Raw genomic sequence first — 230,686 nt, 5'->3', positions numbered from 1 at the left:
GCCGGTCAGCTTGCGACGGGCAAGCTCTTCGCGAAGTGCGGCCAGCCGTGCCGCCAACGCGATGCCGGCCTCCGGCTCCTCGAATGTCTGGAAGTGCGCTTCGAACATGGTGGATCACTTTAGGATCATGGGGATCAGTCCGCAATGTAGACGCATTTGCGGCGCATCTGGCATGGACTGTGCTTGAATAGTTCCATTCGAGTTGAGTGGAGTAAAGGATGCGGCAGTTGCGCTTCGTCCGGATGACAGGGAAATTCGAGCAGGTGGTTCATCTCAACGGCGAGGGGACACACGATGCCAGCGTTCACCTTTGAGAAAATTTCGCCGCCGGCGCGCCGCGCCCCGACAACTCCGACACCGAAGAAGCCGCGCGGCCTCATCAGCCAGATGATCGACCGTTTCGCAGAGCGCCGCGCGCGGCGTGCCTTGCAGGGGCAGCGCGCGTCACGCCGCGACGAGAAGCCGGCGGAGTAGCGCGAGATTTTGTAGGGTGGGCAAAGGCGCAGAGCGCCGTGCCCACCGTCATTCCGCGATTGTAAAATGACGCGATTGTAGAAAGAATGGTGGGCACGCTTCAGCCTTCGCTCTTCGAGCTAGGGCGGGCAAGTCGCATTGCCCGCCCTACGAGAGCTTCCGCAACAACAGACTGCTCCATCCCTCGATCCTGAGGTGTCGCACCGGCACGAGGCCGCGCGCGCGGTAGGCGGCGATCACGGCGGGCGCCTGGTGCGTCAAGAGGCCGGAGAGGATGACGCGGGCGCCAGGCGCAAGGTGCCGCACCATCGGGCTCGCCAATTGCCGCAACGGATTGGCAAGGATATTGGCGAGCACCAGGTCGAACGGCCCCGCACGCGCAAAATCCGGCGCGGCAAAGCCGATGGCGCGGATCACCCGCACATGGTTGCCCACTTCATTGAGCGCGGCGTTCTCAGCCGCCACCCGCACCGATGGCGGATCGATGTCGGAGGCCAGCACCGCGCGATGCAGCGCCTTTGCGGCTGCGATCGCCAGCACGCCTGTGCCGGTGCCGAGGTCGAGCAGGTTCCTCGGACGGGAACTCTTCAGGACATGGTCAAGCAGAAGTAAACAGCCGCGCGTCGTGCCATGGTGACCGGTGCCGAAGGCGAGCGCCGCCTCGATCTCGATGGCGAGCTTGTTCGGCGCCACACGATCGCGATCGTGGCTGCCGTGCACCACGAAGCGCCCGGCCGGCACCGGGACGAGATCTTCAAGGCTGGCCTTGACCCAGTCCTTGGCTTCGACCGTGTCGAAAGCGAGCGTCACCGCAATCTCATTTCCTGCTGAAGTTGCAACGAGTTCGGCTAGCCATGCCTGATCCGGCGCATCGGCGAAATGCAGCGTCACGTCCCATTGTCCGTCGGGCCGTTCGAAGGCGGCGACCGCCGCATCGCCGTCGAAAAACACCTCGGTGAGCACATCGACGACGCGCTTGGCGTCGGCTTCGCTGCCGATCGAAAAACTGGCGCGATGGGTGGGGGAAGGCTGCATTCAGGGTTCCGTTGAGTTCAATTTTTGGAACTTTTGCGGGTGAGTTTCCGGACAAGTTGCGGTTCGCAGGTTAACCCGCCTGAAGTGGGTTCCCCGTACATTCCCGGATGTGGAATCGAACCAACACAGCTTGGAATTGAAACGGAGGCGAGTCTTGAAGCGCATGATTCAAAAGTTCTGGTCGGACGAGTCCGGTGCAACCGCGATCGAATACGGCCTGATCGCCGCGGGCATCGCCCTGGCGATCATTACCGTGGTGAACGGGCTGGGCACCACCATGAACGAGAAGTTCACTTCGATTAGCACCTCCTTGAAGTAATTTCCGCCGCCATTTCAAAGCGGGGGCTATTTTCTTCAAAGGCTATTCCTGATCACCGCCCGCTAGGGGTTTCCCCTGGTGGGCGAGGTCTTTGGGGCTCGCGGTCTTCGAAGGGCTGCACAGCTTATCCGCCTGCTTGTCAGGGCCCTGTCCGCCACTTTTCCCGCGATTGCCCCGCCGTTTTTCCACCGGCTTTCCCCAGGATCGCTCCCGACCGTCTCGCCCAGACATCCTCTGGCCGGTCACAAACCTTTCGACAGCCTGTCCACAACCCATCCACAGGCCTATCCACGGCTTCCGAACAGCGAGCGGTGATCCCGCAGGATCGCCTGCGCCGCGTTATGGCCGGGGGCGCCGGTGACGCCGCCGCCGGGGTGGGCGCCGGAGCCGCAATGGTAGAGGCCTCTCAGCGGCCCGCGATAATCGGCGTGGCCCAGCATCGGCCGCGCCGAGAACAACTGGTTCAGCGTCAGCGCACCGTGGAAGATGTCGCCGCCGAGCAGCCCGAATTGCCGCTCGAGATCGAGCGGAGACAGGATCTGGCGGCCGAGCACGCTCGCCGCAAAACCCGGGGCATATTTGTCCACCGTCGCGATCATCAGATCGGCGACCTCTTCGCGATGGTCGTCCCAGGACCTGCCATCGGGAAGGCTTGGTGCGACATGCTGGCAGAACAGGCTCGCGACATGCTTGCCGGCCGGAGCCAGCGTGTCGTCGAGCGTTGAGGGGATCAGCATTTCCACCACCGGCTCGCGGCTCCAGCCGTGGGCGCGCGCGTCGAGCCAGGCGCGATCCATATAGCCGAGACTCGGCGCCAGGATGATGCCGGAGGTGAGGTGATCGCCCTCGCCTGATAGCGCCGTGAAGGAGGGCAGGTGGTCCAGCGCCACGTTCATGCGGAACGTGCCGGAGCCGTTCTTCCAGTGCCGGATGCGGGCGAGGAAGTCCGCCGGAAGAGCCTCGGCCGCGATCAGGCGCGTGTAGAGCAGCTTTGGATTGACATTGGCCGCGACATATTTCGCGCGGATCGCAGAGCCGTTCTCCAGCACGACGCCGACGGCGCGGTCGCGCTCGACGATGACCTCGCGGACGCCGGCATCCGTGTCGATCACGACGCCACGGTCGCGTGCCGCGCGTGCCATGGCCTGCGTGATCGCGCCCATGCCGCCGATGGCGTGGCCCCAGACGCCCTTCTTGCCGTTCACCTCGCCGAACGCGTGATGAAGCATCACATAGGCCGAGCCGGCGGCGTAGGGGCTGGCATAGTTGCCGACGATGGCGTCGAAGCCGAACAGCGCCTTGACCAGATCGTGCTCGAAACGTTCGTCCAGCATCTCGCCGGCCGAGCGCGTGAACAGATCGAGCAGGCTGCGGCTTTGTTCCAGCGTCAGGCCGCGCAGAATGTTGGCGCTCTGCAAAGCGTTCACGGCCTCGCGGATCGCATTTGTGCCGAAGCCGTCGAGCAGGTTCGGCGGGGCGCGCAGCACGAACCGCCTGAGCACGTCGGCGATGTCTTCCAGCTCGCGCGTGAAGCCGTCGAGGGCTTCCGCATCATGCGCGCTGAGCCGCGCCACCGAAGCTTTCGTCCGCCCCTCGCCGGTGAGGAGATAGCTGCCATCCGGCGCGGGCAGAAAATTCTGCGCACGCCGCTCGACGATGCGCAGGCCTTGCTCGGCGAGCCTGAGATCACGGATCACCTGCGGGTTGAGCAGGCTCACGGTGTAGGCCGCGACCGAATTGCGAAAGCCGGGGTGAAACTCCTCCGTCACCGCCGCACCGCCGACCACTTTGCGCCGCTCGACCACGCGCACGCGCAGACCCGCCATCGCGAGATAGGCCGCGCAGGTGAGGCCGTTATGGCCTGCGCCGATGATGACGACGTCGGTTTCCGTCATGAGGGATTCAAGTTGTTCCACTGTTATTCCGGGATGGTCCGAAGGACCAGACCCGGAATCTCGAGATTCCGGGTTCGCCTCCGAGGCGCCCCGGAATGACATCTCTATATCAAGCATTCCTTGCTGCAACATCACGCCACACTTTATTGCCCGTGCAGGCGCCTTGTGCTCCATTGCGCGCGGTCCGGCGCCCGCCGGGTTTGAGCCGGAGCATTCATGGATTCGATCGTGCAACCCGCCGCCACGGAGCAGCCGTCGTCGTCGCGCAACCGGCTGCTGCTGACGGTCTACACCGCTGCGATCTTCGTCAGCGCGCTGCTGCTGTTCTCGGTGCAGCCGCTGTTCACCAAGATGGTGCTGCCGCGGCTCGGCGGCTCGCCGGCGGTGTGGTCGGTCGCCATGGTATTCTTCCAGTCGCTGCTGCTGGCTGGTTATGCCTATGCGCATCTGTTGATGCAGGCACGGAACCGGATCGTCCCCGTGGCGGTGCATCTGCTGCTGCTGTTCGCCGCCTTCGCCACGCTGCCGCTCGGTATTGCGTCGGCCTATGGCGAGCCGCCGGCTTCGGGTTATGCAATCTGGCTGCTCGGCCTGTTCGCGGTCTCGATCGGGCTGCCGTTCTTCGCGCTCGCCGCCAACAATCCGCTGCTGCAGGCCTGGTTCGTCCGCACCGGCCATCCGGCGGGCCATGATCCCTATTTCCTCTACGCCTCCTCCAATATCGGCAGCTTCCTCGCACTGTTGTCCTATCCGTTCCTGCTGGAGCCGATGTTCACGCTGCAGATGCAGAACCGGTTCTGGACCGGTGGGTATGGCCTGCTGATCCTCCTCATCGGCGCCTGCGGCGTGCTGTTGTTGCGTTCGCCGAAGCTGGCCGTGGCCGACGCGCGGGCCGAGGACGTGAATGCACCCGCGCCAGGCCTCTTGACGCGGCTGCGCTGGATCTTCCTCGCCGCCGTGCCCTCGGGCCTGCTCATCGCCGTCACCGCCCACATCTCGACCGACGTCGCAGCGGCGCCGCTCTTGTGGGTGCTGCCGCTGTCTCTGTACCTGCTGACCTGGGTCGTCGTGTTCCAGTCGCGGCCGCTGCTGCCGCACAAATGGATGCTGATGCTCCAGCCCGTCGCGATCGCCGGCGTCGTCGTCCTGCTGGCTTTCGGCGGCGAGCAGAACCTGCTGCTGACGCTCGGCGGGCATCAACTCTGCTTCTTCGTCATTGCCATGGCCTGCCACGGCGAGCTGGCGCGGACGCGGCCTGCCGCCAGATATCTCACCGGCTTCTATGTTGCGCTGTCGTTCGGCGGCATGGTCGGTGGCTTGTTCGCGGGGCTCGTTGCGCCCTTCACCTTCTCGTGGATCGCCGAATATCCGATCCTGATCGCGCTTGCCGCGCTGTGCCGTCCGTCCGCGAACGAGCGGCTGGGTGGCGTCGTCAAATGGTATTGGCTGGCGCTCGCCGCGCTCGCACTGGCGCTCATCGCGCCGTCATACACGACGGGCGGCCTCTCGACCTGGTTCGAGGATCATCGGGTCTGGGTCGCCGGCGCCGTCGGCGTGCTCGCCGCGCTGCTCGCGTTGATCCTCAATGCCGGGCGCTGGAAGATCTTTGCCACCGTCGCGCTGGCGCTGGCGTTGATCCGCGTTTATCCCGCAGACGAGGGCCGCGTCACGACCGTGCGCAGCTTCTTCGGCGTGCACAAGATCGTGGTGACGCCGGGCGGCTATTTCCACGTGCTGATGCACGGCACCACCATTCATGGCGCCGAGCGCTTCCGCAACAACGACGGCACGCCGGTCGCCGGCAGGCCCGAGCCGATCACCTATTATCACAAGGACGGCGGCATCGGTCAGGCCGTCAGCGCGATCCGCGAGCGCAAGGGCGCGCCGCTGAAGGTCGCCGCGATCGGCGTCGGCTCCGGCACGCTCGCCTGCGCCGCCGAGCCAGGGGAGAACTGGACCTTTTTCGAGATCGATCAGTCCATGGTCGACGCGGCGCGTGACCCCAGGAATTTCCGCTACATATCGAGCTGCATGCCGGACATGAAGCCCGTCATCGGCGATGCGCGCCTCACCTTCGCCAAGGAGCCCGATGGCGCCTATGATCTCATCATCGTCGATGCCTATTCGTCCGATGCGATCCCGATCCATCTTGCGACCGAAGAGGCGATGAAGATCTACAAGGACAAGCTCGCGCCGCACGGCGCCGTGGTGATGCACGTCTCCAACCGGCATCTGGATCTGGAGACCGTCGTGGTCGGCATTGCGGACGCCAACGATCTCAAGAGCTGGGTCTTCAACGAGGATTCGGGGCGCGATGGTGACTACATCTTCTCCACCGACGTCGTCATCTCCGCGCGCGAGGAGGCCGATGTCGGCAGGCTCGCGTCCTCCAAGCAATGGGAGCTGACCGAAGCCGACGACAGGGTGCGGGTCTGGACCGACGATTATTCCAACATCCTGGGCGCGCTATATCGGCGTTGGAAGGACGGGGAGTAGGGGGCGCGCCACGAATGGTCTGGTGCCCCGAACGCAGCGCAGCGCTTCCCCGGCGATGCGAAGCAACGTCCGGTGCGGTGCGCTGCAGAGCCGGGGCCCACAATTCTGGGTGCCGGCTCTGCGTCGCGTCATTGCATGCCGCGCCGCGTCCGGGACACGAGATTGATTACGGCGCCACCGGCGTCCCCGCCGGCAGCGCGATCCCCTTCTCGCCGGCGAGTTGCCGCAGCAGGTCCGGCCTGTCCGAGATGATGCCGTCGACGCCGATCTCGATCATCCGCGCCATGTCTTCACGCTTGTTCACCGTCCAGACCACGACGCGGAGTCCCTGTGCATGGGCCTCGGAAACCAGCGCCGCGGTCACGTCGCCGAAATTGGGCGACCAGATCGCGCCGCCGGCGGCCTTGATCGTCCGCGGCAGCGAGCCGCCGTGATCGGCCGGGCTGAACCCCGCCGTCCAGCTCGTCGCCTTGTCGAGCGCCACCGTCGGGGCCGAGCCGCGCTGGAGCGTCAGGTACACGGTCGGGATCTTCGGCGCCTGCTGCTGGACGAGAAGCAGAGTCCGCCAGTCGAACGACTGGATCATGACGCGGTCGGAGAATCCTTCGGTCTCGATTACCCCGAGCAGCTTCGCGACGAAGGCCTGCGGATCCAGCGTTTCATCCGGATGATTCGGATCGATCTTGGTCTCGATGTTGAGGCGCACCTGCGTGTTGCCAGACTTGCGCACCAGCGCGAACAGCTCGCGCAAGGTGGGAATGCGCGTAACCGGCAGCGCACGCTGGTCGGGGAATTGGCGTGAGTAGGCACTCTCGGGGCGGATCTGGCCGACGTCATAGGTCCTGACCTCGTCGAGCCGCAGCTTGACGAAAGGGGTACCGGGCGGGGCGATGTAGGTCCCGTCGGGCCGCCGTGCGAGATCGGGATTGAGCCCGCGCTCATGCGAGACGATCACTTCGCCGTCCGCGGTGACGCCGACGTCGAGCTCCAGCGTGTCCACGCCCATCGTCAGCGAATGGGCGAAGGCGGGCAGAGTGTTTTCCGGCAACAGCGCCCGCCCGCCGCGATGCGCCTCGAGGTCGAAGGCCAGATCGGATCCCATGGCCTGTCCCGCCATCACAATCGAGATCACAGTCAGAATGGTTGCAACAGGTGACGGCATGGGGCCTCGAGGGGCAAGCGGAAAGGACCGGATTTGAACGCATTTTGCGTCGCTCGCCTATTCTATGGGCTTTCGCGGCTGTTGAAACCCTGGGTGCCGCGGCTTGGGTTGCGCCCGCCAGGCTTGTATGTAGTCATATGAGCCGACCTGGAAGCCCGACCGTGCAACAGAAACGCGATCACCGCATCATCCGCAGCCGGCACTTCCACAGGATGCAGCGGCGGCATTTCATCATTTTCGATGTGCTGCCGTTCATCGGCACGCTGGTTGCGCTGGGCCTGTTGATTGTCCGCCCGATCGGCGCGATGGAGCTCGGACTGTTGTTCGGCTTCTGGCTGATCACGGGTCTCGGCCTCACCGTCGGCTATCACCGCCTGTTCACGCACCGCGCCTTCGCGACCTCCACGACGATGAGCGCGATCCTGATCGTCATGGGCTCGATGGCCGGCCGCGGCCCCATGCTGTCCTGGGCCGCGATGCACCGGCGGCATCACGAGCTGTCCGATCATGACGGCGACCTGCACTCGCCGCGACTGCATGGTGACGGTCTGCTCGGCCGCCTGCGCGGCTTCCTGCACGCGCACCTGACCTGGATGATCGCGCATGATTATCCCAACGTCGCCCACTACGTGCCGGACCTGATGGCGGACCGCAGGCTGGTTGCGGTCAACAGCCATTACTACAGCTGGGTCGGCCTCGGCCTGCTGCTGCCCGCGTTGATCGGCGGCTTGGCGACGATGAGCCTGTGGGGTGCGCTGACCGGCTTTCTCTGGGGCGGCGTGGTGCGGATGTTCGTGGTCGAGCAGACCATGTCTGCCATCAACTCGGTCATGCACAGCTTCGGCGCACAGCCCTTCGTCACCCGCGACGACAACAGCCGCAATCTCGGCATGATGGCCTGGCTCGCCTGGGGCGAGGGCTGGCACAACAACCATCACGCCTTCCCGTATTCGGCGGCCTTCGGCCTGCGCTGGTTCGAGTTCGATCCCGGCTTCATCTTCATCCGCGCGCTGGAAACGCTCGGGCTCGCCTGGGACGTCAAGGTGCCGAGCGAGGAAAAGATCGCTCGGCGCATGCTGCGGCAGCCGGGCGATGCCGCCCCCGATCTGGAGGCGGGCTGAGCATCACCGGCCGGCGCGAGGGCCGGTGATGGCGCAGCTTTGATCCGATGCTCTTCAACGACTATCCCTTTCTCCTGGTCTTCCTGCCTGCGGCCTTGCTGATCTACCGCCTGGCAGACCCTTATCTGCATCTGCGGATCGGCGTGCAGGTCGCGCTGTCGCTCGCCTTCTATGCCTGGGGCAGCCCATCGTTCATCCTGCTCCTGATCGCCTCCATCACGATCAACTGGCTCGCTTCGGTGGCCTACGGACGGGTGAAATGGCCGGCGGTGCTGACGCTGGTGATGGTGCTCGATCTCGCGGTTCTGGCGCTGTTCAAATACGCCAATTTCCTGCTCGCCAATCTTGCACTCGTGCTGGATACGAAGTTTGCGGCGCTCGACATCGGGCTGCCGCTCGGGATCTCCTTCTTCACTTTTCATCACATCATGTATCTGGTCGATCTGAAGCGCGGCAAGGCGCCGCTCTATGCGCTCGACCGTTACGCGCTCTACATCGCCTTCTTCCCGCAGGCGATCGCGGGCCCGCTGGCGCGCTGGTCTGAGGTGATGCATCAGTTCGGCCGGCAGGTCTACGTGCCGGGCTGGCAGCGGCAATTCTGCATCGCCATGTGCTTCATCGCGTTCGGCTTGTTCGAGAAGGTCGTCATCGCCGACGGCCTCGCGCATCTGCTCGATCCCATCTATGCGCAGGCGGCAAGCGGACCGTTGCGAAGCGGCGACGCCTGGCTCGCCTTCTGCTTTTCGTTCCAGATCCTGTTCGATTTCTCCGGCTATTCCGACATCGCGATCGGCCTCGGCCTCTTGTTCGGCGTGCAGCTGCCCTACAATTTCAATGCGCCGTTGCGCTCGACCAATATCCAGGATTTCTGGCAGCGCTGGCACATCACGCTGATGTTGTTCCTGCGCGACTATGTGTTCTATCCCCTGGTCAATCTGCGCCTGTTGCCGCGCCGCTTCTTGCCGGTGCAGTTCTTCAGCGCGATGATGATCACGATGGCGCTGTGCGGCCTCTGGCACGGCGCGAGCTGGACCTTCGTGCTGTGGGGCGTGCTGCATGGCTTCGCGCTGGTGGCTTGCGCGCTGTGGCGCCGCTATGGGCCGGAGTTTCCGTCATGGCTCGGCTGGGCGCTCACCGTCTTGTTCGTGCTGGCGACCGGCGTGATCTTTCGTGCCGGATCGTTGGAGGCGGCCTGGCATGTCTTTTCGGGACTGATCTCACCGCTGCCGCTCGAGCGCGGCAAGCATCTATGGCCGCTGATCGCAGCGCCGCTGTTCGCTTTCCTGCTGCCGGCGAGCCAGGACATCGTCGCGATGCTCATGCGCCGTCCCAAACCGTGGCTCGCCGGTCTGCTCGGCATCGGATTGTTCGCATTGCTGCTCCACATGGGTGGCCGGGATCTGCATGAATTCGTCTACTTCAAGTTCTGAGACCGACCCCGGGTGGGGACGGAGCCTGCTGGCGTGCCTCGGCACGCTCTCGGGCGCCGCCTTGTTGGTGCTCGCACTGATGGTCGTGGTCGATCCCTATGACAGCGGCAAGCTCGGCCTGCTGGGCATCGAGGGGGTCGACAATCGTCTGACGCAAATCACGGCGGCGAGCCGCGCACGCGATGCGAGCTTCGACTCCGTCATCCTCGGCAATTCGACCGGGCAATTGATCCAGCCGGCGGAATTGTCCCGCGCGAGCGGGTTCCGTTTCGTCCAGCTCTACATGACCGGTGCGAGCCCACGCGAGCAGCTCGCCGTGCTCGATTTCTTCTTGCGCAAACACCGGAAGGTCGGCGCGCTGGTCATCGCCGCCGATCCCGGCTGGTGCGTGCATGCCCGGCCGAAGGAGGAGGGCGTTCCGTTCCCCTACTGGCTCTATGACGCAAGCGTGGTCACCTATGCGGTGCGGCTGATTTCCTGGCAGGCGATCGAGCAGGTCTTCCAACGCATCGGCATCGGGCTCGGCCTGCGACCGCGCATGAACCGTGACGGCTTTGTCAGCTACGAGGACATCTGGCCGCCCGGCCAATTCAAGGAGACCAATGCTCCGAGAGACCCCGCGCCCGTGGCCTCTGCGGAGGCGCGAGCGGTGTTCCCCGAGATCGCGGCCCTCAAGGACGTCGTCCGCAAATTGCCGGTCGACGTGCCCGTCGTCATCATCGTGCCGCCGACCTTCGCTGCCACCGTGGCAAAGCCCGGCACGCAAGCTGAGCTGGAGCGCAACGCCTGCGATGCCGCGCTCGCACAGGTCGTGGCCGGGCGGCCGCGTAGCAACTTCGTCAGCTATCGCGTCGACAACGAGCTCACGCGCGATCGCGCCAGTTTCGTGGACTATATCCACTACCGCCCGGTGCTGGCGCGCAAGATCGAGCAGGGGATTGTCGCGAGCCTGCGCGACGGCGAGAAAGCGAGAATCGATTTCTGAGCAGGTCAGCCGATTTCGTCGAAGGCCGCATCGAGCCAGAGCTTGCGCGCCAGCCTGCGCTGGATCTTTCCGCTGGTGGTTTTCGGCAGGGCACCGGGCCGGATCAGCGCAATGTGGCGCGCGGATAATTCGTGACAGTCGGCAATGGCCTCTCGGATCCGGTCCCTGATCTCGTCACTGTCGATCTTGTGACGTGCCGTGCGCTCCACCTCCTGCACGATGACGAGCGTTTCTTCACCGCCCTCGTCCGGCACCGAGAATGCCGCGCCGCAGTTTGCGCGCAAGCCCTCGTCCAGCGACTGCACCGTGCGCTCGATGTCCTGCGGATAATGGTTGATGCCGCGGATGATGATGAGGTCCTTGATCCGGCCGCTGAGGAACAGCTCGCCGCTTGCATCGAGGAAGCCGAGATCGCCGGTGCGCAGCCATGCGCCGTGCTCGCCGGCGATCTCCGCGTTGAGCAGCTCGTTCGTCGCGTCATCGTTGCGCCAATAGGCGCGGGCGATGTTGGCGCCGCTGACCCAGATCTCTCCGACGCAGTCGGGGGGCAGGCGTGTGCATTTCCCGGGATCGACGATGGCGATCCGCTCACCCTCGAGCGCGCGCCCGCAACCGACCACGATCTGCGCATCGTCAGCTTCCGAGGCCGTCTCTGCTCTATGCGCCTGAAGGGCCGCGCGACTGACGCGACGCGTCAGATGACCGCCGCCGCGCGTTCCCCCTGAAATGAGCAGCGTCGCTTCCGCCATGCCGTAGGCCGGATACATCGCGCGCGGATCGAAGCCGTGCGGCGCGAAGGTCGCGGCGAACCGCTCGATGGTTTCTGCGCGCACCGGCTCGGCGCCGTTCAGGGCGATCCTCAGCGAGGACAGGTCGATGCCGTCCATCTGGTCGGCGCGGTGGCGGCTGACGCAGAGGTCGAAGCCGAAATTGGGGCTGCACGCCACCTCGGCGCGATAGTGCGAGATCGCGCGCAGCCATCCGAGCGGCCGCTGCATGAACGCGTTCGGCGCCATCAGCACGCAGGTCGCCCCGACATAGAGCGTCTGCAGCGCGTTCAGGATCAGCCCCATATCGTGGTAGAGCGGCACCCAATTGACGTAGGTCGATCGCCTGGTGTTGCCGAGCGCGATCCGGATCATCTCGAGATTTGCGAGCAGATTGGCGTGGCTGACCATCACCCCCTTCGGCTCGGAGGTCGAGCCGGAGGTGTATTGCAGGAAGGCGATGTCATCCGCCGCCGGATCCTCCAGCGCGACCGGTGCCAGGGTCGCCGGACCGAGATCGACCTCGATCCATCGGATGTTCTCGCGTGCGAAGCGCGTTTGCAGATCGCCGCGAAGCGAGAGGGCCGAACTGGTCAGCGCCACCGCTGGCGTGCAGTTGGCGAGAATTGCGGCGCTGGCATCGCGCGCACCGTTTCGCCGCGGCATCATCATCGGCACGGCGATGATGCCGGCCATCAGGCAGCCGAAGAACGCCACCAGAAATTCGAGACCGGGTGGAAATACCAGGATGGCGCGGTCACCAGGGCGCGCGACCGCGGTCAGGCGCGCCGCGAGCGCACTTGCGCAATCGCGCAACTGGCGGAAGGTAAGGGCAGCTTCTTCAGTCCCGCGGTCAGAGACGAAGACATAGGCGCGGTCATTGGCCTGCTCCGCCGCGCGCCGGGCCAGGAGCGCCACGAGCGAGCGGGGAGTGTCCATCGGATTGCGCCGGTTCAGGCCGTGTCAGGCGGCCGGTCGGATCGCGCGCTTGTCGGCAAGAAACCGGGACAAGGCCTCAACGGTCGGATGGTCGTAAAAGTCGTCGGTCGACAGTTCGATGTCGAGCTTCTCCTCGAGCTCCATCATCAGGTAGACCAGCATCGCCGAATCGAGACCGAGGCGGTTGAATTTGGTGCCGGTGTCGACCCGATCCCTGGAGATGCGCAGGATATTGGCCAGCGCGGTAACGCAGAAATCCGAAATCTGCTCGCGTGTCATGTCATTTCCCAGAAACAATGGGAACGACAATACGGGCCACCCCAAGCTTGTCAATTTGGCCGGGGCGCCGCTGCGTTGAAGGTTGGGGACTGTTGCCTTCCTGCGTCGGGGAGCTGCTCGATTCCTACCCAGGCCGGCCTGGAGTTGTTCGGTCCACCGCGGCGCCGGCGCGTCAGCACGATTTGATTCGCTGCAGCGCCCGGCGTCGCGTTCAGGCTGCGTCAGTTCTGATAATAATAGCTGCGCGGCTGATAATATTGCCGGGCCTGCGGCTGATGATAGTAGCCCTGCTGGCCGTAGCCCTGGTCGTATGTTGGTTGCGGCAGCTGTTGATAGGCCTGCGTGCCATAGGGGCGGGTGATCGGGCGCGGCGCCGGATAGCGCGCGCCGGTGTCGCTGCCGTCGGCCGGGTAGATGTAGTTGTCGTCCTGCGGCATGTAGCGCCGCTCGGGCTGTGCCGGCGGCATCAGGTTCACCGGGGCGCCTGTGGTGGCGTATTGCTCTTCAACCGGCTGCGGGGCGCGGGCGACCGCATTGGCATTGCGGCCGCGCGGATTGCGCGCCAGCGCCACCTGTGCCGAGCCCGTCAGCGTCACCGTGGTGTTGAGCACGCCCTGCTGCTGCACCAGCGCATAGAGCGTCGAGGCGTTCTGGCGCGACAGGCGCACGCAGCCATGGGATGCCGGCGAGCCGAGCCGGCCGACCGAGTCCGTGCCGTGGATGGCGTGCCCGACCTTGGTGAAGAAGATCGCGTGCGGCATCGGCGCGTCGTCGAATTCCTTGGAATAGTGGTCCTCTTCCATCCGGAAGGCGCGGTAGGCGCCGTTCGGCGTCTCGCGTGAGGGGATGCCGGTCGACACCGGCCAACGGTAGCGCGCGACCCCGTCGACGGCGACGGTCAACTGCTGATTGTCCTTGTCGACGGTAATCTCGACCTTGGCCTGCGCGGTGCTTGCGCTCAAAAGCATCAGGGATGCAAAAGCAACTAAAAACGAACGCATCTGACTTCTGGCCTCCGGCCTGTTCATGCTCGCGCCGCGGCTCTCCGTCCCCCGGCGTGCATTATGCCTGCGGCCCTGCGTTGGTTCCAGCGGCCTGCCTGTCCATCGTTAACGTGATGCCGGGCGTAAGCAAGGCCGCTTGGTGCCGCGCCGGCCGGCGGCGCTGACATTTTCGCGAGCGCCGCGCGGTCAGTTCTTGAGCCGGTATCCAGTTCGGAAAATCCACCAGATCACGACCAGGCAGATCACCAGGAAGGCCAGCGTCATGCCGATGCTGACGGATACGCTGACGTCGGCGATCTCGTAAAAGCTCCAGCGGAAGCCCGAGATCAGATAGACGACCGGGTTGAGCAGCGCCACCGTGCGCCAGGTGGGCGGCAGCATGTCGATGGAATAGAAGCTGCCGCCGAGGAAGGTCAGCGGCGTCACCACCAGCATCGGGATCATCTGCAGCTTCTCGAAGCCATCGGCCCAGATGCCGATGATGAAGCCGAACAGGCTGAACGTTACCGCCGTCAGCACCAGGAAGGCCAGCATCCAGATCGGATGATGGATGTGCAGCGGCACGAACAGTCCGGCGGTCGCCAGGATGATCAGGCCGAGGATGATCGACTTGGTCGCGGCGGCGCCGACATAGCCGAGCACGATCTCGAAATAGGAGATCGGTGCCGACAGGATCTCGTAGATCGTGCCGGTGAATTTCGGGAAGTAGATGCCGAACGAGGCGTTGGCGATGCTCTGCGTCAGCACCGAGAGCATGATCAGGCCCGGGACGATGAAGGTGCCGTAGCTGACGCCCTCGACCTGGCTGATGCGCGAGCCGATCGCGGCGCCGAACACCACGAAATAGAGCGAGGTCGAGACCACCGGCGAGACGATGCTTTGCAGCAGCGTTCGCCAGGTGCGCGCCATTTCGAACAGATAGATGGCGCGGATGGCGCGGTGGTTCATGACGTCCTCACGAGGTCGACGAAGATGTCCTCGAGCGACGATTGCGTCGTGTCGAGGTCGTTGAAGCGGATGCCGGCGGTGCGGAGGTCGCCGAGCAGGCTGGTGATGCCGGTGCGCTCGCCCTTTGTGTCGTAATCGTACACCAGCGTCGCGCCTTCATCGCAGAGCTCGAGCTCGTAATGCGCTAGACTATCCGGCAACGACGTCACCTTGTTCTGCAAATGCAGCGTCAGCCGCTTCTTGCCGAGCTTCTGCATCAAGGTCGTCTTGTCCTCGACCAGCACGATCTCGCCCTTGTTGATGACGCCGATGCGGTCGGCCATCTCCTCGGCTTCCTCGATGTAATGCGTGGTGAGGATGATGGTGACGCCGGACTGCTGAAGTCCGCGCACCACCTCCCACATGCCCTTGCGCAGCTCGACGTCGACGCCGGCGGTCGGCTCGTCCAGGAACAGGATCTGCGGCTCGTGCGACAAGGCCTTGGCGATCATCACGCGGCGCTTCATGCCGCCCGAGAGCGTGATGATCTTGTTGTCCTTCTTGTCCCAGAGCGAGAGGGCCTTCAGCACCTTCTCGATGTGGTCGGGGTTCTTCGGCTTGCCGAACAGGCCGCGGGAGAAGCTCACGGTCGCCCACACGCTCTCGAAGGCGTCGGTGTGCAATTCCTGCGGCACGAGGCCGATCAGCGAGCGGGCCTTGCGGTAGGAGGTCTGGATGTCCTCGCCGCCGACGAGGACACGGCCCTCGCTCGGATTGGCGATGCCGCAGATGATCGAGATCAGCGTGGTCTTGCCGGCGCCGTTGGGGCCGAGCAGCGCAAAAATCTCGCCGCGCGTGATGTCGAGATTGACGTTCTTGAGCGCCTTGAAGCCGGACCCATAGGTCTTCGACAGATTGGCGACGGATATGATGGAAGACATGATGGCCGCAAGGCTGAGGAGCAAAGGTGGGGGAAGGGGCCGCACCATCCAGGAGGGCAGGTCGGCGGAGCCCTGAAATAGGAACGCTGTTGTCCCTCCGCAATTCCCCGGAGAAAAATGGTCTCAAAACAGGCGCTTCAGTGGCATGTTCCCGGCAAGTGTTGCGCGATGGTCACGGCTTGCTGCTAAGATTGGCGCTCACGCGGCTCTTTGTTGCGTCTGCGAGCGCGCCGTGGCTACGATTCCGGCCAATCGCGAAGCGTATTGTCTCCGGGGAAAAGATCGATGAGACCGAACGGCCGTCACACCGCCGGCGCCAGCCAGCTGTCCGCCCTCCGTGCCTGGGCGATCGGCCTGCTCCTGCTGTCAGCTGTTGCCATCAGCCCGACCACCGCCAAGGCCGCACCGAGCCAGGCCGCGGCGGCGACCACGCATGTCTATCTGCTCCGCGGCGTGCTCAACATCTTCTCGCTCGGCCTCGACACGATCGGCGCCCGCCTCCAGGCGCAGGGCATCCCGGTGACCGTCGCCAATTTCGTGTCTTGGTCCTCGCTCGCCGATGAAGCGGCGGCTGCCTATAAGGCCGGGCGGCTCAAGACCATCATCCTGGTCGGCCATTCCTCCGGTGCGACCGCGCTGCCCGACATGATTGCCAAGCTCAACCAGCTCGGCGTGCCCGTGAAGCTCGCGATCGGCCTCGATTCCGTGTTCAAGACCAAGCTCTCGACCGGCGCGGAGCGCTACATCAACATCTATATCGGTGACGGCCCCGGCGAGCCGGTGCGGGCCGCGGCCGGCCTTCGCGGCAAGCTCGACAATGTCGATGTCCGCGGCACGGGAGTCGGCCACATCTCGATCGACAAGAACGAGGCGATCCAGCGCCGCGTCATCGCCGAGATCGACGCCGCGATCATGCGCTCGCGCGCCCCGGCTGCCCCCGTTGCGGAGCCCGGCGCACCGCGGCCCGCGCGGGCGGCGGCGGCGGCTCCGGCGAGGAACTAGTCCGGAACGCTACGCTTCGGCGCCGCAAAATCTGCCAATTCCGCGGTCAAGAAGTACCGCAAGGGGAGGCGCCGCCTCCGGTGGTAGGACTTCTGAACGGATGGTTGATCCAAGGCGCCTGATCGTGCTGGCAGCAATTGTGCTGCTCGCCCTCGGCACGGGCCCGGCCGCGGCTTCTCCGCCCAAGTCCAAGACCATTGCGGCGGTCCCCGCCGCGCCGCCGCCCCCGCCGTTCGAGCCGTTGCCGCCGCCGAAGGTCTATCTGTTTCGCGGCGCCATGGGCCCGATCTTCTCGACCGGCATGGATCGGCTCGGCGAGAAGCTGACGCAGGCCGGCTTCTCGGCCGACGTCTACGAATTCACCCTGTGCCGGCTGATCGGCAACCGCGCCATCGCCAGCTACAGGGAGAAGGCGGCGCCGATCGTGCTGATCGGCCATTCCATGGGCGGGCTGTGCTCGATCGTCATTTCCGAGATGGCGGCCAAGGAGAACATCCCGATCAGCCTCGTCATCGCCATCGATCCCGCGCACGCGACCGGCGATGTTCCCCTCAACGTCGAGCGCTTCATCAACATCTTCCTGTCCGACAGCGTGCTCGGCGGCGGCGACGTCGTGACTGTCCCCGGCTTTCGCGGCCATTACGCCAGCTATGACCTCAAGGAAAACGCGCGCGTCAGCCACATCAACATCGAGAAGTCCGACGACATCCATCGTCAGATCGTCGGGATGGTGACGCAGCTGCCGCGCATTCCGCCGCAGACGCAGGCCGATGCCGTGCCGCTGCGCTATCTGGTGCCGGCGGATACGCTGGTCGAATTGTGGGACAGCGGCGTGCGGGTGCCGGTGCGCCGCGGCGACACCATGGAGAGCATCGCCGCAGCCAACCGCGTGCCGCTGTGGACGCTGGCGCAGAGCAACTCGTTGCCGGAGAACGCGCAGCTGACGCCGGGCCAGACCATCATCGTCCCCCGCCATCTGACACCGCCAGAGCCGGCCGCCGCGATGGCCACGCCGCCGGCGGCACCGGCGGGGCGGAGGTAGCACGTTCTTCGCCTCTGCCCGGAAGCGGAGAGAGGACGAAGACTATACATTCGATCCGTGGATCGCTTCGATCACGGCGTCCGTGACCTCCTTCGTCGTTGCCTTGCCCCCGACATCCGGCGTCAGCACGCCCGCGGCGCAGACGCGCTCGACGGCGGCCATCAGCCTCGAGGCGGCCTCCTTCTCGCCGAGATGTTCGAGCATCTGCGCGCCGGTCCAGAACGTCGCGACCGGGTTGGCGATGCCCTTGCCGGTGATGTCGAAGGCCGAGCCGTGGATCGGCTCGAACATCGAGGGGAAGCGGCGCTGCGGATCGATGTTGCCGGTCGGCGCGACGCCGAGGCTTCCCGCCAGCGCGCCGGCGAGGTCCGAGAGGATGTCGGCATGAAGATTGGTCGCCACGATAGTGTCGAGGCTCTTCGGATGCAGCGTCATCCGCACCGTCATCGCGTCGACCAGCATCTTGTCCCAGGTCACATCAGGGAATTCGCCGGCGACCTCGGCCGCGATCTCGTCCCACATCACCATGCCGTGGCGCTGCGCGTTCGACTTGGTTACGACGGTCAGGAATTTGCGCGGGCGCGACTGCGCGAGCTGGAACGCATAGCGCATGATGCGGGTGACGCCGACGCGGGTGAACACCGCGACCTCGGTGCCAACCTCTTCCGGCAGGCCCTTGTGGGCGCGCCCGCCCATGCCGGCATATTCGCCTTCCGAGTTCTCGCGCACGATCACCCAGTCGAGATCGCCGACGCCGACATTGCGCAGCGGCGAGGCGACGCCCGGCAGGATCTTGGTCGGCCGCACATTGGCGTATTGATCAAACCCCTGGCAGATCGGCAGGCGTAGGCCCCATAGCGTGATGTGGTCGGGCACGTCGGGGGCGCCGACCGCGCCGAAATAGATCGCGTCGAACTTCTTCAGCTCGCCGAGACCGTCCGCCGGCATCATCACGCCGTGCTTCTTGTAATAATCCGAGCCCCAGTCGAACGTCTTGACGTTGAAGGAGAGGTCGCCGCTGCGCTTGGCCAGGGCCTCCAGCACGCGGACACCGGCCGAGATCACCTCGGGGCCGATGCCGTCGGCGGGAATGGCTGCGATCGAATGGGTGCGCATGGAAAGCTCCGCGGGAGAGATCGTGCCGACATATTCGGCGGTCGGCGTCGCCGGCGAATCTAGACGGCAGTGCAGGGCAAACTCAATCGGCGCTGGTTTATACAAAAAAATGATATAATCCTCGCTGAGACGAGAGGACCGGCAAATGGAATTGCATCAGCTCCGATGCTTCGTGGCGACGGCCGAGCAGCTGCATTTCGGCCGCGCGGCACAGCAGCTCCAGATGCTGCCTTCTGCGCTCGGCCGGCAGATCAGGCTACTGGAGGAGGATCTGGGAACGCGGCTGTTTGCGCGGACGACGCGCGCGGTGTCGCTCACCGAGGACGGCACGACGCTGCTGCGCGATGCCCGCGCCATCCTCGCCAAGGTCGAGGCGGTCGAGAGCAACCTCCGCAATCGCTCGCGCGCGGGGACCGCGCGGCGGCTGCGGGTCGGTGCCATCGACAGCGCCGCGGCCGGATTGTTGCCGCCGCTTCTGCGCGATTTCCGCGCCAGGCATCCCGACATCGCGGTGCAGCTCCTCGAAGACAAGACTGTCCGGCTGCTGCCGAAGATCTTGACCGGTGCGCTCGATCTCGCCTTCGTGCGTCCGCCTGACCGGCCGGACAAGCGGCTTGAATTCCGCGACCTGCTCCAGGAGAGCGCGATCGTTGCGTTCCCGCGCCGGCACGCGCTGGCCGGGCGCAAAGCGATCACGCTGACGGATATCGCCGAGGAGGCGATGCTGGTGCCGGACCGCCGCTCGCGGCCGCACAGCCACGATCTCACGGTCAAGCTGTTCGAGCAGGCCGGCCTGACGCCGCGCATCGTGCAGGTCGCCGACGAGAAGCAGACCATCATCAACCTCGTGGCAACGAAGCTCGGGGTCGCAATCGTGCCGCGCTGGACCGCTCGGATGGCGGTGACCGGTGTGCGCTTCGTGCCGCTTCGACCGAGGCAGAGCGGGCCGGTCGGCCGCCTGCCGCTTGCCGCCGCCTGGCTGCGCGGCTCGCGCGATCCGGCCCGCGATGCCATGCTGGCGGTTCTGGAAGCCCGCCTGCGCAGCTATGCGCGGGAGGCGTGAGCGGCTATGACATCGGCCAAAGCAGAGGCCAGGACAGAGGGATGGTGATGACGGATCAGAAGGCTTCGAGCGAATTGCGGGTGGCCATTGCAGGGCTGGGCTCGATCGGCGTCAAGATTGCCACCGCGCTCGATCAGGGCATCGAGGGCCTGTCGCTCACGGCCGTGGCAGTGCGAGACCCCGCCAAGCATCAAGCCTTCATCGACAGCTTGCGTCGCCCACCGACAATCCTGCCGCTCGACCAGCTCGGCGAAGCCGCCGACATCGTGGTCGAATGCGCGCCGACAAGCCAGCTGCGTGCGATCGTCGAGCCGGCAGTGAAGCGCGGCAGGGCCGCTGTCGTGGTCAGCGTCGGCGGCTTGCTCGACAATTTCGATCTCGTCGATCTTGCCCGCGCCAATGGCGGCCGCATCCTGGTGCCGACCGGCGCGCTGATCGGCCTCGATGCCGTCAACGCCGCCGCAATCGGCACTATTCATTCGGTGAAGATGGTGACGCGCAAGCCGATCGACGGCTTGAAGGGTGCGCCGTTCATCGTTCAGAACAACATCGACATCGACAATCTGCGCGAACCGCTGAAATTGTTCGAGGGCAGCGCGCGCGAAGCCGCAAAGGGCTTTCCGGCGAATGTCAACGTCGCCGTTGCGTTGTCGCTGGCGGGCATCGGGCCCGATCGCACCCAGATGCAAGTTTGGGCCGATCCGACCGTGACACGCAACGTTCACCGCATCGAGGTCGAGGCGGATTCGGCGCGGTTCTCGATGGGCATCGAGAACATCCCGTCCGAGAATCCCAAGACCGGCCTGATCACCGCGCTGTCGGTGATCGCGCTCCTCCGCAAGCAGCGCGCGACGCTCTGCGTCGGGACGTGATGGGTTGAGGCTTGATTAGCCCAGATGGCAGTGCGCTCCCTCCCCCGCCTGCGGGGGAGGGCTGGGGAGAGGGTGTCTCGACAATCGAGAACCCCCAAGAGGTGAGAGCCCTCACCCGGCGCTCTGCGCCGACCTCTCCCGCAAGCGGGAGAGGTTACCGAGCCCGTTGCGAGTACCTCGACATAACTTCCGCCTAAGCCCCCGTCACGCGCCAGATCACGTTGCCGACGTCGTCGGCCATCAGCAGCGACGTCTTGTCGGGACCGATCGCGACGCCGACCGGGCGGCCGTAGGATTCCTTCTCGTCCGGGGACAGGAATCCCGACAGGATGTCGCGACCGGGGCCGGAGGGCTTGCCGTTCGCGAACGGGATGAACACCAGCTTGTAGCCGGACAGCTTGCTGCGATTCCATGAGCCGTGCTGGCCGATCACCATGCCGTCGCCGAAGCCGGGCAGGGTGCCTGAGGGCATCCAGCACAGGCCGAGCGAGGCAGTGTGGCCGCCGAGCGCGTAGTCCGGTTGAATCGCCTTGGCGACCAGCGCCGGATCCTGCGGCACGCGGTCGTCCACCGTCTTGCCCCAGTAGCAATAGGGCCAGCCATAGAAGCCTCCGTCGCGCACCGAGGTCAGATAGTCGGGCGGCGTCTCGTCGCCGAGGCCGTCGCGCTCGTTGACGACGGTCCAGAGCACGCCCGTCGTCGGCTCCCAGGCAAGGCCGACGGGATTGCGCAGGCCGGCGCCGAAAATGCGATGCGTGCCGGCAGCGAGATCGAGCTCGTAGACGGCGGCGCGGCCTTGCTCGACCTCCATGCCCATCTCGGCGATGTTGCTGAGCGAGCCGACGCCGGCATAGAGCTTCTTGCCATCGGGACTGGCGAGCAGGCTGCGCGTCCAGTGGCCGGCGGGCTTGAACGTCGTGAGCCGCTTGCCTGCTGCGGTGATGCGGTCGGCGTTGGGGACGTAAGGAAAGGCCATCACGCCGTCGGTGTTGCCGACGTAGAAAGTGTCACCGACCAGCGCCATGCCGAACGGCTGGTTGAGGTTCTCCATGAACGCGCCGCGATGTTCCGCAACGCCGTCGCCGTCCTTGTCGCGCAACAGCGTGATGCGGTTGGCGGAGACGCCGAGCGCCGCGGCGCGGCGCATCGTCGCCTGCATCGCATAGTGGAAAACGCTGCGCGGGGCGCCCGCGATCTGCGTCGCCTCGGCGATCAGCACGTCGCCATTGGGCAGCACCTCGATCCAGCGCGGATGATCGAGACCGGTCGCGAACGCATTGACCTCGAGTCCGGGCGCAGCGATCGGCTTCTGGCCCTCGCGCCAGCCGCGTGCGGTCGGCATCTTCAAGGTGGGGATCGCGCCTTGCGGCTTCGCTTCGGGAATTGCGGGCTTCTCGCCCCAGGCCGGCGCGGGCTCGGTGCCCGTCATCTTGCGCCATTGCAGCGCGATGCCGCCGATGAACGCGACGAACTGCGCGAAGATGCTGGAAAACGTCATGACAGGCCCCCGGTTGCGCGCGCATCCAACTGGCTGACGGGGCAGACGTCAACCTGTGCGGCGCGCCGCAGAGGCCTATTCCCGTGGAATGGCAGCCGATCGAATTTGCATGGGACAGTCGCGGCGTCGGCCCGGAGATCAACGACCGATCTGCCGCTCCAGCCGCCGTGCCGCGCGAAAATCGTCCAGGTGACGGATGTTCGGCGCCAGCGCGGCTTCCCTGGACAGCAGATGATAGACCCGCGCCACCGTGCGCTGCTTCTGCTTCGTCCGCCCGGGCGGCAGCGCCCGCGCCTTGCGGACGGCGGCGATCGCGTGCGCGCGAAAATAATCGTAGGCGTCCGACATGGCTCGATGCTCTGCGGTCGGTGGCAGATGTCGAGGGGCAACGAGCGAGCGGAGGGCTGGTTCCTTGGGGACCAAGATCGTGTGCTCGTGCCCCGGACGCAGCGCAGCGCCCCGGCGATGCGAAGCATCGTCCGGTGCGATGCGCTGCAGAGCCGGGGCCCATCTCGCCCCATGCATGAATAGCCGTCTGGGTCCCGGCTCTGCGCAGCAGCGTTGCACGCTGCAGCGCGTCCGGGACACGAGAGTGACGCCTTTACCGTGGCGACGTGAACGGAATGATCATTGGAACGCGGCGGCAATAGGCGCCATAGGCGTCTTCGCCGAGCTCCTTCGAGAGGAACACTTCTTCCATCCGTCCCTTCTGCCACATGCCGAGCGAGATCAGGATCGCGCCGAGGATCGTCGTCACCAGGCCGATCGCAACGCCGGTCACCAGCATTCCGAAGATCAGGCCGGTGTAGATCGGGTGACGGACGATGCCGTAGGGGCCGGTGTCGATGACGCGGTGGTCTTCCTTGTGGGTGATGGTGTTGGACCAGAACTTGCCGAGATGCAGCCGCCCCCACCATGCGAAAGCAATTCCGGCGACCGAGAGGACCGCTGCGATGGTGATGCCGGCGTTGCCGAGCACCCAAAGCGGCTTCCAGCCCATGACCTCCGCAATGAATGGCGTGTACAGGATGCCGCCGACGAGGATCGGCAGGCTATAGCGCTGCGACTCCAGCGTCATGACCTGCTTCTTGGTCCGCCCCTGCCAGAACGAGGCGCCGACCCAACTCGCGAGAAAGGCGAGCCAGATCAGGGCAAGGAGTTCGGTCGGCCAGGCCGTGGTCCAGCCACCCCACGCGACAGAAAGAAGCTTGCTGAAATCGAAAAACATGAAGGTTCTTTGCGTTTGGGCGGCGGCTTCAGCTCGCGCGCGAGGAGAGCGCGTGATGCTTGAGGGCTCCGGAGGGCTGCTGGCCGTTGCGGGCGAGCAGATGGGTGATGGTTTCGCGCAAGACCGGCTCGATCGGACGCGGCGAATAGCCGAGCTCGTTACGGGCCTTGCCGATCGAAAGATCGCTCGCGGCGAGTGCGATCCGCACGCCCTCGGCGGTGCCGTTCGGCGGCCGGCGCGTGATGTGGTCGGCGATGGATTCGAGCATGATCGCAGAGAGCTCGGCGATCTTGCCGGGTACGACGATCGGAAACTGCCGGCGGCCGCTCATCGCCGACATCATGCGCAGGATGTCGCCGAGCGGGACGCAGTCGCCGCCGAGGATGTAGCGCTGCCCGAGGCGGCCGCGTTCCATGGTCAGCACGAGGCCCATGGCGACGTCGCGGACGTCGACCAGGTTGACCAGGAAGTTGAGATGCGGCTGCACCTTCTTCTGCAGGAAGTACCAGAGCATCGCGGTCGGCGGTGTCAGATTATGGTCGGCGGCGCCGATCGGCATGGTCGGCGTGCCGATCACCAGCGGAAAGCCCGCTTCTGCCGCCTTGGCGGCATGATGCTCGGCGAGCGATTTCGAGCGCGTGTAGGCGCCAGGCATCGCCTCGGCCGGCTGCAGCGCCTCTTCGGCGGGAACGCCCTTGAGGTCGGAATAGGGGAACAGGATCGATTCCGTCGAGCAGTGCAGGAAGCGCGAGACGCCCCGCTTCATTGCCGCTGCGAGCACGATTTCGGTGCCGCGGCAATTGACGTCGTGGAAGTCCTGCTTGTTGGCGACCCACATGCCGGGCAGGCCGGCGAGGTGATAGACCTGATCGACACCGGCGATCGCCGCATCGACCGCGGCGCGGTCCAGCACCGAGCCGAGGACGTGATCGACGTCCGCGTTCGCCGCGGTCGGCGCACGGACATCGAGAACGCGGACCCGCTGCCCACGGGCGCGGAGCGCTTCTACGAGGTGATGTCCGATGAAGCCACTGCCACCGGTAACCAGGACGAGAGCCATGCAGAAGGTTGCTGTTTTGCTTCGAGCGTTATCGGGTTGAAAGGGAATTGGCCGGAAGAGGCGCCAGAATCGCGGCAAGGTCGCGACGGAAGCCCAATGCAATGAACAATTTTGCCATGACGAACATCGGTCCAAGCAAAAGATGCGAGGGAAAAGTGAACAGCGAGGCCTCGCGCCCCTCAAAAACCTTGTGGCCGATGGCCTGCGCGGCGAGGCCGAGCGCCACCAGGGACGCGAAAATCGCCCACATCGTCGCGGTGCTGACTTGCGCCGCAATGGTCGTCGCAACCGAAAACAGCACGACGGAGACGGCCAGAATGCCGAGCCCGAGCGCCGCGTCGAGCAGCAGCCAGTAAATCAAGACCGGCACGGCCAGGACCACCGCCAGGCTGACGTTGAATCCGAACAGCGGAAGCTTGACCAGCGTCAGCGGCAGCACGGCGCCGGTGAACAGCAGCAGGATGCCGACCACATGCATCGCCGTGTTCCGGGGATCGCGATGGTACTCGACATACACGGCAAGTTGGCGCTGGAAAAAGCCACCCATTTCGGTCTCATGCAGCACGGGGTCGGGAAGGGCGAACAGAGGCTATAGCACTGGACCGGGCGGTGCACAAACCGGCACTTTTGTCGCGCAAAACCGTGTGCGCGCGCCCGGGACAGGCTGCAAAATAGCCCGCACTTCAAGGGGTTCCGTCAACCGCGGAGCCGCCTTCGCTCAGCGCTTCTTGGCGGGCTTTTTAGCCGCAGGCGCAGGGGCTGCAGCCGGATGCGGCGCCTCCTCCGGCAGCTTGGCATAGGTCAGGATCTGCAACTGGCCGTTGACGGCGGAGGTCGGCTTGGCCCGGTCGAGGAATTGCTCCTCGCCGAGGCCGATCGGATGCAGCCGCTTGGTCGAGATCTTGAAGGTGTTCACCAGCACGTCGCGGATCGCATCGGCCCGGCGCTGGCTCAGGATCGCATTGGCCTCGCGCGTCTTCGAATTGGATTCGACGTGGCCGACGATCAGGAAGGTGTAGGGCAGCAGCGAGGAGTGAACCAGCGCGTCCGCAATGCGGCCGACGGTCTGGTAGGACGCCGGCTGGATGATCGGCGTGTCTGCGTCGAACTGGATCTGCGCATTGAACGCGGGCAGCTTGGCAAGCTCCGGCGCGATCAGCGGCCGGTTCACCGGACCCGGATCGTTCTTGATCCTGGTCTTGGCGCGCTCCATCACCTGCTGCTTCAGCGCGGGCAGATCGACCTCGGCGGCCTCTTCGAAATGGTTCAGCTTGCCGACGATGTCGTCGCGGGTCGGTGCCGCCGTCTGCGCGCCGGCGGTGTCCGCGAGCAAAGCGAGGCCCAGCGCCAAGCCCAGCCCTGCGGTGGCGAGCCCCTTCGCGCGCATCAGCGATACCCCGCGTCGTCGACGGCCTTCAGGCAGTTGTTGCTGATGCCCTTGGGGGTCGAGACCAGGCAGGGGACCGACTTGCTGGTCTCCTTGGTCGAGCCGCCGCAGACCTTGACGATCTCGCGCTGGCAGGCGTTCGCCACCGTGACGCGCGCGGCGACGCGCTTCTGGATGGCGTCGAACACGCCGAGATAGTCGCTCGCGCATTGCGGCGTGAGCACGTCGCGGTTGCGCGACAGGCACTCCTTCAGGCGGGTCGAGTCCGGGTTGACGCCGCGGCAATTGGCAACGATTTCCGCACCGCAGCTCGCCGCCAGCTTCCCGATCGAATCGCCAAAGCTCATGGTCTCCGCCGCCGCAAGCGACGGCATCCCCAATGCAAGCACGATCAATGTGATGGAGCCCCGGACCATGGGTTTATCTGATACGGGGAAGTTCGCGGTGGTCAAGGGGCGTTCGGGCGAGAACTGTCGAGAGTCCGCTTGGTGCGGCGAACAGTCCTCACTCCGCGTCCGCGGCGGGTGGCCATTCGATCAGGACGGCCGTGTGTTTCCCCAGGTCCTCGGCAAACTCCGGATCGGCCTTGAGCTCGTCCAGCGTTCGAGGCGGGGGCAGCTGGCGACCGTCCGCGATCAGTTCCTGCGCATAGAATGCGAGCGCCTCGGGCGCATTCTCGAGGGCCTCGTCGACATCGTCGCCGCCGGAGAAGCAGCCGGCCAGGTCCGGAAACCATACGCCGACGGCCTCGTCCGGGTCGGCGTTCTCGATGATGGCAACGTACCGAGCCATACCGGGCCTCACGCCCGCTGCACGAAACTGTCCACGACCTTCTTCTCGCCGGCCTTGTCGAAGGCGATGGTGAGCTTGTTGCCGTCGATCTTGGTGACGCGGCCATAGCCGAACTTCTGGTGGAAGACGCGGTCTTCCAGCGAGAATTCGGACGTCGTGCCGGTGGATTTGGCGACCAGCTCGCCCTCAATGGTCAGAGGTCCGCGGCGGCGCGAGGAGAAGCTGCCGAAATCGGGGCCTGATGACGCGGAGGACGAGGACGTTGCCGCGTCTTCCTCGAAGCCGCCGTTGCGGCCGCCGCCGCGATTCCGGTTCGCCTGCGCGCGCTGCCAGCCCGGCGTCGAATAGCTGGAGCCGAACGCCTCCATGTCGTCGAAGCGAGAGGCGCCGTAGCCGCCGCTGCCGCCCCATCCAGAGCCGCCCTTGGATTCCGTGATCTCGACATTGGCCGCCGGTAATTCGTCGAGGAAGCGCGACGGGATCGTGGTCGACCATGTGCCATGGATCCGGCGATTGGTCGCGAAATAGATCTTTGCGCGGCGGCGGGCGCGGGTCAGGCCGACATGGCCGAGCCGGCGCTCTTCTTCCAGGCCGGCTCGGCCCTGTTCGTCCAGGGTGCGCTGGCTCGGGAACAGGCCTTCCTCCCAGCCCGGCAGGAACACGTTGTCGAATTCGAGGCCCTTGGCCGAATGCAGCGTCATCAGCGACACCGCGTCGTCCTCGGCGCCGCCCTCGCGGTCCATCACCAGCGAGATGTGCTCCAGGAACCCTTGCAGGTTCTCGAACTCCTCCATCGAGCGCACGAGCTCTTTCAGGTTCTCCAGCCGGCCCGCGGCGTCGGCCGAGCGGTCCTTCTGCCACATCTCGGTATAGCCGCTCTCGTCGAGCACGATCTGGGCGAGATCGGTGTGCGCGGTGACCTCGCGCTGGGCGCGCCAGCGGTCGAACTGCGCGATGAGGTCGCGCAGCGAGCCGCGCGCCTTCGGCTTCAGCTCGTCGGTCTCGACCACGGCGCGCGCCGCCTCGAACAAGGGAATGCGGCGCTTGCGGGCGTGGTCGTGCAGCATCTGCACGGTGGCGTCGCCAAGCCCGCGCTTCGGCGTATTGACGATACGCTCGAAGGCGAGATCGTCGGCCGGCGAATTGATGACGCGCAAGTACGCCAGCGCGTCGCGGATCTCCGCGCGCTCATAGAAGCGCGGGCCGCCGATGACGCGATAGGGCAGGCCGAGCGTGACGAAGCGGTCTTCGAATTCGCGCATCTGGTAGGAGGCGCGCACGAGAATGGCGATCTCGTTGAGCTTGTCGCCCTGGCGCTGCAGCTGCTCGATCTCCTCGCCGATGCCGCGGGCTTCCTCTTCCGAGTCCCAGGAGCCCGTGACGGTGACCTTCTCGCCGTCCTGATCCTCAGTGCGCAGCGTCTTGCCGAGCCGGCCTTCATTGTGTGCGATCAGATGCGAGGCGGCGGCGAGGATGTGACCCGTCGAGCGATAGTTGCGCTCGAGGCGGATCACCTTGGCGCCCGGGAAATCGTGCTCGAAGCGCAGGATGTTGTCGACCTCGGCGCCGCGCCAGCCGTAGATCGACTGGTCGTCGTCACCGACGCAGCAGATGTTTTTGGTCTTCTCCCTCTCCCCGCTTGCGGGGAGAGGGTCGGGGTGAGGGGGAGTCTCCACGAGCGCGGTGCTTGGAGAGTCCCCCTCACCCGCCGCACTTCGTGCGTCGGCCTCTCCCCGCAAGCGGGGAGAGGCGAGGGAAGAAGGCGCCTGCGACAGGAGCCGCAGCCACAGATATTGCGCGACGTTCGTATCCTGGTACTCGTCGACCAGGATGAACTTGAAGCGTTGCTGGTACTGCCTGAGGATATCCGGGTGCTCGCGGAAGATGCGGATGTTCTCCAGCAGGAGATCGCCGAAATCGGCCGCGTTCAGGATCTTCAGCCGCTCCTGATAGCTCGCATAGAGCTTGCCGCCCTTGCCGTTGGCGAACATCGCGGCCTCGCCCGACGGGACCTGCGAGGGCATCAAACCGCGGTTCTTCCAGCCGTCGATCAGACCGGCCAGCATCCGTGCCGGCCAGCGTTTCTCGTCGATGTTGTCGGCCTGGAGCAGCTGCTTGAGCAGCCGGACCTGGTCGTCGACGTCGAGCACGGTGAAGTTCGACTTGAGCTGCGCCAGCTCGGCATGGACGCGCAGGATGCGGCCGCCGATGGAGTGGAAGGTGCCGAGCCACGGCATGCCCTCCACGGCGTGGCCGAGCATCTGGCCGAGCCGGTGCTTCATCTCGCGCGCAGCCTTGTTGGTGAAGGTCACCGACAGGATCTCGGCCGGGCGGGCGCGGCCCTGGCTCAGGATGTGGGCGATGCGCGTGGTCAGGACGCGCGTCTTGCCGGTGCCGGCGCCGGCCAGCACCAGGACCGGGCCGTCCAGCGTCTCCACCGCCTCGCGCTGCTCCGGATTGAGTCCGGCGAGGTATTTCGGACCCACCGAGGCGCGCGCACGCGCGGCGATGCCGCCGGCTGCGGGCTGGTGGTCGGGTACGGCTGTGATCTTGCTCGGCTCGGTCATGCGAATCATCGGCCCCACGATGGCACCGCGGGGTGGTGGAAGGGAGCCTTCTTAACAGGGATTGGTGCCTATATGGGGGCGCCGGGCAGGGTTTTCCACGTGCGCGGCAGGCCGATTTGTTCCAGCCCGGGCCGCGAATTTCGCTCCCGCCGGGGCCGGAACTATCGTTCCCGCGTCGAGATTGTCAGGGCAGGTGGCGCGGCCAGCCGCGTCGATCGCAGACAACATCAAGACGAGGGTTTGACCATGCTAGGCTGGGTTGTGACGTTTCTGGTTATCGCACTGATCGCCGGCATCCTGGGCTTCGGCGGCGTCGCCGGCGCTTCGATCGAGATCGCCAAGATCATCTTCTTCATCGCAGTCGTTCTGTTCCTGGTCTCGGCCGTCGTCGGCCTGGCCCGCGGCCGCAACAGGATATAGCGCGGCGGATCATGCACTAGCGCTTCGAGGGCATCGCCACATTCCGGCCGATGCCCTCGGGTCGCGTCAAGGCGCTGTGGGACTTGGCGACCCCGTCAATGCGCTGCCGGATGTCGGGCGGAAACGGCGCAACGCGCCGCGCCTTCATGTCCATGTGCAGCGACATGTTCTCGGACGTTGCCGACAGCCAGCCCTCGGTGCCGTGCCGCAGCTCTTCGAATGTGTGCAGCCGCTTGTCGTCGGCCTCCAGCAGCCACACCAGGATTTGCACGGGATCGCCGAGATGGATCTCGCGCAAATAGCGCACGTGGCACTCGGCGGTGAAGGTCGAGCCGTGGCGCTCTTTCTTGTAGACCGGGCCAATCCCGAGTTCGAGCCAGAACTCGTCGATCGCCCGGTCGAACATCACGTTGTAATAGGCCATGTTGAGATGGCCGTTATAGTCGATCCATTGCGGCTCGATCTGCATGATCGAGGAGCGAAACGGCTCTGCGTTCGGCGCTGTGGCGGCGGTCTCCGGCATGTGTCCTTCCCAAGCTATGCGTCCGGTCCCTTGACTTGACCGGTTATATGTCCTTTGCCACGGTCTCTTCTCGTCGGGAGGAATTCCGTGGGTACGACCATCACCAATAATCCGCCGCGGCCGGAGCCGAAAGCCCTCGCAAGCGCGCTGGAGCAGCTTGCCGCACGCTTCGGCAACCGCCTCATCACCTCGCAGGCCGTGCGCGAGCAGCACGGCCATACCACCACGTGGATCATCAATCAGCCGCCGGACGGCGTGGTGATGGCGCAGGAGACCGCCGACATCCAGGACGTGGTGCGGATCTGCGCGAAACACCGCGTGCCCGTCATTGCCTTCGGCACCGGCACCTCGCTGGAGGGCCAGGTCAACGCGCCTGCCGGCGGCATCTCGATCGACCTGCGCGACATGAACAAGGTGCTGGCAGTGCATGCCGAGGACCTCGACTGCGTGATCCAGCCCGGCGTCACCCGCAAGGCGCTGAACGAGCATCTGCGCGACCAGGGCCTGTTCTTCCCGATCGATCCGGGCGCGGATGCCTCGCTCGGCGGCATGGCCTCGACCCGCGCCTCCGGCACCAATGCGGTGCGCTACGGCACCATGCGCGACAGCGTGCTGGCGCTGAAAGTGGTGCGCGGCGACGGCGAGATCATCACCACGGGCACGCGCGCCAAGAAATCCTCCGCGGGCTATGACCTGACGCATCTGTTCGTCGGCGCCGAAGGCACGCTCGGCATCATCTCGGAATTGACCATCCGCCTGCGCGGCATCCCCGAGACGATCGCGGCCGGCGCGGTGTCGTTCGAGACCGTGCACGGCGCCTGCCAGGCCGTGATCCTGGCGATCCAGACCGGCATTCCCGTGGCGCGCATCGAGCTGCTCAACGCCGCGCAGGTGAAGGCCTGCAACGCCTATTCCAAGCTGACTCTGCCCGAGACGCCGCTGCTGCTGATGGAATTCCACGGCAGCGAGGTCGAGGTCGCCGAGCAGTCGAAGGCCTTCGGCGAGATCGCAAAGGACTGCGGCGGCGGCGATTTCTCCTGGACCACCAAGCCGGAGGATCGCACCAAGCTGTGGCAGGCACGGCACGACGCCTATTGGTCGGTGAAGGCGCTGCGGCCCGGCGACAGCATCGGCGTGGTCGCAACCGACGTCTGCGTACCGATCTCGCGGCTCGCCGACTGCGTTAGCGAGACCGAGGAAGACCTCAAGCGCCTCAATCTGCTGTCGCCGATCGTCGGCCATGTCGGTGACGGCAATTTCCACTGCTCGCTGGTCTGCGACACCAACGATGCCGACGAGATGGCGCGCGGCGAGGAGTTCATGCACCGCCTGGTCGAGCGTGCGCAGGCGATGGACGGCACCTGTACCGGCGAGCACGGCATTGGCCAGGGCAAGCAGAAATATCTGAAGGCCGAACTCGGCCCCGAGGCGCTCGATGCGATGCGGGCCCTGAAGAAGGCGCTCGATCCGCTCAACATCTTCAACCCCGGCAAGATCGTGCCGGAGGCATAAGGCCCGCGCCCCAGTCCGGGAACTTTCGGCAATGTTGCCGGTTCCAATTCCCGCCAAGTTCCGATGCCTCAATGGCAGGGCTGTGCGCGGGAGGGTGCGATGGTGCGACCGGTCGTTGGAATTGCCGCAATGGCCTTCGCCTGCCTGCTGGCGGGTGCGGCGCTGGCGAAGGGCGGACATGGCGGTGGCCATGGCGGCGGGCACGGCCATGGCGGCGGGCATGGCCATGGCGGCGGGCATGGCCATGGCCATCATGGCGGCGGCCATTTCCGTGGGCACGGCGGCGGGCACGCGCATGGCGGCGGGCATCATCGCGGGATGCGGTTCACAACCGGTGCCCGACGCGGCGGCCCGAACTTCGGTCAGATCCGCAATGCCGCGATACGGCCGGCGAACTTCCGCAACGCCTGGAACGCCAGCGCATTCCGCAACGGCCGGCTGATCAGCAATCCGGCGGCCCGCGCACAGATCGCCGCGGCGGCGGCACTCGCCGGCTGGGGCGGCGCAAGCAGCGGGTGGTGGCAACATCCGGGTGGCGGCTATGGCTGGGTGGGGCCGCTGTTCTGGCCGTTCGCCTATAACGACCTCTACGATTACGCGATCTGGGGCGACGGGCTCGGCTTCTGGGGCTACGGCTATCCGGACATCTATGCCGGCATTTTCGGCCCCTACGGTTATGATCGGCTGTCGGCCTATCTGCCGCAGCAGCCGCAGGGCCGGCGGCGGGCGCGCAGCGCGCCGCTGGATGAGCTCTGCGGCAGCGACCGCCGCGCCATCGTCGGCCTGCCGATCGATCAGATCGCGGCCACGGTGCAGCCGACCGATGCGCAGGGCGCGGCTCTCGATGCGCTCGGCAACGCCTCGGTCGACGCGGCGGCATTGATCCGCACATCCTGTCCGACGCAGGCCGCAGCGACGGCGCCCGGCCGGCTCGCCGCCATGCAGCAGCGTGTCGAGGCGATGCAGAAGGCCGTCGAGCTGGTCCAGCCCGCGCTCGACACATTCTATGGTTCACTCAACGACGAGCAGAAGGCGCGCTTCAACGCGCTCGCCGACGATCAGCGTCGTGCCGCGGCATCGAACAATGCGGGCGGATCCTCGGTGCAGACTTGCAGCGCGTCCGCCGCGTTCGATTGGCCCGGCGCCACGATCGAGGACAGACTTCGTCCCAGCGACACCCAGCGCGCGGCGCTCCAGGTGCTCCAGGACACCAGCGCCAAAGTCAGCGCATCGCTCAAGGCGGCCTGCGAGCCCAATGAGGTGATGACGCCGCCGGCCCGCATGGCCGCGATTCGCAAGCGCCTCGACGTGATGCTGGACGGGATCAAGTCGGTGCGGGCGGCGCTCGATGATTTCTACGCCACGCTGAACGACGAGCAGAAGGCGCAGTTCGAGGCGATCGGCCCGCGCCGCATGTCCTGAACGCCGCGAGCAATTGAAGACCACGGGTGGGGCAATGAAGTGGTTCGCGAGGCGAGAGCCGGCAGACGTCTGGGACGAGCCAGTCGGGAGGCCGATCGGCGATATCGAGGCCGCCGACCGGATCCGCAACATCTGCCAGGCGGCGCGAACGATCGCCGAGGCCGCCGGAGCTTCAGCGCCGGCCAGCACGCGCGAGCGCTATGAACGCGCGGCCCGCACCGCGATGGAGATCGCGATGAAGATCTCCGACGATCTGATGCGCGACGATGCGGTGCGCCGCATCGTGGATCTCTGCATGCAGGCTGAGGACATCAAGACGGCGCAGATCCTGTCGCGCGCGATCCAGGCAGGCTGGATTCGGGAAGCCGTGCTCCGGGACTACCCGACGCTGTCGCAATAAGTTCGGCTCGCGCAATTGGCGCGAGCCGAATGCTGCTTGTGCCGGACCGGCTCAGTATCTGCGGTACCCGCCATTGTGGTCTCCGCCGCGGCCGCCCATTCCCATGCCGAGGCCGATCCCTACGCCGATGCCGATGCCTTGCATCACAGCCTCCGGCGGCGGGCCGCGATCCGGCGGCGGCGCGCGCTCGTAGACCACTTGCTCGGACGGCCGTCGCTTGGGCGGCGTCTCGACCACCTTGCGCTTCGGCGGGGTCTCGTCGACGCGCTTCTTGATCACGGGCGGAACCGAGGGGTTGACCGGCGTTGCCGGGGTCGCGGGCGTCGAGCACGGGCAGGTCGGCGCCATCGCGACCGCGACGGGCGTCACCGCGGAGGCGACGGGCACGGCGTAATTGCGATTCTGCACGCGCAGCAGCAGCCGGCGCGCGGTTGCCGCGAGATCGCTGTTGTCCCAGTTCGCCAGATAAGCTTCGAACGAGGCGCGGGTGTTGATGGCGGTGGCACGCTCCCAGGCAAGCATCTGGCGACGCCGCTCCAGCACCGTACGAAGGCGCGGGGTGCGGGTGTCCTGGGCGTAAAGCTCGATATAGGCCTGGTACGCCTCCACCGTGTCGTCGGTGATCACGAGCTCATAGGCCACCATGGCCGGCTTGCCCTGCAACGTCTTGCGCCAGTCTTCGACGCTGCGCGTGCCGCTGGCGAGCGCCATCGCGTTCGCGCCGGGAAGCGCGGGCGTGCTGCCGCTGCTCTCACCGAAGAACTTGAAGTCGGTGGTCAGCGAAGAGCTTTCCCAGGGGATCTGCCGGCCGTCGGTCGATTGCGCCACGGCGACGCGGATGCGCTTGAACACTTCCTCGATCGGCAGGTTCGGCTGCTTGGCAATGGTCAGCGCGGCCGTGGTGTAGGGGCTGTCGATGCCGTTGCCGTCCTCGGCCTCGGCGCCGGGCGAGGTCGAGTAGGAGATGAAGGAGCCGGGCGCGCCGGCCTTGGTGTCGACGATCGCAAGGCCGTGGCCGGCGCCGCTGAGCGCGGGGAACGGGTTGTTGCGGCAGGCGTCGAGCATGAAGATGCGGGCCCGCGTCGGCAGCGCGCCGAGCGTGTTGAGCAGGTCGTTCAGCCGCACGCCCTGCAGCGGGATGTCGGCCTCGCGCTTGGGGTCGAGATCGACGGGCACCAGATAGTTCTCGCCGTCGATCTGCAGGCCGTGGCCGGCATAGAACACCAGCGCGACGGTGTCGGCGCCGCTGGCACTGACCTTGCCGGCGAAGTCCGAGATCGCCGCGCGCATCTCGGTCTGCGCCAGATTGGCCGCCGTGGTGACGGTGAAGCCGGCACTCCCGAGCAGCTCCGTCATACCCTTGGCGTCGTTGGCGGCGTTGGGCAGCTCCGGCACGGTGCGATAGGCCGATTGGCCGATCACCAGCGCGAGCCGCGCTTCGGCGGCCGCTTCCGTCGGCGTCATCAACTGACTGAGTGCGAGAAGACCGGACGCAAGAAGCAAATTCGAAAACACTGGACGGCGCATGATGTCACCTCCAACGGCAATGCGCACGATGATGTCACTTTTTCTAAGCCCGCGCCACGCGGCCGTCTGTGCGTTGGATCACGCATGGGCCGCGGCAAAATGGGGCAGTCCGTCTGCCGGAGCTCGGGGAATTAGTCAGGCATCATCCATGTCAACTGCGCATTGATCCATGCTCCAATTGGATTGATCCGGTGAATGGGCGACGGCGTTCCTTGCGCAGATCGGGCGGCAGGCCGATCCTCGCGGCAAATCTCCGGGAAATGGCGGTGATTTCGCTTGGCTGGTGACGGCGGTATGCGCGCCGCGACGCTCCGTGACCGCAGCCGGCTACCTTGCCTGTGTCGTCGCTTTGGCCATACAGTCCGCGCAACGGCTGCGGCAACGACCGTGGCGAAGAAAAAGACCAGGGAGAAGCCGCACCATGACCATCGTGCCCGTGAACCGTCGCGCGTTCATCAAGTCATCGGCGGCGGTCACCGCCGGCATTGTGCTCTCTCCCGCCATCATCGGCCGCGCCGAAGCTGCGACGCTGAAGCTGAAATGCTCCTCCTCGCTGCCGAACGATCCCAAATACGCCAATGGCCGCGTCTACTACGACAACCTGGTCAAGAACCTGAAGGGCAACGGCCTCGGCGAGCAGATCGAGGTCGCTTTCTTCCCCGACAACCAGCTCGGTCAGGAGATCGACGTCATCAATTCGGTGAAGCTCGGCGTCATCGACCTCATGGTGTCGGGCTCGTCGATCTCGGCCAATCTGGTGCCGCTGGTCGGCACCTTCGATCTCGGCTTCCTGTTCTCGAGCTTCCCGCAGCAGACCAAAGCGTTTGAGGCCGGCGCCGCCAAGCCGATCGAGGACGCGCTGCTCAAGGGCGGCAACATCCGCATCATCGCCTGGGCCTATAATTTCGGCTCGCGCAGCGTGCTGGCGAAGAAGCCGGTGAAGACGCCGGAGGATCTCGCCGGCCTCAAGATCAGGACGCTGCCCAATCCCGTCATCACCGAATGCCTGCGCCTGATGGGCGCCGCCGCAACGCCGCTGGCCTTCGGCGAAATCTACACGGCCTTGCAGGCCGGCGTGCTGGATGGCCTGGAGCATGACCCGCCGACGATCCTCGCCAGCAAGTTCTTCGAAACGTCGAAATTCTACGCGCTGACGCAGCACAACTTCTCGCCGCTCGCGATCTATTTCAGCGACATGACGTACAACCGCATGGATCCGAAGCTGCGCGAGGGTTTCCTCGATGCCGCCAAGAAGGCCGCGGCCGACACCCGGGCCCATGGGCTCGCGGTCGAGAAGGAGGCGCTGGCCGCCTTGACCGAGAAGGGCGTGACCGTGGCCGAATGCGACCGCGAGGCGTTCAAGAAGCGCGTCGCGCCGCAACACGAGAACTTCATCAAGGCGCGGCCGGAGTCCAAGGCCGTCATCGACGTCATCCGCGCGACCCAAGCTTGATATGACCAAATCTGACGTGGCCATGTCAGCCGCCGTGCCCCTCTCGGGCGGCCGCCATGGCAGCATCACCTTGCTGCTTCGCGTCAGCGACGCGATCGCGGCCGTCCTGCTCGCCGCCGATGTGGTGGTGGTCTGCGCCTCCGTGCTGCTGCGCTTCTTCTTCAACGCGCCGGTCGAATGGTCCGACGACGTCGCGCGCGGCCTGATGGTCGGCTCGGCCTTCTTCGGCGCGGCGAGCGCGCTCGCGCGCGGCGAGAATGTCGGCGTCTCCTTCTTCCGCGATCTCTTGCCGGTGCGGCTGCGCTCGCTGGTCGATGCCGCCAGCGCGCTGCTGATCGTGCTGATCTCCGGCTACGTCGCCTACAACGCGATCAAGCTGGGCTCGCTCACCGCCGGCCAGACCACCGGCTCCGGTCTGCCGCTGGAGCTGACCTTCTATCCCATGGGGATCGGCGCGCTGTTCATGACAGTTTTCGCAATCGATCATCTCTGCGCGAGACCGCTGCCCGATATCGCGAGGGGACTCATTGCGATCCTCGTCGTGACGGGCCTCTACCTCGCCTGGGATTATCTATCGCCGTCCTCGGTGCCGTCGGCGGGCACCCTGATGATGATCGGCTTCTTCGCCACCCTGTTCGGTGGATTGCCGATCGGCTTTGCGCTGGCACTGGCCGCGCTGATCTTCATCTGGGTCGAGGGCGCACTGCCCGGCGTGATCTTCGCCCAGCAGATGGCGCGCGGCATCGACAATTTCGTCCTGCTCGCGATCCCCTTCTTCATCCTCGTCGGCTATCTGATGGAAGCCAACGGCATGTCGGTGCGGCTGATCGAGCTGTTGCAGCGTGCCGTGGGCCGCATGCGCGGCGGCCTCAATGTCGTGATGGTGGCCTCGATGGTGCTGTTCTCGGGTATCTCCGGCTCGAAGATGGCCGACGTCGCCGCGGTCGGCTCGGTGCTGATCCCGGCTGCGCGGCGCTCCAAGCAGAACCCGGGCGGCGCGGTGGCGCTGCTTGCGGCCTCGGCGGTGATGGCGGAGACGATCCCGCCCTGCATCAACCTGATCATTCTCGGCTTCGTTGCCAACCTGTCGATCGGCGGCCTGTTCGTCGCAGGGCTGCTGCCGTCGGCACTGATGGCGCTGGTGCTGATCGCGGTGTCCATCATCTTCGGCAAAAGGCCGGACAAGGTCGAGGATGTCGAGCCGCAGATGCCGGTGTCGGGGCTGTGGAGCGGCGCGATCGCATCCTTCGGCCTGATCTTCATGATCTTCTTCGGCTTCAAGAGCGGCTTTGCCACGGCGACGGAGATCTCGGCCTTCGCGGTGGCCTATGCGCTGGTCGTCGGCAGCGTGGTGTTCCGCGAGCTCGGCTTCAAAACCGCCGCGCACAGTTTCGTGCAGGCGGCGACGCGCGCGGGGCTGGTGCTGTTCATCGTCGCAGCCGCGCAGTCTTTGGCGTTCACCCTGACTTTGCAGCAGGTGCCGCATGCGGTCGGCGACTTCATGCTGGGCCTCTCCAAGACCTCCGGTGTCTGGCTGTTCATCCTCTTGGCCATCGCCGTCCTGATCGTGATGGGCTCGGTGCTGGAGGGCGCGGCCGCGCTGATCATCTTCGGTCCGCTGCTGCTGCCGGTCGCAGTGCAGCTCGGCGTCGATCCCCTGCATTTCGGCGTCGTGCTCGTCATCGCGATGGGTATCGGCCTGTTCGCGCCGCCGCTCGGGCTCGGCCTCTACGGCGCCTGCCTGATCGGCAACGTGCCGATCGAGCAGACGGTGAAGCCGATCATGGGCTATCTTGGCCTCCTGTTCCTCTGCCTGCTCTTCATCGCCTTCGTGCCATGGCTCTCGACCGCGCTGCCGCGGGCATTCGGCTATTGAAGGAGTCCTGTCGTGAAGGTCCTGCTCGCGCATACCCCGGAGATGCGGCGCAATTACTACGGCGATCGCAGCCTGAACGGCCTTCGCGCGGCCGCCGAGGTGATCCTGCACCAGGGGGATGAGCCGCTGGACGCAGCCAGCCTGGTGCGCGCCGCGAAGGACGCCGACATCATCGTTGCCGATCGCATGACGGAAGGGCGCGGCGAGATCTTTGCGCAATTGCCGCGCCTGCGGGCGTTCGTCCGCTGCGCCGTCGACATCCGCAACGTCAATGTGGACGCGGCCTCGCAAGCCGGCGTGCTGGTCACCCGCGCCGGGCCCGGCTTCGTGCAGGCCGTGGCCGAGCTCGCGCTCGGCTTCATGGTCGACCTCTCCCGCGGCGTATCGCGGACCACGGCGGATTATCAGGCCGGCCGCAAGGCTGAGGCACGGATGGGCCGCCAGCTCGCCGGCAGCCGGATCGGCATCATCGGCTACGGCAGCATCGGGCGCTACCTCGCCGAGATCGCAAAAGTGCTGCGCATGGAGGTGCTGGTCTCCGATCCCTTTGCGACAGTCAGCGATGCCGCGATCCGCCAGGTCGGTCTCGACGAGCTCCTCGCAGCCTCGGACTATGTCGTCTGCCTCGCCATCGCCAACGAGCAGACCGAGAACCTGATCGGGGAGGCGGCGCTGGCGCGCATGCAGAAGCACGCCGTCTTCATCAATCTCTCGCGCGGCAATCTCGTCGACGAGGTCGCCCTGGCACGCGCGCTGCGCGAGGGCCGCATCGCCGGCGCCGCCATGGATGTCGGGCGCGCGCCCGATCAGATGCCGACGCCTGAGCTTGCCAAGCTGCCGAACGTCGTCGCCACGCCGCATGTCGGCGGCCTGACGCCGCAGGCCATCGAATACCAGTCGCTGGAGACCGTGCGGCAGGTCGAGGCCATCGTGAGGGGAGAAATTCCGCAAGGCGCGGTCAACGCCGATCGCTGGACGCGGCGGCCGTGAAGAGCCCTAAAGCCGGTCCACGGCCTTGAACGTACCGTCCTTCTGGATCACCGTCAGGAACACCTTCGGCGGCGTGTCGAGCATGCGTGTGCCGACGGTGAAGAGGCTGCCGCTGATGTCGAAGCGGCCGGTATCGTTGATGGCGCGCAGCAGGCTTGCGCGCGTCGGATTGGGGCCGGCCTTTTCCAGCGCCGCGGCCGCGAGGCGGCCGGACAGATAGCCTTCCAGCGACACGAAGTCCGGCGTCAGCGTCGGATCGAACGCCTTCTGCGCGGCCTGATAGTCGGCGACCAGCTTGAGCGAGCGGTCCCATGGAAACGGCACGACCTGCGAGACGATGACGCCTTCGCCCTCAGGGCCGAGTTCCGCCGCGAGCGCAACGGCGCCGACGAAGGAGATGTTGACGAAGGTTGGACGGGCGCCGCTGCGGTGGGCGAGCTTGATGAACTCCGCGCACGGTCCATAGGTCCCGACCATGACGATGGCTTCCGGGTCGGCGCGCTTGATCATGCGCCAGGCCTGGACGACCGCGCGGGTGTTGCGCTCGAACGTGCCTTCGGCGGCGAGCTCGAGGCCGCGCTTGGCGAGCGCACGCTTGACGCCGACAAGCCCGTCGCGGCCGAAGGAATCGTCCTGGTAGAAGATGCCGATGCGCGTGAACTTGCGATCCTCGGTGAGGTGCTTGATCCAGGCCTCCGCCTCCGCGCCGTAGCTCGCGCGGATGTTGACGACGTTCGGAAGCTCGAGGTCGCGCAGGAACTCGGCGCCGGTGAACGGGCCGATGAAGGGAACGTTCCTGGCGCTGGTGATCGGGATCGTCGCCATCGCTGTCGGCGTGCCCACCGCGCCGATCAGCGCGAACACCTTGTCATCATCGATCAGGTGCAGCGTCTGCGCCACCGAACGGTCGGGGTCGTAGCCGTCGTCGCGGCTGATGAGCTGAAGCTTGCGGCCGTGGACGCCGCCCTTGGCGTTGATCTCGGTGAACGCGGCGACGATGCCTTGCCGCATGCGCTGTCCGAGCGCAGAGGAGGGGCCCTCAAGCGCCGCGGCCTGGCCGAACAGGATCGCATCCTCGCTGATGCCGGACTCGTTGCCCCTCGCCGCCAGCGTGGTCGCGGCCAGAAGCGCGATGGTCAGGACGACGGAGCTCGCTGATCGAAATCGATGCATCGGAGGCTTTGCCGGATCGTTGGAAGAAATCTTGCGCAACGTAACGCGCGAGCCTGAATAGCTCGCTAAGCGGCACGACGCAGAAAAGCCGTAGTACACCGGGTAAAACCGGTAACTTATGTCGATAACGCCGGGATCGCTCGCGCACTTCGTTAACTAGTTTCCGCATTGCGGAACGACCAATTTCCAAAATTGTGCAGTTCTTAACCGCGATCTTGTTCCGATAGCGGCGCCGGCACCTCAACCAGAGGTTCGGTTCGTCGCGGAGAGGGGACGGCGGCTTAAAGATGGGCGGTCGCGATCAGAACGATCAGGATCGGAGACGGAGAGGCGGATGGTGGCGAGCCGCGCCGCTGCTCGGGCTCTATCGCCCTGCGCTCGTCGCGGTCGGCGTCGGCCTGCTGTTCTCGATCGTGGGCGCCGCCGCCGTCGCGCGGTGGGAAGATCGCGTCAACAGGATCGAGTTCGAGAACGCGGCCGAGACCCAGGCGATCGTCATGCAGAACGGCATGAACGAGTACATATCTAGGCTTCTCGCGCTGCGCACCCTGTTCGAATCGACCAACGAAGAGGTCACCCGCAGCGAATTCGAGACCTTCAGCGCCCGTCTGTTCGAGCGTCATCCCGGCGCGCTGCGCATCTCCTGGTTGCCGCGCGTCAACCGCAAGGAGCGCACGGAGTACGAGACAGCGGCGATCCGGGACGGCGTGTCGGGCTATCAAATCAAGTCGCTGCAGGGCGAGACCTTCGTCACCGCGCCGCAGAGCGATGAATATATTCCGGTGTTCTACTCGACCGAGCCGAAGACCTCGCTGGTCTACGGCATGGATTACATGACCGTTCCGGAGCGCCGGTCGATGCTGGAGCGTGCGCGTGACAACGACCGCGTGGTCGCCGTGCGCACGCCCCTGTTCGGGCCGAGAGACGGCGACCGGCTGTCCTATGTTCTCGTCGCCATTCCCGTCTATGCCAAGGGCACCTCGCGCGAGGAGATCGCGGACCGGCGCCGCAATCTCGCCGGCTTCGTGGTCGGCATCTTCGATCTGCCGCTGCTGATCCAGTCCATTCGTGTGACTACCGGAGCCAGCCCCGCGGTCAGCATGACGGTCTTCCCGCCCTTCGCGGCGCAGATCGTCAGCCTGGAGCAGATGCTGCCGGACTATTCGTCGTCCGCCGTGGCGTTGCGGTCGATGCGGGACATCGCGCGGACCCTGCACTGGTCGGGCAGTCTCAAGATCGGCGATACCGATTGGCAGGTGCGGGCGGTTCCGACCGCCGGCGGTCCGCTGGCGACGACTTACGACCGCGCGGTCGCGGTCCTCGTCGTCGGCATGCTGCTGACGCTGTCGCTGTCGACCTATCTGATGCTCGCCAGCCGCAATTCGCGGCGGCTGTCGCTGGCGAACCGGCGGGTGCTCGAGCTTGCCCAGACCGACATCCTCACCGGATTGCCGAACCGCGCCTTCTTCCTCACCCGGCTCGACGAGATGAACAGGCAGTTGAGCGTGAGGGGCCTGCCCTTCGCGATCCTGATGCTCGACCTCGACCGCTTCAAGAACGTCAACGATTCCCTCGGTCACGCGGCCGGCGATGCGCTGCTGCGCCAGGTGGCGCAGCGGCTGAAATCCGCGTTGCGCGCCGACGACGTGCTGGCGCGGCTCGGCGGTGACGAATTCGCCATCATCCAGGAGGCCGGCGAGGACCAGCGCGCCTGCTCGACCGAGCTGGCGGCACGGATCGCCAAGCTCGTGAGCGAGCCGTTCCTGCTGCCCGGCCACCGCGTCGAGATCGGCACCAGCATCGGCATCGCGATCGCGCCGGATCATGGCAGCGATCAGGAGCAGCTCCTGAAGAAAGCGGATCTGGCGCTCTATCGCTCGAAATCGGCCGGCCGCAACTGCTTCACGATTTATGATGAAGCGATGTCGGCCGAGCTGGAGGCGCGCAACACGCTGGAAGGAGATCTGCGCGACGCCATCGCGCGCTGCCAGCTTGAGGTGCACTACCAGCCGTTCGTCGATGCCCTCAGCGGCGAACGACGCGGCTTCGAGGCGCTGGTGCGCTGGCGGCATCCGACGCGCGGCCTGATCCCGCCGGACCAGTTCATTGCGCTTGCGGAGGAGACCGGGCTGATCGTGCCGCTCGGCGAATTCGTGCTGCGGCGCGCCTGCGCGGACGCGGCCGGCTGGCCCGCCGATCTCACGGTCGCCGTCAATTTGTCGCCGATCCAGTTCAAGGAAGCCGAGCTGTTCGAAATGATCTGCGCGGCGCTCGCCGATTCCGGCCTGCCGCCGCAGCGGCTGGAGATCGAGATCACGGAATCCGTGCTGCTGGAGCGCGGCAGCGAGAACCACGCCTTCATGGAGCGGCTGAAGCAGCTCGGCGTCGAGCTCGCGCTCGACGATTTCGGCACCGGCTATTCCTCGCTCAGCTACCTGACCGCGTTCCCGTTCGACAAGATCAAGATCGACAAGTCGTTCATTCGCAACCTGACCCAGCAGCCGCGCTCATCCGCCATCATCTCCTCGATCGTGACGCTGGCGCGCGGACTGGACATGTCGGTCACCGCCGAAGGCGTCGAGACGCGCGAGGAGTTCGACCGGCTGAAGGCGCTCGGCGTCAATTTTGCGCAAGGCTATCTGTTCGGCCGGCCGCATCCGATCGAGCGGATCCTGTTCGACGCGCCGGTCAAGTCCTCACGGCTCGACGCCGCCTGAGCGCGCGCGAGGCATGCGCGAAAAGCGCTTGACCCAGGCATCCCCGGATGGTCCGAAGAACCGTCCAGGGATGAAACAAGCACACAACATGCGGCTTCCTTTCTTCTACGGCTGGGTCGTGGTCGCCGTGACCTTCGTCACCATGGCGATCGGCGTCAACGCGCGCACCGCCTTTTCGCTGTTCTTTCCACCCATCATCGCCGAGTTCGGCTGGGAGCGCGGCGTCACCGCGGGCGCCTTCTCGTTCGGCTTCGTGGTGTCGGGCGCGGTCAGCCCGCTGATCGGCCGCCTGATGGATCGCGCCGGCCCGCGCGCGGTGATGGAGCTCGGGGTCGTGCTGATGGGCGGCGGCCTGCTGCTGGCGCCGCTGACCAGCGCGCCCTGGCACCTCTATGTCACCATCGGCGTCATGGTCGGCGCCGGCAGCGTCTGTCTCGGCTATTCCGGCCAATCGCTGTTCCTGCCGAACTGGTTCATCCGCAAGCGCGGCTTCGCCATCGGCATCGCCTTCGCCGGCGTCGGTATCGGCTCGGTGACGCTGCTGCCATGGGTGCAGCACATGATCGAGCAGACCGGCTGGCGCACCGCCTGCACCGCGATGGGCCTGCTCGTCCTGATCGCGCTGGCGCCGATCAACCTGCTGCTGCACAAGCGCCCCGAGGACATCGGGCTCCAGCCGGATGGCGATGCCGCCCCGGCCGCAGGCGCGGCAAGGCCGGTCTCCAACGTGGTCGATCCCGTCTGGGTCAACACCGACTGGACGCTGCAGCGCGCCGTCGCGACCGCGCGGTTCTGGTGGATCGCGCTCGGCTATTTCTGCGGCCTGTACATCTGGTACGCGGTGCAGGTGCACCAGACCAAATTCCTGCTCGACGTCGGCTTCAGCTCCAGCGTTGCGGTGTGGGCACTCGGCATGGTCAGCCTGCTCGGCATTCCCGGCCAGATCGTGCTGGGGCATGTCTCCGACCGCATCGGCCGGGAGTGGGTGTGGGCAATCAGCTGTGCGGGTTTCGTCGTCTGCTTCGCCGCGCTGATCGCGCTGAGATATCAAGCTTCACTCTGGCTGGTTTATCTGATGGTGTTCACGCAAGGCGCGCTGGGCTACGGCCTCACTTCGATCATGGGCGCGGTGGTGTTCGAGATCTTCCAGGGCAGGCATCAGGGCAGCATCTTCGGCACGATCATGCTCGCGGCGCTGGCGGGCGGTGCGGCCGGACCGTGGGTGACCGGCTTGCTCTACGATCGCGCCGGCGACTACACGCTGGCTTTCGCCGTCGCGATGGTCGTGAGTGGAATGTCGGCTCTCGCGATCTGGCGGGCGGCGCCTGGGAAGGTGCGGGCGGTCGCCGGCCGGCTGCACAAGCTCAAAACGGATTCCCGATAGGTTCCGTACACATCAAGATATCTGCAGCGTTTTCGCCGAGCGTTAAGCATGTCACGTCTTGCTGCAACGCGACCGGAGCGCAAAAAAACATCTTGGACACCATCGGAGCGCTAGCCTCGGCGGATTGCCGCTCCTTCCCGACGCCTTCCGGGTTTGACGATGTCCGCCTCCGATTGTCTTCTGACCGAAATGCCGGACGTGCTGCGCGCAGTCCTCGAACGTGCTGAAGATGCCGTCGTCATCGTCGATGACGCGCATCGCATCACGCACTTCAATTCCGCCGCGGAGCGAATCTGGAAGCTTGCCGCCACCGAGGTGCTCGGCCGGGATGCCGCCGTCCTCAACCTCGATTGCCTCTGGATCGGCACGGCCGCCGATTTCCGCGACGAGATCAGCCTCGTGCGTCGCGATGGCAGCCGCATCAGGATGATGGTGTCGGTGTCCTCGGCGATGATCGGCGGGACGACCCATCACATCGTGTTCGCGCGCGACGTCACTCTCGATGCCGAGCGCCGCGTCAGGATCGGTCTGCTCAATGCCGTCTCGGACCAGACCAACCGGGCGGTGATCATCACCGACGTGGAGCAGAACATCGTCTATGTCAACTCGGCGTTCACGGCGCTGTTCGGCTACACCAACGCCGAGGCGGAGGGCCGCCGCGCTGGCGAGCTCATCGCCGGCCGCCACACCGATCGCAGGGTGGTCGCCAGGCTCGTCAAGCGCCTGAAGCGCGGCGGGCCTCGCGGCGAGGCCGAGGTGCTCGTCTACGACCGGAACGGCGAGGAGATCTGGGTCTGCGCCCGGATCGATGCCTTTCGCGACGGCAAGGGCCGGGTCAAGCACATCTTCGCGCTGCTCGAGGACATCACCGAGACCAAGCAGCTGCGCTCGCTTCAGCAGCTCATCATGGGCGCGCTCGCCGACGAGGTACCGATCGGCGAGATCGCCGACCGGCTGTGCCGCCGCGTCGAGGAGATCGCACCCGACGTCGTCTCTTCGCTGCTTCACATCGACGCCGCCGGCCTGGTTCATCCGCTCGGTGGCCCCAGCCTGCCTGAGGACTATTCCCGCGCGCTGGACGGCGTTGCGATCGGTCCCAATGTCGGCTCCTGCGGCAGCGCGGCCTTCCATGGCGTGCCGGTTCTGGCCGAGGATCTCGACACCGACCCGCGCTGGCAGCCCTACAAGGCGATGCCGCTCGCGATCGGCCTGCGCGCCTGCTGGTCGACCCCGGTCAAGGCCAAGGACGGGCGCGTCATCGCCACCTTCGCCTTCTACTATCGTGAGCCGCGCGCGCCGAGCAACTGGCACCGACGCATCGTCGAGGCTTGCGTCGATCTCGGCGCCTTCGCGATCGAGCGCAAGGAGGCGCGCGCCGAGATCGCGCGGCTCGCCTATCACGACATCCTCACCGGCCTGCCGAACCGCGCCCAGCTGCGGCACCTGATCACCACGGCGATCGATGCCTGCCCGACCGGCAGCCATGTCGCGCTGGCCTTCCTCGACGTCGATCATTTCAAGGACGTCAACGATACGCTGGGTCACGCCGCCGGCGACGAGCTCCTGGTCCAGCTCGCGCAGCGCCTGCGCGAGCATATCGGCCCCGGCGACATGCTGGGGCGGCTCGGCGGCGACGAGTTCGTCATCCTGCTGCCGCAACGTAACGCCGAGGCTGCCGAGCGCGTCGCGGCTGACATCTCCGAGGCGCTGGCGCGGCCGCTGCGGCTCGGATCGAAGCTGATGCCGATGTCCGCCAGCATCGGCATCAGCCTCTATCCCGATCACGCCACCGACATCGACACATTGATGCAGCAGGCGGATGCCGCCATGTACATGGCCAAGCAGGCCGGACGCTCGACGCATCGCATCTTCAGTGCCGAGATGAGCGTGCTCGCCGAGCAGCGGCTGGCGCTGATCGCGGCGCTGCGCCGCGCCGTCGCGGAAGGCGCGCTGAGCCTCAGCTACCAGCCGCAGATCCGCAGCTGCGACGGCGCGATCCACGGCGTCGAGGCGCTCGCGCGATGGCGCGATGCCGTGCTCGGCGACGTCTCGCCGGCAAAGTTCATCCCGCTCGCCGAAGAATGCGGGCTGATCGAGCAGATCGGGCTGTGGTCCGTGCGCGAGGCCTGCCGCCAGATGGCGAGCTGGCGCCGCGCCGGGCTCAACATCCCCTGCGTCTCGGTCAACCTGTCGCCGATCAATTTCCGCAACGTCACGCTGGCCGCGCGGCTCAAGGACATCCTGGCCGAGCACGAACTGCCGCCGGACGCGCTGATGCTGGAGATCACCGAAGGCACGTTCATGCAGGACGGCGCCGCAGCGCTGGAGACGATGAACGCGATCCGCGAGCTCGGCGTCGGCCTCTCGGTGGACGATTTCGGCACCGGCTATTCCAGCCTCAGCCGACTCGCGCATCTGCCGATCCGCGAGCTCAAGATCGACCGCAGTTTTATGCGCGACATCGAGCGTGACGCGGGCGCGCTCGCGATCGCCACCGCCGTCGTGCGCGTCGGCCAGGGCCTCGGCATGAGCGTGGTCGCCGAGGGCGTTAGACCGAGGGGCAGCGCAACACGCTGGCCGCGCTCGGCTGCGACATCGTCCAGGGCTTCCTCTACGCTCCCCCGCTGCCGCCGGTCGCCTTCGAACGCTGGCTGATCGAGCATTGCGCCGAGCAGGCGAGGGCGATGCTGGGGCGGCTGGACCTGGCGGCGGCGGGCAAAGCTGCAGTGAAGCGTTCGGCTTCTTGCTGCTCATCGTTCACCGGATCCGCAAGGACTAAACCCGCTCAATCCAGGGATTGAGCGGGCAAAGCAACCGTTCCAGTACATCCGTGAAACGGAGCAACGATCTCGAGCCAGCGGTGGTTCTTCTGTTCCGATCACGGCGGTTTGCGTCTGTCCGTCGATCTGCGAGCAGGGGGTTATCGATTGACAGCGCAGCACGACGGTGGTCAGGTGACACCACCAAGCCGCTCGCTGTGACATGCAGATCGGGCTCGTCCGAAGCCGCGACGAATGTCGCGCCACTATCCTCACACATCGCAATGAAGCTCCTGCGCAATTGGCTGCCCTGCAGGACGTATCGCATTCGCAGCCCGAGCCAGGAGGATCAATTGCACGTACTCGTCAGAGACAACAATGTTGAGCAGGCGCTCCGCGTTCTCAAGAAGAAGATGCAGCGCGAGGGCGTCTTTCGGGAAATGAAGCAGCGACGGTCCTACGAAAAACCGTCCGAGAGAAAGACCCGCGAGAAGTCCGAGGCCATTCGCCGCGCCCGCAAGCTCGCTCGCAAGCAGGCGATCAGGGAAGGGTTGCTGCCCGCGCCACCGAAGAAGAAACCTTTCGAGCGCAAGCCGCCCTTGCCGGAGATCAAGGCAAGGCCGGAGTAGCGACGACCTGCTTTCCGGATTTCACGCCATGCTGCGTCAGCCGTGACGCCGTAGAAAAGCCCGACCAAGCGTCGCACGCTGTCTTGCTCGTGGCTGAGATCCTATCGCCTGAAATCGATGCCTCGCAGCACGATGCCCGGCGGGGTGCCTTCGAATTCTGTGGCGCGATACTTGCTCGCGGCGCACGCTTCGATGCGATCCCGTAGACGGGCGAATTGGGCTTCCCGTTGCTCGGGCCTGACTTGCGGGCCCTGCTCGAGATCGTCCATCGCCGAGGTCGAGATCGCGCAAGGAATCTCCCGGGCGCCGTCATGCATCGAGAACCGTACGATCATCCGGTCGTATTCATGGCCGATGAAGCGGCCGCTGGTCAGTGTCATGGCTTACTCCATTGCACGTCGGTTTCCTGGCGCGTTGGCGCCAGCATGCGCGTAGAATGCAGGCAGCCGTCGCTCGGCTCAGCCGTCCCCGGATAGCCTTGCGAAATCGTCGAACAGCGCCGACACGAGCGCACGGTGGCGCGTGTCCTCGGCAGGCAGGCTTGCAGCATAGAGGTTGAGCAGATGGCGCGCCTTCACCGCGGCCTCCGGCCAGGATGCGGCCGGCACCGTCATCATGCGGTGCTCGAGCTCGGCCTCGCGCTCGCGCAGCTCTCTGACATGGGCCTCGACCTCGGCTAGCGCGCGGCGCAGGTCGGTGGCCTTCTGCGCGGCCATGCCACGGTGCTTATCGAGGTCGACAGGCTGGTCAGTCATTGGTCATGCTCGCGTCCGCAGCTTGCGCATTCGCAAGATCGACGGAGCCGATCGACAGTCTCTCCATGGTACCGCGCGCACCCTCGGCGGGCACGGTGATCATCGTGGCAATCCGGCGATAGGCGGCGAAGGTCAAGCCGTCGATCGTCTCCTCGTCCGTGACAACCTCATAGGCGCCCGCCGGCAAGATGCGCTCGATGCCGCGGATCTGGAACGGATGCCTGAATATGACGGTCTCTCGCCGCGAGCGGATGGTCATGCAGCCTGCCTTTCGCAAGTGAAGCCCCAACCGGTGCCGGCTGCTTGCGAGCATGCGCCTTTGCCGCGGCAATAGCCAGCACTATCATCTGCGCACCGGCCAGCGATCAGTGTCACGGAGCGACGGCAGTCCGCGACGCACTTAACGCTCGCTATTGGTTCGGCACGGGCGTAGGGTCGCCGTCATCACCGCGCTTCTCAACGGCATCGACCGGTGACTGAGGGTCACGTGTGCTCCCGCCGAAGGCTTCGCAGGAGCGTTCGATGTCGCGTGTACGCATCTCGGAATGGATCGTGCCGCCGGTGATCGTTCCGCTGTTTCTTCTGCTTCTCGTGTGCGCCGCTGCGGTCCTCAATGGCTAGGACAATACGCGTGCCGTATCTGGTCAGCGGCACCAACGAATACGGCAGCTCAAATCTCGGCCGCGGAACTGCGACGGTCGCGCTGCGTCTCGCGGAGAAGCTGCTGCGCGAGGGCTACATGGACGTCAGGGTCTGCACCCCGCGCGGCCGTGTCCTGCAGCCCAATGAATTCGACGAACTCAAACCAGCAAGGAAGAGCGACATGGCAAAGGGCCAGCAACGTGGCAACCGCGAAGCCAAGAAGCCGAAGAAGGAAAAGGCCAAGGTCATTGCCGCGGCCCCGTCCCGCAAGGACGCCGCCTGGCAACCGGATTTCGGATCTGCAAAGAAGAAGTAAGGAGAAGCTGCCGCCGAGCAGTGGGCGAGACAGCGCAAGGCGGCGTAGGCGCAGGTGATCGACTGAGCGTTGCCGGCTGTCGTGATGGCCTCGAAGGGCCTGCGCGCGTTGTCACAAGCGCGCGAGATGGGCGGGGGCGAGCTGGGCAGACATCGAACGACAGCGCGCCAGCGCCATTGGAATCCGTTGAGATCTCTCGTGAAAACGTCTTGCGACGACAACGGCGGCGGGGAGTCGCACGGCCGCCATTGCCATGTGCGAGTCTGGACCGTCGCTTGCCGATGTCGGATAATTGGGCCTGATCTGGCGGCGGGCGCTCAGCTCCACAGTCCTCACATCCGAGATTGATCCCATGGCACACGGCGCCCTCGGGCAGAAGCTCGAACGATTCCTGCATTTGAAGGATGCGCCGCCGACGCTGGTCACGCGTTCGCTGCGCAGCGCCGAGCTCGCGGTCACCGAAACCCGGGACGACCATCCCGTGACGCGGCTTTCCGAATCGTTGCCTGCGGAAGACGCCTATCTCGTCAGCGTCAAGCTCCGCGATTTCGTCAATTGCGAGTGCTGGGAGCGCGGCCGATGCGTGGTCAAGAACGATATCCGCGCCGGCGCCACTTATCTGTACGACCTGAAGCGCGACCCGCGTTACGTGATCGACAAGCCCTTCCATTCCCTGTTCTTCCATCTGCCCCGTTCGGCGTTGGACGACATGGCGAGGCAGAGCGGCGCGGGGCCGATCGGTGAGCTCGCCTATCAGCCCGGCATCGGCCACGACGATCCGACCATTCGCCATCTCGGCGCGTCGCTCCTGGCGGCGTTGCGGCGGCCTGACGAGGCCAACCAGCTCTTCGTCGACCACATGATGCTCGCGCTCACCGCACATGTCGTTACGACCTATGGCGGGTTGCGGCGCGCCGAGCCGGTGCGCGGCGGCCTTGCTCCGTGGCAGGTGAAGCGGGCTTGCGAAAGGCTGGAGTCAGATCTCCGCGGCAAGCTCTCGTTGGAGAAGATTGCGGCCGAGTTCGATCTCTCCGTCAGCCATTTTTCGCGCGCCTTTCGCGTCTCCACCGGCCTGCCGCCGCACCAATGGCTGCTGCGCCAGCGCGTGGACACGGCCAAGCAGTTGATGACGGTACGCGACCTGTCGCTGGCGGAGATCGCGGTATCGGCCGGCTTCGCCAATCAGAGCCACTTCACCCGCGTGTTCTCTTCGCTCGTCGGCATCAGCCCGGGAACGTGGCGCCGTGAACGAGCGGCAACCGCTCTCGATGCCAGAGACAGCGGCGCGGCTGCGTCGCCCGCTGCAGGCATCCGCTAGGCCGAGGCCAATCCCGTCCTGCTCCTGAGATCCGTGAGCGCGCGCAGGAAACTGTCGGCCGGTGTCGTCTCGGGATCGATCAGGCGGTGCAGGCGAAAGCCGTCTTCCAGCGCGAGCACGATCGCGGCCATCCAGGGCGGTTCCAGATTGTGGTTGCGTCCGTTGCTCTTCAGCGTCGCTTCGATGATGTCGGCGACCAGCTTGCGCCGCCCGCGCAGGCGTTTGGCAAGTTCCGGCCGGCGTTTCTCGGCGCGCGCGACGAACAGGATCATCTCCATGTGGAGCAGGGGCGAGCGGCCGAGCGGATCCTGCCGGCTGCGGTCCATCGTCTTCAGCGCCGCGATGAAATCGTCGAGATTGTCGTGCTGCGCCAGGATGTCCATGTTGCGCCGGATCGACTGCGCGACATGGTCCTCGAGCATGGCGATGATCAATTCGTCCTTGCTCGCAAAGTTCGAATAGAACGCGCCGCGGGTGAAGCCCGCCGCCGCCGCGATCGCCTCGATGCTGGCGCCGCCGATGCCGTCCTCCTCGAACACGCGCGCCGCCGCCTCGAACAGCCTGTTGCGCGTGTCGTCTCTGGTCGGCCTGGTTCTCACCCTTGACATCGGCGCAGCTTAGGGCAGAATGCAACTCGATACAACAATGTATCGAGTTGATAATTTACGGGGATGGTTACGCCGGGCGATGGGGCAGCCTTGCGTATGCGTGTCATGCGGCAACCGATCCGAGGTCACCATGAACGAGCAAGTGCAACCCGCTGGCGGACCGCTGTTCAACCCGCTCTCGCCGGATTTCATCCGCGATCCCTATCCGCACTATGAACGGCTGCGCACGCTCGATCCGATCCACCTGACGCCGTTCGGCCAGTACGTCGTCAGCCGCCACGCCGAGGTCAGTGTCGTGTTGCGTGACAAGCGCTTCGGCAAGGATTTCGCCGAGCGCTCCAGGCGCCGCTACAGCGACAGGATCATGGACGAGCCGGTCTTTCGGAATTTGGGCCACACGATGCTGCAGGCCGACCCGCCGGATCACACCCGTTTGCGCGGGCTCGTGGTCAAGGCCTTCACCGCGCGGCGCGTGGAGGACATGCGGCCGCGAATCCAGGAGATCGTTGATCATGCCATCGATGCCGTGATCGAGCGCGGTCAGATGGACCTGATCGGGGATTTCGCGTTCCGTCTGCCGGTCACGATCATCTGCGATATGCTTGGTATCCCGGAAGAGCACCGCGAGGCGTTCCACAAGGGCTTGAGCGATGGCGTGCGCATCTTGGATCCTGTCCCAATGACGCCGGACGAGATCAAGCAGGGCAACGCACGCAACCTGATGGCGCAGATGTATTTCCAGCAGTTGTTCGAACTGCGTCGCCGCAATCCGGGAGACGACCTCACGACCCAGCTCGTGCTGGCCGAGGAGGACGGCAACAAGCTCACCAACGAGGAATTGACCGCGAATATCATGTTGCTGTTCGTGGCCGGCCACGAGACCACGGTCAACCTGATCGGCAATGGCCTGCTCGCGCTCCACCGCAACCCGGATCAGCTTGCGCTCCTGAAAGCGCGGCCGGAGCTGATGACGAACGCGATCGAGGAGTTCCTGCGCTATGATTCCTCGGTGCAGATGACCGGCCGCGTCACGCTGGAGGAGATCGAGGACCTCGGCGGCGTGAAGATCCCCAAGGGTGAGACCGTGCTCTGCCTGCTCGGCTCGGCCAACCGCGATCCCGCGATCTACCCGGATCGGCCGGACCGGCTGGACGTCAGCCGGGCAAACGTCAAGCCGCTGTCGTTCGGCGGCGGCATCCATTTCTGCCTGGGGGCCCAATTGGCGCGCATCGAGGCCGAGATCGCCATTGCCACGCTGCTCCGGCGGCTGCCCGAGTTGCGCATCGACGATGTCGAGACCCCGGAATGGCGGCCGACCTTCGTGCTGCGCGGGCTGAAGCGGCTGCCGGCGAGCTGGTGAGGGGGCACGCGCGTTAACCTCCGCGCGCAACAGTCGCTGTGACTTCGCCATACTTCCCCCTATATAAGGGGCTGTTCCGGCGCGCCTGAGGCCCTCAGCTTCGGCCCGGGCCGGTTTGGCCGAGGGGAGACCCGTGCAGACGACGCTGCTCGGATTGGCGATTGCCTTCATCATTGCGCTGCTGGCCGCGCTGATCGGGCCTTACTACATCGACTGGAACCAGTTCAGGCCCCAGTTCGAGGCGGAGGCCGGCAAGATCATCGGCGTGCCGGTGCGGGTGGCGGGCGAGCTCGACGCGCGGCTGCTGCCGGCGCCGACGCTGCGGCTGCGCGCCGTCACCTTCGGCGGCAACAACGATCTCGGCCGCCTGCGCGCCGACAAGCTCGACGTCGAGTTCAGCCTCGGCTCCCTGATGCGCGGCGAATGGCGCGCCACCGAGCTCACGGTCGGCGGCATGGCGGTCGATCTCGGCCTGGACGCACGCGGGCGGGTCGATCTGCCGTCGACCGCGAGCGGCGCCTTCAACCTGGCGTCCCTCGCCATCGAGCGGCTGAACCTCACCGGCCGCATCGCTCTTCACGACGCCGCCAGCCGCTCGACGCTGGAATTGAACGACATCGCCTTCTCCGGCGACGTGCGCTCGCTCGCAGGGTCGGTGCGGGGCGACGGCAGCTTCAGCGCGCGCGGCGTGCGCTACCCGTTCCGCGTCTCCTCCGGCCCCAGCGCCGACGGCAGCGCGACCCGTCTCCACCTCAACATCGATCCCGGCGAGCGCGCCATCCTCGCCGATCTCGAAGGCGTGCTCGCCTTCGACAATCGCCAGCCGAAATTCGAGGGCGCGCTGACGCTCGCCGTGCCCGCGGTTAAGAAGGCGGGCGAGGCGGGGCCGACACCCTGGAAGCTCGCGACCAGGCTCAAGGCCGATCCGGCCGGCGCGAAATTCGAGCAGATCGATGCGAGCTTCGGCGCGGAGGACACCGCGCTGAAGCTCGGCGGCGTCGGCGATATCAGGTTTGGCGCCTCGCCCTTGCTGCGCGCGGTGCTGTCGGCGCGGCAGGTCGATGCCGACAGGCTGACCGCCAGGGACGATGCCGATCCGCAGCGCGTCCTGCCGGCACTGCGCGCAGGGCTGGCGGCGATCCCGCAGGTGCCGATCCCGGCGCAGATCGAGTTCAATGCCGATCAGATCATGCTCGGTGGCCGTCCGCTGCAGAACATCGCGGCCGAGCTTGCGACCGACGGCCGGTCCTGGACCTTTCGTCGGCTCGAGCTGCGCGCGCCCGGCATGACGCAGCTCTCGCTCAATGGCGCGGCTCCCGGCGCCGACAGTTTCAGCGGCCGGCTCAGCGTCGAGTCCTCGGATCCCGACACGCTGGTGGGCTGGTTGCAGGGCCGCAGCGAGATCAACCGCCGCAGCACGCGGCCGCTGCGCCTTTCCGGCGACGTCACCATCGCCGCCAATCATCTCGCCATCGACAGGCTGAAGGCCGACATCGACGGCGGCGCCGTCGAAGGCCGCATCGCCTTCGTGCAAACAGGCCCAAGCAAGGGCTCGCGGATCGATGCGGATCTCAGGGCCGATCGGCTCGACCTCGATGCCGCCGCGAGCTTCGTGCGCGCGCTGGCGGGGCCGCAAGGCGAATGGCCGGAGGAGGCAAAGCTCGCGCTCGATATCGGCCGCGCCGTCTCGGCCGGCCAGGAGCTGCGGCCGTTCGCAGCCCGGCTCGCCTACAGCCCAGCGTCGCTGTCGCTGGAGCAGCTGCGTTTCGGCCAGGCCGGCGGCGTAACCACGGAGGCCAGCGGCAGCTTCGACCGCGCCAAGGCCACCGGCAAGCTCGCGCTGAAATCCTCGGGCAATTCGCTGCGCGAGCTCACCGCGCTGATCGAGCCGTTCGCGCCCGCGATGCGCGTGCGCCTCGATGCGCTCCCGTCTTTGCCCGGCGCAACCCGTCTCAAGCTCGATCTCAGCCTCGACAAGAACGCCGAGCAGGCCGATCGCAGCAATGCCCGAATCGTGCTCGACCTCGACGCACCGCAGCTCAAGACCACGGCGACGCTGGCCGCGCAGACGCCGGCGGCCGCCATCGGCGGCATCGACCTCGAACGCCTGCGCAACAGCGACTTCACGCTGGAGGCGAAAGTCGCGGCGCCGCAGGCCGGCACCCTATTGGCACTGTTCGGACTCGACCGCATCGTGGCCCCGGGCGAGGGCGCCACGCAATTTGAAGGCCGCTTGAGCGGGACCTGGCGCCGTCCCTTGCAATTGAACGCAAAGCTCAGCGGCGGCGGGCTCGATGCGGACGCGCAAGGCAGCATCGAATTGTCGGAGCCCAAACCGTCCGAGCCCAAATCGTTCGAGCCCAAATTGTTCGATCCCAAGGCGAGCGTGAACCTGCGCGTGCGCAACGCCAATCTGGCGCCGCTGCTCGGGACCAGCCCGGCCGACAAGTCGGCGCAGAATGTCAGCCTGTCCTCCCGCCTCACGCTCTCCGGCAATCGCCTGACCTTCGGCGATCTCGACGGCAATGCCGCGGGCTCGCATCTGCGCGGCCATGTTGCGGTGACGCTCGATCAGGACAAGACCGTCGACGGCGAGGTCGGGCTCGACGCGCTCGATCTGGTGCCGGCGCTCGCCGTCGCGGTCGGCGCGGCCGGTCATGAGTCCGGCGACCCGCTCAGCGCCGGACTGGTCAGCGGCTGGCGCGGCCGCATCGCCTTCCAGGCCTTGCGCGGAACGTTGCCCGGCGGCATCGAGCTGCGCCCCTTCGGCGGCGTGATCCGGAGCGACGGCCAGTCGTTCGCACTCGATGCGCTCAAGGGCGGCGTCGGCGGCGGCGAAATGTCAGCAAGCCTCGACGCGCGCAATGGCGCGGCTGGTCTTGCGCTGAACGCGCGCATCGAGCTCAGCAATGTCGATGCGTCGGCGCTGCGCTATCGCGACCTCGCGCTGCCCAAGGGGCGCGCCTCGGTGCAGATGGCGCTGACCAGCCAGGGCCGCAGCGTCGTGGCCCTCACCGGTGCGCTCGCCGGCAACGGCACGGTGACGCTCGAATCCGCCGAGATCGCCGGCCTCAATCCGCGTGCGTTCGAGATCGCCATCCGCGCCAGCGACGGCGGTCAGGTCAACGACGACAACCGGCTGCGGCAGCTCGTCGAGCCCGCGCTGTCGGCGGGGCGCATTGCGGTGCCCTCGGCGCAGATTCCGTTCACGATCCGCGACGGCCGTCTGCGGGTCGGCGCAACGCCGCTGGAAGCGAAGAATGCCCGCGCCATCGTCTCCGGCGGCTACGACATTCCCGCTGATCAGGCCGACATTCGCGCCAGCCTGACGCCGATCATGACCGGGCTCTCCGGCGCTCCGCCGGAGATCCAGCTGTTCGCGGCAGGCCCGCCCGACAGGCTGAGCCGCACCATCGACCTCGCGCCGCTGTCGTCGTGGCTTGCTGTGCGCACGATCGATCGTGAGACGCGGCGGCTCGACGCCATCGAGCGCGGCGAGCCGCCGCCGGCCACCGCTGCGCTGCCGACACTGGTGTCTCCGGAGATAGCGCCCGAGCAGGCGCCGGCCAATGTGCCGTTGCCGGGCCAGGATCCGCGCCGCGCGCCGGCAAAGCCCAAGGTGGCGCCGACCCCGAAGGCTCCGCAGGCGGCGCCCGCCGCGCCGAGCCCGCCGCTTGCCAGCCAGCAACTCGCACCGCTCCCGCCGCCGATCGACGTAAAGCCGGCCCCGGGCCCGCCGCCCGCCAAGCCCAGGCCGAAGCCGCCGCTGGTGCTGACCCCGCAAAATCCTTGAGCAGATTGGTTTGCGCGAATTGGGCCGCGGGCTCGCTCACCTCTCCCGCTTGCGGGAGACGTCGCGCCGAAGGCGCGGGTGAGGGCTTTCTCCTCTAGGGGAAAGTCCCAACACCCTCTCCCCAACCCTCTCCCGCAAGCGGGAGAGGGAGCGCACCTCCTGCACAGCATCTTCCCCGCCTCTTAACCCATTCCCTCGCATTTGAACGAATTCTCGTCGGCAAAACTGATTTGCTGGTTTTACTGAATTCTCGCGTTTCATCTCTAGCGTTGGTTCCCAGAGGAATTCGGCGTCGCGCCGCGAGCGGCGGGACGGCTCGCCAAAGGGCTGCCAAGAACTGGGGTTATCGAGATGAACGGGGCGAAATCGCTTCTGCAGGATCTGGACGACGCGATCGCGCGCGGCACCGACGAAAGCCGGGCACGCGCATTGTGGCATGCGACCGACATCCTGATCACCGGCCGCTACAGCGACGACGAGATCAGCATGTTCGGCGAGGTGATCGGCCGGCTCGCCGACGAGATCGAGGTGGCTGCGCGCGCGCAGCTCTCCGAAGTGATGTCGGCCTGCGATCACGCCCCGCTCAACGTCATCGAAAAGCTCGCCCTCGACGACGAGATCGCGGTCGCCGGTCCCGTGCTGCGCGATTCCAATCGCATCGACGAGAAGATGCTGGTCGAGAGCGCCATGACCAAGGGCCAGGCGCATCTGCTGGCGATCTCCCAGCGCCAGTCGATCGGCGAAGCCGTGACCGACGTGCTGGTCAAGCGCGGCAACCAGGAGGTCGTGACCTCGGTCGCCAAGAACGAGGGCGCGCGCTTCTCCGGCTCGGGCCTGCTGCACATGGTCCGCCGTGCCGAGGGCGATTCGATCCTTGCCGAGCAGCTCGGCCTGCGCAAGGACGTGCCGCGCCACATCTTCCAACAGCTGATCGCGAAGGCCTCCGAAGACGTCCGCCGCCGCCTCGAGGTCGAGCGGCCCGAGATGATGTCGCAGATCCAGAGCTCGGTGACCGAGGTCACCGGCGATCTCCAGTCCAAGTTCGGCCCGTCCTCGCGCAGCTATTTCGTCGCCAAGCGCGTGGTCACGACGCAGTATCGTCAGGGCAATCTCAACCAGGATTCGATCTCGAACTATGCCCGCCAGCACCGCTTCGACGAGGTGCAGATCGGCCTGTCGCTGCTGTCGGCGCTGCCGGTCGACGTGATCGAGCGCGCCTTGATGGACCGCAACCGCGAGATGATCCTGGTGCTGTGCAAGGCCCTCGACTTCTCCTGGGACACGACGATGTCGCTGCTGTTCCTCGGCGCCAAGGATCATCTGATCACGGCGCGCGAGCTCCAGGACAACGAGCGCGAGTACGGCCGGCTCAAGATCGAGACCTCGCGCAGCATTCTGAAGTTCTATCAGTCGCGCAAGACCGGCGCGGGTGCCGATGCGGGCCGTCAGCCCGAGCTTCAGGTTCACTGACAGGTCCACTGAGGACAGGGGAGTATCCGCAATGTTGCCTCAATTCGGCACCGCCGTTCGCAAGAAGAATCCGGCCAATGCCGCCAGCGCCGATCTCGGCGGCGCGGCTCCGGACAAGGCCTCGGTGGACGCCGCCTGGCTCGTGCTCGAAGCCGCCAACGATCTCGGCGACCACGCCGCGGTCGACGCCTGCCGCCGCGTCATCGACGCCGAGCTGAACGGCACCGTGGCCCGCAGCGCGGACGTCGATCTCGTGCTGGGGTATTTCCGGTAAGGCTCCTGAGATCACCGAGTGGCCTGGACAGAGCGCAGCGAAATCCAGGATCACTCTCAGCAGGAGTTCGATCGTTTGGCGCCTGCATCGCGCCGAAGACTTGACTTCGCCGCGGACAAGGCTGCCGCGAGCTCGTCGATGTGATAGGGTTTGGCTAATATTGCAATGCCCGCGGTCTCCGCTTCATGGACCGAGGCTTCGGCGTATCCGCTGGTCAGCAATATCGGTATGTCGCTTCGTCTCTTCCTGATCTCGCGCGCAAGCTCGACCCCGTTCATGCCGCCCGGCATCATGATGTCGGAGAAGATCAAATCGATGGGACGGCCGTCCGCCAGGGCACCAAGCGCTGCTGCGGCGCTGGAGGCGCGGGTGACGTCGTAACCGAGCTGGCCGAGCATCTCGCTGACCAGCGCGGCAACCTCGTTATCGTCCTCCACGAGCAGGATCTGCCCCTGATTGCTCTTCTTCGGGCGCACCCGGGTGAGGTCGATGAGGTGTCGCTCGCCGGAAGGAGTCTCGAAGGATCGCGGCAAATACAGCTCGATGCTCGTGCCGCGGCCGACCTCCGATCGAATTCGCACCGTGCCCCGCGACTGCGTTGCAAATCCATGGACCTGTGCGAGTCCAAGTCCCGACCCCTTGCCGATGTCCTTGGTCGTGAAGAACGGCTCGAACACCCGCGACATGATTTCCGCGGGCATGCCGACACCGGTGTCGACCATGGACAAGCGAACATAGTCGCCGCAAATCTCCCCATCGTTCAGGTCGGGTAGATTTTCGCCGCGCACGATGATTGTGCCGCCATTGGGCATGGCGTCGCGGGCGTTGACGGCCAGGTTGAGAATGACCAGTTCGAGCTCGCCGGGATCGACCTCCACCGGCCATAGCTGCTCCGGAAAGTCGAATTCGACATGGACGTCACCCCTCAGGCTGCGATCGAGCAGTTCTCGCATGCCGCCGATCTGCGCGGCGACGTCGACGGGCTCCGGCCGGAGCTTCTGCCGCCGTGAGAATGCCAGAAGTTGCTTGGTCAGGCTTGCCCCGCGCTGTGCCGCCTGGATCATCCCGTCCATCAGGCGGCGACGGCGGGCCGGATCAGTCTGGCGTTCGAGCATGTCGAGGCCGCCGGAAATCACCATCAAGAGATTGTTGAAGTCGTGCGCCACGCCGCCGGTGAGCTGGCCGATGGCTTCGATCTTCTGAGCTTGGCGAAGTGTTTCCTCCACGCGTGCGCGCTCTTCAATTTCGAGGCGAAGCTGCTTGTTGGCCTCCTCCAGCGCTTTGGTCCGCTCGATCACCAGCTTTTCGAGCTCCTGCGCGGCCTGCTCGCGCGCCTCGAGCAGCGCCCGGATCTCGTATTGACGTCCGCGTGCCCGCAGTGCGGATTGGATGGTGCTGGTCAGAGTGATCGGCTGAACCGGGCGTTCGAGCAGCGAAACGTTGCGGAGAAGCTCGACAATGCTGCGCCGCCAGGCGACCACCGCAGGCTGCTCCCGGTGGCTGGTGAGAACGACAAAAGGGAGGTCGGACCATGGCGGTTGGCCTGCGATCCACTTCGCCAGCGACGCCGTGTCCTTCCCGAACAGACCTTCCTCGGCAACGAAAACGGCACCCACCCCGGCACTCATCTCGGTGACGAGCTCTTCCAGATTGCGGCAGTTGACGGCTTCAAGGCCGGAGCTGCGGAAGAGCTCCGCGGCGGCCGGGCCGTCGCGGCCGATCGGAGCGAAGACGAGAACGTGGTGATCTCGCCCGACGGTCATTCAGCAGTGCCTTCCGCCATCGCCGGGCCGGTATAATGCGGGGTGCCGGAAAAAATGCCGCTGAAATCCCTCAGTGGCGGACCGAGCTTGATGCCGGCGCTGGTGAGCCGAAATTCGCGGATCGTATGCTCGTGGTTGCCGCTGCGCTTCTTCACGACGGATAAGGCGCGCCGCACCGTTCCGCCGAGCTCGAAATAGCGCAACATGAGGACGGCATCGCTCAGATAGCTGATGTCGAGGTTGGTGTCCGTTGGCCCGACCAGCCCATGCTGAGCCAGGATCAGGATGGTGAGAACTCCTTGTTGCGCCAGGTAGCTCAGCAGTTCGTGCATTTGCAGAATGAGAAACCGCTCGTCGGGCATTGCGTTGAGATAGCCGTTCAAGCTGTCGATGACGATGACGCGGGCGTTGTCGCGTTCGACGCTCCTGCGCACGTTGGCCGCGAATTCACCGGGTGAGAGCTCGGCTGGATCGATCTGCTGGAAGCGGATAAGGCCCGCATCGAGATGCTCCTCGAGAGCGAGGCCGAGGGTTCGGGCGCGTGCCTCCACCGTGCCGCGGCCTTCATCGAAGGCGAAGAACACCGCGTGCTCGCCGCGTGTCGCCGCCGCAATCGCAAAGGTCAGCGCAACGGACGACTTGCCGACGCCGGCGGCTCCGATCAGAAGCGCGTTGGTGCCGCGCTCGAGACCGCCTCCCAGCAACTGGTCCAGTTCGGCGTTGCCGCTGCGCGTGAACTCCCCGAGAAACGCCTTGTGGTGTTCGGCCGCGACCAGACGTGGGAATATCCGCAAGCCGCCTGTTTCGATCGTGAAATCGTGGTAGCCGCCGCGAAAACGGATGCCGCGCATCTTGATCACGCGAAGCCGCCGCCGCTCGGCACCGTAGTCGATGGCCAGCTGCTCGAGCATCACCACGCCGTGCGCGATCGAATGCAGCTGCAGATCGTCCTGGGACGATGATAGATCGTCGAGCAGAACGACGGTGCAGTTGCGATTGGTGAAGAAGTGCTTCAGCGCGAGAACCTGGCGCCTGTAGCGGAGCGGGTTCTGCGCCAGCAGCCGCAATTCGGACAGGCTGTCGAGCACCACGCGGGTGGGATTGATCCGTTCGACCTCCTTGAAGATCAGACCCGTGGTCTCGCTCAGCTCCATCTCGGCGGGATGAAAAACCGTCAGCTCGCGCTCGGGATCGAGCGTCGTTTCCGGCGGCACCAGCTCGAAGATGTCGACCCCGTCCAGTGACCAGCCGTGCCGCTGCGCCACCACGGTGAGCTCGCGTTTGGTCTCGGAGAGAGAAATGTAGAGAACACGTTCGCCGTCGCGCACGCCGCGGAGAAGGAATTGGAGCGCAATCGTGGTCTTGCCCGTGCCCGGCCGGCCTTCATAAAGGTACATCCGGTTGGTATCGAGCCCGCCGCCGAGGATGTCATCCAGACCGTCGCTGCCGGTCGAAATTCTCGGCAAATCCTTCGGGTCGCCGCCTGGAACAGCCGCGGATTGAACGGTCATGAACCCCCCTTACGTGTCTTCCGAAGCTCTCCATGCGCTCCGAGCGTGCGCAAGGAGCCGGGATTGGCTAAAAAGGTCCGTCTTAGGAACTCTCAGGCAAGGATTGAGTTCCCGCGCCGAAACTCCCCCGGTAGGGCGGCCGCTTCGTTGCCGCTCAGATGCATCAAGTGAATTGGCGTATTCGCCACCTCGACAGCTGGAGACTGGGCCGACCACCGGATCGTGTCGGTTCAAAAATGAACACAAGCGATCCACCTGCACCCGGTCTCGTTCTGGAATTCACCGTCGGATGCGGTAGATCACGACGTCGTTGCCGTGACGGTTCGTGCTCCGCTCGAGCAGATAGTTCGATTTCTCCAACACACGGCGGGATGCAGCGTTGCCGATATAGACGATGCCGATGAGGGAGGGCAGCGCAAGCTGTAATAGTCCGATGTCCGTCAGCGCGGTCGCGATCTCGCTGGCAAATCCCTGGCCCCAGAATTGGCGCTTGAATGCGTAGGCGATCTCGATCTCGTCGACATCGTCCACGAGAATGTGCCGAATGCCCGCCCGTCCGGCGAAGGCCCCGTCTTTCGCTCGCACCGTCCAGAGCCCGAAGCCGTGCTGGTCCCAATGGGCCATGTTGGTGGCGAGATAGGCCTTCGTGACCTCGGGCGTCCGCACCCCGCCGAGATAACGGGAGACCTCGGCATCGCGATGCAGCGCGACGAGGTCGGCGAGGTGATCCTCGCGCAACCGCTCGGCGGTCAGGCGGTCGGTGCTGAAATGGTCCACGGAGACAGACCGCCGATTGGGTGGCGTGTCGCTCATGCTGCTATCGCTACGGGCTGATCATGACATCATGCCCCTGTTTTGCCCGACGGGTCAACGGACGAGGGCGGGTGGTTTGTTGCCTTGCGCGTAACCCATTGATTTCACGACCCCCGTCTACTGTGCATGGGGTTGTTTTTGTACTTTTGTTTTGGAAGCGGCTAGCCCGCGCCCAGCGCGACCGCGACGTTGTACGTCACGAGGCTCGCCGCATAGGCCAGCACCAGCATGTAGGCGAAGGTGACCCCCATCCAGGCCCAGCTTCCGGTCTCGCGCCGGATCACGGCGAGCGTGGAGGCGCATTGCGGGGCGAAGATGTACCAGGCCAGCATCGACAGCGCGGTCGCGAGCGACCATTTCGTCGCCAGCACCTGGCCGATCTGCTCGGCCGCTTCCTTGCCGCCCTCGATCGCATAGACGGTGCCGAGCGCCGCGACCGCGACCTCGCGCGCCGCCATGCCCGGGATCAGCGCAACCGCGATCTGCCAGTTGAAGCCGACGGGGGCGAGCAGGGGCGCGAGCGCCTTGCCGATCATCGCAGCGAGGCTGAAGTCGATGGCCGGCCCGGTCGCGCCCGCGGGCGGCTGCGGGAACGAGGCCAGGAACCAGATCAGCACCATCATCGAGAAGATCGTGGTGCCGGCGCGCTGCAAGAACATCTTGGCGCGGGTGTAGATGCCGATCACGATCGATTTCAACCGCGGCATCTTGTAGTCCGGCAGCTCCAACATGAAGGGCGCCGGCGCAAAGTCGCGCAGCATGAAGAACTTGATCAGGAACGAGACGACGAGCGCGCTGATGATGCCGGCGGCATAGAGGCCGAACATCACGAGGCCCTGCAGGTTGATGAAGCCCCAGATGTCCTTGGCCGGAATGAAGGCGGAGATGATCAGCGTGTAGACCGGAATGCGCGCCGAGCAGGTCATCAGCGGCGCGATCAGGATCGTGGTCAGCCGGTCGCGCTTGTTGTCGATGACGCGCGTCGCCATGATGCCGGGAATGGCGCAGGCAAAGCTCGACAGCAGCGGAATGAAGGCGCGGCCGTGCAGCCCGGCGCCGCCCATGATGCGGTCCATCAGGAACGCCGCGCGCGCCATGTAGCCGAAATCTTCCAGCAGCAGGATGAACAGGAAGATGAGGATGATCTGCGGCAGGAACACGATGACGCTGCCGACGCCGGAGATCACGCCGTTCTGCAGGAAGCTTTGCAGCAAGCCGTCGGGCAGCGTGGCCTGCACCAGCTCCCCGAGCGAGTCGAAGCCGGACTTCAGCAGCTCCATCGCCGGCTGCGCCCAGGCGAACACCGCCTGGAACATCACGAACAGGATCAGCGCGAGCACGATCAGCCCGCCGACCGGATGCAGCACGACGGCGTCGATCCGTGCGGTCCAGGTGTCGGGGCGAGCAGGCAGGCTGACGCAGTCGGCGATGATGCGGTCGGCCTCGCGCTGGGTCGCGCGCAATTCGCTGACGCTGAGCGCGCGCCAGATGTTGTCCTGCGGCTCGGCGGCGAGCTTGGCCGAGATCTCGTCGGTCAGCTTGAGCAGGTCGGCCGTGCCGCCCTTGCGCACCGCGATCGAGGTGACCACGGGCACGCCGAGCTCCTTAACGAGCCGCTCGACGTCGACATTGATGCCGCGGCGGCTTGCGATGTCGAACATGTTGAGCACGAGGATCATCGGCCGCCCGGTGCGCTTCAGCTCCAGCAGCAGGCGGATGGTCAGGCGCAGATTGGTGGAATCGGCCACGCACAGCACGAGATCGGGCAGGGTCTCGCCGGAGGCCTTGCCGAGCACGAAGTCGCGGGTGATCTCCTCGTCCGGGCTGCGGCCGCGCAGCGAATAGGTGCCGGGCAGGTCGACCACGGAGACCTGGCGGCCGAGCGGGGTGACGAAGAAGCCTTCCTTGCGCTCGACCGTGACGCCGGGATAGTTCGCGACCTTCTGCCGGCTGCCGGTCAGCGCGTTGAACAGCGAGGTCTTGCCGCTGTTGGGCGTGCCGACAAGGGCGAGATGCAGCAGGGGTGCTTCCATGGGATCAAGGGCCTGGGGGCAAAATTCCGGTCGCGCGTCAGGCGACGATGATGGCCATGGCTTCGCGACGGCGGACCGCGATCGTGATGCTGTCGACCCGTACCGCGATCGGGTCGCGCCCGACCAGCCCCTCATGCAGGATCTCGACCCGGGCGCCCTCGACGAAGCCGAGCTCGATCAGGCGGCTCTCGAGCTCGACGTCCGAAAGTGCCGAGTCCGCCTGCTTGGCGGCGAGGTGCTGGATGACGCCGGTATAGCCGCGCTGGGCCAGACCCAGCGGCATGTGCGAACGCGTATCGGTGGTGTCGGTCATGCCCTGTATTTTCAACGCCGGGCATTGAGGTCAAGCGCGGTCGCCCGCTGAAGCTGCACCTTAGAGCGATTTTAAAGTGCGGCGGCCGGGGCGCCGTCGCGGGCGCCCCCGACGGCTACTGGGCCGGGACCTTGTCCGGCTGGGCGGCCATGGCGCGGCTCTTGAAGTAGTCCAGGACGAAGAGACGGATCGCCGACGACAGATTGCCCTGTTGACGGTTGTTGTCGATCTCGCCGACCAGCTCGGACAACGTCATGTTGCGCAGGCCGGAGATCTCTTTCATGCCGTTCCAGAACGCCTCTTCCAGGCTGACGCTGGTCTTGTGGCCGGCGACGACGATCGACCGTTTCACGACCGGCGACTTCATGGCTGCTCCTCGCGATCGATCCGGTGCTGGTCCAGGTGCTCCTTGGCCTGGTCCGCCTGCTTCGCCTCGGACGACCGTTCCGCCTTCGTGCGCCCGAATTTCGCCCGGTTGGCGTCCGCCTGCTTCGCCGAGGCTTCCCGCTCGACGCGCTTCCTGAAACGATTCAGGTTGATGACGTTCCCCATGCCGCGTCTCCATCATCCGATCCTCTTCAGGCAGGATGGAACATTCAGAAACAGGGCGCCGCATTGCGCCCCAAAAGACTTGATCGCCATTCGCTCGTCCTCGTCAATCGGCCCTTGGGGCCATCAAAGGATGCTTCGCCCCGTCGAGGGCAGCAGGGCTGCGTAACACGCCGCCCCGCCGCAACATTGACGGTAATCAAATCCTGCCCCCAAAGCCGCATATTTTTGGGCGCCGAGCGTCCGTATCATTACGGATGGCTATCGGAATTCGGAATTTTATCCCGGGCTGGTCATCTTCTCGGGGCGCACCAGGCGGTCGAACTCCTCGGCCGAGACGAAGCCGAGCCGCAGCGCCTCCTCCTTCAGCGTGGTGCCGTTGGCATGCGCCGTCTTGGCCACCTTGGCGGCGTTGTCGTAGCCGATCTTCGGGGCCAGCGCCGTCACCAGCATCAGCGAGCGCTCCATCAACTCCTTGATGCGCTTCTCGTCGGCTCGGATGCCGCTGACGCAATGCTCGGTGAAGGAGCGCGCGGCATCCGCCATCAGGCGGATCGAGTGCAGCATGTTGTAGGCCAGCACCGGCTTGTAGACGTTGAGCTCGAAATGGCCCTGGCTGCCGGCGACCGTGATCGCGGTGTGATTGCCGAACACCTGGCAGCACACCATGGTCATCGCCTCGCACTGGGTCGGGTTGACCTTCCCCGGCATAATCGAGGAGCCGGGCTCGTTCTCCGGCAGGATCAATTCGCCGAGGCCCGAGCGCGGTCCGGAGCCGAGCAGTCGGATGTCGTTGGCGATCTTGAACAGGCCGGTCGCGACCGAATTGATGGCACCATGCGCCAGCACATAGGCGTCGTTCGAGGCCAGCGCCTCGAATTTGTTGGCGGCGCTGGTGAAGGGCAGCTTGGTGATCCCGGCGACATGCTTTGCGAACAGTTTTGCAAAGCGCGGCTTCGAGTTGAGGCCGGTGCCGACGGCGGTGCCGCCCTGCGCCAGCGGATAGAGGTCCTTCACCGCGACCTTGAGCCGGGCGATGCCGCTTTCGACCTGCGCGGCATAGCCGGAGAATTCCTGACCGAGCGTCAGCGGCGTCGCATCCTGGGTATGGGTGCGGCCGATCTTCACGATCTTCGAAAACTCCTTCTCTTTCTTGCGCAGCGCGCGCAGCAACTCGGCGAGGGCAGGGACGAGATCGACATTGATGCGGCTTGCCGCCGCGATGTGCATCGCGGTCGGGAAGGAATCGTTCGACGACTGGCTCATGTTGACGTGATCGTTGGGATGCACCGGCTTCTTGGCGCCGAGCTCGCCGCCGAGCAGCTCGTTGGCGCGGTTGGCGATCACCTCGTTGAGGTTCATGTTGCTCTGCGTGCCCGAGCCGGTCTGCCACACGACAAGCGGGAAATGATCGTCCAGCTTGCCCTCGATCACCTCGCGCGCGGCGCGGACGATGGCATTGGCGCGGCGCTGATCGAGCAGTCCGAGTTCGAGATTGGACTGCGCGGCGGCGAGCTTGACCATGCCGAGGGCATGCACGAGCGAGATCGGCATGCGGTCGGTGCCGATGCGGAAATTCTGGCGCGACCGCTCGGTCTGCGCCCCCCAATAGCAATCGGCGGGCACCTCGATGGGACCGAAACTATCGGTCTCGGTGCGGGTCGCCGGGCGGGCAGTGTTCGAGCGGGAAGCTTTGGCCATGAGCACATCCATTCTGCCGCGCGAAACGCCGCACGGCCTCTTCATGTGCTTCTCTATATAGGCAGTTGGGGCGGGCGCGATGGCGTCGCGGCCAACCTAGATCATTTCTTGCGGAAACGATCGAGCCGCACGACCTCGGCGCCGCCCTGGCTCGGCGGGGTTGGCTCGTCGGCAGCTTCCGCCTTCTCCGCGGCAGGTGCCGGGACCGATACGGCCGATGGCGCAGGCGCCGCCGGCAGATTGTCCGGCGCGACCTCGGCGACGTCGGAGGTGTCGAATTGGAGGCCGAACTTCACGGACGGATCAAGGAAGCTCTTGATCGCACTGAACGGCACCACCAGCCGCTCCGGAATGCCGCCAAAGGACAGGCCGACCTCGAAGCGGTCCTCGAGCACGGTCAGGTCCCAGAACTGGTGCTGGAGGATGATCGTCATCTCCTCCGGATATTGCGCGAGCAGCCGCGGCGACAGCTTCACGCCCTCGGCCTTGGACACGAAGGTGATGAAGAAATGGTGCTCGCCCGGCAGGCCATGGGCCGCGGCATCGGTCAGCACCTTCCGCAGCACGCCGCGCAGCGCGTCGCGGGCCAGCACATCGTATCGGATATGATCGGTCGCCATGGTGGTCCTGTTGCATCCCCGAAGCCGGACCCTGCCGATCCGACTCGCCAAGCCGCAATAGTACCGCGCCTGACGGGTGAGCAGGAGTCCCCGCCGGGGAAGAAAGCAAAGAGTAAAGTGGAGGCTTCTGTTGCCAGGTGCCTCCGAACCCCGCCTAGCGGAGCTTAACCCACTAGGACTTTAGAGTGGTCTTTCAAACTGCGTTACGCAGCCTGAGCAACCGGAGCAAAGTTGTCGTTGGCAACTATTGCAGTAGCCCGATAACGGCGGAACAATACCGGGAAAAAGCACGCCCTTTACGCCCTCGTCGATCCTATTTCGCCCCCGCCAAAGCCCAGCTTCAAGCTCGCCCGATGGTGGGCTTTGGTGGAGGCGCCGGGTACCGCCCCCGGGTCCGAATGGTTTATTACGACGACCGTTTATTTCCATAGCCGGCGAACCGGCACTCCCAATATAGGGGGCAAAGCTCCCGAAAAACAGAGGGTTGGAGGAGCTATCCTGCGGTTCCCTTTGGATAGGTTTCAGGCCGCCTTGGGCCGCTCTCCCGCGCGGCGGTCTGACTCTTGATGGCGGCTGCTGGTCGCGATCCCCGTCAGCGTCGGCGTCACTTATTTCCTGCGGCGGAAAGTAGCAGCATGACCGGCCGAAGCCCGATCTGGTCCTTGATCTTCGCCTTCTGTCCGATGTCGCTGCTCGCCGAGGGCGGGACCGCGGCGACGGCACCTGATGCACCGGGGCGCACTGGGGGTGCATGACTGGATGACCGACAGGCAGCGAAGCGCCCTCATCCTGCGATCGCACAATTGCTGCACTGCTTCTGAGCGCGATGGTTGCGGTGGTCGCGTCCATCTCGCGCAGCAATCCACTCTGGCATCGCCTTGCCGGTGGCGTGTTGGGTTTTGCTGGCATTGTCTGATGAAAATCGCTAGGCAGTGATCCGGGCGGGGGTAACCAGTTCCAGCCGATTTAGAACAACAGTGCTCGTGACTTACGGGTCGCGGAGGAGACAGGCATGGCCGACACGATGGGCCACTCAGCGACAGCCACCCGAAACATCCGGTTGGCGCTCGGCTTTTGTCTGCTGGCGATTGCGCCGCAGATTTTCGAATTGATCTGGTCGATCGGGACGATCTTCGGCTGGGGGACTGGCCGCGGTCCGGCGGCGGTCGTCACCAGCCACGCGACAGCGCTGCTGGCCGGCGCGCCCAGTGCCATCTTCGGATCGTTCGGCGGCGGCGCCAAGAAGATGTCGTCCGAGGTGCTGCTGGCGCTGATCTATTCCTATCCGTTGTTTGCGGTGGCGATCCTCACGGTGTTCATGACCATCCGTTCGGCGCAAGACTATGTCGGCGGCGTCGTGCTGATGGCCCTTGCCCTGTTCGCGCTGTGGGCGTCGAGTGATTTGCAGGGCATGCGTGGCTTCTCCTTCGGTGCAGGCACTGCGCCACGTATGTTCGGCGGGCTGCTGGTTGCCCTGTCTGCCGGCGTCGCGTTGACCGGCCTGATCACGGAGGGACCGGCGCTTGCCCATTATTCCTGGCGCGGGCCGCTGTTCGTGATGGCCGCGATCCTGTTCTTCGCGCTGGCGATCCGGCCGCTCGGCCTCGTGGTCACGGCTTTTGCCAGCTTCATGATCGCGGCGACGGGCTCGCACGAGACGCGCTGGCTGGAAGCGGCCATCGTCGGCGCCTGCCTGACGCTCGGCTGCGCAATCCTGTTCCCCTACGTGCTCGGGCTGCCGATGCCGATGTTTCCGCGTTTCCTGATCCAGTGAGGGCGTGATGGATATCTTTGCCAACCTCGCTCACGGCTTCGCCGTCGCGTTCTCCCCGATCAATCTCCTGATGTGCCTGATCGGCGCCCTCGTCGGCACGCTGGTCGGCGTTCTACCTGGCATCGGAACCATCGCGACCGTTGCCATGCTGCTGCCGATCACCTTCGGACTGCCGCCGGTGGGCGCGCTGATCATGCTCGCCGGCATCTATTACGGCGCGCAATATGGCGGTTCGACCACGTCGATCCTGGTCAACATACCCGGTGAGGCGACATCGGTCGTGACCGCCATCGACGGTCACCAGATGGCGAAGCAAGGCCGTGCCGGCCCGGCGCTGGCGATCGCCGCGATCGGCTCGTTCTTCGCCGGCTGCGTCGCGACCGTCTTGATCGCATTGCTTGGCGCACCGCTGACGAAACTCGCGCTGGCGTTCGGCCCGGCCGAATATTTCTCGCTGATGGTGCTCGGTCTGATCTTCGCGGTCGTGCTGGCCAAGGGCTCGGTGCTGAAGGCGATTGCGATGATCGTGTTCGGCCTCTTGCTGTCGATGGTCGGCTCGGACATCGAGACCGGCGCCTCGCGCATGGCCTTCAACATTCCGGAGCTCGCCGACGGACTCGGCTTTGCGACGGTGGCGATGGGTGTGTTCGGCTTCGCCGAGATCATCCGCAATCTCGACCACGGCGCCGAGATGAACCGCGACCTCGTGCAGCAGAAGATCACCGGCCTGATGCCCACCAGGAAGGACCTGGCCGATGCGACGCCGCCGATCCTGCGCGGCACCGTGCTCGGCTCGATCCTCGGTATCCTGCCTGGCGGCGGCGCGGTGATCGCGTCCTTCGCGGCCTATACGCTCGAGAAGAAGCTCTCAAAGACCCCGTCCCGGTTCGGCCGCGGCGCGATCGAGGGCGTGGCGGGACCGGAGAGTGCCAACAACGCCGCGGCACAGACCTCGTTCATTCCGCTGCTCACGCTCGGCATCCCGCCGAACGCGGTGATGGCGCTGATGGTGGGTGCCATGACCATCCATGGCATCGTGCCCGGTCCGCAGGTGATGCAGAAGCAGCCGGATCTCGTCTGGGGCATGATCGCCTCGATGTGGATCGGCAATCTGATGCTGATCATCATCAACCTGCCGCTGGTCGGAATCTGGGTGCGGCTCTTGCGCGTGCCGTACCGGCTGATGTTCCCCTCGATCGTGATCTTCTGCGCGATCGGCATCTATTCGGTGAACAACGCGCCGGTCGACGTCATCCTCGCCGGCGTGTTCGGTCTCGTCGGCTATTGGCTGATCAAGCACGATTTCGAGCCGGCGCCGTTGCTGCTCGGCATGGTGCTCGGACCGCTGATGGAGGAGAACCTGCGCCGGGCGCTGCTGATCTCGCGTGGCGACTGGAGCGTGTTCCTGACGCGTCCGTTGTCGGCGGTGCTGCTTGCGGTCGCGGCGAGCCTGCTTGTCCTGACGGTGCTCCCCGTGTTGCGCGCCAAGCGCGACGAGGTGTTCACCGAGTCCGAGAACTGAGGTCGCTCGCGCCCTGCGCCCGCGCCGCGCGCCCTGCGTCGGCACGCCGCATTCGGAAGTCGAATCGACTTGTGTTACGGCTTTGTGAAATGGAAATGCCGGCCTTTGGGCCGGCATTTTATTGTGTCCAAAGGGGGATCGCCATGACGTTCATTCGCGCGCTCGCAGGCGCATGTGCAGCAGCGATAGCATCGCTGGGCGCCTTTATCGCAACGGCTGAGGCGCAGACCTATCCGACGCGCAGCATTACCATGATCGTGCCCTTCGCGGCTGGCGGGCCGACTGACGTGATCTCACGGATCGTCACCGGGCACATGGCGCAGACGCTGGGGCAGAGCATCATCATCGAGAACGTCGTGGGTGCCGGCGGCACCACTGCCACGACGCGTGCAGCGCGTGCGGCCAATGATGGCTATACGCTGATCACCGGGCATATGGGCACGCATGCCGCCTCTGTGCCGCTCTATCCGAAGCTGGCCTATCAGCCCGAGAAAGACTTCGAGCCGATCGCCCTGCTGGCGGGCACGCCGATCCTGATCCTGGCGCGCAAGGACTTTCCGCCGAAGGACCTCAAGGAGTTCGTCACCTATGTGAAGGCGAATGCCGAGAAGGTGAACGCCGCGCATGCCGGCGTCGGCTCGGTTTCGCACGTCTCGTGCGAGCTTCTGCACTCGATCCTCGACATCAAGCCGGTCGGCGTGCCCTTCAACGGGACGGGACCTGCGATGAATGCGCTGGTGGCGGGTCAGGTCGACTACATGTGCGACCAGATCGTCAACGCCGTCCCGCAGATCAATGCCGGCACCATCAAGGCCTATGCGATCGCCACGGCCGAGCGCAACCCGTCGCTGCCGAACGTGCCGACCACGGCGGAAGCTGGCCTGCCGGCATTCCAGGCTCAGGCCTGGAACGCGATGTTCGCGCCCAAGGGAACCTCGCCTGCGATCGTGGCAAGTGTGAACGCCGCCGCCGTCAAGGCACTCGACGACGAGACTGTGAAGAAGCGCCTGCTCGAACTCGGCAGCGTCATCCCCGCGCCGAAGGACCGAACCCCGGAGGCGCTGGCGACCCTGGTCAAGAACGAGATCGCGAAGTGGAGCCCGGTGCTCAAGCCGGCAAATTAAGCGAAAGCGATCAAGGCGCTAGGCGAGGGGCGGAACGCTGAGTTTCGCCCCCTTGTCGTTTGTGCCGGGAACACTCACTTTTCCGGGTATAATCGACGGGGACAGCGAATCGCCGCTGTTGCAGCGCGGGGGCGGCCGCTAAGTTCGCCGCCTCCCCAAAGGCTCAGTCGCAACATGCACCAGTATCAGGACCTGCTCGAGCGGATTCTTTCAGACGGCGTCGAGAAGACCGACCGGACCGGCACCGGCACGCTCTCGGTGTTCGGCCATCAGATGCGCTTCAATTTGTCGGCCGGCTTCCCGATGCTGACAACCAAGCGGCTGCCGCTGAAGGCGATCGTGCATGAGCTGCTCTGGTTCCTGAAGGGCGACACCAACATCAAATATCTGCGCGACAACGGCGTCACGATCTGGGACGAGTGGGCGGACGCCAATGGCGATCTCGGTCCGGTCTACGGCCATCAGTGGCGCTCCTGGCCGACACCCGACGGCGGCAGCATCGACCAGATCGCCAAGGTCATCGACATGATCAAGCGCACCCCGGATTCGCGTCGGCTGATCGTGACCGCCTGGAATCCGGCGGACGTCGACAAGATGGCGCTGCCGCCTTGCCACCTGCTATTCCAGTTCTATGTCGCGAACGGCAAGCTGTCGTGCCAGCTCTATCAGCGTTCGGCGGACGTCTTCCTCGGCGTGCCCTTCAACATCGCATCCTACGCGCTGCTCACCATGATGGTCGCGCAAGTTACCGGCCTCAAGCCCGGCGACTTCGTGCACTCGCTCGGCGACACCCATCTCTATTCCAACCACCTGGAGCAGGCGCGGCTCCAGCTCAGCCGCGCACCTCGCGCGCTGCCGGTGATGCGGATCAACCCCGATGTGAAGGACATCTTCTCCTTCCGCTACGAAGACTTCGAGCTCGTCGGCTACGATCCGCATCCGCACATCAAGGCGGAAGTCGCGGTCTGACACCGATGTCGTCGACCATCCGCCGTGCGCAGCCCGGGGAGGCCGGGCTCGCCCTGTCCTTCATCCGCGAGCTCGCTGAGTACGAAAAGCTCACGCACGAGGTCGAGGCGACCGAGACCGACATCGCCGACGCGCTGTTCGGCGAGCGGCCGCAGCTCTATTGCGCGATCGCGGAGTGGAACGGCGAGCCGGTCGGCTTCGCGGTGTGGTTTCTCAATTTCTCCACCTTCAGCGGCCGCCACGGCATCTATCTCGAAGATCTCTATGTGCGGCCGTCGCATCGGGGCAAGGGTCTCGGCAAGGCGCTGCTGGCCTATCTCGCCAGGGAATGCGTCGACAACGGCTGGTCGCGCCTGCAATGGGCGGTGCTCGACTGGAACGCACCCTCGATCGCGTTCTACAAATCGCTCGGCGCGGTCATGATGGACGACTGGACGCTGTGCCGCGTCACCGGGCCTGCGCTGACACAGCTTGCCGGGAGCTCTGCCTGATGGAGATCGTCTTCGTCGTCGCGATCGCGGAGAACGGCGTTATCGGCAGGGGCAATGCCATGCCGTGGCGGTTGAAGTCCGATATGGCGCGCTTCAAGGCGCTGACCATCGGCAAGCCCGTGATCATGGGGCGCAAGACCTTCGAGACCCTGCGCCGGCCGCTGCCGGGCCGCACCAACATCGTGGTCACGCGCGATGCGGCCTATCGCGCCAATGGCGCCATCGTCACGACGTCGCCAGCGGATGCCGGTGCGGTCGCGCTTGGCGATGCCCTGCGGCGTTCGGTCACTGAGATCGCGGTGATCGGCGGCGCCGAGATCTTCCGGCAATGGCTGGATCGCGCCGATCGTCTCGAAATTACCGAAGTGCACACGCGCCCCGAAGGCGACACGCATTTCGACATCGACAAGGCGGAATGGGACGAGGTTGAACGCATCCGCCACCCTGCCGGCCCCGACGACAGCGCCGACGTCTCCTATGTGACATATCGTCGGCGGCGCGGCCATTAACCGCTTTCGTCAATGTTTACATTGACTTTTTCGTGCCCGAGCATAGCTCGGAAGACGGTCAGGGCTGCGTTGTAAGGGACTTGCCTGTCCCCTATAAAGCCGGACCGGACAGAGCGGGCGGGGGCAATTCCACCCTGCCGAGGAGAGCGTCGAATGCCGTGGAAGAATCAGGGCGGTGGCCCATGGGGCTCGGGTCCAAAGGGACCATGGGGCTCGGGCCCGCAACCGGTCGGGCCGAGGCCGCCGGATCTGGAAGACCTTCTGCGGCGCGGCCAGGACCGCCTCCAGCAGATCATGCCGGGCGGCTATTTCTCCGGCATCGGTATCACGCTGATCATCCTGCTGATCGTCGCATTCTGGCTGCTGTCGGGCTTCTTCCGCGTGCAGTCCGAAGAGCTCGGCGTCGTGCTGCGCTTCGGCAAGCATGTCCGCACCGTGCAGCCGGGCCTGAACTATCATCTGCCCTATCCAATCGAGACAGTGCTGCTGCCCAAGGCGCTGCGCGTCAACACCATCTCCGTCGGCATGACGCTGATCGACGATCCGGCGCGGCGCGGCCGCTCCATTCGCGACGTGCCTGAAGAGAGTCTGATGCTGACCGGCGACGAGAACATCGTCGACGTCGACTTCACCGTGCTCTGGCGCATCAAGCCGGACGGCATCGGCGAATTCCTCTTCAACATCCAGAATCCCGAAGGTACCGTGAAGGCGGTCTCCGAGAGCGCGATGCGTGAGGTGATCGGCCGTTCGCAGATCCAGCCGATCCTGACCGGCGCCCGCAACACGATCGAGCAGCGTGTGCAGGAGCTGATCCAGAAGACCCTCGACAGCTACGGCGCAGGCATTCTCATCACCCAGGTGCAGATGCAGAAGGTCGATCCGCCAGCGCAGGTGATCGACGCCTTCCGCGACGTGCAGGCGGCCCGTGCCAATCTCGAGCAGCTGCAAAACGAGGCGCACACTTACGCCAACCAGGTCGTGCCGCAGGCGCATGGACGGGCAGCCAAGATCCTCCAGGACGCCGAGGGCTACAAGGAGCAGGCGGTTGCCGAGGCCAAGGGCCAGAGCGCGCGCTTCCTGAAGGTTTACGAGGAATACAAGAAGGCGCCCGACGTGACGCGAGAACGGATTTATCTGGAGACGATGGAGCGCGTGCTCGGCGGCGCCGACAAGCTCGTCTATGACGGTGGCCCCTCAGGCCAAGGCGTCGTGCCCTATCTGCCGCTTCCCGAACTGGCGCCCAAACGGACACCCGGTCCGCAGTCGAGCGGAGCAAGCCGATGAGGTCTCCGGTTACAGGTTTCGTCACGCTGATCGGGCTGCTCCTGGTCCTGATCGTGGCCTACATGTCGCTGTTCACGGTGCAGCAGACCGAGCAGACGATCGTGCTCCAGTTCGGCAGGCCGGTCGACGTCGTCACCGCGCCCGGCCTGCATTTCAAGGCGCCGTGGAATTCGGTGATCAACATCGACAAGCGGATCCTCGACCTGGAGAACCCGTCGCAGGAGGCGATCGCCTCCGACCAGAAGCGGCTCGTGGTCGACGCCTTTGCGCGCTACCGCATCAAGGATGCGCTGCGCTTCTATCAGAGCGTCGGCTCGATCCAGGCCGCCAACATCCAGCTCACCACGCTCCTGAACGCGGCGCTGCGCCGCGTGCTCGGCGAGGTCACGTTCATCAACGTGGTGCGCGACGACCGCGAGAAGCTGATGCTGCGCATCCGCGACCAGCTCGACCGCGAGGCCGACGGCTACGGCATTCAGGTCGTCGACGTCCGGATCCGCCGCGCCGATCTGCCGGAGCAGAACAGCCAGGCGGTCTATCTGCGCATGAAGACGGAGCGTGAGCGCGAGGCCGCCGAGTTCCGGGCACAGGGTGGCCAGAAGGCCCAGGAGATCAAGTCCAAGGCCGACCGCGAGGCGACCGTCATCGTCGCGGAGGCCAATTCGCAGGCCGAGCAGACCCGCGGTGCGGGCGATGCCGAGCGCAACCGCCTGTTTGCGGAGGCCTACGGCAAGGACGCCGACTTCTTCGCCTTCTACCGGTCGATGACGGCCTATGAGAACGGGCTGCGTGCCAACGACACCCGCTTCCTGCTGCGGCCGGATTCGGATTTCTTCCGGTACTTCGGTAACCCGTCCGGCAAGACGGCAACCGAGACGCCGGCGAAGCCGTAAGCTAGACAAGGGCGGCGGATTTCGCCGCCCTTTGTCCAGACAAGAACAGCATAACGGGAGGTTCCATTCCGATGAGGTCCATTGCGTTCGCCGACTTCCTCATCGGCCTAGGCATCCTGTTCGTGCTCGAAGGCTTGATGTTCGCAGCCAGTCCGAACTGGATGCGCAAAGCCATGAAAAGCGCCATCGCCACTCCGGACAACATCCTGCGGGCGGTCGGGATTGCCTCGGCCGTGGCCGGACTGGTCCTGATCTGGGTTATGCGTCGGCCGATTTAGGGCTTCGGCCAACGCCAAAGTGAAGGCGCCAGACTGGTTTTCGCCTTATTATCGGGCTCTTGAGGCCCGTGAAGCTCCGCGCTTGCGCCGTGCCCCCGTTCGAGCGCAGTCTGGCGCCGAATCCCTTTGTCTGGAGATCACAATGACCGCTGCCACCATTGCCCCGTCCCGCTCGCGCCGCCGCGTGCGACTTGGTGTGCGAATTGGGCTGGCCGCGCTCGCCGTCGGTGCTTTCAGCGCGTTCGGCACGCCGGCCCAGGCGCGTGGACCGGATGGCATCGCCGACGTCGCCGAGAAGGTGATCGACGCGGTCGTCAACATCTCGACCTCGCAGACGGTCGAGGCCAAGGGGGGCGGCAGCAACACCATGCCGCAACTGCCGCCAGGCTCGCCGTTCGAGGAGTTCTTTGACGACTTCTTCAAGAACCGCCGGGGTCCCGGCGGCGGCAGCAAGGGCGGCGAGCGCGGCGACAACAACCCGCCGCGCAAGACCAACTCGCTCGGAAGCGGCTTCATCATCGACACGGCGGGCGTCGTCGTCACCAACAACCACGTCATTGCGGATGCCGACGAGATCCACGTCATCCTCAACGACGGCACCAAGATCAAGGCCGAGCTGGTCGGCGTCGACAAGAAGACCGATCTCGCCGTGCTCAAGATCAAGCCGCCGAAGCCGCTGGTCGCGGTGAAGTTCGGCGATAGCGACAAGCTGCGCCTCGGCGACTGGGTGGTCGCGATCGGCAATCCCTTCAGTCTCGGTGGTACGGTGACGGCCGGCATCGTCTCGGCCAAGAACCGCGACATCTCCTCCGGGCCGTACGACAGCTACATCCAGACCGACGCCTCCATCAACCGCGGCAATTCCGGTGGTCCGCTGTTCAACCTCGACGGCGACGTCATCGGCGTCAACACGCTGATCATCTCGCCGTCCGGCGGCTCCATCGGCATCGGCTTCGCCGTGCCGTCGAAGACAGTGGTGGGCGTCGTCGACCAGCTCCGCCAGTTCGGCGAGCTGCGCCGCGGCTGGCTCGGCGTGCGCATCCAGAGCGTCACCGACGAGATCGCCGAAAGCCTCAACATCAAGCCCGCGCGCGGTGCGCTGGTCGCCGGCGTCGACGACAAGGGCCCGGCCAAGCCCGCCGGGATCGAGCCCGGCGACGTCGTCGTCAAGTTCGACGGCAAGGACGTCAAGGACCCGAAGGACCTGTCCCGCGTCGTCGCCGACACCGCGGTCGGCAAGGAGGTCGACGTCGTCATCATCCGCAAGGGCCAGGAAGAGATCAAGAAGGTCACGCTCGGCCGCCTCCAGGATCCCGACAAGGTGCAGGCGGCGGTGAAGACCGACGAGCCGGCGCCGGAGAAGCCGGTTACGCAGAAGGCGCTCGGCCTCGATCTCGCAGCGCTGAGCAAGGATCTGCGTACGCGCTACAAGATCAAGGAGAGCGTCAAGGGCGTGGTCGTCACCAATGTTGACGCCAATTCGGACGCCGCCGAGAAGCGTCTGTCCGCCGGCGACGTCATCGTCGAGGTGGCGCAGGAGGCGGTGTCGAGCGGCGCCGACATCCAGAAGCGGGTCGACCAGCTCAAGAAGGACGGCAAGAAATCGGTGCTGCTGCTGGTCTCGAACGGCGACGGCGAGCTGCGGTTTGTCGCGCTGAGCGTGCAGTAGGAAAGGCACGGTCCTGTAGGGTGGGCAAAGCGAAGCGAGCCCACCATCTTTCTACCCTCGCGGCAACAATGGTGGGCACGGCGCAAGGGCGCGTTTGCCCACCTACGGCTGCTGAGCGTGCAGCAAGGGCGGCTAGCCCTCCACGAACTCGTCGCGCCGATACCCCTGCGCATAAAGCAGCGCAGTGAGATCGCCGTGATCGATCCGCGCCGCCGCAGCCGCCGCCACGGCCGGCTTGGCGTGATAGGCCACACCCAGCCCCGCGGCCTGGATCATCGCGAGATCGTTGGCGCCGTCGCCGACCACGACCGAGTCGATGTCGTCGAGATCGAACGATTCCATCAGGTCCACCAGCGTCGCGAGCTTCGCGGCGCGGCCCAGGATCGGTTCCTTCACTTCGCCGGTGAACTTGCCGTCGCGCACGACGAGCTCGTTGGCGCGGTTCTCCTGGAAGCCGATCTTGGCGGCGACCGCGCGCGTGAACAAAGTAAAGCCGCCGGAGACGAGGCAGGTATAGGCGCCGTTCGCGCGCATGGTCGCGACCAACTCACGGCCGCCCGGCGTCAGCGTGATGCGCTTGGCCAGCACCTCGTCGACCGCGCTGGCCGGCAGGTCCTTGAGCAGCGCGACGCGCTCGCGCAGCGCCGGCTCGAACTCGATCTCGCCGCGCATCGCACGCTCGGTGATGCCTGCGACATGCGCCTTGACCCCGACGAAATCGGCGAGCTCGTCGATGCATTCCTGGCCGATCATGGTGGAATCCATGTCGGCGAGAAAAAGCTTCTTGCGCCTGGAGCCAACAGGCTGCACGACGATGTCGATGGGCAGGTCGCCGCGGAGCTCGCGCAACCGCTGCTCGATGGCGTGGCGGTCGCCTGCGAGGTTACTGTCGGCGCCGAAGGGGATGTCGACCGCAACCCCGTCGAACAGCCAGTGCGCGGGCGCCGCCTGCGGCAGCACGGCGCGGGCGCCGTCGACGATGGTCGAGTCGAGCGCGGGATTGTCAGGATTGCAGATCAGCGTGGCGACGAGGGACATTTGAGGTTTTCGTGAGCGAGGGGCATTCGAGCAAGGCCGTGCTTATCGCAGGCCCGACCGCCAGCGGCAAGTCGGCGCTGGCGCTCGAGCTTGCGCTCGCCGCCGGCGGCGTCGTCATCAATGCCGATTCCATGCAGGTCTATCGTGACCTCCGCATCATCACGGCGCGGCCGACCGCGGCGGACGAGGCGCTCGTGCCGCATCGGCTCTATGGCCACGTCGATGCCGCCGTGAATTTCTCGGCCGGTGCCTGGGTAAGCGATGCCGCGAAGGCGCTCCATGAGGCGAGGGCGCAGCGACGTCTGCCGATCTTCATCGGCGGCACCGGGCTCTATTTCAAGGCACTGACCACAGGTCTCTCCGTGGTGCCGCCGATCCCCGCCGAGCTGCGCGAGGACGTGCGCGCGCGGCTGGAGCGGAACGGCGTCGAGGCGCTGCACGCGGAACTCGCAGCCCGCGATCCGCGCGCGGCCGAGCGATTGAACCTGCGCGACCGCACCCGCATCGCCCGCGCGCTCGAGGTGATCGAGGCAACCGGCCGTTCGCTGCTCGATTGGCACCGCGAGGGACAGCCACCGCTGCTGCCCAAGGACAGTTTTCGTGCGATCTTCCTCGCGCCCGGGCGTGACGAGCTCTATGCCCGCATCGATGCTCGTTTCGATGCCATGTTGGGCGCCGGCGCGCTCAAGGAGGTCGAGCGGCTCGCCGCCAGGCATCTCGATCCGCTGCTGCCGGCCATGAAGGCCCATGGCGTGCCGTCCTTGATCCGGCATCTGCGCGGCGAGCTCAGCCTGGAGGAGGCTGCCAGCATCGGCCGCGGCGATACCCGCCACTACGCTAAGCGGCAATTCACCTGGTTCCGGCACCAGCTGCCCGACTTCGAATGGGTCAGGCCGGAGGAGGCGAGGGGATGGCTCGCGGCGATCGTGACCGCGGAGCGGGACCTCGATTGACGCGCTTTTGTGCCGGGTTCCCGAATTTACCTCTCGCCGAACCCGGGGAACACCGCTACACTGCCAAAATCGCGCGGGAACGGCCCCATTGCCTTGACATCCAGGCTTTGGCCGCTATGTTTCGCGCAACCTTTGGAAGCCGAGCGCCCGCCATGCGTAACATTATTACCAAACTCCTTATCGCCGTCGTACCCAGGCACACCGCCGGGGGTGGCTAGCTGCCATCCACATGACAGGCGGTGTGCATGGGCCCTCTTCGGGGCCTTTTTTATTTCCCGAACCCGACACGAACGAAGCCGCTGACAACAGCGCATCCGGAGCAAGCCAATGAGCGACAAGAGCCACGATCCGAACCAGATGACCGGCGCAGCGATGATCGTCCGCGCACTCATCGATCACGGCGTGACCGACATTTTCGGCTATCCCGGCGGCGCGGTGCTTCCGATCTACGACGAGATCTTCCAGCAGAGCGAGGTCCAGCACATCCTGGTCCGCCACGAGCAGGGCGCGGGCCATGCCGCCGAAGGCTATGCGCGCTCGACCGGCAAGCCGGGCGTTGCGCTGGTGACCTCCGGCCCCGGCGCCACCAACATGGTGACGCCGCTGACGGACGCGCTGATGGACTCGATCCCGCTGGTCTGCATCTCCGGCCAAGTGCCGACGCATCTGATCGGCAACGATGCGTTCCAGGAATGTGACACCGTCGGCATCACGCGCCCCTGCACCAAGCACAACTGGCTGGTGCGCGACGTCAACGATCTCGCCAAGGTGCTGCATGAGGCCTTCTACGTCGCAACCTCGGGCCGTCCGGGCCCGGTGCTGGTCGACGTCCCCAAGGACGTGCAGTTCGCCACCGGCACCTATCATCCGCCGCGCAAATCGGACGTGCACCGCTCCTACGCGCCGCGCCTGAAGGGTGATGCGACGCAGATCCGTAAAGCGGTCTCGCTGCTCGCGAATGCCAAGCGTCCCGTGATCTACAGCGGCGGCGGCGTGATCAATTCCGGCCCCGAGGCGACCAAGCTGTTGCGCGAGCTGGTCGAGGTCACCGGTATTCCGATCACCTCGACGCTGATGGGCCTCGGCGCCTATCCGGCGTCGGGCAAGAACTGGCTCGGCATGCTCGGCATGCACGGCACCTACGAGGCTAACATGACCATGCATGATTGCGACGTCATGCTGTGCGTCGGCGCGCGCTTCGACGATCGCATCACCGGCCGCGTCGATGCGTTCTCGCCGGGCTCGAAGAAGATCCACATCGACATCGATCCGTCCTCGATCAACAAGAACATCCGGGTCGACGTGCCGATCATCGGCGATTGCGGCAACGTCCTCGGCGACATCCTCCAGGTGTTCAAGGCGGAGGCGAAGAAGCCCGACATCAGGTCGTGGTGGCAGCAGATCGCGCAATGGCGCGCCCGTAACTCGCTCTATTACAAGAAGAGCAACGACGTCATCCTGCCGCAGCACGCGATCCAGAGCCTGTTCGAAGCGACGCGCGGCAAGGATACCTACATCACGACCGAGGTCGGCCAGCATCAGATGTGGGCGGCGCAGTTCTACGGCTTCGAGGAGCCACATCGCTGGATGACCTCGGGCGGTCTCGGCACGATGGGCTACGGCCTGCCGGCCGCGGTCGGCGTTCAGGTGGCGCATCCGGACAGTCTCGTCATCGACATTGCGGGCGATGCCTCGGTGCAGATGACGATGCAGGAGATGTCGACGGCGGTTCAGTACGAGCTGCCGATCAAGATCTTCATCCTGAACAACCAGTACATGGGCATGGTGCGCCAGTGGCAGCAGCTGCTGCACGGCAACCGGCTGTCGCATTCCTATTCGGAGGCGCTGCCGGACTTCGTCAAGCTCGCGGAGGCCTACGGCGCCGTCGGCCTCCAGGTGCACAAACCGGCCGATCTCGATGGCGCCATCAAGGAGATGATCTCGGTCAAGCGCCCGGTGCTGTTCGACTGCCGTGTCGCGGCACTCGAAAACTGCTTCCCGATGATCCCCTCCGGCAAGGCACATAACGAGATGCTGCTGCCGGAGCAGGCCAACGACGAGGCCACCGCGAAGGCATTCGCCGGCGGCAAGGCGCTGGTCTGAGGCCATGTTCGACCTGAGGGAGCTCGAGCGCGCACATGCGATCGTGGGGCAGGCGGTGCCGGCAACGCCGGCGCATGCCTGGCCGTTGCTCGCAGGTCGGCTCGGCACCGAGGTCGTGGTGAAGCACGAGAACCACACGCCGATCGGCGCCTTCAAGGTGCGCGGCGGCCTCGTCTATCTCGAACGGCTGAAGCGCGAGCGGCCGAACACGCCGGGTATCATCTCGGCGACGCGCGGCAATCACGGCCAGAGCCTCGCCTTTGCCGCGAGCCGGCACGGCGTGCCCGCGGTGATCTATGTGCCGCGCGGCAACTCGGTCGAGAAGAACCGCGCGATGAAGGCCTTCGGTGCCGAACTCGTCGAACACGGCGAGGACTTTCAGGCGGCACGCGAGGAAGCCGAGCGTCGCGCGCAGTTCGCCGGGCTCCACATGGTGCCCTCGTTCCACCCGGATCTCGTTCTTGGCGTTGCGACCTACGCTCTCGAACTATTCCGCGCAGTGCCCGACCTCGACGTCCTCTATGTGCCGATCGGGCAGGGCTCCGGCATCTGCGGCTGCATCATGGCGCGCGACCTGCTCGGCCTGAAGACCGAGATCGTCGGCGTACAGTCGACGGAAGCGCCGTCCTATGCGCTGTCGTTCGCGGCCGGAAAAATCGTGACGACCGAGACCAGCAACACGCGCGCCGACGGCATGGCAACGCGCATCCCCGACGAGGATGCGTTCGCGCTGATCCGCAAGGGCGCCTCGCGCATCGTAGAGGTCACCGACGACGAGGTCGCCGCCGCGATCCGTGCCTACTGGACCGATACGCATAATCTCGCCGAAGGCGCCGGCGCAGCCGCGCTGGCGGCGGCGCTGCAGGAAAAGAGCAAGCTGAAGGGCAGGCGCGTCGGTCTCGTGCTGTCCGGCGGCAATATCGATTTCGATCTGTTCCGCCGTTGGGTCGGGACGGACGCGCCAGCGATGGCGTGACGGAGAGACAAGAGGGGACGACAATGAACCAGCCCGCATCCGCCTATTTCATCGAGGACCGTCACGATCCCAACGAGACGCATACGCTTGCGGTGCTCGTGCAGAACGAGCCGGGCGTGCTCGCGCGCGTCATCGGCCTGTTCTCGGGGCGCGGCTACAACATCGAGAGCCTCACGGTCTCGGAGACCGAGGCTCAGAAGCACCTCTCTCGGATCACCATCGTCACCACGGGCACGCCGATGGTGATCGCGCAGATCAAGAACCAGCTCGACCGCATGATCCCGGTGTATCAGGTCGTCGACATGACCCAGACCAAGCGCTCGATCGAGCGCGAGCTGGCGATGGTGAAAGTGCGCGGACAGGGCGAGCATCGGGTCGAGGCGCTCCGGCTGGCGGATGCGTTCCGCGCCCGGGTGATCGACGCCACCACCGAGAGCTTTGTGTTCGAGATCACAGGCAATACGGACAAGATCAATCAATATATCGACCTGATGCGCCCGCTCGGCCTCGTCGAGGTGTCGCGCACCGGCGTTGCCGCGATCGGCCGCGGGCCTGAAGGGATGTGAGCCATGCTGGCGCGCGACTGGTACTACAACGAGCGGAACCGGATGGGGATCGAGCCCGCTGTGGCCTCGATCTACGACAACCATGACGATGCCGATCTGCGGGCGCGCGCCGCGCTGAAGATGCTCGGGGTCCAGCGCGGCTGGCGCATCGCCGATATCGGCTGCGGCAACGGCGTGCTCGCCACCGAAGCGGCGTTGATGGGGGCCGACGTCGACGCCATCGACATTTCCCCGGCGATGCTGGCGCTGGCCGAGATCTATGCCCGCGACCGCAAGGCACCGGTGCGCACCCAATCCGCCGGCCTGCTCAGCTTCGCCTACCGGCCCGAATCCTACGATCTCATCGTCAGCGAGTTCACACTGCACCATCTGCCGGATTTCTGGAAGGCGGTGGCGATGTCGCGGATTTTTCGCGCGCTCAAGCCCGGAGCGACGTTTTATCTCCGTGACATTGTTTACTCATCGATGCCTGACGCGATCGAGCGTGACGTCGAGCAATGGGCCGACTTCCAGATCAAGAACCACGATTTCTCCCGCGAGGGCGTGGTGACCCACATGCGCGACGAATATTCCACCTTCGGCTGGGTGATGGAGCGGATGCTGACCGACGTCGGCTTCACCCTGGTCGCGGCCGACTACCACGCGCCGATGCACGGCACGTATCTGCTGCGGAAACCGAAAGCCGGCGAGCAAGGCTAGGTCAGAACAATAAACAGGGCTGCGCGACAAGGCAGAACCGAGAACAATGAAGCCGGCCGACATCCTCATCGCCGTCATGGTGGCGATCATCTGGGGGCTTGCCTTCGTGGCGAGCCGGATCGCGCTCGACGAGCTTTCGCCGGAGCTGATGACGGCGTTGCGCTTCACCATTGCGGCGATGCCGTGCCTGTTCATCCGTAAGCCCAAAATTGCCTGGTCGCTGCTGATCGCAATCAGCTTCACGCTGTTCCTCGGCCAGTTCCTGTCGCAGGCCTACGGCATCGCCCATGGCGTCCCGGTGGGCCTCACCTCCGTCGTCGTGCAGAGCCAGGCGCTGTTCACGATCGGCTTTGCCGCGATCCTATTCGGCGAACGTCCGACGCCGGTGCAGACGCTCGGCGTCGCCATCGCCGCGGCGGGCTTGCTGATGATCTGCGGCACCGTCGGCTATGATTTCAGCGTTGCCGCCTTCGCGGTGCTGATGATCTCGCCGCTCAGCTTCGCAATTGGAAATCTGCTGCTTCGTGGCGCGCGCGGCGTGCCGATGTTCGATCTGTTTGCCTGGCTCTGCCTCGCCTCGGCCGTGCCGCTGTTTGTGCTGGCGCTGATCGCCAATGGGCCGGCATCGACCTGGACGTCGCTGACGCACATGTCGCTGGCATCGGCGCTCTGCATGCTGATGCTCGGCGGCATCTCGACCAGCATCGCCTATTGGCTGTGGGGCCGCCTCTTGCGCGACTACCCGGCTGCGCAAGTCGTGCCGTTCGCGCTGCTGGTGCCGTTCGTGGGCTCGGCGGCCTCCAGCATCGTGTTTGGCGAACGGTTCGGGCCGCTTCGCCTCGCCGGCATGCTGACCGTGATTGGCGGTATCGCCGTGATGGTGCTGGCGAAGCGCCCGCAAGTTCTTCCGAAGACTGCGTGAGGTGATGATGACCTACTCGCTGTTCTATGCCTTCCTCGTCTTCATGGTCGTGATGTACTTCACGCCCGGGCCGAACAACATCATGCTGCTGTCCTCCGGCCTGACCTACGGCTTCCGGCGCACCATCCCGCACATCGTCGGCATCGTGCTCGGCTTCGCCTTCATGGTCGCCGCGGTCGGCCTCGGGCTCGGCTCGGTGTTCCTGGCCTATCCGATCCTCCAGACCATCCTGAAATATGCAGGCGCCGCCTACCTGATTTACCTGGCTGCCGCGATCGCCATGGCCGGTCCGGCAAAGCCGGGCGAGGAGAATGGCCGCGGCCCCATGACCTTCTGGGGCGCGGCGATGTTCCAATGGATCAACGCCAAGGGCTGGGTGATCGTGATCGGCACCATCACCGCCTATGCGGCGATCGCCCAATTCCCGATCAACATCGCCATTCAGACTGTGATCAGCCTGATCGTCGGCACGGTCTCGACCGTAGTCTGGGCCCTGTTCGGCTCCGCATTGCGGCCGGTCCTGACCTCCGAGCGGCTGGTCCGCGCCTTCAACATCCTGATGGCGATCCTGCTGCTGGCCTCCCTCTACCCCGTTTTCATGGATGCATGATGTCGCGGATTTCCATGCAGAAACGGGTTTCCCTCAGGGCTGAAAATGCTCTAGACAGCCCCCGAAATCCGCAAATTTCACCCTTCGGACACTGACCATTGGCCGATTTCGGCCCTGAACGAGGAAACGACCTATGCGTGTTTATTACGATCGCGACGCCGACCTGAACCTGATCAAGGGCAAGAAGGTCGCCATCGTCGGCTATGGCAGCCAGGGCCACGCCCATGCGCTCAACCTGAAGGATTCCGGCGTCAAGGAAGTCGCTATTGCGCTGCGCAAGGGTTCGGCCTCGGCCAAGAAGGCGGAAGCTGCCGGCTTCAAGGTGCTCGAGGTTGCGGAAGCCGCCAAATGGGCCGACCTCGTCATGATGCTGACCCCGGACGAGCTCCAGGGCGACATCTATCGCGAGCACCTGCACGACAACATGAAGAAGGGCGCGGCCCTGGTGTTCGCCCACGGCCTCAACGTCCATTTCAACCTGCTCGATCCGCGTGCCGACCTCGACGTGCTGATGATCGCGCCGAAGGGCCCCGGCCACACCGTGCGCTCGGAATATCAGCGCGGCGGCGGCGTGCCCTGCCTCATCGCGATCGCCAAGGACGTCTCGGGCAACGCCCATGACCTCGGCCTGTCCTACGCCTCCGCCATCGGCGGCGGCCGCGCCGGCATCATCGAGACCACCTTCAAGGAAGAGTGCGAGACCGACCTGTTCGGCGAGCAGGTGGTGCTCTGCGGCGGCCTGGTCGAACTGATCAAGGGCGGCTACGAGACCCTGGTCGAAGCCGGCTACGCGCCGGAGATGGCCTATTTCGAATGCCTGCACGAAGTGAAGCTGATCGTCGACCTGATCTATGAAGGCGGCATCGCCAACATGAACTACTCGATCTCCAACACTGCCGAGTACGGCGAGTACGTCACCGGCCCGCGCATCATCACCGACGAGACCAAGAAGGAGATGCGCAAGGTTCTGGCCGACATCCAGGGCGGCAAGTTCGCCCGCGACTGGATGCTCGAGAACAAGGTCAACCAGACCTCGTTCAAGGCCACCCGCGCCAAGCTCGCGGCGCACCCGATCGAGGAAGTCGGCGCGAAGCTGCGCGACATGATGCCCTGGATCAAGAAGGGCGCGCTGGTCGACAAGAGCAAGAACTAAGCCGTTGTGCTCCGGACGCGCTCAGCACCTTGGTGATGCGCTGCTGATCCGGGGCCCGGCGCGGCTCCTGCGTCCCGGCTCTGCGCTCCGCTTCGCTGCGCTTGTCCGGGACACGAGCGCAACGAGCTTCGCTCGCCAAGCCAAATCGTGAACCTTTGCGGTTCTAATTCGAGCGAGATCGCAAACAGCGATCTCGCTCTTTTCGTCTTGCGCGAGACAAGCTCCAAGCCGCACGCCCGCCGTCCCGCGGCCCACGCCGGCGGTATCACCACGGCGAACGTCGCCCTGGCCCTGATCGATGCTGCGCTGCAACTGAAAGCACGGAGCGGAGATCTCCGTCCGCGATGCTGCGCGCCGGTCCGCGGTGTCGTCCGCACTTGCCGAGCCGCGACGTCCCGAGCGTAGAGGATGGCGCAGGCGAAGCGGTGCTAGACCAGTTCATCGCCGGAATAGCGAAGCGCTGGGGCATGCGCAGCCCACTAACAATAAGCGAAGGTCGGACCCCGCCGCGCGTTGCCTGTCCTTGACCGTTCCGTTACAGTTTTATGACACGGTGCAGGCTTCCGGCTGCTCCGGAGGCCTTGGCCGCTATCAGGCCGGCCAGGCTTGGCATCACCCCGCCGGACCAGAAGTTGCGTGTCGTCGATGGCGTCCGCGCCCAATCCAGGCCCTTCTGCCACCACCGCCGTGCTGGCGAGTGTCGCCGCACTCGGCATCTGGCGGCTGCTCGCGGTTGCGGCGCCGCATCTGGCCGCGCTCGCACTGATGTACGAGACCGAGACCGATTTCGGCTCGCGCCTGTCCTTCGCGCTGGCCTGGGGCATCCTCAACTTCTTCTGGATCGTGCTGCTGCGGCGGCCGGCGCTGTCGGGCGCGCTGTCGCTGACCATGGTCGTCGTGCTGGTGCTGCTGTCGCGGCTCAAGCACGACGTCGTGCAGATGACGGTCAACTTCATCGACCTGATGATGATCGACCGCGACACCGTCGCGTTCCTGTTCACGATCTTTCCGAATTTGCGCTGGTCGGTGATCCTGGCCGGTCTCGTCACGCTGCCGCTGATGTACGCGCTGTGGTGGCTCGATCCGTTCCGCATCCGCCGCCTGCCGGCGCTCGCCTGCAAGCTCGCCTGCCTTGCCGCCCTGGTCGGCTATTCGCTCTATCACCCGGACGAGGCCTGGCGCGGCTATTACGACGACGGTTATCTCTCGAAATTCTTCCGCTCGGGCGTCACGGCCGTCTCCGACTTTGCGCGGTACGGCTTCATGGAGGCGGCTGCCTCGACCAACGAGCGGCTCAACATGCCGCTGGTCGATGCCTGCCACCCCGCGGGCCGCCGGCCCAACATCATCATGATCCATGATGAATCGAGCTTCGACATCCGCGCCGCCCAGGGCATCAAGGTGCCGCCGCGCTATGGCGACCATTTCAAATCGTGGGACGGCAAGCAGCGCACGTTCCTCGCCGAGAGCAATGGCGGCCCGAGCTGGTTCACCGAATACAACGTGCTCGCAGGGCTCTCCTCGCGCTCGTTCGGCCGCTTCGCCTATTTCGTCACGCGCATCGCCTCGAGCCGGGTCGAGCGCGGCCTGCCGCTGGCGCTGCGCCGCTGCGGTTATGACACGCTGTCGCTCTATCCCGCCCATGGCGGCTTCATGGCCGCGCGCAGCTTCCAGATGACGACGGGAATCGAGCGCTTCCTCGATTCCAAGGATCTCGGCGCCAAGGATGTCGAGCCCGACAGCTTCTTCTACGACAAGGCGCTTCAGCTGATCGGCCAGCAGCCGCCGAACAAGCCGCTGTTCACCTTCATCTATCTCGGTGCCAACCACTTCCCCTGGGAGACCCGCTTTCGTCCCGATCTGCTGCCGAACTGGCGCGCGCCGGGCAACGTGCCGTCCATCGACGAATATCTGCGCCGGCAGGCGATGAGCGCCGAGCAGTACAAGGCGTTCGTTGCCGGTTTGAAGAAGACCTTTCCCGGCGAGCCCTTCCTGATCGTGCGCTATGGCGATCATCAGCCGGAATTTGCGCCTGCTATCCTGGAGCCCGGGCTCGACGAGGGCGCGATCGGCAAGAAGCTCGACGCCTACGATCCGCGCCTCTACGCGACCTATTATGCGATCGACGCCGTCAATTTCGAGCCGGTTGGAAGCCAGGCCGTGATGGACACGATCGACGGCCCCTATCTGCCGCTGGTCATTCAGGAAGCCGCCGGCATCCCGCTCGACCCCTCCTTTGCCGAGCAGAAAGAGATCATGCTGCGCTGCAAGGGCATCTTCTACGGCTGCAAGGATGGCGCCGAGGCGCGGCGGCTGAACCGGCTGCTGATCGATGCCGGAATGATCCGGGGATTGTAGCCGGCCTATCGCTTGCCGACTTTTTCCCACAACCACTTCGCCACAGCATCGGGCGATGAATTCGCATCATTGCCGCTGGCGCGCAGGTTCGCTTCGCGCATGGTGGCGATGTCGATCTTGCCGAGCAATGGCTTGAGCGCCGCCTGCAGTCGCTCGTCGCCGGCGCGCTTCGGCGCGAGCAGCAGGATCGCATCATAGGGTGGGATCGCGTGCTTGGGATCGTCGAGCGTTGTGAGCTCGTATTTGGCGATCAAGCCGTCGCTGGTGTAGCCGGCGATGACGTCGACCTCGCCACTGGCGACGGCCGCATACATGAAGTCCGGTTGCATCTGGCGCTGGGCACGGAACTGCAGCCCATAGGCCTTCTGCAGGGCGGCCCATTCGGGGCGCGAGAAGAATTCGTAGTCGCCCGCAATCGACAGCGTCGCCGTATGTGCGGCGAGGTCGGCTATGGTTCGGATGCCGAGCGCCTCGGCGCGCCGTCTTGGCATCACCAGCGCATACGCATTCTCGAAGCCGAGCTCGCCGAGCAGGGTGATATTGTCCTTGGCGAGCGCCGTCTTCAATTCCGCCACCAGCTCGGCGCGCGGCCTCATGTCGGTGCGATGCAGCTGGTTGGCCCAGAGCGTGCCGGAATAATCGACATAGAGATCGATGTCGCCGGCCTTCAGCGCCCCGAAGATCACGCTGGAGCCGAGCCCGGAGCGCGCCGTCCCGGACAGACCGGCGGCCTGGAGGCGGTCCCTCATCAACGCCGACAGCACATATTGCTCCGCGAAGGTTTTGGCGCCGACTACATAGCCCGACGCCGAGCGTCCCATCGTCGGCACCAGGGTAGCGGCGAGCAACGCCGCGATGCCGACCGCGCCGAGACCGCTGCGCATGCGGCTGCGGCTGCGCAGGCCGCTCTCGATCAGCCCAAGCAGCTGGTCGACCGCAAGCGCGAGCAGGGCGGAAGCCACGCAGCCGAACAGCACGAACACCCAGTTCTGGGTCTGGAGGCCGGCAAAAATGTAATTGCCGAGGCTGGTCTGCCCGATCGGCGTCGACAGCGTCGCGGTGCCGATCACCCACACCGCTGCGGTGCGGATGCCGGCCATGATCACCGGCAGCGCGAGCGGCAGCTCGACGATGACAAGCGATTGTCGCGCGGTCATGCCGACGCCCTTCGCTGCCTCGATCAGCGCGGGATCGATGCCGTTGAGGCCGGTGATGCCGTTGCGCAGCACCGGCAGCATCGAATAGAGCGCCAGCGCCAGCATCGCCGGCAGGAAGCCGAACGCGGAGAAGGATACGCCGAACCAGGCAAGCGTGACGGAAGCCGCCAGCAGCAGCAGCGGGTAGAACAGCGCGAGCAGCGCCAGCCCGGGTACGGTCTGTACGATGCTGGCGAACGCGAGCAGGATGCCGCGCGGCGCCGGGCGGTTGCGCGTCAGGATCGCCAACGGCAGGCTCACGGCGAGGCCAAGCGCGAGCGCGGCGAGGCTCACCCGCACATGGTTGCCGAGATAGTCAGGCAGATGCGCCAGCGCCTCGCCCCAGCGTGGATCGGCGAAGAGGCTCATGCCGCACCGCCCATCGGCAGCAGCGCATTCAGTCGCTCGACCTGGCGCCGCGGGGTGCGCAACAGCTCGAGCACGTAATCGTCGCTGCTGCTCGCGAGTTCGGCGGCCGTACCCTGTGCGAGCAATCGTCCGCCGCGCATCACCGCGATGCGGTCGGCGAGCAGGATCGCCTCGGTCATGTCGTGGGTGATCATCACGGTGGTCAGGCCGAGCTTGCGGTGCAGCGCGCGATAGTCCTCACCGAGCGCATCGCGGGTGAGGGGATCGAGCGCGCCGAACGGCTCGTCCATCAGCACGATGCGGGGTCTTGCCGCGAGCGCCCGCGCCACGCCGACGCGCTGGCGCTCGCCGCCGGAAAGGGCCACCGGAAGACGGTTGCGGTGAGCAGCCCGGTCGAGTTGCACGAGCTCCAGCAACTCGTCGATGCGCCCTCCGATTGCCGGGGCCGGCTCGCCGAGCAGCTTCGGCGTGATGCCGATATTGTCGGCGACGCTCAGATGCGGAAACAGCCCGCCGCTCTGGAAGACATAGCCGATCCGGCGCCGCAGCGCGACCGGATCGACATTCCGCACGTCCTCGCCTTCGACCGTGATGGTGCCGCTATCGGTCTCGATCAGCCGGTTGGCCAGCCGCAGCAGCGTGGTCTTGCCCGAGCCCGAGCCGCCGACGATCGCCACAAACTCGCCCTCGGCGACGTCGAGCGACACATCGTCCGCGGCTGCGAGGGACCCGAAGCGCTTGGTGACGTGCTGGTAGCTGATCGCCGGCTTGGCAGACATCGCAGGTGTGCTCTCTCTTCTCTTACCCTCCCCTGGAGGGGAGGGTCGATCGCGCGAAGCGCGAGCGGGGTGGGGTGATCTATCCACGTTGGCAGTGCATCTGTGGAAAGACCGTCACCCCACCCCGTCTCACATTTCGCTGCGCTCATGTGAGCCGACCCTCCCCCTCCAGGGGAGGGTAAGAGCGCGGCAGTACGGTATGCGTAGCACGCCCGGCGCCTCGATTGAACTTGGCCGCGTGAGCGGCTAAGGCATCGGCCTGAGTTCGGAGGAAGCACATGACGACGCCCACCGCAGTGGCGCTGGAAGATACCAAGGTTGCGTTCCGCCTGGGAGACGGGCGGGTCTACACGGCGGTGGAGAAGGCTCATCTCGCGGTGGCACAGGGCGAGTTCGTCGCCATTGTCGGGCCCACAGGGTGCGGAAAATCGACGCTGCTGAACGTCGCCGCCGGCCTGCTCAAGCCAGCCGCCGGCAGTGTCAGGATTTTCGATCAGCCGCTGGCGGGGCTGAATCGGGATGCCGGCTATTTGTTCCAGGCTGATGCGCTGTTCCCCTGGAAGACCGCGCTCGACAATGTCGCGATCGGGCTCGAGATCAAGGGCACGCCGCGCGCTGAAGCCTTGCCGCAGGCGCAGAAATGGCTGACCTCCGTCGGCCTCGGCGCCTTCGCGAACCGCTATCCGCACATGCTCTCCGGCGGGCAGCGCAAGCGCGTGGCGCTGGCGCAGGTGCTGATCCGCGATCCGAAGATCCTCTTGATGGACGAGCCGTTCGGACCGCTCGATGCGCAGACGCGCCAGGTCATGGGCAATCTGCTGCTCGACCTGTGGAATGCCGATCGCAAGGCGGTGCTGTTCGTCACCCATGATCTGGAAGAGGCGATCGCGCTCGCCGACCGCGTCGTGATCATGTCGGCAGGGCCGTCCTCGCGCATCATCGGCGACTGGCGCGTCAGCTTGGCCCGTCCGCGCGACATCTTCGAGGTGCGCCTCGACAAGGAATTCCATGCGCTCCACCGCGAGATCTGGGGCGTGCTGAAGGACGAGGTGATGAAGGGTTACGCGCAGTCCACCCAGGCGGCGGAGGCGGTCTGATGTCGCGCCCCACGCTGTTTGCGCTGCAGGTCCTGGTCGCGGTCGTCGGCATCGTGCTGTGGCAGGTGCTGTCGACCGTGCCCGTGTTCGGCAAGATCCTGCTGCCGCCGTTCTTCTTCTCCAACCCGCACGACGTGTTCAGCCAGATCGTGAAATGGTTCGCCTCCGGCGTGATCTGGAAGCATCTCGGCATCACGCTTACGGAATCGATCCTCGCCTTCGTGATCGGATCGCTCGGCGGGGTCCTGGTCGGCTTCTGGTTCGCGCGCCAGCCGCTGGTCGCCGCGGTGTTCGACCCCTATGTGAAGATGGTCAACGCACTGCCGCGCGTGGTGCTGGCGCCGATCTTCGCGCTGTGGCTTGGGCTCGGCATCTGGTCCAAGGTCGCGCTCGGCGTCACCTTGGTGTTCTTCATCGTGTTCTTCAACGTCTATCAGGGCGTCAAGGAGGTCAGCCGGACCGTGCTCGACAACGGACGCATGCTCGGGATGAGCGAGCGGCAGCTGATGCAACATGTCTATTGGCCGTCGGCCCTGTCGTGGATGTTCTCCTCGCTGCACACCTCGGTCGGCTTCGCCGTGGTCGGCGCGGTGGTCGGCGAATATCTGGGATCGGCGGCCGGGCTCGGATACCTGATCCAGCAGGCCGAGGGCGTGTTCGACGTCGCCGGCGTGTTCGCCGGCATGTTCGTGCTGTCCGCCTTCGTCATCCTGATCGACTTCGGCGTCACGCTGGTGGAACGGCGGCTCCTGGTGTGGCGGCCGACCGCGTTGGATGGGAGGGGCTAGGCGCGAGTTCACCTCTCCCGCAAGCAAGCGGGAGAGGTGAACGCAAGAGTTCAATCCAGCAGCTTGGTGTCGTCAGGAGCTTGCGGCGGCGTCTTGATCGCGATCGCCTTGACTTGGCCGCTGATCGGCTTGGTGCCGCCATGCGGCGTGCCCTTGGGGATGATGACGAGGTCGCCGGGCTTCACCGTCACCTCCTTGTCGCCAAGCCAGATCGTGCCGGTGCCGTCCAGGATGTACTGGATCTCGTTGGTGTTGGGATGCAGGTGCTTGGGCACGTTGCCGACCTGGATCGAGATGGTGGCGCCATCCGCGCTCGCGAACATCTTGGAGCGGTAGCCGACCGCGTTGGCGGGCCCGAGCGCATCGCCCTCCATCTCGCCGGTGTGGATGAGCTGCGCGGTGATATTCTCGGCGGCGAGCGCCGGCCGGAGCAGGTGGGTGGCGCCGCATCCGGCGGCAAAGGCGGCGGCGATCGACAGGCTGGCTGCAAGGCGATTCATGGATGATCTCCCCATCAGGAATTGTTCTTGTTTGGGCATGCTATTGCGCCGAAGGGCTGATGGCCAGCCCGCTCAGGCAGTGCTTCTCAAGCCAGCCCCGCTGCTCTATGGTGCCGCCGGCCGAACGGAGGAAACCAATGAAGAACACGATTGCTAGGCTCGCGGGCGCGCTGCTCGCGCTGACGCTCACCACCTCGTTTGCCGCGGCGCAAAGCAAAGTCACCATCGCGGTCGGCGGCGGCTCCTGCCTATGTTATCTGCCGACGGTGCTGGCCAGGCAGCTCGGCGAATACGACAAGGCCGGCGTCAATGTCGAGCTGGTCGACCTCAAGGGCGGTTCGGACGCGCTGAAAGCCGTTCTCGGCGGCAGCGCCGACGTGGTTTCCGGCTATTTCGACCATTGTGTCAATCTCGCCGCCAAGAAGCAGGAGCTGCAGTCCTTCGTGGTCTATGACCGCTATCCCGGCCTCGTGCTGGTGGTCGCGCCCTCGCGCACCAACGACATCAAGTCGGTCAAGGATCTCGCCGGCAAGAAGGTCGGCGTCAGTGCGCCCGGCTCCTCCACCGACTTCTTCCTGAAATACATGCTCAAGAAGAACGGGCTCGATCCCACCAGTGCCGCCGTGATTGGCGTTGGCCTCGGCGCCACTGCGGTGGCCGCGATGGAGCAGGGCCAGATCGACGCGGCGGTGATGCTCGATCCGTCCGTGACCGTGCTGCAGGGCAGCCACAAGGATCTGCGCATTCTCTCGGACACCCGCACCCAGAAGGACACGCTGGAGACCTTCGGCGGCGAATATCCGGGCGGCGCGCTGTATTCGACCGCCGCCTGGGTCAACAGTCACGAGAAGGAGGCACAGGCGCTCACCAATGCGATCGTCGCCACGCTCGCCTGGATCCATTCGCATACGCCCGAGGAGATCATGGCGAAAATGCCGGAGGAGACCGTCGGCAAGAACAAGGACCTCTATCTCGCCGCACTGAAGAACACGATCCCGATGTATTCCGAGACCGGCAAGATGGACCCGAAGGGCGCCGACGCCGTGCTTGCGGTGTTCAGTGTCGGCTCGCCCGAGGTGGCGAACGCCAAGATCGACGTCAGCAAGACCTTCACCAACAAATTCGTCGAGCAGGCCAAGAAGACCACCGGGAGCGCCAAATAGCCGCCGCGAAGGCGTGGTATCAGGCGTAATGACGTCACCAATCATTCATCGCGTCACGACGCTTGATCTTGCGGTGCGGCCGATCGTGTGGCCGTTCGCCGAGGAACGGCGCGCCGAGATCGCGGCGCATTTCGCCGAAAAGCAGCGCGAGCGGCCGAAAATCTGGAACGGCCGCGTCCTGCTCGGGCGCGACGCCGTGTTCAACGACGGCCATCTGACGGCGACCTATTTCGAGACCGATTTCGCAAGCTTCCTCGCCTGGCGCGACTGGGGCTTTCCCGACAAGGCCGTGTTCAACGGCTTTGGCATGGGGGCGTTGCGCGCCTCCGACGGCGCCTTCATCATGGGCGAGATGGCGCCCCACACCGCCAATGCGGGCCGCATCTATTTCCCCTCGGGAACGCCTGATCTCGACGACGTCAGGAACGGCGCGCTCGACATTCCCGGCAGCGTCGTCCGCGAGCTCGGGGAGGAAACCGGCCTGACCGCGGCCGACTATCGGATCGAGCCGGGCTGGCATTGCGTGGTCACCGGCCCCACGATCGCGATGCTGCAGGTCATCAACCTGGACATGCCGGGCGATGTGGCCCGCGCCCGGATCGAAGCCAACCTTGCGCGCGAGACCGAGCCGGAGCTGTCGGCCATTCATCTCGTGCGCGGGACAAGCGATCTCAGGCCGTCCATGCCGCGATTTGTCACGGCCTTCATCGAGCAGCAGTGCGCAGCGCGCTAATGCGCGAGGCTTGACATCGCCGCGCGCAGCCCATGTGATGGGCCGAAGAAATTGCACCAAGAATGCAATGCACAATGGTCCAGGGAGGTTTTGATGCGCCTGCGCATGGCTGCCCGCGTGGTACGTGGGCTGTTGGTCGCGATATCAGCGACGGGCTTGGCGGTGTCTGCCGAGGCCCAAGACAAGGCTCAAGAGAAGAAGCTCAAGATCGGCGTCATCTATGATCTGACGGGTCCGCTCGCCGGCGGCGGTTCGGAGCTGCAATATACCGGCGCAAGGATCATGCTCGATCAGTACAGCGCGAAGGACGTCGAAGGCTACAAGATCGAGGCGATCTATGCCGATGCTCAGAGCAAGCCGGACGTCGCCATCAACGAAGCGATCCGTTTGATCGAGCAGGAAAAGGTCGACATGCTGCTCGGCTTCTTCTCCTCGGCGCAATGCGTGCCGGTGGCAGCGCGCGTCGAGCAGCTGAAGAAGTTCATGTGGATCACGACCTGCATTTCGTCGGCGGTGCTGGAGAACAAGAACTACAAATACGTGTTTCGCCCGCAGGCCTCCGGCGATCAGTTCGGCATGATGACGATGGACTTCATCGCGCAGAACGCGAAGGAAAAGTTGGGCAAGGACCCGAAGGACCTGCGGGTCGCCATCATCCACGAGGACGGCGCCTACGGCGTCGACGTTGCCAAAGGCAACGAGGCCGGCGCCAAGAAGGCCGGTTTCAACATCGTGCTCAGAGAGGGCTATTCGGCGACGGCACCGGATTTGTCTGCGCTGGTCACCAAGCTGAAGCGGGCCAAGCCGGATGTGGTCTTCCATACCGGCTACAATCCCGACATCACCCTGTTGCTCCGGCAAGCCCGCGAGCAGGGGCTGAAGTTCGGCGCACTGGTCGGACATGGCGCCGGCTACGGGGTCTATGAGAAGCTGAAGGAAGGCCTGGGCGCCGATGCCAACTACGTCTTCAACACCGATCCGATCTCGATCTGGCTCGCCAACCAGAAGACCATGGATCCGAAGCTGCCGCCGGTGATCAAGGCGGTTGGCGAGGAGTTCGACAAGCGCAAGCCGGGCGTCGCAATCCGTTCGGCCCATGTCGGCATGGCTGCGTCCAATACCTATTTGTTCCTCACCGACGTGCTGCCGCGCGCAATCAAGAAATATGGCGGCGTCGATCCCGACTCGCTGCGCAAGGCAGCACTGGACACCGACATACCCGAAGGCGGCACCATGCTCGGCTTCGGCGTCAAATTCCACGGCGAGGGCTCGCCAATGGCCGGCCAGAACGAGCGCTCGTTCCCGGTCGTGATCCAATACGTCGACGACAAGTCCTATGTGGTGTGGCCCAAGAGCCAGGCGCAGCGCGAGGCTGTGCTGCCGCTACCGAAGGGCACCACCTACAGCAACCAGTAGCGGAGTGCTCCGGTGTTGGAAGTCAGCGGACTGGTGAAGCGGTTTGGCGGCTTCACCGCCGTGAACAACGTGTCGTTCCGGGTCGACCAGGGCGAGATCCTCGGCCTGATCGGCCCCAACGGCTCGGGCAAGAGCACGATCTTCAACATGCTCTCCGGCACGCTGGCGCCGACCTCCGGATCGATCCTGTTCGCCGGGCACGAGATCGCGGGCCTTGCACCGCACCGGATCATCAACAGCGGCATCGGGCGGACCTTCCAGATCCCGCGGCCGTTCCGTCGCCTTAGCATTTTCGAGAACGTCGCGCTTGCCGGCTTCTACGGCCAGGGCCGCCACAGCCGCGCCAAGGCGGAGGAGGCGGCCGAGCGCTCGCTGGCGATGGTCGGCCTGCCGACCGACCGCCATGCCAGCGTCGATGGGCTCGGCGCAGCGGGGTTGAAGAAGCTCGAGCTGGCGAAGGCGCTTGCCACCGCGCCAAAGCTATTGCTCGCCGACGAGAGCCTCGGTGGGCTCGACGAGGCCGAGATGGATCAGGCCGCGGACATGCTGCGCAACATCCGCGACGAGCTCGGCATCACCATCATCTGGGTCGAGCACATCATGGGCGTGTTGATGCGCGTCGTCGACCGCGTGATGGTGCTCGATCACGGCGAGAAGATCTCGGAAGGCCTGCCGAGCGCGGTCGCCGGCGATCCGCGCGTCATCGAGGTCTATCTCGGCACCGACGCCGAGACCACGCAGGCCGCGGCCGCCGAAGCGCGCCGCCGCGCAGGGGGCTAGGCGATGCTGGAGCTTCGCGGCGTCAATGCCGGCTATGGCACCTTCCAGGCGCTGTTCGACGTCAATCTCGACGTGAAGGCCGGCGAAGCCGTGGGCGTCATCGGCCCCAACGGCGCCGGCAAGACCACCTTGATGCGCGTCATCTCCGGCCTGATCCGTCCCTCCCGCGGATCGATCAAGATGGAAGGCGTCGACGTCGTCGCGACCCCGCCGCACAAGATCGTCAGCCTCGGCATTGCGCATGTGCCGGAGAACCGGCGGCTGTTTCCACAGCTGACGGTCGACGACAATCTCAAGATGGGTGCCTTCATGAAAGAGGCGCGGGACCACTACGCCGAGCGGCTGGAGGTGGTGTTCGACCTGTTTCCGCGCCTGAAGGAACGCCGTCACCAGATGGCCGGCACCATGTCCGGCGGCGAGCAGCAGATGTGCGCCATCGGCCGTGCGATGATGTCCAATCCAAAACTGTTGCTGCTCGACGAACCCTCGGCGGGGCTGGCGCCGGTGGTGGTGCAGCAGGTGTTCGAGCTGGTGAAGCGGATCCGCGCCAGCGGGCTGACGGTGCTGATCGTCGAGCAGAACGTGCAGCAGGTGCTGAAGGTGGTCGACCGCGCCTATCTGATCGAGGCGGGCACGATCCGCGCGTCCGGCACCTCGGCCGAGATGCTGGCGAGCGACACGGTCAAGGAAGCTTATCTCGGGGTGTGATGGGCATGCAGGCGTTCCTGGACGTATTCGACATCTACCTGCTGGAGGCCGTCATCAACGGCATCCTGCTCGGCGGCGTGCTGGCGCTGCTTGCGCTCGGGCTCAACCTGATCTTCGGCGTCATCGACGTGACCTGGATCTGCTACGCCGAACTCGTCATGATCGGCATGTACGGCATGTATTTCATGGTGCAGTATTACGGCGTCAGCTATTTCGTTGCTGCCCCGCTCACCATCCTGCTGGTCGCTGTGCTCGGCGCGGCGCTGCACTACCTCGTGATCGCGCCGCTGCTGACCGCACCACCGATCAACCAGCTGCTCGCGACCGGCGGGGTGCTGTTCGTGCTGCAGAGCTTTGCCACCGTCGCCTTCGGCATCGACTTCCGCAATCTCGGCATCCGGCTGCCGGTGCTCGCCTTCGGCGACATGAATTTCAGCTACGCGCGACTGCTCTCGTTCGTCGCCGCGCTGGTCGGCATGGTCGCGGTCTATCTGTTCATGACCCGCACCTTCACCGGCACTGCGATCCGCGCCATCTCGCAGGACCGGCAGATCATGGCGCTGATGGGTGTCGACACCAAGCGGATCTACCTGATCACGTCGGCGCTCGGCGGCGCGCTCGCCGGCCTCGCTGCTTGCCTCCTGGTGCTGCAATATGACGTGCATCCCTTCGTCGGCCTGTCCTTCGGGCCGATCACCTTCCTGATCTGCGTGCTCGGCGGCCTCGGCAATTTCATCGGCGGCTTCATCGCCGCCTTCGTGTTCGCCGAGATCATCTCGCTCGGCGGCCTGTTCTCCGACCTCGAATGGGGCTATGTGCTCGCCTTCGCGTTCTTCATCGTCATGATGTTCATCCGGCCCGCGGGCCTGCTTGCGAGGCGCCGATGATGGGGCAGGGACGGCTTGCGGCGTGGGGGATCGGACTGGCGGCGCTGGTCGCGCTGCCCTTCGTCTATCGCGATCCCTATCATCTGCACATCCTGGTGCTGATCCTGATCTGGTCGTTCGCCTATACGTCCTGGTCGATGATGGGGCGGTTCGGCCTCGTCTCGCTCGGCCACGGCGGCTTCATGGGGATCGGCGCTTACGTCACCGCGCTGTTGTGGAATCACGCAGGTTTGTCGCCCTGGATCGGCATTCCCATCAGCATGGCGGCGGCCGGCGCGCTGGCGATGATCGTCGGCTATCCCTGCTTCCGCTTTCGCATCACCGGGCACTATTTCGTGCTGGTGACGCTGGCGCTGTCAGGCATCGTGCTCCAGGTCATCACCGCGACGCGCGACTATACCGGCGGCTCGCTCGGCTACACCCCGAACCGCGCGTCCGGCAACAAGCTGCTGGCGCTGCAATTCGACGACAAGACCACCTGGTACCTGATCGCGCTTGCGGTCTGGCTGTTTGGCATCGTGGTCTGGCACTGGGTCGACCGCAGCATGGCGCGCTATGCGCTGGAGGCGATCTCGGAAGACGAGGACGCCGCGGCCGCGGCCGGCGTCGACGTCACCGCCGAGAAGCTGAAGATCACGCTGCTCAGCGCGCTGATGACGGCGCTGGCGGGCGCGATCTACTGCCAGTACCAGATGTTCATCACCCCCGACACGGTCAGCGGCATCGCGGTCTCGCTGCAGATGGTGTTCGCCGCGATCGTCGGCGGGCTGTTCGTCTCGCTCGGCCCGACCGTCGGGGCCATCATCACCATTCTGCTGGCGGAAACCCTGCGCATCGGTTTCGGCACCAAGGCGGTCGGCTGGGACAATCTCGTCTACGGCGTGCTGCTCGTGCTGTTCATCATATTCCTTCCCAAGGGCATCCTTGGTAGCTTGCTCGACCGACTGAAGTTGCAACGCAAGGTGCCCCGCGCTCATGAGCAAAAAGCCGTCCAAGTCGCTCGCCCAGGAGCTTGACCGCTACATCAAGCCGTTCCGCTATGATGGCTCGGGCAAGTTTCACCTCAAGGATCACAAGACCGACGAGAAGGGTGATCTCGACAAGGAGAAGGCGCTCGCGATTCTCGACGCCAACAAGAAGCGGCTGATCGCGTTTCAGGAGAAGCTTTACGCGCAGGACCGCTGGTCGCTCCTGATCGTGTTCCAGGCGATGGACGCCGGCGGCAAGGACTCTGCGATCAAGGCGATCTTCGAGGGCATCAATCCGCAGGGCTGCGAAGTCACGGCCTTCAAGGCGCCGAGCAGCAAGGAACTCGACCACGACTTCCTCTGGCGTCATGCGGTCGCGCTGCCCGAGCGCGGCCATATCGGCATCTTCAACCGCTCGCATTACGAGGAATGCCTGGTGACGCGTGTGCATCCAGAGACTCTCGCGAAGGAAAAGCTGCCGCCCAGGCTCGTCACCAAGAACATCTGGAAGGAGCGGTTCGAGGACATCTCCGCCTTCGAGCGCTATCTCTGCCGCAACGGCACCGTGGTGCTGAAGTTCTTCCTCAACGTGTCCAAGGAAGAGCAGCGCGAGCGCTTCCTCGAGCGGCTGGAGGATCCGGCCAAGCAGTGGAAGTTCTCCATGGACGACATCAAGGAGCGCGCGCTGTGGCCGCGCTACCAGGCGGTCTACCAGGACATCGTCCGGCACACGGCGACGTCGCATGCGCCCCTGGTACGTCGTGCCCGCCGACCACAAATGGTTCGCTCGCGTCGTGATCGGCTCGGTGATCAATGCCGAGCTGGAAAAGCTCGACCTGCGCTTCCCCCGCGCCGACAAGGCCTCGCTGGAGGAGTTCAAGCAGGTGCGCAAGGCGCTGGAGAAAGAGGGGACGGGAGGCAGGAAGCGAGCAAAGTGACAGCTAGCGGGACCACCAATTGCAAGAACGTCAACTTCGCGCTCCAGGGCGGCGGCGCGCACGGCGCCTTCGTCTGGGGCGTGCTCGACCAGGTGCTCGAGGACGGCAGGCTCGCGATCGAGGCGATCAGCGCGACCAGTGCCGGCGCGATGAATGCGGTGGCGATGGCCTCCGGCATGGCGCATGGAGGCGCCGAGGCCGCGCGGGAGAGCCTGCACGCGTTCTGGTACGAAGTGTCGCGCATGGACATGGCGTACGATCTGATGTCGCCGCTGAACCAGTGGATCCAGGCCCTGAAGCTGCCGCCGGAATATCATCCGGTTCACGCATTCATCCACACGCTGACGCATACGCTGCCGCCGAACCTGCTCAATCCCTTTCATTTCAATCCGCTCCGCGCGCTGCTGCAGCGCGTGGTCGATTTCGACCGGCTCAATTCCTCGCCCGAGGCGCCGCAGCTGTTTCTCAACGCCACCAACGTCCGTACCGGCAAGATCAAGGTGTTCCAGAGCCCGCTTCTCACGGCGGACACCGTGCTCGCGTCGGCCTGCCTGCCACCCTATTTCCAGGCGGTCGAGATCGATGGCGAGCATTACTGGGACGGCGGCTATCTCGGCAATCCCGCGATCTATCCGTTGATCTACCGCAAGGGCAGTCATGACGTCATCATCGTGCAGGTGACGGCAATCCGCCGCGACGAGCTGCCGGCCAGTGCCGCCGACGTCCTCCACCGCATCAACGAGATCAGCTTCAATTCGTCCTTGATGCGCGAGATGCGCGCGATCGCCTTCGCCACCCGGCTGATCGACGACGGCGAGCTCGACAGCAACAAGCACAGCCGCATGTACATGCATTGGATCGGCAACGACCAATTGATGTCGCAGCTCGGCACCGCCACGCAATTCCACCCCGAATGGAGCCTGTTGTGTCGCCTGCGCGACGAGGGCCGCGAGGCGGCGCGAGGCTGGCTGGCACGAAACTTCGACCAGATCGGAAAGGCCTCGACGGTCGACCTGGCGGACATGTTTCTCTAGGCTGCCGCCGGCCATCGGCAAAAAAGTGCGAAAACAACCCCATGCACAGTAGCCGGCCATAGCAGAATCAATGGCTTGCAGGGGCCGCTGCTTTGTAATACGGATTTTACGAAGCGGGTTTGACTCGTCGGGCAAAACAGGAGCATGATGCCACCATTCCCTGCCTTCTGAAATTCCTCAAATTGGCGCGGAAGCGATTTGCACAGCGGACCTTCCAGCGGAACTCGGGTCGTCAAATGTGATCGTCAGATCATTGATCCTGCTTGACAGTTTTGTGTCCCAGGAGGAGCATCATCGCGGTCGCAAACCAGCGACGCGCAACGTCCACCTCATGAGCAAGGGGAGGTCTATGACACCACCTCCGCAAATCCAGCCGCGTTAATTGCGATGGAGCTCGTTCGGACTATCGCATAGCGGCGGAAACCGCGAACGGCACGCCGGGACAAGGTTTAGCGGGCTGCATCAGTGAGGCAAAGCCCCTACCTTCCCGGCGCTGTATTTTGGTCACGTCGATCGTGTCGGATAGCCGTAAAGGCTGCCGCAACTCTTTGAGATCCCCCTTTCCTTATCCTCCTGTTCGATCTGCACAAGGGTCTGTGCGCGCAGGCCCGATGGAGTTTCGCCGGGGCGTCAGCTCGCGATCCTGCATTGCGGCAAATGCCAAGAGAATGTCGTCTCAAAGGCCAACTTCCGACACAGGCTGGGGGCGAATAGCTGCGATCCGACATGACGGATGTGCTTCGGCGGTGACGGCCACGACACCGCGGGCGCATTCATTTTTTCCAGGGAATCTGCGTGTCGCAAAAGCTTGTCCCGGCGCTTCTCGCCGCTCTTTTCCTCGCGATCTCGTCTCTCTCCTGCGCCCGTGCCGATGCGCCGGCCGCGGGCGGTGCCGCCGCGCTATCGCCTGACGAAGCCAGGCGTGCGTTGGACACGCTCCAGGACGACAAGAAGCGCGCGCAGATGATCGATACGCTCCGTGTGATCGCCAACGCATCGGGTTCGCAGCAGCCCGCGCCGGAGGCGAAATCGCCGATCCCGCTGGCGGCCGATGGCCTTGGCGCGCAACTCCTGCTCACGGTGTCGGAGGAGATCCAGGAGATATCGAGCGAGATCGCCGGCATGGCACGGACGCTCACGCACTTTCCGGCCTTCTACTACTGGATCATGCGCACCGCGAACGATCCCGCGGCTTACAATCTCCTGATTGAGATCGCCTGGAAGCTGGCACTGCTGCTGGGCTGCGCCCTCTCGGCCGAATGGGTCATCTTCCGCCTGATCCGCCGGCCAGTCGCGTTCCTGGAGGGGCGCGTGCCGCAAACCGCGCGCCTGCCGGCCCAGGCGCTGCCGCTTGCCGATCCGCCATCATCGGTCGCGGACGTCACGCCCGAGCCGGAGCTGCACAAGCGACGCCACAGTCTCGCGCGCGTCTGGCAGATCATGCTGCGTCTGCCCTTCGTGCTCGGGCGTTTCGTGCTCGAGCTGCTTCCCGTGCTCGTCTTCGTCGCCGTCGCCACCGCGCTACTCGGAACGGAGCTCGGCGAGCCCGCGATTGTCCGTCTCGTGATCCTCGCCGTCGTCAACGCTTATGCGTTCTCGCGCGGGCTGATCTGCCTGGTCCGGGCGCTGGCGGGGCCGTTCGGGCTGTTTCCGGTGCGCGCGGAGACCGCGGCCTATATCGAGATCTGGGCGCGCCGCATCGTCGGCGTCGGCGTCTCCGGCATCGCCTTTGCCAATGTGGCGCTGCTGCTCGGCCTGCACCGCGCCGGCTACGCCGCGCTGCTGCGCATGGTGATGCTGGTCGTGCACCTCTTCATCGCCGTCATCGTCCTGCAATGCCGCCGCCAGGTCGCCGATGCCATCCGCGCGCCGGCCGAGCGGCAGGGAATTGCGGCCCGTCTGCGCAACCGCATCGCAGGCGGCTGGCACTATCTTGCCATCGCGCTCGACCTCGCGCTCTGGGCGGTGTGGGCGCTCAACATCCGCAACGGCTATTCGCTGCTGCTGCAATATTTCGTCGGCACCATCGCGGTGGCGCTGATCACGCGTGTCGTCATCATGCTGACGCTGAGCCTGATCGATCGCGGCTTTCGCATCAGGCCGGAGATCCTGCAACGCTTTCCCGGCCTCGAGATCCGCGCCAACCGCTATCTGCCGCTGCTGCGCAGGATCGTATCCGGCGTGATCGCCTTCATCGGCTTCGTGGCGGTGCTCGAAGTCTGGGGCGTGGACGCGATCGTCTGGTTCTATGGCGGCCAGATCGGCAGCCGGCTGATCTCGGCCGTGGTGACCATCGGCCTCGCCGTGCTCATCGCAGCGGCCATCTGGGAAGCCAGCAACGCGCTCCTCGACCGCCAGATCAATACGCTGACGCGGGACGGGCACTATGCCCGCGCCGCGCGGCTGCGCACCTTCCAGCCGATGCTGCGCACCGCACTGCTGTGCCTGATCGCGACCGTCGTCGGCCTCACCGCGTTGAGCGAGATCGGCGTCAATGTCGCCCCGCTGCTGGCCGGCGCTGGCATCGTCGGCATCGCGATCGGCTTCGGCTCGCAGAAGCTGGTGCAGGATCTCATCACCGGCCTGTTCCTGTTGCTGGAGAATACGGTGCAGGTCGGCGACACCGTCAGCGTGTCGGGGCTGTCGGGCGTCGTCGAGAACGTCTCGATCCGCACCATCCGCCTGCGCGCGGGTGATGGCGCCGTGCACATCGTGCCGTTCAGCGCGGTCACGACCATCACCAATGCCAGTCGCGGCGCCGGCAATGCCTCGGTGAGCGTCAACGTCGCCTACAAGGAAGACACCGATCGCGCCGGCCAGATCCTCAAGGACATCGTCGACGAGATGCGCCGCGAAGCGGACTTCCGCGCGCTCATCCGCGGCGACCTCGAGCTGTGGGGCATCGACAAGGTCGACGGCGCGATGGTGTCGATCGTCGGCCAGATCCGCTGCACCGAGGCCGGCCGCTGGCCGGTGCAGCGCGAATTCAACCGTCGCATGAAGCTGCGCTTCCAGCAGAACGGCATCGAGGTCGCATCCGCGACGCAGACGATCCTGATGCATATCGCGCCGCCGGGAGATGGCGCCGCCAATCTGATGCCAAGGCGGGCAGCAGGATAAGCAGGCGATCGCATATCAGTTCTTGGCGGCGGCCTGAGCGCGCGCCTCGTCCTTCGAGACGGCGCTAAGCGCCTCCTCAGGATGAGGCTGATCGGCGTCGGTGCCCGTTGATCCTGATGTCGCGCACTCCGTCCTCATCCTTGAGGGCCCGCCAACGGCGGGCGTCTCGAAGGATGGCCGCGGGTGAGATAGGGGCCTCCATGGTTCGAGACGGCGCTGACGCGCGTCCTCACCATGAGGAGTTAGAGGCCTGCGCGTTAACCCTTTCGCGCGCAACTGCCAGTCGTTTGCGCAAGTCTCGCTGCGGTGCGAGATCACAATCGGCGCCGCGGTCTCTCCGTCCTTGATCTGAATGGAGCACTGGCCGACAATGGCTGCGGTTCAATAAGAAACTCCTTGGGGGAATTCGTGAATAGACCTGCCCGGGTCGTTGCCAAATCGACGTCGTCCAATCCGCAGCAAGGCATGACGCTGCTGCGCGATCCCCTGCTCAACAAGGGCACCGCCTTCACGGAAGCGGAGCGCGAGACGCTCGGCCTGCGCGGCCTGTTGCCGCCATGCGTGCTGACGATGGAGACGCAGGCTCAGCGCGTGCTCACCAATCTGCGCACGCTGCCGACGGATCTGGAAAAATACGTCGCCCTGAACGCGCTGCATGACCGCAACGAGGCGCTGTTCTTCCGCGTCGTCGTCGACAATATCGACGAGATCCAGCCGATCATCTACACGCCGACCGTCGGGCTTGCCTGCCAGAAATACGGCCTGATCTTCCAGCGGCCGCGCGGCATGTTCATCTCTTCGCGCGACCGCGGCCAGATCGCCGAGATCCTGAAGAACTGGCCCTACCCGGCCAGGTTGATCGTCGTCACCGACGGCGAGCGCATTTTGGGACTTGGCGATCTGGGTGCCAACGGCATGGGCATTCCGGTCGGAAAGCTCTCGCTCTACTCGGCCTGCGCCGGCGTGCATCCCGAACTGTGCCTGCCGATCGTGCTCGATGTCGGCACCAACAACGAAGAGTTGTTGAACGATCCCTATTATCTCGGCCTGCGCGAGCGGCGGCTGACGGGCGAGGCCTATGACAGCTTCGTCGACGAGTTCATGCAAGCCGCGCGCAAGACGTTTCCGAGCGTGCTGATCCAGTTCGAGGACTTCGCCAATCATTCGGCGTTCAAGCTGCTGCACAAATATCGCGACGAGGCCTGCGTCTTCAACGACGACATCCAGGGCACCGCGGCGGTGGCGCTCGCCGGCCTGTTCTCGGCCTTGCGCGTCTCCGGCGGCAAGCTGAAGGACCAGAAGATCCTGTTCCTCGGCGCGGGCGAGGCGGCGACTGGCATCGCCGATCTCGTAGTCTCGGCCATGATGGCGGAGGGGGCTTCCGAGGCGGAGGCGCTTCGCCGCAACTGGCTGGTGGATTCCCGCGGTCTCGTCGTTGCGGGGCGGGAAGGTCTGCATGGCCACAAGCTGCGCTATGCGCACACTGGCGAGGCGCCGATTGCCGACTTCCTCACCGCGATCAAGACGCTGAAACCGACGGCGATCATCGGCGTCGCCGCGGTCGGCGGCGCCTTCACGCCCGATGTGCTCAAGGCGATGGCCGAGCTCAACGAGCAGCCGATCGTGTTCGCGCTCTCCAACCCGACCTCGAAGGCGGAGTGCTCGGCGGAGGACGCCTACCGCTACACGGAAGGGCGCGCGCTGTTCGCCTGCGGCAGCCCATACGATCCGGTCAAGCTCAATGGCCGCAGCTTCGTGCCGCGCCAGGGTAACAATTCCTACATCTTCCCCGGCGTCGGCCTCGGCGTCATCGCCAGCGGCTCGCGCCTGGTGACCGACGAGATGTTCATGGCGGCCGCCCATGCGCTCGCCGATTGCGTCGGCAAGGAGGACCTCGCGCAGGGCAGCCTCTATCCGGCACTGCCGCGCATCCGCGAGGTCTCCGTCCGCATCGCGGCGGCGGTTGCGGACGTGGCCTACCAGCGCGGGCTCGCGGACGGACCTGCGCCCAATGACGTGAAGGCCCTCGTTCAGTCGCAGATGTACGAGCCGACGTACTGAGGGCTGATGACTTTTGATTGAGTCGATCTGGCGAACTGGCTCGGTCACCTCTCCCGCTTGCGGGAGAGGTCGGCGCACTTGCGCCGGGTGAGGGCTCTATCCTCTTGGGGAGTCCCACTGCGGAGACACCCTCACCCCGACCCTCTCCCGCAGCGGGAGAGGGAGCGCACCGTCCGTCCGACTCCCGACTCCCAGTTAGGTCGACCCATCGCCACCATCTCAGGTGGAATCGCCATTGTGCTCCGCGGCTGCATATGCGACAGTCTGTAGCGTTACAAGAATACTCAATCCGCAAGGTCAAATGCCATGGACGATCGCCTGCCTGAACTCGGCGACCTCGAGCGTGAGGTCATGCAACTGGTTTGGGCCGATGGTCCGGTCACGGCCGAGATCGTGCGTGAGCGGTTGTCGCGGCGTCTGAAGGAATCCACGGTGCGCACGGTGCTGCGCCGGCTGGAGGAAAAGGGCTATGTCAACCACACGGTGGACGGCCGAACTTACGTGTACCACGCCGCCGAACCCCGCGCGCGCGTTGCGGCCAAGGCGGTGCAGCGCATCGTCGACTGGTTCTGCAACGGCTCGATCGAGGAGGTCCTCGTCGGCATGGTGGACAACAAGATGCTCGACCAGCAGCAATTGCGCTCGCTGGCCGACCAGGTGGCCAAGGCGAAGAAAGCGAGGGGAGTGAAGAAAGAATGATCGCAACTCTGGCGGAGGCGGCGCTGCGCTCCTTTGTGCTGGGAGGCGTCGTCTGGTTCGGTCTCACCCTATTCCGTGTGCGCAATCCGCACGTCCACATGACGGCGTGGGTCGTCGTGCTGATGGCCTCGCTCGCGATGCCATTCGTGATGCATTGGCCGACGCTCACCATCGACCGGCTACCAGCATCGGTGCCGGTGCCGGGCGAATCGTGGCCGGCCGACATCGCGATGCTGGAGATGTCGCAGCCGACCCTGCCGATCGCGCCGGGCGCCGTCGCGGCGCCGCCGGTTGCAAACGGCGTTCTGGTCGACTGGTGGCTGGTGGCGACGATCGTCTATGCCGGCATCGCCGGCCTGTTGCTGCTGCGGCTGGCCATCGGCCTCGGCCTGACCTGGCGCCTGATGCGTGCGGCGAAGCCGGTGAAAGCTGCGCAGCTGATCGATGCCGACATCCGTGTCAGCCGCGACGTCGGCGGTCCCGTCACCTTCGGCTCGACCATTCTGGTGCCGCCGCAATTTGCAGGCTGGGATGCGAAGAAGCGCCTCGCGGTGCTCGCCCATGAAAGCGCGCATGTCGCCAACCGCGATTTCTACGTCCTGTTGCTCGCCTCGCTCAATCGTGCGGTGTTCTGGTTCAGCCCGTTCTCCTGGTGGCAGCTCGCGCGCCTTGCCGAGCTCGCCGAGATCATCAGCGACGCGCAGGCGATCGAGGTGATCGACGACCGGCTGTCCTATGCGGAGATTCTGCTCGATTTTGCCAGCAGCGTGAAGCCACGCCCGGTGGAGCTTGCGATGGCGCGGGCTTCGACCGTGCGCGCCCGCGTCGAGCGGATCATCGCGGCCGCCGCGATACCCGTGGCGGTCGGCTGGCGCAAGCGGTTGTGGATCGCGGCCGCGCGATCGCGCCGGCGGTGATCGTGTCGACCGGCATGATCGCCTATCGCACGCCGGACCCTGCGCCCGCTATCGCCGACGGCGGCGAGGTGCCGGCCCAGCATTACCGCCCCTTCGTCAATTTCTACGCCATGGGCCCGGCCTCGGTGTTCGCCATCTTCCGCGAGGGAGACGAACTCTACGGCCAGGCGACCGGACAGCGGAAATTGCGCCTGTCGGTCGGCAGCGACGGCACGGCGTCCTACCCGGCCTCGTCCGGCGAAATCACGTTCCCCATCGATGCCGAGCGTCGCTCGGCCGAGCTGACGTTGCGCATGAACGGCCGCGACATTCGCGCGGTTCGTGTCGCGGAGATGCCGGCACCGGCTGCGGAGATCGCGTCGCTCGATCAATATGTCGGCTGGTACCGGCTGGCGCCCAACCGCGTGCTCAGCGTCCGCCGCGACGGCGACCGTCTCTGGCTGCAGGAGACCGGGCAGGGCGCAACGCAGGTGCTCGCCGAGGGCACCGACGCCTTCTCGTTCCGCGGCGACCATCTCGTCGTCTTCCTGCGCGACGAGCAGGCGAAGGTGTCGCGCGTGCTGGTGCAGAACGCGGTTTTCGGTGCCCGCCTCGCGACCCGCGTCGATGCGGCGGTGGCGCAAGCCGTCGAGGCCGACTTCTCGCGCCGCCTCGCCAAGGTCTCCGACCGATTCAGGGAGCAGGTGCCGGTGGCCGGTAGCAAGGAGATGGTCTTGGCCGGCATCGAAGGCTTGCGCCGTGGTACGCCGGACTATGATCGCATGAGCGCGCCGCTCGCGGCCAAGGTCCACCGCTATCTCGCCGAAATGCAAACGACGTTCGTGGCGCTCGGCGCGGTGGAGTCGATCTTCTTCCGCGGCGTCGGCCCGGGCGGCTACGATATCTATGGCGCCAAGTTCGAGAACGGCACGGCTGAATTCCGCCTGCTGCTCGAGCCCGACGGCAAGGCCGGCGACGTCATCTTCCGGGCCGACGGCAATGACGAGCTCGGCGGCATCCTGCCTTGCTCGGAAGAGGCGAACGTGCGCGGCCGCGCCGGCACCTCGCCGATCCGGATCATGGTCTACAATGAGCTCGGCGAGGACATCCGGGTCGTCAATCTCGATGCCGACGGCAATCGCAAGAACCAGAGCGTCGTCAGGTCCAACATGAGCTGGGCGGCCACGACCACCGTGAACAATCCCTGGATGATCGCCGACAAGTCGGGACGGTGCCTGGAAATCCTGATGCCGGGCCGGCAGACGCGCTTCCACAATGTCGAGGCGTCGAACCTCGGCGCAAAGCCGGGGCGTGCCGCGCGCCGCGCTGTTCCGATCGCCAATGGCGAAGAGATGCTGCGCCGTTACATCGAAGATCTCGGCAGGGGACAGCCCGACTACGACCGTATGACGTCGGAAGTAGCCGACATCACGCGTCAGCAATTGCCGTTCGACCAGGCGATCCTGGCGCGACTCGGCGCCTTGCGTGCGGTCTCGTTCCGCGGCGTCACCGCGCTCGACAGCGACATCTATATCGCCCAGTTCGCCAATGGTTCGGCGGAATGGCGGATCGGCGTCAGGAACGGCGTGATCACCAAGATCGCGCTCGGGCCCAACTTTTAGGATCGCGACGCCGTCCGTCGCATCCGACGGGCGGTTCACGATAGCCGGACGGAGATGCCGCAATCTTCGCTTGTCCGGGCGCATCTCGAGTGCTACGATGCGTAGCATTACCGTTCGTAGCCTCGCGCCGCGTGTCGGCAGGCTCGAGAAAAATGGGCGTCCGCCATGAGCAATCCTGCAAGGGCCGAGACCGTGCTTGCGCTGCAGCGCTTCGGCATGGGGCCGCGGCCGGGATCGATCGCCGCAATGGGCTCGGACCCGCGCGGCGCGTTGATCGCCGAGCTCGACCGGCCGCTCACGCTGACCGCCGCCGCTGGGCTTCCCACAAGCGCCAGGGCCTTCCGCACCGTGGCCGACGCCAACGCCCGCCGGACAGCGCGGGTCAAGCAGGCGCAGCAGCAGGCCAAGAAGCAGCAGATGGCGGCGGCCGCGCCGGCGATGTCGGAAGACCAGGCGCAAGGTCAAGTGCAGGACAAGGACGCCGCCGAGATGGCGGCCAAGCAGGCGGCCGACGCCGTTCCCGATCCCGGACGTCCGATGTACTTGCAGGAAGCCAAGCTGCGCACCGAAGCCGCGCTCGCCGCCGAGATCGGCTTTGCCGAGCGGCTGGTGTGGTTCTGGTCCAACCATTTCTGCGTCTCGGCCAACAAGATCCAGAGCATGTCAGGCGCCTATGAGCGCGAGGCAGTTCGCGCCAATGCGCTCGGCCGTTTCGTCGATCTGCTGCTCGCCGTCGAAGGCCATCCGGCGATGCTGTTCTATCTCGACAATCTGGAATCGATGGGCGCGAACTCGATCGCCGGCATCAATCGCAGCCGCGGCCTCAACGAGAACATCGCGCGCGAGATCATGGAGCTGCACACGCTCGGTGTGCGCACCGGATACACCCAGGACGACGTGATCAGCTTCGCCAACGTCATGACCGGCTGGACGCTGGTGCCGCCGGGCGCCGATCCCCAGCACGGCGGCGAGTTCACCTTCAATCCGCGGCTGCACGAGCCAGGCGGCCAGACCGTGCTCGGCAAGCGCTACGAGCAGGAGGATGCCGAGCAGGGCCGCGCCGTGTTGCGCGACCTCGCCGCGCATCCGGCGACCTCAACCCACGTCGCGACCAGGCTGGCCCGGCACTTCGTCGCCGACGAGCCGCCGCCGGCTCTGGTCGAGCAGATGGCGAAGACCTTTCGCGACACCGAGGGCGACCTCAAGCAGCTCGCAATCGCGATGGTGTCGTCGGACGAGGCATGGCGTGGACCGCCGTCAAAGCTCAAGCGTCCCGGCGAATGGGTCGTCGGCATGGTGCGGGCGACCGGCATCACGGTCGTCGATCCCGTCCTCTACACCGGTGGCCAGCAGCTGCTCGGCGAGCCGCTATGGCGTCCATCATCGCCCAAGGGCTATCCGGACGACGAGGCGAGCTGGATCGACGGTGTCGGCCGGCGGCTCGACGTCGCCAACAATTTTGCCGAGCGCATCACCGGCATGGCCGATCCGCAAGTCATCATCGAGGACGTCTTTGCATCCGAGATCGCACCTGAGGTGAAGCAGGCGGTCGGCCGCGCCGAGAGCCGGCAGCAGGCGCTCGCGCTGCTGTTCATGTCGGCGGATTTTCAGAGGAGGTGAGCATGGGCCTTGATCGTCATCTGCCCACGCGGCGCGAGCTTCTGGCCGGCTCCGGGGCGCTGTTCGCATGGAGTCAGATGCCGCGGATCGCGCGCGCGGAAGGGCGCGATCCGCGCCTGCTCGTCGTCATCCTGCGCGGCGCGCTCGATGGCCTCGGCGCGGTGGCACCGGTCGGCGATCCCGACTGGGTCGCCCTGCGCGGCGATCGCGCGCTGCTGCTCGACGGCAAGCCGGCGGCGCTGCCGCTCCATTCCTTCTTCGCGCTCAATCCGGCGATGCCGAACCTGCATCGGCTCTACAAGAGCGGCAAGGCCGTGATCGTCCACGCCACGGCGACGCCCTATCGCGAGCGCTCGCATTTCGACGGCCAGGACGTGCTGGAGAGCGGCTTCACCAGGCCCGGTGCGACCGCTTCGGGATGGCTCAATCGTGCGCTGCTGGCGATGGAGTCCGGCGGTCGGGTCGATCCGCGCGGCAGCCGCGCGCTCGGCATCGGCTCGGTGACGCCGCTGGTGGTGCGCGGCTCCGCGCCAGTGATGACCTGGGTGCCGCAAAAACTCCTGCCGGCGAGCCAGGATACGCAGAACCGCCTGCTCGACCTCTATCAGCACACCGACCCGAAGCTGGCGACCGTGCTGCAGGCGCGCATGAAGCTCGCCTCGCTCGACGGTGCGAGGGGTACGGGCGATCCGATGTCGGACGATCCGACGCTGGCGCCGCCGGGCATTGCGCGCGTGCGCGCCTACTTCGCGGAGGCCGCCGGCACCGCCGCGCGCTATCTCGCCAAGCCCGACGGCCCGCGCGTCGGCGCGATGGGCTTCGTCGGCTGGGACACGCACATCGCCGAAGGCGCGGCCTCGGGCCAGCTCTACAATCTGCTCGGCGCGCTCGACGGCGCGTTCGCGGCGATCGAAAGCAACATGGGCGAGGTGTGGCACGAAACCGTGGTCGCCATCGTCACCGAGTTCGGCCGCACCGCGCGCATCAACGGCACGCAGGGGACGGACCATGGCACGGGCACGGTTGCCTTCCTCATCGGCGGCGGGCTCGCCGGCGGCCGCGTGATCGCGGATTGGCCGGGCCTGAAGGCGGCGCAACTGCTCGACGATCGCGATCTCAAGCCGACCACGGATCTGCGCGCCGTGCTGAAGGGCCTGCTCAGGGATCATCTGCGTGTCGAGGAGAAGATCCTCGCCGAGACGGTCTTCCCCGATAGCGCCGAAATCAAACCGATGGGAGGCCTCGTGGCCTAAAGAGCGATGTGCACATTGACGCAACGCGAACTTGATTTTCTTGCCAGTCTGAAGACCAGCTGGCGACAGCTCTATTGGCGTGAATTCGCGCGCATCCTTCGAGAGAGCGCGCAGTCGGGCTACGCCAGCGCCGAAATTTGCTCGGCGCCGCGACAGGGGTGACGGGAGACTTCGAATGCGGCGGCGTCAATTCATGTCACTCCTCGGCGGAGCCGCACTCGCGCCGCTCTCTGCGTTGCCGGTCTACGCGAACCCGCCGGAAGGCTGCGGTGGTCCGCTCGAGCGAGGCGACGGCTGGCCGGTCGGCTCCGTCAACGACAACAGTCTCGTCAATCGCGAGGCGCTGTGCGGGATGGCGGATCGCCTCGTCTCCAGCGATGCCAACATCCATGCCGTGCTGGTCGCCCGCAATGGCAAGCTGGCGTTCGAGAGCTACTTCAAGGGAGCCGACGAAATTCCCGACCCGATCTACGGCCGCCGTGTGGAAACTCTCGCCTTCGATGCCGACACGCTGCACAACGTGAAGTCGGTCTCGAAGAGCGTCGCGTCACTCGCCGTCGGGATCGCGATCGATCGCGGGCTGATCCGCAGCGTCGACGAACCGATCTTCAGCTTCTTCCCCGAACTGTCCGACCTGCGGTCCCCCGAAAAGGATCGTATCCGGTTGGTGCACGCGCTGACCATGTCGATGGGCCTGAAGTGGATCGAGGCGACTCCTGCAACGGGCGACTACGACAACGACGAGTCGCGCATGCATATGGCATGGGATCCGTGTCGTTACGTTCTCGGTCTTCCCGTGACGGCCGCGCCGGGGCAGGAATTCTTCTATAACACCGGCGCACTCACTCTGGTGTCGGCCATCATCCGCAAGGCGACCGGACGTCCTCTCGATGAATTCGCGCGTGAGGCATTGTTCGAGCCTTTGGGAATCACCAGCACGACGTGGGCTCGGTACCGTGGAGACACCGATGCGGGAGGAGGGTTGCGACTGCGGCCGCGCGACATGGCAAAGATCGGCCAGCTGGTCCTTGCGGGCGGCCGCTGGAACGGCCGCGGGATCGTTTCCAAGGCCTGGATCGACGCCTCGACTGCTGAGAAGATCAAGGGGACGGACAATCAATCCTACGGATATCTGTGGTGGCTCGGCCAAGCGCGCGTCAACGACCGGAAGATCAACTGGATCGGTGCGCTGGGGCGCGGCGGGCAGTCGATCCGCATCGTGCCGGAGCTCGATCTCGTCGTCGCCGTGACGGCGGGCTACTACCAGGACTACAGCCCGCAAGCGTTTCGATTGCAGTTCGGCGTTTTCAGGGACGTCTTGCGCGCGATCCCCCCTCCGGCCTGAGCGCAGCTGCCGACTCCGGCGGCGGGTTCTGTCCCGATTCAGGACAGTCACTGTGGTGGAATCGTCACAGCTGGCGCGAAACGGCCGCGGCCCCAGAGCCGCTTTTGTTCCGACAAGGTTCTGCCCTCATTCCCCACGGAAACTTGGGGTTGTTCGGAGGGCGCATCATGTCTCGCATTGCAAGTGCCGAAACTGCCCGGATGTCGCTGGCTAGCTCGAGCCGGCTATTGCTCGCGGTCCTGGGGGCCGCATCGCTCGCCGCCTGCGCGCAATCGCCGGTCGGCCGTCAGAAAGCCGATCTCGCCGGAACAACCCGGCAAGCCGCGGTGGAGCGCCCGCACAGGGTGGCGGCGCTGCATCCACGCCCGATCAGCCGGGCGCGCAGCTCCGAGGGTAAGCAGACGGCTTCGCATGGCGTCGCGAGCTTCTATTCGGATACGGAGACCGCGAGCGGCGAGAAGTTCGACAAGAACGAATTGACCGCGGCGCATCCCACCCTGCCGTTCGGCACCAAGCTGCGCGTCACTGAGACCTCCTCCGGCCGTTTCGTCACGGTCAGGGTCAACGACCGCGGGCCCTTCGTGCGCGGACGCGTGGTCGACATCTCGCCTTCCGCCGCCGAGGCGCTCGGCATGGTCGACAAGGGCATCACCAATGTCAGGCTCGAGGTCGTGCGATAGGGCACGCGTTGCGAACGATGCGGCGCGCTTAACCGGCTGTTAGCGGCTTTTCGAGCACCATGGCTGTCCGCACAATTCGGGGCTTTGGGGGAGGCGGCGCTTGAACACGATCCAGCATCTCGAAGATCAGGCTGCGCGCGCCGAGCGGCTCGCCAAACGGATCACCGATACGCTGACGATCGAAAAGCTGCTGACCTTCGCCGGCGAACGCCGCCGCGAGATCGAGGTCATCGCCGGTAAGCACCGCCGCAACTAAGTCCCGCGTTCCATGCTCCGATCGCATCCGCCCTCGCCGGAAGGCGCGGAACTTCTCCTTTTTCCCGGCGTCATTCCGGTGATGCAAGAAGGAGGAGGACATCATGGGTTTTGGACGAGGTGCTTTGCTTTGGTTGCTTGGCGTGCCGCTGCCGATCGTTCTGCTGCTGGCATTGTTCTGGCACCACTGAGGTGACGACACGAAAAGCGCCGCGGGAGCGGCGCTTTTTTGTTGGGCGCGATGTGCAACGTTTGAGGTGCGATGCGCCCTCAGCTATGGCTCTCGACGAAGTCGCTGAGATAGTCGGGCAGCTCTATGCCATAGATGTCGCAGCGTGCCTTTATCGCGCCGGCGACCTCGGTCGAGATGTCCTTGATCCAGTGTTCGAGCGTGTTGAACGAGATCACCTTGACGGGATCGTTGAAGCAGCCAGCGACGAACTCGCCGATGGTGGCTTCGAGATCGCTGCGCTCGATGCGGATTTCAGTCGCAATGTCGAGACGGTCGACGACGACGAAGAGGGTTTGGTCCGCGCCATAGGGCACGACGGGAGATGCAACGCCAGCTTCAAGCATGTGAGGCGCTCACGAGTTGACTTCCGATCTCCGACAACGGGAAAAACCGGAAGAAGGTTCCTACGCACGTGCTTGTGAAAGCCGTCAGAGAAATTCCCGCCAGCGTGATAGTTCGATGACGTGTTCGGGGGAGAGAACGGCGGTAACCAGCGGCGGCTGCGGCGCCGTGCGGATCTCATAGAGATGCCGGGTCGCCGCCGGCTTTTGCATGAAGGCCGAGATGCATTGGTCGAGCGTCCCCTCGCTCACCTGGTAGGGCTCGCGGTCCGGTCGGCGCTGGTTGCCGAGTGACGGCCATTTATGCAGCGCCGCAAGCGCGCCGAAATCGACTTTTGACTCCGCAACAACGTCCCCCATCGCCCTGCCTCACGCAAAAGACGACCCCAGCACACGTGCTCGCGTGCCGGGGCCCATACACCTGTCGCTGCATCTCAATGCCACCAGCCCCAACGCGGCATCCGGGAAAAGGTTCCCGGCTCATCGGCTACGGCGCGGGGCTCAAGCGCTCGGGATCTTCGGAATTTGCAATATCCAGCCGACAAACGCCATTACGCGGGGATCTTTGGCCATTGCCGCGGGCCAGCGCACGATTTGAGCCTTGCTCGACGGCAAGTCCCACGATTGCGGAAGCACCCGTACCAGTCTGCCGTCCTTGAGCGCATCCTGGACCAGCAGCGAACGCGCGAGCACGATCCCGTTGCCGGCCAGGGCGGCGGCTATGGCGGTGGCTATCGTTGCAAAGCGTATCTCGGCGGGTGGCGGGCGGCCGAGACCCAATCGTTCGAACCAGGAGGTCCACGACCATTCGACCCCGCGGTCTTCGCCGATCCGGCCCTTGTGCAGGAGCGGCAACGATTTGAGGCGCGTCACGTCGGTCAGCGGTTGCTGGCCAGGCAGCAGGCGTGGGTGGCAGACGGGGTAAACATGCTCGCGAACCAGCAAACGCTGCGTGGACGTTGGCCTCAAGCCCGCTGCTGGTTGCCACACCACCGCGACGTCAAGATCGGTCGACCTCGCATGTGCGTCGGGTTCACGTACGGCCAGCTCGACCGGTATGCCGGGATGTGCTTGCGCAAAATCGGGCAAGCGGCGCACGAGCCAATAGTCGGCAAGCGCTGCACCGACGCCCACTTTCAAGGCCGGAGGCGGAGCGGCGGCGCGACAAAGCGCACGAAAATCCGCCATCCTGTCGAGCAAACCGGCCAACTCGTTCGAGAGGGCAATACCGGCGGGCGTGGCGCACAAGCCGCTCGGCTGCCGAACGAGGAGGGGCGTCCCGACGAAGTCCTCGAGCTTGCGGAGCCGATGGCTGACCGCGCTCTGCGTGAGCCCGAGCTCCGCGGAGGCGCGCGTGACGCTCGCATGTCTCAAGGCTGCCTCGAACGCAAGCAGACCGTCGAAGGGAGGAAATGAACGCATTGCATCATCATGAAACATTTTCATGCCGATGTGAATGCATTGCATTGGCGCAGGCTTCGCCCCGGCATGCATATCGGTACCAGACGCTTTCACGATGGGGCAACGATGATCACGCCTGAACCCGACATGCAGTCCCCACGCCGTTGGCACGACCTGCTGCCAGCGATGGTGCTCGGCATGGCGGCCTTTCTGACGCAATTCGACGTAACCGCGGTTGTTGTCGCGATGCCGGCCATGGCCGCCGAACTCGGTTTCGGCGGCGCTGCCTATGCCTGGGTCATGGATGCCTACAGCCTGGCATTTACCGGCGGGCTACTCGCCGCGGGCGCGCTGGCCGACAAGTATGGACGCCGACGCGCTCTGCTTGGCGGCAACGTCGTGTTCCTGGTCGGATCGATCATTTGCGGCTTCGCGGCGGGTGGTCCGATGCTGTGGGGTGCGCGTGCAGTTCAAGGCCTCGGCGCGGCGTTCGTTATCACGGGAGGCATTGCGCTGCTTGCGAATGCCTATGCCCGGCCTGACGAGCGCGCCCGCGCCTTTGCATTCATGGGCGTGCTCTCGGGCACCGCCATGGCGCTCGGACCAGTGCTCGGAGGACTCGTCTCGGCCTGGTTCGGATGGCGCTGGATCTTCCTGGCCAATATCCCGCTTTGTCTGCTCACGCTTCTGGCCGTTCCGCGGCTGGTCGCAGAATCGCGTGATCCTGCCGGCCGCCCGCTGGACTGGAGCGGCGTCGTGCTTCTCACGTTTGCGCTTGATCTTGCGATCGAGAGCCTGCTGAGGGGAGGTGCAATGCCGGCCCGGATTGCAGCGGGCCTCGGGCTGAGCGCGTGTCTGCTCGCCATCTTCGTGATGCAGCAGCGGCGCCGGCCCGTGCCGATTTTCGACCCCGCTGTGTTCATTCGGCCGGTCATGGTCGGCATTTCCTCGCTGCTGATTGCTGTTTCCGTTGGATACTGGGCGGTTCTCGTCTATCTGCCGCCGTTCCTGAACGCAGCGTTCGGCTGGTCAGGTCCGTCCGTTGGCTTCGCAATGCTCTTCGCGACGTTGCCGATGCTTCTGCTGCCGCCCTATGGCGCTCGCCTCGCAACACGCTGGGGCTGGCGCCGGCTGTTCGCGACGGCGATGCTGGCGCTGCTGGCAGGCGATCTCATTCTGGTCCTGGCCGCGAGCGGCTGGCTCCCGAACGCACAAGTCGTTCTCGCTGCTGCGGCAACCGGAATGCTGTTGGCCGGGATTGGCGCAGTCCTCGCGCATCCGCAACTGTCGAGCGCGGTCGTTGCGTTGGTGCCTCCGGACCAAACGGGCATGGCCTCGGCGGTCACCGTGGTCATGCGGCAGGCCGGATTTGCGCTCGGCATCGCAATGCTCGGTGCGATCCTATCGGACGAAGCAACGGCTGCCGGTTACGCATGGCCCTGGCTTGTTGCGGCGATTGGATCAGCAGGCGGGCTCGTCGCCGCATCGATGTTGCTGCCTGACCAGCAGCCGTAGCTGTATCTGGTGGAGACAGCCGGCTGCCGGGGCCACACCAATCGCCACGCCGGCCGGGAAACGGTTCCCGGCCGCGCCGTTTTCCGGTTCAGCTCGCGGCCGCCGCGATCCTGTGCCCCGGGCTGTCATGCTCCTGGCTGCTCTCGCCGCGGCGGACCTCCGGCGGCAGCCCGGCAAAGCGCCGCAAGGCCTCCGCCATCTGCACCCGGCCCGACACGCCTGTGATCACCACGTCCACCATCGCAAAGGACGAGTGGAAGTGGCCGCGTGCCTTGAGCTGCTCGACCGGGACGCCGGCGGCCGCCATTGCCTCGGCATAGGCGACACCCTCGTCCCGCAGCGGATCGAACTCGCAGGTGACCACGAGGGCCGGCGGCAGGCCGGCGACCTTGCCGCGCAGCGGCGAGACCCGCGGATCGGTGCGGTCGGCCGGTGAGCAATAGAGGTCCCAGAACCAGTACATCAGCGAGCGCGTCAGGAAGTAGGCGGTCCCATTGTCCTCGTAGGAGGGGCGATCGAAGCTGCAGTCGGTGACCGGGCAGACCAGAAGCTGGCCGGCGATGGCAGGCCCGCCGCGGTCGCGCGCGAGCTGGCAGGTGACGGCAGCGATGTTGCCGCCGGCGCTCCAGCCGGCAACCAGAACCGGGCCCGGCTTGCCGCCGAGTTCGGCGGCGTGCTCGGCGATCCAGCGCGTGGCCGCATAGCCGTCTTCGGCGGCGGTCGGGAAACGATGCTCAGGTGCGTGGCGATAGCCGACGCTGACGAACATCATGCCGGTCCGCCGCACCATGTCGCGGCAGAACGGCTCGTCCGATTGCTCGTCGCCGAGCACCCAGCCGCCGCCATGGAAATAGACCACGACCGGATGCGGTCCCGGCGTTGCGGGCTTGTAGACACGGTAGGGCAACACACCGTCGGCAATGGGCAGGGTGCCGTCGACGATCTCGCCGATTGGCCGCCCCGCGGGCCGGCCCTTGTTGAACTCGTTGACGAAGGCGCGTGCGCCTTCCGCGCCCATCGACTCGATCGGCGGCAGGTTGAGAGATGCGAGCAGGTTCAGCACCAGCCGCACGTCCGGCTGCAGGCGCACCACCTCGCCGTCATTGCATTGCGCGGCGCCATTGGGGCCGGTGAGCTTGAAGCCGAGCATGCCGCGGCTGACCACCTCGTCGCAGATGCTGCGGTAGGGGCCGACGCCGCCGGTGTAGGGCATCAGCCCCTGCACCTTGCCGGGCACGTTGGCGCCCGTGTACCAGGTGTTGGCGAGCCGGTGCAGCGTCAGCATCGAGCAGTCGGCCATGTGCCTGTTCCAGCCGGCCTGAGCCGTCTCGGTCGGCTCCATCGTGGTGAAGCCGGCATCGCGCAGCGCGGCAAGGCGATCGACTACCCAGTCGGCATGCTGCTCGATCGACACCGCCATGTTCGACAGCACCGATGGGCTGCCGGGGCCGGTGATCATGAAGAAGTTCGGAAAGCCCTCGACCGTGAGGCCGAGATAGGTCTGCGGCCCCTGCGCCCAGACATCGGACAGCGACTTGCCGCCGCGCCCGGTGATCGGATGCACGGCGCGGATCGCGCCGGTCATCGCATCGAAGCCGGTTGCGAACACGATGACGTCGACGTCGAAGCTGCGGCCGTTGGTGGAGATTCCGCTCGCGGTGATCGCCTTGATCGGCTCCTTGCGCAGATTGACCAGCGTGACGTTCGGCCGGTTGTAGGTTGCGTAATAGTTGGTGTCGAGGCAGGGGCGTTTCGCGCCGAACGGATGGTCGTCCGGCATCAGTGCCGCGGCGGTCTCGGGGTCCTTCACCGCGGCGCGGATCTTCTCGCGGATCAGGTCCTGGACGATCTTGTTGCCGTCGAGGTCGACGGCCTGGTCGGCCCAGAGCTGCGTCAGGATGTGGACGAGGTCGCCGGCGGCCCAGGCGCGTTCGAACCGCTCGCGACGCTCGGCATCGCTGAGCTGCCAGCTCACGACCGTCTGCTGCGGGTAGGGCACGCCGGCCATCGACTGCCGTGCCTGCTCGCGATAGGCCGCGCGGTCGCTCTGCAGCAGGCTCATGCGGTCCGCGGGCGCCGGGCCGTTATGCGCCGGCAATGCGAAATTCGGTGTGCGCTGGAAAACGGTCAGATGCGCGGCCTGCTCGGCGATCAGCGGGATCGACTGGATCGCCGACGAGCCCGTGCCGATCACGGCGACGCGCTTTCCTGTGAGATCGACGCCGTCATGCGGCCAGCGCCCGGTGAAATAGACTTCGCCCTTGAAGTCCTTGACGCCGTCGATCTCCGGCGGCTTTGGCGCGGAGAGGCAACCGGTGGCCATGATGTAATGGCGGCATGAGACCGGCGCGCCATGGTCAGTGGTGATGAGCCAGCGCTCCGACGCTTCGTCCCATCTGGCTTCGGTGACCTTGGTCTTGAAACGGATATCGCGGCGCAGATCGTAGCGATCGGCGATGAAGCCGAGGTAGCGCAGGATCTCGGGCTGGGTCGCGTACTTTTCAGACCAGGTCCAGGCGGTCTCGAGCTCCGGATCGAACGTATAGCTGTAGTCGATGGTCTGGATGTCGCAGCGCGCGCCCGGATAGCGGTTCCAATACCAGGTGCCGCCGACATCGCCGGCCTCGTCGAGCCCGACCGCCGAGAACCCTGCCTTGCGCAGGCGATGGAGAAGATAGAGGCCGGCAAATCCGGCGCCGACCACGGCGACATCGACCTTTTGAGCGGTTCCGCGCTCATCGGAGGCACGTGTGGCGACCATTGCGTCAGGCATGGTGTTCCTCCCGTAGGTTTTGTTTTGGCGGCAGGCTATCGCCGCAGGCTCAGCTTGTCATCAGAGCAAGTGCAATCTTAGGGTGGTCGTTTGCGGCGGCTTCGTGACCGCGCGAATGTTGCGGCACCACACGCACCGCGATGCACAATGGCCGTGATAGCCCGGGGTAATCAGCCATCATCCTTCTGTGTATGCTTGCGCTTACAAGCCACGCGTACCGCCCGGGCGTCATGACAGAGTTGAGTGAGCGAACCAAAGCGAACATGGACGTCGTTCTCGAGCAGACGTGCCGGCAACTGCCGCATGGCGGCGATCACGACAGCCGCAGGTTCATCGCCGAGCGCCTGATCGAGGCGGCGCAATCCGGCCACTCCACGCTGGGCGAGCTCGGCATCGTCGCGCGCCGCGCGCTCGCCGAGCTGATCGGCAAAGGCGGCTAGGCGCAGGCGCGAGGCTTGCCTCGCCGACGGCTCCGGACATAACCTGCCGGAATCCTTCATCGAGATCGTTTCGAAGATGCGGGCCCTGCTTGCATTCGTTGCGGCTATCGCAGTCCTGTGTGGCGTCGGCTCGGCCGTCGCCCAGTCGGTCGGACAATTTCCATTCGCGCTGACGCGGGAAGGGCAGATGCTCGGCGCCGTGGAGGGCGAGGTGGCCTCGTTCAGGGGGCTGGCTTACGCGGCGCCGCCGGTCGGGGCGCTGCGCTGGCAACCGCCGCAACCGACGACCGAAAGCTCGGAGATGCGCACCGCCTACGACCACGGCGCGCCGTGCCTTCAGCCGGCGTTGCCCGTGGCGAGCGAAGATTGCCTGACGCTGAACGTGTTCCGTCCTTTCGGGGTCGATGGCCCATTGCCGGTGATGGTGTTCATCCATGGCGGCGCGTTCGCCACGGGGACCGCGAACGATCCGCTGTTCGATGGCGCCAAGCTGGCGCAGGCGGGCCTCATTGTCGTCACCGTGAATTATCGCCTCGGCGCGCTCGGCTGGCTCACGTATCCCGCGCTGTCGAACGCCGGCTCCGGAAATCTCGGCCTGATGGACCAGGTCGCCGCGCTGCATTGGGTGCACGACAACATCGCGGCCTTCGGCGGTGATCCGAGCAACGTCACTCTGTTTGGTAGCGATGCAGGGGCGACATCGATCGCGCTGCTGATGCTGTCCGCGCCAGCGCGCGATCTCTTCCACAAGGCCATTCTGCAATCGGTGCCAGGCCGCGCGCGGCTGCGTTCGGCAGAAGAGGCGGAGGCCATCGGCCGGCTCTTCGTGGCCGCGCTTGGGTCGAAGACGGATCTGCGCGCAGTCGAGCCGCGGCGCCTGCTGGCTGCCGAACAGCAATTGCTGGAGAAATCGCCGCCCAGCTTTGCACCGATGATGGATGGACGTCTCGTGACCGAGGACCTCGCCGCAGGTTTTGCGGCCGGACGCCAAAGCCGCATTCCCTTGATCATCGGCTCGAATGAGGACGAGACCGGCTTGGAGAACGAGACCGCGATCAAGGAGGAGCTTGCGCCGCCGGGCACGAGCAGTGAGGAATTGCGCAAGCTCTATCCCGATCTCACCAGACCGTCGGATCTCGCGGCAAAAGTCTACACCGACAAGGTCTTCTCCGAGCCGGTGCGGCTGCTGGCCCGCCTGCACGCGGCAAGCGGCGCGCCGACCTTTCGCTACCGCTTCGCCTATGTGCCGGAAGCGCGGCGCGCCAATCCGGACCTCGGCCACGGGCGCGAGCTGCAGTTCATCTTCGGTGCGGAAGGCGTGCCCGGTGCGGGCATCCTGTCGCGACGCGACCGCGAGGTCGCAAGCCGCTTGCGCGCCTACTGGATCAATTTCGCCAGAAGCGGCGATCCCAATGGCCCTGACCTCAATGGTCCCGTCCTGCCGCGCTGGGACGCGGCGGGAGGCGATCGCCTGCTGCTGATCACGAACGGTGGCATCGCGAGCGGCGACGATCCGATCGCGGAGCGTCTCGACCGGCTGGCAAATGAGGGCAGGAGATGAATCGGATTTAAGCCGCGAGCTCGACGCGCGGCGCCGGGCTGAGCCGGTCTTCCTCCAGGTAATCGATCGCGCCGTCCTTCTCGACGGCATAGAATTGCAGGCCATCCCGCGACTTGAAGGCGGCGCGGACGACACCGCGGCGGCCCTTATCACTGTTGACGACGTCCCCCAGCGCAAACTTCCTCATCGCAGGTCTCACTTGTCTTCAAGCCGACTGCTTCGGCCCCGCCGGGGATTCTGGGCGGCAAATCGTTAACGACTTGCTAACCATGCTGCTTTGCCTATGCTCACCGCCAATCGTGCGGACCGTAAGCACGCGCCTGTTGTCAACGAGACGAGCCCGATGACGCGATTTCCGACCCTGTTCCTGTCGCATGGCGGCGGCCCCTGGCCTTTCATGGAGGACAGGCGAGTGCAATATGCCAAGACCGCCGAGGCGTTCGCGAACTTGCCGCAGCTTCTGCCTGAGAGGCCGAAGGCCGTGCTGGTCATCACCGGTCACTGGGAGGCCGACGCCTTCACGGTGTCGACCTCGCCGCACCCGCCGATGGTCTACGACTATTACGGTTTCCCCGAGCATACCTACCACCTCAAATATCCCGCGCCGGGCAAGCCCGAGCTCGCTACGCAAGTGAAGGCGCTGCTCACGCATGCCGGCCTCGATTGCCGCGCAGATCCCGATCAGGGTTTTGATCACGGCACGTTCGTTCCGCTCGGGCTGATGTATCCGAACGCCGACATGCCGATCGTGCTGCTGTCGCTGAAGTCCAGCTATGACGCGGCCGAGCACGTCAAGGTGGGGCAGGCGATCGCATCCTTGCGTGACGAAGGCATCCTGATCGTCGGCAGCGGGCTGACCTATCACAACATGCGCGGCTTCAACCGTCCGGAGTCCAAGCCCGTCTCGTATGATTTCGAAGCCTATTTGAACGAGGCGATCAGCAACCCCGATGCGGCGCGCCGCAACGCGATGCTGGTCGATTGGGAGAATGCGCCGAGCGCACGCCTTGCGCATCCGCGCGAGGATCATCTGCTGCCGCTGATGGTGGCGGCCGGTGCGGCCGGAAGCGACGTCGGACGCCGCGTCTTCGTCGACGAGGTCGCGCATGTGGCGATGGCGTCGTACGTGTTTGGATGATCTTCTCCCTCTCCTCGCAAGCGGGGAGAGGCGAAGAAAGCCTCACCCGTATCTTAGCTTCATCACCAGGATGCCGCCGGCGAGCAGCATGGTGACGGCGTTCGAGGCGATCAGGGGGCCATCGCCCGAGAGCAGGCCGTAGATCAGCCAGAGCGCGAGGCCCAGCACCATCACCAGGAACATGCCGAGCGAGATGTCGCCGGTGGAGCGGGTCTTCCATACCTTGATGGCTTGTGGCGCGTAGGCGACGGTGGTGCAGGTGGCTGCGGCAAAGCCGATCAGCTTGGTCAATAGCGGGTCCATGCGCGCTCTATAGCATGGATTCGGCCATGCCTGGAGCTTCGTTCCGATTTCATCGGAACGAAGCTCCCATTCTTGTTCTGACGCGTTTTCTTGACGCGAACCGATGCCCGCCTCGCTCGAAAACGCTAAACCCCGCGGGCCGCCATGAGATTTCGATACAGCGCGGCATAATCGCCGGCGCGATTGCGCCAGGAGACGTCGGTCGCAAGGCCGCTACGTTGCAGGCGGCGCCAGGTCAGCTTGTCGTGAAAGGCGGTGTTGGCCTTGCGCAGCGTGCCGGCGAGGGCATCCGCCGTCACGGGGGCGAACTTGAAGCCGGTGGCATCGCGGCCGGACGCGTCGGCCGCGCCGATATCGACGATGGTGTCTTCGAGGCCGCCGACGCGGGAGACGATCGGCACGGCGCCATAGCGCAGCGCACAGAGCTGGGTCAGGCCGCACGGTTCGAAGCGCGACGGCACGATCAACGCGTCCGAGCCGGCCTGGATCAGATGCGCCAGGATCTCGTCATAGCCGATCACGACGCCGATCCGGCCGGGATTGGCGCGGGCCGCGGCCTGATAGCGATCCTGCAGATCGCGGTCGCCGCTGCCGAGCAGCGCGAGCTGCATGCCTTCGCGCAGGATGGTCGGGATGGCTTCGAGCAGGAGATCGAGCCCCTTCTGCCAGGACAGCCGGCTGATGACGCCGAGCAGCGGTGCTTCGTCCGGGGAATCGAGGTTGAACTGCTGCTGCAGCACCGCCTTGTTCGCGGCCCGGAATGTCAGGTCCTCCGCGCCGAAGCGATAGGCGATGTGCGGATCGGTTTGCGGATTCCAGACTTCGGTGTCGATGCCGTTGAGGATGCCGCTCAGCACGTCCGACCGTTCACGAAGCAGCCCGCCGAGCCCCATGCCGCCTTCGTCGCTCTGGATTTCCTTCGCGTAGGTCGGCGACACCGTGGTGATGCGATCAGCAAGGCGCAAGCCGGCCTTCAAGAAGCTGATGCCGCCAAAATATTCCAGTTCGTTGACGTTGAAGGCGTGCCAGGGCAGGCCGATCGATCCGATCAGTTCGGGCGCGAACTTGCCCTGATAGGCCATGTTGTGAATGGTCATCACGGTGCCGGGCCGCGGACGATTTTCGTAGTGCAGATAGGCCGGCGCGAGCCCCGCCTGCCAATCGTGGGCGTGCACGACGTCGGGCACGAACGCCGGCACGAGGCCGTGGCCGATATCCGCCGCCACGCGCGACAGCGCAGCGAAGCGCACGCCGTTGTCCGCCCAGTCGACGCCATCGGTGGTAACATAGGGGTTGCCCGGCCGTGCATAGAGATGCGGCACGTCGAGGACGAACAGATCGAGCCCGGCATGCGAGCCTGCCAGCAGCCGTCCGGGGCCGCCGAAATAATCCGGCCAGCGCCGCAGCTCCTCTGTGCCGGACAAAAGGCGCATCACGTCGGGATAGCCCGGCAGCAAGGTGCGCATCTCGACGCCATGCGTCTTCAGCGCAACCGGCAGCGCGCCCGCGACATCTGCGAGGCCGCCGGTCTTGACGAGGGGGTAGACTTCAGAGGCGACCGCGAGGACGCGAACAGGCGTCATGTATTGAGCCTGTCGATCATCGGCTGGGTGATCAGCGAGATGCCCTGCTCGGTGGTGCGGAAGCGCTTTCCGTCGACCTCGGGATCCTCGCCGACGACGAGGCCTTCCGGAATCTCGACGCCGCGGTCGATCACGACGTTTCTCAAGCGGGCGCCGCGGCCGACACTCACGTAAGGCATGATCACGGCATTCTCGACATTGGCGTAGGAGTTGATGCGCACGCCGGTGAACAGCAGCGAGCGGCGCAGCGAGGCGCCGGAGATGATGCAGCCGCCTGAGACCAGCGAGCTCACCGCCTGGCCGCGCCGGCTCTCCTCGTCATGGACGAATTTCGCCGGCGGGGTGATCTCCGCATAGGACCAGATCGGCCAGGCGCGGTCGAACAGGTCGAGCTCGGGCACCACGTCGGTGAGGTCGATATTGGCGGCCCAATAGGCATCGACCGTGCCGACGTCGCGCCAATAGGCGCGGGTGTCGCTGCCGGAGCGGACGCAGGAGGTCGAATATTGGTGCGCCATCGCGCGGCCGTTCTTGACGAGGTAGGGAATGATGTCCTTGCCGAAATCGTGGTTCGAGTTCGGGTCCTCGGCGTCGCGCTTGAGCTGGTCGAACAGGAATTTCGCGTCGAACACGTAGATGCCCATGCTGGCGAGCGAGACGTCGGGCTTGCCCGGCATCGGCGGCGGATCTTTCGGCTTCTCCAGGAACTCCTGAATCCAGCCGTTCTCGTCGATGTGCATGATGCCGAAGCCGGACGATTCCGACCGCGGCATTTCGAGGCAGCCGACGGTGACGTCGGCGCCGCTCTCGACGTGCTGGCGCAGCATCACCTCGTAGTCCATTTTATAGATGTGGTCCCCGGCCAGCACCACGATGAAGCGGCAGGCGTGGGATTCGATGATGTCGATGTTCTGGTACACCGCGTCCGCCGTGCCGACATACCACATGGTCTCGGAGACGCGCTGGCTGGCGGGGAGGATGTCGAAACTCTCGTTGCGTTCGGGACGGAAGAAGTTCCAGCCCATCTGAAGGTGCCGGATCAGGCTGTGCGCCTTGTATTGGGTCGCCACCGCGATACGGCGGATGCCCGAGTTCACCGCGTTCGACAGCGCGAAATCGATGATGCGGGACTTGCCGCCGAAATAGACCGCTGGCTTGGCGCGGCGGTCGGTCAGCTCCAGCAGACGGCTGCCGCGTCCTCCGGCCAAGACAAATGCCAGCGCTTGACGGGCAAGCGGCTCGGGTCTCGCGGCACTCATGTGATCCTCCCACAATTCTGGCGCTCGCCAGAAGCCTCCCCGGCCGCGCACATGGAACCGATAGTAATGGCACGAATAGTAAATCGTGAAGGTGGTTGTTGGTTGCGAATGCACGGGAAGCTTAATGCTTTGCCGGGCGATCGGACCTCAGCCACCCGTCGTGCGGGTGTCACAGGCGACGACGTCGCCCGGCACCGGGTTGATCAGAACGGAGGCAAGCGTCTTGTGCGGTGCACGCAAACTCCAGGCTTTGAAATTCTACGCTTTGACTTGGCGCAAGGATGCCCGATCATGACGCTGCGATCCTTTTCCAAGCGAAAGGACAGACAGGGAGTAAGACGATGAGGATCTGGAAGACGGCAATTGCCTGTTCGCTGGCCGGCGCGGTCGTGGCGGCCCAGATCGGGCAGGCCACGGCGGCCCCGATGCCGACCAACGTCGCGGCGATGAAGGCTGCGGCCGGCGACAACGTCGCGCAGGTGCATTGGCGTGGTGGCGGATGGGGCTGGGGTCTTGGCGGTCTCGCGGCCGGCGCGATCATCGGCAGCGCCATCGCCGCGGGGTCTCCTTACGGCTATTACGGCTACGGCGGCCCCTATTACGGCGGCTACGGCTACGGATATCCGGGCTACGGCTATGGTTATGCCCCCGCTTATTACGGCGGCTACGGCTACGCCCCGGTCTATCCGCGATATTATCGGCCCTATCGCCCGTACTACAGCTATGGCTACTACCGGCCGTACCGCGTCTATCACCGTCACTATTATCGCAGATATTGGTGAGACCGCGCGCCTAGAACGAGAGCCAAACGATCAGGCTCATGCATGCGGCATGCATGAGCACGATCGCGGCGAGATGCAACGGGCCGGGCTCGAGGCGAAGCCGGTGCATCCCGCCGCCTCCGCCTAGTTCGATCCTGCGGCCGCAGCCGTAAAGCTGCGGTCGACGGCTTTGCTGACGTCGAGCTTCTTCGGTAGGATGCCGTAACGCGTCGAGCGGTCGGAGGCTTCCTGCACCTCCTTGATCACATTCTCGTCGATCACGATCGGGCTGGTGCGCTGTGCGGTGTAGGCCGACAGCAGCACGTCCTCCGGCAGTTTTGTTAGTTCGGCCGTGTTCTTCGCGTAGTCACCGAGATGGTCGAGTGACCATAGCCGCGCCTTGTTCAAGCGCTGCACCAGATCCTGCACCGCCGCGCGCTTGGTGGCGATGGCGTTGTCGGAGGCGACGATGAACGTGATGGTCGGCGTCAGCCCTTCGCCGTCGGCGATGACGCGGGCCTTGTCCTTCAACCTCGCGAACGAGACGTAGGGCTCCCACACCGCCCAGGCGTCGATCGAGCCTGCGAGCAGCGCGATCTTGGCATCGACCGGGCCGAGCGGCGCGAAGGTCGCGTCCTCCAGCTTGATCTCTGCCTTCTCCAGCGTTGCGTCGATCAGGAACTGGCCCCAGCCGCCGCGTGTGCCGGCGAGGCGCTTGCCCTTGAGGTCGGCCGCCGATCTGATCGGCGAGTCCTGGCGCACCAGAATGGCCTGCGTTTTCGCATCCGAGCGCGTGCCGCCGATCGCCTTGATCGGCGCGCCGGCGGCATAGACCGAGAGGAACGAGAGATCGCCGGTGTAGCCGACGTCGAGCGCGCCGGCATTGAGCGCTTCGAGGATCGGGGCGGCCGCCGGGAATTCCGACCATTCGATCTTGTAGGGCAGGTCCTTCGCATAGCCGGAGATTTCGAGCAGCGAGCGATTGCCGCCCTTCTGATCGCCGACGCGCAGCACGACAATGTCGGCGGCGAGCGATGCGGCAGCTGACGATAGCATGATGGCAGCGGCGAGCAGCGATGTGGCGAGCCGGCGCGTGATGGAATGGTCGTGAGAGTTGATGCTCATTGGATCCGTCTTGTTGCGTCGCTCACGAAGCGTGAGCGGACGATGCAGCGAGACGCTCGAGTCTATGAGCGCGCGGCACGCCGTCAATGAAATGGCAAACCGTATTGTGCGGGCTTCAGGCAATGACGTTTCAGCGGAGCGTCGCTTTCGAGAATGCGCAGCGTGCGCGGCCGAAGCTGCACAGGGCTGCGGCAGCCGATGGGGTCGCGGTTTACCTTGCGTGCCGATGCATCCGCGAAAATCCTTTCATCGCTGCCGCATGCGCGGGTGGAGAGAATGACCTTCCTTCGCGCAACATTCGAAAATCCATTTCATTGACGATGCAGCGAACGCGCCGCATGATTTGCGCATCGCATCAACGCGGCGCGGGAAGCGCCGACGGAACAATTTTCTCTCAACGCAGCTCCGCACGGAACATGCGCAACGCGACCCGTTGCGCACACGGCGGCGCCGTGCCAGCAGGAGCCAGGGGCAGATGACCAACGACAACGAGCGCAGCGGATCGAAACTCGACCGGCGCCACCTGCTTCAGGCAGGGCTCGCCGCCGCCTTCGCAGCGCCGCTCGGCGCGCTGGGCGCGCAGGCTTTTGCGCCGCGGGCTATCGTGCCCGGTGTCGACTTCTCCGAGTTTCCGCTGTGCCGCACGGCCTCCGACGCGCCCGCGCTCACCGGCGCGCCGCGCAAGCTGAAGCTGTCGTGGAATGCCGGCGCCGTCTGTCTCGCGCCGGTGCCTGTCGCGATTGAGCACGGCTTCTTCCAGAAGCACAATCTCGACGTCGAGCTCGTCAACTATTCCGGCTCGACCGACCAGCTGCTCGAAGCGATCGCCACCGGAAAGAGCGACGCCGGTCTCGGCATGGCGCTGCGCTGGCTGAAGCCGCTGGAGCAGGGGTTCGACGTCAAGATCGCCGCCGGCACCCATGGCGGCTGCATGCGCGTGCTGTCGCGCACGGATTCCGGCGTCTCGAAGCTCGCCGACCTCAAGGGCAAGATCGTCGCGGTCGGCGATCTCGCCGGCCCCGACAAGAACTTCTTCTCGATCCAGCTGGCCAAGCTCGGCATCGATCCGGTCAAGGATGTCGATTGGCGCGCTTATCCCGGCAACCTGCTCAATGTCGCGGTGGAGAAGGGCGAGGTGCAGGCGTTCCTGTCGTCCGACCCGCTCGCCTATCTCTGGCTCAAGGACACGCAGTACAAGGAGGTTGCCTCGAACCTCGACGGCGAATTCCGCGAGAAGAGCTGCTGCATCCTCGGCCTGCGCGGCTCGCTCGTGCGCGAAGAACCCCAAGTCGCGCGCGCCATCACCCAGGCGCTGCTCGATGCGGCGATGTTCACCGCGCAGAATGCGACCGTCGCCGCGAAATCATTCCAGCCCTATGCGCCCAAGGCGGCAACGCTGGCCGATATCGAGGGCATGGTGCGCTACCACACCCACCATCATCATCCCGTCGGCGACATCCTGAAGCGCGAGCTCAAGGCCTATGCCGACGATCTCAAGAGCGTGCAGGTGTTCAAGCAGAGCACCGACACCGCCAAATTCGCGGAGCGCATCTATGTCGACGTATTCGCTGTCTGACGGCCTCGCCTCCGGCGCGCCGCGCACCTCGCGCGCGCCGCTGCTGGCGAGCTGGATCCGGGAATCCGGCACTGGCGCGCTCGCCAGCGTCGCCTGGATCGCCTTCGGGCTATCCTGCCTGTGGTGGCAGGATGTCGGCGACTGGTCGCGCACGCATTCGCTCGGCATCGCCGCCTTCATCATCGCAGCGATCGCGCTGTTCGGCACCATCGGGGTCGACTATCTGGGAGCGGCGGGACAGGCGTTGCACAAGCGCGCGCCGTGGCTGGTCGCGCTCGGGGTGTTCCTGACGGTCTGGGAGGTCGCGACGGCAAAATTCGCCTGGCTGCCGCAGCCGTTCTTCCCGCCGCCGCAGGCGATCATCGAGGTCTATACCGACGATCTGCCGAAGCTGCTCGACAGCGTGTTCGCGTCCGTGAAGCTGCAGCTCGGCGGCTATCTGATCGGCGCGACGATCGGCTTTTTGACCGGCGTCTCGATCGGCTGGTCGCGCGCGGTCGGCTATTGGGTGCATCCGGTGCTGCGCTTCATCGGCCCGCTGCCGGCGACCGCCTGGCTGCCGATTGCCTTCTTCACCTTCCCGTCGAGCTGGAGCGCCTCGACGTTTTTGATCGCGCTGGCGACCGGCTTTCCCGTGACGGTGCTGACCTGGTCGGGCGTCGCGAGCGTCAGCAACGCCTATTACGACGTCGCGCGCACGCTGGGGGCAAAGCCGTCGTTCCTGGTGCTGAAGGTCGCGATTCCGGCGGCGCTGCCGCACGTCTTCGTCGGCCTGTTCATGGGGCTCGGCGCGTCCTTTGCCGTGCTCGTCGTTGCCGAGATGATCGGCGTCAAGGCGGGGCTCGGCTGGTACCTGCAATGGGCGCAGGGCTGGGCCGCCTATGCCAACATGTATGCGGCGCTGATCGTGATGTCGCTGCTCTGCTCCGGCGCGATCACGCTGCTGTTTGCGATCCGCGATCGCCTCCTGGTCTGGCAGAAGGGGACCGTCAAATGGTAGCCGCAGCTCTTGCCGAAGCGGTCGCGCATCCGGCCGCCGGCGCCGCGCTCGACATCGAGCAGGTCAGCCACGCCTTCGACATCGACGGGACCGAGCTGCCGGTGCTGAGCGACGTCAGCATCTCGGTCGAGCCCGGCGAGTTCGTTGCGCTGCTGGGGCCCTCTGGCTGCGGCAAGTCGACCTTGCTCCGGCTCGTCGCCGGGCTCGACAAGCCCAAGGCAGGAAGGCTGCGGGAGGACGAGGCGCGCATCCGGAGCCCGCATCCCTCGCGCGTCGTCGTGTTCCAGGATCCGACCCTGTTTCCCTGGCGGTCGGTCTGGGACAACGTCGCCCTGGGCCTCGAGGCCCAGGGCATTTTGAGGAGCCAGCGCCAGCGCGTCGATGACGCGCTCGACCTCGTCGGGCTTGCGTCGTTCCGCAACGCCTATCCGCACCAGCTCTCCGGCGGCATGGCGCAGCGCGTCGCGCTGGCACGGGCGCTGGTCAACGATCCCAAGATCCTGATCCTCGACGAGCCGCTGGGAAAACTGGACTCGCTGACCCGCATCACCATGCAGGCCGAGCTCGTCGCGCTCTGGCAGCGCAAGGGGTTCACCACGCTGCTGGTGACGCATGATGCCGAGGAGGCGCTGGTGCTCGCCAACCGCGTCATCGTGTTCAGCGAGCGTCCCGCGCGGGTGAAGGCAGACATTCGCGTCGATCGTCCGTATCCGCGCCATCGCGGCGATCCGTATCTGGCTGACCTGCGCCGCCAGATCCTTGGCTTGTTGGGGCTGGACGCCACATGGTGACCTCCATAGCCAAGGGCCGCACGGCTCACAGCGAGCCCGACTACATCGCTGGCGCAGCGACGCTTGCCGCAAGGTTTGCCGCGCGTGCGGCCGAGCACGACCGCATCGGCAGCTTTCCCTTCGAGAATTTTCGCGAGCTGTCGGAGGCGGGCTTGCTGTCGCTGACTGTGCCGGCGGTCCATGGCGGCGCCGGTGCCGGCGCGCGGTATGCCGCGCGCGTGCTCGGCATCCTCGGCAAGGCCGATCCGTCGACCGCGCTGGTGCTGTCGATGCATTACATCAATCATCTCGTGATGGCGCGCAGCCCGAATTGGCCGGCGCGGCTGTCGCGCAAGCTCGCGCGCGAGAGCGTCGAGGGCCTTGCACTCATCAACGCGCTGCGCGTGGAGCCGGAGCTCGGTTCGCCCGCACGTGGCGGCCTGCCGGCGACGATCGCGCGGCGCACCGAAACTGGCTGGCGCCTTTCCGGCCACAAGATCTATTCGACGGGATCGCCGATCCTGAAATGGTACCTGGTCTGGGCGCGCACCGACGAGGCCGAGCCGCGGGTCGGCCAGTTCCTGGTGCCCGCCGGCCTGCCGGGCACGCGCATCGTCGAGACCTGGGATCATCACGGCCTGCGCGCCAGCGGCAGCCATGATGTCATCTTCGACGACGTCGTGATCCCGCTCGATGGCGAGGTCGATGTGCGCAAGCCGGCGGACTGGCGCACGCTCGACGTCACGCAAGCGACCGTTCACACCGTCTTCGTCGCCGCGATCTATGACGGCGTTGCGCGTGCCGCGCGCGACTGGCTGATCACGTTTCTGAAGCAGCGCGTGCCCGCCAGCCTCGGCGCGCCGCTGGCGAGCCTGCCGCGGGCGCAAGAGATCCTCGGCGCGATCGAGGCGCGGCTCGCGGTCAACGCGCGGCTGATCGACACGTTCGCCCGAGACTTCGATGACGGCGTCCAGCTCGCCGCGAGCGAGTCCAACGTCATCAAGCTCACCGTGACCAACAATGCCGTTGCCGTGGTCGAGGATGCGCTGTCGCTCACCGGCAATCACGGCCTGTCCCGCGCCAATCCGTTGGAGCGGCATTATCGCGACGTGCTGTGCGGCCGTGTGCACACGCCGCAGGACGATTCCACGCGCATCGGCCTCGGCCGCCTCGCACTCGGCCTCTAGGAATCAACAGGGAGACGATCATGTCGATCGAGTTCATCGGCTTTATCAGCAACAACAATTCATCCGAGACCATCGTCCGGGAAGGGCCGGTGCTCAATCCGACCCACATCGAGACGGTGGCGAAGGCGCATGAGAATGCCGGCTTTGACCGGGCGCTGCTGGCGTTTCATTCGACGTCGCCCGACGCGCTTCAAGTCGCCCAGCACGTGCTGAGCCACACTGAGCGCCTCAACGTGCTGATCGCGCAGCGGCCCGGCTTCACCGCGCCGACGCTGCTGGCGCGGCAGTTCGCAGTGCTCGACCAGTTTTCCCGCGGTCGCGTCGCGCTCCATGTCATCACCGGCGGCAACGCCACCGAGCTGCGGCAGGACGGCAACACCCTCGACGACAAGGACGAGCGCTACGCCCGCACCTCCGAGTTCCTCGATGTGCTCAAGCTGGAATGGACCAGCGACAAGCCGTTCAGCTACAAGGGCAAGTACTACCAGGTCGAGAACGCCTTCTCGCAGGTGAAGGCGTATCGCCCCGAAGGCATCCGCGTCTATTTCGGCGGCGCCTCGGACGCGGCGATCGACGTCGCCGGTAAGCACGCCGACACCTTTGCGCTGTGGGGCGAATCCTACGCACAGGTGCGCGATGTGACCTCGCGCGTCCATAACGCGGCGGTGCGGCAGGGGCGGCCGACGCCGCGCTTCAGCCTGTCGGTGCGGCCGATCATCGCCCCGACCGAAAAGCAAGCCTGGGAGAAGGCGGAGGAAATTTTGGCGCGCGCCACTGCGCTGCAGGACAAGACGGGGTATCGCAAGCCCGCCGACGGCCATGCCACCGCCGGCGCCCGGCGCCTGCTCGCGCTGGCCGACCAGGGCAGCCGGATCGACAAGCGGCTCTGGACCGAGATCGCAAAGCTCACCGGCGCCAACAGCAACACCACCGCGCTGGTCGGCACCCCCCAGCAGGTGGCGGAGGTCTTCGGTGATTATTATGATCTCGGCATCAGCCATTTCCTGATCCGCGGCTTCGATCCGCTGATCGATGCCATCGAATACGGCCGCGAGTTGATCCCGCTGACGCGCGAGCTGGTTGCCAAGCGCCAGGCCATTCGCGGCGAGGCGGCGGAATGATCCGCCTCATGCTGGCCGGCGCGCTGCTGTTCGCTTCGCTTGAAGTTGCAGCCGCGCAAACCACCTTGCGCGTCGGGGACCAGAAGGGCAATGCGCAGGCCGTGATGGAAGCGGCCGGCGTGCTCAAGGACGTCCCCTACAAGATCGAGTGGAAGGAGTTTCCGGCGGCAGCTCCACTGCTGGAGGCGCTCAGCGCCGGCGCGATCGAGACCGGTCTCGTTGGCGATGCGCCCTTCACCTTCGCCGCCGCCTCGGGCGCACCGGTGAAGGCGATCGCAGCCATCCGGCAGACGCGCGAGGGGCTCGCGATCCTCGTGCCCGAGAATTCGCCGATCAAGAGCTTTGCCGATCTCCGGGCTAAGAAGATCGCGACCGGCCGCGGCTCGATCGGCCATCAGCTGATCCTCGCCGCGCTGGAGAAGAATGGCTGGAGCGCGAGCGACGTGCAGATCGCGTTCCTGGCACCGTCGGACGCCAAGATCGCCTACACCCAAGGATCGGTCGATGCGTGGTCGACCTGGGAGCCCTATGTCAGCCAGGAGGAGGTGCTGTTCAAGTCGCGCCGCATCATCACCTCCGAAGGCCTGACACCGGGCCTGAGCTTCCAGGTGGCGCGGCCCGACGCTATCAGGGACAAGCGCGCCGAGCTGACCGACTTCATCCGTCGCCTCACCGCGGCGCGGGCGTGGTCGCTGAACAATGTCGACAGCTATGCTGCGACCTGGGGCAGGCTGATGAACATCCCGACCACCGTGCCGCAGAACTGGCTGTCGCGCGCCAAGATCCGCATCGCGCCGATCGACGACGGCGTGATCGCGGACGAGCAGAGCACGATCGACCTGTATTTCCGCTGGGGACTGATCAAGCAGAAGCTCGATGCCGCGGAGATCGTCGATCGCTCGTTTGCGGGCGCGATCGCGAAAGCGGGGTTGTAGCCCTTTTTCTCGGTGGCAACGCCGCTTCTTCCCCCTCTCCCCTTGTGGGAGAGGGTGGCTCGCCGCGTAGCGGCGAGACGGGTGAGGGGTCTCCCTCCGCGTGCTCACCTCTCACAGTCGAGTTCACGGGTAGATACCCCTCATCCGGCGCTTCGCGCCACCTTCTCCCACAAGGGGAGAAGGAGAAACGCTCTCACGAGCACCTCAAGGACTCGTGAGGAGAGGCGATGGTTTCCAGCGCAATCGCCTTCTTCGAAATATTCCTTCTGCATTCTCTCCGCCCGACAACACTCCCATTGCTATTTGCATCACACCTCTTGCGGCACGGTGCACTCCCGCAAAAATCAATCCGACGACCACATCGGGAGACCGGCCATGGGCCTGCAAGAAACAAAAATCGAATCGCTTCCCTTCGTCACTGCCGAACTCAACTATCTCGCGCCAATCGACGGCAAGCCGCGCACTTACGCGTTCGATCCGCCGCCGGGTGAGCCGAAAAGCACCTCGCTGCCGGAGCCGCACCAGGTCCCGATCTTCGATGCGCGGCTGATCGCGCAGAATTTCTCGCTGGACCGCGAGGGCTTTGCGCTGGTGCGTCACCCGACGCAGGTGAAGGATTTTTACAACGACGAGGACATCCGCAGCGTTTACTATCCAGCGGTCGAAGCGTTCCTGCGCGCGACGCTGAAGGCCGACCGCGTCTTCATCTTCGACCACACCGTGCGCAAGCGTGTCGAAGGCGCGCCTGATATTCGCGGCGGCGGGCCGCGCCAGCCGGCCACGCGCGTCCATGTCGACCAGACCGCAATCTCCGGTGCCAACCGCGTGCGCGAGCATCTGCCCGACGAGGCCGAGGAACTGTTGAAGGGCCGCGTGCAGGTGATCAATCTGTGGCGGCCGATCCGCGGCCCCTTGCGCGATTCACCGCTCGCCATGGCCGACGGCACGACGGTGGCGCCGGAAGACCTCGTCGCTTCCGACCTGATCTATCCCAACCGCCGCGGCGAGACCTACTCGGTGAAATACAATCCGAACCACCGCTGGTTCTATTTCCCTGAGATGACGCCGGACGAGGTGCTGCTGCTGAAGTGCTACGATTCCGCAACCGACGGCCGCACCCGCTTCGGGCCGCACACCGCGTTCCTCGATCCGACCACGCCGGCCGATGCGGCGCCCCGCGAAAGCATCGAGGTCCGCACGCTGGTGTTCCACCGGCAGTAACAAAGTGTGATGGCATTGCCGGGCATCGCCCGGCAATGCTCCTGGAACTTTGAGGAACAAAGCGACGTTTGCAGGGCCGGGCAGGGAACCGGGAGGGTGCCGTGCAAGCGCAGACGACGCTATTGGTAGCTCTGGCCAGCTTTTTGCTTTTTGCCTTTTCTGTTGCCCACGCTGAAAGCGGGCTTGCTTCTTACTACGGATACGCAAAAGCCGGCAAAGGCGGCGAGCTGACCTGCGCCCATCGCACGCGCCCGTTCGGCACCGTGCTCAGGGTGTCCTACAGCGGACGCACGATCCAGTGCCGCGTCAATGATCGTGGCCCGTTCATCCGCGGCCGCATCGTCGATCTCTCGGTGCCCGCCGCCCGCGCGCTCGGCATGATGAGCGCCGGCGTGGTGCGCGTCTCGGTGGATTAGGCCTCCAGGCGCGCTATAGTGCCGCCCATTGCAAAGGGGGCGCTATGGCCAGGATCAGGGTGGGACTCGTCGGCTGCGGCTTCGTGTCGGAGCTGCACATGTATGCGTTCCGGCGCGTCTATGGCGTTGACGTCGAGGTCGCGGCGGTCGCTGCCCGCGGCGACAAGGTTGTCGCGTTCGCCCGCCATCACAATATCCCGCGTGTTTACCGCAGCTTCGCCGAGCTGATCGCAGACCGCGATCTCGATGTCGTCGATATCTGCACCCCGCCCAATCTTCATGCCGAGATGATCGTCGCCGCCATGCAGGCCGGCAAGCATGTCATCTGCGAAAAGCCGTTCGCCGGCTATTTCGGCCGCGAAGGCGATCAGCAGCCGATCGGCAAGCACGTGCCGAAGGCGCTGATGTATGAGCGCGTGATCGAGGAGATGGACAGGACGCGCGCCGCGATCGAGCGCACGGACAAGCTCTTCATGTATGCCGAGGACTGGATCTACGCGCCGGCCGTGACCAAGACCGCCGAGATCATCAAGGCGACCAAGGACAAGATCCTGTTCATGAAGGGCGAGGAGAGCCATTCCGGCTCGCACGCCGCGCATGCTGCGCAATGGGCGATGACGGGCGGCGGCTCGCTGATCCGCATGGGCTGCCATCCGCTCTCGGCCGTGCTGTATCTGAAGCAGGTCGAAGCCAAGGCGCGCGGCGAGCGCATCCGTGTCGCCAGCGTCACCGGCGATGTCGGCAACGTCACCGCCGGCTTGAAGCCGGAGGAACGCAGCTACATCAAGGCCAATCCCGTCGACGTCGAGGATTGGGGTACGCTCACCGCAACCTTCTCCGACGGCACCAAGGCCACCGTGTTCTCCGGCGACATGATCATGGGCGGCGTGCGCAATCTGATCGAGACCTATACGAGCGGCGGCTCCCTGTTCGCCAACATCACGCCGAACAATCATCTGATGAGCTACCAGACCAGCGAGGAGAAGCTCGCGAGCGTCTACATCACCGAGAAGGTCGACCGCAAAACCGGCTGGCAATATGTCTGCCTCGAGGAGGAATGGACGCGCGGCTATTTGCAGGAGATCCAGGACTTCATGGAGTGCGCCGCGACCGGACGCCAGCCGCTGTCGGATCTCGCGCTAGCCTATGAGACGATCAAGGTGAACTACGCCGGGTATTGGGCGGCGGAGGAGGGGAGACGGGTGGTGTTGTAGGGGGGCTGCTCTCTTACCCTCCCCTGGAGGGGGAGGGTCGATCGCGCGTAGCGCGAGCGGGGTGGGGTGATCTCTCCAATCGGGCAGTGTGCATGTGGAGAGATCACCCCACCCCGCCTCACCTCTCGCTTCGCTCGACGTGAAGCGACCCTCCCCCTCCAGGGGAGGGTGTACCCCGCCCGTGCCGCCCCCTCACGCCCCGTAGGTCGAGCCCTTCGGCAGCGGGAATACCGGGTCCTGCGTACGAATGTTGGTCGGCCACACCACGGAGATGTGCTCGCCGGCGTTCTGCATCACGACCGGCGTCGAGCGTTCGTTCTGGCCGGAGAGCGGCGTGCCCGGCGGGAAGAATTTCACGCCATAGCCCTGGATCGTGCCGCCGGCGGGGATGTCGACGTCGAGCGCCGCTTTCCGGATCGCCTCGGGCTCGAAGCTGCCGTACTTCTCCTTGGCGACCGGCAGCACGTGGTTGAGCAGCACCCAGGTCTGGTTGAAGCCCATCGAGCAGTGTGGCGGCACGTCGGTGGCGCCGGTCTTGGCCTGGTAGCGACTGACCATGGTCTTGATCAGATCGCCCATTCCGGGCGCGAGCTTGGCGGGATCGAGCAGCTGCGCCGGCACCGGGTCGATGTTGCAGAAATTGTCGATGTCGGCGCCGAAAGTGGCGCGCAGCTTGTCGAGCTGGCTGTAGCCGGCGCCGGCTCCGAACAGCATCTTGAAGCGCAATCCACTCTCGCGCGCCTGGCGCAGGAACAGGGTGATGTCGGGGTTGTAGCCCGCATGCGAGATCACATCGGCCTTGGCGCGCTTGATCTTGGTGACGAGCACCGACAGGTCGGGCGCAGAGGCCGAATAGCCCTCGCGCAGCACGACCTGGATGCCAGCCTCCTTGGCGTAAGTCTCGTCGGCAGAAGCAACGCCGACGCCATAGGGGCCGTCCTCGTGGATCAACGCGACCTTGACCTCCTTCGGGTCCATGCCGAGCTTGGCTTTGGCATGCTCGGTGAGGAAGCTTGCAAAGGCTTGGCCGTATTGATCCGAATGGATCTGCGCGCGAAACACGTATTGCAGGTTCTTGTCCTTGAACACGGCGGTCGAGACCGCGGTCGTGATCCAGAGGATCTTCTTCTGCTGCTCGACCTTGGCCGCGAGCGGCACCGCATGCGAGCTCGCATAGACGCCGTTGAGGATGTCGATCTTCTCCTGGCTGATCAGGCGTTCGGCCTCGTTGATCGCAACGTCGGGCTTGCTCTGCGAATCCGCGGCGACCGGAGCAACCTTGTATTTGCCGCCGACACCGCCCTTCTCGTTGACGAGATCGATGGCGATCTGCGCCCCGATCGACGAGGCGACCGAGCCGCCGGCGGCGAAGGGGCCGGTGAGGTCGTAGATCAGGCCGATGCGTAAATTCTCGGCTTGTGCCTGGGCGCGTGTCCAATCGAGGCTGAGTGCGGCGGCGGCAGCCGCCGAGGTCTTCAGCAGCTGCCTGCGTGAAGTCGGCATCCTATCCTCCCTCAAAACCGTCGTTCGATCTTGTTGTTGTTCGCGAAGTATGGGGAGCGGGACGGTGGAAAGTCAACATCGCGAAAGTCGGGGTCCGTCTTCGACGGCGTGGAACGCAATTGCGAAATGACCGCGAGGGGACCATGCCGACGATCGCTGCGCGCGCTATTGCGCCAGGCGCCGCGCCAGATAAGGCGCGGTCTTCCCGCCGGCCTTGGCGACCTGCTCGGGCGTCCCCGATGCGACGACACGGCCGCCTTCGTCACCGGCGCCAGGTCCGAGATCGATGATCCAGTCGCTGTGCGCCACGACGTCCATGTCATGCTCGACCACGATCACGCTGTTGCCGCCGTCCACGATGCGTTCGAGCTGCGCGATCAGGCGCTCGACGTCGCGCGGGTGAAGGCCGGTGGTCGGCTCGTCCAGGACATAGAGCGTGTGGCCGCGTTGCGGACGCATCAGCTCGGTCGCGAGCTTGATGCGTTGGGCTTCGCCGCCCGACAGCTCGGTCGCGGACTGGCCGAGGCGGATATAGCCGAGCCCGACCTCGCGCACGACCGACAGCGACCGGTTCAGCGTGGAATCGCGCTCGAAGAACTCGAAGGCCTCGTCGACGCGCATCGCCAGCACGTCCGCGATGGATTTGCCGTTGATCTTCACCTCCAGCGTCTTGTCGTTGTAGCGCGCACCCTTGCAGGTCGGGCAGGGCGCGTAGACGCTGGGCAGGAACAACAACTCGACGCAGACGAAGCCCTCGCCCTCGCAGGTCGCACAGCGGCCCTTGGCGACGTTGAAGGAGAAGCGGCCGGCGTCGTAGCGGCGCGACTTTGCCTGCGGCGTCGCCGCGAACAGTTTTCGCACGTGATCGAACAGGCCGGTATAGGTCGCAAGGTTGGAGCGCGGCGTGCGGCCGATCGGCTTCTGGTCGACGACGACGAGGCGGTTGACGTGGTCGAGGCCGGCTACGATCTTGCCGCCCAGCGTCTCGACGGTCGGCGCCAGGCTGTCGTCGTCGGCGTCGGTGGCAAGCGAATGGCCGAGATGCGCGGCCACGGTCTCGACGAGGAATTGGCTGATCAGGCTGGATTTGCCGGAGCCCGACACACCGGTGATGCTGGCGATGATTCCGAGCGGAATGTCGACGTCGAGGCCGCGCAGATTGTTGCGGGTCACGCCCCTGAGCTTCAGATCTCCTTCCGGCTCGCGGCGGACCGTCGGCAGCTTCTTGCGGGGATGCGCGAGATAATGCGCGGTCCGCGATTGCGCGATCGCGCTGAGCCCCGCCGGGGGCCCGCTGTAGAGAATGAGCCCGCCGCCGTCGCCGGCGTCCGGGCCGACATCCACCAGCCAGTCCGCGTGCTTGATCACTTCTATCTCATGCTCGACCACGAAGATGGAGTTGCCGGCACCTTTCAGCCTGTCCAGTGCGTGCCGCAGCGCCTCAGTGTCGGCGGGATGCAGGCCGGCCGACGGCTCGTCGAGCACATAGACGACGCCGAACAGGTTGGAGCGGACTTGCGTCGCCAGACGCAGCCGCTGCAATTCGCCCGGTGACAGCGTCGGCGTGCTGCGTTCGCAGGCGAGATAGCCGAGGCCGAGATCGAGCAGGACGGCGAGGCGCGCCGACAGATCCTCGCAGATGCGCCTGGCAACAACGGTCTTCTCCGATTTGTCCCACGAAGCTCTCGCAAATGGCTTGATCACCTCGTGCAACTGCTTGAGCGGCAGGTGCGACATCTCGGCGATGTTGAATCCTGCGAACCTCACCTTGAGCGCCTCGGGCTTCAGCCTTGTGCCGTGGCAGGTCGGGCAGTCCCGCGTGATCATGAATTGCGCGACGCGGCGCTTCATCATCGCGCTCTCGGACTTGGCGTAGGTCTGCATCACGTAGCGCTTGGCGCCGGTGAAGGTGCCCTGATAGCTCGGTTCCTCCTTGCGGCGTAGCGCCCGCTTGACCTCGGCGGCATCGTAGCCGGCATAGACAGGAACGGTCGGCTGCTCCTCGGTGAACAGGATCCAGTCGCGGTCCTTCTTGGGCAATTCGCGCCAGGGCTTGTCCACGTCGTAGCCCAGCGTCGTCAGGATGTCCCGGAGGTTCTGGCCCTGCCAGGCACTCGGCCAAGCCGCGACAGCGCGCTCGCGGATCGTCTTGGTGTCGTCGGGTACCATGGACTTCTCGGTGACGTCGAGCATCCGGCCGATGCCGTGGCAGGTCGGGCAGGCGCCCTCCGGCGTGTTGGGCGAGAACGCCTCCGCATAGAGCATCGCTTGGCCGCGCGGATAGTCGCCGGCGCGGGAATAGAGCATCCGGAGCAGGTTCGAGATGGTGCTGACGCTGCCGACCGAGGACCGCGTCGTCGGCGCCCCGCGCTGCTGCTGCAGCGCCACCGCCGGCGGCAGGCCTTCGATGTCGTCGACCTCGGGGATCTGCATCTGGTGGAACAGGCGCCGCGCATAGGGCGACACCGATTCCAGATAGCGCCGCTGCGCCTCGGCATAGATCGTGCCGAAGGCGAGCGAGGATTTCCCGGAGCCCGACACGCCCGTGAACACGACGAGGACGTTGCGCGGAATGCGGACGTCGACATTCCTAAGGTTGTGCTCGCGCGCACCCCGGACCCGGACGAACCCGTCATCCTGCGTCAGGCTCTTGGTCTGCTTTGGTCGATCGTCCATCTCGCGCCTCTCACCCAAACAGGGGTAACGGCAAGATCGCAGGATAGGTCCTCCCATGCCAGCGTGGCGCTAGCGGTCTGGACGAAGAGAAAGGCCCGCCGCGAGGATCGCGGCGGGAGCGATGCGAGGCCGGCGGTCTCACCGCGCGTCAGATGATGAAATCCGTGGCCTTGAGATCGGCGGCGTGGATTCCGTTCAGCGTGATCGTGTCATCGGTCGTCAGGTGGATCACGGCGTTGCCGGAGCCGTCGTTGCCGATCAGGCCCTTCAACGCGCTCCATCCTGCCAAGCCGTAACGGTGCACGTCGATGACGTCGTGCTCGGCTGCGGTGCTGCCTCCAGCCTTGTTGCCCTGATCGAAATCGTTGATCACGTCCTGGCCTGAAGCCGCGTTGAAGACGAACAGGTCGTTGTTCGGTCCGCCCCAGATCTGATCGTTGCCGCCGCCGCCGTTGAGGATGTCCCGGCCGCCCGCGATCGAGCCGCCCACGGCGGGGGTGTAGATGCTTGCATCGCCATACAACCGGTCGCCGCGGTCGCTCCCGTAGAGGATATCGCTGCCCCCCTGTGCGTTGCCGGACATCAGCGAGCCATCGCCGACGAGGGTGATGGAAGTCGAATCGGGGTTGCCGTCGACCCTTGCGATCAGGACGTCGTCTCCGCCGCGGGCATTGTCGCTCATGTAGCCGCCATCGCCGAAAAGCGATGCGCCGCCGGACCGCGCGTCGGCCCCGATCGTATAGATCAGCATGTCACTACCGCCGCGCGCATTGCCGATCATGGATATCAAGGCATCACCGGACATCGACACGTTTCCAGAGAGGCCGGCCTGGACCACGCTGATGACGTCGTTGCCGCCTCGGGCGTTGTCGCTCATGAGCGATCCGGAATCGCCGCTGAACGCACCATACGATCGGTCGCCCATCTCTGCGGTGATGAGGTCGTTGCCGCCCTTGGCTTCGCCTGTCATGGCGATTTCGGCGTCCCCCGAGAGGTAGACGTTCGCAAAGGTCGCGCGCGCGGCCTCGACATGCAGCACGTCGTTGCCGCCATGGGCCTGGCCGGACATGATCTGCGCGTCCCCGTCAAGGTATGAATAGGTCAGGCGACCCTGGACGGTCGCGACGAGAAGGTCGTTGCCGCCATGCGATCGGCCCTCCAGCATCGCCTCGTCACCGACGAACAGCAGGCTGCTGGGCCCGTCATCGACCGTCGCGATCATGATGTCATTTCCGCCATGGCCGTCGATTTGAAGTCCGGGGTCTCCGAACTCGGTCACGAGTTCCTGGCTTCCAACGCTGACGATCATGGTATCGTTTGGCATGCGGCGCATTGCGCAACTCCCACTTCATGCCCGAGGCCGGCTGGAGATAGCGTCATGCTTTCACGCCGCGCCACGGTTCTGCTGCGCGACCTATCTTCGTTGCTATGATGGCGGAGATTTGCTCGACGGTCGGAAAGCGACGGTCGGCGTGTCGCGGTATCGTCACAAAACGCAAAGACTCCGCGCCGGCGCTTCACGCCGGCGCGCTCGCTCGTGGAGGGGCGCCGCTCAGCCCGGCCCGGCGCCTTGCGTCGCCGTGTACACGGCGTAGAGCGATTGGCTCGCGGCCATGAACAGGCGGTTGCGCTTGGGGCCACCGAAGCAGACGTTACCGCACACTTCCGGCAGGCGGATGCGCCCGAGCAGCTTGCCCTCCGGTGACCACACCGTCACGCCGCTATAACCCACGGCGCGTCCGGCATTGCTGGAGGCCCAGAGATTGCCGTTGACGTCGCAGCGCAGACCGTCCGGTCCGCATTTCACGCCGTCGATCACGCAATCGCTGAACCTCTTCAGGTTCGACAGCTTGTTGTCCGTGCCGACGTCGAACACGAAGATCTCGCCCTTGCCGCCAGCGCCGGTGTCGCCCGGCCCTTTGCCGGTCGAGGCGATGTAGAGCTTCTTGTAGTCCGGCGAGAAGCAGAGCCCGTTCGGGTCGGGCACCTGGTCCTCGGTGACGACGAGGTCGATGCGGCCGGAGGGATCGATGCGGTAGCAATTGGTCGGCAGCTCGCGCTTGCCCGGCACGAAGCCGGCCGGCTGGCCGATCCGCGGATTGAGCTTGCCGCCCGCATTGCTCGGGCCGCCCGCGACGTCGGGCTCGCCTTCGTAGAGCTGGCCGCCATAGGGCGGATCGGTGAACCAATAGCTGCCGTCGGGATGCGCGGCGATGTCGTTCGGCGAGTTCAGCTTCTTGCCCTGATAGGACTCGGCGAGCACCGTGGCGGTACCGTCATGCTCGTAGCGCGTCACCCGCCGCGTCAGGTGCTCGCACGAGAGCTGGCGGCCCTGGAAGTCGAAGGAGTTGCCGTTGGAGTTGTTGGAGGGCGACCGGAAAACGCTGACGCGGCCGTCATCCTCGGTCCAGCGCATCTGCCGGTTGTTGGGAATGTCGCTCCATAGGAGATAGCGGCCCTGCGCGCTCCACGCCGGACCTTCGGCCCAGAGCAGGCCCGTATAGAGACGCTTGATCGCGGTGTTGGGCTGGGCGAGGTCGTTGAAGGACGGATCGACCGCGATGATGTCGGGGTCCCAGAAATAGGTCGTCGGCGCGCCACCAGGGCCGAAATCGCGCGGCGGCGTCGTGATCGTCGTCGGCGGTGCGGCAGGCCCGGTCTGGGCCAGCGCGGGGCCCGCCAGCGTGGCCGCGGCGCCGAGCGCCAGTCCCCCGACAAGCGTTCGTCGTGAAAGCGCAGCATTCTGCGCACGCTGCTCCTGCTCAGGAGCCTCCTGGCGTGTCATCGTATCCTCCCGGTTATGTTCGGCCGGCCGGTTGATCCGGCCAAGCGAGGCGGAGGTTAGTCCGGTCCGCGTCCGGTTGCGAGGGGTTGACTTGAAACCGCTGAGTGATCGCAGGTCGCAATTTCGTCACCTTCGAGTGCGTTTGGAGTGCAGGGCGCTAAGGGGATAAAGCTGGAGCTCATTGTGCAAGCCGTCGTCCTGGTTGTCCTTGTCTCGTTCGCATTTGCGGCTGGCTATTTCACGCGGGACCACGTCTCGCGAAAAAGGCGGGCGGAGGCACGCCGCTGGCGCGAGTACACGGAGCCGGACTGGCTCGCGGCCCACGCGCCAGCCAACACCAACGAGATCGTGAAGGCCGGCACTGCTGCGCCGGTGGCGACAGGCGAGCTCGGCCAGATGCTGAACCGCTGGGAGAGTAGGGCGCGCGCCCGCCGCACTGGCACCGCCTAGGCTCTCCCTCGCAAATCTTGCAGCCTGGATGGAGCGGAAGCGAAATCCACGTCGAGCTATTAGGTCACGTATGTTGACCATCTTTTGGCGTTGCAGTTGCGGCCATTTCTCGTCTAGAAACGGGTGCATCGAGCCTCCCGGCAACCAACCGTCAACGGTTTTGACCGAGGATTTGAGGCTCAAACGGGTCCGGCAATGCTGATTCGCGGCCATATCGAGGGGATTTCGGGGGAGGTGGCTCAGGCCGCCGCCACGATCCCGGCCGCGTCGCTGCCCACCCTCCTCCTTATTGGCGGCCTTCTTCTTACTTGCCCCTGAGGGCCGGCTGGGCGCCATGCGCCTGGGCGCTCAGGGGTTGGTCGAGATCACCGGACACCTCAAGCGCCAAGGAATGAACGGCGCAAACGCTCAAAAGGAAATCTAGGAATGGCCACCGTGAACAAGTCCGAGAAGGACCGCGTCATCATTTTCGACACCACGCTGCGCGACGGCGAGCAGTGCCCCGGCGCCACCATGACCTTCGAGGAGAAGCTCGAGGTCGCCGAGCTTCTGGATGATATGGGCGTCGACGTCATCGAGGCCGGCTTCCCCATCACCTCGGAAGGCGACTTCCAGGCCGTCAGCGAGATCGCCCGCCGCTCCAAGAATTCGGTCATCGCCGGCCTGTCGCGCGCCCATCCCGCCGACATCGACCGCTGCGCCGAGGCGGTGAAATTTGCAAAACGCGGCCGCGTTCATACCGTGATCGCGACCTCACCGCTGCACATGCGGGTGAAGCTGAACAAGACCCCGGAGCAGGTGATCGAGACCTCGGTCGCCATGGTCGCGCGAGCCCGCAACCAGATCGACGACGTCGAATGGTCGGCCGAGGACGGCACCCGCAGCGAGATGGATTTTCTCTGCCGCATCGTCGAAGCCGTGATCAAGGCCGGCGCCACCACGGTGAACATCCCCGACACCGTCGGCTATACGGTGCCGGAGGAATACACCCATTTCATGAGGACGCTGATCGAGCGCGTGCCGAACTCGGACAAGGCGGTGTTCTCCGTGCACTGCCATAACGATCTCGGCATGGCGGTGGCCAATTCGCTGGCCGGCATCACCGGCGGCGCGCGCCAGGTCGAGTGCACCATCAACGGCATCGGCGAGCGCGCCGGCAACGCCGCGCTCGAAGAGATCGTGATGGCGATCAACGTGCGCAACGACAAATTCCCTTACTGGAACAAGATCGACACGACGCAGCTGACCCGCGCCTCGAAGCTGGTGTCGGCGGCGACCTCGTTTCCCGTCCAGTACAACAAGGCGATCGTCGGCCGGAACGCCTTCGCGCATGAGAGCGGCATTCACCAGGACGGCGTGCTGAAGGACGCTTCGACGTACGAGATCATGCGCCCCGAGATGGTCGGCCTGAAGCAGTCATCGCTGGTGCTCGGCAAGCATTCCGGCCGCCACGCCTTCGTGCACAAGCTGGAGGAGATGGGCTACAAGCTCGGTCCGAACCAGCTGGAGGATGCGTTCACGCGGATGAAGGCGCTCGCCGACCGCAAGAAGGACATTTACGACGAGGACATCGAGGCGCTGGTCGACGAGGAGATGGCGGCCTCGCACGACCGCATCAAGCTGACCTCGCTGACCGTGATCGCCGGCACCCATGGCCCGCAGCGCGCGACCATGAAGCTCGACGTCGACGGCCAGATCAAGATCGAGGAAGCCGAGGGCAACGGCCCGGTCGATGCCGTGTTCAACTGCATCAAGCGCCTGGTGCCGCACGAGGCCAAGCTCGAGCTGTACCAGGTCCACGCCGTCACCGAAGGCACCGACGCGCAGGCGGAAGTGTCGGTGCGGCTGGCGCAGGACGGCCGCTCGATGACGGCGCGCGCGGCGGATCCGGATACGCTGGTGGCTTCGGCCAAGGCCTATCTCGGCGCGCTCAACAAGATCGTCATGAAGCGCCAGCGCGACACGGTGACGACGGCCGCGGCGAGCTGACGAACGAAGCTGCGAGTTGTTGCACCTCTCCCGCAAGCGGGAGAGGGGGCGCAGCGGTGCGCGCGGCGTGCACCATGAATGGCTGCCCTGCTAAGGGCCAATAGCGAGCGTGCAGGCGAGCCGCTATTGATGCAGCCGGCATAAGATTGGCTACCCGGCACCGCCGGGCGGCCCAAACAAACAACAGGGAGAAATTATGCGCACCTTGGCGATCGCTGCGTCCATCGCGGCTCTGGCACTTGGCTTGAGCGGGCCGGCACTGGCCCAATCACCGATCATCATCAAATTCAGCCACGTCGTCGCCACCGACACGCCGAAGGGCAAGGGCGCGGAGAAGTTCAAGGAGCTCGCCGAGAAGTACACCGGCGGCAAGGTCAAGGTCGAGGTCTATCCGAACTCGACGCTCTACAAGGACAAGGAAGAGCTCGAGGCGCTGCAGCTCGGCAGCGTGCAGATGCTGGCGCCGTCCAACTCCAAGTTCGGGCCGCTCGGCATCCGCGAGTTCGAGGTGTTCGATCTGCCCTACATCCTTCCGGACCTGAAGACGCTGCGAAAGGTGACGGAAGGGCCGCTCGGCACCAAGCTGCTCAAGCTGCTGGATGCCAAGGGCATCACCGGCCTTGCCTATTGGGACAACGGCTTCAAGCAGATGAGCGCGAACAAGAAGCTGATCACGCCCGCGGACTACCAGGGCGTCAAATTCCGCATCCAATCCTCGCGCGTGATCCAGGCCCAGTTCAAGGCGCTCGGCTCGCTGCCGCAGGTGATGGCATTCTCGGAAGTGTACCAGGCGCTGCAGACCGGCGTGGTCGACGGCCAGGAGAACACCTGGTCGAACATCTATACCCAGAAGATGCACGAGGTGCAGAAATACATCACCGAGACCAATCACGGCTACATCGGCTACGTCGTGATCGTGAACAAGAAGTTCTGGGACGATCTCCCGGCCGACATCCGTGGCCAGCTGTCGAAGGCGATGAAGGAAGCGACCGATTTCAGCAACGCGCAGTCGCAGAAGGAGAACGACGACGCGCTGGCCGAGATCAAGAAGAGCGGCAAGAGCGAGATCATCAAGCTCACGGCCGAGCAGGACGAGGCGATGCGCAAGGCGATGGAGCCGGTCTACAAGGATGCCGCCGGCCGCGTCGGCCAGGCGCTGATCGACGAGTTCGTGAAGGAAGCCAAAAGCACGACGAACTGACCGCCACCGGCGGCCAGGGAGGGCTTCCGCGCACCGCACGGAAGCCCTTTTTTGTTGCAAATCGTTTCAGTTTGCATCTGAACGGGCATTCACGGCGGTACATTTCTAACAGAGCGCGCTTCCTGTCCAAGTTGTAAGTTGCGCGACAGCCTGCTCGCGCTCATCCTCGCGGGCATCCTTCCGGAGGAGGCCAAGATGAAGAAATTCACCATTGCCGCCATCGCCGTGCTCAGCATCGCCGGCTCGGGCGCGGTCTATGCCCAATTTCATCGCCCGTGGATGGAGCACGTCCGCCACATCCGCATGAACCCCGAGGACCGCGCCGCCTTCGTCGATGCGCGGATTGCCGCCGTCCATGCCGGCTTGAGGCTCAACCCCGAACAGGAGAAGCTGTGGCCGCCGGTCGAGGCGGCCGTGCGGGAGTTCGCCAAGCTGCGCATCGACCGTGCCAATGCGCGGATGAATGCCGCACCCGGCGACGCGTCGAGGGATGCCGATAGACCGGAGGATCCGATCGCCCGCCTGCGCCAGCGCGCCGAGGACATGGGGGCCAGCTCCGCCGCCTTGAAGAAGATCGCCGATGCCGCCGATCCGCTCTACAAGACCCTCGACGAGGGCCAGAAACGGCGCCTCGCCGTGCTGACCCGGCACCGCGGCCCGTTCGGCGGCGGCGAGGACGGCCCGCGCCACCACCACTTCATGGACCGCATGGACCGCATGATGGAACGGGGCGTGGACCATTTCCATCATGACCGCTTCGACCGTGACCGCGGTCCCGACCGGGACCGGGAGGGCCGGCTCTGAACGGACCGGCTCTCGCGCCGTGAACCCTGGCGAAGCCGCTGGAATCCAGCGGCTTTTCGCATTTCCGGAGCTAGCGACGAGACCTTGGAAAACTTGCGTCCGATCGCTTGCCAGACCCGGATCGCTTTGCTAAACGACCGGCCTCGCAAGGCTTTGACCGCCTTTCGGGCGCATAGCTCAGTTGGTAGAGCAGCTGACTCTTAATCAGCGGGTCCCAGGTTCGAGCCCTGGTGCGCCCACCATTATAACTCTCGCAAAATCAAGCATCTAGCGTCTCACACAGAAAGCACAGAGTGAGAACGTTTAGACGCGTTTTGACGCCATTTAGACGCTCTTGTGCGACAAACGTTCTGCTGAGTGATCGAACCCAGCCTATGAGCAATCGCCAACGGGCCCTGTGCCGGCGCTAAATGAGCGAGGAGCAACGTCTCCTAGTGCGGAATGGAGGAGCGCGTGTTCAGGGCAGGCTATGGACGCTCAACGAGTCCGTCCATTCACCTCTTTGAAGAGCGCAAGCGCCTGCGACCCGTCCAACAGCTCGTCGCTCCAACTCAGAGGGTTCAAGTCGATGTCTTCCCAATCGAATGGTTCATGAGTTCGGCCACTGTATGCGACCATGAACTTCGGGCGCCCTTCCGGAAATCCGTCCGGATAAGACCGATTCGACGTCACCAAATAATTGGGCTCGATGCCTTTCCCCGTTACCCCAATCCGAACAAACACGGCACCATGTTCCCTTTTGCATGCAACCATATTTCGGAGCATTCCGCTTAGATAGGGATATGGCTTACGCAGGGTTTGGATGCATTCTGCTAAGGATGCGAAGTTCATCGCGACACCACGTTAGCTGATGCTTAGACCGTGGTTGTCTTCCAAATGCCTGATAACTTTGTCCAAGGCCCGCATTATCAGTAGCTGGTTCGCTCCGAACGCATAGTATCCGGTGACTGCTACCTCCGCCGACAGCGAGCTATCTACATTCTTTCTCTTTATTTTGTTGCCGTCCGAGTCGATGAATGTAATCGGATATGGGAAGTGGCGGCCTTCTCCTTCAAACACTCCGTTGGGCCCCCAGTTTTGTGTTTTTGCGTTGTAGCACTCCCCGCCGATGATCCTCTCCATCTCTAAGAGCAGGTGGAGACGGCTTTTCGTAATCTTTGTCATTTGCGTTCCGTGAACGATCTACGGCGGTAGACCTAAACGGCGTACTTTCACCTCAGTCAATAATCCGAAAGCAGCAGGTTCCGCGACGCAAGTACGGCGGCGCCCATTCCGCCTGCGCTGATGATAAGCGTGGTTAACAGACGTTCTCCGTCAATGGATCGCTGGATTTTCCCAGTGTGATGCCTTGGAACATTGCCTCAAGCTTGCGCGCAGCGCTCTCAGCCAACCTCACGTCCCGTCCGAGATAGTGCTTGTCCAGAATGCTCTCGACGTCCTTTAGGCTATGACCGGTGAACGTTGCGATCTCGGGGACTGTCGAACCCGCGAGTGCCAAGCGGATCACTGCCGAACCACGCAAATCATGAAACGTCAGATCCTCATTGATGCCGGCATTGTCGAACGCCTTGGCCCAGGACGAACGGAATCCGTCTTCGGTCCAAGGTTGGTCGCGGGTATTCATCAGGATGTAGATGCCCCGCCTCTTGCTGGCGTCGAGGTATGTTTTGAGCGGTCCGCTGACCGGAATGGTGACGCGCTTTGCCTTACTCCTCTTGCCGTGACGGATGGTCTTGGATTGGATCAGACGGATGTATTTGCCGTCGTAGTCCGACCACTTCAGCTTGAGCAGATCGCCTTCGCGTTGACCGGTCCAAAGGGCGAGCATCATGGCATCCACCAACGGGCTGGAGGCCGATTCGATCATTTGCTGGATGGCGCTCTCGCCCCAAACCTTCTCGAGGCGGTCTCCGCTCTCATAAAGTCGGCCGCCCCGCTCACAAGGATTGGTGTTAATTCGTCCGCGGTCTTTTGCAACAGAGAAGATTCGGGCGAGCACGGTCCAAGCATAGTCCGCTTTCCGCGGATTATCGGCCATACCGTCGCGCCACTCCTTGAACTCGCCGCGGGCGCCGGGTTCTTCGAGAGCGCCGATTGGCATGTCCCCGAATTTTTCCTCGATCGACTTGATGTAGCGGAGGTAATCCTTCTTGGTCTTATCGGCGAGCTGCCTGAACTCTGTGGAGGCCTTGAACTCTGCGATCAGAGAAAACACGACGCCTTTGGGCGGGAGCTTGCGGGCTGCAATTTTCTCATTGAACTCTCGGAGGAAAGCCTGAGTTCCGTATTGTGCCTTAATGCGCGGACCGCCCTTCCAAGCGTAGTAATACTTGACCCGTTCACCGCTTTTTAGGGTCGCCTGGGTCCAGTATAGACCCACGAGATTGACCCGCATTGTCGATCCTCATTCAAATTAGAAGGTGGTTATGTAGCGGCAGCCGCCCGGGCGGTGTCAACGGTTGGCAGCCTTACTTGCCTTCCATTCAGCCAAAAGGCTAACGGATCGAGCCTCGGTCTCGATATTTGAGGCCCTGTCCAATGCGAGATCGATTGCCTTACGGTCCCACCGGTTAGTGCCAGGGATGGCACCAGGGACGATCCCTTTTCGGATCCAAACGTCGAAAGCGGCCGTTGTCGCGCATCCGCAATAGTCAGCGGCCTCGTCCTTCGTCATTCCCCTGCGTGGCGCAGGAGCATTCCTCTCATTGTCGTTCGCATGTCTCAACAGTCATCTCCTCGACCTATCCGCAGCGCTTCTTGGCTCGCGTTGACGATGTACCTCTCGGCCTTTTGCTCGCCGGTGAAATCCTGCTGACAATATGCTGGTAGCGTTCTCTCGTAGTCCACGCGAACAAAAGCGGGACGTGATACGGACAAGCGGAACGCGGACCGAAACTACATGTCAAAACGCGACGCTGGTCGAGTGCGTCTTGTCCCCTAGGTCCACTTCTTTGGCTTTCGCGTAATTCCTTCCGCCGCTTCCGCTTGGTAACGGGGATGGTGATGGCCGTACACGCGCTCCAACACCTCTACACTCATGCCGAGGTAACCCGCCGCCTGCCAAAGGTTCGTGCCGTTTAGCATCAGCCAGGTCGCCGCAGTGTGTCGCAGCGTGTGTGGCGTGGCTTTGCCAGTCGACTGATCGATACCCGCCAGGTTCACCACCTTGGCGAAGCCTTTTTTGACCGACTGCACCGGTTTGCCGTTGAACTCGACGAAGTGCTCCTTGGCTATCCCTAGGCGGGCCCAGCGTCGTAGATGAGCGAGTAGCCGCGGCGGAAGCTGGACGGGCGTTTGACGCTTCTTCGTCGCCTTCTTGCCAATTGGCTTGCGGTAGAAAAGGCCATGTTCAAGGTCGACGTATGACTTGCCCATAGCACGCAGTCTAGAGGCCGATGCAATCGCTCCCGCCCGCGTGCCGGTGTAGCAGCCAATCAGCAGGAAACGGGCGATGTGCCGAAGAGGCCGGCGATCAGTCCGGATCTTCTGGCCTTTGTTGGGGCCCACGTGAATTGTCTGAATCTCGCGGTAGTTATAAGCCGCCCAGATCATCCTGGCGGCCTCGTTGCGTGTAAGCCACCGATCCCGGGGCTCCCCACGTCCCGGCAACCACACGTTCACAACCCCATAGTGAAGGTTTTCCTTTGAATGGTGATTGACCGCTGCGCGAAGTATCTCAAGGTCGCGACGCGCTCCCCCACGGCCGCCGCCATTACCAATTCGGTCTTTGACGTATCCTTTGCCGGCGTTTGTGTTGACCTCGGAGAGCATCTTCGCCCCCCAATAGTCGTTCAGCCGTCCGATGCACTGGAGCAACTCGCGCTCATCTTTGGCATACTCCTCCTCCAGCTTTTCTAGATCGATACGATCTTCAAGATACGTGCACAGCACATCCGCAACATGGATGCTCTCGATGTCTCGAACCCTTCGATCAGCCTTGTGTTTTTTCGTCAGGTATTCCGCGAGGAACTCTTCGGCTTCTTTTGGAGGAGTCGCTCGATTTTCGCCTGCAGCAATTCCCGTGGAGACTTCCCTTCCGCGGTCAACAACGACCCAGGCGGCGCGGCCAGTGACGCCGTCCTTGCTGCGCGCAGGACGCCTGTAGAGGCGGGGGCCTTTGCCCGGACGCGGCATAGCTTTCTCATCTCCTCGATATCGGCGAGCGTTGTGTACTGCTTGCCGGCGATCATCTCGTAGGCGAGCCGGCCGCGGGCGATCTCACGGCGAAGCCCAGCTACCTTCATCGATCCATCTGGAAACGCGAGCCTCGCAGCAGTCACGAGTCGGAGCGGTGTTGTCGGGGTGACATTGCCGACGTCGCCTTTGATAGAGTTGTCGAACGGTTCGTTCTCTCGGGACATGGTTGCTTTTCGTGAGGGCGCACTCTCAATCGAGATCTTGCGCTTGTTGAGTAAGAAAGTTCTGTCGCTTTGAAACGTGAGTAGTCTCGAACTCGACCTCAGTTTGGCGCGTAATTGCGAGCGTTTGCCTGATCAAGACTGGCAGTCTGGAGAAGACCGCATTTGCATACAAGGCTGTTGCATTTTTGCAGTCGCGCAAACGAAGTGCCCGGCTCTCAAGGCCGGGCTCTTCTTTAGGTGTACTCGGACTCGCTATCGTGGGTGCGCCAGTTCATGGACTCGTCGACGCGGCGCTGGACCAGTGTCGCGAGTGCTTCCGGATCGTGACTGTTGCCGTTGATGTGGATCGCGACGCTGCCGCGGCTACCGGCGCCGAAGTCGCCCGTCATCGGGACGCCCGGTCGCGGAGCAGCCGGAACATTTTTGACTGCTTCCGTCGGCGTCGGGACATTTTTCCAAGGCTGAGTCCCGTTCCACTCGAAGTGCATCGGATCATTGTACGCTTTGGACCAGTCGCCCCCCCATGACAGGCCGTACTTGGCCGCCATGTCGCGGACGTTAGCTGGCATGTCCGTTCGGCCGGTGCCGTCCTGAGCGTTCTTACCAGGGTTGATGTCGATCGCATTGCCATACGCATGCTGCGACCAACCTCCGCCTTTGCGCTTGCCCCGCAAATCGAAGCCACCGATCGACTTGATCTTGTAGCCAGATGCTTCAAGCTCGTCGACGAAGCCCTTGAAGGACTCGGCCGCGGCAGAGTTGACGGTCAACCTCTTCCCCGAGGCCAAGGCGATGGTGGTCAGGTTTTGACCGACGCCCCCATACTGTCCATGCATGAAGTTCGCCTTGCCGCGCAGGCCCAGCTTGTCCGCCAGGCCAGGCTCAACGCCAGCAGCTACTGGGGCGGCGATGTCGACGCCGCTGGATAGCGCATTCATCTGCTTTCGAACGCCTGCGGGCCATCCACCGTTCAGCCCACGCGGATCGTTCGCGGCACCGACAGGGGCATAGCGCGCCCCCATCCTATCGAGGTTGCCACCGGCCAGACGGTAGTTTTTTGCGACCACTTGGCCCGCCCGGCTGATGCCTGCGTCGAGACTGGCGAACTGCATCTTCTTTGCCATCCCGGTTGCCGGATCCATCAGGCCCGCCACGTTGTTTCCCGACAGCACATGGCCGTTGCCGGTTTCGTGTGCGATCACTCCAGCTAGGAGCGCAGGTGAGATGCCGTTGGCTCTGGCTGCCGCGACGATCTGATCGTACTTGCCTGCGAGAGGAGTACCGGCGAACTTCTTATCGAAGGTCGACCGGCTCATATCGTCGACGCTGCCACCTCCGCCGGTGAACGAGGGGATGTTGCTGCGCTTGATGATGCCGGATGACCCCAAGCCGAAATTCGGAAGGATGCCGCCCGGCGTTACATTCTTCCACAGAGCATCGGGAGTGCCGACTCCGCTGACGATCCGGTTCATGTTGGCGCCGATCGCCGTGCTGCCGCTCCCGCCGCTGCCGTAAGTGCGTCCGCGGGAACTGAAGTCACTGCTCATGAACGATGCCCGTTCAATCTTCCCACCGAGATTGTCCAGCTTGTTCCCGATGAAGCTCATCGGGTGAACGTCCCCGGGGTTGAAACCGTCGCCGGACTGCTTGTGGTACAGGTCTTTCTTGTGCTGGCGCTGCCGCTCCCGCCATTGGCTCGTCGTCTCTCCCGGCCGTTTCTTGGAGGCGTCCGGCATGCCGGTGTCGTTGTTCTCCGCCAAGAGCCAAGCGAGCGCGGCGGCCGTTCCGACGGGGTTACCGGTGGCGGCACCGAGCAACGCTCGACCACCGAGAAGACCACCGATGCGGCCAATGATGCCGACCAAGCCGCTGAACACGGCCATGACCGGGGCGAGTGTTCCGAGCGCGACGGACAAGGCAACAATCTGGCCGGTCAGCCTCCCCAGGACTTCAGCGCTGTTGCCGTCCTTGCCCATCGCGGTGGCCACGCCCTTCAGCAGGGTCGTGATGGTATCGAAGACTGACTTGAGCCCACTCACGAAACCCGATGCAAAGCCGATGATCTTGTCCACGTCTACGGACGACAGTTTTGCGGCGATCTTGTCGAGTGCGTCGCCCATGTTGGCGACGCCAAACGCCTTCTTCAGTCGCTCGACAAGGTCTCTGGAGTTCTCCGCGATCCTGCTGGAGGTGAAGATGCCGGTATGTCGATCGAACCAGTCGGATACCTCGATGAAGCTCTGCTCGAAGCCGCTCCCGAACTTCTCCCATGCGAGCCCGAACATGGCCTTGATGCGGTCCCAGCGCTTCTGAAGCGAGTTCAATTTCGTCGCTGAGAACGCGGACGCAGCGTTACTCTTTTCGTCGATCTCCTTAAGTGTCTCCCGGATTTGAACGCCGGCCTTTGCCATTTGGACCATTTCATCGCGCCACTCGCGCATGCCGGCCAAGTTTGCAAACTTCGCGCGAGTCTGCTCGGTCATGTTCCGCATCTTTTCGAACATGCTCAGCATGAACTCAGTCGGTGCAGACGCCATGCGCTGCGCCATCTGCGACCGGCCGCCGAACCCGATCATGCGTGCAGCTTGATCTAGATCCTTCGCGCGCTGCCCGCGAGCGTTGCCTGCATTCGCAAATTCGGAGGTCAGGAAGCCAAGGAACGTGCCGGCCTTGTTCGGCTGAAGGCCTGCCGAGATGCCGACCGACGTGAACGCAGACAGGTCGGTTTCCTTGATCTTCGTCGTGCTCAAGGCGGATAGCGCCCGCTTATTCGCCTCTACCACTTCGTTCGGGTCTGCGGCGGTCGCGGCAGCGGCAGCGGCAATCGAATTCATCATTCGAGCAACGCGAGCCGGATCGGCCTTGCGAACGTCACCATACAGACTGGTTGCGACCTTGCCAGAGAGTCGCATAAGGTCAGCCACATTCATCTCAAGTGCAGATGACGCTTCCAAGGCATTTTCCGTGATCCTCTTGGCCGCAGAGTTGTCGAAGCCCGCCTTCAAGGCCTCGGTGAAGCTCTCGAGCACTGCGGCAGCGGACTCGCCGAACCTGATTGAGACCTGATCTGACCAATCGCTGCGAAGTTTCTTCACCTCAGCCGACGACAGACCACCGAAGATTTGGGCCTTGGTCTCGGCCATGTTGGTTGCCATCCGTTTCTTAAAGGCAGATGCGACGCCTGAGACGGTGATGCCGCCCGCTATGAGCGCGGTGGTTGGCGACGTACCGCGGGGGAGCGTGCCGCGACCGCCGGAGTTGGCACCGCGACCAACGGCGCGCTGCTCAGCCTGCCGCCGATTGAAGGTCTGCCTGTCGAGGCGGTCCAGCTCACGGTGGAATGCCCGCGCGTCGCGCAGGCTGTCTGCATAGGCCGACTTCCATTCAGTGCGATAGGTCGACGCAGCCTTGCGAGCATCGTCGGTGATCTTCTGTAGGCCGGCTGAGACACTGTCGGGAAACAGCTTGGATGCTGAGATGCCGTTGATGGACTTGACGGCAGCCTCAAGCCTGCGAACGTTCCGGAGAAGTCCAGCGATGACGGGGCTCGCGCTGTCGGTCGCGGTCAATGATGCGTGGACGCTGATGATTTCTGACATGTTTCTCTTGTTGTTGGCCGCGCCGATCGCGCGGACGGTGACCACCCGAAAGGGGACGGGTCTTTTTCTTGGTGGGTGGGGTCCTTGAAAGGACCCTTTTGTTGCTCGCTAGTAGGAAGGGGTTGCCCAACCGAGGGGGCATGCCGCATAAAAAAATCTCGCCTTCACACCTCCCGCGCTCGCGAGCGCTGGGAAACCTCACTGGCCTGTGCAGGGGCGAGGACGTGATGGTGATTGTGATGCTCCGCGGCGGACGGTGAGGCGAGAAGCCCGGCCGTGGTCGCGTGGGTCGGTCACCGTGACAAGCGGCAGCATTGATCGGACTGCGTCCAGTCGATCGCGGCGACGCAGCCGGCGCCGTCCGTCAGCGGCAGACAGCCTCCACTGGGCCGGTGATCCTGACCGTCACCCACGCGAGCGGGGACGCGCGGACGGGCGACGCAGGGGCGCGCCGGGCTCGGTGACTGATCACGGCAGTCTCTTACGTGGCAGCGGCAGCTCAGCCTCTCACCATGGCCTCAGCACAACGGAGCCTTGGGCGAGGACCGACGATCGAAAGATTTTCGTTGACGGGACGACTCTTGTTCCGTTACAGATACGTCAACGGACGTTGAAGTATTTGTAACATGGCCATGGCGCAGCACAACGGGAAGTTCATCACCTACTACCGGGTATCCACTGGCAAGCAGGGTAAGTCTGGTCTCGGCATCGAGGCTCAACGCGCCGCGGTTGCGGCGTATCTCAACGGCGGCGACTGGACGATCGTAGCCGAGTTCACCGAGGTGGAGTCGGGTAAGCGATCTGACCGGCCCGCGCTGGAGCAAGCACTGGCCGCGGCGCGCCTGCATCGGGCTGCGCTGGTGGTCTCGAAAGTTGACCGCCTTACGCGCTCTGTCGCCTTCCTGTCCCGCCTGCTTGAGGCTGGCGTCGACGTTCGGTTCGCGGACCTGCCCGTGATCGAAGGCGCTACCGGCCGTTTCCTTCTTCAGCAGATGGTGGCCGTGGCGGAGTTGGAGGCCGGCATGATCTCTGCCCGCACCAAGGCGGCACTGGCAGCGGCCAAACGTCGGGGGAAGAAGCTCGGCGGTAATCGCGGTGTTGTACCCGGTGCAAAGATGCAGGACGCCTCCCGGAAAGCCCTACTGGAGCGCACAACGAAACATGCAGCAGATATCGGCCCGACGATCCGCAAGCTACAGGCCGACGGCGCAAGGTCATTACGGGCGATTGCAAATGGCTTGAACAAGGCCGGCATTCCTACCGCGCTCGGCAATGGAAATTGGCAACCGGTGCAAGTGCAGCGCGTCTTGGCGAGGCTACCGCAGTGACACGCAATAGCTGCCGGCGCTGGTGAACGTCCCGGTAGGACACGATCGGCCGGGCAGACGGGCAAAAGCCCGTGGCGAGTCGGCATGGAGAGCGATGCAGCAGGTTCCCGACGCCAGATATCCGACCGGACACACGATGCCGGTTTTAGCGATCTGATGGCGACCGTTGGTCGGCTGGCAGTACGGGTCGGCAACGGCGGGGAGTGCGCCAAAGATGGCCAACGCGAACGCAAGTCCGGCGAGTTGTCTCATCGTGTCGCGCGCTCCCCCGTGAACGGCGGCCTCTGGAGAGAGGCCGAACCGCCGTCCAATCTAACCGGCTGCCTGTCAGGCGGCCAGTGCTGCTTTGCTCATCTCTGCTTCGATCTCCGCGAGCCGTGCCTTGGCGGCTGCTACGGCGGCTTCTGCTTCTGGCACAAGCGCGAGGGCGTCCGCATGCGTCCGCTCCGCCATAGCCAGCTCCACTTGAGCCGCCGCTAAGCGCTGCGCTCGCTCGCGAGCGACAAGGTGTCTGGCGCGTTGCTCGCGGGCATCTGGGGGAATTGCCTCGATGGCGACCCGGGTTGAAATTGCGCTGCGCAGTCGTCGTGTCATGTCAGTTCCCATTCTCTTCGCAGCGAGTTGCAGCGATTTCATTCATCATATCTCGGGTGAGACCCGTAGCTTTGGCCCGGAGGTCATGCCAAGCAGGGTCGAGCGATCGTTTTCGGCGAAGCTCTGAAATGGTCCGTTCGTCGGCCGGTTTGTCGAGCTGTTGCACCTTGCTGAAGCCGCTTGGCGCTCTTTCATGCAGATCACGAACATAGTCCGCGATCTTCAGCGAGAATTTGCCCGGGAGGACTAGGCTGTCTCCATCCAGGGTCGATCCAGCCAAATCGCACGCGACCATCATCATGGTCGCGCTGTTGAGTTGGTAGCCCTTGGCGCGTGCCGCAGAGACGACGGCGTCCTCGATTGAGTCCATGGTCATTTCAGGCCGCCTCATGTTCGCGACGAAGGGTGGCGATGAGCGCGCGCCGCATCCAAGCAGACTTTCCGATCATCTCGGAGGATGCCTGTTTTTCGATGGCATTAGCGACGGAAACGGGCAAAACGACGCCAATGGTGCGAGTTGGCTCATAGCGAGCGCTGTTTAGATCGATCATGTTTGATTCCTTGTCGCGAACGGAAATCGGCCCGGCGCACCGCGTGGACGGTCCGGACGGCTGTTGCGATAGTGTGGGGGTAAGAAACACGAAGGCCGTCGCGGGGGATCACCACCGGACGGCCTTAGCGCATAATAGGTTCTTATATACACTCATATGGCCGAGGAGTCAAATTCGGATTTATCGAAAACAGGCGTTGCCAGCAAATGTTAGACAATTCGAGGGACTTTCAGACGAACGATTCGCCTGGAAAATAAGCGGCAAAAGAGCAAATTGGCTGAAATTGATAATTCGCCTTAAAAGGCGGGAGTGTAATCGCTGGTCGTCTGACGGGCGACCAAACGCTGGGGGGTCAGGCCAAAATAAATCTGGAGAATCTCTTTCGAGTGCCTCCCAGGTAGCCATATTACGGCATCGGCAGGGGCGGAGCGGAAAATGCTCCGTCCTGATTGCCCACCGAAAGAGGTTCTGATGCCTGTTACTCTCAAAAAATTTCTGGTCGTTTTCCGTGGAGACCGCGCGCGCAATCTTATCCGCGTAGCTGGTGAGGAGGACATTCCGGCCCTTGCCCTGATGCAGAAGCTGATCCGGGAAGAGTTTGGAGTACTCACTGACGCAGAGCTGGCGACCGCAGGTAAGGCGGTGCGCGTTGTCGCAGAGGAGCTCGGATATCGCCACCTCCGGTATAACGTCTCGTTCAGCCTTCCTGGCGCACAGCACGGTAGCGGGTCGCTCTACACCCATTGATGAAGAAAAGGCCCCGCGAGGGGCCTTTGTCTGTCCAGCAGCTGACCGCACTCGATGCCGTGCAACGCGCTTAGAGCACTCCTCCGCGGAGAGCTAGGATAGTAGCCTCTTCTCCAAAGGACGCACCAGCAATCGATACCCGCAGCGTCTAGACCCGGTCTTGCGGTGGTGGTCGCCACTTACAGAAGCGGGGGCCGCTGATCTGATCCTCACGAACATCGAGCTTTGCGAGTGCGCCCACTCTCCCGAATGCGGCGACGGTATCAGGCCGGCTGGCGTGACGCATCTCGACAACTGCGGAAGGGTTCGCCCCTTCACCGAGCAGGTAACGAGCCGCGGATAGGAGCGGCGTTCGGGAAGTCGGGACGGTTGATCCGTCTGCCAGAGTGATTTCGAACCGGCCATGTCGGCCATCAGCTTCACGGATGGTGATGCGGTAGCGGCCGGCGGATTCTTCTGACGGCCGGGAAAAATTGTGACGGTCGGTGGGCTGATCAAGTGAAGTGGTCACGGCATATTCTTTCGTTCGGTGATGCGCTCTGGCGGCCTGGCATGGTGATGATGGTGATGGGCTGCCCCTCGCTGGGGTCGCCCGGTGCAGCATGGGCCCGCCGGCACCTTGAAGGTTGACCGGCGGGACTGATGAGGAGCTCCCGGTTAGCTCGCCATGCGCTGGGAAGATTGCTCATTGTCATTCGCCTGCGGTTGCTCTGCGGCGGCCAATTCGTCCTCCGGGATGAACAAGTCAGGCTGATCGGGGTCGAGGTAGTCTGGCAGCCGTCCTGTCAGGAAGCTGACGAAGCTGCGCGGCCATTGACCGTCCGGAACTTCACTGAGGTAGTGCAGTGCGGCGCGTTGAATGCGGCTGGCTGCGATGCCTGACTTGAGGAGCTTGTGCCAGTGGATCGCTTCCGCTTTCGCGGAGTCGGCCCGAGGCTGATGTTCGGCATCCTCAGAAGGCTTGGGCCATACTCGCTTGATCTCCATTAGCAACTCATCAGCTCGCGCCCGGGTTTGCTTGTATGCGGGCCGATTACCATTGCTATGCCGGTCAGCGCCGCAGGCGCGCCCCCTCTGAGAGGAGCGCGCGGACACTCCCGGAGCGGAGTGATCGGGAATGATATCGCTTCTATCGGATAGGTTCGATGCCATAACCTCTATTGTCTCGCACTTTGAGAGGCCGTCACCTCTCATTTTGCGAGGTCGCGACCTCTCACTTTGAGAGGCACCGGCACCAGATTCCGCACCCTGCGGAACGTCGTTCCGGTCCTGACGGTTGTCGTTCGCGGCCTTCTTGGCGTCGGCATGAGCCTTCTTCCACTCCTCCAGCCGGATTTCGAACTCGCGATTGACGGCGGCGGCCTTTGCCCAATTCGGAGCGTACGTATTCCGCTCGTCACCATCGATGATGACCTTGCCCACCGTGAACCATTCCCTCAACGGTCCATCGTTTTCTTGGAACGCTCGATACACCGTCGCCTCACTGCACGAGCATTCAAACGCGATGCGAGCGACCGTGGGCCATGCGTAGCCATATTTCACGTTGAAGAACCGCACGATGAACCCGCCGATCTTTTGGGCGGAAGCCGGCATGTCAGTTCGGTCGAGCGCTTGCCGGAATAGGGTCGCGGCAAGCAGTGAACCAGGCGCGTCGTTGACGGTGGAGTTTGATGCGCGCTTGCCTTGGCCGTTGTCTTTTTCGGTTTTTTTGTGTAAGGTCATTCGTGAAGTTCGATCTTGGTTGGTCGGACGTTGAGTAAAATGAGATTTCAAGCCCATGGCGCGCCAACGCCGTGGGCTTTCTCGTTTGGCGGCTACTTCGCGGCGGCTTGAAGCCGTTGCAGACGCTCCTCGATGGCCTGCCTCACGAACTCCGACCTGCCCTGACGAAGGTTCAGGCGCGCTTCATCCAGCGCAGCCAGTTGGTGCGCTGATAACTTGAAGCCGACGTATGGCCGTGCGGTATCGGGATCGTAGAAGAGTCGGTTGCTCATGGTTTCTCCAAAGAAAAACGCCCCGGCGGAGTGCCGAGGCGCGAATGGCTAGACGACGAAAAGAGTCCAGTTCCGGCGGGCCTATTCGAATTGACAGCGATATTCTCTGATCGGCTCCGATGAGCGATCAAACTTTTGTACCAGTTGCCCCACTATGGGGTATCGCTCCGCGCGAGTCCACGCGCAGCCTTGAAACGGCGATAGGGCGTCCGCCTTTACCCCAGGGCGGCACAGCGTAGGAGACTGGCGAAAGCCTTACCGTCGTCAGCAGGGACGCTTCCACACCGACAAACATCCGGGTTTACGCCGCGATCGGGGGCGTCAGCCACAAGTCCATCGCCAACAATGCGACGCAACTCGCTCGCGAGCAGATTCACAACCTGCCGCTTCTCTTTGAGCGCTCGACTTCGGTTTCATCTCACCGAATTACGCTTACATTGGGCCTAGACGCCCGTTGGGGATTCAAGTTCTGATCGGCTTCCTCCGGGCGCCTTACAGCTTGCCAGGCGTTCTCCAATGCCTCACAAGCTTGTCAATGAGTCCCGCCGACATTTTGGCTGTTCTATTGAACACGCGCCCGTCAATGTTAGACAATCTTCCTCAAGGGCAGGGGATATACTTGTTGTTCGATCACGCTGAACAGCCGCGCTATATCGGGGTGACGGAGATGGGCATCCGCAGGCGCGTTGCCGGATACCACGTCGGCGGCGATGGCAACAGCCACAAGTTCTCGACCATCTATAACGCCGGCCGAATGTTCCATGATCGGAACAGCATCCATTCTTGTCTGCAGGAGGGACGAATAGCGAAAGAACTTAGAAGGCTTTTCGCTCGCGCGCACTGCCGAGCAGTGGGTGTTCCGCTGCCAGGTCTGGCAAAGGCAGATCTCTTTGCTGTCGAGGCGGAGCTCAGGCGCATTGCTCCGTCTAATGCGCTTAGTTGGAATAACTTGCGGGCCCTGGATGCCTACGAACCCGTAGAGCTGGTGGACCAGTTTCTGAATACGCTTTCGTGGCCCGCAGCGAAGCTCGCGGCGATTCATCGCCAAGCGGAGCGATGGCGTCGGATGCGGGCGGCAAATGCCGGGAAAGAAAGCGATGGAGGCCACTCGCCTTAGCCGACGGCATCCCAAAATATCGACTTTTGGGGAATTATTAGCCGCGTCAGGCCTACGATAAGCGAACCCGTTGCCATCCGCCCGGTGCAGGGATCGGGGTCCCCGCACTTTAGGCGCTTCTTGCACGCTTGCGTCGAGGCAACTTTCAAGCAACAACAATAACTCGGCTGGGGCGTCACGTCGTATGAATAAGGTAGAAAAGCTCGGGGTTGGGGATCTCGTTCGCGTCCGCGGAAGAGAATGGGTTATTGAGGCTGAGGGAAGCGAGGCTGGGCTTCCTCAAACTCTGGATCTTGCCTGCCTTGATGATGATGCCCAAGGTGAACGGCTGCGCATCGTGCTCGGCTCAGAGATCGATCTGCAGAAGGTCGAAGATGACCTGTGGCGCCAGCTTGGGCAGCGTGGAACTGATGATCCCCAGGTCTTCGCGGCGCATTTGAAGGCCGTGACGTGGCGCTCCGCTACGGCAGCAGACCGGGATCTTTTCCAGGCTCCTTTCAGAGCTGGCATAAGACTAGACCCCTATCAGCTCCTTCCGTTGGCCAAGGCCCTTCGACTGCCGCGCGTCAACTTGCTGATCGCAGATGACGTCGGCTTAGGCAAAACAGTTGAGGCCGGTCTCGTCATGCGAGAGCTGCTGCTTCGCAGGCGTGTCGATTATTTCGTAGTCGCCTGTCCAGCCGTGATGACGGCACAATGGCAGGACGAGCTCGCTCAGAAGTTCGGCCTGAGCTTTACGATCATCGATCGGGACTATCTCGCTGCCGTGCGAAGGAGCCACGGGTTCGCGGCCAACCCCTGGGCAGTCGGATCTCGCTTCATCATCTCCCACAGCCTGTTGGCCGATGAGTCATATTCCAGTGGCCTGACCCAGCTGTTTGGAAACTTCCGCCCGCGCTCCATGCTCATTCTCGACGAGGCGCATCACGCAGCGCCGGCGAGTGGGGTGGCTTACGCAACTGACAGCCAGTTTACCCGCGCCGTCCGCGGTTTGGCCGAGCGGTTCGAGCACCGCTTGTTCCTCTCTGCGACTCCCCACAACGGGCATTCCAACAGCTTTTCGTCCTTACTTGAGATCCTTGATCCTCAACGGTTTACTCGAGGCGTTGCCGTCGAGCCGGCCGATCTCGAACCGGTCATGGTACGTCGCTTGAAGAGTGATCTTCTCAAGCTGCACGTTTCAAAGTTCCCGAAGCGAAATGTCGAACCAATCGTTCTCTCGGGACTTCCGGAGGATACCCCAGAGCTGGTCCTCTCGACGCTCCTGGATGATTATCGCAGCTGGTGCGAGATCGGGCTGCAGGGCTCTTCGCTCGCCAGGGCCCGCTTCGTCATGTCGGGTCTGCAGCAGCGCTTGCTCTCATCTATACCTGCATATGCGCGAAGCCTCAGAAGACACGTCGATACCCTTAAGCGTCACTTGGCTCACGCGGAGAAGGAGCGCTCGGCATCTGAAGCCTCGGCAGGCCTCATGGCAAGCGATGCGATTGAGCTGGAGTACAACGAGTCCGCGGATGAAGGGTATGTCTTAGAGCTCCTTCAGGATCAGGAGGATGAGGTTGTTTCAGCTGCGACAAGTACTATTGCTTCCGTCATTCAAAACTTGGAGGAAGCCATCGTTCGTGCAGAGAGGATGCTTGAAATCGCCAAGCGACACGAGCGCTCTGCAGATGAGCGCGTCCACTGGCTGATCAGATGGATCAAATCAAACCTGATGAACGGCGAGCGAGCTTGGAACGAGCGCCGCCTTATCATTTTCACCGAATGGGAGGATACGCGGCTGTGGCTTGAGCGCCGTCTCAACGAGGCATTTGCTGAGACCGACCTTGGCGATGCCCGGATCGCTACCTTCACCGGGATCACGGGGCAACACCGACGCGAGAAGATCAAACTGGCATTCAATGCTGATCCAGCCAAGGAGCCGCTCAGGATCCTTCTTTGCACCGACGCCGCCCGCGAGGGCATCAATCTTCAGACACGTTGCCACGATCTCATCCATTTTGATCTCCCGTGGAATCCATCACGCCTCGAGCAGAGGAACGGACGGATCGACCGTAAACTTCAACCTGCTGATGAAGTGACGTGCCGCTATTTCGTCTATCCGCAGCGGGCCGAAGATCAGGTGCTCGCGGCCCTGGTTCGGAAGACGGAGACCATTCGTAACCAGCTTGGCTCGGCCGGCGAAGTGCTTGCCGAGAACATTCATCGGAAGCTCAGTGCGAACGGCATTGCTCGGACATCGGCGGCTTCGATCGCTCGTGAAATCGAGGCAGAAAATGGCGATGCATTCGTCCGCCGCGCACGGCGCGAAATGGCCGATGAAGAAGAGAAACGCTTGGAGCGCCTGTCGCGTGAGCTTGGTTCTCTGAATCGCGAGCTTGAACATGCCCGGAGGCAGGTTGGGATTGACCCAGAGGATCTGCGCTCGGTGGTCGAAACGGCTCTTGCTCGCGATAACGTGCCGCTCGTTCCCTCGTCGGCGTGGGACCGTGGAAAAAGCTTCCATATTGATCCTATGTCGCCAGCGTTCGCGAAGGATGCCTCTTGGGCTGATCTTTTCGACGAGCTTCGGGATGGACGCCCGCCTAAGCGCCGGCAGCTCGCCGAGTGGCGCGCCGAGAAGCCCGTCCGCGCCATTGCTTTCGAGCCACCGATCCTTTCGGATGGTCGCGATGCGGATGGTGTGGTTCACCTTCATGCTGAACATCGCCTTGTGCGCCGACTGCTCGCTCGGTTCATCTCTCACGGCTTCCAGGCGGGCCTCAGTCGGGCCAGCGTTATCCATAGCTCTGGATCGCAGCCGCGCATCGTGTTGATCGGTCGACTTGCATTGTTCGGGCCGGCGGCCGCGAGGCTTCACGAAGAGATCATACCGGTGACAGCGCTCTGGAGCGAGGCAGCGCGGTCGGGTGAGGGGCTGCGTGCATTCGGACGGGCCGGAGAGCAAACTACATTGGATGAGCTGGAAGAAGCGCTCAAGACGGCCGATGTGCCGCCTCAAGAAATTCTTGATCGCCTGCTCGCAGGTGTTCAGCGGGACATTGCGGATCTGCGTCCCGCCTTGCTTGACCGTGCCAAGGCTGCAGCTGAGGCCGCCGAGCAAAGCCTCTCGCAAATCGCGATCCGCGAGTCCAACGCGCTCGAGCAGTTGCTCTTGGCGCAGCAGGAACGGATCCGGAAGGCAGCTGCAGGAAAGGACGCTGATCAGCTCGAGTTCGATCTCCAGGACCCGTCAGAACGGCGCCAGCGGGACGCCGATCGGCGTCACTGGGACAAGCGGCTACAGGATCTAAAGCGAGAACTCGTCGAAGAACCCAAACGAGTGCTCCAGTCCTATGAAGTGCGCGCGGAGCGCCTCGAGCCCGTTGGAATCGTTTACCTCTGGCCGCGAAAACAATGACCGAAATGTTCGATTACGGCGCCGACCCCCAGGTCGAGTGGCTTTATCACGTTGGGCCGGTTGGTCTTGTCATAGGTCCCAACATCATCCGTGACGAGGATCTCACGCCACCGCAGCAGACGGCGGTGGACACTAAGGCTGTCTTTGATCTCCTCAACTCTGAACCCGACGAACCCGCTTTAGGGGATCCCTGGTCTTTCTTTGAGCAGATCCTGGGTTGGGAGTCCCGCTATGTCGCGGGTGCGCCTGATGGCCCTCCAATAACAACTGCGCTGTCAACCCGCGTCGACGAGCACGATCTAGTCCTCTCTCCGGATTGGGCCGTTCGAGAGCTGGGAACGCCGGAGCCAGACAAATTTCAGATCCTAGTCAGGCTGGCGACGAATGTTGGCGCAGATGACCGTGGAGTTCTGGATGGATGGGAAGCGCCGCCGCATCAGCAGTTTGAACGACTTCTGCGCGACACCGGGATCCCGATCGGCGTCCTCGTCGATCGCTCCCACCTGCGCTTGATTTATGCGCCGCGCGGCGAGACGTCAGGCTGGCTGGCATTCCCGCTGAGGAGCCTTGGTACGGTTGCCGGGCGCACGATGCTTGCGGGTCTTAAGCTCATATTGGGCCACGCGAGGCTGTTCACCGAGCCGGAGGAGCGACGACTGCCGAAGCTCCTAGCAGGGTCCCGCGAAGCACAGAGCAGTGTTTCGGAAGAATTAGCAGAGCAGGTGCTTGGTGCGTTACACGAGCTTTTGCGTGCTTTTTACGCCGCCGATCCAAAGCGCATTGAGCGGCTCGCGACGGACCGTCCTCATCACCTTTACGAGGGCCTGCTCACCACTCTGATGCGCCTGGTCTTCCTGCTTTATGCGGAGGATCGCGACCTGATGCCAAGCCAGCGGACCGGCGCCGCGATCGAGATCTATGAGCAAAACTACTCAGTCCGAGGTCTGTACGCGCGGCTTGTGGAAGACCGCTCCCTTAATCCGGACACCATGGACGAGCGCGTGGGCGGTTGGGGCCAACTGCTGGCGCTGTTTCGGTTGGTTCATGCAGGACACTCTTCAGGGTGGATCATTGGTCGCGGTGGCAAGCTGTTTGATCCAAACGCCTTTCCGTTTTTGGAAGGGCGCGATGACGATCAGCCACTCTCCAGTGCAGCTGTGTTGACGATCCGGGATGGCGCGCTTCTGCGCATTCTCGAAGGATTAATGACCATTGAGGCCCGGTCCGTCACGGGAGAACGGGTGCGCGAACGTCTTTCTTATCGAGGACTGGACGTCGAGCAGATAGGCTCAGTCTACGAGACAATCATGGGCTTCACGATAGAAACCGCATCCGGCCCATCCGTTGCGATCAAAGCGGGCAAGAATAATCGTACGCCGGTATTTGTTGATTTGGACCGGCTTGCGAGCACCAAGGCGAACGATCGTGCCAAATATCTGAAGGGGCTTTCTGATAGAGGTCAGTTTCCAGCTGGCGTAACCAGGGCGCTTCAGTCCGCGACCAATGTAGATGAACTCGTGATCGCCTTGGATCCGATAGTCGACGAGCGCGGATCGCCTAAGCGACATGTGACCGCTGGCGGGACACCTATCCTTCAGCCGACAGGTGAGCGCCGCCGAACAGGAAGCCACTACACACCAAGGACCATCACCGAACCGATCGTTCGCTATGCAGTACAGCCAGCATTCGAACGACTTGGTATCCAAGCGACGCCGGAGCAAGTTTTGGGTCTGAAGGTGTGCGATCCAGCGATGGGTTCGGGCGCTTTCTTGGTGGAAGCTTGTCGAGCACTCGCGGCGCGGCTCGTGGTGGCTTGGTCGCACCACCCGGGAAAAAGGCCAATCATCCCGCCAGATGAGGACGAAGAATTGCACGCCCGTCGGCTCGTGGCGCAACGCTGCCTCTATGGAGTCGATAAGAACCCGCTAGCCACCGATCTCGCGAAACTGTCGCTTTGGCTAGCCACCCTTGCTCGCGACCACGAGTTCACATTTCTCGATCACGCTCTAAAGTCAGGCGACAGCCTTGTGGGATTGACCCAGACTCAGATTGCAGCAGTAAATTGGGACGAGTCGAAGCCTGGCCTTCCGCTCTTTCGGAGACTAGTGAAGGACCGCATGCTGGAAGTGATGAAGGGACGCGCTGAAATTCAAGCCGCCCCCGACGACATTGCGCGCGCCATTCAGGAGCAGCGGCATCACTTCTTAGAAGCGAGAGTGAAGGATGTTCACCTTATCGGAGATGCTATCGTCGCGGCTTTCTTTGCGGCCGACAAGCCTAGAGATCGGGAGAGGAAGCGCGGCGAGGTAGAAAGTTGGCTCGGAGGATCTCCGGTAAGTTGGGAGAGGCTCGCTGCGTTGGCGCAGGAATTAGAAGTAAACGGGCGCCAGCTACGACCATTCCATTGGCAGATTGAATTTCCAGAAGTCTTCCTTCCAGAGGATGGCGGGTTCGACGTGATTGTTGGCAATCCGCCCTACTTGGGCGGCACAAAAATCTCAGGAGCTATTTCGCCTGGATACTTCAAATGGATCGCCTCGAACGTGATGGCGGAAGGCGACAAGGCTGACCTTATCGCTTACTTCATTCGGAGAATCTTCCAGTTGTTGAGATCCACGGGGACGGCAGGTCTGGTCACTACCAGCTCGGTGGCCGAGGGTGACACCCGAAAGGCCGCACTGGTGTGGCTACGGCAGCACGGTGGACAGATCTATCGGGCAATTAAGAAGCAGCCCTGGCCAGGCGAAGCGAACGTCGATGTTTCGCAAATTCACCTTGCGAAGGATCTCCTTATCTCGCCATGCTTCCTTGAAGGCGGCAATGTTTCCGAGATCAATTCATTCCTGAACGCAGGATCAGTTGATCACGAGCCCTTCCAGCTGAAGGCCAACGAAGACAGCTGCTTTGAGGGTTTCGTTCCTTATGGCGAGGGATTTGTCATCAACAGCCCGCTAGCAGAGGCGGAGATTGCAGATCTAATTACTCATGAACCACAAACCTCCGAGGTAATATTTCCATACCTTGGCGGCGAGGAGGTGACGGAGGATCCGAGCTTCACGCCTGCTCGGAAGGTTATCTACCTCGCGCAAATGACAGAGGCCGAGGTAAAGGCAAAGTATCCGGGCACATACAAACTGTTAGAAAGAAAAGTTCGGCCTTACCGGATGAGCAAGAGTGCGCGAGTCGCGCGAGCGCCGTGGTGGCAGTTCTTGTGGTCTCGTCCAACACTTTACAAAAAGATGCGCGCGTTGAGCGCCATCATCGTAACATCTCGCGTTTCGAAGCATCACGCGTTTGCCCGTGTTCCGACTCGGATCATCCCGAGCACTCGTCTAGCTGTAATCACAATGGACCGATATGGGGCATATGCAGTGATACAGTCTCGGGTTCACGAATTATGGGCGCGATATTTTGGGGCGAGTAGAGGAGCTACGGCCAACTACTCGCCTTCAGAGTGCTTTGAAACCTTCCCGTTTCCGCCTCTCTTCGCAAGTTCATCGGAATTAGCAGCCGCCGGCCAGAGCTATGATGACTACCGAGCGATGCTGATGGGGCAGCGGGGACAGGGAATGACCGAAATTTACAATCAGTTTCATGACCCACTCCATAATACGCAAGAGGTTACAAGAATGCGCGAACTTCATGCGCAAATGGATAAAGCCGTGCTGCAAGCCTATGGTTGGTACGATTTGGCTGCTCGCGCCCTGCCTTTGTCTCTCAACGATGAGAACGAGGAAAGCCATGTCTACCGCGGTCGCTTGTTTTGGCCCGCCGATTTCCGGGATGAGGTTTTCGACCGGCTCCTTGCCTTGAATGCGGAGCGCCACAGTGAAGAACTTGTGCTCGGAGTGGCTCCTGTCGTGAGAGAAGGGGGCGACGCTGAACTGGAGCGGGCAACTAGCGATGACGACTAAGCCCTATCGCGACGCAGATGGCAGCCTGCTGGTTGATGTGCAGCAGCTTATTCCGCTTCCAGAAGCCGCCGACTGTCAGACGCAAGTCTAGGCGAAGGAGCAAGCCGGGCGAGCGGAGCGGGCCGAACGTGACGACCTTCGGTTCAGATTCTGGTCGGACTTGCTCAAGCTTGCGAAGACAAAAACCGATCTGCACTCAGGCCGTGCCCCTGGCATTTACAATTACGACAAGGATTCCAGCTGAACTATGCCACTCGAGAGCGAGACTCTCAGGTAGAGCTGTACATCGATCAAGGCCCCAACAGCGAAGCCACCAACCTCAAGCTCTTCAATGCGCTGAAGGCCAGCCAAGAGAAGATCGAGCAGATATTTGGCGAGCCATTAGAGTGGCAGGAGTTACCTGAGAGCCGCGGCTGCAGGATTCGAAAGGTGGTGGCAGGCGGATATCGAACTCCCGAGGCGGAATGGCCTAGCGTTCACCAGCAACTGGCTGAACGAATGATCAAGCTTGACCAGGCGCTTCGGCCGCACGTCCAGAGCTTGATGGCGTGACGGGTCTTGCATTTGTCAAGTTGCAAGAATATATTGCATTGAGAGAGATGTAGGATCGACCCTATGGCGCCCATCGGTACACGCCTTAAAGCATTGCGGGAACAAAGAAATTTGTCCCAGGACGAGGTCGCGCGCCAATTCGGCTTCAAGGACCGTCAGACCGTGTCAGCGATAGAGACAGGTGAACGGAAGGTATCGGCGGACGAGCTGCTGCGTGCTGGGCAGATCTTCGGCGTGCAGCTGGACTACTTCACTGATCCTTTTCTGTTAGCCGGTGAAGGTAAGTTTTCCTGGCGACAGACCGGGGTGAACAAGAGCAAGCTTGAAGACTACGAGGTCGATGCCGGGCGTCTCATCGCTGCTTTTCGGACCCTGGGATCCGAGGTGGGGCGAAAGCCTCCGTTGCTGCGGCATGCGTTGGCGCTAAACAAGGAATCTCAGTTCGCGGACGCCTCAGCGGCAGGGGAGCGATTTGCGACCGAGTTTAACCTTGGAAAAGTGCCGGCCGCTCGTCTTGCCGAAGTGATGGAGCGCGAGCTTGGCATTCTCGTTCTGATGATTGATCCGATCGAAGGGGTGTCCGGGGCTGCCTGCCGCTTGTCGGAGCTGGATGTTGTTCTGATCAATCGTCGTGAGGCGCCGGGGCGCCGCAATTTCGATTTGGCACATGAACTCTTCCACATCCTCACTTGGGATGCGATGCCCCCCGAACATCTCGAAGAGGCGCTCCCGGCTCGAAGAAATCGAGTCGAACAGCTTGCAGATAGCTTTGCTTCAGCTTTGCTCATGCCAGCCGCGGTCCTCGATCGCTTTGGCGACTGGTCAGCCCTGTCAGAAGACAAGTTGATCGCCAAGCTGAACAATGCTGCCGAGGAGCTTGGGGTGACTTCTTCCGCGTTGCGCTGGCGCTTGGTGGGTGCTGAGCGTATCGAGAGGGCCGTAGCCCAGCGGATTCCTGAAACCAAGCTCCGAAACAACGGGCGGATGAAAATCCAACAGCAACTTCTGCCTCTTTTCTCAAAGACGTTTGTGGAGGTAATTGCCCGGGCTTTAGATGAGGGGCGCGTTGCCGTCCGGCGTATTTCTCACCTTCTTGGACTCACAATCGATGAGCTGTCGGAGTTGTTCTCGGCTCATGATGTGGCTGTGCCTTACGAGCTGTGAGGCGCAATGTCCCGTCATCGCGGCCCAGTTCTGACGGACACCAACGTCATCATTGAGTGTTGGCGTGTATCCGCCTGGAAGGCTTTAACGAGCGGGTACGCTGTTGAGACGGTCGAGATGTGCGAGATCGAAACGCAAACGGGCCTGCAGCGGCGCAAGCGAGAGGAGCAGATTGATCGCAGGGTTCTGCGAGAGACGATTCAGACAATACACGCGGTGACCGATGTCCAGCGAGCCGCAGCGCTGCTGAGGGATGACCAGGTGAGATTCTTGGATGCTGGCGAGCAGATGCTCTGGGCTCATGCCATCACACGCTCGGACGAGTGGGTCCTTTGTGGACCGGACAAGGCAAGCCTTCGCGTGGGCATCCGGCTAGGCTTTCGCGATCGGCTTGTTTCGCTCGAAAAGCTCCTTGGTGACGTCGGCCATCGGCCGCGCGTGGCGCTTGGACAGCCCTATACTGAGAAATGGTTGCAACAAGCTCTCGCACAGTTGGTGTTATTGGAAGGAAAGAAGTCGTGACCACTTCCGTAGACGTGCGAGGGCAGCTGATCGATATCGTGCGACGCGACCTTATTGGTCCACATCCCGACCTGGATGCGGACCTTGCGCGAGAGGTTCTGGATGAGAAGCCGTCGCGCTGGTACGTCGGGGGCTTCCTTGTGCCTTCCTATGACGGCACCGCTCCGAGCAAGCAAGACGAAGACGAGACTGCTGAGAAGTCCGGAGACGAGCTTCTCAGCCTCGAAACCCTCGACTCTGCTCCACGAGGAGACGAGGACGAGAACGAATCCGCGGATCAGCCGCCGCGCGATCGTTTCTTGCCATCCTCGATAGGCTTGACGGTTATCCTTCCGGAAGCTGTCCACGATGTGACCGTTCGCGTGAATTGGGGAGACTATCGAACTGAGCCGCCTCTTCCCGAGGCATTGCTCCTTCCAGAAGTCGAGCCAGACGGCAAGAAGCCTGAGAAGCCAGAGAAGCTTCACTGGGTGCGAATCCCCGGAGAAACCAAGCTGAAGATCGATGTGACGCGCAATCAATCGGGCATCCCGATTGCCGGCAGCGGAGCATCGCAGCGTCCAGGTGGTGGACTCGAAATTGCCGTTCACCAGAGGACTCTTGAGCAGACAACGCCCGATGGAATCACTGAGCGGCATCGAGTGGTCACCGTGTTCTTGGTCAATCGGCGTAAGCGAGCCAGGGCGCCGTACACCGACGTCGCATACGCCTTCCAGGCACGGATCGAACTGCAATGTGAGCAGGGAATTTGCCCGCGCCATGATCATTCGACCTACAGCTCTGATGATTGGGATCTGCGGCTTGCGGATTTGCACTATCGCGACGTGCAGGAGTACGCTGTCGGACGCAACACCTCCGCTGGTTGGCAGTCATTACGCGATGGCAAAGCGAGTGCGGTAACGACTGCATGGACCGACTTCCTACCCATGCAAGAAGTGGAGCGCATTGCACCTAACGAGCAGATCATTGGTGTCGAGTTCGGGATGGATGCGCTTGCCTTAGCCGGAAGACAAGGGCCAGATGCTTTGTCCGCGGCTCTCGATGCGCTTCCGCAGCTGTACGCCGGCTGGCGTCAGGCCCAAGAAAGTCTTCTAATTGATTTGGCTCCGCGCCGTAGGGCTTTGGGAGCTGCCTTGCTCGGTAACGTCGGTACTGCGCAAGAACGAATTGCAGCGGGAATCGATCTTCTAAAACGGGATGCGCTTGCCAGGGATGCATTCGTGCTGATGAACACGGCCATAGCCATGGCGAACCGTCAGCGCGAGTCAACGCTCCAGAAGAAAGATCCTGCTTCCATAACGCCTCGATGGCGCCCCTTTCAGCTAGCATTCGTATTGTTGAATCTGTTGGGGATGACCGAAAAGACGAGCTCCGAGCGAGAGATCGTGGATCTGCTGTTCTTCCCAACGGGTGGCGGCAAGACAGAGGCTTACCTCGGCCTCGCAGCCTACGCGATCGCACTACGGAGGATTCGCGGGCCTGGGATTCTTGGGGCCGGTGTCAGCGTGATCATGCGGTACACGTTGCGGCTGTTGACGCTGGATCAGCTTTCCCGTGCCGCTGGACTCGTGTGTGCTCTCGAATTGCTCCGAACCAAGGAAGGCTTTGGGAAGGGCAAGCTCGGCGATTGGCCAATCGAGATCGGCTTGTGGGTCGGAGGTGCCGCATCGCCTAACCGTCTTAGGCCGAAAAATTCGAGTGACAAGGATGCTGCGACCACCTGGCTTAATCGATATCAGCGGAAACCTAAGAGCGAGAAATCGCCTGTTCCTCTGAAAGCCTGTCCCTGGTGCGGAGAGCCATTCAAGCCGGAGAGCTTCCACTTTCGACCAAACAAGCAGGCACCCCAAAATCTTGTTCTTAAATGCGAGAACCCCGAATGTGAGTTCACACGGGACCGTCTGTTGCCGGTGATCGTCGTGGACGAGCCAATCTACCGTCGGCTTCCAGCGTTCCTAATTGCGACCGTGGACAAGTTCGCTGCGCTTCCTTGGGTTGGTGAGAGTGGCGCATTTCTCGCGAATGTCGACCGATATGATGACCAAGGCTTCTATGGTGCGGCTGCTCCTGGCCGCGGGCGCCCGCTCGGAAATGGGCATCGGCTAGACCCGCCGGATCTCATTATTCAGGACGAGTTGCATCTGATCTCAGGACCTCTCGGTACAGTAGCTGGCCTGTACGAAGCCGCCATCGATCTTCTTGCCTCCCGTCCGGGAGGATCGAATGAAGTCCGACCCAAGATTGTTGCGTCGACGGCGACCGTTCGGCGGGCGGAAAAGCAGATTGCCGCACTGTTTGATCGTACCAAGACCGCGGTCTTTCCGCCTCCGGGTATCAATAGGACCGACAGCTTCTTTGCCAAGACGGTGCCCTCGTCGCAGGAGCCGGCACGGCTGTATCTCGGGGTGGCAAGCCAGGGCCGCGGCCCGAAACTGCTATTCCTCCGCTCTTTGCAAACCTTGCTTTCCGGAGCTGCCATGCTGAGCATGCCGCCGACGCAGGGAACTGAAGATCCTGCGGATCCCTATCTGACGGCGCTATGTTATTTCAATGCCCTGAGGGAGCTGGGCGGCGCTCGCCGTATCGTGGAGGACGAAATCAGAGAACATGCGGCTACTTATGGAGACAAACGTCGGCGCGTGACTCCTCAAGATGCTCCATTTGCAAATCGCCAGTTGCGGCTTCCGCTTGAATTGACTTCGCGTGTCTCCACTGACGACGTAGCTCTTGCGAAGGAACGGCTAGGCCGCGCGGTAAGGAAGCTTGCGGGAGAAACGGATGACGAGAGCGTAGATGTAGCGCTCGCGACCAACATGATCTCTGTCGGCCTTGATATCGGTCGGCTCGGACTAATGTTGGTTCAGGGGCAGCCAAAGACGGCCGCAGAATACATTCAGGCAACGAGTCGCGTCGGCCGTTCGAGCAACAAGCCAGGGCTGGTGGTGACCCTGCTGAATTTGCACAAACCACGAGACCGGACGCACTACGAGCAGTTCCGCGCGTTCCATGCCTCTTTCTATCGCGCCGTAGAGGCTACGAGTGTGACCCCATTTGCGCCGCGGGCGCTCGATCGAGCGCTTGCCGCCGTCATCGTCGCTGCTGCTCGCCACCTCGATCCGTCCTTGTCACCTTCCGGTGCTGTAAGCCGGATCGCAAATTATCCCGCTGTGCGCGACAGGGTCATTGCGACCCTGCAAAGACGTGCACTGTCCGCAGGCGTCGATGCGAATACGATAGCGCGAGCGCAGGCTCGGGCCGTCCAACTATTCGATCTGTGGGCCAACGTTGCTGCGGACCAAACATCGACTGGCGCGCCATTCACGTATGACGAGGGTGGGGCGCAGCGCAGGCTATTGCAGTACCCGCTCGATGTTGCGTCGGAAACTCTGGACCCTGACCACCAGCAGTTCATCGCTGCACGATCAATGCGGGACGTTGAGCATTCCGTTTTCCTCAAGACTTGCGATCCCTTTGGACGATCGCTGCAAGATGTGGACGATTGAACCATGAGCCGGGCAAAACAGAGCTTAAGCCAACTGTTCACTGCATTCGGTCCAGGAGCCATGCTGGATTTGCCGACCCGTTCGGTCGTAGTCGGAGGCTTGGATCATTGGGACGTAAACAGAGCTGCGTTCATGCAGATCAACGAACCGCGCCTGACAACGTTGTTGCATGCGGTTCTGTCGCAAACGGGGCGCTGGGATCCCGCCAAGCCAGTTCAGCTGCGGACACCACCAATAGCGAACGAAAATCGTCAGGACACGGACCCTGCTGGTGTGGCGGTGCGGGTATTTCCAACTTGGTTTACTTGCGAGGGCATACCGGACACTGTAACCGGGAACCCTAGAAGGCGGCGGCTGGTCCGATGGACCGAGTTGGATGCGGCAGGCGGCAGGAAGAAATTCCAGCGAGATGACGGCAAGAAAGTAGACGTAACACCGATCCGATTCGTAGGCGCCTGCAAGAACGGGCATTTGCAGGATATCGATTGGAAATGGCTGGTTCACCGTGGCGTGCCATGCAGCGAGGCGATGTGGATTGAAGAGCAGGGGACAAGTGCAGACCCAGCGAACATCAGAATCGGCTGTTTGTGTGATCGGCCTTCCGTTTCACTCGCGGATGCCTTCAAGCCTGGGTTCCTAGGAGTTTGCAAGGGCAGTCGACCGTGGTTAGACAATCCCGATCAGGGATGCACGGAACAGCTCCACTTCCTGTCTCGCTCCGCCACGAACACCTATTTTCCGCAGACAGTTACGATTATCTCGCTGCCCATCCATGAGGATGCTCTGAGTCAATCCATCCGCAAACATTGGACGAGCTTGCAAGGAGCAACCGATCCGGCGTTCATTGGAGTCTTGAAAAATGTGCCGGAGATTGGCGCCTCCATAGGTAGGTTCAGCAATGAGGAGGTTTACGCCCGCATAGTTCAGTTGCGGGAGGCCGTTGTTCGCGAGGCGTTACAGGACCCAAAGATCGCTGAGTTTGACCTGCTCGGAAGCGGCGAGGCCGTGATCGGAACTGATGGTCCACGCGAGCCATTGTTTGCTGAAGCAGTGCAGGAGATCGACTTCGATCGCTGCAAGACAACAGGAGGGGAATCCCTTCTGGAGGCCGTTGTTGCAGTCCACCGGCTTCGCGCCGTGACGTGCCTCTATGGCTTTACAAGGCTAGAGCCGGCTCCCACCTTCGCTGAGCAGCTTCTCGAAGATGTTCGTCTTGCGGTCGATGGGGCTCCGCTGGCGGAAGCTGCGGATTGGTTGCCGGCCATGGAACAGCTCGGAGAGGGGGTATTTCTCAAAATCCGACCGAAAGCTATTCGCGATTGGATCCAGGGCAAGTTCGTCCAGGAGCGGGGCGAGGTGCTCAGGCGCGGAGCTGAAAGTTATGCGGCGCGATACAACGCGGCTCAGCAATTCTCCGGCGCACCGTACGTAGCGCTGCATTCGCTTGCTCACGCGCTGATGGCGGAGATCTCACTTGATTGCGGCTATCCATTGAGTTCTCTGAAAGAGAGGGTCTACTCAATCGCTGGTGACGGTGTGCATCAGCCAGATCGATTTGGACTTCTGATCTATACTGCCAGTTCTGGCGCCCAAGGCACACTGGGCGGTTTGACGGGAATCGCGAGCCGGATGCCCGGCCTTCTCGTGAGCGCTCTCGATCGCCTCCGATTGTGTTCAAACGATCCTATTTGTGCTGATCACGATCCCTCAATAACGGGTGACGAGCGGGCTCTTCTTGGTGCGGCCTGTCATTCGTGCTTGCTCGTTCCGGAGACGAGTTGCGAAACACGCAACAATTTTCTCGATCGTGCCTTGTTGATCGAGACGATTGCTGGGACCAAAGCGAACCTTTTTCCGTGAGGACACTGTCCGCGGCTCTCACGAAGTGATTGCGGACATCCCTCCGGCCTATGTCGACGAGCGCCGCTGGCCTGAGCGAGTCTGACTGAGCGAACCATCCGTTGGATCTTTATGCCATGCACCGCCACGTCGTAGAGTGTTGCCATGGCCGCTGCGCTTAGTTCGCCGGCCAACGTAAGTGCGTTCCCGCTCCGTTCACTTGATCGCCAAATTGGTTGAGCTGACAGGCGTGCTGACCTCGCTCGTTCTGAAACACCAGGGAAATTCCATCCTGCTATGCCGGCAATGTTCGGAGCCTGCGCGGGAGAACACACAAGCCTTCGAAAGATCGCCGCGCCGGACGCGGCGGCAGGTCGAGAAGGCGTAGCCGCCTACTAGAGGTGTGACTCAGATCGCGCAGCGCACCGAAACCATGAACCCCGCTGCCCGCGGCTTTCTGGCGACGTGAGCATTCACCAGCGTCGGCGACTTGCCCTGCATGCCGAGGGCATGATCGCCCGACCGGAATCGAAGTGTAGCGTTCATGTTCACCAGGCTCTTGAAGAGCGTGCTGAACCCGGTACCACGCTGCGCGGCCTTCCCGAATCGCGACTCGCCGTCGGTCAGAGCGCATTGCAGCGCGTCGCCCTCGTCGGCCAGGTGGGCGTACTCCGGATTTGACCGGAGGCTGGCGAGCGCTCCTATCCCGTCGTCGGCGACCGCGAACTCGAATGATCCGGGGCGCCCGGCGAACACGACGAAGCCCGTCGACGCGGACTCGGAGTGCTCTAGGACGTTGTCCGCGATCTCTCCCATGGCGCCCATCAGACGGCCGACCGCCTGCGAGGGAAATCCCGCTGCAAGTGCCGCTTTGTGAGCTTCGAGCTTGAACGATGTCCATCGCATCGGCTCAGTCTGCATTACATCGCATCGGAGGAATCCGGACCCGCTGCCGTGCGGAGATGCCCATCTTTCGGAACCGCCGGCGGCCGCACGCAGCACCGTCTCGGTCCCGTTCAAACGTAGCCACGGCGCCGAGTTCGGCGGCGGCAGGAGGCCGGTGCGCGCCAGCTGAACCATCTCGATCAGGGGACCGAGGTCGCCGGCGGCGTATTCTGGTAAAGCGCCGAGCCGGCCTCGCGCGGCCGCGAATGCAATGCCGTCGAGCGCTGCGAACGTCAGGCTTTCGGTTTCAGGCAACTGCGACCGCCGGCGCCGGGGGCAGATCTCCACGCATCATCTTGGCGATCGCGTCTCGCGAGATCTCCCAGTTGGTTTCGAACAAATCGTCCAGCAGCTGCCTGGCGGCGGTGGGGTAGAGCCACCAACTCACCTTCTCGCCCTTGAGCGCGTGATACCTCATCATGGTCTTGAGGAACGCGGTGGTCTCCAGGAACGTGACGCCGGCGAACGCCGCGCACAGGTCCGGCAGGAGGTCGCCGCCGCCGCGGACGAGAAGGTGCAGCGGCCTGCCCACCGTCTTCGCCACCTCGCACAACCAAGCCGCATGTTGCGAGCGGCGGGTGGGGCGGCCCGTCCCCGTCGTGAACTCGAAGCTGAGATGTGTCACTTCCGGATGCGCGAGGATGAATTCCGCCCACCGTTCGTAATCACGGTCGGTCCTGCCGTTGACGTGCAGCGCCGCCGGCATCCCGGCGTCGAGGAATTCGCCGTGCGCGATCGCGATGCGCTTCATCGCGTGCAGATCGTCCCAGCGCGGGCGGTCCACGAACAGGCTGTAGTTTGGAGTCGTCGCCAGGACCGCACCGCAATCCAGGGCGGCCTGAATGATCACCTTGCGTCGCTCCCGTCCGAGCTCCCACCACCTTTCCAGGGGGCGGTCCCGCTGGACCGCCGTGAGTAGAAGCGGCGTCTCGGCCGAGATCTTGTAGTACGCGCTGAGTTCGGCGCGCGTGCGGTATTTCGGCAAACCCTCCCTGCGGTCGAACATGCCATAGAGCGAGACGCTCGCGAGGGCAGGCGCGAAATGTCTCTTGCGCTTCGACCCGTGGAAGATCTCGGGAACCACGAGTGGCAGCGTTGGAGCGGGGAGGAGCGGCGCCGGCGGAAGATCGAGCTCGAAGCCGTGGACTTCGTGAACACGGGAGGCGTAGTCGGGATTGCTTCGGCAAACCCTGTCGCATTTGTCAGTTTGGCCGCAGCAGAAGCTGAGACAACTCCAGACGGCCGCCTCGATGGAGAGCCCACCGCAGAGGGGCCTTTCCGCACATCCGGCGCACCCCATGGACATCTGATGGAGATTCCGGTCATGCCGGAGCCGGCGCTCGGGGGTTTCGAAACGATTGCGCTTTCGCGCGCCTACTGCGGCCGGGCGATGCATACGGAGATCTCCACGACCCTGGCCATCTCATGGACCTCGTCCACGATGCCTTGCGCCACGCCGCAATTCGCCTCGATTGCCGCCACCAGCGCGGCGGGTGCATCCTCGCTGAGAGCGAGCTCCGTGTGGCCGCGCGACACCAGGAGCCCGCGTCCCACCTTGTCGATCGTGATCCTGTCGCCCTTCTTCACTGGGGCGCCCCCCAGCAGAACCGCCTCGAACGCCCGCGACTTCGTCGTGGGCAGGCGGTTGAAGAGATCCTGAGTGACGAGGTCCAGGCGACCCTTGTCCCAACACTTTTCGAACTGCGGAGCCGCTTTCTGCTGAAAATCCGCGCCCATAAATCAAACCCCTTCGAAAATAGGCTTGTAGCGCTTCGATCGCCCTTGGCTGATCTCCGCAACCAAACCGAGCATTGCCAAGTTCGCCAAACGATTATTCCAGGCCGTCGGACTCTTGACCGGGTCCGTGGCCGCGAAGTCGCGCATTAGTTCGCCGGCGTCCGTCTCACGGCGCTGCTGCACCAAGTCGAACGTCAGCCGCTGCTTCGGGTCGAGTTCTCCGATGGGGGCGGCTTCGACGACCTCATCGTCCTGCACCACGCAGGACATTAGGACGCCGCCGCTTCGGCCGAGGAGGTCTTCCAGTTCTTCGCGGACGTCCTGATTCACGTTGGCGACCACCGGGTAGAAGTTCGAGCGGCGACTCCGGATCGCGTCCCTGAAAGCCAACACGCTTTCCCGTAGAAAGCTGGAAGTCGCGACCGTGACCCAGCCGAAGTCCAGCAGCACGGGCGTGACCGCCGGAGGCTCCCGCGCAGTGTTCTTGAGCAGCTCGGCGAGAACCATTCGTCCGGTTGTTGCCCCGGAGAGCACGGGCCCGCCGCCTAGGTCGCACATATTCACAATCATTTATAGCCTCACGTGTTGGACGTGAGATAGGCGGCTCGGCATCACTTCGCAAGGCCTCGGGCTGAAAAATCCCTGTTTTCCACCGTTCAGATGCCTCGACTCCAATGTTCATGATATGTTCTAGTCATGGGATGACCGACCCTCCCGCCAGCTGGCGTATGCCGACCCGGAAGCAACTGGACGCCATGGCCCGTGCCGTCGCCAGGAAGGCGCCGCCCGCGCACGCTTTGGCTCCGAACGACGACCTGCCCGCGGAATACTGGCGGTCCCTTCTGGAAGACCCCCGTGCCGACGGCGGCCGCTCGGACCCGGGTTGCTCCGGACGCCTGCTGCGGCTGAGCCAGATGTCCGGGCACCTGCTGCGGATCGCCTGTCGGCGCTGCGGCCGGACCGTCGAGATCCAGAAAGTCGACGCCGTCAGACTGTACGGTCCGGATGCGGTCTGGAAGGTCGTCGGACAGCGGCTGCTGGACAACACTTGCAACCAGCGGACCGGGCGCCATGAGGAAGACGGTTGCTGGCCGTCCTACGGCGATTAGACCGGGGGCGGCAAGGCCATGGCGCCCAAGCACCACCCGACCCCGCTCTCCGGAGGCGACCGCAAGGCTCTCGCCAAGGAGCTCGGCCGCGCCCGCGCCATGACCGCGATTCTCGCCGCGCAGTCTGCCGAAGCCAGGGCGAAAGGGGAGGCGCTCATCAAGCAGGCCGACCGGCTCCTGTGCGAATCCTGGAACGAGCGCATGTGGGCGGACGGCGGCCCCATCGACCCATCGCCCACCGTCGACCAAGCTATCAACGGCGGCTACCCATGGGTCGAAATCGAATGCTCGAGATGCAAGACCAAGCGAGACGTCGACTTAGCTGCGCTGTCCCATCCGCCGACAACCTTCGTGCACGATCTGGCGAGTAGGCTGCGCTGCAGTAAGTGCGCGAAGGCTAATCGCCGACCCGCCGCCACGCTGCTACAGTTGGCGCAGCGCCCTCGCCAGGCCGCTCCGGAGACCTGAGCATGACGAACCAGGTACCCTTCAGCGTTCCACCGTTGCCATTCGCCTCGCACGAGCTGCTTGCACGCGCACGTCAGTATCGGGGCGTTGCGACATCCCTCGTCGATATCGAGAACGGACGCCCCAACTGGCCGAAATATACGCTACTGTTTCATGCGATCGAGCTTGCGCTGAAGGCCGCGATCGTTTCGTTCGGCGAGCGCGGCGTTCCGCAACCTGCAGGCCCGCAGCCCGGGAATCACGACCTAAATGCGCTCTACGAGTACGCCACCTCCTACGGTTTGATTAGACGGCCGGAGATCCTCAAAGATCTGCCTCACGTTTCGGAACTGCACGTCATCCATTACGCGCGCTATCCTCAAGTCCCGGTCCGTCCGGTCGCGCTGATCTCGCAGTACGACGACCTCGTCGACCAGATACTGCATGACGTGACGGATGCGCTTCGGGGCGTATAGGTCGCAGGTCAATCGGCTTTCAGCCGCCTCAGGACTTCGACTTCAAGACTCCGGTCGGAGAAGGTCCGCCCGGTCACCGTACCTTTGTAGACGCCCTGGAAAGACTTCACCGAGTGCGGGACGACCGCGTAGTCCTTGGCATCGGCCAGGGCGAAAACGAGCGGCGCCGGATCCTGCAGGCGCGCTTCCATGTCGCCCGCGTCCTGGTAGTTCACCTTCTGGAATTTCCTACGGGTCGACGGATCGATCCGGAAGTCGCGTGCCCAGGCGACCGGGATCACGTCGATGGTTCGGCCGGCGGCGATCCGCTCGACCATCCAACTTCCGCGATGGGTGAATTTCAATTCGAAACCGTCGGCCTTCTTTGCCATAGTGCATCATACCGCAGAACCGCTGCCGCAGCAGCGGGTCGGCCAGTGTGGCGGAGGCGTTAGCCGTCCGACCAGAGGAGCGCGTCGTTGACCGGCTTCAACCATTATCCCGACTGCACCTGCGGTTGGTGCGTGAACTATGGACGGATGTCCGGCTCGGAACGCCGCCACCTGGAGTCCGACATGCGCCGCCGGGACGCTGTGCGGGAGCTGAAGCTTGCATCGGCGCGATCCATCTCCGGATGCTACGTAAATCCGAACGCGAAGTGCCCCGTGTGCGGTGTCGGCGTGTTCTTCTACGCAAACGAGCACGGCAGTCGGGTCTTCTTCGACGACCTCGGTCCTCCATGGCCGAAACACCCGTGCACGGACATTCCTCGGGACTACGTTCCGACTAGCCGCATGCCCGTTCGCCGAGCCCGCGGTTCGATGCAGGAACTGATTTCCGCTGCGAGCGTGGCAGGCCTATTCACCAACAAGGTATTCGGGCGACGAGCCGCCGACGAATGGACCATGCTCGTCGTCCTCTCGGTCGATCGTGAGGGCGACGACAACGGCGTGACGGCGGAGTTTCTGGATTCACGCGAAGGGGAAACGACCAAGTTCTCCTGCCGCTCGGAAATCCCCATCCTTGAATCGGGCGACTTCATCAACATGAAGGGTAACCAGGTTTCGTTCGTCCACAAGGACTCGCTCTGGCCGATCACGTTCACGATCGGCGGCACGGTCGACATCCCCAAGGAGCCGCCGCTGGATCCGGTCCCGGCGGCGACTCCGGCAAAGGAAGAGCCGCCGCCGAAGGGGCGCCTAGTCCGTCCGATCGAGAAGAATAAGCAGGAATTGTGGGGCCCGATGACCGAGGCGGAAATGATTCACTTCAATTCGGATGCCGTCGGTCTGGGCGATTTGTTCTCCAAGCTCGAACCCATCGTGAAGGCCTATGCCCGCGAGCACACCCGAAAACCACCCGACGTATCGAGACGGCTGAATGCCGAGGGCCATCGAACGGCAGCGGGAGATGTGTGGACGCCCCGACTCGTCCGCTTCCTGCTGGCGCTCATGTTCAACGACTCTGGAAAAAACGCCAAGCCTCCGATAAGATCAGAACCGGTTTTAAGTCGTCGATCCGAGCGCCCTGCAAGACCGGCGGTGGCGATGGACGACAAGGACGAGATCGCGAGACGGCTTTCGTCACTGGGTCGGGTGACGATGACCAGGAATACCGATCGCCGACGAGATCCCGAACAGTAGTCATGCTGCGGCGCCACGGCTCATGCGGCCCGCAGCATGGGCCGAAAGGAACCAACATCCCCGAAAGGGCCGTGAATCGCGCCTTTTTCCGATACCTCGTGGCCGGCGCGACCAGTATTGTGTGGCGCCGCTGCAACCTTTCGAGAAACGATGTTTCAGGACGCAATTGGTCTCGCCGCGATGGCCGAGGCACTCGCCCGGTCGTCAGACTACCGCGTCCTGCGCCGCTTGGTCCCGCGAACCCAGTTCACACCGGTCGACGGACAGGCAACCAAGACCGGTGTTTTGCTGGACACCGAGACAACCGGTCTCGATCATGCCAAGGACGAGATCATCGAACTCGGTATGGTCAAATTCGCCTACCTGCCGGACGGCCGAATCGCCGGCGTCAGCGAGACGTTCTCCGCCTTCAACGAGCCATCCATCCCGATCCCGCCCGAGATAACCGCGATCACCGGCATCACCGACGACATGGTGGCCGGGTATAGGATCGACGAGGCGGCCGTCTCCGCCTTCGTCGACGACGCGGTGATCGTCATCGCGCACAACGCAGGCTTCGACAGGAAGTTCTCGGAGCGCTACTGGCCGGTTTTCGAGAAGAAGGCCTGGGGATGCTCGACGACCGAGATCGATTGGAGAAAGCACGGCTTCGAAGGTTCGCGGCTCGGCTACCTCCTGAACGGCGCCGGCTACTTTCACCAGGCGCACCGCGCTGTCGACGATTGCCACGCTTTGCTGGAGATCCTCGCACTCGAATTGCCGACGACTGCCGCGCCGGCGCTCGCACTCCTCCTCGAGACCGCCCGCAGGAAAACCGTGCGGGTCTGGGCGGAGCAGTCTCCGTTCGACCTCAAGGATTCGTTGAAGCGCCGTGGCTACCGCTGGTCCGACGGAAGCGACGGCCGTCCGAGGTCATGGTACGTCGACCTCTGCGAGACTGCGGTCGACGACGAGATCGCGTTTCTCAAAGCCGAGATCTACCTGCGGGACGTTGAGCCCCGGCTGCAGACGTTGAGCGCGTTCACGCGGTTTTCTTGCCGAGCCTGAGGCGCCTGTCGAGAGCCAACCGGCGCGGCGCTTGTCGCGCGAATTCGATCCCTCCCTGCCAAGTCATTCGCGTCGCTGCGCTGCATGAAGCGACGCCAGTCGGTCGTGATATGGTCACGGCCTGCGGGGAAGCCGGATCGAGGCGATCTCGGCAGCGGCGCCAGCCGAAGACAGATCAGAAGCTTAAGGAAGCGGCCGCGTTGGAATTCAGCTCATCGACGGTGTTCGAAGGCCGAAAGCCGGGTCGCGTATTGAACAGGGAATAGGAATGGCAAATTTTTCGGACGACATATTGCTGGATTGGGCCGATTTTCTGAGAGACTACGCCGAAAACTGGGACGATCATTTCAAGCAGTACGGGGACGACTTCTTCACGCAGGAATTCTGGTACCTGCTTGTCGGCATCGTCGAGGCCTATTGGCGCAAGGATCCCATGAATCTCGCCACGGCGAAGTCCGAAATCAGAGGACTGAAAAAGGCCGACGACAAGACAAAGAATACGCGCATCAAGGCGGCGGAAGATGCCGGTCTGATCAAAAGGCGCTCGTTCGCCGAACTGAGCGATGAGATTCGTCAGAATATGGGCGCGGGCGACAACCGGAAGACCTACCTGATTCCGACGCCCCGGCTCGAAAAGGAGTTGCGCGCTCACCTGTCCGAGACGCTTTCCGAGGCGATGCAAAAGCTGCCCCAAAAATAGCAGGTAAAAATTCCGGGTACTTTGCGCGAGGCCGCGCGGGCTCGTCTGCGCATCATGCGCTCCATCGGGATCGACCGTTAGATTCCGAAAAAAGGAGCGTCGGACATGAAATATTCGAAAATCACCCTGGCGATCGCTTCCGCCGCCGTCATCGCCTCGATGGCGCCGGCACGGGCCGATGGCCTCATCATCTGCAAGGCTGCCCTCTCGGCCCTGCCGGCCGCGGCGGGCTGCGCCGCCGTCGGCGTCGTGGTCCACGAGCTGCTCCTCGCGGAGCGCCCGTTCGGCCCGAACGGCGAGTTGATGCGCATCGTCGCGGCGCCGGTGAAGATCGTCGACGGCAACATCAAGGCATCGATGCGCGAGTCGGGCGAGGGGGCAAAGGTCCTTCGCGCCGTCGCCGGCATCAGCTGGCGGGACATCGAGGCACATGGCGTGTTCGGCGGCAGCAACTCGATCTTCCGCAAACCCCTGGGCGTCCACTGATCGGTCGGGGGCGGGTCCATCGACCCGTCCCTTCCACCTCTTGCATCAGGCAGAAAGGATTTCGGTCATGAGAAACATTGTCGCGGCCTTCGTTCTGGGACTGGCCACCCTCGGTGCATCCCCCGTATTCGCGGCGGGCGCATTCGACTTCCTCGATCCTTGCATCAAGGCCCGGAGCGAATTCGTCGACCAGCGCCAGCAGATGCGCGCGAGGGCTGCGGACTTCGAAGGCAGCATCCCGACCTTGGTCGCCAGCCCCGAATTCCGCGCCGCGTGGATGAACGCCAAGCGTGAGAAGGCCCGCCCGATCTTCGACGCGGAGTTCGCGCCGACCCTGCGCAAGCTCGGCGTCCCGGACATGGACAAGGCCTTCGAGGCGTGGTTCGCCGACGTGATGAGCTCGCTGCCGGCGGACGAACTCGACGGCCTGATCAACAAGAGCTACCGGGAGCTGGCGAAGGAGGAGTTGGCGGCGGTCCGCGCCAAGACCGAGGCCGAGTTCGAAGAGGCCAAGTCCGAACTGGACGGCTCCTGCAAGAAGGACGTCGGCAGCCAAGTGCTCCGCGTCGTGCTCGCGCCGATCGGCTGGATCGGCGGCAACTTCGAATCGGCCAAGGACGAAAAGAACATCGTGACCCAGGTGTTCAAGGCCGTCACGGGCATCAGCCCGAAGGACATCGCCAAGCAGGGTATCCTGGGAGGCGACAATTCCGAACTTCGCAAGCTTCTGAACGCGGTAGCGGGCGGAGAAAACTCGGCGGTTCGCTCGGGGCTCCGGTTCCTCGACCCCAGCAACGAAAAGGGGGTTCTCGGTGGCCATAATTCGGCGCCGCGGGTCATCGGTCGCCAGATCGATCAGATCGTGAATCCGTTCCGTTGGAAGTTGTAGCGGTCCGGAACAAACTGCCGCCTCGGGACCAGGCTCGGACGGCTCACACGCAGGGGGCCGGATCACATGCAGAGTGGTCCGGCTCCTCTATCCTTCAGCGTCGGACGCCACCGCCTCCTCCAACTCCTCGTCCTCTCCGAGTTTGGACTTGAGGCTGAAGCTGACCAGCCTAGCGCTGCGGTAGCGGAATTTCGAGCCCCTGAGCACGACAAATCTGAACCTCTCGGCGACAAGCATCTGGAGGATCGACGCCAGCGCGTCGTGGGGGATCCCCACGCTCGCATGCAGTCTTTCCGGATAGGTTTCGAACGACCCGACCGCGATCGGCTTGAGATCCTTTCGCCGCTCCTCCATCAGGCTAATCGACGGAAACAGCGATATTTCGACCCGAGCGGTTTGCAAGCCCGTCGGCCGCAACAGCCGTCCCTTCATCTCGACGTGCCGGTGCTCGTGGTAGGGATCGGGCGCATTCCGCAGCATGTTCAGCGCCAGCCAGTAGCTGAAATCCCAGCTTTCGATTCCGACGACGTAGTCGACGATTTCCTCTGTCGTCGGCCTACCCCGGCGCTTACTCTTCCTGGTCGATTTCGGATCGGCAGCCATCGCGCAGTCCCGTCTCTCAGTCCAGCAACGCCAGGCTATCCGAGTCGGTATCCTCTCAAAAATCAGCGGCCCCCAGCATGTCGACTGGCGCGCATTACCTGCGGGAGATAAGGTTCTCGTACAATTTCACGTTGCCCGGATCTCCACATGGATTTCGATGACCTCATCATCGAGCGACCGCCAACCGGCGGGGCTCCCGCCGACCGGCCGGACCGACACTTCTACGAAGGCGCCGTCATGCTGGCCTATGCCATGCACCTTTTCCGGACGGAGCCTGTCCGCCAAGTGAAGATCCATCCGGACGGACAAAATGCCCAGCAGATCGATTTCCCCGGCTGGCTCGAAAAACGCGGCTTCCGAAAGATTGCAAACGCCCGCAGCGCGTTCGCCGGCACTTTCGAAGATGCGGAGGGGCATCGGATAGTCATCCATCCGCAGTCCGGATTGAGCGATGTCACCGCAAATGCGAACGGAACGACCATCGAAGCCGAGTGCAAGGGTGGCACGATCTCGACCCAACATCCCGGTCGACTATCGAAGCTGGACAAAGGGCTCTGCGAGATCGTCGGACGCCTGATGATGAAAGCGCCAGGCACTCGCCAGGTCGCCGTCATGCCGGCTACGGATGTGACGCGCCGGGTAGGGCGCAAATTGGCGCCCCGCTGCGCGGCCGCCGGCATCCGTATCGCGCTGGTCGACCCGCGCGGCGGGGTCGAGGATTTGGAAGCGTAGGGCCGGTGCGCCGGCAGGGCGGGACAAGGGTGCAAATTGTGGGGAGCGAGACCGACAAAGCGAGCCATCGCCGACCGATCGTTCAGTGTCGCTTCTGTGGCCACTACTACATCCGGCCGTGCACAGCGACGACGCAGGCCGAGTGTCTGAATGTGAAGCTCGAAACGCCTCTGCCGGAGCCTCAAGCCTCGATTCGGCACCACTACATCCCGGTCTTCTATCTGAATCGCTGGCGCTCGGGCGATGACAAAAAGATCTGCGAGTACAGCCGCCCCCATAAAGCGATCTACGATCGCCGTATCCATCCCGTCCAGACCGGCTTTCAGGATCGGCTGTACGAAAAGAAGGGTGTCCCGAAGATCGTCGCCCAGCAGGTCGAAGACGATTTCATGAAGTCGGTCGACACGCTCGCGTCGGAAGCCCTTCGGCTGATCGAAACGGGCGACGCGAAGATAGATACCGACGCGAAGCACAGATCGGCATGGTCCTTGTTCCTCATCTCGTTGATGACCCGGATGCCGGAAGACGTGGAGGCGCTGGCCGGGATATTGGACGACGATTGGGAAAGGGACCTTCCGCGTGTCCGGCAGGAATATGCGAAGACGAAAAAGCTCGACGATCCACCGACGCTCGAGGAATTCATCGAACAGAAGGATCCCGATCACATGGCTCGGTGGACCATGAACGTCCTGCCTGAAGTCATGGATCACGCGAAGATGGGCCAGTCGCTGAACGCCATGCGCTGGTTCGTCGTGACCTTGGCGGCCGAGGCCCCCGCGCTCCTTTCCTCGGACAGGCCACTGTTCCTGTCGGGGGCGCTCGGCGCCGCGGACTGCTACCTGACTCTGCCGATCGCGGCCGACAAGCTGTTCATAGCCGTCAACAGCGCTGAGATGGAACAGAAGTTCAAGGCGCAGCCACAGAAGGAGTTGATCCACTCGACGAACCTCCAGGTCGCAAAACAGGCGGCCAAGTACGTGTACGGGGGCGACAATTCCGCATCGGATTTTGTCGACAAGTACATCTCGACCGATCGGCCGAAATGCTTCTTCGAAAGGTTGCGCAAGTTTCGAAAAGCGAAGTACGCGCCATGCCCGTCCTGATGGGTCCTACCGACAACGAATAGACGCGGCCATGCGGGTTGATTAGGCCAAAATGAATTATTGGCATCATCATTTGAGACTGTAGAGCGAATGGGCACCTCAGGTAAGCCAGTCGCTCTGCAGGTTAGTAAGGATTCCGAGTGTTTGGCGGGCAGTAGAGTTCAATAAGCCTGTCTGTACCACCGCGCAGACTTAGGAGTTGATCGTCGTCGGGACCCTTCCGAGCGTCGCGGAAATCGATCTGGTTCGGAAATCCGTTCACTCCTCTAACGAGGAAAGTGATGTCCGGATATCCGAGATCACGCTCCTCCTTCGCGATCTCGTTGAAATGGGTCTGGTACGGAAAATTGCCCATCTGTTTGCCAGGATGGATCCGATTGAAAAACTGCGTGTAAGTCGGGAAGGCCCCCGCGACGGCACAACGGAACAGTTCAGCACGGATCTTCGCCTTCAATGCAGTATCCATCGGTACACCTCCCTGATCCGGCAACTTTACGGCAGCATAGACAATTCGGTACCCTGGCCATTGGTACAACGGAAGAATTCCGAGGGATGGACTTCGAACTTGAAGTTGTATTTAAGTCGACGAAGATCGGGGAGGGGACTAGATGATTTCAGCCAATCAGCACGCCGTCGCTGATGTCCTGGGCGATACCTTCGTCCACGAAATACCACCCTACCAACGCCCCTACGCCTGGCTTCCAGAGCATGCCTTGCAGCTGTTCGAGGACCTCCGTGAGGCGATGCAGTCGGGTGACGGAGAGCCATACTTTCTGGGCAGCATTGTCCTCATCAAGCCAACTGGCCAAGTCATAGGCCAGGTCGTGGATGGCCAGCAGCGTCTCACCACATTGACGATTCTCGCCGCGGTGTTGCGGGACGCGGCGACTGAACAGCAGGAACGCGACGCGCTCGGGGCCGCTGTCTACATTGAACCAAACCCGTTCATGGATCAGGTCGAGGCCGTGCGAGTGATAGCGCACGTGGAAGATCGCGTCTTCTTTCGAGAAGCAATCCAATTCCCCGGGGGCACAGCCAAGACCGAACCACCTCACAAGCCGAAGAACGAAGCTCAACGCTTAATGTGGGAAAACGCAGTCAAATTGCGTACGAGCGTTTTATTGTTGAACGACGCAGATCGTCAGTCGCTCGTCAAGTTCCTGCTGAGGCGGTGTGTTCTCGTAGTCGTTTCAACGGAATCGCGAGCGGCAGCCCTGAGGATATTCAGGGTTTTGAACGACCGCGGTCTGGATCTGTCGAACGCGGACGTGATCAAGGCCGACTTGCTTGGCAAGCTCGCGCCGGCGGAGATCCCGCATCAAGCGGCACGGTGGAGGGAATTTGAGGCCGACTTGGGGCGCGAGGAATTCGAGGGGCTTCTAGAGAACCTCCGCTTCATCCGTGAGGAAACCAAAAACAGGCGTTCCCTGAGCGAGGCTTACGAAGAGCGATTCAAGAATGCTTCTTCCGCGGAGGTCAAAAAATTCATGGACGACGAGCTCGCGCCAGCAAAGCGTTGGATCGGCGAGATCCTGGACGGCGACGGGGAGGATTTCCCCGACGATGTAAGGCGAGACTGCATGGAAGCGCTCTCCGGGCTTCGTCTTCTGCCCAACAGGGACTGGATGCCCGTGGCGCTCGCGGCAGCGACGAAATTCGGAGCGTCGGATCGGCTGGTGTTCGCCTTGAGGAAACTCGAGGGGCTTGCCTGGATGATGCAGCTTGCCCGGCGATACGACACGCAGCGGCTAAACCGGTATGCAGAGATCATTAGGGCCTTGCGCGGACCAGACGAGGCGCTTGACGCTTGCCTGGCGCCGACCGCAGAGGAGAACGAGGACGCATGGCTGGCATTAAGCGGCCCAATCTATAGTCGGTTTCCCGTCAGGGTCGTGCGCGCCATACTTGAACGGTTGGACAGGCTTCTCGCCGAGCAACCCGTCGTCTGGGATGGTCAAAAGACAGTAGAGCACATCCTACCTCAAAATCCCGAAAAGGGCGAGTGGACTGAATTCGACCAGGAGCGCCGACGCGCGATAACGGACACGATCGGCAATCTTGTTCTGTTGACCTCCCGCAAAAATTCCAGCGCTTCGAACGCCTCCTTTACTGACAAGAAGAAGATCTACTCCGGTCAGGGAAGTACGGCGGCGGGAAAAAAGCGGGCAACCTACGCCAGCGCACAAGAACTGATCGCTTTGCCGCGATGGGATATCGAATCCTATGAACACCGACAGAGACGACATCTCTCATTGTTGGCCGAGCAGTGGGGGATAAACGAGGTTCCGATTAGCCCCGCGCGGGCCGCAGCCCGAGATATCGTGGCGGAACTCATCGGAAGTCGACAAGCATAGCGGGCCGCACAGGGGAGGTGAGCTCGACTTCAGCGCCGACCCGTGACGCTCAAGGTTCTTCGACTTCGAGCCCATCACAAGCCAGGGAGGACCTGGAGCGCGGTCGCTCTACTGCAGGCCGAGATGCCGCATTTAGAAATCGCCTCGTAACCCGTTGATATTGCTTCTGGGGATTCTCCCATCTTTGGAAGCTAAGTCATTGATTTCTTGCAAATCAGAGAGGACTCTTAATCAGCGGGTCCCAGGTTCGAGCCCTGGTGCGCCCACCATATAAATCAAACACTTAGCGGTTTAAGCAAACGGCAAAATAAGCGCCGTTTACACCACCGTTTAGCCGCGCCTTCGCCGCGGATCTGGCGCGGCGCTCTCAAGGACGATCTTCCCCGGACCGGCGCCTTCTAGATTTCGTACTCTCCGAACGGCGGCCGGCTTCAGGTCTTCGCTTCTGGTTCACCTCGAGCTTCCCGATTCGAATCTGATGCTGTACGCGTGCGAACCGGAGATGAGCTCAAACAAGTCTATTTTCCCCTCAGCGGGGTCTTGGCGTTCCTGGTCGAGATGTCGGACGGACACATTGTCGCTTCCACTCTCATGGGCTCGGAAGGAGCGGTCGGGGCTCTCTCTATTCTAAGTCCTTCGCACTCGCCAGTCACAGCAACGGCCTATGTGGCCGGAGCTGCGCTCCAGAGTCCCACGGTTGCAACAAGCCTATGAGCAAAGCGGCGCCATCAAGCGTGTTCTGCGCCTCCATCTCCGCACTCAATTGTTGCAGCTTCAGAATGTGGCTGCCTGCAACGCGGTGCACCCGGTGGAATGCCGTATGGCTCGATTGTTGTCGAGATACATGACCGTGTTGCGAGCAGCGAGATTGGATTGACGCAGGCGGCGCTCGCACAACTTCTCGGAGTGCGGCGAACGACCGTGACTCTAACCATGCGTAAACTTCGGGCGATCGGCCGCATCATATCGGAGCGGCGCGGCGCGTTGGAGGTCCATCGAACGCGGCTCGAGAACGTCGCTTGTGAGTGTTACTGCGTGATGCGCCAGAGGATCAAACGAATGGATGAGGAGGAGCTGAGCTCCCCGAATGGTTCGCATCTGCAATATTCCTCCGTTCAGATGAATCGAACGTCGTTCGCTATTGAACCGAAGCCGATGTGGGATAGATTACCTGTCGATGAAAGAGATGCTGGCCCATCTGGAACTGCTCCGCGTGCAAATGGCCGAGTGCGAGCGCCTTCAGCAGGCAGCAAGGAGCCAGCTCAAGCGCGATGTCTATGCGCGGGCGCTCACTCGTTACAAGGCAATCGCAAGAGAGCTGGAGCGAGCGATAGCATGCCTGCCCGACTTTAGGCCCCTGCGTCGGCCAGAAATAACATAAGGGCGAATGCTTTGCATCGTCCCCTGGTTGACGACCGTCGCTTCAGGCCCGTGCCCGACCTTAGCTCAAAGCGCCGAAAGGTCTGCTTCGCGCAAGTGACCTGAACAGGACGATGCGAGCGGGCCAAGGCAGCCTTTGATCCGTTGCGGTCATGCCGGTACTGTACTCGAGAGGGACATTCGTCATCACCGAGTCCTCCTGTTGACTTGAAATCAGTCTTTGCCACTGGCGAGCCTACGATAGGTCGCGAGATCGCTCGCGCCGGACGTTGGAATTATGTCGGGCCCGATGACCAGCGATGTACCAAGCCCGGCGTAGATGTATCGTGTGCCGTACGCTTTCTTCAACGCAACGAAGTTCGGTTCGCCCGTGCAGTGTCCGGAGAGATGTTCTCGATCGTGCACCGCGGTGATGCCCAGGGGTGTGCAAAAACATCCGGTCGTTTAGACGGGCGCGCAGGACGACGCCGCGGGCAGCGGTCGCGTGTCCTCCGGCGTTCAACGGGAGCAGAGAGCACCTCGTGGCGCTTGCGAAACCGCGATGCGAGGTCGCTGCGCACTCTACGCCGTAGGCTGCTCAGCCAGAGCTGTGACCCCGCCGTGCTGACCAGACGTATGCGCGTAACATAGGGAACCGATCCTTCACCCCGAGCAAGATTTCTGTTGTTACTCGTTTTTGCCGCCTTTAGCATTCGTCGCACAAGTATCGAACCAAGCTGCACCGGGAGGAAGATGATGCGCTGCCTTCGTGCAATTCGGTTGCTTGCGTGCGCTCTCGTGATGGTGGCATTGCTGTTGGCGGCGCCGGGCCACGCGCAGGGCACTTTACAGAACATCCCTAGGAAGCAACTGCTGATCCTTGAAAACCCGGAAGGGACCGTCAAGAACGCCGGATGGTTCAACATCTGGGCCATCAACGCCGGATCGCAGTCGAACGGGCTGCAACAGGTCGCCCTCGATACCCTCTGGTACATCGATCCCGAAAGCGGTGTGGACGGCGTTTGGGACAACTCGCTGGCCGCCGACAAGCCCCAATACAATGCCGATTTTACCGAGATGACGGCGAAGCTCCGCAAGGGCATCTTCTGGAGCGACGGTGTTGAGTTCACCGCGGATGATGTCGTCGCGACGGTGACGATCCAGATCAAGCATCCGGGAATGCGCTTCAGCGCGGTGCTCGCGAGTAACGTGGCATCCGTCGAGGCGCCAGACCCGTATACGGTGGTGTTCAAGCTCAAGAAGCCCAACTCGCGCTTCCATGCCAATTTCACTGTGCGCTGGGGCGCGGTATGGATATTGCCCAAGCATGTTTTCGAGAAGGCGGATGATCCGGCCAAGTTCGATTTCAACAAGCCGGCTTCGCTCGGCGCCTATGTGCTGTACAGCTACGATCCCGACGGCAAATGGTACATCTGGCAATTGCGCGACGACTGGCAGCGCACCACGCTCGCCCGCTACGGCAAGCCCGGGCCGAAATATCTCGCGTATATCGATCCCGGCCCGCCAGACAAGCGGGTCATTGCCCAGCTCAACCACGAGCTCGATGTGGTCCATGATATCGCGCCCGAGGGCATGTTTGCCCTCGCCAAGCAAAGCAAGGTGACACGGGCATGGTTCAAGGGATTTCCTTATGCCCATCCCGATCCGACGCTCCCGGCGGTGATCTTCAACACGCAGAACGAGCTGTTCAAGAACCCCGACGTGCGATGGGCGCTCGCGCTGTTGATCGACATCAAGGCGGTGTCGATGGCGGCCTACCGTGGCGCCGCCACCATATCCGCCATCGGCGTGCCGCCAACCGGCGCCCATCCGGCAACGTACCATCAGCCGATAGAGGAATGGCTCAAGGGTTTCGAGATCGACACCGGCAAGCGCAAGATCAAGCCGTACGATCCCACCATCGGCAAGCAGATCGCCGAAATGCTGCGGCCTTCGATGGGCGAGCAGATACCATCCGATCCCGCGGAGATCGCCCGTGCCTTTGGCATGGGCTGGTGGAAGGTCGATCCGCAGGCCGCGCAGGAACTGCTCGAGAGGGCTGGTTTCACCAAGCGCGGCGGCGCCTGGATCACGCCGGATGGCAAGCCCTTCACCGTTCGCGTGATGGTCGAAGGCGACCTACGCCCGGTGATGACGCGGGCCGGCAGCATGATCGTGCAGCTATGGAAACAGGCGGGCATCGACGCCCGGATCGATGTGGCGCAGGGGACGCTGCCGACCCGGCGCGCGGCCGGCGATTTCGACACATTCATCGGCTGGAGTGTCGAGACCTGGGGCGGCCACCCCGACCTGTCCTACTTCCTCGACAGCTGGCATTCGCAGTTCGTCGCGGAGCCGGGCAAATCGCAACCGTTGCGCAACTGGCAGCGCTGGTCCAGCCCCGTGCTTGACAAGATCATCGAGAGCATCCGGATGGTGGGCTTTGACGATCCGAAATCGATCGAGCTCGGCAAGGACTACATCAAGCTCGCGGTGAAGGAGATGCCGACCATCCCGCTGATGGCGTACAACGTCTTCACGGCGATGGACCAGACCTATTGGACGGGATATCCCACGTCGGAAAATCCCTACACCAATCCGGTGCCGAACTGGGGTAATTCGCGCTATATGCTCGTCAAGCTCAAGCCTGCCGGCTAGGAGTCATGAGGAGGCGGCGGGTCGCGTCTGTCCGAACGCCGCGGTCCGGCCTTCTGGGGGTGTCGATGAGCGGATATGTTGCGTATGTTGGCCGACGGCTGGCGCAGTTCGTGCTCGTGGTCTTCATCGGCGTCAACCTCGCTTATGTGATTACCCATGCCACGCCGATCGATCCCGTCGAGCAGTCGATCTCGGCGGTCACCTCCTTTGGCAACACGGCTCCGGATGCAATCGAGCAGATGCGCACTTCGCTGCGCGAGCTCTACGGACTTGGCGGCTCGCCTGCCCAGCAATATCTGGCGTTCTGGAAGCGGATCCTGCGCGCCGATTTCGGTCCTTCGCTCTCGGCGTTTCCAACGCCGGTCTCAACGTTGATTGGCCGTGCGCTACCCTGGACCGCCGGGCTGCTCGCGATCTCCACAATCATCGCCTGGGGGCTCGGAAGCCTGCTCGGCGGACTTGCCGGCTACTACCAGAAAAACCGCGGGCTGAAGCTGATGGGGCTGGTCGCGATGGGGCTGCATCCGATCCCTTATTATATCGTGGCGCTCGTGCTGCTGATCGGGTTCGGCTTCCTCTGGCCGGTGCTGCCGATCACCGGCGGTTCGGCGATGAACCTGCCGCAGACATTGACATTCGATTTCGTCGTCAGCGTGCTGCAGCACGCCATCCTGCCCGCGCTTTCGCTGATCCTGATCGGCGTGGGCAGCTGGTTCCTCGGGATGCGCGCGCTGGTGTCCAACGTCGTGACCGAGGATTATGTGCTCTATGCCGAGCTGGCGGGTGTCAGGTCTGGGCGCATCCTGTCTTCCTACGTGATGCGCAACGCGCTGCCGCCCCAGCTCACAGGGCTCGCCATCTCGCTTGGCGGAATCTTCAACGGTGCCGTCATCACCGAAAAGGTATTCGGCTATCCAGGCGTCGGCTCGCTACTGGTCGATGCCGTCTATGCGGGGGACTACGGGCTCGTGCTCGGCGTGACCACGGTCTCCATCCTCGGCGTTTCGACCGGCGTGCTCGTGATCGATCTGCTGTATCCACTGCTCGATCCCCGGGTGAGGGTCAGCTGATGACTGCAATCCTGCGTGACCTCCTGCGTTCCCACGCCGAATTCCGGATCGGGGCCGCGCTCATCGCCATCGTGCTGCTGTTGTCATTGCTGGCGAGCTTCTCGCCCTATTCGCCGCAGGACGTCTATGTGGTGCCGCCGGATGTGCCGCCGGCGCTGACCTATTGGTTCGGCACCACATCGCGCGGCCAGGACGTGTTCTGGCAGCTGACCTTTGCTCTTCGCAATACCCTGCTGTTCGGATGCACCGTGGCATTGATCAGCCGTCTGTTGGCGCTCATGGTCGGGCTGCTCAGCGGCTACAAGGGCGGTTGGATCGATCGGGCGCTGATGTCGGTGAACGACACCTTCATCGTCATCCCGCTGCTGCCGATCCTAGTGCTGTTCTATTTCGTGATGCGCGACCGCATGTCCTGGCTGCTGCTGGCGCTGATCATGGCCTGCCTCGGCTGGGCCTACGACGCGCGTCTGATCCGCTCGGCGGCGATGAGCCTGCGGGCCCGTGAATTCACCCAGAGCAGCCTGTTCTCCGGCATGAGCACGCGCGAGATCCTAGTCCAAGAGCACTTGCCCTATGTCTTGCCAATCGTGTTCTCGACGACCATGAACAACATGGTATGGTCGATCGGGCTAGAGGTGACGCTGGCGGTGCTCGGCTTCACCGACATCAACACGCCGACGATCGGTGGCATGATCTATTGGGCCAACCAGCATACCGCGATGGTTGCGGGAGTCTGGTGGTGGATCGCCTTTCCGACGATCGCGGTCATCATGACCTTCATTGGGCTGTTTTTGCTGGCGGTGTCGATGAACGACTACATCGATCCGCGCGGCCGTCTCGGCAGCTTGGGAGGCGCGCCGTGATTCCGGCCGCAACAATGCAGGGCGACCCGTCCAAGGAGGCGGAGCCGATCCTGTCGGTGCACGACCTGCAGGCCCACTTCCGGACCGAGCGCCACGGGGTTAAGCGGGCCGTTAAGGCGGTCGACGGCATCAGCTTCGTGGTCGGCCGCGGCGAGATCTACGGGCTCGCAGGCGAATCCTCCTCCGGCAAGACCACGCTGGTCAAGACGATCGCAGGCGCGGTCAGGCCGCCACTGGAGGTGGTCGGCGGCCGCGTGGATTTCGCCTTCCTGCCAGGCTATGGCGGACTGCACTGCGCGCCCGAGGCCGAGGTGGCGCGGATCCGCTGGCGGCATTTGTCCTACATCATGCAGGGTTCGATGAACGTGTTGAACCCGGTGCGCCGGCTCCGGTCAGCCTTCGTCGACTTCGCATATCCGCATATTGGCGAGAGCCGCCGGCAATTCGAGCAGGAGGTGGTCGCCCATCTGGCGCGGCTCAAGCTCGACCCCTCGGTGTTGGAGGCCTATCCGCATGAGCTGTCCGGCGGCATGCGGCAACGCGCCACCATTGCACTCGCCACCATCTGCCGACCCGATGTCATTCTTGCCGACGAACCCACAACCGCGCTCGACGTCGTGGTGCAGAAGGAGGTGCTCGCCTTGATCAGTGCCATCCGTCGCGAGATCGGCTCGTCGGTCCTGCTGGTTAGCCATGATCTCGGCGTTCATGCGCATGTGACCGATCGTCTCGGCATCATGTATGCCGGCCGCTTGATCGAAGAGGCCGCAACGCTGGAGATCTTCCGCCATCCGCTGCACCCTTACGCCAGGCATCTCATTTCCAGCCTGCCGCGCATCGGCGATGACGTCCCGCGGAAGGCACTGGACGGCACTCCGCCAAATCTTGCCGATCCGCCGACCGGGTGCCGCTTCCATCCGCGATGCCCGCTGGCGATGGAGATTTGCAGGCACGAGGTCCCCGCCATGCGGGAAAGCGCGCCTGGGCATCGCGTCGCCTGCTTTGCCGTCAATCGGAGCGGTGGGGCATGAGCGACCTGTTGCTCGAGGTTTGCCAGGTCAGCAAGACCTTCATCCGGGGAGGGGTGCTGACGGGGCGACGCGTTGCGGCGGTCAAGGACGTCAGTTTCCGGCTCGCCGCAGGGCGGCCCGAGATCTTTGCGATCATCGGCGAATCCGGCAGCGGCAAGACCACGCTTTCTCGGATGATCCTCAACATTGACACGCCCACCAGCGGCAAATTGCGGTTCGACGGTGTCGATCTTGCAACGATCCGCACCGCCGCCGACCGCCTCGCCTTCATGCACAAGGTGCAGCCGATCTTCCAGAACCCGTTCGAATCCTTCAACCCGCTGAAGCGGATCGATCGCTATTTGTTCATGACGCACCGCCGCTTCATCGCGGCCGATGGTAGGCTCGCGCCCGAGATGGCTGTTGACGAGGCGCTGCACAAGGTCGGATTGTCGCTGAAAGAGGTAAGCCGAAGGTACCCGCACGAGCTCTCCGGCGGACAGCTTCAGCGGGTCGCGATCGCCCGCGCGCTGCTCGCCAATCCGAAGCTGATCGTGGCCGACGAGCCGGTCTCCATGATCGATGCATCCTTGCGCATATCCATCGTCAACCTGTTCAAGACGTTGCGCGATGATCTCGGTATCTCCATCATCTACGTCACTCATGATCTGGCGACCGCCTATTACGTCAGCGACCGCATCATCATCATGCAGCAAGGCAGCGTCGTCGAAAGCGGCGACGCAAGAGCGGTGTTGAATGCGCCGCAGCATCCCTATTCCCGTCAGTTGCGCGAGGCCGCGCTATTGCCTGACTTCGCAGCGGACCTTTAAGTCGGCATGATCTACCTCACAAGCTCCAGGGCACCTGAGAGGCGAACATGAGAAAAGCAAACGTTCTGATTGACCGCGATTTCGCCATCGGTCACACGGACCCGCGTTTGTTCGGCGCCTTCGTCGAGCACCTGGGACGCTGCGTCTACGGCGGCATCTATGAACCCGGCCATCCCACCGCGGATAAGAACGGTTTTCGTGGCGATGTGCTGGCGCTGGTCAAGGAGCTCGGTCCGACAATCATCCGCTACCCCGGCGGCAATTTCGTTTCCGGGTATAACTGGGAGGACGGCGTCGGCCCGGTGGAGAAGCGCCCGGTACGCCTCGACCTCGCCTGGTTCAGCACCGAACCGAACAGCTTCGGCACCAATGAGTTCATGGACTGGTGCAAGGCTGCTGCGGTCGAGCCGATGTTGGCGGTCAATCTCGGCACCAGGGGCGGGGACGCCGCGCGCAACCTGGTTGAATACTGCAATCATCCGGGTGGATCGACGTGGTCGGACCTGCGCCGCGCCCATGGCTGGGAGAAGCCGCACAATGTCAGGTTCTGGTGCCTGGGCAACGAAATGGACGGTCCCTGGCAGATGGAACACAAGAGCGCCGAGGCCTATGGCGCGATCGCGCGCGAAGCCGCCAAGATGATGCGGTGGGTGGATCCGACGATCGAGCTCGCGGCATGCGGTTCGTCCGGACGAAACATGCCGACATTCGGCCAGTGGGAAGACACGGTGATCGAGCACACGTTCGATCACGCCGAGTACATTTCGCTCCACACCTATCTGAACAATTACAGGCAGGATACGGCATCGTTTCTCGCAAGCCCCGACTTGATGGATCGCTTCATCGACGAGGTTGTCGCGCTCGCGGACGCCGTGGCGGCGAAGCGCCGCTCCCACAAGCGCATGATGCTGAGCTTCGACGAATGGAATGTCTGGTATCGAACCCGCCGCAATCGGGCCGATCGTGTCAAGGAAGGGTGGCCGGTGGCGCCGCCGATCCTGGAGGAAATCTACACCATGCAGGACGCGCTCGCTTTCGGGGGCGCCTGCATCTCGCTGCTCAATCACGCCGATCGGGTGAGAGCGGCCTGCCTTGCGCAGCTCGTCAACGCGATTGCGCCGATCATGACCGAAACCGGCGGCGGGGCGTGGCGCCAGACCATTTTCTTTCCGTTCGCCCAGATGAGCCGTCTTGGACGTGGCAAGGTGCTGCGTCCTCAGGTCGAGTCAGATGCCTACGATTCTTTCTATTACGATCCCCGTGGGGCCCACGACCTGAGTTTTCCGGTGCCGAACGTGCCGTATCTCAAGATCGCGGCTGTTGCAGGAGGCGGCACTCTTACGCTGTTCATGCTGAACCGTGACCTGATGCAGGAGATGGAGGTGAGCCTCGAGGCGCGGAGCTTTGGCCCGCTCGCAGTGAGCGAGGCGCTCGAGTTGCGCCACGATGATCTCCAGGCGAGCAACACCAGGGACGCAACCGAGCGCGTGAAGCCGGAGCCGCTGCAGGGCGTGACCATCGACGGCGCGCGGATGCGCGCAACGCTGAAGCCGGCATCTTGGAATGTCGTTCACTTGTCCCCGGGTTGATAGACAAGTCTCGAATGGCGCTACGCAAAGTCGCCGTTCCCCTCCGGCAGGCCTGCTTTCGCTTCCCGGACCCCGTTAGACTCCGTCCTGCGGACCCGCCGGCAACGTGAACTGAAAGACGACGCCGCGCGGCTGGTTGGCGCTCGCCCATAAGTGTCCATTGTGCGCATTGATGATTGAACGACAGATTGCCAGACCCATCCCCATTCCGTGAGGTTTGGTGGTGAAATATTCATCGAAAACAGCTTCGAGCATTTGTGGATCGAGTCCTGGCCCGGTGTCAGCGACCTTCACGAGCACGGAGCCAGGTTCGGCCAAGCAGGTTGTAATGAGCAGATCTCGTGCTCCATCGGCCGTTGTGGCCATGGCCTGGATCGCGTTGACAAAGAGGTTGAGCAGAACCTGCTGCAACTGCACTCGATCGCCCTTGATGAGAGGCAAACGGTCCGCGAGCTGCGTCTTCACCGAAATCCCCTCTTTGAACGTCTCGCTACCGATCAGGACAATCACCTCTTCGACCGCCTCATTGAAATTCAGGAGCTCCTTGCGTGGCGGCGCCTTCCTGTAGAGGGCACGAAGTTGGCTAATCACTTCGCCGCCGCGTTGTGCGTCATTGGCGATGGCCTCTAATGAAGCTTGCACTTGTTGGAGAGCAGGGGGGCTCCTGCGCAGCCAGTTCAAGGCTGCGCCGGCGCTGATGGCAACAGCGCTGATGGGTTGGCTAACCTCATGGGCGATCGATGAGGTGAGCTGTCCTATGGTTGCGATTCGGTTCGCGTGCGCCAGCTCGAGCTGCATTTCCTGATAGCGCCGCTCGCTCTCGCGCGCTTCGGCTTCAGCCCGCCTGCGTTCTGTCAGATCAAGTACGAAAGAGATGCTCTGATCGGAGGATCCGGCCACTGCGGCCGAGCCGACCAGCACCGGAACCCGGCTGCCGTCCTTTCTAAAGTACTCCTTCTCCCGGGGCGCGACCTCTCCCGACCGGCGAAGTTGCTCAATTCGCTCGGCATCGTCATTTTCGTATTCTGGCGGCGTCATATCCCTCCAGCTCACCGCTCCTGACATCAGTTCCTCTTTGGAATAGCCGGTCATGCTCAGGAAGGCCTTGTTGGCGTAGCTGATTTTACCGGTAGCATCCCAGAATAGAATTCCGATGATGCTGGAATCGACGAGTCGTCGGATGCGGGCCTCGCGCTCCTGCAGGTCGCGGTACAGAAGGGTGTTCTCGAGCGAAATCGCGGCCTGAGCTGCCAGCATTTCCAGCACCGCGACACGATCCGGCGTGAATGCGTGTGTGGTCAGGCTATTCTCGAAATAGAGCAAACCGGTTAGCTTGGCCTGCTTGATCAGTGGCAGGCAGAGGATCGATCTGGGGTGCCGGCTGTTCAAATATTCGGCGTCGCAGAGTGAATCGGGCCGCGATGCGTCATCGATGATGGCCGGTTTTTGCGTGCGAATGACATATCGCAGCAGCGCCTCCGCACAATCGGGACCGGAGACGAGGGCCTCACGCATCGACACGGTGAACTGATCAGCGCTCGACTGGGCTTCGGCCTCGATCCGGAAGTCGTCGTGGCGCGGCAAAATCAGCAGGCCGCGATCTGCTCCGGCGTTTTGCAGCGCGATCTTCATCAACGACTCGATGAGCCTCGGCAGCTCGATCTCACTTGATACAGCCTGCGACGCCTTGACGACGGCGGTGACGTCCAGTTGCTGGACCGAGCCGCCCGCCTTCGCGGCTGTGCGATCGTCTTCCATCACGTGCAATTGCGGGTAAAGCCGCTCGAGCTGCCTCACCTTGGCATCGGCGCCCCAACGGAGATATCCATAATGTGCGTCGCGCAGATAGGTATAAGCGATCTTCTCGAACCCTCTCGCCAAATAGAACCGTCCGGCGAGCTCGTTGGCGATAGCCTCGTTATGGACAAAGCCGCTTGCGCGCGCCGCGCCGATAGCCCGATCGTAAGCGCGCATTGCATCGAACTCGCGCCCCTCGATACGCGCGACCTCCGCCTCAACGAGGGCGGCGCGGTCCGCGAAATCCTCCGGGCAAATGCTCGCCCATTGCTGCAGCTGATTGCGGTGGGGTTCCAGCGCTTCAAGACGTAGCGCTCGCTTCTCTGCGGATGCAGACTCGCCGTGAGCTGCCTGCGCCAGCGCGGCATAAAAGTGCAGCTCCGCCCGATCGAACAGGGCCTTGGATGTCCACAACAGTTCTTCCGCGTTCTCCGCCGCCGCGACCGCCGTCGAATCGTCGGCAAGGACGCGCACCTGCAGCTTGCGGACCCAGTACCAGTAGCCGGCATGCACCAGCTGCGGGTCAGCCTTCAGACGTCGTTCGAACTGCTCTTCGCTGAAATCAGCATCATCGAAGCTGCCGAATTTAGTCGTCAGGCCGCGGAGCGCCCGGATCAGCTGCAGCTGCCCAATGATTCTGTCTACCGCAAGGTCAACCCGCATCTTCCGCGCGAACGCAATTCCGGCCTCCGCTTCCCGCTGCACCTCGGCGAGCGGATCGCCACAGGCGAGAAGGTGCGTGATGAGGTGGTGGCGGCTGAAGCTGGCATAGTTGAAGTCGCCATCCTGCTGCGCCGCGTCGAAGGCTCGCCGCAGCAGCGGCCGCCCGGTCCGGACATGCCGTGTCCAACTGCCGAAGCCGAGGTAGACGCGTGATTTGAAGCGGTCCAATCCGTTTCTTTCGACCAGGTCAAGGCCGAGTTGCGTGAACTGGTAACCCGCCTCGTAATCGTGAAAGTCAGGCCCAAGCACGGTACCGAGCAGGATATAGGCCAGGCACGCCGCATCCGAGTTGCCGAATTCCAGGCTCAGATTCGCCATGCGCGCGATGATGAGGCGACGCAGGTTCTCGTCGATGAACCAGGCGGGCGACACCAGGACGGTGAGGACGTCCATGGTGCCACGCGCAACCGGGTCGGTCATCCGGGGCAAATCCAGCAGCGCCTCGATCTTGCGCGGGCCGATTTGCCGCCACATCCGCTCATATTCCTGCGCGACCTCCGGCAATGTGGGCTGCTCGGGCCATGCGATGCCGACGCGGCGGAGATAGGCGAGGCCGATTTCGACGTCACGGTCGTTTGGTTCCATCTGCAGCCGGGTAACGGCAGCCAAATCGGGAAGGGTAGTGGCACGGCCCGCCAGTTCGGCAAGGCGCGCTTTCGAAGCGGCGTGGTCGCCGGTCAAGAATTCGCACTCGGCGCGCTGCAAGGCGAGCGCAAAACTGAGGGCGTAAGTCCGCCCCCAACGGTCTTCCGACAACATCGCCTCACCGGTGCTGAAGTGCGCGAGCGCCATGGCGAAGGCGGTTGCGGCCTTCGCGCGCCGGCCGGCCAAAAGGTTCAACTCGGCCGATTTTTCCCGCTCCTCCGGATCGGTGATCAAGTCAGCTCCGCGATTGAGCTGGCTCACAATTTCGAAGACGTTTTCCTCGATCGCTTCCGGTGGCGTCCGTGCCGCGAGCAGTCGGCCGATCCGCAGATGGACTGCGGGCCGGTCGTGCTCGGGGATCAGCGCGTAGGCCGCCTCCTGAAATCGGTCGTGGAGGAACCGATAGGAGCCTGGCTGCGGCTCGACCAATTCCTGACGAACGGACGGCCATAGCGCGGCATGGACCTGCTCCTCCGGAATTCCAAGCACGATCGAAAGCATTGCCGTCTCGGCGGTGTTGCCGAGGCAGGCCATCTGCTGCAGGGCGGCCTGTGTCGCAGCCGGAAGGCGAGTAAGCTTTCCGAGCATGAGATCCACGACGTTATCGGCATATCGCTTGGCGTGAATGCCATCGAGATCCCAAGACCAGCGTGCAGCGGCGTGGTCGAAGGTGAGCAATGCTTCTTCGACTAGCGAGAAGATGAATTGAATAGCAAAGAACGGATTGCCTCCGGTCTTCTCGAGCACCATCTGGGTGAGCGGTGCCCCCTGCTCCGGCTCGCAGCGAAGCGTGTCCGCGAGCAACTGCCCGATGTGCTCGCGGCCAAGCGGCGCAAGCGTGATCTGGGTGACCGTTCCGCCCGCGAGCTTGACCCCGTGGAGCATGCGCGTCAGGGGATGATCGGCATCAACCTCATTGTCCCGATAGGCAGCGATCAACATCAGGTGCTTCAGATCTGACCGCGTCAAAAGGTCCTCAAGCAGCTCGAGCGTCGCAGCATCGAGCCATTGGAGATCGTCGAGAAACAGCACTAGCGGATGTTCGGCGCGGGCGAACACGCCGATGAATCGCTTCAATACCTCTTGGAAGCGGCCTTGCGCCCGCTGCGGCGGAAGCTCCGGAGGCGGAAGCTGTTTGCCGATGATGAGCTCGAGCTCCGGGATCAGCTCGACCATCAGCTGTGCATTGGGACCGAGCGCCTCCAGAAACGCGCGGTGCCAGCCGCTCAGCTCCGCGTCGTTCTTACCAAGCAGGGGTCGAATGAGGCTCTGGAACGCCTGCGCGAGTGTCGCATAGGGGACGTCGCGTTTGTGCTGGTCGAATTTGCCCGACGCGAACAGCCCGCGTGAGGGGATCTGCACCTTGTGCAGTTCATTGACGACCGAGGATTTGCCGACGCCGGAATATCCCGAGACCAGCACCAATTCCGGTACGCCGCTCTCGACGACGCGGCCGAAGGAGGCGAGCAATGTCTCGACCTGGTTCGACCTTCCGTACAGCTTCTCGGGGATCAGCAGCCGGTCGGGAGCGTCGTGCTGCCCGAGCGGGAAATCGTCGACGCGGCGCTGGCACTTCCACTCCGCAAGACAGCGCTGCAGGTCCCGCTCGGCGCCGGCCGCAGTTTGATAACGCTCCTCCGCCATCTTGGCGAGCAGCTTCATGACGATCCGCAACACTGCAGGTGGGACATGTTCCGATCTGTCGCTTTGCAGTGTTGGCTTTCTCGCGATATGGCAATGCACCAACTCCATGGGGTCGGCCGCGGTGAAGGGGAGGGAGCCGGTCAGCATCTGATAGAGCGTGACGCCGAGCGAGTACAGGTCGCTGCGGGAGTCGATTGATCGGTTCATGCGCCCGGTCTGCTCGGGTGCCATATAGGCGAGTGTACCGGCGATGGATTCGGGAGCCGCCGGAGATTGTCGTTCGCGCGGTCGGCGCGACGCAAAACCGAATCCGGTGAGCCGCACGTTTGTCCTGGTGTGATTCACCAGAATGTTGGCCGGCTTGATGTCCTTGTGCACGAGGCCGCGCTGGTGGACCCTGCCCAAGGCCGCTGCGATTTGAACGGCTATACAAAGGAAGTCACCCATCTCCATGGGCGCCTCCATCAGCCTGGTGAGTGGATCGCCGCCGAAATCTTCAAGCAGAAGAATGGGCTTGGCATGATCCCGCAGGAGTTCTAGCGGCTTCGCTGCCCACGCGCCGTCCAGCTCGTTCATCAATCCGAATTCATGCGTGAGGCGATCAATGCTCTGCGGATTCGGATGTTCAGCTGCCGGGAGAACGGCCAGCACGGTCTTGCGCTCGCCCTCAGTGCATTCACGAACTGCACGGCACAACAGAATTCCATCCTCTTCACAGAGGACCTGTAGTCCATGGGCCCAACCTGCGCCCAAAAGTGAAGGAAGGATCATCTCCGTAAACCATGCGCGCACCCTCGAGCCGAAGGAGCCGTTGCGTTCCCCTTGAAGTCGCCTCATAGAGTGGGGCGTCGTCAGCAGATTTCTATTTGCGCGTGCTGGCGAGGAGATCCCGAAGAGCGCGCAATTCGTGAAACTACGGGCCTATCTGTCACGCCTTGATTCCGGGGCCCGACTGGCTACCGCCTACCGCAGCCAAAAAGTATCACTAGGCTCAAGTCCGTCAACTTGCCCTGGCAAGCCAAGCACCGCTAGTCAGGCGCGTTCGACAACCGTCAAGATCTCAGTGCGGCTCCTCTTGGACGAGCCGTTCCGTCAGCCGGGCGAATTCAGGCGCTGTCTTGATCTTGTCGGAGCGCGATGGGTCGACCGCAATCATATTTGCGCTGCAGCAAATGAGCGGCCTCAGAGGGAGGTCGGCCACGACGGCTTCGCCGTGACCCGTGAGATCATCCGCGAGATGGACAAGTCGCCATCGGACGGCGCGTGGTACTGACCAACCGCGAGCACATCTTCGCGACTGAGATCGCGTAAGCCGGCGGCGCACAATGCCATCACCGCTTCCGGATAGCCCTCCGAACCGCAATGCGCATTCCATGCGGCGAAGGCGGCAGCAATCGCTGGCGGAGCCAGGCGCAAAGATTCATTGTGTACGCACGATCTAGCCGGCTTAACCTCTTCCGCGTCAGCCGCGCTTTCGCTGAGAGGGTGACTTAAACTCCACGACCTCGTGCTTGTCACACGGATCAGGTGGCTCATTCTTCTTCACGATTAGCTCAAGCTCGAGAGCCTCGAAGGCGAGTTCATCCGCCAAGCGCCTGAACAGCTCGCGCTTTTCTATGTCCGTCGCCCGCTGACTCATCAGCGTAAACTCTCTGGCGTCAGCGCGGACCTTTTCCAAACGTCGTCGGAGGTCCTTCATGTGTGCCGGCTTAGCTTTTAGAATTATCCTGGGCCCGAGCAATCAGATTGCTTGCTTGGATCCACCGGGAGGCAACTGCCGAACTCGAGACTGGTTCTATGCGGACCGCCAATTCGCCGCTCCTCGTGCTGCGATATTTAGCCATGCTCCATGATCCGGCCCCTGTTCAGGGATTGCGGCCTGAGGACGGCTGTCGTGGCTGATGAGCCATCTCTGTCCGGCGCTCGCCCGATGATGCATAGAACTAGCATACCTGAAGGGCGCTGAATGTCCGAAAGCGCACAGACGCGAGTGTTGCGCCGGACTAGGCTGCGAACGATCGTGGACGCTCGCGAAGCGCTCAGGGCCCAACGGCATCGGCGGATGCTAAACGTGCCGGCTGCGGTGAAGCGGCTCCGTCCGCGAACGCTGTGTTGCCGGCTGCGTGCCGGGTACGAGGCAGAGTAAGCTCGGCAGATTAGATCAACGATGGTCGTTCTCGTGCGTACTTTCCTTCTCATGGTAGGAATTTGGCTGCTGGTGAACGTTCTGTTCGTTGTAGCTGTCCTGCCCTCGCGCAGACCGGCACCTACTCGGCGCGCAGGAATTCCATCTCCGGTGATGATCAACAGGACGGCCGGTCGCCCGGACGATCACGACCCACCACTCCTGAAGCGCGAGATGACGCCGGTTGCAATCAGAGTTCTTTTCGTCGTCGTCGTCCTTCCAGCTCTTCGGGCGTGGAATGCGGTCAGGCGGCACTTCAGAGGGTATCGCGACTAGATGGGCCATCGCGCGCTTGAGATTCTCGATGTCATCACTGCGCTATGGCCGTGCCTCCAAGCATGGGTATAGCCGAACTGCCACACGTACAATGGTTCCGTTGCGTCGCACTTAGTTTGGCACTGCCTTAACCGGACATTCGGGTACGATGATGGTCACCCTTTTGGATCGGACTGCATCATGCGGTACAAGGTGTTCGTGGTGGACGGCAGCCGGCAAGTGATCTGCGCTGCCAAGCTCGACTGCATTGACGAGCAGACGGCGAGGCGCCGAGCCGAGCAAATGCATGACGAGCACGACGTTGAGCTTTGGGAAGGCGATCGACTCGTTGCGGTGTTCCGAAGTGCAACGTCGAATGAAAGTCGGAGCTAACGCGCGATCCTGAATAGGCGGCCGGTCTCGCCGCCGCGTTAGTTCAAGCGTTGTGATCACCCCGGTCTGGCTGGTCGGCGACGCGTCAGCGAAGCAAAGATCGCGAACCGAAAGCATCTGGGAGACAAGCCGTAGAATTCCGGTGTCGGCCTCGCAAGGAGGGGCGCAAAAGCCTTATTGTCATTAATTTGATGCATTAATCAAAAAATCAAGAGATAAATAAATAAATGGACAGTGGCTTTAATTCAAAATAGGTTCGATTTAATCGAGATTGAATGATCGTGGCGCTTCCTAGTCACGGTCGTCGCTTCTGAAGCCGCGAATATTGCAGAATCAATATTGCCAAGGCGTGGCCGGCCAAGCACCGATCACGATGGGCAAGGGGGATACCGCTCCAGATCTTTTCACGCAACTTGGCAGCAGTTGATCGATGGTCGCTGGTGGACGTAACACCCTCCGAGCGAGTGCTATCGGTTTTGCGTGAATTGATTTTGCGGCGACGCTCTCTGCTCGGCATTGGCAGACGAGGGTTGCGAATGACGTGCACGCATTTTGTAGCAATGTCCGGCGGCGCTCGGGCAGTTTCGAATTCTTCTTCGTCAATTTGCAATCCTTCGATCCAGCCAAGTTTGCGGTTTGCAAACATGGCGGCTGTCAGGTGCGCGACCGTGCGCACGACATCCGCTCGCGGGCTCGGAGCGACTCTAGCCTCGAGCGGAGTTGAGCGGCACGTGTTCTCTTGGCACATTTTCGAAGCGCTGAGCAGGACGGTAGGCATCCTGAGCAGCTGGGCATTTTTCTTCAACAGCATAGGCAAGCCAACGGGCGATCATCCCCGCGCCATTGTGCAATTTCTGCCGGTCCGTGAATGCGGGCGGCGCATCACCCAGAGGATTTGAGCTATGGCGACGCAGACAACGGGCGGCGGCAGCACGATTTCGTTCGGCAATACTCCGCAAGCCAACTCGGACATTTTCTCGTTTACGGAAGAGGCCAGCGACATTCTCATCTTGAACGTGCTGGCAAATGACCTCGGGGGCGCGGCCAAGACGCTGTTTTCGCTGGACGACGGGACGAGCGCCTCCGCGTCCACCAAGAGCTACGCACCTGCTGACCTGCTGGTCAAGGACGTGGCGTACAGCAGTGACGCCGCCGGCGCGGCCGGAACCCGTGACCGCAGCGCGCTCGGTGCCCGCATCTGGATCGAGTCGGACGGCACCATTCATTACGACAAGGCCGACATCAACGCTCAGCTTCAGGCGCTGGCGGTCGGGCAAACGCTGACTGACACATTCACCTACGCGATCCAGCTGGGCAATGGCACGCTCAGCTGGGCGACGGTGACACTCCAGTTCAACGGCGCAAACGATTCGGTCTTCGCCACATCAAGTCCACAGAGCGGCTCGGTGGTAGAAGACGCGAATGCCACACCGGATCTCTCGGATTCCCAGGGCGCGGCCGGCACTATCAGCTTCAACGACGCCGATCTCAGCGACACGCATTCGGCCTCGTTCGCGGCAGCCTCTTCCAACACGACTTCGCTCGGCACTTTCTCGCTCGATCCCGTCAACGAGGCGGCCAATGCCGCCAACGGCGCGGTGCAGTGGCACTACAATTTGAACAACGCGGCTGCGCAATACCTCGCTGCGGGCCAGACCGTCACCGAGAGCTTCGTGGTGACGATCAAGGACGGCCAGGGCTCGACAGCTACCCAGACGGTGACGGTCACGATCACCGGCACCAACGATGCGGCCACGGTCTCTTCCGAGACGAAGTCCATTACCGAGGGCGATGCGGCGGCGGCGATCAACACGAGCGGCCAGCTGACGATTGTGGATCCCGACACGGGTCAGGCCCATGTCGTGGCGCAGAGCAACGCGCACGGCACCTATGGTGACTTCTCCATCGATGCCAATGGCGCCTGGAGCTACACCGGCAATGGTGCCCACAATGAGCTCACTGCCGGCCAGCAGGTGCAGGACCAGTTCACGGTCACCAGCCAGGACGGCACGGCGAGCGGCATCGTCACGGTGACGATCACCGGCACCAACGACAACGCGACCGTGAGTTCGGATTCGAAGGCGGTCACCGAGGGCGACGCCGCAGCTGCGCTCAACACGAGCGGCCAGCTCAGCATCACCGACCCGGATACAGGTGAAGCCCATGTCGTGGCGCAGACCAACGTCCACGGCACCTACGGCGAATTCGCGGTCGATGCCAATGGCGCCTGGAGCTACACCGGCAACGGCGCCCACAATGAGCTCACCGCCGGCCAGCAGGTGCAGGACCAGTTCACGGTGGCCAGCCAGGACGGCACCGCGAGCGGCACCGTGACGGTGACTATCACCGGCACCAACGACGCCGCCACCGTCAGCTCGGACTCGAAGTCCGTCACCGAGGCCGATACCACATCGGCACTCAACACCTCCGGCCAGCTCAGCATCACCGACCCGGATACGGGCGAAGCCCACGTCGTGGCGCAGAGCAACGTCCACGGCACCTATGGCGACTTCACCATCGATGCCAATGGGGCCTGGAGCTATACCGGCAACGGTGCGCACAATGAGCTCACCGCCGGCGAGGAGGTCCAGGACCAGTTCGCGGTGGCCAGCCAGGACGGCACCGCCACCGGCACCGTGACGGTGACCATCACCGGCACCAACGACGCGGCCACCGTCTCGTCGGACTCGAAGTCCGTCACGGAAGGTGACACTGCCGCCGCATTGAACGCCTCCGGTCAGTTGACGATTGTGGATCCCGACACCGGCGAAGCCCATGTCGTGGCGCAGAGCAACGTCCACGGCACCTATGGGGACTTCACGATCGATGCCAACGGGGGCTGGAGCTACACCGGCAACGGTGCCCACAATGAGCTCACCGCCGGCGAGGAGGTGCAGGACCAGTTCACGGTGGCCAGCCAGGACGGCACGGCGAGCGGCATCGTCACGGTGACGATCACCGGCACCAACGACAACGCGACCGTGAGTTCGGATTCGAAGGCGGTCACCGAGGGCGACGCCGCAGCTGCGCTCAACACGAGCGGCCAGCTCAGCATCACCGACCCGGATACAGGTGAAGCCCATGTCGTGGCGCAGACCAACGTCCACGGCACCTACGGCGACTTCGCGGTCGATGCCAATGGCGCCTGGAGCTACACCGGCAACGGCGCCCACAATGAGCTCACCGCCGGCCAGCAGGTGCAGGACCATTTCACGGTCACCAGCCAGGACGGCACCGCGAGCGGCACCGTGACGGTGACCATCACCGGCACCAACGACGCCGCCACCGTCAGCTCGGACTCGAAGTCCGTCACCGAGGCCGATACCGCATCGGCACTCAACACCTCGGGCCAGCTCAGCATCACCGACCCGGATACGGGCGAAGCCCATCTCGTGGCTCAGAGCAATGTTCACGGGACCTATGGTGACTTCGCGGTCGATGCCAATGGCGCCTGGAGTTACACCGGTAACGGTGCCCACGACGAGCTCACCGCCGGCCAGCAGGTCCAGGACCAGTTCACGGTCACCAGCCAGGACGGCACCGCCACCGGCACGGTGACGGTGACCATCACCGGCAGCAACGATGCGCCGGTGCTGAATGCCAATGGCGGTTCACTGTCCTATACCGAGGGGCAGGCGGCGACCGCGGTCGATACCGCGCTGATCGTGTCGGATGTTGACAGCACGAATCTGACCGGCGCGACGGTCTCGATCACGGGCAACTTCGCCTCCGGCCAGGATGTGCTCGGTTTTACCGATCAGAACGGCATCACCGGTAGCTATAATGCCAGCACTGGGGTGCTGACCCTGACGGGTTGGTCGAGTGTGGCGAACTACCAGGCGGCTCTGCGCTCCGTGACATATTCGAACTCCGGTGACAATCCGTCGGGCGCGACCCGCACCATCAGCTACCAGGTTGACGACGGCCAGACGGTCAGCCACGCCAGCAATATCGTGACCTCGACAGTCACCGTCATCCCGGTCAACGACGCGCCGGTGAATACGGTTCCGGGAGCACAGACGATAAACGTCAACACGACAAAGGCGATCACTGGACTTAGCATCTTCGATGCCGACTCGGACGGCGCCACTGAAACGATCACGTTGTCGGTAACCGACGGCACCTTGACCGTTTCGGGAGGTGCCGCAGGGCTCAGCGGCAGCGGAACGTCCACGGTGACGCTGACCGGAACAGTCAGCGCGATCAATTCCACGCTGGCCTCGACGGTCAGCTACGTTCCGACATCGAACTTTGCCGGAACGAGCACTCTGACGATGACAACAAGCGACAATGGCCACACCGGAGCGGGTGGTGCATTGACCGATGTCGATACCGTGACCATTTCGGTCACGAGCCCCAGCCCCTTCGCTCTCACGACCGGCACCGATACGGTCATCTATGCATCGGACACCAATACCGTGACCGGCACGCAATCTCCCCTAACGCTAAACAACGGTGACATGCTGACTGGGGGAAGCGGTACGGACACTCTCGCAGTCAGTGGCGGCGGTTTGGGGCCATTCACCTTCGGCGATGGTGCTGGAAGCATTGGGCTGACAAATTTCGAGACAATAAGTCTGAGTGACAGCAACAACGGAAATCACAGCGACGCCTTGACGTTCCTTTCGACATTCCAAAACGGAGGAACGCTCACGATCGACGGATCTGGCATCACTGGTAACGGCGACCTGGTCGTAGATGCGAGCGCAGTCACGTCTGGACCGTTTGTCATCATGGGCAGTTCGGGAAACGGCGGTGATGATACCCTCAAGGGCGGTTCCAGTAACGACACGATCAACGGTGGCGCAGGTACTGGTGCGGATCGGATCGTGGGTGGTGGTGGCGCAGATGCGCTGACTGGTGGTGGTGGGAACGATACATTCGCCTATCTCCGTGTCACCGACGCCGGTGACCACATCACCGAATTCAGCACCTCAGGGGACAAGCTCGAATTCACGGTAACCGCCGGGCGTTTCGTCATTGGTGATGTCGATACAAGTGTTGAAAACGTCAGAACGGGCAACAACGCTGCGATAAATCTCGCCAACACCGAAGTCGGCATCAAAACAGACGCATCCGTGACGACAGCGACAGTTCAATCAACGATCAACGGTTACTCGAATATCACGACAGGGGCCCTGTTCGTATTCCACAATTCGACAGTGGGCCACGCGCAGGTCTACTACGATCCCAATCCGAGCGTGGCGGGCGGCGCGATACTCGTTGCAGATTTGGACAATCTGACCACTCTGGCCAGCATAACCGGTACCTTCAGCGCGGCGGACTTTGCGTTTGGAACGGCGCTTGCTCCTGCGGGCGTATCGGGGCAGCCCATCAATCTGGGTCTGACCAACTCGCCGGCCAACGAGGGGCAACTCGCCACGGTCACTGTCGCCAGCATGCCCGCCGGCTGGACGCTGAATGGTGGGACGCTGCTCGGCGATGGCAAGTGGACGATCGAGACGACCGACGTCAGCTCGCTAATGGTGACATCGCCAATCAGTTTCGTCGGAGCTTTGCACCTCGACGTGACCGTGACTTGGATGCAGCCGGACGGCTCGGCTGTCATCGAGACATTCGCCGACAATGTTGAAGCTTTTGCAACGGGCTCCCCCATCATCGCCATTTCCGGCGATGACTATCTCACAGCGTCAGGTGGCAGCGATCTACTTGTATTCTCTCGGCCGATCGGCCACGACGTCATCTATAATTTCGACATTGCGCATGATCAGATCGATCTGATCGGCTACGCCGGCGTCAAGACGTTCGCCGACGTCCAGACGCAACTGTCTAGCGACGATGACGGTAATGCCGTAATTACGCTGGCCGATGGTCAAACGATCACCTTGAATGGCATCGATGCCGCCTCGCTCGCAGCGGACGACTTCGTGTTCGACTTTGAGCCCACAGTCGACAACGCCGCCACAATGATGATCGGCAACGGCGCAATGCTGCCTTTGTCCGGTAACATCCACAATACGGGCACGATCTCGTTGAACGCGACCGGCGCGGAGACCGACCTCCAACTTGTCGGGCACGGCATTTTGCTTGCAGGTGGCGGTCAGGTGCTGTTGTCCGACAATAGCGAGAATACTATCAGTGGAGCTGTTTCCGACGTCACGCTGACCAACATCGATAACACCATTTCGGGAGCCGGACAGCTTGGCGAGGGGACATTGCGCCTTGTCAACCAAGGTACAATCAACGCCACCGGCACCAACGCGCTCGAGATTGACACCGGTAGCAACATCATCGTCAATTCCGGAACGATTGCGGCCAGCGGCAGCGGCGGTCTGGTCGTCGACAGCAACATGGACAATTCGGGGCTGCTGTGGGTGCATGGCGCCAACATCACTCTCAATGGCACCGTAAGCGGCAGCGGCACCGCCCTGATGGATGGCGTGGCTACGATCGAATTCGGAGCTGCTTCATCTGCGCATGTTGCGCTTGATGCCGCAGCCACTGGGACAATCGTGCTCCATGACTCCTTCGACTTCAGCGGCGTCGTGTCCGGGTTCAACGAAGATGACCACCTGGATCTGCTCGACGTCGCATTCGGGGATGGCACGACTACAAGTTATGTCGCAAATCAGGCCGGCACTGGCGGAATCCTTTCGGTGACTGACGGAGTTCATACCGCCAATATCAGCTTGCTGGGCCAGTACGATCCCGCGAGCTTCCAGGCTGAGGCAGATAAGAACATGGGAACGCTTATCAGCTACCACGCGGATCTAGTCTGACGCGTTGCGGGGAAATGGCTAAGGGTGCCGACTGCAAAGTCGGTACCTGGTTCGCCTGGATATCCTAACGCCTTGCCGACTGCCCTGATGCATCCCGCCGGTTCTGAGTAGCCGGCATCTCGTTGGGTTTGAGCGAATCCCGCTCCAGTTGCGACTTTTTCGCACGTCGTGAAAGTTGCTTCATGCGTGCCGAGCGGGCGCAGCATCGATTAATTTTATTATAGCGATGTTTATCCCGTAATAATCCGGTGATTCTTTGCCGACTCCAGCCAGTGCTCTGCCCGGGATTCGATTGTTAGGTTGGCTATCGTCTTTGTATTACGACGTTTTTGTCGATTCCTGGATGGTCGTGACGGGCTCGTTTTGCGATGGTCATTCAAATCAGGCATTAATACATTAAATGTTGACGATAATAAATATTTAATGGATAGTTTACCGCTGGCGGGGCCGGAAATAAATCCGCAGCCGCTGAAGTTGCCGAGGTGTCTGTAAATTCATCTTGAAAGAAGGGTTTCCTCCTATGTTGCATCATTTCATCGAGACCAAGGAAGCGTTGAAGCGTCTGCGGACGGACCAGGACGGCGTGGTTTCATTCGAATACATCATCGTCGCGGTTTGCATCGTTGGCGCAGTAGGTGCCGTGTTCGGCGGTGGAGCTGGTGGCCAAATCGGGGCCGCCCTGACGACCGGGATCACCGCTATCACCACCGCCTTCGCCACCGCGATCGCTGGCTGAAACGGCCATTTGACACCAGAGGGGGGCATCGGAATGTGTCCCCCTCTCGAATGTTCTTTCCTGCATTCCTAGTGTGCCTTCCACCTCTTTGAGGCATGCATTTTCATGACCTGGGTTTCATACGTCGCCTCGATACTGGAAATCCTGTTGTTGCTCTACGTCGCAACGATCGACGTCGCGACGCGCCTGATCCGAAACGAAATGTGTCTGGCGCTGGCGGCGCTCGGGATCGCCAGTCAATTGCCCAATCCATTGCAAGTTGCCGAGTCGCTGATATCGGCCGCGATTCTCTTTCTGCTGCTGTTCGTCCTCTACGCGCGCGGAGGGATTGGCGGCGGCGATGTCAAATTGCTGACTGCGCTGGCGATCGGGTTTCCAGTGATCGGCCAGATTCAGCTCCTGACCATAACTGCGCTGGCCGGCGGCGTTCTTGCCCTGGTGCATCTGATGATGCGCCACCTGCCTCATCCCAAACTGGCACCCGCCAGATCGTCACTCCCGCGCCGGGTCTACGCGATCGAACGTTGGCGCCATTTGCGACACGCCCCGCTGCCCTACGGAGTTGCAATAGCGTGCGGGGGTATCTGGACGATTTTGAGCAAAGGATTGTGAGATGTCATCCGCGCTGCGTCTGTCGATCATCATGGTGCTTCTGCTCGCAACCACGGCGTTCGGGCTTATTGCCTATAACATGAACCTGCCGAAGGCGCCCGCTCCGGCCCCGGTACAAGTCACGGAGACGGCCCCGGCACCGGCACCGGCGACGACCGCCGGATACTTCGTCGCGGCGCGTTCCTTGCCGAAGGGAACTTTGGCTCGCGAAGAAGATTTCACGGTGCGATCGGTGCCACCGGAGCGCATTCCTCAGGGCGCGATCCTTGAAACGCCCGAGTCCAAGGCCGGACTTCCCGGTTCTCTGATCCGCAGGTTCGTTGAAGCAGGCAGTCCCGTGACGTTGCAGGACATTCTGCGTCCGCGGGACCGAGGCTTCCTGGCCAGCGTCCTGGCACCGGACAGCCGTGCCATCAGCATCAAGGTCGACGAGGAGGCGGGCGTCTCCGGCCTGATCAGGCCGGGTGATCATGTGGATGTCGTATTGACCCAGGTATTCGAGAAGGTCGACACCGCACGTCGAGCCCTCAGCGAGACCGTTCTGCGCAACGTTCGAGTGATCGCGATCGACCAGGAGATCGTGCAGGGTGCACGACCAATTGGCGGAATGGCAGGCAAGCAAACGCAAACCGTGTCCCTGGAGCTTGCGCAGGAGCAGGTCAAGAAAGTCACCGTCGCAAAGCAGCTCGGAACACTGTCTCTGGCCGTGCGTGCAGCAGTCGATCAATGGGACAAGGCCGACACTGGCGCGATGTCAAGCTGTGATGTGTCCCCGGAACTTGCTCGTCAGTACGCGATCGCACGTCAGAGAACGGCAGTCGTCATTCATTCGGGCGGCGAGACCAAGCAATATACGGTCAGAAAGCAAGACGAGGACGCTCTCGTCAGCTGCGAGGGGGCCTCGGAAGTTGTGCACCAGACCGCAACGGCCGAAGCTTATGCCAACAGGTTTTCGGAGAAACGTTGATGAACATTGCCATAGCCGCTCCGCCCGAAGAATCGACATCGATCGTCACGCGTAACCGCATCGTCTGTTTCGTAAACGACGAGATCAGCGCCGCGGCTTTGCGCAAGGGCCTCGAAGGCGCCAACCTCTCGATCAGGCGCGGCACGATCCGCAATGCGATACGGATGCTGGAATCCGACACAGACCTGTTCGCGCTGGTAACAGACATCAGCGGCATCGATGATCCCTTCACTGAACTGGAAAGGCTGGCCGGCCTCTGTCCGCCCGATGTCCGCGTAGCTGTGATTGGCGAGAACAGGGAGATCACCTTCTACCGTGAGCTTCTGGAGCTCGGCCTGGCCGAGTATCTGCCGCGGCCGCTCACGCGCGATTTGGTGCTGGATCAGCTGCGCCCCAAGCTGCTGGGCGATACGGCGGCCAACCAGATCGATCGTGGTGGGCATGTGGTCTCGATCTGCGGAGCACAGGGCGGCGCCGGTGCCACGAGCATCGCGATCAATCTGGCGCTGCAGCTTGCCGAGACCACCAAGGCCAAGGTGGCGCTGCTTGACCTTCATCTGCAGGGCGGCGAAGCCGCCGTGATGTTGGGTGTCCGTCCCGGGCCGGGGCTGCGCATCGCCCTGGAGAATCCGATGCGGGCGGACACGCTGTTCCTCGAGCGGGCGGCAATCGAAGTCAACGAGCGGGTCTGTCTGGTCTCGGCCGACGAGGATCTCGATGCGCAGCTCGAAATCACGGAAGCCGGCGTACGACACGTGCTGGGTCTGCTCCGTCAACGATTCAACTACATCGTTGTCGATGTGCCCGTCCCGTTCCCGCCATCGATCTATCCGGTGATTACGCTTTCCCGTCACGTGATGGTGCTGCTCGAAGCCGAGGTGACCGGACTTCGTAATGCCCACGCGCTGCGCACCGCCGTCATCAACATCGCTGGCAAAGATCGGGTCTTTACCTTGCTCAACCGGGCCGGTCGTCCCGGTGGACTTCCCAGGGCGGCAGTCGTCAAGGCGATGGGCGCAGAGCCGGACATCGTCGTTCCCGATCTCGGCAAGGGGATGACCGAGGCGGTCAATCTCGGAATTCCGGCTCTAAAGCACGTCAGGAAGTTGCGACGTCACCTGGCGCCGATTGTACGGGAGATCAGCGGTGTCGGCGCCGAGCGGAAGAGCTGGTGGAGGAGGGTGCTCACAGCACATCTGGGATGAAAAAGTTCGGTCGGCGTGAGGAAGAGGCGTCCGTTTTTGCAGCTGCGTTGGGGACCGGGCTGCCTGGTCCTGCGGCAGGCTTGCCTCTGTCGATGCCCAACGTTGCTGCATCCGCGCCGAGCGCGCCTCCACTCGTGTCAAACGTGCCCGCATCCGCGCCGAGGCGCGACGAACCCCCGATCCACCACCCGGTGATACCGGCTTCGTTGCGCGAACGGGTCATCGAGCAGATCGAGCCAGCGGTGGCCGCAACCGTTTCGCGCGAAGTTCTTCGGCGGCAGATCGAGGAAATCATCCATCAAATTGCCAACCAGGAGCGGCTCGAGCTGTCGGGGCGCGAGCAACTTCAGCTTGCGGACGAGATTGCCGACGACATGACGGGGTACGGGCCGCTTCGTCCGCTGCTGCTCGATCAATCGATCAACGATATCATGGTGAACGGTCCGAGCAACGTCTACGTGGAACGAAGCGGCAGGCTGGAACGAATCGCAGTGCGATTCCGCGACAATGATCATATCGCCTCCGTCGCTCAGAAGATTGCCGCGCAGGTTGGCCGGCGCGTCGACGAATCCAGCCCGATGGTGGACTGCCGCCTGCTGGATGGCAGCCGCGTCAACATCATTCTCCCGCCGCTGGCGATCCATAGTCCGTGCATCTCCATCCGGAAGTTTCCAACCCGGCGTTTGGACATTGCTGGATTGATCGAAAATGGCTCAATGACCGCGGCCATCGGAAAACTGCTGGAGATCGCCGCCCGGTCTCGGCTCAATGTTCTGGTGTCCGGCGGTACCGGATCCGGCAAGACGACGCTCCTGAACGCGATGAGTCAATTCATCGATCACAGCGAACGCATCGTAACGATCGAGGATGCGGCAGAGTTGCAGCTTCAGCAGCCGCACGTGATCAGCCTGGAGACCCGGCCACCCAGTCTGGAGGGCACAGGGCAGGTGACGCAACGCGATCTGCTGGTGAACGCCCTGCGCATGCGTCCCGACCGAATCGTGGTCGGCGAAGTCCGCAGCGCGGAAGCTTTCGACATGCTCCAGGCGATGAACACCGGCCATGACGGTTCGATCTCCACGGTCCACGCCAATAGTACCCGGGACGCCCTGACCCGCATCGAAAACATGGTGCAGATGGGACAAGTCAATCTACCGTCGCGAGCCATTCGAGCTCAGATCGTCGCTGCACTCGATCTCATTGTGCAGGTCGAACGCATGCGGGACGGGCAACGTCGTATCGTTCAGATCAGTGAGGTCATCGGCCTCGAAGGGGAGGTGATCACCACCAATGACATCGCAGCCTTCGAATACAAGGAGGAGGATGAGCAGGGTCGTCTATCGGGCACCTATAGGTGCAACCTTGCAACTCCGAAATTCAAGAGCCGTCTTGTCTATTACGGGCTGGATGGAGCGTGGGCCGAGGCAATGAGGCAGATATGATGCCGGAGTCCGTAATCGCGTCCTTTCTGGCGCTCGCGATGTGCGCGGCAGCCATTTCGTTGTGGCTCGATGCTCGGGAGCGACGCATCAATCGCCGGCTGGCGGTTGCTCTGCCAGCTTCCCATCCAGTCAACCTACCATCCATTCGCCGGTTGGAGGCGGGGTCTTCGTCGCTGTTGCTCCATCGCGTGGCCAATTACAATCGCGAGATTCCTTACGCCTGGCATCCAATCTATGTGCTGCTTGCCGGTGCCATCGCAGCAGCCGCAATCCTTTACACCAATCGCCTGCTGGGGTTCTCCATTCTTTACGTGTCGGTCGCGGCGGCAATTGCCGCCATAGTCGTCGTTCGAGGCCTCTTCGGGTGGCAGCAACGTCGCTTCGCCAGGCAACTCTTTCGACAGCTGCCTGATGCGATCCAGCTCGTGACGAGCACCGTTCGATCGGGTCTGCCTGTGCACGAAGCTTTTCGCGCCCTCGCGCGCGACATGCCGCAACCAACAGCTGGGCAGTTTGCCATCGTATGCAGCGAGGTGAACCTTGGAAGGCCTCCCGAGGACGCCGTCCAAAGTGTCTATCGGCGAACGCAGGTGGCGGAATATGCGATGTTCGCGGTGACCCTTGCAGTTCAGTTGAAGTCGGGTGGTAGCCTTGCGGAGACCTTACAGAACCTGGGAGACACCGTGAGGCAACGTGTTGCACTGGCTGCTCGGGCCAAGGCGCTGGCAGGAGAGGTGATCTTTTCCTCGCGGGCGCTGACAATCTCGCCCTTGCTTGGGGGCGCGGTGCTATACGCGGCCAATCCGCAAACGGTCGACCTGTTGTTCACTGATCCCGTTGGAAACAAGCTGCTGGCTTACGCAGTGGTCTCGGTGCTTGTCGGGGCCTTGGTGATAAGTTGGATGGTCAGACGGGAAACGGCACTATGACGCTCGGTCTTGGTCTGGTGGCTCTCGCATTGGCAGCTGGTGCTGCGAGCTGCGTGTTGATCATCCGCGAAATGCACATTCGCGCTTTGGACGTGCGGGTCTCGAACGCGGTGCTGGGCGTTGCTGGACGGTCAGCGCCCTTCCAAGACATGACCGGTTGGTTTTCGTCGCTCGGCATGCGGTACCGCCGCTTCTACGCAGAGGAAAATCTGGATCAACTGCGAGCGATTCTTCAATCAGCCGGTTTCAATCATCGTCGAGCCCTGCCGACCTGGATCGGTGTCAAGGCCGTCAGCATGTTCTTATGCCCGATCATTGCCGGAGGGGTCGCTCAGCTCTTGGGGAAGCCGCTGCTGGACGTGCTTGTCTTCACACTGATGGGCGTGGCGGTCGGAATCGTGGGACCGCGGTTGATACTGGCGATGCTGAAGCGGCGGTTTGATGCGGCCATTCGTCTGGGCACGCCGGATATGATCGATTTGCTGGTTGTGTGCAGCGAAGCGGGAATGGGCCTGGAGAGCGGGCTGGCACGCGTTGCGCAGGAAATGAATGAGACCAATCCCTCCATGGCCGGGGTCTTGAGGAATCTTCTTGATGATCTGCGGATACTGCCTAGCCGCAGCGAGGCATTCGAGAAGCTGGGAGCTACGTCGGATGGGCTGCGCCGCTTCGGGACTATGCTCGCCCAAAGCCTGCAATACGGGACGCCGATTGGCCAGGCGCTGCGGAGCATCGCCGTCGACCTGCGGCGGGAACGAATTACCAAGCTCGAAGAAAGAGCACACAAGCTGGGCGCCAAGCTGACCATTCCCATGGTGCTGTTCCTGCTTCCAGCCATGTTCGTCATTTTGGGAGGAAGTCCCATTCTGCATCTCGTACGTTCATTTGCCAGCTTCGGTAAATAGCCATGAGCACCGTTGTCCTGTCGAAGACCTCCTCCTACGATCGGACGATGCAGCTGTTCGGCGGCATGTGGTTCATGTTGCTGGCACTTGGCGTCGCCTTCAAGATTGGCTCGTCGCCCGATGATCCCTGGCCCTCGCTCTTGTCGAGTGTGTGCCTTGCGGTCTTCTACGTACTGCTGGCTCTGTTGACCATCACGCGGCCGCCGGCAAAGGCGCAGGCGGAAGGTCTTCGCCCGAGAATAGCGGCGTTCGTCGGCACTTACATGCCATGGTCGATCGCGCTCTTCGGCAAGACCGACCAGGCGCTCCCAAACCTCGCATCCACCGCTTGCGTGTTGATCGGCATGATCATGATGCTGGTCACCATCAGGCATCTTGGCAGGTCGTTCAGCCTGGTGCCACAGGCGCGCAACGTGGTGCAAACAGGTCCGTATCGGTGGATCAAGCACCCGCTCTACCTTGCGGAAGAAATCGCGGTATTGGGTGTGGTGCTGAAAAACCCGTCGCTGCTGACCGCTATCCTGCTCGTCCTGCATATCGGCGTCCAGATTTGCCGAATTCATTACGAAGAGGACCTGCTTCGGCGCAACTGCCCTGAATATTCGAGCTACGAAGCCTCGCGCTGGAGGGTGATCCCCTATGTTTGGTGAGTGCCGTTCCGGTCGACGACCGCGGTCGAGGTAGGCTCATGAGCCACAAGAAGTCGTTCATCGTGGATCAACGCGGGGCCGTCGCGTTTGAGACATTGATCGTCTACCCGGTTTTGGTGGCGTTCCTGCTCATGCCGCTCGCCGACTTGGCTGCTGCAGGCTTCCAGTTTATCTCCGCATGGAGCGCATTGCGCTCCTTCGGGCAGTATGTGCAGTACGCTAATCCGCTCGCCCCTGACGGCACGGTGAGCTGGAAGACAGGGCTACAGACGACAGTCGCCGGTCATGCGATCAGCAACCTTCAGGTTTTGTGCGGAGACGCAGGGGCCACCTGTTCGCCAGGCAATCTGGAGTCTCCCAAGTACATTACATTCTCGACAACCATCACCTTGGCTCCAATTGTGTGGAGAGGGGTGCTGTGTCCCACCACTTGTACCTACACGCTGCCTTACTCAGAACGGTTCCAGTAGGGGGCTTCCATGCGTAGTCTACTCCGTTCCCAACGTGGCTCCATCGCATTCGCAACAGTCATCGCTCTCGTGCCACTCATCGGAGTGGTCGCACTCGGGGCGGAGGCCGGGTCGTGGTACGTCACCCGCCAGCATGCGCAGAACGCGGCCGACTCGGCCGCCTATTCGGGCGCATTGCGGCTATCATGTATAATGGCGGGCGCGACCTGCGACACGCAATCAGTGGATTATCGCGGCAAGGAATTCGCGGCACAGAACGGATTTTGCAACTCGAGTCCCAACGACGCTACCGGCTATCCGGGCAGAAACTGTCCGACAACCCTACCGACCGGAATCTCGCGGGCCGTGCAGATCGATATCGGCGACTACAGTGCGGGCACGTTCACAACACCACCTGCAGGCACCGGCAACGCCGTTCGCGCCAGGGTCAGCCAGCAACAACCGGCGTACTTGGCGGCAGTGCTGGGTTTGACCACCGTCAACATCCCCGCCCAAGCCATTGCACTGGTCCAGCAGCCGACCAAGGCGTGCGTCCTCGCGCTTGGACCTGATTCAGGCGCACTCAAGCTGGCTGGTAACCTCAGCAACAACGGAACTGGCTGCGCTCTGATGTCGGATACCAGTGTTCAACTCGCCAGCACTCCAACGTTCACCGGCTCGGGATGGGCACTTTATGGTGTAAATGGCTGCACCCCCTCGGGCAGCTGCAGCAATGTTAGCGTGCCGCACAACTATTTCATGACGTACGCTAGCAATCCGCTCAGCAAACTGGACACCGCATCGTTCAACAGCAGGACGGGCAATACAAATATGCCATGCACCCTTCAGGCGGATGGCTGGAAGCATTGCGCGCCAAATAGCGCCGGGACTGGGGCTTACGGCAGTTTCACGGTGCAGAACGGCGACAAGTACGTTTTGGACCCGGGAACATATTTCTTCTACAAAGCAAATATAAAGATGACCGGCGGACAACTGAAAGGCGTAGGCGTAACCCTCGTCTTGCTTGGAGACTCGCAGCTCACCATCAACGGGGGTACGGCGGATCTTTCCGCGCCTGTCACTAACACGTTCTCCTCCGATCTAAATGGCGTCCTGATCGACGATCAGGCTCCGAGCAAGATCAGCAACAAGGTCACCATCAACGGTGGCGGTCTGGTTAGCCTGGGCGGGGCAATCTACTTTCCCAAGGTCGACGTTAGCTGGGCCGGTACGACTGCCAGCACCAATACGACCTGTTCGCAAGTGATCGCCAAAACGATCGACATGAGCGGTGGCGGCTACCTCAGCACGGAAGGCTGTGCTCCGGCCACGATCATTTACACCCAAGTTGTCGCTTTGGTGCAGTAATGAGAAAGCTCGACAATCGCGGTATCGCGCCCTTTGAATTCATCATGGTATTCGTGCCGCTTTTCACGTTGATGTTCGTCATCTTCGATCTCGGACGCTATGCCATCACGATGCAATCCTTGCGGACGCTCGCGAGTGCTGGCGCCCGTGCGGTCATGATTAGCTGCTATACGCCTGCCTTGCTTCAAAGCCCGCCGCAGTCGCCGGCCGGCTGCACCGGGGATCCCCTGTCCACCGCCGCCAAGCAGAACGCTGCCCCCTTCTTGTTTTTCGGAGGTCTGACGCCAACGCTGACCGTTGGGGCCAACAGCAACAGCCTGAGTGTTACAGCTTCCCAGGCAAACTTTACGATGCTGATGCCCATATGGGGCACAGCGCTCAATGCGCCGAGCGCCTCCAACCAGATTCCCTTCTAGGGCGAATATGGCAGCAAGTCTGACATGTTTCCCCCGGCAGTGCCTCGTGGCCGCGGCATGCGGGCCAAACGCGCGGATGCGGAATTACCCGGCCAAGCGAATCGCCAAGCGTGCGACCGACCGTCCTTCGATCGCAAAGCGACGACCGGAGCGCGTGCCCAGAGCGGTCGCGCCGCGGGATAGTTCCCCACAACCAGAGAGAATGATGCGCGCTGGCAACATTGCAGGGTTTTCTTTCTGCTTGCGGCTGTGCGGTAAGTATCTCGTCTTGCAAGCTGCCTGCATGAAGGACGATGATCTTGGAAGCACGTAGTAACGAATTGTAGTGGGACAGATCGTAAGCTCTGCGACGTGGTACGCGGAGGAGAATTGTTGAGGGCATCGAGCACGTAGATTTGCGGGGATGGCCGCGGATTACAGTGGGGGGACTCGAATGGGTGGTGATCGCGTTTCGGGTAGGGCTGCAGGGAGGCTTCTCGCCTTTGGCGTGATGGGTCTTGGTGCGGCGCTCGCCTCCTTTGCGACCCCTGACCGCGCGACGGCTGCAGACCGGCGGGGGTCCTCCGGCGGCGTCTTCGTCAGCGAAATGAACGACGTCCAGCGGGTCAAGCTCGTCGTCAACAAGTCACGCACCTTCAAGGTCGATACTGCTTTCGCAACCATCGTGGCCGGCTCGCCTGATATTGTGGACGTGAAATCGCTCAGCGATCACCTCATTTACGTGCAGGGCAAGCAGACCGGCACAACAAACGTCATACTATTTGATTCATCGATGAAGCAGATCGGGATCCTTGACGTCGAGGTCGTGATCGATACCGGAAATCTACAGCAGAACATCCGGACCAGCACCGGTGGCCACGGTATTCGCGTGTCGGCTTCCGAGGGACAGGTCGTGCTTAGCGGGACCGCAGCCGACGCGGTTACCGCCGAGCGGGCCATGGCCATCGCCACCAGTACGGTCGCGAAAGGGGGCGTCGTCGTTAACGCGATGAGCGTCGCGGCGCCGCAACAGGTGATGCTCGAGGTGCGCTTTCTCGAGGTGAGCCGGGAGGCTGGACGCAACTTGGGCGTCAATCTCTATGCGGCGAATGCCAATGGGACGAACGTTGGCAACAGCGGGCTGGGCGGTGTGACACGCGCCGGTCGAGCACCGATTGGTGGAATCAATACCGCCAACGGTCCTCTCGGTGCCGGGGGAGGAGCTGTCGGCGCTCCGCCGACGGGTAGTCTTCCGATCCTCGGAACTCTGGGGACGCTTGCCGGGACTGCAGGGGGGGTCGCGCCGGCACCGTTCGGAAGTCTGTTGACCAGTCTCATTCGAACCAGCAATGGCGGCTCGGTGGATTTGTTGATCTCCGCGCTGGAAACCAAGGGATTGGCCCGCCGACTGGCCGAGCCAAACTTGACCACGCTTTCCGGCGATGCCGCCCGCTTCCTGGCTGGCGGTGAGTTTCCAGTGCCCATACCGACCCAGACGACGAACGGCTTTCCGACCATCACGATCGACTACAAGAAGTTCGGCGTCGAACTGGCTTTCGTGCCAACCGTGCTATCGCGCGGTGTGATCAATCTTCGCGTCGAGCCGTCGGTCAGCGAGCTTGATTTCACCAATGCGGTGACGATCCAGGGGACGACTGTTCCAGCATTGACCCGCCGCGACGCGCGCACGACGGTCGAGCTGCGCGACGGCCAGAGCTTTGCAATCGCC

The 230,686-nt window shown here is 63.6% G+C and carries 193 protein-coding genes, 1 tRNA gene, 1 other RNA gene and 3 pseudogenes (2 of these 198 running past the window's edge); 126 read left to right on the top strand and 72 right to left on the bottom strand.

Annotation, left to right across the window (positions count from 1 at the left end; all coding sequences use genetic code 11):
* On the bottom strand, nucleotides 1-108 hold the 5' end (the start) of the coding sequence (locus AB7M16_RS10850; protein WP_453943882.1) for an aminopeptidase P family protein. 1,722 nt of this gene lie to the left of the window's left edge; only the first 108 of its 1,830 coding nucleotides appear in the window; the start codon lies at nucleotides 106-108; the stop codon falls past the left edge of the window.
* Nucleotides 109-294: 186 nt separating this feature from the next.
* Between AB7M16_RS10850 and AB7M16_RS10845 the strand changes: the two genes are divergently transcribed.
* Complete coding sequence (locus AB7M16_RS10845; RefSeq protein WP_172787499.1) at nucleotides 295-474, top strand: hypothetical protein; 180 nt, start codon at nucleotides 295-297, stop codon at nucleotides 472-474.
* Between the two features lie 147 nt (nucleotides 475-621).
* Here the strand turns inward: AB7M16_RS10845 and AB7M16_RS10840 are convergent, their stop codons facing one another.
* Nucleotides 622-1,509 carry a 50S ribosomal protein L11 methyltransferase gene (locus AB7M16_RS10840; RefSeq protein WP_453943881.1) on the bottom strand — a complete coding sequence of 296 codons (888 nt, stop codon included), beginning with the start codon at nucleotides 1,507-1,509 and terminating at the stop codon, nucleotides 622-624.
* Between the two features lie 163 nt (nucleotides 1,510-1,672).
* Between AB7M16_RS10840 and AB7M16_RS10835 the strand changes: the two genes are divergently transcribed.
* Entirely contained in the window at nucleotides 1,673-1,828 is a 156-nt protein-coding gene (locus AB7M16_RS10835; RefSeq protein ID WP_085968950.1) for a Flp family type IVb pilin, read from the top strand.
* A 284-nt stretch (nucleotides 1,829-2,112) separates the two neighbouring features.
* On the opposite strand, the gene AB7M16_RS10830 is transcribed toward AB7M16_RS10835, so the two are convergent.
* Entirely contained in the window at nucleotides 2,113-3,723 is a 1,611-nt protein-coding gene (locus AB7M16_RS10830; RefSeq protein ID WP_453943880.1) for a phytoene desaturase family protein, read from the bottom strand.
* A 216-nt stretch (nucleotides 3,724-3,939) separates the two neighbouring features.
* On the opposite strand from AB7M16_RS10830, the gene AB7M16_RS10825 reads away from it, so the two are divergent.
* On the top strand, nucleotides 3,940-6,219 hold the full coding sequence (locus AB7M16_RS10825; RefSeq protein ID WP_453943879.1) for a fused MFS/spermidine synthase: 2,280 nt from the start codon (nucleotides 3,940-3,942) through the stop codon (nucleotides 6,217-6,219).
* A 166-nt stretch (nucleotides 6,220-6,385) separates the two neighbouring features.
* On the opposite strand, the gene AB7M16_RS10820 is transcribed toward AB7M16_RS10825, so the two are convergent.
* Complete coding sequence (locus tag AB7M16_RS10820; RefSeq protein WP_453943878.1) at nucleotides 6,386-7,321, bottom strand: glycerophosphodiester phosphodiesterase; 936 nt, start codon at nucleotides 7,319-7,321, stop codon at nucleotides 6,386-6,388.
* A 221-nt stretch (nucleotides 7,322-7,542) separates the two neighbouring features.
* Between AB7M16_RS10820 and AB7M16_RS10815 the strand changes: the two genes are divergently transcribed.
* Genes AB7M16_RS10815 through AB7M16_RS10805 form a run of 3 tightly spaced genes read left to right on the top strand, consistent with a single transcriptional unit; the run spans nucleotide 7,543 to nucleotide 10,917 of the window.
* Nucleotides 7,543-8,502 (top strand): acyl-CoA desaturase, encoded by a 960-nt coding sequence (locus AB7M16_RS10815; protein ID WP_453943877.1) that lies wholly within the window; start codon nucleotides 7,543-7,545, stop codon nucleotides 8,500-8,502.
* 47 nt (nucleotides 8,503-8,549) lie between these two features.
* Nucleotides 8,550-9,932 carry an MBOAT family O-acyltransferase gene (locus AB7M16_RS10810; protein ID WP_453943876.1) on the top strand — a complete coding sequence of 461 codons (1,383 nt, stop codon included), beginning with the start codon at nucleotides 8,550-8,552 and terminating at the stop codon, nucleotides 9,930-9,932.
* Nucleotides 9,907-10,917, top strand: a complete 1,011-nt coding sequence (locus tag AB7M16_RS10805; protein ID WP_453943875.1) for a hypothetical protein — start codon at nucleotides 9,907-9,909, stop codon at nucleotides 10,915-10,917. The genes AB7M16_RS10810 and AB7M16_RS10805 overlap by 26 nt, the downstream gene beginning before the upstream one ends.
* 5 nt (nucleotides 10,918-10,922) lie before the next feature.
* On the opposite strand, the gene AB7M16_RS10800 is transcribed toward AB7M16_RS10805, so the two are convergent.
* The 5 genes from AB7M16_RS10800 to AB7M16_RS10780 all read right to left on the bottom strand — a co-directional run bounded on the left by AB7M16_RS10800 (nucleotide 10,923) and on the right by AB7M16_RS10780 (nucleotide 15,774).
* Nucleotides 10,923-12,623: a fatty acyl-AMP ligase gene (locus AB7M16_RS10800; protein WP_453943874.1), complete on the bottom strand. Its 1,701-nt coding sequence runs from the start codon at nucleotides 12,621-12,623 to the stop codon at nucleotides 10,923-10,925.
* A gap of 24 nt (nucleotides 12,624-12,647) precedes the next feature.
* Nucleotides 12,648-12,902, bottom strand: a complete 255-nt coding sequence (locus tag AB7M16_RS10795) for an acyl carrier protein (RefSeq protein WP_172787491.1) — start codon at nucleotides 12,900-12,902, stop codon at nucleotides 12,648-12,650.
* A gap of 221 nt (nucleotides 12,903-13,123) precedes the next feature.
* Nucleotides 13,124-13,930: a L,D-transpeptidase gene (locus AB7M16_RS10790; protein ID WP_453943873.1), complete on the bottom strand. Its 807-nt coding sequence runs from the start codon at nucleotides 13,928-13,930 to the stop codon at nucleotides 13,124-13,126.
* 162 nt (nucleotides 13,931-14,092) lie between these two features.
* On the bottom strand, nucleotides 14,093-14,854 hold the full coding sequence (locus AB7M16_RS10785) for an ABC transporter permease (RefSeq protein WP_271502249.1): 762 nt from the start codon (nucleotides 14,852-14,854) through the stop codon (nucleotides 14,093-14,095).
* Nucleotides 14,851-15,774, bottom strand: coding sequence for an ABC transporter ATP-binding protein (locus AB7M16_RS10780; protein ID WP_212259111.1), 924 nt, complete (start codon nucleotides 15,772-15,774; stop codon nucleotides 14,851-14,853). The genes AB7M16_RS10785 and AB7M16_RS10780 overlap by 4 nt, the downstream gene beginning before the upstream one ends.
* Nucleotides 15,775-16,059: 285 nt before the next feature.
* On the opposite strand from AB7M16_RS10780, the gene AB7M16_RS10775 reads away from it, so the two are divergent.
* On the top strand, nucleotides 16,060-16,776 hold the full coding sequence (locus tag AB7M16_RS10775; RefSeq protein ID WP_453943872.1) for a hypothetical protein: 717 nt from the start codon (nucleotides 16,060-16,062) through the stop codon (nucleotides 16,774-16,776).
* Between the two features lie 100 nt (nucleotides 16,777-16,876).
* Nucleotides 16,877-17,818: a LysM peptidoglycan-binding domain-containing protein gene (locus tag AB7M16_RS10770; protein WP_453943871.1), complete on the top strand. Its 942-nt coding sequence runs from the start codon at nucleotides 16,877-16,879 to the stop codon at nucleotides 17,816-17,818.
* Between the two features lie 42 nt (nucleotides 17,819-17,860).
* Here AB7M16_RS10770 and AB7M16_RS10765 read toward each other — a convergent pair whose 3' ends face one another.
* On the bottom strand, nucleotides 17,861-18,934 hold the full coding sequence (locus AB7M16_RS10765; RefSeq protein WP_260380284.1) for a tartrate dehydrogenase: 1,074 nt from the start codon (nucleotides 18,932-18,934) through the stop codon (nucleotides 17,861-17,863).
* A 145-nt stretch (nucleotides 18,935-19,079) separates the two neighbouring features.
* Here AB7M16_RS10765 and AB7M16_RS10760 point away from each other — a divergent pair, with 145 nt between their 5' ends.
* Complete coding sequence (locus tag AB7M16_RS10760) at nucleotides 19,080-19,997, top strand: LysR family transcriptional regulator (RefSeq protein ID WP_212259114.1); 918 nt, start codon at nucleotides 19,080-19,082, stop codon at nucleotides 19,995-19,997.
* A gap of 47 nt (nucleotides 19,998-20,044) precedes the next feature.
* Nucleotides 20,045-20,869, top strand: coding sequence for an aspartate dehydrogenase (locus AB7M16_RS10755; RefSeq protein WP_453947158.1), 825 nt, complete (start codon nucleotides 20,045-20,047; stop codon nucleotides 20,867-20,869).
* A gap of 193 nt (nucleotides 20,870-21,062) precedes the next feature.
* On the opposite strand, the gene AB7M16_RS10750 is transcribed toward AB7M16_RS10755, so the two are convergent.
* From AB7M16_RS10750 to AB7M16_RS10710, 9 genes are all read right to left on the bottom strand, one after another.
* Nucleotides 21,063-22,367 (bottom strand): PQQ-dependent sugar dehydrogenase, encoded by a 1,305-nt coding sequence (locus AB7M16_RS10750; RefSeq protein ID WP_453943870.1) that lies wholly within the window; start codon nucleotides 22,365-22,367, stop codon nucleotides 21,063-21,065.
* A gap of 138 nt (nucleotides 22,368-22,505) precedes the next feature.
* Nucleotides 22,506-22,715 carry a hypothetical protein gene (locus AB7M16_RS10745; protein WP_025038081.1) on the bottom strand — a complete coding sequence of 70 codons (210 nt, stop codon included), beginning with the start codon at nucleotides 22,713-22,715 and terminating at the stop codon, nucleotides 22,506-22,508.
* A gap of 253 nt (nucleotides 22,716-22,968) precedes the next feature.
* Nucleotides 22,969-23,595 (bottom strand): methyltransferase family protein, encoded by a 627-nt coding sequence (locus tag AB7M16_RS10740; RefSeq protein WP_453943869.1) that lies wholly within the window; start codon nucleotides 23,593-23,595, stop codon nucleotides 22,969-22,971.
* Nucleotides 23,596-23,623: 28 nt separating this feature from the next.
* Entirely contained in the window at nucleotides 23,624-24,655 is a 1,032-nt protein-coding gene (locus AB7M16_RS10735) for an NAD-dependent epimerase/dehydratase family protein (RefSeq protein WP_453943868.1), read from the bottom strand.
* Nucleotides 24,656-24,683: 28 nt separating this feature from the next.
* Nucleotides 24,684-25,202 (bottom strand): Mpo1 family 2-hydroxy fatty acid dioxygenase, encoded by a 519-nt coding sequence (locus tag AB7M16_RS10730; protein WP_453947157.1) that lies wholly within the window; start codon nucleotides 25,200-25,202, stop codon nucleotides 24,684-24,686.
* 171 nt (nucleotides 25,203-25,373) lie between these two features.
* Nucleotides 25,374-26,042: an OmpA family protein gene (locus AB7M16_RS10725; protein ID WP_453943867.1), complete on the bottom strand. Its 669-nt coding sequence runs from the start codon at nucleotides 26,040-26,042 to the stop codon at nucleotides 25,374-25,376.
* A complete protein-coding gene (locus AB7M16_RS10720) occupies nucleotides 26,042-26,458 on the bottom strand; it encodes a hypothetical protein (RefSeq protein WP_212259119.1) in 417 nt (138 codons plus the stop codon). Before AB7M16_RS10720 ends, AB7M16_RS10725 begins: the two co-directional genes overlap by 1 nt.
* A gap of 88 nt (nucleotides 26,459-26,546) precedes the next feature.
* Nucleotides 26,547-26,834 (bottom strand): type II toxin-antitoxin system HicB family antitoxin, encoded by a 288-nt coding sequence (locus AB7M16_RS10715; protein WP_453943866.1) that lies wholly within the window; start codon nucleotides 26,832-26,834, stop codon nucleotides 26,547-26,549.
* An 8-nt stretch (nucleotides 26,835-26,842) separates the two neighbouring features.
* Complete coding sequence (locus AB7M16_RS10710; protein ID WP_453943865.1) at nucleotides 26,843-29,410, bottom strand: ATP-dependent helicase; 2,568 nt, start codon at nucleotides 29,408-29,410, stop codon at nucleotides 26,843-26,845.
* Nucleotides 29,411-29,647: 237 nt separating this feature from the next.
* Between AB7M16_RS10710 and AB7M16_RS10705 the strand changes: the two genes are divergently transcribed.
* Entirely contained in the window at nucleotides 29,648-29,821 is a 174-nt protein-coding gene (locus AB7M16_RS10705) for a DUF1328 domain-containing protein (RefSeq protein ID WP_036006471.1), read from the top strand.
* A 16-nt stretch (nucleotides 29,822-29,837) separates the two neighbouring features.
* Here the strand turns inward: AB7M16_RS10705 and AB7M16_RS10700 are convergent, their stop codons facing one another.
* Nucleotides 29,838-30,344, bottom strand: coding sequence for a thioesterase family protein (locus AB7M16_RS10700; protein WP_453943864.1), 507 nt, complete (start codon nucleotides 30,342-30,344; stop codon nucleotides 29,838-29,840).
* An 87-nt stretch (nucleotides 30,345-30,431) separates the two neighbouring features.
* Here AB7M16_RS10700 and AB7M16_RS10695 point away from each other — a divergent pair, with 87 nt between their 5' ends.
* The 3 genes from AB7M16_RS10695 (at nucleotide 30,432) to AB7M16_RS10685 (ending at nucleotide 33,678) form a co-directional block, all read left to right on the top strand.
* The gene (locus tag AB7M16_RS10695; protein ID WP_260380276.1) at nucleotides 30,432-31,856 is read left to right on the top strand and encodes an FAD-binding oxidoreductase; all 1,425 of its coding nucleotides are present in this window, start codon (nucleotides 30,432-30,434) and stop codon (nucleotides 31,854-31,856) included.
* A gap of 99 nt (nucleotides 31,857-31,955) precedes the next feature.
* On the top strand, nucleotides 31,956-33,278 hold the full coding sequence (locus tag AB7M16_RS10690) for a Spy/CpxP family protein refolding chaperone (RefSeq protein ID WP_453943863.1): 1,323 nt from the start codon (nucleotides 31,956-31,958) through the stop codon (nucleotides 33,276-33,278).
* A 34-nt stretch (nucleotides 33,279-33,312) separates the two neighbouring features.
* Nucleotides 33,313-33,678: a hypothetical protein gene (locus tag AB7M16_RS10685; RefSeq protein WP_453943862.1), complete on the top strand. Its 366-nt coding sequence runs from the start codon at nucleotides 33,313-33,315 to the stop codon at nucleotides 33,676-33,678.
* A gap of 51 nt (nucleotides 33,679-33,729) precedes the next feature.
* Here AB7M16_RS10685 and AB7M16_RS10680 read toward each other — a convergent pair whose 3' ends face one another.
* A complete protein-coding gene (locus tag AB7M16_RS10680) occupies nucleotides 33,730-35,205 on the bottom strand; it encodes a caspase family protein (protein WP_453943861.1) in 1,476 nt (491 codons plus the stop codon).
* 421 nt (nucleotides 35,206-35,626) lie between these two features.
* Here AB7M16_RS10680 and AB7M16_RS10675 point away from each other — a divergent pair, with 421 nt between their 5' ends.
* Genes AB7M16_RS10675 through AB7M16_RS10665 form a run of 3 tightly spaced genes read left to right on the top strand, consistent with a single transcriptional unit; the run spans nucleotide 35,627 to nucleotide 39,524 of the window.
* Nucleotides 35,627-36,658, top strand: coding sequence for a TRAP transporter substrate-binding protein (locus tag AB7M16_RS10675; protein WP_172787470.1), 1,032 nt, complete (start codon nucleotides 35,627-35,629; stop codon nucleotides 36,656-36,658).
* A gap of 22 nt (nucleotides 36,659-36,680) precedes the next feature.
* A complete protein-coding gene (locus AB7M16_RS10670; RefSeq protein ID WP_453943860.1) occupies nucleotides 36,681-38,534 on the top strand; it encodes a TRAP transporter large permease in 1,854 nt (617 codons plus the stop codon).
* A 12-nt stretch (nucleotides 38,535-38,546) separates the two neighbouring features.
* Nucleotides 38,547-39,524 (top strand): hydroxyacid dehydrogenase, encoded by a 978-nt coding sequence (locus AB7M16_RS10665; RefSeq protein ID WP_453943859.1) that lies wholly within the window; start codon nucleotides 38,547-38,549, stop codon nucleotides 39,522-39,524.
* A gap of 6 nt (nucleotides 39,525-39,530) precedes the next feature.
* Here the strand turns inward: AB7M16_RS10665 and AB7M16_RS10660 are convergent, their stop codons facing one another.
* Nucleotides 39,531-40,697: an ABC transporter substrate-binding protein gene (locus AB7M16_RS10660; protein ID WP_453943858.1), complete on the bottom strand. Its 1,167-nt coding sequence runs from the start codon at nucleotides 40,695-40,697 to the stop codon at nucleotides 39,531-39,533.
* A gap of 287 nt (nucleotides 40,698-40,984) precedes the next feature.
* Between AB7M16_RS10660 and AB7M16_RS10655 the strand changes: the two genes are divergently transcribed.
* From AB7M16_RS10655 to rpsU, 4 genes and pseudogenes are all read left to right on the top strand, one after another.
* Entirely contained in the window at nucleotides 40,985-43,414 is a 2,430-nt protein-coding gene (locus AB7M16_RS10655) for a bifunctional diguanylate cyclase/phosphodiesterase (protein ID WP_172787466.1), read from the top strand.
* A gap of 88 nt (nucleotides 43,415-43,502) precedes the next feature.
* Complete coding sequence (locus AB7M16_RS10650; protein WP_260380268.1) at nucleotides 43,503-44,798, top strand: MFS transporter; 1,296 nt, start codon at nucleotides 43,503-43,505, stop codon at nucleotides 44,796-44,798.
* Nucleotides 44,799-44,957: 159 nt separating this feature from the next.
* Nucleotides 44,958-47,599, top strand: a pseudogene (locus AB7M16_RS10645) (EAL domain-containing protein).
* A gap of 311 nt (nucleotides 47,600-47,910) precedes the next feature.
* Entirely contained in the window at nucleotides 47,911-48,186 is a 276-nt protein-coding gene (gene rpsU, locus AB7M16_RS10640) for a 30S ribosomal protein S21 (RefSeq protein WP_025038058.1), read from the top strand.
* Between the two features lie 101 nt (nucleotides 48,187-48,287).
* Here the strand turns inward: rpsU and AB7M16_RS10635 are convergent, their stop codons facing one another.
* The 3 genes from AB7M16_RS10635 to AB7M16_RS10625 form a co-directional block, all read right to left on the bottom strand.
* Nucleotides 48,288-48,566 carry a DUF1488 family protein gene (locus AB7M16_RS10635; RefSeq protein ID WP_172787463.1) on the bottom strand — a complete coding sequence of 93 codons (279 nt, stop codon included), beginning with the start codon at nucleotides 48,564-48,566 and terminating at the stop codon, nucleotides 48,288-48,290.
* A gap of 78 nt (nucleotides 48,567-48,644) precedes the next feature.
* The gene (locus AB7M16_RS10630; protein WP_453943857.1) at nucleotides 48,645-48,941 is read right to left on the bottom strand and encodes a hypothetical protein; all 297 of its coding nucleotides are present in this window, start codon (nucleotides 48,939-48,941) and stop codon (nucleotides 48,645-48,647) included.
* A complete protein-coding gene (locus tag AB7M16_RS10625; protein WP_172787461.1) occupies nucleotides 48,934-49,200 on the bottom strand; it encodes a hypothetical protein in 267 nt (88 codons plus the stop codon). The genes AB7M16_RS10630 and AB7M16_RS10625 overlap by 8 nt, the downstream gene beginning before the upstream one ends.
* Before the next feature lie 372 nt (nucleotides 49,201-49,572).
* On the opposite strand from AB7M16_RS10625, the gene AB7M16_RS10620 reads away from it, so the two are divergent.
* Together AB7M16_RS10620 and AB7M16_RS10615 are read left to right on the top strand one after the other, a co-directional pair.
* Entirely contained in the window at nucleotides 49,573-49,899 is a 327-nt protein-coding gene (locus AB7M16_RS10620) for a hypothetical protein (RefSeq protein ID WP_271501239.1), read from the top strand.
* A 352-nt stretch (nucleotides 49,900-50,251) separates the two neighbouring features.
* Nucleotides 50,252-51,217 carry a helix-turn-helix domain-containing protein gene (locus AB7M16_RS10615; RefSeq protein ID WP_453943856.1) on the top strand — a complete coding sequence of 322 codons (966 nt, stop codon included), beginning with the start codon at nucleotides 50,252-50,254 and terminating at the stop codon, nucleotides 51,215-51,217.
* On the opposite strand, the gene AB7M16_RS10610 is transcribed toward AB7M16_RS10615, so the two are convergent.
* Entirely contained in the window at nucleotides 51,214-51,825 is a 612-nt protein-coding gene (locus AB7M16_RS10610; RefSeq protein ID WP_453943855.1) for a TetR/AcrR family transcriptional regulator, read from the bottom strand. The genes AB7M16_RS10615 and AB7M16_RS10610 overlap by 4 nt on opposite strands.
* Nucleotides 51,826-51,955: 130 nt before the next feature.
* On the opposite strand from AB7M16_RS10610, the gene AB7M16_RS10605 reads away from it, so the two are divergent.
* The 4 genes from AB7M16_RS10605 to AB7M16_RS10590 all read left to right on the top strand — a co-directional run bounded on the left by AB7M16_RS10605 (nucleotide 51,956) and on the right by AB7M16_RS10590 (nucleotide 58,722).
* Nucleotides 51,956-53,185: a cytochrome P450 gene (locus AB7M16_RS10605; protein WP_453943854.1), complete on the top strand. Its 1,230-nt coding sequence runs from the start codon at nucleotides 51,956-51,958 to the stop codon at nucleotides 53,183-53,185.
* A gap of 133 nt (nucleotides 53,186-53,318) precedes the next feature.
* Nucleotides 53,319-56,978 carry an AsmA family protein gene (locus tag AB7M16_RS10600; protein ID WP_453943853.1) on the top strand — a complete coding sequence of 1,220 codons (3,660 nt, stop codon included), beginning with the start codon at nucleotides 53,319-53,321 and terminating at the stop codon, nucleotides 56,976-56,978.
* Between the two features lie 351 nt (nucleotides 56,979-57,329).
* Nucleotides 57,330-58,448 carry a DUF2336 domain-containing protein gene (locus AB7M16_RS10595; RefSeq protein ID WP_172787456.1) on the top strand — a complete coding sequence of 373 codons (1,119 nt, stop codon included), beginning with the start codon at nucleotides 57,330-57,332 and terminating at the stop codon, nucleotides 58,446-58,448.
* Between the two features lie 31 nt (nucleotides 58,449-58,479).
* Nucleotides 58,480-58,722 carry a hypothetical protein gene (locus AB7M16_RS10590; protein WP_172787455.1) on the top strand — a complete coding sequence of 81 codons (243 nt, stop codon included), beginning with the start codon at nucleotides 58,480-58,482 and terminating at the stop codon, nucleotides 58,720-58,722.
* A gap of 56 nt (nucleotides 58,723-58,778) precedes the next feature.
* Here AB7M16_RS10590 and AB7M16_RS10585 read toward each other — a convergent pair whose 3' ends face one another.
* From AB7M16_RS10585 to ssrA, 10 genes are all read right to left on the bottom strand, one after another.
* On the bottom strand, nucleotides 58,779-60,485 hold the full coding sequence (locus tag AB7M16_RS10585) for a response regulator (RefSeq protein ID WP_453943852.1): 1,707 nt from the start codon (nucleotides 60,483-60,485) through the stop codon (nucleotides 58,779-58,781).
* Complete coding sequence (locus tag AB7M16_RS10580) at nucleotides 60,482-61,996, bottom strand: ATPase domain-containing protein (protein ID WP_453943851.1); 1,515 nt, start codon at nucleotides 61,994-61,996, stop codon at nucleotides 60,482-60,484. The genes AB7M16_RS10585 and AB7M16_RS10580 overlap by 4 nt, the downstream gene beginning before the upstream one ends.
* A 279-nt stretch (nucleotides 61,997-62,275) precedes the next feature.
* Nucleotides 62,276-62,773 carry a GNAT family N-acetyltransferase gene (locus AB7M16_RS10575; RefSeq protein WP_453947156.1) on the bottom strand — a complete coding sequence of 166 codons (498 nt, stop codon included), beginning with the start codon at nucleotides 62,771-62,773 and terminating at the stop codon, nucleotides 62,276-62,278.
* 197 nt (nucleotides 62,774-62,970) lie between these two features.
* The gene (gene feoB / locus AB7M16_RS10570; protein WP_172787451.1) at nucleotides 62,971-64,842 is read right to left on the bottom strand and encodes a ferrous iron transporter B; all 1,872 of its coding nucleotides are present in this window, start codon (nucleotides 64,840-64,842) and stop codon (nucleotides 62,971-62,973) included.
* 37 nt (nucleotides 64,843-64,879) lie between these two features.
* Complete coding sequence (locus AB7M16_RS10565; RefSeq protein WP_212259137.1) at nucleotides 64,880-65,155, bottom strand: FeoA family protein; 276 nt, start codon at nucleotides 65,153-65,155, stop codon at nucleotides 64,880-64,882.
* Nucleotides 65,156-65,270: 115 nt separating this feature from the next.
* Nucleotides 65,271-65,522 (bottom strand): ribbon-helix-helix domain-containing protein, encoded by a 252-nt coding sequence (locus AB7M16_RS10560; protein ID WP_025038043.1) that lies wholly within the window; start codon nucleotides 65,520-65,522, stop codon nucleotides 65,271-65,273.
* A complete protein-coding gene (locus AB7M16_RS10555) occupies nucleotides 65,519-65,707 on the bottom strand; it encodes a DUF4169 family protein (protein ID WP_025038042.1) in 189 nt (62 codons plus the stop codon). Before AB7M16_RS10555 ends, AB7M16_RS10560 begins: the two co-directional genes overlap by 4 nt.
* Before the next feature lie 276 nt (nucleotides 65,708-65,983).
* Entirely contained in the window at nucleotides 65,984-67,417 is a 1,434-nt protein-coding gene (gene fumC / locus AB7M16_RS10550; RefSeq protein WP_453943850.1) for a class II fumarate hydratase, read from the bottom strand.
* A gap of 89 nt (nucleotides 67,418-67,506) precedes the next feature.
* Nucleotides 67,507-68,025, bottom strand: coding sequence for an SspB family protein (locus AB7M16_RS10545; protein WP_172787448.1), 519 nt, complete (start codon nucleotides 68,023-68,025; stop codon nucleotides 67,507-67,509).
* A 116-nt stretch (nucleotides 68,026-68,141) separates the two neighbouring features.
* Nucleotides 68,142-68,508, bottom strand: a transfer-messenger RNA (tmRNA) gene (ssrA, locus tag AB7M16_RS10540).
* 529 nt (nucleotides 68,509-69,037) lie between these two features.
* On the opposite strand from ssrA, the gene AB7M16_RS10535 reads away from it, so the two are divergent.
* From AB7M16_RS10535 to AB7M16_RS10490, 10 genes are all read left to right on the top strand, one after another.
* The gene (locus AB7M16_RS10535) at nucleotides 69,038-69,799 is read left to right on the top strand and encodes a tripartite tricarboxylate transporter TctB family protein (RefSeq protein ID WP_453943849.1); all 762 of its coding nucleotides are present in this window, start codon (nucleotides 69,038-69,040) and stop codon (nucleotides 69,797-69,799) included.
* Between the two features lie 7 nt (nucleotides 69,800-69,806).
* Complete coding sequence (locus AB7M16_RS10530; RefSeq protein ID WP_172787446.1) at nucleotides 69,807-71,321, top strand: tripartite tricarboxylate transporter permease; 1,515 nt, start codon at nucleotides 69,807-69,809, stop codon at nucleotides 71,319-71,321.
* 143 nt (nucleotides 71,322-71,464) lie between these two features.
* A complete protein-coding gene (locus AB7M16_RS10525; RefSeq protein ID WP_172787445.1) occupies nucleotides 71,465-72,445 on the top strand; it encodes a tripartite tricarboxylate transporter substrate binding protein BugD in 981 nt (326 codons plus the stop codon).
* A gap of 174 nt (nucleotides 72,446-72,619) precedes the next feature.
* Nucleotides 72,620-73,414 carry a thymidylate synthase gene (locus AB7M16_RS10520; protein ID WP_172787444.1) on the top strand — a complete coding sequence of 265 codons (795 nt, stop codon included), beginning with the start codon at nucleotides 72,620-72,622 and terminating at the stop codon, nucleotides 73,412-73,414.
* Between the two features lie 5 nt (nucleotides 73,415-73,419).
* Nucleotides 73,420-73,905: an N-acetyltransferase family protein gene (locus AB7M16_RS10515; RefSeq protein WP_453943848.1), complete on the top strand. Its 486-nt coding sequence runs from the start codon at nucleotides 73,420-73,422 to the stop codon at nucleotides 73,903-73,905.
* Nucleotides 73,905-74,414: a dihydrofolate reductase gene (locus AB7M16_RS10510; RefSeq protein WP_453943847.1), complete on the top strand. Its 510-nt coding sequence runs from the start codon at nucleotides 73,905-73,907 to the stop codon at nucleotides 74,412-74,414. The genes AB7M16_RS10515 and AB7M16_RS10510 overlap by 1 nt, the downstream gene beginning before the upstream one ends.
* Nucleotides 74,415-74,567: 153 nt before the next feature.
* Nucleotides 74,568-75,698: an FtsH protease activity modulator HflK gene (gene hflK / locus AB7M16_RS10505; RefSeq protein ID WP_172787441.1), complete on the top strand. Its 1,131-nt coding sequence runs from the start codon at nucleotides 74,568-74,570 to the stop codon at nucleotides 75,696-75,698.
* Nucleotides 75,695-76,591 (top strand): protease modulator HflC, encoded by an 897-nt coding sequence (hflC, locus tag AB7M16_RS10500; protein ID WP_212259142.1) that lies wholly within the window; start codon nucleotides 75,695-75,697, stop codon nucleotides 76,589-76,591. The genes hflK and hflC overlap by 4 nt, the downstream gene beginning before the upstream one ends.
* A gap of 71 nt (nucleotides 76,592-76,662) precedes the next feature.
* Nucleotides 76,663-76,869, top strand: coding sequence for a DUF2065 domain-containing protein (locus AB7M16_RS10495; protein ID WP_172787439.1), 207 nt, complete (start codon nucleotides 76,663-76,665; stop codon nucleotides 76,867-76,869).
* A 142-nt stretch (nucleotides 76,870-77,011) separates the two neighbouring features.
* Nucleotides 77,012-78,538, top strand: a complete 1,527-nt coding sequence (locus AB7M16_RS10490) for a Do family serine endopeptidase (protein WP_260380256.1) — start codon at nucleotides 77,012-77,014, stop codon at nucleotides 78,536-78,538.
* A 132-nt stretch (nucleotides 78,539-78,670) separates the two neighbouring features.
* Here the strand turns inward: AB7M16_RS10490 and serB are convergent, their stop codons facing one another.
* Entirely contained in the window at nucleotides 78,671-79,576 is a 906-nt protein-coding gene (gene serB, locus AB7M16_RS10485) for a phosphoserine phosphatase SerB (protein WP_172787437.1), read from the bottom strand.
* Between the two features lie 11 nt (nucleotides 79,577-79,587).
* On the opposite strand from serB, the gene miaA reads away from it, so the two are divergent.
* The 9 genes from miaA (at nucleotide 79,588) to AB7M16_RS10440 (ending at nucleotide 89,916) form a co-directional block, all read left to right on the top strand.
* On the top strand, nucleotides 79,588-80,529 hold the full coding sequence (miaA, locus tag AB7M16_RS10480; protein ID WP_212258373.1) for a tRNA (adenosine(37)-N6)-dimethylallyltransferase MiaA: 942 nt from the start codon (nucleotides 79,588-79,590) through the stop codon (nucleotides 80,527-80,529).
* Nucleotides 80,530-80,856: 327 nt separating this feature from the next.
* Nucleotides 80,857-82,632, top strand: coding sequence for an acetolactate synthase 3 large subunit (locus tag AB7M16_RS10475; RefSeq protein WP_439364278.1), 1,776 nt, complete (start codon nucleotides 80,857-80,859; stop codon nucleotides 82,630-82,632).
* Nucleotides 82,633-82,636: 4 nt separating this feature from the next.
* Nucleotides 82,637-83,608 carry a threonine dehydratase gene (locus AB7M16_RS10470; RefSeq protein WP_453943846.1) on the top strand — a complete coding sequence of 324 codons (972 nt, stop codon included), beginning with the start codon at nucleotides 82,637-82,639 and terminating at the stop codon, nucleotides 83,606-83,608.
* 23 nt (nucleotides 83,609-83,631) lie between these two features.
* Nucleotides 83,632-84,174: an acetolactate synthase small subunit gene (gene ilvN / locus AB7M16_RS10465; RefSeq protein WP_018640841.1), complete on the top strand. Its 543-nt coding sequence runs from the start codon at nucleotides 83,632-83,634 to the stop codon at nucleotides 84,172-84,174.
* A gap of 3 nt (nucleotides 84,175-84,177) precedes the next feature.
* Nucleotides 84,178-84,873: a class I SAM-dependent methyltransferase gene (locus AB7M16_RS10460; RefSeq protein ID WP_036006616.1), complete on the top strand. Its 696-nt coding sequence runs from the start codon at nucleotides 84,178-84,180 to the stop codon at nucleotides 84,871-84,873.
* A gap of 46 nt (nucleotides 84,874-84,919) precedes the next feature.
* Complete coding sequence (locus tag AB7M16_RS10455) at nucleotides 84,920-85,795, top strand: EamA family transporter (protein WP_212258367.1); 876 nt, start codon at nucleotides 84,920-84,922, stop codon at nucleotides 85,793-85,795.
* A gap of 7 nt (nucleotides 85,796-85,802) precedes the next feature.
* Nucleotides 85,803-86,405 (top strand): LysE family translocator, encoded by a 603-nt coding sequence (locus AB7M16_RS10450; protein WP_172787432.1) that lies wholly within the window; start codon nucleotides 85,803-85,805, stop codon nucleotides 86,403-86,405.
* A gap of 133 nt (nucleotides 86,406-86,538) precedes the next feature.
* Nucleotides 86,539-87,558, top strand: coding sequence for a ketol-acid reductoisomerase (gene ilvC, locus AB7M16_RS10445; RefSeq protein ID WP_027577255.1), 1,020 nt, complete (start codon nucleotides 86,539-86,541; stop codon nucleotides 87,556-87,558).
* 645 nt (nucleotides 87,559-88,203) lie between these two features.
* Complete coding sequence (locus tag AB7M16_RS10440; protein WP_439364274.1) at nucleotides 88,204-89,916, top strand: sulfatase-like hydrolase/transferase; 1,713 nt, start codon at nucleotides 88,204-88,206, stop codon at nucleotides 89,914-89,916.
* A 5-nt stretch (nucleotides 89,917-89,921) separates the two neighbouring features.
* On the opposite strand, the gene AB7M16_RS10435 is transcribed toward AB7M16_RS10440, so the two are convergent.
* Entirely contained in the window at nucleotides 89,922-91,481 is a 1,560-nt protein-coding gene (locus AB7M16_RS10435; RefSeq protein ID WP_453943845.1) for a glycine betaine ABC transporter substrate-binding protein, read from the bottom strand.
* Complete coding sequence (locus AB7M16_RS10430; protein ID WP_453943844.1) at nucleotides 91,478-92,260, bottom strand: ATP-binding cassette domain-containing protein; 783 nt, start codon at nucleotides 92,258-92,260, stop codon at nucleotides 91,478-91,480. The genes AB7M16_RS10435 and AB7M16_RS10430 overlap by 4 nt, the downstream gene beginning before the upstream one ends.
* Nucleotides 92,261-92,538: 278 nt before the next feature.
* Between AB7M16_RS10430 and AB7M16_RS10425 the strand changes: the two genes are divergently transcribed.
* Complete coding sequence (locus AB7M16_RS10425; RefSeq protein WP_453943843.1) at nucleotides 92,539-93,357, top strand: ABC transporter ATP-binding protein; 819 nt, start codon at nucleotides 92,539-92,541, stop codon at nucleotides 93,355-93,357.
* A complete protein-coding gene (locus tag AB7M16_RS10420; RefSeq protein ID WP_453943842.1) occupies nucleotides 93,357-94,145 on the top strand; it encodes an ABC transporter permease in 789 nt (262 codons plus the stop codon). The genes AB7M16_RS10425 and AB7M16_RS10420 overlap by 1 nt, the downstream gene beginning before the upstream one ends.
* 50 nt (nucleotides 94,146-94,195) lie before the next feature.
* Here AB7M16_RS10420 and AB7M16_RS10415 read toward each other — a convergent pair whose 3' ends face one another.
* On the bottom strand, nucleotides 94,196-94,645 hold the full coding sequence (locus AB7M16_RS10415) for a cupin domain-containing protein (protein WP_453943841.1): 450 nt from the start codon (nucleotides 94,643-94,645) through the stop codon (nucleotides 94,196-94,198).
* 137 nt (nucleotides 94,646-94,782) lie between these two features.
* On the opposite strand from AB7M16_RS10415, the gene AB7M16_RS10410 reads away from it, so the two are divergent.
* The 18 genes and pseudogenes from AB7M16_RS10410 (at nucleotide 94,783) to AB7M16_RS10325 (ending at nucleotide 116,824) form a co-directional block, all read left to right on the top strand.
* Nucleotides 94,783-95,808: an ABC transporter substrate-binding protein gene (locus AB7M16_RS10410; protein ID WP_172787425.1), complete on the top strand. Its 1,026-nt coding sequence runs from the start codon at nucleotides 94,783-94,785 to the stop codon at nucleotides 95,806-95,808.
* 28 nt (nucleotides 95,809-95,836) lie between these two features.
* Nucleotides 95,837-96,541, top strand: a complete 705-nt coding sequence (locus AB7M16_RS10405; RefSeq protein ID WP_439364269.1) for an NUDIX hydrolase — start codon at nucleotides 95,837-95,839, stop codon at nucleotides 96,539-96,541.
* A gap of 93 nt (nucleotides 96,542-96,634) precedes the next feature.
* The gene (locus AB7M16_RS10400; RefSeq protein ID WP_453943840.1) at nucleotides 96,635-97,957 is read left to right on the top strand and encodes an ABC transporter substrate-binding protein; all 1,323 of its coding nucleotides are present in this window, start codon (nucleotides 96,635-96,637) and stop codon (nucleotides 97,955-97,957) included.
* A 12-nt stretch (nucleotides 97,958-97,969) separates the two neighbouring features.
* The gene (locus AB7M16_RS10395) at nucleotides 97,970-98,737 is read left to right on the top strand and encodes an ABC transporter ATP-binding protein (protein ID WP_036037489.1); all 768 of its coding nucleotides are present in this window, start codon (nucleotides 97,970-97,972) and stop codon (nucleotides 98,735-98,737) included.
* Between the two features lie 3 nt (nucleotides 98,738-98,740).
* A complete protein-coding gene (locus tag AB7M16_RS10390; protein WP_271498379.1) occupies nucleotides 98,741-99,445 on the top strand; it encodes an ABC transporter ATP-binding protein in 705 nt (234 codons plus the stop codon).
* Nucleotides 99,446-99,450: 5 nt separating this feature from the next.
* Nucleotides 99,451-100,332 carry a branched-chain amino acid ABC transporter permease gene (locus AB7M16_RS10385; protein WP_036006719.1) on the top strand — a complete coding sequence of 294 codons (882 nt, stop codon included), beginning with the start codon at nucleotides 99,451-99,453 and terminating at the stop codon, nucleotides 100,330-100,332.
* On the top strand, nucleotides 100,329-101,348 hold the full coding sequence (locus AB7M16_RS10380; protein WP_172787420.1) for a branched-chain amino acid ABC transporter permease: 1,020 nt from the start codon (nucleotides 100,329-100,331) through the stop codon (nucleotides 101,346-101,348). The genes AB7M16_RS10385 and AB7M16_RS10380 overlap by 4 nt, the downstream gene beginning before the upstream one ends.
* A pseudogene (locus AB7M16_RS10375) lies at nucleotides 101,308-102,238 on the top strand (polyphosphate kinase 2 family protein). The gene AB7M16_RS10380 and the pseudogene AB7M16_RS10375 overlap by 41 nt, the downstream one beginning before the upstream one ends.
* Entirely contained in the window at nucleotides 102,235-103,272 is a 1,038-nt protein-coding gene (locus AB7M16_RS10370; protein WP_172787418.1) for a patatin-like phospholipase family protein, read from the top strand. The pseudogene AB7M16_RS10375 and the gene AB7M16_RS10370 overlap by 4 nt, the downstream one beginning before the upstream one ends.
* A gap of 795 nt (nucleotides 103,273-104,067) precedes the next feature.
* Nucleotides 104,068-106,392: a mechanosensitive ion channel domain-containing protein gene (locus AB7M16_RS10365; protein ID WP_260380244.1), complete on the top strand. Its 2,325-nt coding sequence runs from the start codon at nucleotides 104,068-104,070 to the stop codon at nucleotides 106,390-106,392.
* 408 nt (nucleotides 106,393-106,800) lie between these two features.
* Nucleotides 106,801-108,453 (top strand): NAD-dependent malic enzyme, encoded by a 1,653-nt coding sequence (locus AB7M16_RS10360; protein ID WP_453943839.1) that lies wholly within the window; start codon nucleotides 106,801-106,803, stop codon nucleotides 108,451-108,453.
* Between the two features lie 306 nt (nucleotides 108,454-108,759).
* Nucleotides 108,760-109,152 carry a BlaI/MecI/CopY family transcriptional regulator gene (locus AB7M16_RS10355; RefSeq protein WP_212258346.1) on the top strand — a complete coding sequence of 131 codons (393 nt, stop codon included), beginning with the start codon at nucleotides 108,760-108,762 and terminating at the stop codon, nucleotides 109,150-109,152.
* A pseudogene (locus AB7M16_RS10350) lies at nucleotides 109,149-111,670 on the top strand (M56 family metallopeptidase). The gene AB7M16_RS10355 and the pseudogene AB7M16_RS10350 overlap by 4 nt, the downstream one beginning before the upstream one ends.
* Before the next feature lie 165 nt (nucleotides 111,671-111,835).
* Nucleotides 111,836-113,290, top strand: a complete 1,455-nt coding sequence (locus AB7M16_RS10345) for a DUF1800 domain-containing protein (protein WP_453943838.1) — start codon at nucleotides 111,836-111,838, stop codon at nucleotides 113,288-113,290.
* A 2-nt stretch (nucleotides 113,291-113,292) separates the two neighbouring features.
* Nucleotides 113,293-114,543, top strand: a complete 1,251-nt coding sequence (locus AB7M16_RS10340; protein WP_453943837.1) for a DUF1501 domain-containing protein — start codon at nucleotides 113,293-113,295, stop codon at nucleotides 114,541-114,543.
* Between the two features lie 175 nt (nucleotides 114,544-114,718).
* A complete protein-coding gene (locus AB7M16_RS10335) occupies nucleotides 114,719-115,888 on the top strand; it encodes a serine hydrolase domain-containing protein (RefSeq protein WP_453943836.1) in 1,170 nt (389 codons plus the stop codon).
* A gap of 167 nt (nucleotides 115,889-116,055) precedes the next feature.
* Nucleotides 116,056-116,568 (top strand): septal ring lytic transglycosylase RlpA family protein, encoded by a 513-nt coding sequence (locus AB7M16_RS10330; RefSeq protein WP_172787411.1) that lies wholly within the window; start codon nucleotides 116,056-116,058, stop codon nucleotides 116,566-116,568.
* Between the two features lie 100 nt (nucleotides 116,569-116,668).
* A complete protein-coding gene (locus tag AB7M16_RS10325) occupies nucleotides 116,669-116,824 on the top strand; it encodes a hypothetical protein (protein WP_172787410.1) in 156 nt (51 codons plus the stop codon).
* Between the two features lie 269 nt (nucleotides 116,825-117,093).
* On the opposite strand, the gene AB7M16_RS10320 is transcribed toward AB7M16_RS10325, so the two are convergent.
* From AB7M16_RS10320 to AB7M16_RS10310, 3 genes are all read right to left on the bottom strand, one after another.
* Nucleotides 117,094-117,399, bottom strand: coding sequence for a hypothetical protein (locus AB7M16_RS10320; RefSeq protein ID WP_172787409.1), 306 nt, complete (start codon nucleotides 117,397-117,399; stop codon nucleotides 117,094-117,096).
* Nucleotides 117,400-117,483: 84 nt separating this feature from the next.
* Nucleotides 117,484-117,756, bottom strand: coding sequence for a hypothetical protein (locus AB7M16_RS10315; RefSeq protein ID WP_172787408.1), 273 nt, complete (start codon nucleotides 117,754-117,756; stop codon nucleotides 117,484-117,486).
* 141 nt (nucleotides 117,757-117,897) lie between these two features.
* Complete coding sequence (locus AB7M16_RS10310; RefSeq protein WP_453943835.1) at nucleotides 117,898-118,818, bottom strand: LysR substrate-binding domain-containing protein; 921 nt, start codon at nucleotides 118,816-118,818, stop codon at nucleotides 117,898-117,900.
* Between the two features lie 9 nt (nucleotides 118,819-118,827).
* On the opposite strand from AB7M16_RS10310, the gene AB7M16_RS10305 reads away from it, so the two are divergent.
* Entirely contained in the window at nucleotides 118,828-120,312 is a 1,485-nt protein-coding gene (locus AB7M16_RS10305; RefSeq protein WP_453943834.1) for an MFS transporter, read from the top strand.
* Between the two features lie 88 nt (nucleotides 120,313-120,400).
* On the opposite strand, the gene AB7M16_RS10300 is transcribed toward AB7M16_RS10305, so the two are convergent.
* Nucleotides 120,401-123,085: a flavin-containing monooxygenase gene (locus AB7M16_RS10300; protein WP_172787405.1), complete on the bottom strand. Its 2,685-nt coding sequence runs from the start codon at nucleotides 123,083-123,085 to the stop codon at nucleotides 120,401-120,403.
* 191 nt (nucleotides 123,086-123,276) lie between these two features.
* Here AB7M16_RS10300 and AB7M16_RS10295 point away from each other — a divergent pair, with 191 nt between their 5' ends.
* Together AB7M16_RS10295 and AB7M16_RS10290 are read left to right on the top strand one after the other, a co-directional pair.
* A complete protein-coding gene (locus tag AB7M16_RS10295; protein ID WP_172787404.1) occupies nucleotides 123,277-123,525 on the top strand; it encodes a hypothetical protein in 249 nt (82 codons plus the stop codon).
* 76 nt (nucleotides 123,526-123,601) lie between these two features.
* Nucleotides 123,602-125,086, top strand: coding sequence for a carboxylesterase/lipase family protein (locus AB7M16_RS10290; protein ID WP_453943833.1), 1,485 nt, complete (start codon nucleotides 123,602-123,604; stop codon nucleotides 125,084-125,086).
* A gap of 7 nt (nucleotides 125,087-125,093) precedes the next feature.
* On the opposite strand, the gene AB7M16_RS10285 is transcribed toward AB7M16_RS10290, so the two are convergent.
* Nucleotides 125,094-125,273: a hypothetical protein gene (locus AB7M16_RS10285; RefSeq protein ID WP_172787402.1), complete on the bottom strand. Its 180-nt coding sequence runs from the start codon at nucleotides 125,271-125,273 to the stop codon at nucleotides 125,094-125,096.
* 156 nt (nucleotides 125,274-125,429) lie between these two features.
* Between AB7M16_RS10285 and AB7M16_RS10280 the strand changes: the two genes are divergently transcribed.
* A complete protein-coding gene (locus AB7M16_RS10280) occupies nucleotides 125,430-126,224 on the top strand; it encodes a DODA-type extradiol aromatic ring-opening family dioxygenase (protein ID WP_453943832.1) in 795 nt (264 codons plus the stop codon).
* 42 nt (nucleotides 126,225-126,266) lie between these two features.
* On the opposite strand, the gene AB7M16_RS10275 is transcribed toward AB7M16_RS10280, so the two are convergent.
* The 3 genes from AB7M16_RS10275 to glgC form a co-directional block, all read right to left on the bottom strand.
* Entirely contained in the window at nucleotides 126,267-126,527 is a 261-nt protein-coding gene (locus AB7M16_RS10275) for a SemiSWEET transporter (protein WP_172787400.1), read from the bottom strand.
* A 125-nt stretch (nucleotides 126,528-126,652) separates the two neighbouring features.
* Nucleotides 126,653-128,110 carry a glycogen synthase GlgA gene (gene glgA / locus AB7M16_RS10270; protein WP_453943831.1) on the bottom strand — a complete coding sequence of 486 codons (1,458 nt, stop codon included), beginning with the start codon at nucleotides 128,108-128,110 and terminating at the stop codon, nucleotides 126,653-126,655.
* Entirely contained in the window at nucleotides 128,107-129,369 is a 1,263-nt protein-coding gene (glgC, locus tag AB7M16_RS10265) for a glucose-1-phosphate adenylyltransferase (protein ID WP_172787398.1), read from the bottom strand. Before glgC ends, glgA begins: the two co-directional genes overlap by 4 nt.
* 341 nt (nucleotides 129,370-129,710) lie before the next feature.
* Here glgC and AB7M16_RS10260 point away from each other — a divergent pair, with 341 nt between their 5' ends.
* Nucleotides 129,711-130,151 carry a hypothetical protein gene (locus AB7M16_RS10260; protein ID WP_172787397.1) on the top strand — a complete coding sequence of 147 codons (441 nt, stop codon included), beginning with the start codon at nucleotides 129,711-129,713 and terminating at the stop codon, nucleotides 130,149-130,151.
* A gap of 123 nt (nucleotides 130,152-130,274) precedes the next feature.
* Here AB7M16_RS10260 and AB7M16_RS10255 read toward each other — a convergent pair whose 3' ends face one another.
* Complete coding sequence (locus AB7M16_RS10255) at nucleotides 130,275-131,255, bottom strand: ABC transporter substrate-binding protein (RefSeq protein WP_453943830.1); 981 nt, start codon at nucleotides 131,253-131,255, stop codon at nucleotides 130,275-130,277.
* 475 nt (nucleotides 131,256-131,730) lie between these two features.
* Between AB7M16_RS10255 and AB7M16_RS10250 the strand changes: the two genes are divergently transcribed.
* The 9 genes from AB7M16_RS10250 to AB7M16_RS10210 all read left to right on the top strand — a co-directional run bounded on the left by AB7M16_RS10250 (nucleotide 131,731) and on the right by AB7M16_RS10210 (nucleotide 140,695).
* A complete protein-coding gene (locus AB7M16_RS10250; protein ID WP_453943829.1) occupies nucleotides 131,731-132,831 on the top strand; it encodes an ABC transporter substrate-binding protein in 1,101 nt (366 codons plus the stop codon).
* Nucleotides 132,809-133,831, top strand: a complete 1,023-nt coding sequence (locus AB7M16_RS10245; protein ID WP_453943828.1) for an ABC transporter permease — start codon at nucleotides 132,809-132,811, stop codon at nucleotides 133,829-133,831. The genes AB7M16_RS10250 and AB7M16_RS10245 overlap by 23 nt, the downstream gene beginning before the upstream one ends.
* Nucleotides 133,825-134,622: an ABC transporter ATP-binding protein gene (locus AB7M16_RS10240; protein ID WP_453943827.1), complete on the top strand. Its 798-nt coding sequence runs from the start codon at nucleotides 133,825-133,827 to the stop codon at nucleotides 134,620-134,622. The genes AB7M16_RS10245 and AB7M16_RS10240 overlap by 7 nt, the downstream gene beginning before the upstream one ends.
* The gene (locus tag AB7M16_RS10235; RefSeq protein WP_453943826.1) at nucleotides 134,616-135,788 is read left to right on the top strand and encodes an acyl-CoA dehydrogenase family protein; all 1,173 of its coding nucleotides are present in this window, start codon (nucleotides 134,616-134,618) and stop codon (nucleotides 135,786-135,788) included. The genes AB7M16_RS10240 and AB7M16_RS10235 overlap by 7 nt, the downstream gene beginning before the upstream one ends.
* Nucleotides 135,789-135,808: 20 nt before the next feature.
* Nucleotides 135,809-136,909, top strand: a complete 1,101-nt coding sequence (locus AB7M16_RS10230; RefSeq protein WP_453943825.1) for an LLM class flavin-dependent oxidoreductase — start codon at nucleotides 135,809-135,811, stop codon at nucleotides 136,907-136,909.
* On the top strand, nucleotides 136,906-137,844 hold the full coding sequence (locus AB7M16_RS10225) for an ABC transporter substrate-binding protein (protein WP_453943824.1): 939 nt from the start codon (nucleotides 136,906-136,908) through the stop codon (nucleotides 137,842-137,844). Before AB7M16_RS10230 ends, AB7M16_RS10225 begins: the two co-directional genes overlap by 4 nt.
* Nucleotides 137,845-138,219: 375 nt before the next feature.
* Complete coding sequence (locus AB7M16_RS10220) at nucleotides 138,220-139,065, top strand: CmcJ/NvfI family oxidoreductase (RefSeq protein WP_453943823.1); 846 nt, start codon at nucleotides 138,220-138,222, stop codon at nucleotides 139,063-139,065.
* A gap of 101 nt (nucleotides 139,066-139,166) precedes the next feature.
* Nucleotides 139,167-139,481: a septal ring lytic transglycosylase RlpA family protein gene (locus AB7M16_RS10215; protein ID WP_172787388.1), complete on the top strand. Its 315-nt coding sequence runs from the start codon at nucleotides 139,167-139,169 to the stop codon at nucleotides 139,479-139,481.
* 44 nt (nucleotides 139,482-139,525) lie between these two features.
* The gene (locus AB7M16_RS10210) at nucleotides 139,526-140,695 is read left to right on the top strand and encodes a Gfo/Idh/MocA family protein (protein WP_453943822.1); all 1,170 of its coding nucleotides are present in this window, start codon (nucleotides 139,526-139,528) and stop codon (nucleotides 140,693-140,695) included.
* A 192-nt stretch (nucleotides 140,696-140,887) separates the two neighbouring features.
* On the opposite strand, the gene AB7M16_RS10205 is transcribed toward AB7M16_RS10210, so the two are convergent.
* The 4 genes from AB7M16_RS10205 to AB7M16_RS10190 all read right to left on the bottom strand — a co-directional run bounded on the left by AB7M16_RS10205 (nucleotide 140,888) and on the right by AB7M16_RS10190 (nucleotide 147,659).
* Complete coding sequence (locus AB7M16_RS10205; RefSeq protein WP_172787386.1) at nucleotides 140,888-142,198, bottom strand: ABC transporter substrate-binding protein; 1,311 nt, start codon at nucleotides 142,196-142,198, stop codon at nucleotides 140,888-140,890.
* Nucleotides 142,199-142,363: 165 nt separating this feature from the next.
* Nucleotides 142,364-144,874 carry an excinuclease ABC subunit UvrA gene (gene uvrA, locus AB7M16_RS10200; RefSeq protein WP_453943821.1) on the bottom strand — a complete coding sequence of 837 codons (2,511 nt, stop codon included), beginning with the start codon at nucleotides 144,872-144,874 and terminating at the stop codon, nucleotides 142,364-142,366.
* A gap of 148 nt (nucleotides 144,875-145,022) precedes the next feature.
* Entirely contained in the window at nucleotides 145,023-146,096 is a 1,074-nt protein-coding gene (locus tag AB7M16_RS10195; protein ID WP_453943820.1) for a calcium-binding protein, read from the bottom strand.
* 330 nt (nucleotides 146,097-146,426) lie between these two features.
* Nucleotides 146,427-147,659, bottom strand: a complete 1,233-nt coding sequence (locus tag AB7M16_RS10190; protein WP_172787384.1) for an SMP-30/gluconolactonase/LRE family protein — start codon at nucleotides 147,657-147,659, stop codon at nucleotides 146,427-146,429.
* A 180-nt stretch (nucleotides 147,660-147,839) separates the two neighbouring features.
* Between AB7M16_RS10190 and AB7M16_RS10185 the strand changes: the two genes are divergently transcribed.
* From AB7M16_RS10185 to AB7M16_RS10165, 5 genes are all read left to right on the top strand, one after another.
* Complete coding sequence (locus tag AB7M16_RS10185) at nucleotides 147,840-148,109, top strand: hypothetical protein (RefSeq protein WP_172787527.1); 270 nt, start codon at nucleotides 147,840-147,842, stop codon at nucleotides 148,107-148,109.
* 426 nt (nucleotides 148,110-148,535) lie between these two features.
* On the top strand, nucleotides 148,536-150,098 hold the full coding sequence (locus AB7M16_RS10180) for a 2-isopropylmalate synthase (RefSeq protein ID WP_212258301.1): 1,563 nt from the start codon (nucleotides 148,536-148,538) through the stop codon (nucleotides 150,096-150,098).
* Between the two features lie 196 nt (nucleotides 150,099-150,294).
* A complete protein-coding gene (locus tag AB7M16_RS10175) occupies nucleotides 150,295-151,299 on the top strand; it encodes a TRAP transporter substrate-binding protein (RefSeq protein ID WP_172787382.1) in 1,005 nt (334 codons plus the stop codon).
* Nucleotides 151,300-151,494: 195 nt separating this feature from the next.
* On the top strand, nucleotides 151,495-152,103 hold the full coding sequence (locus AB7M16_RS10170) for a Spy/CpxP family protein refolding chaperone (RefSeq protein ID WP_212258412.1): 609 nt from the start codon (nucleotides 151,495-151,497) through the stop codon (nucleotides 152,101-152,103).
* A 166-nt stretch (nucleotides 152,104-152,269) separates the two neighbouring features.
* Nucleotides 152,270-152,345, top strand: a tRNA-Lys gene (locus AB7M16_RS10165).
* 601 nt (nucleotides 152,346-152,946) lie between these two features.
* On the opposite strand, the gene AB7M16_RS10160 is transcribed toward AB7M16_RS10165, so the two are convergent.
* The 4 genes from AB7M16_RS10160 to AB7M16_RS10145 form a co-directional block, all read right to left on the bottom strand.
* The gene (locus AB7M16_RS10160) at nucleotides 152,947-153,267 is read right to left on the bottom strand and encodes a hypothetical protein (protein ID WP_453943819.1); all 321 of its coding nucleotides are present in this window, start codon (nucleotides 153,265-153,267) and stop codon (nucleotides 152,947-152,949) included.
* Nucleotides 153,268-153,400: 133 nt separating this feature from the next.
* Complete coding sequence (locus AB7M16_RS10155; RefSeq protein WP_453943818.1) at nucleotides 153,401-154,498, bottom strand: tyrosine-type recombinase/integrase; 1,098 nt, start codon at nucleotides 154,496-154,498, stop codon at nucleotides 153,401-153,403.
* A 542-nt stretch (nucleotides 154,499-155,040) separates the two neighbouring features.
* Complete coding sequence (locus tag AB7M16_RS10150; RefSeq protein WP_453943817.1) at nucleotides 155,041-156,237, bottom strand: site-specific integrase; 1,197 nt, start codon at nucleotides 156,235-156,237, stop codon at nucleotides 155,041-155,043.
* A gap of 460 nt (nucleotides 156,238-156,697) precedes the next feature.
* Nucleotides 156,698-160,063: a M15 family metallopeptidase gene (locus AB7M16_RS10145; protein ID WP_453943816.1), complete on the bottom strand. Its 3,366-nt coding sequence runs from the start codon at nucleotides 160,061-160,063 to the stop codon at nucleotides 156,698-156,700.
* Nucleotides 160,064-160,695: 632 nt separating this feature from the next.
* Between AB7M16_RS10145 and AB7M16_RS10140 the strand changes: the two genes are divergently transcribed.
* Nucleotides 160,696-161,391, top strand: coding sequence for a recombinase family protein (locus AB7M16_RS10140; RefSeq protein WP_453947155.1), 696 nt, complete (start codon nucleotides 160,696-160,698; stop codon nucleotides 161,389-161,391).
* 327 nt (nucleotides 161,392-161,718) lie between these two features.
* Here the strand turns inward: AB7M16_RS10140 and AB7M16_RS10135 are convergent, their stop codons facing one another.
* From AB7M16_RS10135 to AB7M16_RS10125, 3 genes are read right to left on the bottom strand one after another with little or no spacing between them, the layout of a single operon-like run.
* Complete coding sequence (locus AB7M16_RS10135; RefSeq protein WP_453943815.1) at nucleotides 161,719-161,985, bottom strand: hypothetical protein; 267 nt, start codon at nucleotides 161,983-161,985, stop codon at nucleotides 161,719-161,721.
* Between the two features lies 1 nt (nucleotide 161,986).
* Nucleotides 161,987-162,361, bottom strand: coding sequence for a hypothetical protein (locus AB7M16_RS10130; protein ID WP_453943814.1), 375 nt, complete (start codon nucleotides 162,359-162,361; stop codon nucleotides 161,987-161,989).
* Nucleotide 162,362: 1 nt separating this feature from the next.
* Nucleotides 162,363-162,536: a hypothetical protein gene (locus AB7M16_RS10125; RefSeq protein WP_453943813.1), complete on the bottom strand. Its 174-nt coding sequence runs from the start codon at nucleotides 162,534-162,536 to the stop codon at nucleotides 162,363-162,365.
* A 471-nt stretch (nucleotides 162,537-163,007) separates the two neighbouring features.
* Here AB7M16_RS10125 and AB7M16_RS10120 point away from each other — a divergent pair, with 471 nt between their 5' ends.
* A complete protein-coding gene (locus tag AB7M16_RS10120; RefSeq protein WP_453943812.1) occupies nucleotides 163,008-163,283 on the top strand; it encodes a hypothetical protein in 276 nt (91 codons plus the stop codon).
* 657 nt (nucleotides 163,284-163,940) lie between these two features.
* On the opposite strand, the gene AB7M16_RS10115 is transcribed toward AB7M16_RS10120, so the two are convergent.
* Both AB7M16_RS10115 and AB7M16_RS10110 read right to left on the bottom strand, forming a co-directional pair.
* Entirely contained in the window at nucleotides 163,941-165,005 is a 1,065-nt protein-coding gene (locus AB7M16_RS10115; protein WP_453943811.1) for a hypothetical protein, read from the bottom strand.
* A gap of 92 nt (nucleotides 165,006-165,097) precedes the next feature.
* Nucleotides 165,098-165,277 (bottom strand): ribbon-helix-helix protein, CopG family, encoded by a 180-nt coding sequence (locus tag AB7M16_RS10110; protein WP_453943810.1) that lies wholly within the window; start codon nucleotides 165,275-165,277, stop codon nucleotides 165,098-165,100.
* 619 nt (nucleotides 165,278-165,896) lie between these two features.
* On the opposite strand from AB7M16_RS10110, the gene AB7M16_RS10105 reads away from it, so the two are divergent.
* The 8 genes from AB7M16_RS10105 to drmB all read left to right on the top strand — a co-directional run bounded on the left by AB7M16_RS10105 (nucleotide 165,897) and on the right by drmB (nucleotide 181,309).
* Nucleotides 165,897-166,394 (top strand): hypothetical protein, encoded by a 498-nt coding sequence (locus AB7M16_RS10105; protein WP_453943809.1) that lies wholly within the window; start codon nucleotides 165,897-165,899, stop codon nucleotides 166,392-166,394.
* A 184-nt stretch (nucleotides 166,395-166,578) separates the two neighbouring features.
* Entirely contained in the window at nucleotides 166,579-169,794 is a 3,216-nt protein-coding gene (gene drmD / locus AB7M16_RS10100; protein WP_453943808.1) for a DISARM system SNF2-like helicase DrmD, read from the top strand.
* The gene (locus AB7M16_RS10095; protein ID WP_453943807.1) at nucleotides 169,791-173,708 is read left to right on the top strand and encodes an Eco57I restriction-modification methylase domain-containing protein; all 3,918 of its coding nucleotides are present in this window, start codon (nucleotides 169,791-169,793) and stop codon (nucleotides 173,706-173,708) included. The genes drmD and AB7M16_RS10095 overlap by 4 nt, the downstream gene beginning before the upstream one ends.
* A 147-nt stretch (nucleotides 173,709-173,855) precedes the next feature.
* Nucleotides 173,856-174,260, top strand: coding sequence for a DUF4268 domain-containing protein (locus AB7M16_RS10090; protein ID WP_453947153.1), 405 nt, complete (start codon nucleotides 173,856-173,858; stop codon nucleotides 174,258-174,260).
* Nucleotides 174,261-174,323: 63 nt separating this feature from the next.
* The gene (locus AB7M16_RS10085) at nucleotides 174,324-175,424 is read left to right on the top strand and encodes a helix-turn-helix domain-containing protein (RefSeq protein WP_453943806.1); all 1,101 of its coding nucleotides are present in this window, start codon (nucleotides 174,324-174,326) and stop codon (nucleotides 175,422-175,424) included.
* Nucleotides 175,425-175,430: 6 nt separating this feature from the next.
* Nucleotides 175,431-175,946: a hypothetical protein gene (locus AB7M16_RS10080; protein WP_453943805.1), complete on the top strand. Its 516-nt coding sequence runs from the start codon at nucleotides 175,431-175,433 to the stop codon at nucleotides 175,944-175,946.
* Nucleotides 175,943-179,449, top strand: a complete 3,507-nt coding sequence (drmA, locus tag AB7M16_RS10075; protein WP_453943804.1) for a DISARM system helicase DrmA — start codon at nucleotides 175,943-175,945, stop codon at nucleotides 179,447-179,449. Before AB7M16_RS10080 ends, drmA begins: the two co-directional genes overlap by 4 nt.
* 3 nt (nucleotides 179,450-179,452) lie before the next feature.
* Nucleotides 179,453-181,309, top strand: a complete 1,857-nt coding sequence (drmB, locus tag AB7M16_RS10070; protein WP_453943803.1) for a DrmB family protein — start codon at nucleotides 179,453-179,455, stop codon at nucleotides 181,307-181,309.
* A gap of 387 nt (nucleotides 181,310-181,696) precedes the next feature.
* On the opposite strand, the gene AB7M16_RS10065 is transcribed toward drmB, so the two are convergent.
* The 4 genes from AB7M16_RS10065 to AB7M16_RS10050 all read right to left on the bottom strand — a co-directional run bounded on the left by AB7M16_RS10065 (nucleotide 181,697) and on the right by AB7M16_RS10050 (nucleotide 184,540).
* Nucleotides 181,697-182,488: a hypothetical protein gene (locus tag AB7M16_RS10065; RefSeq protein WP_453943802.1), complete on the bottom strand. Its 792-nt coding sequence runs from the start codon at nucleotides 182,486-182,488 to the stop codon at nucleotides 181,697-181,699.
* Nucleotides 182,481-183,317, bottom strand: a complete 837-nt coding sequence (locus AB7M16_RS10060) for a hypothetical protein (RefSeq protein WP_453943801.1) — start codon at nucleotides 183,315-183,317, stop codon at nucleotides 182,481-182,483. The genes AB7M16_RS10065 and AB7M16_RS10060 overlap by 8 nt, the downstream gene beginning before the upstream one ends.
* 290 nt (nucleotides 183,318-183,607) lie before the next feature.
* On the bottom strand, nucleotides 183,608-183,970 hold the full coding sequence (locus tag AB7M16_RS10055) for a hypothetical protein (protein WP_453943800.1): 363 nt from the start codon (nucleotides 183,968-183,970) through the stop codon (nucleotides 183,608-183,610).
* A 3-nt stretch (nucleotides 183,971-183,973) separates the two neighbouring features.
* Nucleotides 183,974-184,540: a hypothetical protein gene (locus AB7M16_RS10050; RefSeq protein WP_453943799.1), complete on the bottom strand. Its 567-nt coding sequence runs from the start codon at nucleotides 184,538-184,540 to the stop codon at nucleotides 183,974-183,976.
* A gap of 131 nt (nucleotides 184,541-184,671) precedes the next feature.
* Between AB7M16_RS10050 and AB7M16_RS10045 the strand changes: the two genes are divergently transcribed.
* From AB7M16_RS10045 to AB7M16_RS10035, 3 genes are read left to right on the top strand one after another with little or no spacing between them, the layout of a single operon-like run.
* Complete coding sequence (locus tag AB7M16_RS10045) at nucleotides 184,672-185,079, top strand: hypothetical protein (RefSeq protein WP_453943798.1); 408 nt, start codon at nucleotides 184,672-184,674, stop codon at nucleotides 185,077-185,079.
* Between the two features lie 18 nt (nucleotides 185,080-185,097).
* On the top strand, nucleotides 185,098-185,547 hold the full coding sequence (locus tag AB7M16_RS10040) for a hypothetical protein (RefSeq protein ID WP_453943797.1): 450 nt from the start codon (nucleotides 185,098-185,100) through the stop codon (nucleotides 185,545-185,547).
* A gap of 2 nt (nucleotides 185,548-185,549) precedes the next feature.
* On the top strand, nucleotides 185,550-186,002 hold the full coding sequence (locus AB7M16_RS10035) for a hypothetical protein (protein ID WP_453943796.1): 453 nt from the start codon (nucleotides 185,550-185,552) through the stop codon (nucleotides 186,000-186,002).
* A gap of 8 nt (nucleotides 186,003-186,010) precedes the next feature.
* On the opposite strand, the gene AB7M16_RS10030 is transcribed toward AB7M16_RS10035, so the two are convergent.
* Nucleotides 186,011-186,373, bottom strand: coding sequence for a hypothetical protein (locus AB7M16_RS10030; protein ID WP_453943795.1), 363 nt, complete (start codon nucleotides 186,371-186,373; stop codon nucleotides 186,011-186,013).
* Between the two features lie 87 nt (nucleotides 186,374-186,460).
* Here AB7M16_RS10030 and AB7M16_RS10025 point away from each other — a divergent pair, with 87 nt between their 5' ends.
* From AB7M16_RS10025 to AB7M16_RS10005, 5 genes are all read left to right on the top strand, one after another.
* The gene (locus tag AB7M16_RS10025; RefSeq protein ID WP_453943794.1) at nucleotides 186,461-187,624 is read left to right on the top strand and encodes a hypothetical protein; all 1,164 of its coding nucleotides are present in this window, start codon (nucleotides 186,461-186,463) and stop codon (nucleotides 187,622-187,624) included.
* A 150-nt stretch (nucleotides 187,625-187,774) separates the two neighbouring features.
* Nucleotides 187,775-188,671 carry a 3'-5' exonuclease gene (locus tag AB7M16_RS10020; RefSeq protein WP_453947151.1) on the top strand — a complete coding sequence of 299 codons (897 nt, stop codon included), beginning with the start codon at nucleotides 187,775-187,777 and terminating at the stop codon, nucleotides 188,669-188,671.
* Nucleotides 188,672-188,939: 268 nt separating this feature from the next.
* Nucleotides 188,940-189,371, top strand: coding sequence for a hypothetical protein (locus AB7M16_RS10015; protein ID WP_453943793.1), 432 nt, complete (start codon nucleotides 188,940-188,942; stop codon nucleotides 189,369-189,371).
* A 105-nt stretch (nucleotides 189,372-189,476) separates the two neighbouring features.
* Entirely contained in the window at nucleotides 189,477-189,857 is a 381-nt protein-coding gene (locus AB7M16_RS10010) for a hypothetical protein (RefSeq protein ID WP_453943792.1), read from the top strand.
* 40 nt (nucleotides 189,858-189,897) lie between these two features.
* Nucleotides 189,898-190,746 carry a hypothetical protein gene (locus tag AB7M16_RS10005; protein WP_453943791.1) on the top strand — a complete coding sequence of 283 codons (849 nt, stop codon included), beginning with the start codon at nucleotides 189,898-189,900 and terminating at the stop codon, nucleotides 190,744-190,746.
* 87 nt (nucleotides 190,747-190,833) lie between these two features.
* On the opposite strand, the gene AB7M16_RS10000 is transcribed toward AB7M16_RS10005, so the two are convergent.
* Nucleotides 190,834-191,349 carry a hypothetical protein gene (locus AB7M16_RS10000; protein WP_453943790.1) on the bottom strand — a complete coding sequence of 172 codons (516 nt, stop codon included), beginning with the start codon at nucleotides 191,347-191,349 and terminating at the stop codon, nucleotides 190,834-190,836.
* A 147-nt stretch (nucleotides 191,350-191,496) separates the two neighbouring features.
* Between AB7M16_RS10000 and AB7M16_RS09995 the strand changes: the two genes are divergently transcribed.
* Together AB7M16_RS09995 and AB7M16_RS09990 are read left to right on the top strand one after the other, a co-directional pair.
* A complete protein-coding gene (locus AB7M16_RS09995) occupies nucleotides 191,497-192,081 on the top strand; it encodes a hypothetical protein (RefSeq protein WP_453943789.1) in 585 nt (194 codons plus the stop codon).
* 152 nt (nucleotides 192,082-192,233) lie between these two features.
* Entirely contained in the window at nucleotides 192,234-193,184 is a 951-nt protein-coding gene (locus AB7M16_RS09990; protein WP_453943788.1) for a DUF4238 domain-containing protein, read from the top strand.
* A gap of 124 nt (nucleotides 193,185-193,308) precedes the next feature.
* Here the strand turns inward: AB7M16_RS09990 and AB7M16_RS09985 are convergent, their stop codons facing one another.
* Nucleotides 193,309-193,650 (bottom strand): hypothetical protein, encoded by a 342-nt coding sequence (locus AB7M16_RS09985; RefSeq protein ID WP_453943787.1) that lies wholly within the window; start codon nucleotides 193,648-193,650, stop codon nucleotides 193,309-193,311.
* Between the two features lie 142 nt (nucleotides 193,651-193,792).
* Between AB7M16_RS09985 and AB7M16_RS09980 the strand changes: the two genes are divergently transcribed.
* The 8 genes from AB7M16_RS09980 (at nucleotide 193,793) to arfA (ending at nucleotide 204,917) form a co-directional block, all read left to right on the top strand.
* Entirely contained in the window at nucleotides 193,793-195,538 is a 1,746-nt protein-coding gene (locus AB7M16_RS09980) for a DUF262 domain-containing protein (protein WP_453943786.1), read from the top strand.
* A gap of 813 nt (nucleotides 195,539-196,351) precedes the next feature.
* Entirely contained in the window at nucleotides 196,352-196,891 is a 540-nt protein-coding gene (locus tag AB7M16_RS09975; protein ID WP_453943785.1) for a helix-turn-helix domain-containing protein, read from the top strand.
* A gap of 762 nt (nucleotides 196,892-197,653) precedes the next feature.
* Nucleotides 197,654-199,555 carry an ABC transporter substrate-binding protein gene (locus tag AB7M16_RS09970; protein WP_439402906.1) on the top strand — a complete coding sequence of 634 codons (1,902 nt, stop codon included), beginning with the start codon at nucleotides 197,654-197,656 and terminating at the stop codon, nucleotides 199,553-199,555.
* A gap of 65 nt (nucleotides 199,556-199,620) precedes the next feature.
* Complete coding sequence (locus AB7M16_RS09965) at nucleotides 199,621-200,625, top strand: ABC transporter permease (protein ID WP_212255185.1); 1,005 nt, start codon at nucleotides 199,621-199,623, stop codon at nucleotides 200,623-200,625.
* Nucleotides 200,625-201,488 carry an ABC transporter permease gene (locus tag AB7M16_RS09960; protein WP_260380219.1) on the top strand — a complete coding sequence of 288 codons (864 nt, stop codon included), beginning with the start codon at nucleotides 200,625-200,627 and terminating at the stop codon, nucleotides 201,486-201,488. The genes AB7M16_RS09965 and AB7M16_RS09960 overlap by 1 nt, the downstream gene beginning before the upstream one ends.
* Nucleotides 201,489-201,502: 14 nt before the next feature.
* The gene (locus AB7M16_RS09955; protein ID WP_453947150.1) at nucleotides 201,503-202,519 is read left to right on the top strand and encodes an ABC transporter ATP-binding protein; all 1,017 of its coding nucleotides are present in this window, start codon (nucleotides 201,503-201,505) and stop codon (nucleotides 202,517-202,519) included.
* Complete coding sequence (locus AB7M16_RS09950; protein WP_453943784.1) at nucleotides 202,516-203,328, top strand: ABC transporter ATP-binding protein; 813 nt, start codon at nucleotides 202,516-202,518, stop codon at nucleotides 203,326-203,328. The genes AB7M16_RS09955 and AB7M16_RS09950 overlap by 4 nt, the downstream gene beginning before the upstream one ends.
* 47 nt (nucleotides 203,329-203,375) lie before the next feature.
* Nucleotides 203,376-204,917 carry an arabinosylfuranosidase ArfA gene (gene arfA / locus AB7M16_RS09945; protein ID WP_453943783.1) on the top strand — a complete coding sequence of 514 codons (1,542 nt, stop codon included), beginning with the start codon at nucleotides 203,376-203,378 and terminating at the stop codon, nucleotides 204,915-204,917.
* Nucleotides 204,918-204,992: 75 nt separating this feature from the next.
* Here arfA and AB7M16_RS09940 read toward each other — a convergent pair whose 3' ends face one another.
* From AB7M16_RS09940 to AB7M16_RS09930, 3 genes are all read right to left on the bottom strand, one after another.
* Entirely contained in the window at nucleotides 204,993-210,497 is a 5,505-nt protein-coding gene (locus AB7M16_RS09940; RefSeq protein ID WP_453943782.1) for an AAA family ATPase, read from the bottom strand.
* A 691-nt stretch (nucleotides 210,498-211,188) separates the two neighbouring features.
* A complete protein-coding gene (locus AB7M16_RS09935) occupies nucleotides 211,189-211,425 on the bottom strand; it encodes a hypothetical protein (protein WP_212255190.1) in 237 nt (78 codons plus the stop codon).
* Between the two features lie 1,429 nt (nucleotides 211,426-212,854).
* Nucleotides 212,855-213,235: a hypothetical protein gene (locus AB7M16_RS09930; protein WP_453943781.1), complete on the bottom strand. Its 381-nt coding sequence runs from the start codon at nucleotides 213,233-213,235 to the stop codon at nucleotides 212,855-212,857.
* A 226-nt stretch (nucleotides 213,236-213,461) separates the two neighbouring features.
* Between AB7M16_RS09930 and AB7M16_RS09925 the strand changes: the two genes are divergently transcribed.
* The 13 genes from AB7M16_RS09925 to AB7M16_RS09865 all read left to right on the top strand — a co-directional run.
* Nucleotides 213,462-219,299: a VCBS domain-containing protein gene (locus tag AB7M16_RS09925; RefSeq protein ID WP_453943780.1), complete on the top strand. Its 5,838-nt coding sequence runs from the start codon at nucleotides 213,462-213,464 to the stop codon at nucleotides 219,297-219,299.
* A gap of 520 nt (nucleotides 219,300-219,819) precedes the next feature.
* Nucleotides 219,820-220,035: a hypothetical protein gene (locus tag AB7M16_RS09920; RefSeq protein ID WP_018318137.1), complete on the top strand. Its 216-nt coding sequence runs from the start codon at nucleotides 219,820-219,822 to the stop codon at nucleotides 220,033-220,035.
* A 105-nt stretch (nucleotides 220,036-220,140) separates the two neighbouring features.
* Nucleotides 220,141-220,647, top strand: coding sequence for an A24 family peptidase (locus tag AB7M16_RS09915; RefSeq protein WP_453943779.1), 507 nt, complete (start codon nucleotides 220,141-220,143; stop codon nucleotides 220,645-220,647).
* Nucleotide 220,648: 1 nt separating this feature from the next.
* A complete protein-coding gene (gene cpaB / locus AB7M16_RS09910) occupies nucleotides 220,649-221,614 on the top strand; it encodes a Flp pilus assembly protein CpaB (RefSeq protein ID WP_172785656.1) in 966 nt (321 codons plus the stop codon).
* A complete protein-coding gene (locus AB7M16_RS09905; RefSeq protein WP_172785655.1) occupies nucleotides 221,614-222,819 on the top strand; it encodes an AAA family ATPase in 1,206 nt (401 codons plus the stop codon). Before cpaB ends, AB7M16_RS09905 begins: the two co-directional genes overlap by 1 nt.
* Complete coding sequence (locus AB7M16_RS09900) at nucleotides 222,816-224,261, top strand: CpaF family protein (protein ID WP_172785654.1); 1,446 nt, start codon at nucleotides 222,816-222,818, stop codon at nucleotides 224,259-224,261. Before AB7M16_RS09905 ends, AB7M16_RS09900 begins: the two co-directional genes overlap by 4 nt.
* On the top strand, nucleotides 224,258-225,190 hold the full coding sequence (locus AB7M16_RS09895; protein WP_453943778.1) for a type II secretion system F family protein: 933 nt from the start codon (nucleotides 224,258-224,260) through the stop codon (nucleotides 225,188-225,190). The genes AB7M16_RS09900 and AB7M16_RS09895 overlap by 4 nt, the downstream gene beginning before the upstream one ends.
* The gene (locus AB7M16_RS09890) at nucleotides 225,187-226,095 is read left to right on the top strand and encodes a type II secretion system F family protein (RefSeq protein ID WP_453943777.1); all 909 of its coding nucleotides are present in this window, start codon (nucleotides 225,187-225,189) and stop codon (nucleotides 226,093-226,095) included. Before AB7M16_RS09895 ends, AB7M16_RS09890 begins: the two co-directional genes overlap by 4 nt.
* A gap of 2 nt (nucleotides 226,096-226,097) precedes the next feature.
* Complete coding sequence (locus AB7M16_RS09885) at nucleotides 226,098-226,745, top strand: methyltransferase family protein (protein WP_212255194.1); 648 nt, start codon at nucleotides 226,098-226,100, stop codon at nucleotides 226,743-226,745.
* 38 nt (nucleotides 226,746-226,783) lie between these two features.
* The gene (locus tag AB7M16_RS09880; RefSeq protein ID WP_104464028.1) at nucleotides 226,784-227,215 is read left to right on the top strand and encodes a hypothetical protein; all 432 of its coding nucleotides are present in this window, start codon (nucleotides 226,784-226,786) and stop codon (nucleotides 227,213-227,215) included.
* 9 nt (nucleotides 227,216-227,224) lie between these two features.
* Complete coding sequence (locus AB7M16_RS09875; RefSeq protein ID WP_453943776.1) at nucleotides 227,225-228,562, top strand: pilus assembly protein TadG-related protein; 1,338 nt, start codon at nucleotides 227,225-227,227, stop codon at nucleotides 228,560-228,562.
* Complete coding sequence (locus tag AB7M16_RS09870; protein ID WP_212255197.1) at nucleotides 228,562-228,978, top strand: TadE family protein; 417 nt, start codon at nucleotides 228,562-228,564, stop codon at nucleotides 228,976-228,978. The genes AB7M16_RS09875 and AB7M16_RS09870 overlap by 1 nt, the downstream gene beginning before the upstream one ends.
* A gap of 433 nt (nucleotides 228,979-229,411) precedes the next feature.
* Nucleotides 229,412-230,686, top strand: partial view of a type II and III secretion system protein family protein gene (locus tag AB7M16_RS09865; RefSeq protein ID WP_172785648.1) — the 5' portion only. Its footprint extends 381 nt past the window's final position; 1,275 of the gene's 1,656 nt are visible here — the first part of the coding sequence; the start codon lies at nucleotides 229,412-229,414; the stop codon falls past the right edge of the window.

The sequence above is a fragment of the Bradyrhizobium sp. USDA 372 genome (assembly GCF_053629095.1).
Note: the sequence above shows the minus strand (reverse complement) of the source record. Positions and strands in the feature narration are given on the sequence as shown.

Coding starts and splice junctions, on each gene's coding strand:
- AB7M16_RS10845 (WP_172787499.1), top strand. CDS start 295: ATGCCAGCGTTCACCTTTGAGAAAATTTCGCCGCCGGCGCGCCGCGCC.
- AB7M16_RS10840 (WP_453943881.1), bottom strand. CDS start 1,509: ATGCAGCCTTCCCCCACCCATCGCGCCAGTTTTTCGATCGGCAGCGAA.
- AB7M16_RS10835 (WP_085968950.1), top strand. CDS start 1,673: ATGATTCAAAAGTTCTGGTCGGACGAGTCCGGTGCAACCGCGATCGAA.
- AB7M16_RS10830 (WP_453943880.1), bottom strand. CDS start 3,723: ATGACGGAAACCGACGTCGTCATCATCGGCGCAGGCCATAACGGCCTC.
- AB7M16_RS10825 (WP_453943879.1), top strand. CDS start 3,940: ATGGATTCGATCGTGCAACCCGCCGCCACGGAGCAGCCGTCGTCGTCG.
- AB7M16_RS10820 (WP_453943878.1), bottom strand. CDS start 7,321: ATGGGATCCGATCTGGCCTTCGACCTCGAGGCGCATCGCGGCGGGCGG.
- AB7M16_RS10810 (WP_453943876.1), top strand. CDS start 8,550: ATGCTCTTCAACGACTATCCCTTTCTCCTGGTCTTCCTGCCTGCGGCC.
- AB7M16_RS10805 (WP_453943875.1), top strand. CDS start 9,907: ATGAATTCGTCTACTTCAAGTTCTGAGACCGACCCCGGGTGGGGACGG.
- AB7M16_RS10800 (WP_453943874.1), bottom strand. CDS start 12,623: ATGGACACTCCCCGCTCGCTCGTGGCGCTCCTGGCCCGGCGCGCGGCG.
- AB7M16_RS10795 (WP_172787491.1), bottom strand. CDS start 12,902: ATGACACGCGAGCAGATTTCGGATTTCTGCGTTACCGCGCTGGCCAAT.
- AB7M16_RS10790 (WP_453943873.1), bottom strand. CDS start 13,930: ATGAACAGGCCGGAGGCCAGAAGTCAGATGCGTTCGTTTTTAGTTGCT.
- AB7M16_RS10785 (WP_271502249.1), bottom strand. CDS start 14,854: ATGAACCACCGCGCCATCCGCGCCATCTATCTGTTCGAAATGGCGCGC.
- AB7M16_RS10780 (WP_212259111.1), bottom strand. CDS start 15,774: ATGTCTTCCATCATATCCGTCGCCAATCTGTCGAAGACCTATGGGTCC.
- AB7M16_RS10775 (WP_453943872.1), top strand. CDS start 16,060: ATGAGACCGAACGGCCGTCACACCGCCGGCGCCAGCCAGCTGTCCGCC.
- AB7M16_RS10770 (WP_453943871.1), top strand. CDS start 16,877: ATGGTTGATCCAAGGCGCCTGATCGTGCTGGCAGCAATTGTGCTGCTC.
- AB7M16_RS10765 (WP_260380284.1), bottom strand. CDS start 18,934: ATGCGCACCCATTCGATCGCAGCCATTCCCGCCGACGGCATCGGCCCC.
- AB7M16_RS10760 (WP_212259114.1), top strand. CDS start 19,080: ATGGAATTGCATCAGCTCCGATGCTTCGTGGCGACGGCCGAGCAGCTG.
- AB7M16_RS10755 (WP_453947158.1), top strand. CDS start 20,045: ATGACGGATCAGAAGGCTTCGAGCGAATTGCGGGTGGCCATTGCAGGG.
- AB7M16_RS10750 (WP_453943870.1), bottom strand. CDS start 22,367: ATGACGTTTTCCAGCATCTTCGCGCAGTTCGTCGCGTTCATCGGCGGC.
- AB7M16_RS10745 (WP_025038081.1), bottom strand. CDS start 22,715: ATGTCGGACGCCTACGATTATTTTCGCGCGCACGCGATCGCCGCCGTC.
- AB7M16_RS10740 (WP_453943869.1), bottom strand. CDS start 23,595: ATGTTTTTCGATTTCAGCAAGCTTCTTTCTGTCGCGTGGGGTGGCTGG.
- AB7M16_RS10735 (WP_453943868.1), bottom strand. CDS start 24,655: ATGGCTCTCGTCCTGGTTACCGGTGGCAGTGGCTTCATCGGACATCAC.
- AB7M16_RS10730 (WP_453947157.1), bottom strand. CDS start 25,202: ATGGGTGGCTTTTTCCAGCGCCAACTTGCCGTGTATGTCGAGTACCAT.
- AB7M16_RS10725 (WP_453943867.1), bottom strand. CDS start 26,042: ATGCGCGCGAAGGGGCTCGCCACCGCAGGGCTGGGCTTGGCGCTGGGC.
- AB7M16_RS10720 (WP_212259119.1), bottom strand. CDS start 26,458: ATGGTCCGGGGCTCCATCACATTGATCGTGCTTGCATTGGGGATGCCG.
- AB7M16_RS10715 (WP_453943866.1), bottom strand. CDS start 26,834: ATGGCTCGGTACGTTGCCATCATCGAGAACGCCGACCCGGACGAGGCC.
- AB7M16_RS10710 (WP_453943865.1), bottom strand. CDS start 29,410: ATGATTCGCATGACCGAGCCGAGCAAGATCACAGCCGTACCCGACCAC.
- AB7M16_RS10705 (WP_036006471.1), top strand. CDS start 29,648: ATGCTAGGCTGGGTTGTGACGTTTCTGGTTATCGCACTGATCGCCGGC.
- AB7M16_RS10700 (WP_453943864.1), bottom strand. CDS start 30,344: ATGCCGGAGACCGCCGCCACAGCGCCGAACGCAGAGCCGTTTCGCTCC.
- AB7M16_RS10690 (WP_453943863.1), top strand. CDS start 31,956: ATGGTGCGACCGGTCGTTGGAATTGCCGCAATGGCCTTCGCCTGCCTG.
- AB7M16_RS10685 (WP_453943862.1), top strand. CDS start 33,313: ATGAAGTGGTTCGCGAGGCGAGAGCCGGCAGACGTCTGGGACGAGCCA.
- AB7M16_RS10680 (WP_453943861.1), bottom strand. CDS start 35,205: ATGCGCCGTCCAGTGTTTTCGAATTTGCTTCTTGCGTCCGGTCTTCTC.
- AB7M16_RS10675 (WP_172787470.1), top strand. CDS start 35,627: ATGACCATCGTGCCCGTGAACCGTCGCGCGTTCATCAAGTCATCGGCG.
- AB7M16_RS10670 (WP_453943860.1), top strand. CDS start 36,681: ATGTCAGCCGCCGTGCCCCTCTCGGGCGGCCGCCATGGCAGCATCACC.
- AB7M16_RS10660 (WP_453943858.1), bottom strand. CDS start 40,697: ATGCATCGATTTCGATCAGCGAGCTCCGTCGTCCTGACCATCGCGCTT.
- AB7M16_RS10655 (WP_172787466.1), top strand. CDS start 40,985: ATGGGCGGTCGCGATCAGAACGATCAGGATCGGAGACGGAGAGGCGGA.
- AB7M16_RS10650 (WP_260380268.1), top strand. CDS start 43,503: ATGCGGCTTCCTTTCTTCTACGGCTGGGTCGTGGTCGCCGTGACCTTC.
- AB7M16_RS10635 (WP_172787463.1), bottom strand. CDS start 48,566: ATGACACTGACCAGCGGCCGCTTCATCGGCCATGAATACGACCGGATG.
- AB7M16_RS10630 (WP_453943857.1), bottom strand. CDS start 48,941: ATGACTGACCAGCCTGTCGACCTCGATAAGCACCGTGGCATGGCCGCG.
- AB7M16_RS10625 (WP_172787461.1), bottom strand. CDS start 49,200: ATGACCATCCGCTCGCGGCGAGAGACCGTCATATTCAGGCATCCGTTC.
- AB7M16_RS10615 (WP_453943856.1), top strand. CDS start 50,252: ATGGCACACGGCGCCCTCGGGCAGAAGCTCGAACGATTCCTGCATTTG.
- AB7M16_RS10610 (WP_453943855.1), bottom strand. CDS start 51,825: ATGTCAAGGGTGAGAACCAGGCCGACCAGAGACGACACGCGCAACAGG.
- AB7M16_RS10605 (WP_453943854.1), top strand. CDS start 51,956: ATGAACGAGCAAGTGCAACCCGCTGGCGGACCGCTGTTCAACCCGCTC.
- AB7M16_RS10595 (WP_172787456.1), top strand. CDS start 57,330: ATGAACGGGGCGAAATCGCTTCTGCAGGATCTGGACGACGCGATCGCG.
- AB7M16_RS10590 (WP_172787455.1), top strand. CDS start 58,480: ATGTTGCCTCAATTCGGCACCGCCGTTCGCAAGAAGAATCCGGCCAAT.
- AB7M16_RS10585 (WP_453943852.1), bottom strand. CDS start 60,485: ATGACCGTCGGGCGAGATCACCACGTTCTCGTCTTCGCTCCGATCGGC.
- AB7M16_RS10580 (WP_453943851.1), bottom strand. CDS start 61,996: ATGACCGTTCAATCCGCGGCTGTTCCAGGCGGCGACCCGAAGGATTTG.
- feoB (WP_172787451.1), bottom strand. CDS start 64,842: ATGGAAGCACCCCTGCTGCATCTCGCCCTTGTCGGCACGCCCAACAGC.
- AB7M16_RS10565 (WP_212259137.1), bottom strand. CDS start 65,155: ATGACCGACACCACCGATACGCGTTCGCACATGCCGCTGGGTCTGGCC.
- AB7M16_RS10560 (WP_025038043.1), bottom strand. CDS start 65,522: ATGAAGTCGCCGGTCGTGAAACGGTCGATCGTCGTCGCCGGCCACAAG.
- AB7M16_RS10555 (WP_025038042.1), bottom strand. CDS start 65,707: ATGGGGAACGTCATCAACCTGAATCGTTTCAGGAAGCGCGTCGAGCGG.
- fumC (WP_453943850.1), bottom strand. CDS start 67,417: ATGGATGTGCTCATGGCCAAAGCTTCCCGCTCGAACACTGCCCGCCCG.
- AB7M16_RS10545 (WP_172787448.1), bottom strand. CDS start 68,025: ATGGCGACCGATCATATCCGATACGATGTGCTGGCCCGCGACGCGCTG.
- AB7M16_RS10535 (WP_453943849.1), top strand. CDS start 69,038: ATGGCCGACACGATGGGCCACTCAGCGACAGCCACCCGAAACATCCGG.
- AB7M16_RS10530 (WP_172787446.1), top strand. CDS start 69,807: ATGGATATCTTTGCCAACCTCGCTCACGGCTTCGCCGTCGCGTTCTCC.
- AB7M16_RS10525 (WP_172787445.1), top strand. CDS start 71,465: ATGACGTTCATTCGCGCGCTCGCAGGCGCATGTGCAGCAGCGATAGCA.
- AB7M16_RS10520 (WP_172787444.1), top strand. CDS start 72,620: ATGCACCAGTATCAGGACCTGCTCGAGCGGATTCTTTCAGACGGCGTC.
- AB7M16_RS10515 (WP_453943848.1), top strand. CDS start 73,420: ATGTCGTCGACCATCCGCCGTGCGCAGCCCGGGGAGGCCGGGCTCGCC.
- AB7M16_RS10510 (WP_453943847.1), top strand. CDS start 73,905: ATGGAGATCGTCTTCGTCGTCGCGATCGCGGAGAACGGCGTTATCGGC.
- hflK (WP_172787441.1), top strand. CDS start 74,568: ATGCCGTGGAAGAATCAGGGCGGTGGCCCATGGGGCTCGGGTCCAAAG.
- hflC (WP_212259142.1), top strand. CDS start 75,695: ATGAGGTCTCCGGTTACAGGTTTCGTCACGCTGATCGGGCTGCTCCTG.
- AB7M16_RS10495 (WP_172787439.1), top strand. CDS start 76,663: ATGAGGTCCATTGCGTTCGCCGACTTCCTCATCGGCCTAGGCATCCTG.
- AB7M16_RS10490 (WP_260380256.1), top strand. CDS start 77,012: ATGACCGCTGCCACCATTGCCCCGTCCCGCTCGCGCCGCCGCGTGCGA.
- serB (WP_172787437.1), bottom strand. CDS start 79,576: ATGTCCCTCGTCGCCACGCTGATCTGCAATCCTGACAATCCCGCGCTC.
- AB7M16_RS10475 (WP_439364278.1), top strand. CDS start 80,857: ATGAGCGACAAGAGCCACGATCCGAACCAGATGACCGGCGCAGCGATG.
- AB7M16_RS10470 (WP_453943846.1), top strand. CDS start 82,637: ATGTTCGACCTGAGGGAGCTCGAGCGCGCACATGCGATCGTGGGGCAG.
- ilvN (WP_018640841.1), top strand. CDS start 83,632: ATGAACCAGCCCGCATCCGCCTATTTCATCGAGGACCGTCACGATCCC.
- AB7M16_RS10460 (WP_036006616.1), top strand. CDS start 84,178: ATGCTGGCGCGCGACTGGTACTACAACGAGCGGAACCGGATGGGGATC.
- AB7M16_RS10455 (WP_212258367.1), top strand. CDS start 84,920: ATGAAGCCGGCCGACATCCTCATCGCCGTCATGGTGGCGATCATCTGG.
- AB7M16_RS10450 (WP_172787432.1), top strand. CDS start 85,803: ATGACCTACTCGCTGTTCTATGCCTTCCTCGTCTTCATGGTCGTGATG.
- ilvC (WP_027577255.1), top strand. CDS start 86,539: ATGCGTGTTTATTACGATCGCGACGCCGACCTGAACCTGATCAAGGGC.
- AB7M16_RS10440 (WP_439364274.1), top strand. CDS start 88,204: ATGGCGTCCGCGCCCAATCCAGGCCCTTCTGCCACCACCGCCGTGCTG.
- AB7M16_RS10435 (WP_453943845.1), bottom strand. CDS start 91,481: ATGAGCCTCTTCGCCGATCCACGCTGGGGCGAGGCGCTGGCGCATCTG.
- AB7M16_RS10430 (WP_453943844.1), bottom strand. CDS start 92,260: ATGTCTGCCAAGCCGGCGATCAGCTACCAGCACGTCACCAAGCGCTTC.
- AB7M16_RS10425 (WP_453943843.1), top strand. CDS start 92,539: ATGACGACGCCCACCGCAGTGGCGCTGGAAGATACCAAGGTTGCGTTC.
- AB7M16_RS10420 (WP_453943842.1), top strand. CDS start 93,357: ATGTCGCGCCCCACGCTGTTTGCGCTGCAGGTCCTGGTCGCGGTCGTC.
- AB7M16_RS10415 (WP_453943841.1), bottom strand. CDS start 94,645: ATGAATCGCCTTGCAGCCAGCCTGTCGATCGCCGCCGCCTTTGCCGCC.
- AB7M16_RS10410 (WP_172787425.1), top strand. CDS start 94,783: ATGAAGAACACGATTGCTAGGCTCGCGGGCGCGCTGCTCGCGCTGACG.
- AB7M16_RS10405 (WP_439364269.1), top strand. CDS start 95,837: ATGACGTCACCAATCATTCATCGCGTCACGACGCTTGATCTTGCGGTG.
- AB7M16_RS10400 (WP_453943840.1), top strand. CDS start 96,635: ATGCGCCTGCGCATGGCTGCCCGCGTGGTACGTGGGCTGTTGGTCGCG.
- AB7M16_RS10390 (WP_271498379.1), top strand. CDS start 98,741: ATGCTGGAGCTTCGCGGCGTCAATGCCGGCTATGGCACCTTCCAGGCG.
- AB7M16_RS10385 (WP_036006719.1), top strand. CDS start 99,451: ATGCAGGCGTTCCTGGACGTATTCGACATCTACCTGCTGGAGGCCGTC.
- AB7M16_RS10380 (WP_172787420.1), top strand. CDS start 100,329: ATGATGGGGCAGGGACGGCTTGCGGCGTGGGGGATCGGACTGGCGGCG.
- AB7M16_RS10355 (WP_212258346.1), top strand. CDS start 108,760: ATGGACGATCGCCTGCCTGAACTCGGCGACCTCGAGCGTGAGGTCATG.
- AB7M16_RS10345 (WP_453943838.1), top strand. CDS start 111,836: ATGAGCAATCCTGCAAGGGCCGAGACCGTGCTTGCGCTGCAGCGCTTC.
- AB7M16_RS10340 (WP_453943837.1), top strand. CDS start 113,293: ATGGGCCTTGATCGTCATCTGCCCACGCGGCGCGAGCTTCTGGCCGGC.
- AB7M16_RS10335 (WP_453943836.1), top strand. CDS start 114,719: ATGCGGCGGCGTCAATTCATGTCACTCCTCGGCGGAGCCGCACTCGCG.
- AB7M16_RS10330 (WP_172787411.1), top strand. CDS start 116,056: ATGTCTCGCATTGCAAGTGCCGAAACTGCCCGGATGTCGCTGGCTAGC.
- AB7M16_RS10320 (WP_172787409.1), bottom strand. CDS start 117,399: ATGCTTGAAGCTGGCGTTGCATCTCCCGTCGTGCCCTATGGCGCGGAC.
- AB7M16_RS10315 (WP_172787408.1), bottom strand. CDS start 117,756: ATGGGGGACGTTGTTGCGGAGTCAAAAGTCGATTTCGGCGCGCTTGCG.
- AB7M16_RS10310 (WP_453943835.1), bottom strand. CDS start 118,818: ATGCGTTCATTTCCTCCCTTCGACGGTCTGCTTGCGTTCGAGGCAGCC.
- AB7M16_RS10305 (WP_453943834.1), top strand. CDS start 118,828: ATGAAACATTTTCATGCCGATGTGAATGCATTGCATTGGCGCAGGCTT.
- AB7M16_RS10300 (WP_172787405.1), bottom strand. CDS start 123,085: ATGCCTGACGCAATGGTCGCCACACGTGCCTCCGATGAGCGCGGAACC.
- AB7M16_RS10295 (WP_172787404.1), top strand. CDS start 123,277: ATGCTTGCGCTTACAAGCCACGCGTACCGCCCGGGCGTCATGACAGAG.
- AB7M16_RS10290 (WP_453943833.1), top strand. CDS start 123,602: ATGCGGGCCCTGCTTGCATTCGTTGCGGCTATCGCAGTCCTGTGTGGC.
- AB7M16_RS10285 (WP_172787402.1), bottom strand. CDS start 125,273: ATGAGGAAGTTTGCGCTGGGGGACGTCGTCAACAGTGATAAGGGCCGC.
- AB7M16_RS10280 (WP_453943832.1), top strand. CDS start 125,430: ATGACGCGATTTCCGACCCTGTTCCTGTCGCATGGCGGCGGCCCCTGG.
- AB7M16_RS10275 (WP_172787400.1), bottom strand. CDS start 126,527: ATGGACCCGCTATTGACCAAGCTGATCGGCTTTGCCGCAGCCACCTGC.
- glgA (WP_453943831.1), bottom strand. CDS start 128,110: ATGACGCCTGTTCGCGTCCTCGCGGTCGCCTCTGAAGTCTACCCCCTC.
- glgC (WP_172787398.1), bottom strand. CDS start 129,369: ATGAGTGCCGCGAGACCCGAGCCGCTTGCCCGTCAAGCGCTGGCATTT.
- AB7M16_RS10260 (WP_172787397.1), top strand. CDS start 129,711: ATGAGGATCTGGAAGACGGCAATTGCCTGTTCGCTGGCCGGCGCGGTC.
- AB7M16_RS10255 (WP_453943830.1), bottom strand. CDS start 131,255: ATGAGCATCAACTCTCACGACCATTCCATCACGCGCCGGCTCGCCACA.
- AB7M16_RS10250 (WP_453943829.1), top strand. CDS start 131,731: ATGACCAACGACAACGAGCGCAGCGGATCGAAACTCGACCGGCGCCAC.
- AB7M16_RS10245 (WP_453943828.1), top strand. CDS start 132,809: ATGTCGACGTATTCGCTGTCTGACGGCCTCGCCTCCGGCGCGCCGCGC.
- AB7M16_RS10240 (WP_453943827.1), top strand. CDS start 133,825: ATGGTAGCCGCAGCTCTTGCCGAAGCGGTCGCGCATCCGGCCGCCGGC.
- AB7M16_RS10235 (WP_453943826.1), top strand. CDS start 134,616: ATGGTGACCTCCATAGCCAAGGGCCGCACGGCTCACAGCGAGCCCGAC.
- AB7M16_RS10230 (WP_453943825.1), top strand. CDS start 135,809: ATGTCGATCGAGTTCATCGGCTTTATCAGCAACAACAATTCATCCGAG.
- AB7M16_RS10225 (WP_453943824.1), top strand. CDS start 136,906: ATGATCCGCCTCATGCTGGCCGGCGCGCTGCTGTTCGCTTCGCTTGAA.
- AB7M16_RS10220 (WP_453943823.1), top strand. CDS start 138,220: ATGGGCCTGCAAGAAACAAAAATCGAATCGCTTCCCTTCGTCACTGCC.
- AB7M16_RS10210 (WP_453943822.1), top strand. CDS start 139,526: ATGGCCAGGATCAGGGTGGGACTCGTCGGCTGCGGCTTCGTGTCGGAG.
- AB7M16_RS10205 (WP_172787386.1), bottom strand. CDS start 142,198: ATGCCGACTTCACGCAGGCAGCTGCTGAAGACCTCGGCGGCTGCCGCC.
- uvrA (WP_453943821.1), bottom strand. CDS start 144,874: ATGGACGATCGACCAAAGCAGACCAAGAGCCTGACGCAGGATGACGGG.
- AB7M16_RS10195 (WP_453943820.1), bottom strand. CDS start 146,096: ATGATCGCGACGGTCGATGACGGGCCCAGCAGCCTGCTGTTCGTCGGT.
- AB7M16_RS10190 (WP_172787384.1), bottom strand. CDS start 147,659: ATGACACGCCAGGAGGCTCCTGAGCAGGAGCAGCGTGCGCAGAATGCT.
- AB7M16_RS10180 (WP_212258301.1), top strand. CDS start 148,536: ATGGCCACCGTGAACAAGTCCGAGAAGGACCGCGTCATCATTTTCGAC.
- AB7M16_RS10175 (WP_172787382.1), top strand. CDS start 150,295: ATGCGCACCTTGGCGATCGCTGCGTCCATCGCGGCTCTGGCACTTGGC.
- AB7M16_RS10170 (WP_212258412.1), top strand. CDS start 151,495: ATGAAGAAATTCACCATTGCCGCCATCGCCGTGCTCAGCATCGCCGGC.
- AB7M16_RS10160 (WP_453943819.1), bottom strand. CDS start 153,267: ATGACAAAGATTACGAAAAGCCGTCTCCACCTGCTCTTAGAGATGGAG.
- AB7M16_RS10155 (WP_453943818.1), bottom strand. CDS start 154,498: ATGCGGGTCAATCTCGTGGGTCTATACTGGACCCAGGCGACCCTAAAA.
- AB7M16_RS10150 (WP_453943817.1), bottom strand. CDS start 156,237: ATGCCGCGTCCGGGCAAAGGCCCCCGCCTCTACAGGCGTCCTGCGCGC.
- AB7M16_RS10145 (WP_453943816.1), bottom strand. CDS start 160,063: ATGTCAGAAATCATCAGCGTCCACGCATCATTGACCGCGACCGACAGC.
- AB7M16_RS10140 (WP_453947155.1), top strand. CDS start 160,696: ATGGCGCAGCACAACGGGAAGTTCATCACCTACTACCGGGTATCCACT.
- AB7M16_RS10135 (WP_453943815.1), bottom strand. CDS start 161,985: ATGACACGACGACTGCGCAGCGCAATTTCAACCCGGGTCGCCATCGAG.
- AB7M16_RS10130 (WP_453943814.1), bottom strand. CDS start 162,361: ATGACCATGGACTCAATCGAGGACGCCGTCGTCTCTGCGGCACGCGCC.
- AB7M16_RS10125 (WP_453943813.1), bottom strand. CDS start 162,536: ATGATCGATCTAAACAGCGCTCGCTATGAGCCAACTCGCACCATTGGC.
- AB7M16_RS10120 (WP_453943812.1), top strand. CDS start 163,008: ATGCCTGTTACTCTCAAAAAATTTCTGGTCGTTTTCCGTGGAGACCGC.
- AB7M16_RS10115 (WP_453943811.1), bottom strand. CDS start 165,005: ATGACCTTACACAAAAAAACCGAAAAAGACAACGGCCAAGGCAAGCGC.
- AB7M16_RS10110 (WP_453943810.1), bottom strand. CDS start 165,277: ATGAGCAACCGACTCTTCTACGATCCCGATACCGCACGGCCATACGTC.
- drmD (WP_453943808.1), top strand. CDS start 166,579: ATGAATAAGGTAGAAAAGCTCGGGGTTGGGGATCTCGTTCGCGTCCGC.
- AB7M16_RS10095 (WP_453943807.1), top strand. CDS start 169,791: ATGACCGAAATGTTCGATTACGGCGCCGACCCCCAGGTCGAGTGGCTT.
- AB7M16_RS10085 (WP_453943806.1), top strand. CDS start 174,324: ATGGCGCCCATCGGTACACGCCTTAAAGCATTGCGGGAACAAAGAAAT.
- AB7M16_RS10080 (WP_453943805.1), top strand. CDS start 175,431: ATGTCCCGTCATCGCGGCCCAGTTCTGACGGACACCAACGTCATCATT.
- drmB (WP_453943803.1), top strand. CDS start 179,453: ATGAGCCGGGCAAAACAGAGCTTAAGCCAACTGTTCACTGCATTCGGT.
- AB7M16_RS10055 (WP_453943800.1), bottom strand. CDS start 183,970: ATGGGCGCGGATTTTCAGCAGAAAGCGGCTCCGCAGTTCGAAAAGTGT.
- AB7M16_RS10050 (WP_453943799.1), bottom strand. CDS start 184,540: ATGATTGTGAATATGTGCGACCTAGGCGGCGGGCCCGTGCTCTCCGGG.
- AB7M16_RS10045 (WP_453943798.1), top strand. CDS start 184,672: ATGACCGACCCTCCCGCCAGCTGGCGTATGCCGACCCGGAAGCAACTG.
- AB7M16_RS10040 (WP_453943797.1), top strand. CDS start 185,098: ATGGCGCCCAAGCACCACCCGACCCCGCTCTCCGGAGGCGACCGCAAG.
- AB7M16_RS10035 (WP_453943796.1), top strand. CDS start 185,550: ATGACGAACCAGGTACCCTTCAGCGTTCCACCGTTGCCATTCGCCTCG.
- AB7M16_RS10030 (WP_453943795.1), bottom strand. CDS start 186,373: ATGGCAAAGAAGGCCGACGGTTTCGAATTGAAATTCACCCATCGCGGA.
- AB7M16_RS10020 (WP_453947151.1), top strand. CDS start 187,775: ATGTTTCAGGACGCAATTGGTCTCGCCGCGATGGCCGAGGCACTCGCC.
- AB7M16_RS10015 (WP_453943793.1), top strand. CDS start 188,940: ATGGCAAATTTTTCGGACGACATATTGCTGGATTGGGCCGATTTTCTG.
- AB7M16_RS10010 (WP_453943792.1), top strand. CDS start 189,477: ATGAAATATTCGAAAATCACCCTGGCGATCGCTTCCGCCGCCGTCATC.
- AB7M16_RS10000 (WP_453943790.1), bottom strand. CDS start 191,349: ATGGCTGCCGATCCGAAATCGACCAGGAAGAGTAAGCGCCGGGGTAGG.
- AB7M16_RS09995 (WP_453943789.1), top strand. CDS start 191,497: ATGGATTTCGATGACCTCATCATCGAGCGACCGCCAACCGGCGGGGCT.
- AB7M16_RS09985 (WP_453943787.1), bottom strand. CDS start 193,650: ATGGATACTGCATTGAAGGCGAAGATCCGTGCTGAACTGTTCCGTTGT.
- AB7M16_RS09980 (WP_453943786.1), top strand. CDS start 193,793: ATGATTTCAGCCAATCAGCACGCCGTCGCTGATGTCCTGGGCGATACC.
- AB7M16_RS09975 (WP_453943785.1), top strand. CDS start 196,352: ATGCCGTATGGCTCGATTGTTGTCGAGATACATGACCGTGTTGCGAGC.
- AB7M16_RS09970 (WP_439402906.1), top strand. CDS start 197,654: ATGCGCTGCCTTCGTGCAATTCGGTTGCTTGCGTGCGCTCTCGTGATG.
- AB7M16_RS09965 (WP_212255185.1), top strand. CDS start 199,621: ATGAGCGGATATGTTGCGTATGTTGGCCGACGGCTGGCGCAGTTCGTG.
- AB7M16_RS09960 (WP_260380219.1), top strand. CDS start 200,625: ATGACTGCAATCCTGCGTGACCTCCTGCGTTCCCACGCCGAATTCCGG.
- AB7M16_RS09955 (WP_453947150.1), top strand. CDS start 201,503: ATGCAGGGCGACCCGTCCAAGGAGGCGGAGCCGATCCTGTCGGTGCAC.
- AB7M16_RS09950 (WP_453943784.1), top strand. CDS start 202,516: ATGAGCGACCTGTTGCTCGAGGTTTGCCAGGTCAGCAAGACCTTCATC.
- arfA (WP_453943783.1), top strand. CDS start 203,376: ATGAGAAAAGCAAACGTTCTGATTGACCGCGATTTCGCCATCGGTCAC.
- AB7M16_RS09940 (WP_453943782.1), bottom strand. CDS start 210,497: ATGATCCTTCCTTCACTTTTGGGCGCAGGTTGGGCCCATGGACTACAG.
- AB7M16_RS09935 (WP_212255190.1), bottom strand. CDS start 211,425: ATGAAGGACCTCCGACGACGTTTGGAAAAGGTCCGCGCTGACGCCAGA.
- AB7M16_RS09925 (WP_453943780.1), top strand. CDS start 213,462: ATGGCGACGCAGACAACGGGCGGCGGCAGCACGATTTCGTTCGGCAAT.
- AB7M16_RS09920 (WP_018318137.1), top strand. CDS start 219,820: ATGTTGCATCATTTCATCGAGACCAAGGAAGCGTTGAAGCGTCTGCGG.
- AB7M16_RS09915 (WP_453943779.1), top strand. CDS start 220,141: ATGACCTGGGTTTCATACGTCGCCTCGATACTGGAAATCCTGTTGTTG.
- cpaB (WP_172785656.1), top strand. CDS start 220,649: ATGTCATCCGCGCTGCGTCTGTCGATCATCATGGTGCTTCTGCTCGCA.
- AB7M16_RS09905 (WP_172785655.1), top strand. CDS start 221,614: ATGAACATTGCCATAGCCGCTCCGCCCGAAGAATCGACATCGATCGTC.
- AB7M16_RS09900 (WP_172785654.1), top strand. CDS start 222,816: ATGAAAAAGTTCGGTCGGCGTGAGGAAGAGGCGTCCGTTTTTGCAGCT.
- AB7M16_RS09895 (WP_453943778.1), top strand. CDS start 224,258: ATGATGCCGGAGTCCGTAATCGCGTCCTTTCTGGCGCTCGCGATGTGC.
- AB7M16_RS09890 (WP_453943777.1), top strand. CDS start 225,187: ATGACGCTCGGTCTTGGTCTGGTGGCTCTCGCATTGGCAGCTGGTGCT.
- AB7M16_RS09885 (WP_212255194.1), top strand. CDS start 226,098: ATGAGCACCGTTGTCCTGTCGAAGACCTCCTCCTACGATCGGACGATG.
- AB7M16_RS09880 (WP_104464028.1), top strand. CDS start 226,784: ATGAGCCACAAGAAGTCGTTCATCGTGGATCAACGCGGGGCCGTCGCG.
- AB7M16_RS09875 (WP_453943776.1), top strand. CDS start 227,225: ATGCGTAGTCTACTCCGTTCCCAACGTGGCTCCATCGCATTCGCAACA.
- AB7M16_RS09870 (WP_212255197.1), top strand. CDS start 228,562: ATGAGAAAGCTCGACAATCGCGGTATCGCGCCCTTTGAATTCATCATG.